Source organism: Synechococcus sp. WH 8109, from assembly GCF_000161795.2.
In the GTDB taxonomy this organism is placed as follows: domain Bacteria; phylum Cyanobacteriota; class Cyanobacteriia; order PCC-6307; family Cyanobiaceae; genus Parasynechococcus.
The window spans coordinates 1,742,725-1,961,723 of record NZ_CP006882.1 but is presented as its reverse complement, the minus strand read 5'-3'; the positions used below and the strand labels follow the sequence as shown (position 1 = coordinate 1,961,723).

Below are 218,999 nucleotides of genomic sequence, written 5' to 3'. Positions count from 1 at the left end.
CGACAGCCAGCGCGCCACCCAGGTGCTTGCCGATCAGATCGGCGTCGATGCGGAGTCGGTGTTGATCTGCTCCACCGGCGTGATCGGTGTGCCGATTCCGATGCCCACCCTTCTGGCTGGGTTGGCTCCCTTGGTGGAGGCCTTGGATGACGCGGGTGGCGATGCTGCAGCCAACGCCATCCTCACTACCGATTTGGTGGACAAGCAGGTGGCGCTTGAACTGGAGCTGGAGGGGCGCCGAGTGAGAATTGGAGGGATGGCCAAAGGCTCGGGAATGATTCATCCCGACATGGCCACGATGCTCGGCTTTTTCAGTTGCGATGCCGGCGTCGATGCCGGCGTTTGGCAGGGGATGGTGCTGCGTGCGGTGCAGCGTTCCTTCAACGCCATCACCGTTGATGGAGACACCAGCACCAACGACACCGTGCTGGCCTTTGCGGCAGGCCCACCGCTGGGCCAACAACACCATGCCGTTCTGGAACAGGGCCTCACCCAGGCCATGCAACAGCTGGCCCAGGCCATTGCCCGGGATGGCGAAGGGGCGACCTGTCTGATCGAGGTGCAAGTGGAGGGTGCGGTTGACGAGGCCGCGGCGTTGAGGGTGGCTCGCACGGTCTGTGGTTCGTCCCTGGTCAAGACCGCAGTCCATGGCCGGGATCCGAACTGGGGGCGGATCGTGGCGGCTGCGGGTCGCTCTGGTGTGTCCTTCGATCCGGATGCGGTTGCTCTTTGGATTGGTCCCCATCAATTGATGGCGGCTGGTCAACCCGTGGCCTTTGATCGCGCTGCAGCCAGCAACGTTCTGCGGCAGGAGCATGTTCCGATTCGCCTCGGCCTAGGGCATGGTTCCGGCTCTGGTCATGCCTGGGGATGTGACCTGTCGGATCAGTACGTGCGCATCAACGCCGATTACACTACGTAAGCCAAGAACCCTGTGGCCGTGGCCTTTCTTAGGGATTGAGTTCTTCGGGTAACACCCCGGTAACACCCTTCAGCAACGTAACTGTTGCCTACTCCAGTCTACCGAAAGCAACAAGAACTGCAGTCAATATCGCGGAACAACGCTTACAGATAGAGAACCAATGATTCCCGTGAGATGTTCATTGGGATACAAAGGTTCTCGAGATAGCGCTTCTGTGCTGGCAATAAGTACGGCAAAGTAATACTTGCCAGGCATTATCTACTTCTAGTTAACATAATTCTTCCCAATTAAGTGCTTGGATGTGTTGGTATGGGGGCAATAGTATGTACAAGGATGTATTTAATGCACTTCAGAAATTTCTGCCGTTTTTCTAGGTGCCCTTTATTTCCTTGTGCATCCACATAACTTTTTAGCAAAATGGAGTTGATGTGGTTGCTGCGCTAAGCGGCTTCAGCACATGAAAAGACTTCTCGACATCTCTATTGCTTCTGCATCTATCGCCATTAAGCATGGAGATAAAAAAATACAAAAATTCTTTCCGAGATCACGACTAGAAATTATTATGAGTGAAATCTGCAAAAGATAGTGACAACGCTAACTAAAGCCATTGCCAACTCCTTGATTGCTGAGCAAGGCTTGAATATACATATACCAGAAAATTATACATCTATCGAAGGCGGAGCATTTCAGAATGTAGGCCTGCAAACAGTATTTATCCCCGACAGCATTGCTTCAATTGGAGCATACGCATTTGCGAGAAATTCTTTGACGAGTGTAGAAATTCCTATTGGCGTCACATCAATTGGCGTAGGCGCTTTTTATGATAATAAAATCACTAGTCTTTCGTTCGGCAGCAACCATACTCTTACGACTATTGGTGAAAACGCATTTGAAAAAAATAATATCAATAGGATACTGATACCAGAAGGTGTTAGCTCAATAGGTGATTATGCATTTCTAGGGAATTCCTCGACATACCTGAAGATACCGGACAGTGTAACTACTATCGGAAATTCATCATTCTATGGAAATAGTTTTGAATTCATTAGTGTCCCCAGTGAGCCAGCCTTTCAACTGTCTAAGCTTCCATCCGGCGTTGATATCAAAAAAAGAAACCAAGGAACAATTCTCACAAAGTCTCTTGCTCAATTACTAATCAATGAGCAAGGATTAGACGTCATTATACCTGATACTTATACAATTATTGATAACAATGCTTTCAAGGGAAAAGGAATCAAAAGTGTTGTTATCCCTGAAGGCATAACAGTCATAGGAGAATACGCTTTTTCGGAAAACTCGCTTACAAGCCTGTCTGTGCCGAAAAGCGTCAAGCATATATGTCAGAATGCTTTTTACAAAAATAGTCTTGCAAGTATAGAGCTGCCGACTGGGCTTATTAGCATTGGGAGAATGGCTTTTGATACTAATTCTCTGAAAGAAATCAGCATACCAAAATCAGTAACATATATCGGTCAATTCGCCTTTTATGGCAATAATTTTGAAAGTGTAAGCATTCCAGATAGTGTATTTGCGTTGGGCACATATGCATTTAGTCGCCCAGAAACTTTTATCGTTCCCCAGAATCCATTATTTAGTCTTGAGGTACTCTTGGAAGGCATAGAGGGTACTCAAGTTACGTATAGAACCTCACAAGACACCTCAGTTTCTTTATCTGATGATCGCACTCTCCCAGTCATACCCTCTTCTCCTGGAATAGATGAAAATGTATTAACTAAGGAGTTGGCACAAGCGTTAATTGATGAACAAGGACTGCATATCGTAATACCTGAAATTTATACTTCAATTGCCGATGAGGCTTTTTACAATAAAGGCTTGTTGAGCGTTGAAATTCCGAATTGCATAACAACAATCGGAAGACTTGCTTTTGGTAGAAATAACTTGCATACCTTAGAAATTCCGTATGGAGTGAAATCTCTGAGTGGTCATGCATTTTCTAATAATAATCTCTTACATGTTAAGATTCCTCATGGAATTAGCACTATTGGAGAACAGACACTTACCTATAATCCACTATTAAGCGTGGAAATACCAAATAGCGTGACTACTATAGATTCTGCTGCTTTTTGGGACTCCAATTTACTTAAAGTAGACATCCCAGATAGTGTGACTGCAGTTTCAGTGACTGCGTTCAACTATAACAACAACTTGCAATCTATTAGTGTTTCGGCTGAGCCATCTTTTGACCTTTCTGTACTTCCATCTGGCGTTGAGGTTGTGAAAAGAGGTACTAGTTCTATTTGCAGGCTTCATAACACCTCTGAAGGCAAGCATTTATTTTCATCCAATCAGAATGAAATAGACATATTGACAGGCAGTGGATGGGAGAACGAAGGTACTGTCTACTATGAACCTGGGGTAGCAACAGCTGATATCTTCCGTTTTTATGTATCTTCGGAAAATCGACACTTTTACACGGCTCTTACGAGCGAAAGAGATCTTATTATTAACAATCAGACACTAGCTGATGCAGGCTGGCAATACGAGGGAAAGGCTTTTACTGCTTTCAATACAATTGAATACATCGACAATGCGGTTGCTGTTGTTCGATATCTCAATAAAGGAACTGGCAGCCATCTTTATTCAACCAGTACTTACGAACAAAGCCTTTTGGATCAGGATGCAAATTGGCTAAATGAAGGTATTGCATGGTATGGCAATCCAATGACGTGAAATTATTTTAATCAACCCTGAGATAATTTCCAAAATCCTGCAAGTTATATAATCATTTGTTTAATTGAAGTCAATAAAGATGCGGGAAGTTATACCTGTGCTGCTCTAACCCATACGCCACAACTGCATCCATCTCCTTTTGAGTTGGATTGTCGCCAAGAGCAGTACGACGAATTAGATATTCACGATTGCGCTCATCATCTTCTGGAGATGGTGAATGTGACTCTTCTACTCCTTCCACAATCGCTCCTAACGGTGTTGAATCCTCGATTGGTACATCGTCATCATCAAGAGGATTCAAAGGCATTACAGACGATTCTGGCGATGCCTGAGGCAATGCATCAACGCCTACTACACCACCTGAAGCTTCTGTTCTGAATCCCTGTCACAATCCGAGTCACCGTCAGACCCATCAGTGGACAATCCCAGCTCCCCTGAAGCTCCCGTCGAGGCCAAGGCAAGTTTCTGGGTGGGGCCCCTGGTGGCTGGTTGTTGTTTCGCCCTGGGTTACGGCATCACCGAGCGGGTGCTGACGCTGCAGCCCAATGCTGAGAACCCTGTCCCTGAGGCCTTCACACCGCTCGCGTTTCCAGGGGATTCCCTGCGGGAGATTCGGGCCCGGTTCAGTGACGACGATTCATCTCTGCAAGTGGATGTCACAGCCCTAGAAGCCGCCGAGGCTGAGAGCCGACCGGCCAAGCCACCGGTCAAGGAGACGCCCAAGCCCTCGGTCTGGACAGCCCCCGCCTGGTCGGACCCTCAAACCATTGCCCCCGAGCTTGAGGAAGACAACGGACCCGCCCCCTCATCGGCCCAGGAGCCTGAACTCGAGCTCGATGACAGCAACGTCCATTCCCAAGCGCTGCTTGAGGAGTCCATCGAGGTGATGCCTGCTGTGGTTGTTCCAAACGGTGATTCACCGGTGTTGGTGGCTGAGCCGGAACCTGTTGTGCTGCCTCATGGCGCGGAAGCCTTTTTCGAAGTCATTGAGCCCGTGACCCCGCCTCAGCCCTGATCTCCGGTTGGATCTGCCACAGTTGAAGCTGTCTGCAATCGGTCCATGGGCTCGTCGGAGGCCTTGATTCGCGCCACGGTGAACCGCATTAGTGCGCGCCTTGGTCACGGCTTTGCGGACGCGGCAGCGGAGTTGGCGGTCCTGGCGCAAGACGCACCGCAACGGCTGCGCCAGGAATGGGATCTGTTTCAGGATGAGGTGCATGCCGAAGCGGAACGACTTGAACGGGGTGATCAGGCCTCGGTGAACCCAGATGGGGCGTCGGCATCGGAACCGTCGGACAACCCGCAAGAGGTCATCGATCGTCTTCGGGCCACGGTGGCTGATCTGAGCCAAGCGATCGAGGCACGCCCCTGATGCTCGGCCTGCTGCGAGCGCTCCGCATCTGGCGCGCTGTCCTGACGCTGCTGCTGCTGCTTTGGTGTGATGGCCAGTCCTGGACCTACCGCGGTGGTGTCACCGCCGAACGTCGTGCGCGCCGTCAGCAACAGCGAGCCCGTTGGCTGACGGCTGAGCTGCTGTCTCTGGGCTCCGCCTTCATCAAGCTGGGGCAACTTCTCTCCGCCCGCCCCGATATCCTCCCTGCGGGCTGGGTGGCCGAACTGGCCGCGCTTCAGGACAGCGTTCCGGCCTTCAGTTTTGATCAGGTGCAGACCGTGCTCGAGCGAGAGCTGGGGCCGCGCTGTGCCGAGGTGATCGACCTGGATCCCGAGCCCCTGGGTGCAGCCTCGCTGGCCCAGGTGCATCGCGCCAGCCTGCGCAGTGGCCGGCAGGTGGTGCTCAAGGTGCAGCGCCCTGGGCTCGATCGTCTGTTTCGCCTTGATCTGGAGGTGATGCAGCAGGTGGCAGCTGTGCTGCAACGCAATCCCAGTTGGGGGCGTGGTCGTGATTGGCCGGCGATGGCACGGGAATGTCGACGTGTGCTTCTACGTGAGCTCGATTTCCGCGTTGAGGCGCAATACGCCGCTCGTTTTCGTCAGCAATTTCTGGATGACGAACGCATCAGGATCCCTGGTGTGATCTGGGAGTTGAGCACGCGCCGTGTGCTGTGCCTCGACTACCTGCCAGGCATCAAGGTCAACGACCGTGAGGCGTTGATCGAAGCCGGCGTTGATCCGGCCGCGGTGGCTGAAGTGGGTGCAGCCAGTTATCTCAAGCAGTTGGTGCGGTTTGGTTTCTTCCACGCCGACCCCCATCCCGGCAACCTCGCCGTGGCGAGTGATGGAGCGCTCATCTACTACGACTTCGGGATGATGGGGTTGTTGTCAGACGGCTTGCGTCGACGTCTGGGAGCCATGGTGCGCGCTGCTGCTGCAAGGGATTCAGCGGCGTTGGTGGAGGAGATGCAGGCGGCCGGGGTGATCTCCGGTGGCATTGATATTGGTCCGGTTCGCCGTCTCGTGCGGTTGATGCTTCAGGAGGCCCTCACCCCACCCTTCACGGCCAACGTGATCGACAAACTCTCCGGCGATCTCTACGACCTGGTGTATGGCCAGCCCTTTCGGCTTCCGGTTGAGCTGATCTTCGTGATGCGGGCCTTGTCCACCTTCGAGGGTGTTGGCCGCAGCCTTGATCCAGCTTTTAGCTTGGTAGCGATTGCCAAGCCTTATCTCCTTCCACTCATGACCTCCAGCGGCTCCGGCAGCAACGATCTGTTCAACGAACTCGGCCGTCAGGTCGGGGCCCTTAGCAGCCGAGCTGCTGCCTTCCCGCGGCGGTTGGATGAAAGTCTGGAACGCCTGGAGCAGGGAGATCTTCAGCTTCAGGTGCGGCTGGGCGAATCTGATCGTCAGTTCCGCCGGATGGCCCTGGCCCAGCAATCGATCGGACAATCGGTGTTGCTCGGATGCCTGGCTTTAGCCATCGCGATTGTGGGTGCCAGTGCCCGCCCGCTCTGGTCACTTCTTCCGGCTGCCGCTGCCTTGCCGGTTGGCTTGGGCTGGTTCCGAATGCAGGTCAAGATCCGTCGTGATCAACGGTTGGAGCAGTTGCCCGGTTCCAACCGTTGAACGTTCGTCGGGGGCCTGTGATCAGGCCTTGCCGCGGGGGCCCTGGCCAACAGCACCGGCGTAGACGGCCTGGCTGCCCAGCTCGTCTTCTATGCGAAGCAGCTGGTTGTACTTGGCGACCCGCTCGCTTCGGCTGAGGGAGCCTGTCTTGATCTGTCCGGCGCGGGTGGCGACGGAGAGGTCGGCGATGGTGGTGTCTTCGGTTTCGCCACTGCGGTGGCTGATCACGCTGGTGTAGCCGGAGCGGCCTGCCAGGTCGATGGCCTGGAGGGTTTCGGTGAGCGAACCGATCTGGTTCACCTTGATCAGGATCGAGTTGGCCGTGGCGCTATCGATGCCCTGTTGAAGACGCTTGGTGTTGGTCACGAACAGGTCGTCACCCACCAGCTGCACCTTGCCGCCGAGGCGTTCGGTCAGCAGCTTCCAGCCATCCCAGTCGTCTTCCGCCAGTCCGTCTTCGATTGAAACGATCGGGAATTTCTCCACCAGTTGCTCGAGTTGGCCCACCATCTCGGCGCTGGTGTAGCTGCCGCCATCGAAGGCATAACGGCCGTTCTCGAAGAATTCGGTGCTGGCCACGTCCAGGGCCAGGGAGATCTGTTCGCCGGGCTTGTAGCCCGCCTTGCTGATCGCTTCCACCAGGATTTCACCGGCTTCAACATTGCCCAGATCCGGCGCGAAACCGCCTTCGTCGCCCACGGCGGTGCTCATGCCCTTGTCGCTGAGCAGTTTCTTGAGCGTGTGGAACACCTCGGTGCCCATCCGCAGTGCTTCGCGGAAGCTCGGAGCCCCGTGGGGCACCAGCATGAATTCCTGGAAGTCCAGGCTGTTGGCGGCATGGGCGCCACCGTTGATCACGTTCATCAACGGCACCGGCAGCAAGTTGGCCATCGGCCCGCCGAGGTAGCGGTAAAGGGGAATCCCCAGCCCGTTGGCAGCAGCGCGGGCGGTGGCCATGCTCACCGCCAGGATCGCGTTGGCTCCCAGGTTGGATTTGTTGTCGCTTCCGTCCAGCTCCAGCATCGCGGCGTCCACAGCCGCCTGATCCAGGGCGGAAAGGCCGCAGAGGGCCGGTGCGATCCGCTCTTCGATGTGGTTCACGGCCTGGCCCACACCCTTGCCCATGTAGCGATCGCCGCCGTCACGGAGTTCGTGGGCTTCGTGTGCACCGGTGCTGGCACCACTGGGAACGATGGCCCGTCCCATGGCACCTCCTTCGAGCAGCACCTCGGCTTCAACCGTGGGGTTGCCGCGGGAATCGAGCACCTCTCGGGACACGATGGTGTCGATGACGAGGTCGAGGGAATCGATCACGTTGTGACGGACGCTTAACCCGGGGATCTTATGGGTCGCCCCTCTCTCTCGTGTTGTGACGGGTCATACCTGGCCAGAATGACGGCAGGTTCACGCTCCACGACGCTCACCCATGCGGATGCTTCACACCATGCTCCGGGTCGCTGATCTGGAGCGGTCTCTGGGCTTCTACACCGAGGTCCTGGGCATGCAGCTTCTGCGTCGAAAGGATTACCCCAGCGGCCGCTTCACCTTGGCGTTTGTTGGCTACGGCTCGGAGAGCGACCACACGGTCCTGGAACTCACCCACAACTGGGACACCGACAGCTACACCCTGGGTGATGGCTACGGCCACATCGCGCTGGGGGTGGAGGACATCCACAGCACCTGCGCCGGCATTGCCGACAAGGGTGGTCGTGTGGTGCGGGAACCTGGTCCGATGAAGCACGGCACTACCGTCATCGCCTTTGTTGAGGATCCGGATGGCTACAAGGTGGAATTGATCGAGATGTCCTCCAAAGCCCACGCCTGAAAAACCGGATGACTTCATCGCCAGCGTTGAACGGCAGCCTCACCCATGAGCCGGATCGCTTCAGCGACGCGGCCTGGGATCTGCTGCTCAGTGGTCAGGACGTTGCCCGTCGCTGGCGCCATGAGCAGTTGGACGTGGAGCACCTAATTCAGGTGCTGTTCACCGATCCCGCCTGCCGCCACCTGGTGGAGCGCTTGCCCCTCCCCATCGATGCGCTCTTGGATCGCTTGGAGGATGTGCTGGCTGATCAGCCCTCTGGGCGAGGTGATGAGCTCTTCATCGGTGATGATCTGGAACAGCTGCTCGATTCGGCTGATGCCATCCGCCGGCGCTGGAATGGCGACGTCATCGATCTGCCGGAAGTGTTGATGGCCATTGGCGCCGATCCGCGGATCGGCGCTGATTTGTTTGCCGGCTTTGGTTTGTCGGCAGATGCCCTAGAGCAGCTGATCCAACGCGGCATGGACCCACGGGTTGCTGGGGCTTCCGTTCCACCCCAGGAGCGGTCGGTGCCGCGGTCTCAGCAGGAGGTGCAGCAGGAAGCGCCCCGTCGTGAACGGGTGGCGCGCGTTCCCTCCTCCTCCCGTGCGCAGCGCGAGTCAGAGCCTGTCGCCCCTGTCGCCCCTGTCACCCCCCAGTCGTTCGCCCCTGAGGCCCCCTCACAGGAGCCTCCCGCGGCCTTGGAGGCCTATGGGCGGGATCTCACCGAAGAGGCGGAAGCAGGCAGCCTCGATCCGGTGATCGGTCGTGATTCTGAAATTCGCAACCTGATCAAGGTGCTCTCGCGCCGGAGCAAGAACAATCCGGTGCTCATCGGTGAACCCGGTGTAGGCAAAACAGCGATTGCGGAGCTGCTGGCGCAGCGGATCGTGGCGGGTGAAGTGCCGGAGTCGCTACAGGGTCTGCGGCTGGTGGCGCTGGATCTCGGTGCTTTGATCGCCGGTGCCAAGTTCCGGGGTCAGTTTGAGGAACGCCTGCGCTCGGTGCTCGAGGAGGTGAGTGGTTCCGATTCCGGGGTGGTGTTGTTCATCGATGAGCTGCACACAGTTGTTGGCAGTGATCGCAGCAGCACAGATGCCGGCAGCCTGCTGAAACCAGCCCTGGCCCGAGGCGATCTGCGCTGCATCGGTGCCACTACGCCGGAGGATTACCGGCTCACGGTGGAAAAGGATCCGGCCCTTAACCGCCGTTTTCAGCAGGTGGTGATCCGGGAGCCGGATCTGGAGTTGAGCCTCGAAATTCTGCGTGGCTTGAAGGAGCGCTACGAGCTGCACCACGGTGTCAGCATCACCGATGAGGCCATTCAGACCGCCAACCGTCTCGCCGACCGCTACATCAGCGATCGCTGCCTGCCGGACAAAGCCATTGATCTGATCGATGAGGCGGCGGCACAACTGAAGATGGAGGTCACCTCCAAGCCGCAGGTGGTGGAGGAGGCCGAAGCGGATCTACGCCGCGTTGAACTGGCCTTGCTCGCTGCCGAGCAGGCGCCTGAAGCGGAGCGGATTCAGCTCCAGCGCAACCGGCTTGAAGTGTCCACGCGACTGGATGATCTGCGGCGGCGCTGGCAGGAGGAGCGCGGTCAGCTCGAGGAGCTCGGCCAGTTGCTCCAGCAGGACGAAGACCTGCGCCATGCCATCGCTGAGGCCGAGCGGGATGGTGACCTTGAAGAAGCGGCTCGCCTCCAGTACGACCAGCTGCATCGGGTGCAGCAGCGCCGCGATGAATTGGAGGCGTCCAAGGCGGAGGCCCAGTCCGCTGGAACGGCCCTGTTGCGCGAGCAGGTTGAGGCCGGTGACATCGCTGATCTGGTGGCCCGTTGGACCGGAATCCCCGTGCAGCGGCTGTTGGCGGGCGAGCGGCGCAAACTCCTGGATCTCGACGCCCATCTCGCTGAACGGGTCATTGGTCAGGGCGAGGCGGTGTCGGCCGTTGCTGCTGCCATCCGCCGGGCCAGGGCCGGCATGAAGGATTCCCGTCGACCGGTGGGTTCCTTCCTGTTCCTGGGGCCGACCGGCGTCGGCAAGACCGAGCTAGCGAAGGCGCTGGCGGGGTCGTTGTTTGATGAAGAGGAGGCGCTGGTTCGCCTCGACATGAGCGAGTTCATGGAGCGAAACGCTGTGGCTCGGCTGATCGGTGCTCCTCCCGGTTATGTCGGCTACGAGGAAGGGGGGCAACTCACGGAGGCCGTGCGCCGCCGGCCCTATGCGGTGCTGCTTCTCGATGAAGTGGAGAAGGCCCATCCCGATGTTTTCAACCTGCTGCTGCAGGTGCTGGATGACGGCCGGCTCACCGATTCCCAGGGCCGCACTGTTGATTTCCGCCACACCGTGGTCGTGATGACCAGCAATCTGGCGAGCCCGGCGATCCTTGAGCATGCCCGCTCGGGATCAATGGATGAGTCAGCCCTGCAACAGCAGGTGGATGCAGCGCTCTCCAGCCAGTTCCGGCCTGAATTCCTCAACCGGATTGATGAGGTGATTCGTTTCCGTCCGTTGGAAGTCTCCGATCTGGTGCGGATTGTTCAGTTGCAGCTGAAGGACCTCGCGGCTCTATTGGCCGAGCAGGGCTTGGCCCTGCTCGTGGATGACGCTGTCGCTGAGGCCATGGCCCGTCAGGGCTATGAACCGGAGTACGGGGCGCGGCCGCTGCGTCGGGTCTTGCGGCGCCAATTGGAAAATCCGCTCTCCACCCTGCTGCTTGAGGAGCGCTTTGCCGGAGCTAGTGGCGTGACGGTGCGGCTGGGGGAGGCCGGCACGGATGCCCTGGTGTTCGATCCGGTGGGGGTTTGAGGGCATCCGGTAGGGTGTCTGTTTGGCGAAGTGCCTTCAGGCACCGTTGTCAACTTCCGGTCCCATCCCCGTGACCAGCCCCATCTCTGAGGACACCACCACTTCCGACGGCTCAAAAGCCGCTGCCGATTCCACCAAATCCGGTGGTTTTTTGGCAGACACGGTTGATGAGCTGAAACTCGTGGTCTGGCCCAGCCGCCAGCAACTGTTCAGCGAATCCATCGCTGTGATCCTGATGGTCAGCCTTTCGGCCGCCACCATCGCGGCTGTCAGTCGCTTCTTTGGGTGGGCTTCGTCCCAGGTGTTCCGCTGACTCGATATCACCTTTCTCGCCGTGCCCGACGACCTGACCACACCGGACGCCCCTGAGGTGCTTGATCTGCCGGCCCCGAATGAGGGGGAAGAAGGCACCTTGCCTGCGGCGGCTGTCGCCAACACGGCCATCGCCCGTTGGTACGCCGTTCAGGTGGCTTCCAGCTGCGAGAAGAAGGTCAAGGCCACGCTCGAGCAACGGGCCGTCACCCTCGGGGTGAGCAACCGAATTCTCGAAATCGAGATTCCCCAGACCCCTGCCGTCAAGCTGAAGAAGGACGGCACCCGTCAGTCCACCGAGGAGAAGGTCTTCCCCGGTTATGTCCTGGTCCGGATGGTGCTGGATGAGGACACGATGATGGCGGTGCGGAGCACCCCGAACGTGATCAATTTCGTCGGTGCTGAAGACCGGCGCGCCACCGGTAAGGCCCGTGGTCACATCAAGCCTCGTCCCCTCAGCCGCTCTGAGGTGGATCGCATCTTCAAGCGCGCTGCCGAGAAGAAGACCGTCGTCAAGGTGGATCTCACCGAAGGGGATCAGATCCTGGTGACCGCTGGTCCGTTCAAGGACTTCCAAGGCGAGGTGATCGAGGTGTCCGGCGAGCGCAACAAGCTCAAGGCCCTGCTCTCCATCTTCGGTCGCGAGACCCCGGTGGAGCTGGAGTTTTCTCAGATCAGCAAACAGAACTGACCTGGCGGCGGCCGTCTCCCTGCGGAGGGCGGCCTTAGGAGTGGGTAACCATTCCGCCGCACCCGACCCGAGGGTCTGGTGATCCGCAGCTGTCCAAACCCCCCAGCCGATGGCCAAGAAAGTCGTAGCTGTGATCAAGCTGGCCCTAGATGCCGGCAAAGCCAACCCCGCGCCGCCGGTGGGCCCTGCCCTCGGTCAGCACGGTGTGAACATCATGATGTTCTGCAAGGAGTACAACGCTCGGACGCAGGACAAAGCCGGTTATGTGATTCCGGTGGAGATTTCGGTCTTCGAAGACCGCAGCTTCACCTTCATCACCAAGACGCCTCCGGCGTCGGTGCTGATCACCAAGGCCGCAAAGATCCAAAAGGGATCCGGTGAGTCCGCCAAGGGCAGTGTTGGATCGATCAGTCGGGCTCAGCTCGAGGAGATCGCCAAGACCAAGCTCCCCGACCTCAACTGCACCAGCGTTGAGTCCGCCATGCGGATCATCGAAGGCACCGCCCGCAACATGGGCGTTTCCATCAGCGACTGACGTCGCTGCATCGCTTCTCCAACCCATACGGGGGAGGCATCCCTGATGTCGCCTGAACCCCAACTCTGAACATGCCCAAAATCTCCAAGCGCCTGGCCAGCCTGGCCGGCAAGATTGAGGACCGTGCCTACGCACCCCTCGAGGCGATTGCCCTGGTCAAGGACAACGCCAATGCGAAATTCGACGAGACGATGGAGGCCCATGTGCGCCTCGGCATCGATCCGAAGTACACCGACCAGCAGCTGCGCACCACCGTGGCTCTGCCCAACGGCACCGGTCAGTCCGTGCGCATCGCCGTGGTGACCCGCGGTGAGAAGGTGGCTGAAGCCAAAGCCGCCGGCGCCGAACTCGCCGGTGAAGAAGACCTGGTTGAAAGCATCAGCAAGGGCGAAATGGATTTCGACCTGTTGATTGCCACCCCCGACATGATGCCCAAGGTGGCCAAGTTGGGTCGGGTTCTCGGCCCACGTGGCTTGATGCCCAACCCCAAAGCTGGCACCGTCACCACGGACCTCGAGTCCGCGATCAAGGAATCCAAGGCCGGCAAACTGGAATTCCGTGCCGACCGCACCGGCATCGTCCACGTCCGCTTCGGCAAGGCCAGCTTCAGTGCCGATGCCCTGCTGCAGAACCTCAAGACCCTGCAGGAAACCATCGACCGTAACAAGCCCAGCGGGTCCAAAGGCCGCTACTGGAAGTCCCTGTATGTGACCTCCACCATGGGTCCTTCCGTTGAAGTCGATTTCTCTGCTCTGCAGGACATCGAGCAGGGGAGCTGATCAAGCTCTCCTTTACAATTGAAGATTGGCGAAAGCCAAATCGGGCACGCGCCCGGCCAGAGACAGCAGGATGTACCTGGGTATGACGTCAGTTATTCCCAGGAACGTAATCCCTGCCGAGGCAGACGCGACACGGTTTTGTCCCATTCCGGATTTGATCGGCACGCGGCCTCGTCTTCCTTTAGAAGACTCGATCGGCCGTGTGCCCAGCTTGTTCCTTTGATCCGATCCAATCCCTATGGGCCGCACGCTGGAGAACAAGCAGCAGATCGTCGGAGAGCTCAAAGAGCTCCTCGCCGACGCCGAACTGGCACTTGTCCTTGATTTCAAGGGCCTGTCCATCAAGGAAATGTCTGACCTGCGGGATCGTCTGCGGGCCAGCGACAGCGTTTGCAAGGTGACCAAAAACACCTTGATGCGCCGTGCCATTGATGGTGACAGCAACTGGGCCAGCCTCGATTCCCTGCTGACCGGAACCAACGCCTTCGTCCTGGTGAAGGGCGATGTTGGTGCCGGTGTGAAGGCCGTTCAGACCTTCCAGAAGGAACTCAAGAAGTCCGAGACCAAGGGCGGCCTTTTCGAAGGCAAGCTCTTGTCTCAGGACGAGATCAAAGCCATTGCAGATCTCCCCTCCAAGGAGCAGCTCATGGCTCAGATCGCCGGTGCCATCAACGCCGTGGCCACGAAGGTCGCTGTGGGCATCAACGAGGTTCCCTCTGGTATGGCCAGGGCACTCAAGCAGCACGCCGAAGGCGGCGAAGGCTGATTCGGCCCTGCCGAAACCACTGTTCATTGATCTGTTGCTTCCCCTTTCAAAACCATGTCTGCAAAAACCGACGAAATTCTCGAATCGCTGAAATCCCTCTCCCTGCTTGAAGCTTCCGAGCTGGTTAAGCAGATCGAAGAGGCCTTCGGTGTTTCCGCCGCAGCATCTGCTGGTGTTGTGATGGCTGCCCCTGGCGCTGCTGGTGGCGGTGGCGATGCCGTTGAAGAGAAGACCGAATTCGACGTGATCCTGGAAGGCTTCGACGCCTCCGCCAAGATCAAGGTCCTCAAGGCCGTCCGTGAGGCCACCGGTCTGGGTCTGGGCGACGCCAAGGCTCTGGTCGAGGCTGCTCCCAAGGCCGTCAAGGAAGGTGTCTCCAAGGAAGACGCCGAGGCTGCGAAGAAAGCCATCGAAGAAGCAGGCGGCAAGGTCACTCTCAAGTGATTTCCTTCGGAGAGGGCTTGCCCCTCTCACCCTGTTTGTGTTCAGTCACCGGTCCTTTCGAGGACCGGTTTTTTTGTGGTTTTCTCTGGCTAATGAAAAACCCCGCCAAAGGCGGGGTTTTTTAGAGAGGAACACGTTCAGGAGTCTGTCCTTGTTTCGACCCTGAAGAGGCGCTAAGCACTCCTCACACATGCACAAAATAAGTGCGGGAAATCCGTTGTCATCCCTTGTCTGGTCGCCCTCTCAACTGGCACTGTGACGGTTGGTCCTCAGCGGCGATAAGGGATCACCTGCAGTCGGATCGGGGCATTGCTGGCCAGGCGTGTGTTACGTCGGTGTGTTGCTCTTGCAGTGGGCAACGGCGGTGGTGCGATCGGCGCTATCGGCGCTCCCAACCGCTGAAAGCCTGAACGTTGGCCGCGGCTGCTGGCCAGCGCGAGCAGCCGGTTCACCGGGTCGTGATGCGCGAAGTACAGGTGGTTCAGCTGGCGACCCTGGTAAATCCGACGTTCCAAGGCCCAGCCCGGTTCCAGCTTCAAGGTCACGAACCCGTTGGGATCGCGGCGAGCTGGTATTGAAGCCTGACCCACCAGCAGTGGTGCCCGTTGCTGGGGGTCGAGGGCCTCGAGCCTCAGCGATGCGCCGGATGGCTTGAGCCGGAAGCGAAAGCGGGTTCCAAGGTCTTGGCCACCGCTGCGCAGCGAGTAGCCATTGCTGTCCAGGTAGCGCTTGCAGATACCGCTGAAGTTAAAGCGATTCAGGCTGGGCTCCACCAGTCCGTCCTGGCGTGCCCTCCAGCAGCGCGGTTGGGCTTTGATCTGTTCCAGCACCAGCAGTTTCCACTGGGCTCTGCCAATGGGTTGTGCCAGCACAGCGAAGTGCTCCTCCGGCACCGCAGCGCTGTCAAACAAGGCCCTTGCGGTGCTCTCCTGCGACAGACCGGCCGCTACGAGCCCCACGGCAGTCAGACCAGCCGCCCGCAGGTAGGTTCGGCTCATCCACGGTGACGCCAGAAACCGTGTTGTACCGAACAGTGTTGGGACCGATCAATGGCGGAAGGACGGGGACGGGTGGTGGCTGCAGCAACGGATGGTGCCTGCAGCGGCAACCCAGGTCCGGGAGGTTGGGGCGCGTTGTTGCGTTTTGAAGACGGCAGTGTCGAGGAATTCGGTGGCCATGCGCCCGATACCACCAACAACCGCATGGAACTGCAGGCGGCGTTGGAGGTGTTGCAACGGCTTGAGCAGCTGCCCCGTCATCCGGATCTCACCCTGCGCACCGACAGCAAATATCTGATTGATGGCCTGGGCTCCTGGATCAAAGGCTGGAAGCGCAAAGGCTGGAAAACGGCTGCGGGTAAGCCCGTGCTCAACCAGGACCTCTGGAAGGCCTTGGATGCGGCTCGTCTGGATGATGTTCCCCTGCGCTACGTCAAGGGCCACAGCGGTGATCCAGACAACGAACGGGTGGATCGCATCGCCGTGGCGTTCTCCCATAACGCCCAGCCCGGCTTGGCTCTGAAGCAGGGATCTTCGGAGCTGTCTGCCGCCGAGGTCGCGCCAGAAGCCCCATCTGAGGTTGCCCCCAAGCCTTTGCTGCAGCTGTTGTCCCGGTTGGAGCTGGCTGATCGTCTGGCGCAGGGTGGCTACAGCTTGTCGCTGCTGGAGCTGGAGCAGCTGGTGGAAAAGCCGCTCAAGCAGCTGGAAACCAAGGCTGAGAGCTGGATCTGGAGGGATTGGATTGTCGAGCCCCAGGCGGAAGGTCGTTGGACCCTGCAACGTCGCGAGGCAGGATCAGAAGAGTCCTGAGCCAGAGCATGTCGCCGTCCTCTTCGGCCGGACCGCTCAGCAGCGGTGCCTTTTATCAGCGTTGGCTTGGCCCGGTGTTGGCACGGGATGACGGCCTAGACGCTGAACAGCTGTCGCGCACTGCCCTCACGGCGCTGGGTCAGGCAAGCCTGCGGCGCCGCTGGCCAGGGGTGTCCACGGTGCTGGATGGCCTTGCGGCGGATCTGCAACGGCGTGATCTGCGCCTGGAACAGGTGCTGTTTGGCTGCCGCTTCCCCAACCCGGTGGGTTTGGCAGCGGGGTTCGACAAGAACGGTGTGGCGGCTGGTATCTGGGATCGCTTCGGCTTTGGCTTCGCCGAGGTGGGCACGGTCACCTGGCATGGCCAGCCGGGCAACCCCAAACCACGCCTGTTCCGTCTGGCGAAGGAGCAGGCCGCGTTGAACCGAATGGGATTCAACAACGATGGCGCCAAGGCGCTGGTGAAAACGCTGGAGCGTCAACGCTTGGACCCGCCCGGCCGGCGGCCGGCGGTGCTGGGGATCAATGTGGGTAAATCCAAGATCACGGCCCTGGAGCAGGCACCGGACGACTACGCGGCGTCCCTGGAGTTGTTGTCCTCCTTGGCGGACTATGCGGTGATCAACGTCAGCTCTCCCAACACCCCCGGATTGCGGGATCTGCAGGACACAGCCCAGTTGCGGCGTCTGGTGGAACGGCTACGCCGGCTGCCGGCCTGCCCGCCTCTGTTGGTGAAGATCGCGCCGGATTTGGACGATGAATCGATTGATGCAGTAGCCCGATTGGCCTTTGAGGAGGGTCTGGCTGGGGTGATCGCGGTCAACACCAGTCTCAATCGGCTGGGCCTGGAGCAACGGCGGCTGACGCAGACCGGGCGCACTCTGGCGGAGGAGGCCGGTGGTCTCAGCGGTGCCCCTCTGCGTCAGCGGGCCCAGGAGGTGATCCGCCGCTTGCGGGCCAGTGCTGGTCCGGCGTTGCCGTTGATCGGTGTGGGTGGGATTGACTCGGCACAAGTGGCTTGGGAGCGCATCACCGCAGGGGCTTCATTGGTGCAGCTCTACACCGGCTGGATATTTCAGGGGCCGGATCTTGTGCCGCGGATTCTTGACGGTCTTCTGCTGCAGTTGGACCGCCACGGTCTGCGCACCATTGCAGAAGCATCCGGCAGCGGTTTGCCCTGGCAAGAGTGAACCTGTTGCTTGAGAGGCACTTCATCTGCTCGATATTTCGCTCTTGCATGGCTCTTCTGCGGAGTGATTCAAGGGGTGATCGTCGGAAGCGTTGGATCAATGGGCAAAGCCGCTTGCCACTGCTTGCTTTTGGTGGGCTGACTCAATTCATAGCGGTCAGCTTGGCTTGAACTCGGCTGTGAGCGACGCTGGTGATGTCTATGCGTTTTGTCGGGAGTCGGGATGGGCGTCGACATGCGCCATGGCGGCAATCGCGAAGCTGTCGCTGCAAGATTGAATTGCCGGCCTTCGCAGCTGCTGGATGCCAGTGCCTCTTTAGCCCCCTGGAGCCTGCGTTCCGTCCGTATTCCCCGGGACGCTATCCGCGACTATCCAGATCGGGGTCAGACGACCTTGTGCCAGGTGATTGCACGTCTGCATGGGCTCGATCCTGACGCTTTGCTCCCCGGAAACGGGGCGGCAGAGTTGTTCACTTGGGCGGCCCGAGATGCGGCGGCGGCGGGGGTCAGTGCTCTGCTGGCGCCTGGGTTCTCCGACTATCGGCGGGCTTTGCAGTGCTGGGGTGCCTCCTGGATTGATACCCCCTCTCTTTTGAGTTGGAGACACACCGGCCCTATGGCGCATCCGCGGTTGGAGGCGCCGGTGGCCTGGATCTGCAACCCTCACAACCCCACAGGACAGCTTTGGAGTCGTGCGTCATTGGAGCAGCTGGTGGCAACCCATGCGCTGGTGATTTGCGATGAGGCTTTTCTGCCGTTGGTGCCCAATGGAGAGCAGCAGTCGTTGATTCCCTTGGTGGCTGAGCATTCGAACCTGGTGGTGATCCGCAGCCTCACCAAGCTCTATGGCATTGCTGGCTTGCGTTTGGGCTATGCCGTTGCGCAGCCCCAGCGTCTGCAGCGTTGGGCCGAGTGGCGGGATCCCTGGCCCGTGAATGGCATCGCTCTGGCTGTTGGCGAACGGTTGTTGTCATCGCCGCGGCGTTACCGCTCTTGGTGCGCGCGCGTGCAGCGTTGGACGGCAACGGAGGGGGCGTGGATGCAGCGGCAATTGGCTGCGTTGCCGGGCATTACCCCGACGCCGTCGGCGGTTAACTACTTGCTGATTCGGGCGAACCGATCCCTCGTGCCATTGCGGGAGGCATTGGAGCAAAGGCATCGCATTCTTGTGCGTGATTGCCGTTCCTTTGAGGGTTTGGGAGAGACCTGGCTGCGGATCGGATTGCAATCGCGGTGCAACAACCGCCGTATCGTGAGGGCAATGCGTAAGGAGTTGAAGCGCAGCCCTCTGGCTTGACTTAGGCCACCAGGCTGTGAAGCAAGCCGGCCAGTTGCCTTTCGGCATCCCGTTCCGCCAAGGCAGCCATTCCTTCACGCATCTGGGCGAGTGGATCATCTGTAGTGCTGGCGTGTCCGAGCTGCGCTGCCAGGAGCCGCTGCACGGTGTTGAACAACACCGGCTGCTCCGGCTCGTGTTGATGCACGATCACGGCCGCACCAAGCGATGCGGCGCAGGCGGCATTGGCCTCCTGGTGTTTGTCCGCCGCCTGCGGGAATGGCACCAGTACGGCTGGGGTACCGCAGACCGCAAGTTCACTGAGGCTGCCGGCCCCCGCGCGGCTGATGGCCAGGTCGGCATGTTGCAGCAACCCGGGAATCTCATCGCTGAAGCGTCGCTCCACCAGTTGTGGGTGCTGCAGCTGCCCAAAGTTGGGATCGTTGTCGCCGGTGAGGTGAACCACGTGGCAGCCCTGCTCCAACAATGCCGGCACCGCGGCGCGCACCATCCGGTTGAGGCCGACGGCGCCTTGACTGCCGCCCATTACCACCAGTAGCGGCCCCTCCCCGGAAGGGACCCAGCCCGGGAGGGGTTGTGGGGCCAGAAAGCTGGAACGCACCGGTGTGCCAGTCAGCACCGGCTGGCTGCGAGGGATGCGGTTCGCAGCCGCGGGGAGGCCAATGGCCACCGCACTGCAGAAGCGACCCAGCAAGCGAGTGACCCGCCCCGGGATGGCATTGGATTCATGCAGCACCACGGGAATGCCGCACCAACGCGCCGCGAGGATCGCGGGGGCGGCGATGTACCCACCAGTGGTGAACACTACATCGATTGCGTTTCGGCGGATCACCCGCCGCACGCTGACGCTCGCCAGCAACAGCCGCAGCAGCTGCAGCAGCTTGGTGAGTCCGCGTCCCTGCAGCCCGCCGGCGTTCACGCACACCAAACCAAAACGCTTCGGCACCAGCTGCGTTTCGAGCCGATCGGGCACCCCAAGCCAGCGTACGGGCCAATGACTTTCAACGGCTTCCGCAACTGCCAGGGCGGGAAAGAGATGGCCGCCGGTGCCGCTGGCGGCGATCAGAAGCCGGGTCATCGCGTCGGTCGTCACCGCACACTAGGCCTAATTTAATTGGGTTGTTGTGGTCTGGCCCGTGCGTCGTTTCCTGGGAGTCACGCTCGTCTCGGCCATGGCATTGGTTCTGTCACCGGTTCAAGCCCTTGGTCAGTCCGGACGCGAGGGCAGTGCCGTGGCACGTTTTGGCGATCGCCTGCAAACGGCGTTGAACAGCGGCAGCTCTTCGGCGTTCGACACGCTGGCCAGCCTTGAGCTGCAGCCTGTTTTAGCCCAGCGCCTGGAGCGTTTCCGGCAGGATTTTCCCGAGGTCACCTGGCAGGTGGCGCCCGCAGCACCCACACCAGATGGCCGTCCAACCCTCAGCCTTCAGGTGCGGGGTGCCGCCGAATCCCAGGGGCTCATCTATTTCCTTGAGGCCAGCGAACAGATCGCGATACGTCTGGACAATGGCCAGCTCGTAGGCCAGGAACTGCTGGCGCAGCAATCGTTGCTGCGCAGTGGTGAGCGCCTCTTGGCGGTCGACGTCGCCATTCCCGACGTGGTGCTCACCGGCAGTCGTTATGACGTCGACTTGATCGTTGAAAAACCGCTAGGCCAGGCCCTGGTGGCGGGCGGTTTGATCGACCTCACCGATGAGCAGCTGTCGGCTCAGAAGCGCCCCAACCTGCCGTTGTCGCCTCAGGCTGGGGGTGGATTGTTTAAAAGCGTCCAGGCACCCCAGCAACCCGGTTCGCAGACCTGGGCCGTGATGCTGGTGCATCCCGATGGCGTTGTGACGGCCACCAAACGGGTGCGCGTGGTCAGCAGCTACTAGCTCCGCTGTCTTGTTTGGTTCCAGCGGTGCAGGGCGGACACGTCCTCATCGCCGTGGCCGTTCTGGATCAGATCCAGTTCCAGCTGTTCCACCAGCGTCGTGACTGGGAGATCCAGCTGGACGGCCTTGGCTGCATCGAGGGCGATGCCGAGATCCTTGCGATGCAGGCTCAGCCGGAAGCCGAGGGGATAGCTGCCCTCCACCATGGCGGTGCTGCGATGTTCGAGGGCCCAGGAGCCGGCTGCACCGTTTTTGAGGGCATCGATCACCTGGGGCATGGGCAGCTCCAAACGCTGGCCTAGGGACACCGCCTCAGCTACGGCGGCATAGCTGCCAGCCACCAGCACCTGGTTCACCGCTTTCACCTGCTGCCCCCGCCCCACGCTTCCGAAGTGATGAATGGTGCCTCCAATTACCTCCAGGATGGGCCGTACCCGCTCTAAAGTTTCGCTGGCTCCTCCCACCAGCACCGTGAGGCAGCCGCGTTGGGCCCCTTCCGTGCCGCCGGTGACCGGGGCATCCAGGTAGTGGACGTTCTGGCGTGCCAGGCGCTCCGCACAGTGTTGGGCTGTGGCGGGAGCAATGGTGGAGCAATCCAGCACCACGCTGCCGGTGCCCAGCTGTGATGCGGCCCCGTTGGCTCCGAACAGCACCTCCTCAACGGCTGCATCGTCGCTGACGCAAAGCAGCAGCACATCCACGCCGGTGCTCGCTTCTGCTGGGCTGGAACATGGGGTTGCACCCTCGAGCTCCGGATTGGTTTCGGGTTTGCGGCTGCGGGTGTGCACCCGCAGTGGAAAACCAGCGCGGTACAGGTTGATCGCCATGGGCAAACCGAGTGCCCCCAGTCCAATGAAGCCGAGGCTCAGGTCACCCTTGGTCATGACGCATGGCGAAGCATTTGGATCCTGATCGACGGATGCGCTGCAGCCCTGCCTTCAGGACATAAAAAATCCCGGAAGTCCCTTCTGAGGGACGACCGGGACGAGATCGATGAAGGCCTGCAGTGCCAGGTCCAGCCGATGATCAGGCGGCGTCGAGGGCAGCCACGCCGGGTAGCACCTTGCCTTCCAGCAGTTCGAGGCTGGCGCCGCCGCCGGTGGAGATGTGCGACATCTTCTCGGCCAGGCCAGCCTTCTCGACAGCAGCCACGGAGTCACCGCCGCCGATGATCGTGCAGCAGCCCTTGCCGCTCAGGTCGGCCAGGGTGGTGGCGATGGCGTTGGTGCCAGCAGCGAACTTGTCGAATTCGAACACGCCCATGGGGCCGTTCCAGATCACGGTCTGACAGTCGGCAAGGGCGTCCTGGAACACCTTGATCGAATCGGGACCGATGTCGAGACCCATCCAGCCGTCGGGGATGGCGTTGATGTCAGCGGTCTGGCTATTGGCATCGGGAGCGAAGTTGTCAGCCAGCACCACGTCGGCGGGCAGCAGTAGCTGCACGCCCTTGGCCTTGGCCTTGGCTTCGAGCTCCTTGGCCAGTTCCAGCTTGTCCTCTTCCACCAGGCTCTTGCCCACCGAGAGGCCGCGGGCCTTGTAGAAGGTGAAGATCATGCCGCCACCGATCAGTACCTTGTCGCACTTGTCGATCAGGGCTTCGAGCACGCCGATCTTGGAGCTCACCTTGGAGCCCCCGACGATGGCGGCCAGGGGACGCTTGGGCTCATCCACAGCACCCTGCAGGTACTGAAGTTCCTTCTCCATCAGGAAGCCGGCGACGGAGGGCTTGAGAAACTTGGTCACGCCCTCGGTGGAGGCGTGGGCGCGGTGGGCGGCGCCGAAGGCGTCGTTCACATACACCTCAGCCAGGCCTGCGAGCTTCTCAGCGAAACCGGCTTCGTTCTTCTCTTCCTCGGCGAAGAAACGCACGTTCTCCAGCAGCACCACATCGCCGTTGGCCATGGCGCCCACCTTGGCTTCGGCGTCGGGGCCGATGCAGCTGTCGGTCTTGGCCACGGGCTTGCCCAGCAGTTCGCTCAGGCGAGCAGCCACGGGGGTGAGACGCATGGCGTCGTTCACCTGGCCCTTGGGACGTCCGAAGTGAGCGGACAGGATCACCTTGGCTCCCTTGACGATCAGGTCGTTGATTGTGGGCAGGGCGGCACGGATGCGGGTGTCGTCGGTGATCGCACCGGCATCGTTCAGGGGCACGTTGAAGTCAACCCGCACGAGAACGCGTTTGCCGCTCAGGTCGCCGGCGTTGAGGCTGGCCAGGGAACGCTTCGCCATAGGGTTGTGTCGTGCGGTAAGAAAACGGGGTGAGATTAACCCGTGTGAATGACGTTGGCGCCAGCGAGTTCAAAGTGAATTCGTTCCGGCTGGCCGTCTGTTCTGTGCGTTTGCCTTTGTGAGCACCCCAACGATCCAGTGGTACCCCGGCCACATCGCCAAGGCGGAGCAGCAGCTCAAACGCCATCTCGACAAGGTGGATCTGGTGATTGAGGTGCGTGATGCCCGCATTCCTCTGGCCACGGGCCACCCCCACCTCAACCGCTGGTTAAAGGGCAAGCAGCATCTGATGGTGATCAACAGGCGCGACATGGTCACCGCGGCGGCGAAGGAGGCCTGGGAGGCCTGGTTCAAGGCCCAGGGGCAGCGGACGGTTTGGTGTGATGCCAAGGCCGGCACCGGCGTGAAGCAGGTGCAGCAGGCCGCGATCCGTGCCGGGGACCACCTCAACGAACGCCGCCGCAACCGGGGCATGCGTCCCAGGCCGGTGCGGGCGCTCACCCTGGGCTTTCCCAACGTGGGCAAGTCGGCATTGATCAATCGCCTGGTGCGCCAGAAGGTAGTGGCCAGTGCCCGGCGGGCCGGAGTGACGCGAACCCTGCGTTGGGTGCGTCTTGGGCAAGACCTCGACCTCTTGGATGCCCCTGGCGTGCTCCCCCCCCGTCTTGATGACCAGCAGGCCGCCCTGCGGCTGGCCCTTTGCGACGACATCGGCCAGGCCGCCTACGACGGTGAGCTGGTGGCTCAGGCCTTCCTGCAGTTGCTGCTGGATGTGGAATCGCAGGCTGCGGCCGGGGTGACGATTCCGCTTCTGCAGGAGCGTTACGGCATTCCCCTGAGCGGTGAAACGGCCGACCCGGCTCTCTGGCTGGATGCCGCAGCGGCCCGCCACACCTCCGGTGAGACGGCGCGCATGGCCCAGCGGCTTCTTGATGATTTCCGCAAGTCAGCCCTTGGCAGCATCGCTCTGGAGCTGCCGGCATGAGCCCGCAGTGGAAACGTCCTCCGCTACCGGAGGAGACCTTCACGGATCGCTTTGGCGAAGGTGAGGGCGAGCTGCTGACGCTGGCCTATCCCAAGCCGTTGCCGATGCGGCTGGACCGTTGGTTGGTGAGCCAGCGAACGGAGCAGAGCCGCGCCCGGATTCAGAAGTTCATCGACGCAGGCTATGTGCGCGTTAACGGCAAGACCGGCAAGGCCAAAACACCCCTGCGCCAGGGCGATGAGGTGCAGCTTTGGATGCCGCCACCGGAACCGCTGTCCTACCTCAAGCCGGAGCCGATGGATCTGGATGTGTTGTTTGAGGACGACCATCTGATCGTGCTCAACAAGCCGGCCGGACTGACTGTGCATCCCGCGCCGGGCAACAAGGACGGCACCCTGGTGAACGGCCTGCTGCATCACTGCCCGGACTTGCCCGGCATTAGCGGCAAGCTGCGGCCGGGGATCGTGCACCGCCTTGATAAGGACACCACCGGCTGCATCGTAATTGCTAAGAGCCAAGAGGCCCTGGTGCGGCTGCAGGTTCAGATCCAGAAACGGATCGCGTCCCGCGAATATTTCGCCGTCGTCCATGGCGTGCCTGCAGGCGACTCGGGCACGATCGTCGGGCCGATTGGCCGTCATCCGGCGGATCGCAAGAAGTACGCCGTGGTTAGCAGCGAAAACGGTCGGTATGCCTGCACCCACTGGACCTTGGTGGAGCGTCTCGGCGATTACTCTTTGCTGCGCTTCAAGCTCGACACCGGGCGGACCCATCAGATCCGCGTCCACTGCGCCCACATGAATCACCCCGTGGTGGGGGATCCCACTTACAGCCGCTGCCGCAAGTTGCCGATCGAGCTGCCCGGTCAGGCCCTGCATGCCGTGCAGCTAGGGCTGGACCATCCGATCACCCGCGAGCGGATGGTGTTCGAAGCTCCCCTTCCTCCGGTGATGGAGAAGTTACTGGGGGTGCTGAGGCGACGCGCCGCGTCGGGCTGAGGACTTAACGGGGCAGCCTTGGGCAGGTCTCCACGAGGGTCCGGCTGATCGGCGCCTGAGGTGCGCTGAAGATCCGATCCCCTGGCCCCTCTTCCACTACTTTCCCCTTGTCCAGCACCATCACCCGGTGGCAAAAACCACTGGCCACCGAGAGGTCGTGGGTGATGAACACGATCGCCAGGCCCAGCTCCTGCTGCAGCTCCCGCAGCAGTGCCAGCACATCCGCCTGCACTTCCGCATCGAGCATGCTGACGCTCTCATCGCAGATCAGCACCTTGGGCTTCAAGGCCAGGGCGCGGGCGATCGCCACCCGCTGCTGCTGGCCGCCGGAGAGCTGCTTCGGCAGGCGATCTTGAAACTGCTCAGCCGGGCTGAGGCCGACCCGTTCCAGCAGGCCGCGGGCTTCCTCACGGGCTGTCGCTTTCGAGCAGAGGCCATGGATCAGCAAGGGATCGGCGATGGCATCGGCCACCTGCAGGGCGGGATTGAGACAGGCCAGAGGGTCCTGAAACACCATCTGGAGGGACCGGCGGGCTGTCCGCAGCGCCTCTCCACGCAGGCTCAGCAGGTCCTGGCCCAGCAGATCCACGCGGCCGCCGCGGATGGGATTGAGCCCCATTAAGGCACGGCAGAGGGTGCTTTTCCCGCAGCCGGAGGCCCCCACCACTCCCAGGCTTTCCCCGGCCCTGAGCTCGAAACTCACTCCATCCACCGCCTTCAGCCAGAGGGGTGCCCAAGGTGCGCCACCCATGGCATGCCAGCAGCGCATCTCCTCCACCCGCAGCACGCTGCCGTTGTCGGGACGTGCCGGTGAGCGTCCCCCTTCCCTGGCCTGGGCGGAGGCCACCAGCCGTTGCCCCACCGGCGACTGCGGCCGGGTGAGCAACTGATGGCTGGGGCCGTCCTCCACCTTGCGTCCGCCGTCGAGCATGGCCATGCGGTCGCACCAGCGGGCGGCCATGGCCAGGTCGTGGCTTATCAGTAGCAGGGCACTGCCCAGTTCCTGGGAGAGGCCGCTGAGTTCCGCCATCACCTGCCCGGCCACCGCCACATCCAGGCTGGTGGTGGGTTCATCGGCGATCAGCAGCGCTGGTTCTAGGGCAATCGCTAAGGCAATGGCCAGGCGCTGTCGCATCCCACCACTGAGCTCATGGGGGTAGGCGCGGAAGCGGTTGGCGCCAATGCCCACCCGCTCCAGCAGTTCTCGGGCCCGTTCCTGGTGGGCCGCGGCACTGGTTTGAGGTCGGTGGGCCCTGAGGGTGTCAAGCAGATGGCCTCCCACGCTCATCAGCGGATTCATCCGCGTCATCGGGTCCTGGAATACCAGGCCCACGGCTTCACCCCGCAGCTGCCGCAGCTGCGGTCGCCTGAGTTGGCGTGGATCCTGGCCGGTCAAGGCCAGCCGTCCTTCACAGATCGTTCCCTGGGGCAGCAGCTGCATCACAGCCCGCGCCACCGTGCTTTTGCCGCAGCCCGAAGATCCCACCAAGGCCAGGGTCTCTCCCGGCTCGAGGCTCAGATTCAGCCCATCCAGCGTCCAGGAGTTGCTGCCGGGATAGCGCAATCGCAGCTGTTCGAGTTCCAGAACAGGCCGGCCCATGAACAGTGCTGCGGGAGCGACAGGGGGTCCTGCACTGAATACCATGGATTGACCCGATGGGTCGGATGCTCAACGCTGCCTCCACACCCAAAGAGCCCCGAACCAGCATGGGTTCGGCCAAGGTGGCCTGCGCGTTGCCTGAAGTAAGGCGCCATCCCGTCCGCCATCCGGACGATTACGGCATCGCTCTGCCGGACTGGTTGAGGGAGTGCATCGCCAATGTGCCGCCTGGCATCGGCCAGAGCTGCCCCACCGATGCCGAGGCTCTGCTGGTATCGGCCTTTGATTTCGGCTTTCAGCTCCACGAAGGCCAGTTCAGGGCCAGTGGAGACCCGTACATCGTCCATCCGGTGGCGGTGGCTGATCTGTTGCGGGATATCGGCGCCAGCGCCCCGGTGATCGCCGCAGGGTTCCTCCACGACGTCGTCGAAGACACCGACGTCACCCCCGATCAGATCGAGCTGCACTTCGGTTCCGAGGTGCGTGAACTGGTGGAGGGGGTCACCAAGCTCGGCGGCATCCACTTCAACGACCGCACGGAAGCTCAGGCGGAGAATCTGCGCAGGATGTTCCTGGCGATGGCCAGCAATATTCGTGTTGTGTTGGTGAAGCTGGCGGATCGCTTGCACAACATGCGCACCCTGGGTGCGTTGAAGGAGGAGAAGCGTCAGCGGATCGCCCGCGAGACCCGTGAGATCTATGCCCCCCTCGCCAACCGTCTTGGCATCGGCCGCTTCAAGTGGGAGCTGGAGGATCTGGCCTTCAAATTGCTGGAACCGGAGGCCTTCCGGGAGATTCAGGAGGAGGTCGCCACCAAACGCAGCGAACGGGAGCAACGGCTAGGCGTCACGGTGGGGCTGCTGAACGAGCGGCTGGAACGGGCCGGCCTAGAGCACTGCGAGGTGAGTGGTCGCCCTAAGCATCTGTTCGGCATCTGGAGCAAGATGCAGCGCCAGCAGAAGGAGTTCCACGAGATCTACGACGTGGCGGCGTTGCGGATCCTCACCCCCAATGTCGAGAGCTGCTACCGCGCCCTAGCGGTGGTTCACGACACCTTCCGCCCGATTCCCGGTCGCTTCAAGGACTACATCGGGTTGCCGAAACCCAACGGCTACCAATCCCTGCACACGGCTGTGATCGGTCGGCATCGCCCGATCGAAGTGCAGATCCGCACGCTTGAGATGCACCATGTGGCCGAATTCGGGATTGCGGCCCACTGGAAATACAAGGAAGGCGGCTCACCGGCCAGCAGCGGCAGTGATGCGGAGCGCTTCAACTGGCTGCGTCAGCTGGTGGATTGGCAGCAAGAAGGCGGCAACGACGACCACAACGACTACCTCTCCTCGATCAAGGAAGACCTCTTCGACGAAGAGGTGTTTGTGTTCACCCCAAAAGGTGATGTGCTCGGTTTGCGTAAAGGGGCAACCGCCGTCGACTTCGCCTATCGCATCCACTCCGAGGTGGGCAACCACTGCCATGGCGTTCGCATCAACGATCGGCTGTGTCCGTTGGCAACACCGCTGCAGAACGGTGATTTCGTTCAGGTGCTCACCAGCAAGACGGCCCATCCCAGCCTTGATTGGCTGAACTTCGTTGCCACGCCGACGGCACGCAACCGCATTCGCCAGTGGTACAAGCGCAGCCACCGTGACGAAACGATTGAACGGGGCAAGGATCTGCTGGAGCGGGAGCTGGGGCGTGATGGCTTCGATGCCCTGCTCAGCAGCGAGGCGATGCAGCGGGTGGCGCAGCGCTGCAATGTGCCTACCACCGAAGATCTGCTGGCGTCACTGGGATTCGGAGACGTCACGCTGCAGCAGGCGCTCAACCGTTTGCGGGAGGAGATGCGTCTGCTGGCGGAACAGCAGCAGGCCCCACCCAGCAACGAAGATGTGGCCGCGGCGCTGCTGCCATCGCGGGATATGGCGCCGGACCGTTCCGTAGGCGAAGGGGCGATCCTTGGGCTGGAGGGCTTGGACTACCGCCTCGGTGGCTGCTGCAGTCCGCTGCCGGGTGAGTTGATCGTGGGCACGGTGGCCCTCGGCAACCACGGCATCACCATTCACCGGCAGGACTGCTCCAATGTGGAGACAATTCCACGGGAACGGCGGCTTCCCGTGCGCTGGAACACCGCCCATGCCGAACAGGAGAAACAGCGCTTCCCGGTGCAGTTGCGGATCGAAGTGATCGATCGCGTCGGCATCCTCAAAGACATTCTGCTGCGTCTTTCCGATGGGGCCATCAACGTCAGTGATGCCCGGGTGACCACTGCCTCTGGCAAGCCGGCCCGCATTGATCTCCGGGTTGAGCTGGAGGGTGCCGAACAGCTCAGCCGCACCATGGATCAGATCCGCTCGATGGCGGACGTTATCGGGATTGCCCGGTTGGGCACGAGCTAGCTGCCTCGGCTCACGACCGCACGGGCTTCACGCCGCAGAAACAGGCGGTAGGCCATCCAGCCGCTCACCAGCGCCAACAGCATTCCCACAACGGTGGAGCCGAGCAGGATGCGCTGGCTGAACTCCCACCCATGGGCCCACAGGCTGCTGCGATTCAGCTCCGAAAGGTTGATCCCGCCTTGGCCTGGGCCGAGCAGCCGACAGCCCACCAGATAGTTAAACCAGTAGAGGGGCAGATAGGTGAGGGGATTGCTCACCAGGGTTCCTGCGGCGGCGAGCAGGTGGTTGCCACGCATCACGCTGGCCACACCCACGCTGAGGAAGATCTGCAGCCCGAAGAAGGGGTAGCAGCCGCAGAACACGCCAGCGGCCAGGCCACGGGCCCGTTGGCCTGGGGTGCCTTCCTGTCTCCACAACCAGAGGACCCCGCGGCGCATCCGGATGCAACTGAGGCGCAGCAACCGGCGCATGAACCCAGCAGAAAACGGCTGGATCCTAGGTATGGATCACCAGCGACGACTGCTGTGCCCAGCACCGACACGATTGCTGCCGTGGCCACCGCCGTGGCCCCAGGTCAGGGCGGCATCGCCGTGATTCGTCTCTCCGGGCCGGCTGCGGAAGCGACGGGGCGCAGCGTGGTGCACTGCCCGGGCCGACAGGAGTGGGGATCGCACCGGGTGGTGTACGGCCATGTGATGGATGGCGAGGGCCGCCGTCTCGATGAGGTGCTGCTGCTGCTGATGCGCGGGCCCCGCAGCTTCACCGGTGAGGACGTGGTGGAGATCCACTGCCATGGCGGGGTGATCGCCGTGCAGCGGGTGCTCGAACAGGTGCTGCGGCAGCCGGGAGTGCGCCGGGCCCTACCGGGCGAGTTCAGCCAGCGGGCCGTACTCAACGGCCGGCTCGATCTCACCCGTGCCGAGGCGGTGAGTGAGCTGGTGGCGGCCCGCAGCCGCCGGGCGGCCGAATTGGCCATTGCGGGCCTCGATGGCGGCATTCAGGCCCAGATCACTGCGCTGCGGGAACGTCTGCTCGATCAGCTCACCGAACTGGAGGCGCGGGTGGATTTCGAGGAGGACCTGCCGCCCCTCGATGGCGAGGCCCTGCAGCAGCAGCTGCAAGCCGTGCGTTTGGAGCTTCAGCAGTTGGTGCGCGATGGCGAGCGGGGCGATGCCCTGCGCAAGGGCCTGCGGGTCGCCTTGGTAGGTCGCCCCAACGTGGGAAAAAGTTCCCTGCTCAATCGGCTCAGCCGCCGCGAGCGGGCGATCGTTACCGATCTGCCGGGCACCACTAGAGATCTGCTGGAGAGCGAGATCGCGCTGGAAGGGGTGCCGATCACCCTGCTCGACACCGCCGGCATCCGCAGCACCGATGACGCGGTGGAGCGCCTGGGGATTGCCCGCAGCGAGGAAGCTTTGGCCACGGCGGATGTGGTGTTGTTGGTGCTCGACGGCCATGCGGGCTGGACCTCTGAAGACGCCGCCTTGCTGGCGCGCATCCCCGAGCAGATTCCCAGGATCCTTGTTGCTAACAAGGCGGATCTCCCTGCGGGGACCTTCCCCCAGCCGGTGGATGTTCAGTTGTCGGCCTTGGAGGGCACGGGAGAGGCAGACCTGGTGCAGGTCCTGCTGGAGCGTTGTGGTGCTGCAGGAACCGAAGGGGTGCTGCTGGCTTTGAATCAACGCCAACGCGATCTGGCCGCTCAAGCCGCCGAAGCCCTGGCCTGCAGCCAGGAGGTGGCGGCCCAGCAGCTCCCGTGGGACTTCTGGACCATCGATCTGCGGGAGGCGATCCGCGCGCTAGGGGAGATCACCGGAGAAGAGATCACCGAAGCGGTGCTGGATCGGGTGTTTTCGCGCTTCTGCATCGGAAAATAGATTCAGCGGACGTCTGAAACGGTTTGGACTGGCAATCCCCGACACTCACCGCTGCCTTGGAGGCCTGGCTGGCGGAAGACATCGGCCGCGGTGATCTGACGGCGGCTGCCTTGCAGGGCCAGCAGGGGCAGGCCCATTGGGTCGCCAAACAGCCTGGCCGCTTCTGTGGTGGGCCGTTGGTGCAGCGCCTGTTCCAGCGTCTGGATCCCGGGGTGAGCTTTCGTCTGCTGCTGCAGGACGGTGACGCCGTTGAGGCCGGGGACTGCCTGCTGGAGCTGCGGGGGGCGGCCACGGCTTTGGTGGCTGGGGAACGCACCGCCTTGAACCTGGCCATGCGCCTCTCGGGCATTGCCACCGCCACCGCTGCATTGGTGGCCCAGCTTGAGGGCACTGGTGTGCGTCTGGCCGACACCCGCAAGACCACCCCTGGACTTCGTCTGCTGGAGAAATACGCGGTGCGTTGCGGTGGCGGCATCAACCACCGCATGGGGCTGGATGACGCGGCCATGCTCAAGGAGAACCACATCGCCTGGGCGGGGGGCATCACAGCCGCCATTACGGCTGTGCGTGAGCAGGCCCCTTGGCCCACGGCCGTGATTGTGGAAGCGGAGAGGGAGGCTCAGGCGCTGGAGGCGGTGCAGGCGGGCGCCAATGGGGTGCTGCTTGATGAATTCAGCCCTGAGCAGCTCACGCAGCTGGTGCCGCGCCTTCGGGACTGCAGCACCGGTGTGGTGGTGCTGGAGGCCTCTGGCATTCAGCCCGAGCAATTGCATGCCTACGCCGCCACCGGCATTGATCTGATCTCCACCAGCGCGCCGGTCACCCGCAGCCGCTGGCTCGACTTGAGCATGCGTTTCACCTGAGGAGGGATGATCAGAGCCGGATTCCCCCGGCCACGCACTGCCCATGCTCAGCCTGTCCCAGTCCCTGGATGCCCAGCTGCGGGCGGCGATGCAACGGGCCTTCCCGGAAGCCGATGCGGGGCTTGACCCCCAACTGGCCCCTGCCAGCAAGCCGGAATTCGGCGACTTCCAGGCCAATGGCGCGTTGCCCCTGGCCAAGCCCTTGAAGCAGGCTCCTCGGCAGATCGCCTCGGCGATTGTGGAGCAGCTGCAGGCCGATCCCGCCTTCACCGACCTCTGCCTGGAGCCGCAGATCGCCGGGCCTGGCTTCATCAACCTCACGATCCGCCCGGAGCGGCTGGCGGCGGAGGTGTCGGCACGGTTGGGGGACGAGCGTCTCGGCGTGCCTGCGGTCAGCAACGCGGCGCCGGTGGTGGTGGATTTTTCCAGCCCCAACATCGCCAAGGAGATGCATGTGGGGCACCTGCGCTCCACGATCATTGGCGATTCGCTGGCGCGGGTGCTCGAGTTTCGCGGCCATCCGGTGCTGCGACTCAATCACGTGGGCGACTGGGGCACCCAGTTCGGCATGCTCATCACTCACCTCAAGCAGGTGGCGCCGGAAGCCCTGGACACCGCCGATGCGGTGGATCTGGGAGACCTGGTGGCTTTCTACCGCGAGGCCAAGAAGCGCTTCGATGACGATGAAGCTTTCCAGTCCACCTCCCGCGATGAGGTGGTGAAGCTGCAGGGGGGCGATCCGGTGTCGCTCAAGGCCTGGGGCCTGCTCTGCGCTCAGTCGCGGCGCGAGTTTCAGAAGATCTACGATCGGCTCGATATCCGCCTCAGCGAACGCGGGGAATCGTTCTACAACCCCTTCCTGCCAGCAGTGATTGATGGCTTGAAGGCCGCTGAGCTGCTGGTCACCGATGACGGTGCCCAGTGTGTGTTCCTTGAGGGTATGCAGGGAAAGGACAGCAAGCCCCTGCCGGTGATTGTGCAGAAGAGCGACGGCGGCTTTAACTACGCCACCACTGACCTGGCGGCGATCCGCTATCGCTTTGGAGTGGCTCCGGAAGGGGATGGTGCCCGCCGCGTTGTGTATGTCACTGATGCCGGCCAGGCGAACCATTTCGCCGGGGTGTTCCAGGTGGCCGAACGGGCCGGCTGGATCCCGGACGGTGCGCGCCTCGAGCACGTGCCCTTTGGCCTGGTGCAGGGAGAGGACGGCAAGAAGCTCAAGACCCGTGCGGGAGACACCGTACGTCTGCGGGATCTGCTCGATGAAGCCGTCGAGCGCGCCGAAACCGATTTGCGTTCACGCCTGAAGGAGGAGGAGCGCAGCGAGTCGGAGGAGTTCATCCAGCATGTGGCGGGCACCGTGGGTTTGGCGGCGGTGAAATACGCCGACCTCAGCCAGAACCGGATCACCAATTACCAGTTTTCCTTCGATCGGATGCTGGCGCTCCAGGGCAACACGGCGCCCTATCTGCTCTATGCCTTGGTGCGCATTGCTGGCATCGCCCGCAAGGGGGGTGACCTTGCGGGCACCAATGCCCAATTGCAGTTCAGCGAGCCCCAGGAGTGGGCCCTGGTGCGGGAGCTGCTCAAGTTTGATGCCGTGATCGCTGAGGTGGAGGAGGAGCTGCTGCCCAACCGGTTGTGCAGCTATACGTTCGAGCTCAGCCAGGTGTTCAACCGCTTCTACGACCAGGTGCCGGTGCTCAAGGCCGATCCTGAAGCGCTGGCATCCCGCCTCGCCCTCTGCCGTTTGACGGCCGACACCCTCAGACTGGGGCTCGGACTGCTGGGCATCGCCACCCTGGACCGCATGTGAGCGACAACACTCAACCGTTCACACCTGGTGGTGCTCCCGCGGCCCGCGCCGCCGTTGAGCAGCTCAAGGCCTACAGCGCGCCGTTAGAGGGCCGCCGCCAGATGCTGCGGCTGGATTTCAACGAAAACACGATTGGCCCCAGCCCCTTGGTGGCCCAGGCGTTGCGCAACTTCAGCACTGAAGAATTTGCTGTTTATCCGGAATACGACGGCCTGCGGGACGCGTTGCTCCAGAACCTGGAGGAAACCGGCTCCCGGCCCGGATTGAAGCCTGACCAGGTGGGCCTGTTCAACGGTGTGGATGCCGCCATCCATGCGGTATTTCAGGCCTATGGCGATGCTGGTGAGACGTTGCTCACCACAGCGCCCACCTTCGGGTACTACAGCCCCTGCGCTGGGATGCAGGGTATGACGATCGAGGCGATCCCCTATGAGGGCGAGACGTTCGACTTCCCGTTGGCAGCCATTCAGGAGGCATTGGCAGCTTGCGCGCCGCGGTTGCTGTTGATCTGCAACCCCAACAACCCCACCGGCACACGCTTGCCAGCAGATCAGGTGATCGCCTTGGCGGCCTCAGCCCCGGGCACCTTGGTGGTGGTGGATGAGCTCTATGAGGCTTTCACCGGAGACAGTGTGCTGCCCAGCGCAGATTTCACGGCCACACCGAACCTGCTGGTGTTCCGCTCCCTGGCAAAAACAGCTGGTTTGGCGGGGTTGCGGATTGGCTTTGCCATTGGTCACGCCGATGTGGTCGATCGGGTGAGTCGCGTCACGGGGCCCTACGACGTCAACAGCGTGGCCGTGGCCGCGGCCTTTGCCGCCTTGGCGGATCAGTCGTATGTGGATGCTTACGTAGCCGAGGTGCTGCGGGCTCGCGACTGGACCCTGCAGGCGTTGCGGGACGCGGGGGTTCGGCATCACTGCGATGGCGGCAACTATCTGCTGATCTGGCCCCAGCGACCAGTGGATGCCGTGGATGGGTTGTTGCGCGAGGCGGGAATCCTGGTGCGTTCGATGGCAGGCAAGCCCCTGATCGATGGCTGCTTCCGGGTGAGCATCGGCACCACCAGCCAGATGCAGCGCTTCATGGAGGCGTTCCTCCCCCTGGAGCGATGAACCGCCTGCTGCTGCTGGCCACAGGCGGCACCATTGCCGGTTATGCGGAGAACAGTGCAACGCTGAACGATTACACCGCGGGCGTGCTCGGGGGTGATGCCCTGCTGGCGGCGGTGCCACAGCTGCAGGAGCTGGCGAGGATCAGCGTTGAGCAGGTGACCAATGTCGACAGTGCCGACCTGTTGTTTGCCCATTGGCGCGCGCTGGTGGTGCGCATTCGTGCTGCCTTTGCGGCAGACCCCGAGCTGGCTGGGGTGGTAATCACCCACGGCACCAACACGCTTGAGGAAACCGCCTGGTTGCTGCAGCTGTTGATCGACGATCCACGGCCGGTAGTGCTGGTGGGGGCGATGCGGCCGGCCACGGCCCTTAGTGCCGATGGCCCCCTCAATTTGTTGCGGGCGGTGCAGGTGGCCTCAAGGCCAGAAGCGCGCGGTCAGGGCGTTTTGGTGGTGATGGATGGTCAGATCCATTCCGCCCAGCGGGTCACCAAGCTGGCCACCCAGGGGGTGGGTGCTTTTGCCAGTCCCGGTCGCGGGCCCTTGGGCTGGGTGGACGACTTTGGCGTTCATCTGCCCATGGCGAGTGGATCTCGGCAGGTGCCCTTTGCTGGGCTCGATTTGCCGGAGCAATGGCCCCAGGTGCCGATCGTCTACGGGTGTGTGGAGCCCGAGCCGCTCCTGCTCACCGCTTGCCTCAACGCCGGCGTTGAGGGCCTGGTGTTCACTGGGACGGGCGCCGGCCAGTTGTCGGCGGCTGAGCGTTCGGTGCTTGAGGCTTGGCCAGGGAAGCAGCCGTTGATGCTGCGGGCCAACCGCTGCGGATCAGGTCCTGTGCACCATCATCCCGAGGACGAACGGCTCGGGCTGCTGCCTGCAGGCAGCCTCAATCCCCAGAAAGCAAGGGTGGTTTTGTTCTTGGCTGTGCTAGCGGGCTGGGACAGAGATCAGCTGAAGGCGCTGGTTACTGCATCACCGTGATCACGGTGGTGTCGTCGAGCTTGCCCGGCAGGGTTTGGGTCCGGCCCACCCTGCGCACAGCGGTGCCGCCCACGGCCTCGAGGAAGGGCTGTACACCGTCCTGGTCGCAGCCTTCAGGTGCCTCGCCGTTGACATACTGCACAGGAATGACGCGCTTGGGATTCAACTGATTCACGACCGTCGCAGCTTCTTCGGCGGTGTAGATCTTGCTGCCGCCGCCCACGCCGATGATCAGCACATCGGGGTTGCCGAGCAGCACGCGGTCGGCAGCCGTGAGCTCACCAGCGGTGGCACCGAGATGGGCAAAGCTGAGGCCACCCTGCTGCCAGCGCCACAGGGTGGCGTTGCCAAAGCGGCGTCCGCCCACGCGATCGTGGGGATTGGCAAAGCCCTCCAGGCTCAGCCCACCGATGCGGTACGACCCCGGTTGGGCTAGGAAACGGCCGCCAGCCACGTCGCGGGCCCCTTCATCGGCGAGTTCGGAGTTGGCCAGAACAACGCCGGCCGTCAGCCGAGGCTCGGGCAGGCCTGCTGCACACCCGACGGCCTTGTAGGGGTTGAGCAGCACCGACTGGCCGCCGCCTTGGATCAGCAGGGCCCGTTGCCCATAGCTGCTGATCGACACTCCACCGCCCGCCAAGGCCGGAGACGTGAGGCTGAGTGCCAGGCCTGCAGCGGCGGTCACGGCGGAACGCAGGACGGACATGGGCGGGGTTGAACGTGTTTCGGACGCTAACAGCGTTATCCCTCAGCTTCCCGCAGAAAATTGGCCAGCAGTTGGTGGCCTTGATCGGTGAGCACGCTTTCGGGGTGGAACTGCACCCCTTGCAGGTGGTGATGCTCCCGGTGCCGCAGGCCCATGATCGTGCCGTCCTCGAGCCACGCAGTCACCTCGAGGCAGTCCGGCAGGGTGTCGCGTTCGGCGATCAGGGAGTGGTAGCGGGTGGCCGTCAGCGGTTGGGGCAGTCCCGCGAACACGCCGTCGCCCTTGTGCAGGACGGGTGAGGTCTTGCCGTGCATCTGCTGCAGGGCGCGCACCACCCGGCCGCCGTATACCTGGGCGATGGCCTGATGGCCCAGGCACACCCCCAGGGTGGGCACCGTTGCGGAAAGCTCTTTGAGGATGTCGAGGCAGACGCCCGATTGATCCGGGTCGCCAGGGCCTGGAGAGAGCAGGATCGCGTCGGGTTTCAGGGCACGGATCTGCTCGAGGCTTATGGCGTCGTTGCGATGCACCTGCAGATCGGCTGCCACCGGATGCTGGGCGGCGAGTTCGCCGAAGTACTGCACCAGATTGAAGGTGAAGCTGTCGTAGTTGTCGATGACCAGCAGCATCTGCGAATCGAGAGTCAGAGCCCCAGGCGGAGCAGGAGCGGCGGAAGCAGGAGAAACAGAGCGATCAGCAAGGAGCTGATGGCGGCTGTCAGCACGGCGGCGGCAGCACAGTCCTTGGCGATGCGGGCCAAGGGGTGATAGCGCCGGCCAATGGCCAGATCCACCACCGCTTCCACCGCTGTGTTCAGCAGCTCCAACACCAGAACGGCAGCCACCGTAAGCACCAGCACGGCCAGGCGGATCAGATCCAGTTGCAGCCAGGTGGCTAGGCCAAACACCACCAGCCCCGTCACCACATGGATGCGGAAGTTGCGCTGGGTGAGGAAGGCGTAGCCGAGGCCCTGGGCCGCGTAGCGAAAACTCGAGGGCAGATCACCGGCGATGCGCCAGCTGCCCCCTCGTCGCATTGCGTTGGGCACCATGGCCACCTCCTCTGAAGCTGCGTCTGCGAAGGGTGTCCGGGGCGATTCAGTGGTCATCGGAACGGAACTCGGACTCCGCAGGGCACACGCCCGCTCCTCGAAGACTACCCGGCTTGTTCAGACCACCCATCCCCAAGAAGCCTCTCCTGCAGGGCCAGCATTGCGGCAAGGCTGTCTTCATCGGGATGGTCCCAGCCCAGCAGGTGCAGCAGGCCATGGCTAACCAGCCAGCGCAATTCCCGATTAAGGCTGTGCCCCTGCTCCTGGGCCTGACGCCTGGCGGTCTCCAGGGAGACGACGATGTCTCCCAGTTCGATGCTGGGGCCTTCCATCCAGTCGCCAGCGTCGTCGAGGGCGGCAAACGACAACACATCCGTGGGGCCTGTTTTCTGGCGCCAGGCGCTGTTCAAATCCGCGATGGCGGCGTCATCGGTGAAGCGCAGCCCCAGGCTGAGCTCCTCCGCCGAACGCACCAAGGGTGGGCAGGCGAGGCTTGCATCCCCACAGATGCCGTTGAGCCAGCGATCAAACTGCTGGAGCCAGACCGTTTCATCGAGCAGATCGATGCTGTCGGAGGGTTGCAGCGTCACCCCCTCACGATCCAGTGCGAGGTCGAGCTCCATGCCTAACCCGGCAGGGTCGGCCGCCCCAGCCAAGCCACAAGGGTGATGAAGCCGAGGAATCCCATGGCGGTAAGGCCGAAGTGGAACAGGCTCTTGCTGCCCTTGCGCACCATGTTCCGCATGGCCTGTTTGACGAAGCTCGGCGGTGGGGTGCTCTCGCTGGCCATGGGATCAGGAATCGGCATCGGCGCCGGGGCTGTCGACACCCTGGCGCAAACAGGCATCGATGAACGGGTCGAGGGCCCCATCCATCACCGCTTGCACATCGTTGGTTTCTTCGTTGGTGCGCAGGTCTTTCACCATTTGGTATGGCTGAAACACGTAGTTGCGGATCTGGTTGCCCCAGGCCGCCTCAACGATGTCGCCGCGGATGTCGGCGATTTCGGCCGCCCGTTGCTCCTGCGCGATCACCAGCAATTTGGCCATCAGCAACGCCATCGCCTTCTCCTTGTTCTGGAGCTGGGAGCGCTCCTGGGTGCAGCGCACAAACAGCCCGGTGGGGATGTGCAGGATGCGCACAGCCGTTTCCACCTTGTTCACGTTCTGGCCGCCGGCGCCGCCGGAGCGGCTGGTGGTGATCTCCAGGTCCTTTTCGGGAATGTCGAGCTTGACGTCCTCTTCGATCTTGGGCATCACCTCCACACCGGCAAAGCTGGTCTGGCGCTTGTCGTTGGCGTTGAACGGCGAGATGCGCACCAGGCGATGGGTGCCCTTTTCGTTGCGCAGATAGCCGTAGGCGTAGCGCCCTTCGATCTCGATAGTGCAGCTCTTGATCCCGGCTTCTTCACCTTCGGAGAGTTCGTCCACGGTCACCTTCATGCCGTGGTCTTCGGCCCAGCGGGTGTACATGCGCAGCAGCATCTGGGCCCAGTCCTGGGCGTCGGTACCACCGGCGCCTGCATTGATGCTGAGAACGGCTCCTTCCTTGTCGTATTCGCCGCTGAGCAGGCGCTCCAGTTCCCAGCGGTCCAGCCCCTGGCGCAGTTGGTTCAGCCCGTTCTGAGCCTCCTGCAGCAGGTCCTCATCGGGGTCCAGTTCGTAAAGCTCAAGGGTGGCCTGGGCGTCGTCGACAGCACCGCGCCATCCGGCCAGCTGAGACAGCTGGGCCTTCACCTCATCCAGACGCCGCATCTGCTTCTGGGCGTTCTGCTGGTCGTCCCAGAAATCGGGCTGGGCCGCGAGTTGTTCGAGATCCTGCTGCCTGGCGTTCAGTGCAGGAACGTCAAAGACAGTCCTGAGCATTGCCCAGGCGGTCGGTGAGCTCAGAGAGATCGCGTTTGAAGTCGGTGAGATCCAGCAAGGACTCGGTCCTGATCGGCCTCTGACGCTATCAGCGCAGTAGCTGCATAGGATCCGACCACTGGCATCACCAACGCAATGGCCAAGGTTGAGATCTACACCTGGCAGACCTGCCCGTTCTGCGTCCGAGCCAAGGGGCTCCTGGATCGCAAAGGGGTGAGCTACACCGAACACAGCGTGGATGGGGATGAGCCTGCTCGGGATGCCATGGCGGCGCGGGGCGATGGTCGCCGCAGCGTTCCGCAGGTGTACATCGACGATCGCCACATCGGTGGCTGTGACGATCTCCATGCCATGGATCGCGCTGGTCAGCTCGATGCGCTGCTGAAGGCCTGATCGATGCGCCAGCTGTTCGTTCTGGATCCGCTGGGGCAGATCAATCCTGCCAAGGATTCCTCGGCTGCGCTGATGCAGGCCGCCCATCGCGCCGGAGACGAGGTGTGGGCTTGCACGCCTTCCGATCTGATTGCGCGGGGCGATGAACCCCTCGCGATTGCCCTGCCGGTGACGCCGGAGCCCTGGATCACGGTTGGGGTGGCGGAACGTCAGACCTTGGCTGGGTTTGATGTGATTTGGATGCGCAAGGACCCGCCGGTGGATGAGGCGTATCTGTACGCCACCCATCTGCTGGAGGTGGCGGAGCGGGCTGGGGTGCGGGTGCTCAATCGCCCCAGTGCGCTGCGCAGCTGGAACGAAAAGCTGGGGGCCTTGCGCTTCAGCCGTTGGATGGCCCCCACTCTGGTGGCGGGGAGAGTCTCTGAACTGCTGTTGTTTGCCCAGGATCAGCAGGAGATTGTGCTTAAACCCCTGGGGGGTCGTGCCGGCCTGGGGGTGATTCGGGTCAACGGTCAGGCGCCAGGCCTCCAAGCCCTGCTGGAGCTGGTGACGGAGCAGGAAAGCCTGCCGGTGATGGCCCAGGCCTTTCTGTCGTCCGTGAGTGAAGGCGACAAACGCATCCTGCTGGTGGACGGCGATCCCCTGGGGGCGATCAATCGTCGCCCGTCAGCGGGGGAGTTCCGCAGCAACTTGGCTGTGGGTGGCCAGGCGGAGGCTACGGAACTCACCAAGCGGGAACGTCAGATCTGCGCTGCCCTGGCCCCGGCGCTGCGGGCGGAGGGTTTGTTTTTCGTCGGCATTGATGTGATCGGCGGCATGCTCAGCGAAATCAACGTCACCAGCCCCACGGGGGTGCGAGAAGTTGAGCGACTTATGAACCAGCCCCTTGCGGATCAGACGATCGAACGGTTGCGCGCGCTGGTCTGAAGTTCCAGCTGGTCCGCCAGCACCGCCAGCTTCAGCCCCACTTCCTGCAGCTCGCGCTCGGCCACAGATCCCCGCACCAGGCCGGCTCCGGCGGTGAGGTCCAGCTCGCAGCCGCGGGCGTGACCGCAGCGGATCGCCACCCGCAGTTCTGCGTCACCAGCGCTGTCGATCCAGCCAATCGGCGCTGCGTAACTGCCCCGTTCGAAGGGTTCGAGGGTGCGCAACCAGGCCATCGCGTCGCGTCGCGGCAACCCGGCAACGGCAGGGGTGGGGTGCAGCTGTTCAGCCAGCGCGAGTACGGGCTGAGCCTGGGTTTCGGCCGTGATCGGGGTATGCAGGTGGGTGAGGTTGCCGTGGCGGGCCAGTTGGGGCTGGCTGCGGCGGCGTGGGCTCAGTCCGTTGCGGCGTAGTTGGTCGGTGATCGTTTCCACCACTAATTCATGTTCGCGGCGATCCTTGTCGGAGCGCAGCAGCTGCGCTCCGGAATCTCCTTGCCCCGCCGTGCCGGCCAGGGCATCACTGCGTAGCCAACCGGCGCGCAGGCTGAGCAGTCGTTCCGGCGATGCACCGAAAAAGGCATCGCCGGTGTGACGCTGCCAGAGAAAACGGCAGCTGCCGGCCTGCTGCCGCCGCAGCCGCTTCAACAGCGGCAAGGGGTCGAAGGTGTCGGCCAGAACAATGCGGTGTCGCACCGCCAGCACGAGTTTGTGCAGGTCGCCGCTGTTGACCAGATCAATTCCGCGGGTGAGGGCTGCGGCGTAGCGCTGCCGCCACGTTTCCGGTTCCGTTGCCGCCACCAGCGCCTGGGGCTTGAGGGGGGTTGGAGTGGATGGCGTCTTGAGCAGCTGTTCGTGCTTGAGCCAAAGCTGTTCCGCCAGCTCGCGGCAGTCCGCTGCACTACTCGTAATCCCATTCAGCCGCAGCCACCCGATGCGTCCCTGACGGCTGAGTTGCCAGCGGGGCAACACGGCCTGCACCGATGGCACCACCGCTTCACTGCGGCGGCGCTCACTCACCTGATCAAAGAAGCGGAAGCGCAGCAGCACCCGAGGCCGCGCATGTGCTGGGCTGTCCACTGCCGTATCGTGAAGCCGGCTCAGGCAGAGGTCGGCGAAGCGCTGGGCCTGCTCAAAGCGACGGCTGCCGGCGAGCTCCAGTTCCTGGCAAGGCCCTGCGGCAGCCAGGCAGAGGCCCGGCGCGCTGTCCCACAGCACCTGCAGGCTTTCCTGTTCCGCCAGCTGCGGCAAGGCCAAAAGCGGGTCGATCCCCTCGATCGGCAGGGCCAGGCTGAGCAGCGCTTCATCGCCGTCACAGGCCAACCATCCCCGCTGTGCAGCGGAGAGGAGGGTGCTGAAACAAAAATCAGCCGACATCCGCGGCGTTTCCGGCCAGGGTTACTGCTCAAATGTATGAGTCTTCGCCCTGCGGGAACGGATCCTGTCCATGTCTGAGCCGCAGGCTGTCGCATCCCGTTACGCCGATCGGCGCCGTTTGTGGAAGGCAGCGATCAAGTGGCCGATGTATTCCGTCGCCGTGATGCCTGTGTTTCTGGCGGCTGGATGGCAGTTCGGGGTGGCGGGCTCCCTGCGCTGGCTGCAGTTGGGGGGCTTTGTGCTGGCGGCCATCCTGCTGTTGCTTTGGGAAAACCTCAGCAACGATGTTTTTGATGCGGCCACGGGTGTGGATGCCACCGGCAAGCCGCATTCCGTGGTGAACCTCACCGGCCGCCGGGACCGTGTCGCCCAGGGGGCGACCGCTGCGCTGGTGCTTGGGTTGCTGGTGATGGCCGGGTTGGCCTGGAACAGCAGCGGGGCGGCGCTGGCCCTGGTGTTGGTGTGCTGTGGCCTGGGTTACGTGTACCAGGGCCCGCCGTTCCGCCTGGGCTACCGCGGGCTGGGTGAGCCCCTGTGCTGGCTGGCCTTTGGGCCCTTTGCCACCGCAGCGGCCCTTGTGGTGCTGCAGCCCCGGGGGGCAGCATCGATTCCTTGGGGCACGGCCTGGATCTTGGGATCAGGCCCCGCCCTGGCGACCACCCTGGTGTTGTTCTGCTCCCACTTCCATCAGGTGGAGGAGGACGCTGCCCATGGCAAACGTTCGCCGGTGGTGCGTCTGGGCACGGCCCGGGCGGCAGCCTTGGTGCCCTGGCTTGTGGCCTTGACGCTGGCGTTGGAGTGGGTGCCCGTGCTGCAAGGGGACTGGCCTCCGACGGTGTTGTTGAGCGCTCTTGGTTGTCCTGCCGGTGTGCAGCTGATGCGTCTGCTCCAGCGCCACCACGACCGGCCGGAGCTGATCAGCGGCAGCAAGTTTTTGGCCTTGCGCTTTCAGGGCTGGAATGGTCTGGGGCTGAGTGCGGGCCTGGCTCTGGCGCGCGTCTGGACAGGCGGATGACGCTCCGACTGCAGCGTCGCCGCTTCCGCTTTGCCCTGCTGCAGCCGCTGCGCACCGCAGCCGGCGAGCTGCGGGAGCGCTGCGGCTGGTTGCTGCGGCTGGATGACGATCAGGGGGCCGTGGGCTGGGGCGAAGTGGCTCCGCTTCAGCAGCAGCAGTTCACGGCCTGCGAGCAGGCTCTCGCTGCGCTGCCGGACGAGCTTCCTCAGGCTCAGCTGGAGGCTGTATTGCGGGTGGCTCCAGGGCCGATCGGTTTTGGCCTTGGGGCGGCCTTGGCGGAGCTGCAGGGTGTGGTGGGTGCTGCTTCGCCCCAGGGCTGGCTCAAGGCTCCTGCCCCTGCGCTGTTGCTGCCGGCTGGTGAGGCCATGCCTGCGGCACTTGAGGCTGCTGCGGCATCGATGGGTGGCCTGGAGAGCTGCGCCTTCAAGTGGAAGGTGGCCACGGCGCCGGATGGCCTGGAGCGGCAGCTGCTCGAGCAGCTGCTCCAGCGGCTGCCGCCCACGGCCCGATTGCGTTTGGATGCCAATGGCGGCTGGGACCGCAGCACGGCTGAGGCCTGGATGCAGCGGTTGCGCGATGACCCGCGCCTGGACTGGTTGGAGCAGCCGCTGGTGGTGGAGGATCAAGCCGGCCTGGAGCAGTTAGCGGCGCTGGGGCCGGTGGCTCTCGATGAATCCCTTGACCAGAACCCGGAGCTGCGCCGCAGCTGGAGCGGCTGGCAGGTGCGTCGGCCCGCGCTGGAGGGCGATCCCCGCCTGCTGTTGCGGGAGCTGCAGGCGGGGCTGCCCCAACGGATGCTGAGCACAGCGTTTGAAACCGGTATTGGTCGGCGCTGGCTGGAGCATCTGGCCGGTCTTCAGGCCCAGGGGCCCACGCCGGCGGCACCGGGTCTGGCCCCCGGCTGGACGCCAGCGGGGCCGATGTTCTCCAACGATCCAGAGCAGGTCTGGGCTGCGGCGGCATGAGCGAGCTCAAGCGGCTGGAGCAGGGGCTTGCGGTGGGGCAGTGGATGCCCCTATCGCCCGAGGCGGAAGCGGCCCCCATCGCTCAGTTGCCTCCGGGCCCGGGGGTGCTGGTGCGCAGTGGTGGCAGCAGTGGCGGCAGCCGTTGCTGCGCCCAGCCGTCGCTGCATCTGGACCGTTCGGCCGCCGCCACCGCCCGTTGGTTGACGGGCATCGGCGTGGACCCCGCGTCCACCCTGCTGCTCAATCCTCTCCCGCTGGCCCATGTGAGTGGTCTGATGCCCTGGTGGCGCAGCCGCTGCTGGGGCGCGGGGCATCAGTCACTGACGCCGGGGTTGATGAAAACCCCCATCGAACTGCTCGCGTTCTGTCAGGGTTTGCCGGCTTGGGGCAAGAACCCTGCCGTGCTGTCGTTGGTGCCCACGCAGCTGGCGCGCCTGCTGGTCCATCCCGATGGGGTGGCCTTTCTGCAGCGGCTGCAGTTGATCTGGATCGGTGGTGCTGCTCTCCCGGCGCCGTTGGCGGATCAGGCGCGTGCCTTGCAGCTGCCGCTGGCGCCCTGTTATGGGTCGACGGAGACGGCGGCGATGGTGGCGGCGCTCCCGCCGGACCGCTTTTTGACCGGCGAGCCCGGGTGTGGGGACCCGCTGGTGGATGTGGAGCTGCGGCTGGCCGCTGATGGGGCGCTTCAGGTGCGCACCGATCGGTTGGCTTTGGGTTGTTGGCGGGCGGATCAGCCGGATCGGTGGGAATCGCTCGGGGATGGCGATGGCTGGTGGCGCTCCGGGGATCAGGCCGCGTTGACCCCAGGCCTCCAGATTGCGGGGCGAATCGATGGCGCCATCCACTCCGGTGGAGAAACCGTGTTCCCCGAGCAGCTGGAGGAGCGCTTGATGGTGGCGCTGCAGGCGGCATCGCTCCCGGTGAATGCCGTGCTGCTTCTTGGTGTGGACGATCCGCTGTGGGGGCAGAGGTTGGTGGCCCTGATTCGCTTGGAGGAAGGGCCCGTTCCCATGGATGAATGGTCTCGGCTGGAAGTTCGTTTTAGGGCGATGACGGCTTCATGGATGCCAGCTGAACGACCAATGGCTTGGCATCACTGCGCAGGGTTGGAGCCAACGGAAGCGGGGAAATGGCAACGCCAGCGTTGGAAGAACTGGTTGCAGTCGCAAGACTCTGCAGAAATGCCTTAAGTACATTGCTGTTCTGTTAAGAACGAGATCAGCAATAAGAAGCTCGCAGCTGGATTGCTAGGGATTTTTTTAGGCTCATTAGGTATTGATAAATTTGTTCTCGGTTGCAACAATGTCGCGATCGTCATGCTGGTTGTAAGTCTCACGGGCGGCCTTCTTGCTTGCGGTGTCGCAACGGGTTTGATGTCAAAGATTGGCTTACTTGAGGGCATAATTTATCTCACTAAGGCCACAGATGAGGTCCGTGAGTCTTATTTAGACTAGCAAAAGCCTTGGTTTTAGTGGTGAGCTATTTCGGTCGTCACTCGGCTTCAATGGCTGGCTTGTTTCTGGCGGCTGTGTTCAGCTTTGTTGCCTGCTCTGACACTGCTTAGTCTGGCTTTCACCCTCTGGTGAGGGCAGCCTGTCTCCTGCCGCTGCGATGAGCTGCGCTGATTTGGGCTTTGCAGCGTGCGCCCGATTAAAGGCTGCTGAGTCGTCCCATGCCGGAGGCCTCGAGCCAGAGATCGATCGCTTCAGGCAGAGGGCAGCGCTGGCGCGTGTTCGTGGAGATGGCGACATGCCGGATTAAGCCCCGGGCTACATCGATCTCATCGATTTGGAACCGGCTTCGTACTTCAAAGGAGCCCGGGTCGAGACGCTGCGGCTCGAGCAGAACCTGCAAGCAATCACCGCCGTGCACCGGCCTGACGAAATCCGCCTCGCAGTGCACCACAGGCAGAGCGATGTCAGGCCATGCGGCTTGCCCTCGGCAGCCTGGGAAGACTGATTCAGCTGCAATTCCGTGGCGCTGGAGACTGTCTTCCCAGGCCTCATGACACCAGCGCAGCAGCTGGTGAAAGTGCATCACGCCTGCAGCATCGGTGTCGCCAAAGCGGACGTGGCGCTTGAGTTGAAGCCAGTGGTCGGGGGAGGGCACGGACTGTTGCGTTGGGATGGAACGGAATGTGTTCGATTCTCAATCTTGATCAAGGCTTCATCCGTGTGCGGGGAATCCGAGACCTCCCACAAATCCAAATCCGTAGCTCAGTCTCAACCGAACGATCCAGTAGGCGACCAGTGCAATGCCTATGCCGATGAAGGCTTTGCTTCGCGGCTGGGGTGGAACAGTCGGCGTTGATGGAGCGCGACTGCACTCCACAAGACCAGACCTCCGGCAACAACTGGGCCGAAGAGATGCCACTGCAATGAGCTGCTCAGGCCAGGCGGGCCTGGATGCAGTCACTTGATCCATAGCGCACCAGTGAAAGTCGCGGGCAGTGGGTATCCGGTGTATTGCAACCGCCGTAGAAACCGGTTCAGAGATCAGCGATCCACCGATCCCATGATCACGTCGATGGAACCGAGTATGGCCATGATGTCCGCCACCTTGTGCCCCTTGAGGATGTGGGGAAGGATCTGCAGGTTGTTGCTGTCGGCAGCACGGATCTTGAAGCGCCAGGGAGTCACGTCGTTGTTGCCCTGGATGAACACGCCGATCTCGCCCTTGCCTGATTCCAGCCGGGTGTAAAGCTCGCCGTTGGGGATCTTGAAGGTGGGCGCCACCTTCTTGGCCACGTACTGGAAGTCAAAGCCTGCGGCGTCGCTGCCCTTGCCTTCGTTGAGACGCTTGGCCTCAAGGTTTTCGGTGGGGCCGCCGGGGATCATGTCGCAGGCCTGGCGCAGGATCTTGAGCGACTGGCGCATTTCTTCGATGCGCACGCGATAGCGGGCGTAGCAGTCGCCTTCCTGCTCCCAGGCCACCTGCCAGTCGAAGTCGTCGTAGCACTCGTAGTGATCTACCTTGCGTAGATCCCAGGGAACACCGGAGGCGCGAAGCATCGGGCCGGAGAGGCTCCAGTTGATGGCGTCTTCCTTCTCGATCGTTCCCAGGCCTTCAATCCGGCGCCGGAAAATCGGGTTGTTGGTGATCAGCTTTTCGTATTCATCAATCTTGGGGCCGAACCAGTCGCAGAAATCACGGCATTTCTCCAGCCATCCCCAGGGCAGGTCAGCGGCGACGCCGCCAATGCGGAAATAGTTGTTGTTGATCAGCCGCTGGCCGGTGGCGGCTTCCCAGAGGTCATAGATCATCTCCCGCTCGCGGAAGATGTAGAAAAACGGGGTCTGGGCTCCCACGTCCGCCAGGAATGGTCCAAGCCAGAGCAGGTGGTTGGCAATGCGGTTGAGTTCCAGCATCAGCACCCGGATGTAGCTCGCCCTCTTAGGTACTGGGATGTTCGCCAGTTTTTCCGGGGCGTTCACTACGATCGCTTCGTAGAACATCCCTGCCGCATAGTCCATGCGGCTGACGTAGGGCACGAACATCACGTTCGTGCGGTTCTCGGCGATTTTCTCCATGCCGCGATGGAGATAACCGATCACCGGTTCGCAGTCGACCACGTCCTCACCATCGAGTGTGACCACGAGCCGCAGCACCCCATGCATTGAGGGGTGGTGAGGCCCGAAGTTCACCACCATGGGCTCCGTGCGCGTTTCCAGCTGCGTCATGGGAGCGGTGGTCCGATCAGTGTGTAGATCTTAAGGAGTCTTCCCCTGTGGCTTGTGCCCCCCTTCAGCCATGAGCCTGTTCTGGCCGATGCGGTGCTGGATGCGGCCCGGCAGATCCCGCGTCCGGATGGTCTGTTGATCGATGCCACTCTCGGCGGCGGCGGCCACAGCGCCCGATTGCTGCAGCAGCATCCGAGCCTGCGCCTGATCGGCTTGGACCAGGACGCTACGGCCCGGGCTGCGGCGGCGGAGCGTCTGGCCCCCTTCGGCGCTCGCGTCTCGATCGTGGCCACCAACTTTGCCGACTACGTGCCGCCCGAGCCCGCCGTGATGGTGTTGGCGGATCTGGGGGTGAGCAGCCCGCAGCTGGATGTGGCGGAGCGGGGCTTCAGTTTTCGCCTGGATGGTCCCTTGGACATGCGGATGAATGCCAGCGGTGAAGGTGAGACCGCGGCTGAGCTGATTGATCGCCTGGAGGAGAACGAGTTGGCAGATCTGATCTATGGCTATGGAGAGGAGCGGCTCTCCCGCCGCATCGCCCGGCGGATCAAAGCCGACCTTAAGGACAAGGGCTCCTATGAGGGCACCGCGGCCTTGGCCTACGCGGTGGCTGGTTGCTATCCCCCAAAGGCGCGGCGGGGGCGGATTCACCCCGCCACCCGCACCTTCCAGGCCCTGCGTATTGCGGTGAATGATGAGCTTGGGGTGCTGGATCGGCTGCTGCAGCAGGCTCCTGACTGGCTTGAGCCCGAGGGCTTGCTGGGAATCATCAGTTTCCATTCCCTGGAAGACCGCCGCGTCAAGACCGCTTTCCTGCGCGATGAACGCCTGAAACGGATCACCCGCAAGCCTGTCGTGGCCACCGAGCAGGAGGAAGAGGCCAATCCCCGCAGTCGCAGTGCCAAATTGCGGGTGGCCCAGCGTTTGAACCCTGTTTAGCGACCGCTGAGGAACCCGGCGGCAGTTGCGGCGTCGGTGATCGCTGTGATGGCCTGATCCACGTCGGCGGCTTTGGTCTCGCGCCCCAGGCTGAGCCGCAGAGAGGCTTCGGCTTCAGCGCGCGAGCGGCCGATCGCTTGCAGCACGTGGGACGGGGCACCGTTGCTGCAGGCGGAGCCACTGCTGCAGGCCAAGTGGGGGCGCAGGGCCCGGTGCAGGCGGCTGCCGTTCACCCCGGGCAGGCTGATGTTGAGGTTGTGGGGCAGTCGTGGGGCCATGGCTCCATTGAGCAGCACGCCAGGGAGGCGTTGCTGCAGGCCTTCCCAGAGCTGATCGCGCAGCTGCTGCAGCCGGCTGTTCCGTTGATCCCGCTCTTCCAGCGCCATGCGGGCGGCGGCGGCAAAGCCCACGATCAAGGCGGTGGGCAGGGTGCCGGCCCGGAGCCCCGCTTCCTGGCCGCCCCCCCATTGCAGCGGTTCGATTGCGATGCCCTCTCGCAGCACCAGGGCTCCGATGCCCTTGGGCCCGTAGAGCTTGTGGGCACTGAGGCTGAGTAGGTCAACCCCCAGGGCATCAGGGTTCAGTGGCAGCGTCCCGAAGGCCTGGGCCCCATCGCTATGCAGAGTGATGCCATAAGACTGGCAGAGGGCACCCAGCTGTTCGAGCGGTTGAAGCACGCCGATTTCATTGTTGGCCGCCATCACGCTCACCAGCCGCGTTTCGGTAGTAATCGCCTCCTCCAGCTGCTCGGGGCTGATCAGTCCATCGGGGCTCGGGGTCAGCAGGGTGACGCTGAAGCCTTCCCGTTGCAGTTGCCGGAGCGGATCGAGCACGGCGTGGTGTTCGGTGGCCACGCTGATCAGATGGCCTCTCCCCAGGGCGCGGGCATGGCCCAGCAGCGCCAGGTTGTTGGCTTCGGTTGCACCACTGGTGAACACCAGCCGTTCCGGCTTCACCCCTAACGCCTCCGCCAGCTGGCGCCGCGCCAGCTTCACCGCTGCAGAGGCGCTGAGACCTAGCCGATGCTGGCGGCTGGAGGGATTGCCCCAGTCCGCACTCCAGAAAGGCGCCATCGCCTTCACCACCTCGGCCGCACAGGGGGTGGTGGCCTGGAAATCAAAGGCGAGAGCCGAGCCGCTCAGGACGATGCAGGCAGATGTTGCGATCATGGTGCTGCATTGCGAATGGCACTGGCATGGGTCTGCGATTGCCAATGGCTCTGCTGGGCCTGGGCGGGCTGGTGTGCCTGCAACCCGCCAATGGCCTCGATCGTGAGCAGGTGCTGGAGCAGATGCGGCGATCGCGGCCAGCCGATCTCAAGGTGCTGATCGAACGCCCGGCCCCCGTCGGCACCCTGTCGATCGGGATTTATGCGGTCAAGCCAGCCCCGTTCAATCCCGACACCCGCAGCTACAGCTTGTGGGAGGAGTCGGCGTCGGATCTGAACGTCTACGTCGAGAGCGTCAATTGCTCCACCAAGAAGCCTTTCCGGGTGAAACGCACGCCGTCGATGGTCTACGTGCGCACCCTCAATCCCGGCGGTCCGATCACCGACGTGAACCGGGAGGATCACCTGGTGTGGTGGGCGGCTTGCGTGCCGGAGGTGGCGGGAACCGACCCTGCCACGTTGCGTCAGAAGGCCCTGGGTCTGGGCTTTTCCACCCTGATTCCCGAACAGCAGGAGCAGTTACCCGCACTGGCCCGTTGAGCGTGCTCTCCATAAATTGCGGCCAGAGCGATTCCAGCCATGAGCGACGCGCCCACCCCCACCGCAGAATCCGCAGAGGCCGCGGCGCTCGCCCCGCGCCTGTTGCTGGTTGACGATGAGCCGGGTCTGCGCACGGCTGTGCAGGCCTACCTGGAAGACGAAGGCTTTGAGGTGACCACCGCGGTGGATGGGGAGGAAGGATTCGCCAAGGCGCAGCAGATGCTGCCGGATGTGGTGATCAGCGACGTGATGATGCCGCGGCTCGATGGCTATGGCCTCCTGCAGAAGTTGCGCGCCGATGAAAGGCTTGGCGGCACCCCGGTGATCTTCCTCACCGCAAAGGGCATGACGGCGGACCGCACACAGGGCTATTTGGCCGGGGTGGATGACTACATCCCAAAGCCGTTCGATCCCGATGAGCTGGTGGCGCGGGTGCGCAATGTGGCCCAGCGCCAGCAACGGCTGCTGCAGGAGGCGGCGCGCTTCGCTGATACCGATATGGGCCAGATGGCCAAGCAGATCACCGAGATCCGTTCGCTGTTGGCCCAGGCCGAAGCGTTGCCCTCCACCGAGCCGGTGGTGCACAGCTTCACGCCGCGGGAGGCGAGTGTGCTGCAGCTGGTGGCGGAAGGATTGATGAACAAGGAGATTGCCCGGCAGCTGGAGACGTCGATCCGCAATGTGGAGAAGTACGTGAGTCGGCTGTTCAACAAGACGGGCACCTCCAGCCGCACGGAACTGGTGCGCTATGCCCTGGAGCATCGGCTGGTGACTTGAAGGTTGGTTGGCGCGAGGCGGCGTTCAACGACGGTTGGACCTACCGCGACCGGGTGCCGCGGGCCGATGCTGGACTGCTGGTAAGCGAATGGCTAGCGGATCGCTATCGCCACTCCGATAGGGCGGTGTGGCAGCAGCGGATCGCCGCCGGTGAGCTGGATTGGAACGGAGCGCTGCTTACCGGTGATCGAGCCTTGCATGGCGGTGAGACCCTCTTTTGGCGGCGTCCGCCCTGGTTGGAGCAGGCGATCCCCGATCAATGGGAGACGATTCACGACGATGGCGACCTGTTGGTGATCAACAAGCCTTCCGGTTTGCCGGTGATGCCCGGTGGTGGCTTCTTGCGCCACACGCTCACGGCCCTGCTTGAACACGCTGGGGCCCTGCCCGTGCACCGCCTGGGGCGCTTCACCTCTGGTCTGCAGGTGTGTGCCCGCACCCCGCAAACCCGCGCCCTCTGGTCAAAGCAGTTCCGGCCCGACGGCGGTTGCCGCAAGGTTTATCAGGCCTGGAGCCAGCAGGTGCCCGGGTTGGAGTTGGGGCAGTGTTTGACGGTGAGCAGTGATGTGGTGGAACGGCCGCATCCGCTATTGGGCTGGATCTGGGGGCCGGAACCGTTCGACGATGTGCCGATCCGCAAACGGCTCTCAGCCCACTCCGAGCTGGAGCTGTTGGAGCGCACGGCCGGTGGTGATCGCCTGCAGGTGACGATCACCACCGGCCGGCCGCATCAGATCCGTATTCATCTGGCGCAGCTGGGCAGTCCGCTGCTGGGGGATCCGCTTTATCTAAATAATCGCGAGATTTCAGAAAGCTCAACCCCCGGGGATGGTGGTTACCGCTTGCATGCCTGGCGGCTTTCGGATCTCCCTAACTTGAGGGAGATCAATCTCCAGGTGGATCCCCCAAATGAGGGAGATCAGGCCTTGCGAAACTCGATCAGGCGAGAGAAATAGAAGGGTGCCTTGTTCAGGCTGCGGTGTACCAGCTTGAAGCCACAGGCCTCCGCTGCTTTCACGATGCCGTCTTCCTTGAGGGTGTAGGCCCGGGTGGTTTTGCTGGGGCCGGGGAACAGCTGGCCGATGCCCTTCAACAGCGCCAGCAGCGGGGTGTAGGGCGCAAAGCTCACGATCAGCCGCTCTTCGGTGAGGCTGCAGAGGTGCTTCACCATCTCCTCGGCCGGTTGCTGTGGGTAGTGAATGAACACATCCAGGCAGCACACCGTGTGGAAGGAGCCGCTCAGGCTTTCCAGGTCGCTGGCGAAGAAGTTCAGCTTGGCCATGTCGAGGCCAGCTTCGCGGGCGCGGCGCTCGGCTTCCTGGGCCATGGCCTCGGAAATGTCGCTGGCGCTGATCGAACCCGCCCCCATCGCCGCCAGCGGCAGGCTCAGGCTGCCCACACCGCAGCCGGCGTCGCAGAAGCTCGCCTGGCTGACTTCTCCGCTCTCCTTGATCCACGCCAGCACTTCATCCACGGTTTTCTGGTGACCGATGCGGATGTTGCGCTGCACCTTGTTCACGTCATCGCTGTTGCTGTAGATGCGGTTCCAGCGGTCGAAACCCGTGGTTTCGAAGTAGCCCTTAACCTCCTCCTTCTCGGCCTGTTTCTGCTCCAGCAGTTGATCGGGGGCCATGGCGGAAGAGTTTGCGTCGGCGGGATCTTAAGCAGCGCAGGTCCAGTGAAGATCACCTTTTTTCTGGTGCCAGCGCAGCAGATGCGTCAGTGGCTGTCCCATCAGGGCGTCCATGCACCCCGTTGCATCGCCAATCAACCGCCGCGGCGCCACCGTGGCGCTCCAGATCGCAGCACTGGGGGCGTCACCCCAGCGGGCCAGCCGTTTCACCCCCTCCAGTTGCGGCAGGGTTACCCCCGCCAAGGTGCCGTCCTCGAGGCGACAGGTGCCGTTCTCCACCAGCAGCACCCGCTCGTCCCAGCGGTGCTCTCCGTCGGCTAGGCCGTAGGGGGCCAGCGCATCGCTCACCAGCACCGTTTGTTCCGGCGCTAGCCGTTGCAACAGCACCGCCATCGTGGGGTGCACGTGCACGCCATCGGAGATCAGCCCTAGGGCAACCCCTCCGCGCCTGCAGGCTTCCCCCAGTGGCCCCGGTGCCCGGTGGTGCAACCCCGGCATGGCATTGAAGGCGTGGGTGAGCATGGCCACCCCCTGATCGAAACCGGTGCTGGCCTGTTCGGCAGTGGCGGTGCTGTGGCCCAGGGCCACGCTGATGCCCATCTCCCGCAGTCGCCCGATCACCGCAGCGGCTCCCTCCAGTTCGGGGGCCAGGGTGACCAGGGCAACCTCCGTTTCGAAGCCACCGATTCGTTCCTCGAGAGCCTCCAAGCTGGGGCTGGCCAGGTGTTCGCGGGGATGGGCACCGCGGCGGGCTTCGGCCAGAAAGGGGCCCTCCAGATGGGCCCCCAGCAGCCGGCAACGGCCGGGTCTGTGCAGGTCCCGCGCCTGCCGCAGCACAGCCAGGGCCTGGCGCAGCGGCGCGATGCCACAGGTCACCAGGGTCGGGGCGATCGCTTCGACCCCATCGCGCCACAGCAGCTCGAGCAGTTGCTCCAGCCGGGGTAGATCCGCCCCGCTCAGTTCCGGGAAGGCCAGCCCCAACCCGCCGTTGATCTGCAGGTCAACACCCCGGGGGCTGAGCCAGTCGCCGTTCCAGTCCGCATCGGTTTGTTGAGCCTCTTGTTGCGCCTCGGTGCTCATCGCGTCGATGTGGCAGATCAGCCCCTGCTCGTCCAGGTCGATGGCATAGCGCTGGTCTCCGTCCCCAGGCAGGGGACCCGGCAGTCGAACGTTGGTGATCTGTTGCATCAACGCAACACTGGCTTCTGCAGCCATGGGGGGAGACGATGGCAGTCTTGCCACTCTGCGTTGTGCCGCCAGTGCTCCCCCGTGTTGCCGTTGTGATGGGCAGTGACTCTGACCTGCCCACCATGGAACCCGCCGCCGCCATCCTGCGCGAATTGGGGGTGGAGGTGGAGGTTCGGGTGCTCTCGGCCCATCGCACCCCCTTGGAGATGGTGAACTTCGCTCAAGCGGCCCGGGGTCAGGGGTTTGGGGTGATCGTCGCCGGCGCCGGCGGGGCGGCCCATCTTCCTGGCATGGTGGCCGCCCTCACCACCCTGCCCGTGATCGGCGTGCCGGTGAAAAGCCGGACGCTGTCCGGGGTCGATTCCCTCCACTCGATCGTGCAGATGCCGGGGGGGATTCCGGTGGCCACCGTCGCCATCGGTGGGGGCCTCAATGCTGGGTTGTTGGCGGCGCAGATCCTTTCGGTGGCCAACTCTGACTTGGCCCGGAAACTTGAGGATTACCGCAGCAGCCTCCACGATGCTGTGGTCGCCAAGGATGCGCGCCTGGTTGATCTGGGCAGCACGGATTACCTCTCTCAGATGAATTCATGAGTGTTCCCGTTCGTTCCACCCTGCGATCCACGCTGCTTTGGGCGGTGGTGCCTGCGGCCATCGCCTAGCGGTTGCCTTGGTCTGGAGTGGTGCTGAGGGCATCAGCGCCAAGCTGGTGTTGAGGGATTTGTCCCAGGCCTGCAACGCCCCTTTGGAGAAAGGTGTCCTCTCCAGTGTGGGCTATCTGCTCTGGATGGCGGCGGCTATCGCCCTGTTTGCGGCATCCACTCGGCAGATCCAGGGCTCCGTTCTTAAACGTCAATTCGCCTTCTGTGGGGGTGGCTTCTCGCTCTGGCTCTGCCTCGACGACATGTTCCTGGTGCATGATCGCTACCTCGGTGAGGACTGACTTGACATCACCTACGCCTTCTTTACCGGGTTGCTGCTGTTTCGCTTCGGTGGCCCCCTGCGGCGCCTCGGTGGCTACACCTTTCTGGTCTCCGTGGTGTTGTTGGGCATGTCGGTTCTGACCGATCACCTCAAGGGCTTTGGCCGAATTCCTACGAGACGGTGCAGATCTTTGAGGAGGGATTCAAGTCCCTCGGGATTGCCGCTTGGCTCAGTTTTTGGTGCCATTACGTCAGTTCCTCCTTTATGCCGGCCTCCCTTGAGCAGCACTGATCGATTCGCTTCATCGTCTCAATGACGCCTTGGCCGGCCTGGTTGCGGCTTGGTCTTCTGCTGCCGGTACTGGGCTTGAACGCCTTTGTGCTGAAGGGTTTGCTGGTGCAGTTCGCCCCATTCCCCGGGCTGTTCCTCACCGCGGCTTTAATCGCCTTTTTGTTGGACCTGCCCTGCCGCTGGCTTGCGCAACGGGGTCTTCCCCGCGCATGGGCCATCGTCAGCGTGGTCCTGGTGACCCTGGGGCTTCTGGTCTGGGCAGCTGTGGCCCTGGTGCCGCTGTTGATTGAACAACTCAGTCAATTGATCAGTACCTCGCCGTCTTTGCTCACGGCGGCGGAGCAGTGGATCGATCGGGGTCAGCTCTGGGCCCTGGATCATGGCTTGCCGGCTGATTTCGCTGACCTCAGCAGCGATCTGGTGGCCCAGTTCAGTCGTCTGGCCACGCAGTTGAGCCAGCGTCTGTTGGGCCTGCTTGGCGCAACGGTGGGCACCACAATCAATGTGGTGATCGTGTTGGTGTTGGCGGTCTTTCTGCTGCTTGGGGCGGATCCGATCGTCGACGGTCTGGCCCGTTGGCTGCCCGACCGTTGGCGGGATCTGGTGAAGATGACCCTTGAGCGCACCTTTCGCGGCTATTTCGCTGGCCAGGTTGTGTTGGCGCTGATCCTCAGTGGCGGTCAGCTTCTGGTGTTCACCGCCTTGAACATTCCCTACGGCGTATTGTTCGCTGTGCTTATCGGCTTCACCACCCTGGTGCCCTATGCCAGTGCCGTGTCGATCGTCTCGGTGAGTGCGGTGCTGGCGGTTCAGGACCCCCGCACAGGCCTTGAGCTGCTTGCCGCGGCGATCGTGGTTGGTCAGATCGTGGATCAGGTGATCCAACCGCGGCTGATGGGCAGCATCGTGGGGTTGCAACCGGCCTGGTTGCTGATCGCTCTGCCCATCGGTGCCCGGGTAGGCGCCCTCTTTGGCGTGGGGGATCTGCTGGGACTGCTGTTGGCGGTGCCGGTGGCCAGTTGCATAAAAACCCTGGCGGATGCAGCCAGGGCTGGCGACGGCGAACTCAGGCGGCCGGAATCACCCCACGCTCCTGGAGCGCTTTGATCACCAGCTCCACGGAGTAGGCCAGATCCTGCTTGCCGGTGTCGATCTTCAGTTCGGGCGTTTCCGGTGCTTCATAGGGGCTGGAGATGCCGGTGAATTCCTTGATCTGCCCCGCCCGTGCTTTGGCGTAGAGGCCTTTGGGGTCGCGGGATTCGCAGACCTCCAGATCAGCGGCGCAGAAAACCTCGAGGAAGTCGCCGTCCTCCACCAGGTCCCGGGCCTTGTCCCGGTCAGCGCGGAAGGGGGAAACAAAGGCGGTCAGCACGATCACGCCCGCATCCAGGAACAGCTTGGCCACTTCACCGATGCGGCGGATGTTCTCCTCACGGTCGGCATCGGAGAAGCCCAGGTCTTTGCAGAGGCCGTGGCGAATGTTGTCGCCATCCAGCACATAGGTGGCGAGTCCCCGTTCAAACAGGGCTGCGTTGACGGCATTGGCAAGAGTGCTCTTGCCGGAGCCGGAGAGTCCGGTGAACCAAAGAATGGCGCTGCGGTGACCGCGCTGCTGCGAGCGATCGTCGCGGCCCACGGAGGCCTCATGCCAGGCAATGTTGGTGGACGCACCTTTATCGGTGAGCTCTCCGTAGGTGGGGCTGGCGGTCATGGCCACGGCATGAAGTGGCGGCCATTCTCCCTTAGCCCCCAGCCCGTTTCGGCCGGTATCCCTCCTTGCTAAGCAGCTCGAGTGCCAGATCCACCTGATCTCCTTGCAGTTCGATCACGCCGTCCTTGGCGGTCCCGCCACTGCCGATGCGTGTTTTGAGCTTCTTCAGCAGCACCTTGAAGCCCGCAGCATCCAGCTCCAGGCCCTGAATCACCGTCACGGTTTTGCCACCTTTGCCACCACGGGTGGGCTGCACCCGCACCATTTGCTGCGCCTTGGCTGTGGGCTCCGCCGCAGGGCCGCTCGGTCGCTGCAGGCTCTCGGCGCTGCTGAATTCCTCCCAGCCTCCCTTCGGCATCCACCCATCGCAACCGGATTGCATTGTCGATGACCGCCGATGCGGCGCCCCACGGCGTGACCGCCTGCTTACGCTGAGCCGACGCTCCGCCGTGGATCCGTGACCAGCACCCTGCCCAACGCCAGCACTCCGGATCCCTCCAGCCTGCAGCCAGCGGTGCGCCCCGGTGCCCATGGTCGTTTTGGACGATTCGGCGGCCAGTACGTGCCCGAGACCCTTATGCCGGCCTTGGCGGAACTGGAGCAAGCAGCGGCCCAGGCCTGGAACGATCCCGCCTTCACCGCCGAGCTCAACCGCCTGCTCAAGAACTACGTCGGGCGGGCGACACCGTTGTATGAGGCCGAGCGTCTCACCGCCCACTACCGCCGCGCCGACGGTGGACCCCGCATCTGGCTCAAGCGGGAAGACCTGAATCACACCGGTGCCCACAAGATCAACAACGCCCTGGGTCAGGCCCTGCTGGCCCTGCGCATGGGCAAGAAGAGGATCATTGCCGAGACCGGTGCGGGGCAGCACGGCGTCGCCACTGCCACGGTCTGTGCTCGCTTCGGCCTGGGGTGCGTGATCTACATGGGCGCTGAAGACATGCGCCGTCAGGCCCTAAATGTTTTCCGCATGCGCCTGCTGGGCGCCACGGTTCAACCGGTGACGGCCGGCACCGCCACCCTCAAGGACGCCACTAGTGAGGCGATCCGCGACTGGGTGACCAACGTCGAAACTACCCACTACATCCTTGGATCCGTCGCTGGTCCGCACCCCTATCCGATGTTGGTGCGGGATTTCCATGCCGTGATCGGTGAGGAGTCCAAGCAGCAGTGTCAGGAAGCCTTCGGCCGGCTGCCCGACGTGCTGATGGCCTGCGTTGGCGGTGGCTCCAATGCCATGGGCCTCTTCCATCCCTTTGTGCAGGACACGTCTGTGCGGCTGATCGGTGTTGAGGCCGCCGGTGATGGTGTGGCCACCGGTCGCCACGCTGCGACGATCACCGAGGGTAGTGCCGGTGTGCTGCACGGCGCCATGAGCCTGCTGCTGCAGGACGGCGACGGTCAGGTGATGGAGGCCCACTCCATCAGTGCAGGTCTCGACTACCCCGGAGTGGGGCCGGAGCACAGCTACCTGCGGGAGATCGGGCGTGCTGAGTACGCCGCAGTCACCGACCAACAGGCCCTTGATGCCCTGCGCCTTGTGAGTGAGCTAGAGGGCATCATTCCAGCCCTGGAAACCGCTCACGCCTTCGCCTGGCTTGAGGAGCTTTGCCCCACCCTGGCCGATGGCACGGAAGTGGTGATCAACTGCTCTGGCCGCGGCGACAAGGACGTCAACACCGTGGCGGAGAAGCTGGGGGATCAGCTCTAAGGAGTGGATCTCAGGCCAGTAGCAATTCCAGGTGGCGGGCCACTCGCTGCACGGCGGCTCGTGCCGTGGCATAGGCCATCCGCATAGGCCCCACCAGGGCCACATGACCGAGCCCCTCGTTGCAGCGGTAGGGCGCCTGAACCACGGCACAGGCCTCTAGGGCTGGCTGAGGATGTTCGTCGCCGATCCATACTCGTGCGGATTCGCCGCGGCTGATCAAGGTGGCGGGTTGGTCATCGATCAGTTCCAGCAGCGGCCGAAGGCTGGAGGTGCTTTCAAATTCCGGTTCGCTCACCAGCCTTGAAAGGCCATGCATCACCACCTGTGTGGAGTTGGCGGGGGTGGGCTGCTCAAGGGCGTTGCGCAGCACCGCGCCGCTGCGTTGCAGCTGCCTGGGCAGTGCTTCCCAGTTCAGGTCGCCCTGCTCGAGCTGGGCCGACGCCCAGCGTTCCATCGCGGTGAGTTCGGTTTCAGCCCCGTGGGGCAGACGCAGGTTGATGTGGCTGGCGCGGCCGTTGGCTTCCACCAGCATCACCAGCAGTCGATCACCGCTGGGCACCAAACGGATCGTCTCAAGTTGCTGGTTCTCCTGCTGCGGTTGGGTGATCAGGCTCATCAGACCGGTGAAATCCGTCAGCCGCCGGGCCAGATGCATCAACAGCTCGTCCAAACCGGCCCAACGAAGACTGAGGCCGGTGAGCTCCCGTTCCAGGTGTTGAACAGCGATGCCGGGTTCGGGCAGCAGCGCATCCACGTAGTGCCGGTAACCCATCGGACTGGGAACGCGTCCGGCGGACGTGTGCGGTTGATTCAGCAGTCCTCGGCGCTCAAGCGCTCCCATGGCGGAGCGAACGGTGGCGGAGCTGGCGGGGATGCCGAATCGTTGCACCAGGGTGCGGCTGCCCACCGGCTCCATCGTGTCGACGTAGTGGTGCACCGTCGCTTGAAGCACCTGTTTTTGCCGAAGCGACAGGGGCTTACTCATCAGTAGCGGGGAACGCTGGGGTTCACCTGAAGGCTCCAGGCATCAATGCCACCCTCAAGGTTCCACACCTCAAGGCCCCAGGGTTGGTCAAGCAGCCACAGGCCGAAGTGGTAGCTGCGCACGCCGGCATGGCAGACCACCACGACGGGTTGATCGGGGTTGAGGTCGGCCTGCAGCTTTCCAAGCCATGCATTGGATTGGCTCAGGGGGCGGTGCAGCACCGCACCTGGGAAGGCAGCGATCGCAAGCTCAGCCTCCTCGCGCACATCCACCAGTTGCGGTGAAGGTCGCTGGCTTTGCAGCCATTGCTGCAGTTCAGAGGCTTGGATTGGTTGTGGTTGTTGGGATTGGCCCATGGCGCCATTCTGCGGTGATGGACAAAGATGAGGCGACCCGAGACCGCCGGCCCATGAAGGCCCGCCCCTTCCTCAGCGCTGCCGGCGCTGTGCTGTTGTCGCTGATTTTGCTGGCCGCTGGCCTGCTCTGGACCATGAACCGCCAGAGCCCCCTGCAGCTGGCAGAGCAGCCGTTGCATCTGCCTCGGGCGGCCCGGTTTGTGCCCCGGGATGCTGACCTGTCCCTCCATTGGCTGGCCGATCCAGGACGGTTGCCGGCCTATGCCCAGGCCGTTGCCCCTGCCTCCCAACGCCGCGATGCCCGTGATGGCGCCCGGCAGTGGCGCGAAGGCGTCTTTGCCTTGGCGGGCCTCCAGTTCGGTCTGGAGCTGGAGCCCTGGCTTGGTGAAGAGGTCAGTCTCAGCCTCACCGACGGGGATTCCTTCACCGGTTGGGTGTTGGCTTTGACCAGTCGGGATGACGACGGCGCCCGGCGCTTTCTGCAACGGTTCTGGCAGACCCGCAGCCTGGCGGGCACCGACTTGCAGATCAGCAGTTACCGCGGTGTCGGTGTGATCAGTGGCCAGGGGGCGTTGGTGGGGCATGACCCCCAACCCCTGGCCACGGCCTTGATTGACGATGATCTGCTGCTCGTGGCCTCAGGCAGGGGTGTGCTGGAGCAGGCCCTCGATGTCTCCCAGCTTCCGGATCAGCATCAGCTGGGGGATCAAAGCCTGCAACGTCAGGTGGCTGAGCTCGGCGAGGGCGTGGCTCTGCTCACGGCATCTCCCCATGCCCTTGAGCATTGGCTGCAGCTGCCTGAGCTAGTAGCCCAACGGGACGATTTGAGCGGACTCGTGGCATCACTGCGACCAGAGGGTTCAACCCTGGCGGTGGATGGGCGCCTAGGGTTCCGGCAAGGCCTTGGCGCCGACCCCTGGCCTGAGCTCACGGATCTGACGGCGTCGGCCGGCGGCCATGCCCGCTGGCTGGCTCAGCTGCAGAGTCCAGCCCGTTTGCTGGATCTCAGCGAAAGTCATCCGCTGGCCCAATGGTTCGGTCCGGTGCTGGAGAAGCACTTGGCGGACCAGCCGGCGGCAGAGGCTGTTGTGGGGGCCGATGAAGGCCCTCTGCTTTGGCAGGACCAACCTGAGGGCTGGTTGCTGGCCAGCCGCCCGCAAAGCCCCGCCAGGGATGCGGTGGATACGCGTCTGCAGGAGCAGGGCCTGACCCGTTCTGAGCTGGAGGGCGATGGCGAGATGTTGAGCGTGTGGACGCGGCTGGTGCGCCAGCGGGGACGCCAGCCAGGGGTGGATGCTCAATTGGCCGTGGCTCAGGTTCGCTCGTCTGCGCTGAACTGGTGGGGCGAGTCTCTGATGGCTCTGGCGCAGCGCCAGAACGGGCGTGCCCTCCAGCCCCGCTTGAACCAGTGGCAGGAGCTCACAGCCTCCGCCCAACCGGCGCAGGCCCTCCTGCTGGCGGATGAGCCGGCCCGGGCACTGTTGGGGCAATGGCGGCCATGGGCCCTGCTGCAGGTGATGGCGGGGCGTCCGCTCCAGGATCAGGTCCGCGGCCTTGCGCTGGCCGTCGATGTTGATCGCCAGGAGCAGGGCGGTACCGAGATTCCGTTGCACGCCCGGCTCGAACTTGGCTGACCTGGTTCTGTTGCGGCATGGCATCGCCGAACCCCGCCAGGGGGGCCAGGACCATCCGGATCGCCCCCTGAACGCCGCTGGCCGTCAGCGAACCCAGCGGGTGATGGCGGCCCTGGTGCAACGGGGGCTGCGCTTGGATCGCCTGCTGTCCAGCCCTTATCGCCGGGCTCTGCAAACGGCGGAACTGGCGTTGGATGCGGGGCTCGCTTCTGAGCTTGCGGTGGATGAACGGCTCCAGCCGGGCGGGGCCCTCAACATGCTGGTGACCGCCTTGGATGAACGGCTTGGCTTGATCGGCCATGAGCCGGATCTTGGCGATCTGGCCTGCGGTCTTCTGGGGTGTGCCCCGGGTGCCCTGGTGCTGAAGAAAGCCGGCGTGATCCAGCTGCGTCATTCCGCGGGCCAGTGGCAGTTGAAGGCCTTGCTTCGACCAGCACTGTTGATTGACGATTTAGGTTGCTTCTAGAGGCAATCAGGCGGTGGCCCAGCAGCAGACAGGCGACCTGCGCCATGCGCGGACCGGGATCGAACTGCGTCCAGGCCTAGATGGCGTGCCGGCCACCCAGTCGGCGATCTGCGACATCGATGGAGAGCAAGGGCTGCTCACCTATCGCGGCTACCCGATGCAGGATCTGGCGGCCAATAGCAGCTTTCTGGAAACGGCCTACCTGCTGATCTGGGGAGAGCTGCCCAGCCGCGACCAGTTGGCGGAGTTTGAGCACGCGGTGCAAATGCACCGGCGGGTCAGCTTCCGGGTGCGAGACATGATGAAGTGCTTCCCGGCCAGCGGGCACCCGATGGACGCGCTGCAGTCCAGTGCCGCTTCCCTGGGGCTGTTCTATTCGCGCCGGGCGATCGACGACCCTCAGTACATCTATGACGCGGTGGTGCGGCTGATCGCCAAGATCCCCACGATGGTGGCCGCTTTTCAGCTGATCCGCAAAGGCCAGGACCCAATCCAGCCCCGGGATGATTTGGCCTACTCCGCCAATTTCCTCTACATGCTCACCGAACGTGAGCCGGATCCCCTGGCGGCGCGCATCTTTGATCGCTGCCTGATGCTCCATGCCGAGCACAGCCTCAACGCCAGCACCTTCAGTGCCCGCGTCACCGCCAGCACCCTCACCGACCCCTACGCAGTGGTGGCTTCAGCCGTCGGCACCCTGGCTGGCCCACTCCATGGCGGCGCCAATGAAGATGTCCTCGCCATGCTCGAGCAGGTGGGCAGTCCCGAGAACGCAGGCGCTTTCCTGGATGAGGCCATAGCTGCCAAGCGCAAAATCATGGGCTTCGGCCACCGGGAATACAAGGTGAAGGATCCCCGTGCCGTGATCCTGCAGGCCCTGGTGGAGGAGATGTTCGCCAGCTTCGGCCATGACGACCTCTACGACGTGGCCCGGGCGATCGAAGCAGAAGCAGCGTCTCGCCTCGGCCCCAAAGGCATCTACCCCAACGTCGATTTCTATTCGGGCCTGGTGTACCGCAAGCTCGGTATTCCCAGGGATCTGTTCACGCCGGTCTTCGCCATTGCCAGGGTTGCCGGCTGGCTGGCCCATTGGCGGGAGCAGCTCGGGGCGAACCGGATTTTCCGGCCTTCGCAGATCTACTCCGGATCCCAGCCACGCTCCTGGATGCCCATTGAGGAGCGCGTCTCGGCTCCGGCCGCCTAAGTTGCACCCACTTCCGTCGACACCATGGTGAGTCCGGGACTGGACCTGGAATTGAGCTTTAGCCAGGCCCTGCAAGGGTTTGGCTTCTCCCCGGAGGTGGCGAGACTGCTGTGGCTGCCGCTGCCGATGCTGCTTGTTCTGGTGGCTGCAGTGGTGGGTGTGTTGGTTTCGGTGTGGCTGGAACGCAAAATTTCCGCCGCTGTCCAGCAGCGAATCGGTCCGGAATATGCCGGTGCCCTGGGTGTGCTTCAGCCCCTGGCCGACGGACTCAAGCTGCTCGTCAAGGAAGACATTATTCCGGCGCGGGCCGACAGCCTGCTGTTCACCCTCGGCCCGGTGCTGGTGGTGGTGCCGGTGATCATCTCCTGGCTCATCATTCCCTTCGGCCAGAACCTGCTGATCAGCAATGTGGGCGTGGGGATCTTTCTCTGGATCTCCTTCAGCAGCATTCAGCCGATCGGCCTGTTGATGAGCGGCTATGCCTCCAACAACAAGTATTCGCTGCTCGGGGGACTGCGGGCCGCAGCTCAATCGATCAGCTACGAAATTCCCCTAGCTCTGGCGGTGCTGGCCATCGTGATGATGACCAACTCGCTGAGCACGGTTGACATCGTTGGTCAGCAGACCGGTGCCGGCATCTTGAGCTGGAACATTTGGCGTCAGCCGGTGGGATTCCTGATTTTCTGGATCTGTGCTCTGGCCGAGTGTGAGCGGCTTCCCTTCGACCTTCCCGAAGCTGAGGAAGAGTTGGTTGCCGGCTACCAGACCGAGTACGCGGGCATGAAATTTGCCCTCTTCTACCTGGCGGGTTACATCAACCTGGTGCTCTCTGCCGTTCTGGTCAGCGTTCTGTATCTCGGTGGCTGGGGCTTCCCGATCCCTGTGGAGTGGCTCGCCGGCTGGCTGAACCAGCCCATCGATGCCCCCGTGGTGCAGGTGATCACGGGCACCGTTGGCATCGTGATGACGGTGCTCAAAGCCTATCTGCTGGTGTTCGTGGCGATCCTGCTTCGCTGGACCACCCCCCGCGTCCGTATTGACCAGCTGCTCGATCTGGGCTGGAAGTTCCTGCTGCCCCTTTCCCTGGTGAACCTTCTGGTGACAGCAGCTCTCAAGCTCGCTTTTCCCGTTGCGTTCGGCGGCTAAGTTTTCCTACCTAGGATTTCCACGCTCCCGGTTCCGCTTCGTTCTCTCCCCCTCAGACCATGTTCGGCTTTCTCAAACAGGTCGGTGATTACACCCGGGATGCAGTCGATGCAGCCCGGAATCTGGCCCAAGGCTTTTCGGTCACTTTCGACCACATGCAGCGCCGCCCGGTCACGGTGCAGTACCCCTACGAGAAGCTCATCCCATCCGAGCGTTATCGGGGCCGGATTCACTACGAGTTCGACAAGTGCATCGCCTGTGAGGTGTGCGTACGGGTCTGCCCGATCAACCTTCCGGTGGTCGATTGGGTGATGAACAAAGCCACGAAGAAGAAGGAGCTGCGCAACTACTCCATCGACTTCGGCGTCTGCATTTTCTGTGGCAACTGCGTCGAGTACTGCCCCACCAACTGCCTTTCGATGACGGAGGAGTACGAGCTGGCCGCTTTTGATCGCCACAGCCTCAATTACGACAACGTCGCCCTCGGACGCCTTCCCACCAGCGTCACCACCGATCCCTCAGTTGTTCCTCTGCGGGAGCTCGCCTATCTGCCGGCAGGTGAGATGGATCCCCATGGTGTTGCTACCGATCGCCCCCGGGCTGGCCAGCTCCCTGCTCAGGTGTTGGAGACCCTCACACCTCCAGCCAAGCCCACAGCCAAGAATGAGGGACAATCCTCCAGTGAGGCCAAGGAGGGCGACGCATGACCATCGCGACAACCACCGAGCTGATCTGTTTCCTGGTGCTGTCCGCAGTTGTGGTGATTGGCGCCCTGGGTGTGGTGCTGCTCAGCAACATCGTCTATTCAGCTTTCCTGCTGGGCGGGGTGTTCACGGCCGTTGCAGGGCTCTACTTGCTGCTGAACGCCAGTTTCGTGGCCATGGCCCAGATCCTGGTTTACGTGGGCGCGATCAACGTGTTGATCCTGTTCGCGATCATGCTCGTGAACAAGCGGGAAGACCTCAAGGCCATCGCCAACCTCACCACGCGCCGTGTGGTGTCCGCCGGCGTCTGTGTCGGTCTGCTGGCGTTGCTGGTTCGTGTTGTGGTCACCACCCCCTGGTCGCTGCCCGGCCCTGCCGCCGTGGGTGAGGAAGCCACGGCCCGCATTGGTGAACACCTATTCACCGATTATCTGCTGCCGTTTGAGGTGGCATCTGTGCTGTTGCTGATGGCCATGATCGGCGCCATCGTCTTGGCCCGTCGCGATGTGCTCGCCACCGATGTGGTCACCGGTGAGGTGGCCGATCAAGGCCTGATTGAGAAGGCCCGTACTCCCCTGCTGATGAATCGAGCGGACTAATGAGCGATTTACTTGCCACACTTCCCTCCCTGCAGGCCTACCTCCTGGTGGCCGCGATGCTCTTCTGTATCGGCGTCTGGGGTTTGATCAACAGCCGCAATGCGGTGCGCGTGCTGATGAGCATTGAGCTGATGCTCAATGCTGTGAACATCAACCTGATGGCTTTCTCCTCCTTCGTGGATGGTGATCTGATTCGCGGCCAGGTCTTCGCTGTGTTCGTGATCACGGTGGCCGCCGCTGAGGCAGCGGTCGGTCTGGCAATCCTGCTGTCGCTTTATCGCAATCGCGTTACCGTCGATATGGAGCAGTTCAACCTGCTGCGCTGGTAACTCCCGCACACCTGGGTCATGCGTCTCGATCGGGTCTGGGTGATCTATCGGGCCGACAGCCAGCCCGCCCAGCGTGAGGCCCGGCAATGTGCCAAGGAGCTGAAAGCCCTCGGCTCCCATGTGGTCACCGCAATGTCGGGGCCGCGGGTGAATCCTTTCCCTGGCCTGCTGGCTGTTGAGGAGTCGTTCCCCGACCTTGCTCTGGTGCTTGGGGGAGATGGCACTGTTCTGGGGGCTGCCCGCCACCTGGCGGTGCATGACATCCCGATCCTCAGCATCAATGTGGGAGGCCATCTGGGTTTTCTCACCCATGATCGCCGTGTGTTGCGCGGCGATCAAATCTGGCAACGCCTTCAGGACGATCAGTTCGCGATTGAACGGCGCATGATGCTTCAGGGGATGGTAGATCGCCGTTCTGCTGAAGATCGAGCGGTTTCGCCGGGCCCGTTGCAGCAGCCGGATCTCGAAGACGATGAAGAGCACCACTGGGCCTTCAACGACTTCTACTTGCGGGCCTATCGCGATGAAATTTCGCCCACCTGCACCCTGGAGCTCGAGATCGATGGGGAAGTGATCGATCAGGTGCGCGGTGATGGCCTGATCCTCTCCACCCCCACGGGCTCCACCGGGTACGCCCTGGCGGCAGGGGGCCCGATTCTTCATCCCGGCATCGATGCCATCATCGTGGCCCCCATCTGCCCGATGAGTCTCTCCAGCCGAACGCTGGTGGTGCCGCCCCGGGCCAGGTTGGCGATCTGGCCTCTTGGGGCTGGGGATCACAGGATAAAGCTATGGAAAGACGGAGTGGGCTGCACGGTGCTCGAGCCTGGGGAGTGCTGTGTTGTTCAGCAGGCGCGCCACCATGCCCTGATGGTGTTGCTCAATCAAAGCCCGTCGTACTACCGAACCCTGTCCCACAAGCTGCACTGGGCGGGAAGCCTGCACGCGGCGCAGCCCTCGCAGAATTGAGCCATGGCCCTCGAGATTGAACGACGCTTTCTGGTGCGGTCGGATGCCTGGCGCAGCAGTGCTGGCTCCGCACAGCCGTTGCGTCAGGGATATCTGGCCGCCAGTGCTGAAGGTGTGACGGTGAGGATGCGTCTGCGCGGATCGGATCAGGCTTGGCTCACCCTGAAGGCTGCTGCTGATGCCGTTGGTCTGGTGCGCCATGAGTTCGAATATCCGATTCCCGTGGCGGACGCCGAAGCCCTCTGGGATCTGGCGCCGCACCGCCTGGACAAAGTCCGCTACGCCTTGGATTGCCCTGGTGGTGACTGGGTGGTGGATTGTTTCCAGGGCGAGAACGCCCCCTTGGTGCTGGCGGAGGTGGAGCTGGCATCGGCCCAGGCGGATCTGCTGATTCCGCCCTGGTGCGGAGAGGAGATCACCGGGGAATCCCGCTGGAGCAATGCGGTGCTGGCCCAGCACCCGGTTCAGTCCTGGCCCGAAGAGCAGCGTCGCCGTTTTGGCTGGCCCTAAGGAAGGACTGGATTTGTCTTCAGATTTCCTTTAGCTTTGAGGAGTTCTGATTGGTGGCTCCTTCCAGTGGTGGGTCTGTACGACACAACTGGAATGCTGCGCTTCGCAGGGTCGAGCGTGGAGGCCTGCTTGGAATACGCCTTGCTGTTTCAGATTCCTGTAGGCCCCACCTCCCTGCAAAGCCTGCCGGAGCCTGTCAGCTCCACGATCAGGCTGAGGGGGGATCGTGTTCTGGAAGGACGCAACAGTTGAAGCCGTCCCGGCAGATCTTGCCGTTGTCCATGGCCCAGTTGAGCAGTGCCACCCGGTTCTTGGAACCGGTCTTGGTGAACACGTTGCTCACGTGGTTGTCGACCGTTCGTTTGCTGATGGTGAGCCGGTCAGCGATTTCCTGATTGGTCAGTCCTTCGGCCACAAGCTCGATGATCTCGATCTCCCTGGCAGAGAGGGAGATCTCCAGAGGATCCGCACCGTCGAGGGAGGACATGCCTGACCGCCGTTGGAGCCATGCTAGTCCGGCCGACCGGTCTGATCCTGCATAGTGGGCCGGTGAAATGGAACGAGACTTGAGGACGGCGCTGCAGCGCGCAATTGAGGCCGGGGATAAGGTGCTCACGGCCGAGGTGATGCCTCCCCGCGGAGCCGATCCCTCGCACATGCTGGCCATGGCAGCATCGTTGCAAGGCCGTGTCCATGCGGTGAACGTGACCGATGGCAGTCGGGCCGTGATGCGGATGAGCAGCCTGGCCTCCTGCAAGTTGCTGCTTGAGGCCGGTCTGGAGCCGGTGTTGCAGATGGCCTGCCGGGATCGCAACCGAATCGCCCTCCAGGCCGACCTGCTCGGGGCCCATGCGCTGGGGATCCGCAACCTGTTGTGTCTCACTGGCGATCCGGTGCGGGCGGGTGATCAGGCGGATGCGCGGCCGGTGAATGAGTTCGAGTCGGTGAAGCTCCTGCAGCAGGTGGACGCTCTTAATCGAGGCGTTGATCCCGTGCAGGGCACCCTGCCGAACGGGGCGACCACGCTGTTTGCCGGGTGTGCCGCCGACCCGCAATCGAGGAGCTGGAGCGGTCTCCAGCGTCGGTTGCAGCGCAAGCAGGCGGCGGGAGCCCGTTTCGTTCAAACCCAGATGGTGATGGACCCTGAAGCGCTCGAGCGCTTCCAGCGCGAGCTGGCCGGCCCCCTGGACCTGCCCGTGCTCGCTGGCGTGTTTCTGCTGAAGTCAGCCAAAAATGCCCGGTTCATCAATCGCGTTGTGCCGGGAGCCTGTATCCCCGATGCGTTGATCCATCGGCTGGAGTGTGCCGAGAACCCTGCCATGGAGGGTGTGGCCATCGCCGCTGAACAGGTGAAGCGCTATCTCGGCATCGTTCGTGGCGTGCACCTGATGGCGATCAAGGCGGAGGAGCGGATCCCGATGATCCTCGATCGCGCCGGGCTCAGCTCGCTGCCTGGGTGAGGTCGGTGCCGAGCAGCTCTGCCATGGCCTTTTGCTGTGGGGAAGGCTCCACCAGGTCCTGACGACGGGCATCGGTGATCAGCCAGTCGAGCGAAGCTTCCTGCAGGTCGAAGTGATCACCGTCCTTGCCAACGCAGTAGCGGCCGAACACCAGCTTCTCGAGCAGCTGCACGCCAGGGCCGATGCGCGAATAGTCGAAGATGATCGAGTTATCGACGGTGGCGCCCTCACAGATGTGGCAGCTGGGGCCGATCATGGTGGGTCCAACGATGGTTGCGCCGTCTTCGATCTTGGTCATGCCGCCCACGTAGACGGGGCCGCTGACGTTGATCTTGTCCCAGTTGGCGGCCACATTCAGGCCGGTGTACACCCCGGGACGCACCTCCTTGCCGGGAATGCCCACCTGACGAACGTCACCCATCAACACGCTGCGGATGGCTTGCCAGTAATCGGGAACCTTGCCGATATCCACCCATTCGAAATCCATCGGGATGGCATAGAAGGGTGCACCGAGCTCGGCCAGTTTCGGGAATAGATCGGATCCGATGTCGAAGGACTGACCCGATGGGATGTGCTCAAAGATCTCCGGCTCGAAGATGTAGATGCCGGTGTTGATCGTGTCGCTGAGGGCTTCGTCGACGCTGGGCTTCTCCTGGAAGCTTGAAATTCTGTTCTGGTCATCGGTGACCACAACGCCGTAACTGCTCACCTGATCCTTGGGGACCCGTTTGGTGACGAGGCTTGCGATCGCACCCTTTTCTTTGTGCAGGCGTACCGCTTCGCTGAGATCAAGGTCGATCAGCGCGTCGCCGCAGAGCACCACGAAGGTGTCGTCAAAGAAGTGCTGGAAATCCTGGATTTTTTTGAGTCCGCCAGCTGACCCCAGGGCACTTCCGATCAGTTCACCGTCTTCAATACGTCCTTCAAAGCTGTAGGCAATTTCAACCCCGAAACGCTGGCCATCCCGGAAGTAATTTTCAATCTCTTCGGCCAGGTGGGAGACGTTCACCATCACTTCGGTGAAGCCGTGCTCCTTGAGCAGTTCCAGCAAAAATTCCATCACCGGCTTCTGCAGGATCGGAATCATTGGCTTGGGGATCACATGGGTGATCGGTTGGACCCGTGTCCCCTTACCAGCCGCCAGAATCATCGCCTTCATTGGCGTTTGGTCGGGTCAATACAAGGTAGTGACCATAGACCCGGCCTTAGGCCGCCACGACCGTCCGGGTCGGCGATGGATCTGGCACCTGAAGGCTGCGGATCGGCAGTTGCGTTGCAGTTCCACTCGCAGGGATGAATTTCAATCGCAGTGGTCCGTGGAGCCAACCCTCCTGCTCCAGCTCAACCCGTCCCTGGGAGGAGAGAAACAGCAGGGCCCAGAACACCCCAACCCGATCCCGGTCCAGGTCCGCCGCGGCGGCCACCTCCCACTGATCCACCAGTTGATCGAAGCCCACCCAGTCCAGGGCGGTCTCCCAACCGTTCAGAAACACGCCCAGTGCTGCAGTTGTTTCCGGCAGCTTTTCGCGGTGGGCCAGCCCGGCCACCTGGGCGATGGCTTCACGGTTGCTGTAGCGCTTTTGGCGTTTGCGGCGGCGTGCCTCGAGTTCGTCTGATTCCAGCTGCTCGGCAATCGATTCCAGCTGTTCGATCAGCTCGCCAAGGGTGACGGGGCGACGCAAGGGCGGCGGTGCCACAGGACGTCGCTGCAGATGGCGCTCCGGCCGTCGGGGCAGATCAAAGGCCGGATCAAGCCATCCTTGCTCATCGAAGTCGGCATCGAAGTGATCTTCGACTTCGGGCGGTGGCGGCAGCATGCTTGTTTCGAGCATCTCCGCTTTGAGTCCTACCAACACCGAGGCGGCCAGGAAGGCTTCGCTGCTGTCGGCCAGGTCCCGCTCGTAGCTGCCGCCCCGTCCGGCCAGGGCGGCTGCCATCTGCCCGGGAACTTCAATGCGTTGCCGGAGTTGATCCAGAAAGCCGTCGATGACGGCGATCACATCCACATCCCAGGGATCCAGATCCCCTCGCTCCGCTGCGTCCTGCAGCAGCCGAATCGCAAGGCGGGCTCCAGCATCAGCGCCGTCTTTAGGGGCTACCTGGAGCAAGTCATTCACCCTTTTCCGGCAAGGTATCGGTCCTCAACCGGTGTCGCCAGTGCTGCCTCAGGCCGCACTGCTGGCGTCGGTTACCTCCGCCTGGTCGCTGTCGTCGCTCCCAGCACTGGTTGCGCTGACGGTTGTGGCAGGCAGGAGTCCCAGCTGGGTTTCAACGGTGGAGCGGTAGCGGCTGAGGTCGGTCTCCAGTTCCTGGATACGCACCTGCTGGGCCTCGTATTCGTTGGCCTTGCTGAACTGTTCAACGTTGTTGAGCATCCCGGTCCAGGCCGCGAAGAACCAGGCCGAAACGGCTCCCAACCCCGCTGCCAGCAGCAGCAGACCCGCCAAAGGCAGGGTGTACTCGACCCCAGGCAACACGTGAACAGTCGTGGGGCTGGTGTTCGCCAGGGTGAAGAACACCGTTATCAGGCCGAAGCTGAAGATCAGGCCGAAGTTGATCTGACGCATGGCAGGGGAGCGTTCCCCTGGAACTTACGGACGGTTGGCCGTGAATGAATCGGAATCGATACTTGATTTATGACGCGCCCACGGCGGGGGCCTGGATGATCGCTGGAACGGGGGCCTGACCTCGAATCAAGGGGGCCGTTGGCGAGATCACCTGTTCCATCGCACCCAGGTTTCGGCTCACCAGTGCTTCGATCGAGCTGCGGTAGCTGTCGGTCATCAGCTTGGGGTACAGCCCGATTCCGATGATCGGCACCAGCAGGCAGCCGATGATGTACACCTCGCGCGGCTCCGCATCCACCAGGTTGGTGTGGGACACCAACTCCTCTTTCTCCTTGCCGAAGAAGATCTCGCGAAGCATCGAGAGCAGATAGATCGGTGTGAGGATCACGCCGACGGCGGCCAGCCCGCAGATCACCACTCGGAAGGGCAGGGTGTAGGCCTCATCCGTGGCGAAACCGGCAAAAACCATCAGTTCGCTCACGAATCCGCTCATGCCGGGTAGGGCCAGGGAGGCGAGGGCACACACCGTCCAGAGCGCGAACATGATTCGCATCTTCTGGCCAATGCCTCCCATCTCATCCAGCTGAAGCGTGTGGGTGCGGTCGTAGGTGGCACCCACGAGGAAGAACAGGCTGGCACCGATCAAGCCGTGGCTGATCATCTGCAGCATGGCGCCACTGGTGCCCAGGGCACTGAAGCTGCCCACGCCGATCAGCACGAAGCCCATGTGGCTGATCGAGCTGTAGGCGATCTTTCGCTTGAGGTTGCGCTGGGCGAAGGAGGTGAGGGCGGCGTAGATGATGTTCACCACCCCCAGCACGATCAGCAGTGGGGCGAACTGGGAGTGTGCCGCTGGCAGCAGTTCACAGTTGAAGCGCAGCAGTGCATACCCGCCCATCTTCAGCAGGATGCCTGCCAACAGCATGTGCACCGGTGCCGTTGCTTCGCCATGGGCATCCGGCAGCCAGGTGTGCAGGGGCACGATGGGCAGCTTCACGCCGAAGGCGATCAGCAGCCCGGCATAGCAGAGCAGTTGAAAGCCCGTTCCGAAGTCTTTGGCCGCAAGAGCGGTGTACTCAAAACTGGGTGTGCCGCCGCCGACGAAGCCCATGGCCAGGGCGGCCAACAGGATGAACAACGAGCTGCCGGCTGTGTAGAGGATGAATTTGGTTGCGGCGTACTGGCGTTTCTTGCCGCCCCAGATGGCCAACAACAGATACACCGGGATCAGTTCCAGCTCCCAGGCCAGGAAGAACAGCAGCATGTCCTGCACGGCGAACACCGCGATCTGGCCGCCGTCCATGGCCAGCAGCAGGAAATAAAACAGCCGAGGTTTGAAACTCACCGGCCATGCCGCCAGGCAGGCCAGGCTTGTAATGAAGCTGGTGAGCAGGATCAACGGCATCGAGAGGCCGTCGGCTCCCACCGCCCAGGTGAGGCCAAGATCTGGCAGCCAGCTCACCCGTTCGGACAACTGCAAGCCACTCAGGCTCGGGTCGTAGCCGGTGAGGTAGGCCGCGACGGTGATCAGGAAGGTGATCAGCGTCACGATCAGGGCGTACCAGCGCACCTGCTTGCCTTCGCCTTTGTCTGGAACTAGCGGAACCAGCAGGGCACCCACAATCGGCACCAGGATCGACAGGCTCAGCCATGGAACGGTGGCCTGCACCGGCTCACTCACCCCGGCGACTGCGAATTCGAACACGCTGTCAATCCGATCCTTACTGGTTGGATCGTAGAAATCATGGCCGCTGTGTCATCACCTCGATAGGCGATGACACACATGGGCGTTAGGCCTTAAGCGATTGGTCCGCCGATCACGCCGAACAGCACCACCAAGCCGATCACGCCGGCAAACACGATCAGGGCATAGAACTGGGCCCGTCCGGTCTCGAGATATTTGAGACCTTCGCCGCTTCCGAGGGTGAGCAGTCCGGTGAGGTTGACCACGCCATCCACCACCTTGGCGTCCACCTCGAGCACCTCGCGCGCCAGTTTGCGGCTGCCGCGAACGAACAGCTTCTCGTTCACCACATCGAGGTACCACTTGTTGGCGAGGAAGGCATTCACCGCCGGGAAGCGACCTGCCACCAGCTGCCCCAGATCAATCCGATGAAGGGCATAGGCCAGAACAGCCAGGGTGATGCCGGCAACGGAGATGGCCACGGAGGCGCCCGCCAGAGGCAGAAACTCGCCCCAGCTGAATTGTTCGGCCATCTCGAGGGCTTCTTCGGGATTGAGAAGGCCTGCGAAGCGGCTGTTCCAGGGTGTTCCAAGCAGACCTATCAGTACGGAAGGCACCGCTAGCACCGCCAAGGGGGCCGCCATCGGCCAGGCCGATTCATGCACACTGCCGCCATGGGCGTGGTGCTCGGAAGGATCCTTGCCCGCTGCAGTGAGCAGCTGGGCCTGCATGGCGGTGTCGTTGCCGCGGAACTCCCCTTCAAAGGTGAGGAAATAAAGGCGGAACATGTAAAAGGCCGTCATCCCTGCTGTCAGGAAGCCCACCACCCAGAGCAGCGGGTAGCTGTTGAAGGCCTGACCAAGAATTTCGTCCTTGCTCCAGAAGCCGGCCAGGGGCGGAATGCCGCTGATGGCGATGCAGCCGATGAAGAAGGTGATCGAGGTGACGGGCATCTTCTTGCGCAGGCCTCCCATCAGGCGCATGTCTTGGGCGAGAACGGGCTCGTGGCCCACCACCTCCTCCATGGCGTGAATGACGGAGCCTGATCCCAGGAACAACATCGCCTTGAAGAAGGCATGCGTCACCAGGTGGAAGATGCCGGCGACCGGGGCGCCGCAACCCATCGCCAGCATCATGTAACCGAGCTGGGAGACGGTGCTGTAGGCCAGACCCTTCTTGAGATCCATCTGGGTGAGGGCAATGGAGGCTCCCAGGAAGCAGGTGATCGTGCCAACGACGGCGATCACTGTTTGAACGACAGGGAACTGGGCGTAGAGGGGATCGAGGCGGGCGACCAGGAACACCCCTGCGGCCACCATCGTGGCGGCGTGAATCAGCGCTGAAATTGGCGTCGGCCCCTCCATGGCATCGGGCAGCCAGACATGGAGAGGGAACTGGGCCGACTTGGCCATCGGACCCATGAACACCAGCAGGCAGAGCAGCAGCGCTGCCCATGGGGCCACCGTTCCGGCGGCCAGGCCGTTCTGCAAGCCATCGGCGATTCCCTGGAAATCGAAGCTGCCGGTGGCCCAGAACAGGCCAAGGATGCCTAGCAGCAGGCCGAAGTCACCCACCCGGTTCACCACAAAGGCTTTCTGGGCGGCGTGGGCGGCGCCATCACGGTCGTACCAGAAGCCCACCAACAGATAGGAGCACATGCCCACCAGCTCCCAGAAGACGTAGATCTCCAGGAGATTGGGGCTGATGATCAGCCCCAGCATGGAGCTGCTGAACAGCGCCAGGTAGGTGAAGAAGCGCACATAGCCCTTGTCGTGGGCCATGTAGCCGTGGGAATACACCAGCACCAGCAGGGCGATGGTGGTGACCAGCGCCAGCATCACCGCTCCAAGCGGATCCACCACGTAGCCCATCGGCAGAACGAAGCTGCCGGCACTGGCCCAGACGAACAGATGCTCGACCGGCGGGGCGCCATTGAGCTGGTTGAACAGGATGCTGTAGCTGAGGGCCGCAGCTGCACCAACACAGGAGATCAATAGCAGCGCAACGGGTTTGCGCAACCGGTTGATCGTGCGGTTGAAGCTGATCAATCCCAGCCCGGTCAGCACGGCGCCGAACAGGGGCAGAACGGGAATGAGCCAGGCGAGTTCCTCGGCCGAGGGCATCCGCAAACAGCAGGTTGAAGCGAGTGTAGGCAGCTCAGCCCAGCAGGTTCTGGAGTGCTGAATTGCGCATTAACTCGGCAGCCGTCGGAATGAAGCGGTGGGCCCACCAGAAGACGCCGACGGCAATGGCGATGCCTAGTTGCGCGGGCCGGACAAATTCCTGCCACTGCAGCTGCTGGCGTCCATCCAGAACGGCAGCGAACGGCACGATCGAGGTGCTGGCCTTGAGCTCATCAAAGGCCTCACCGAAGCGGGCCTTCAGGCGCCGGTCGCCATGCCAGACGGCGAAGAGGTGATGGCCGATCAGGCCCACGCAGGTCACCAACATGAAACTGCTGCCGATCCAGAGGGCGTGGGTGAGGCACCAGAGAATTTGCCCGATGGCCTGGGGATGGCGGCTGATGCGGATGATTCCCGTGGCATAAAGACGCACCTGTGGTTTCAGCACCGCCGGGATCTCCAGCAGGTTGTAGGTGGCTGGATAAAGGAAGAGAAAGCTGATGGCGGTTCCGATCCAGACGATCGGAATCACCCCAGGCACGCCCTGGAGATTCCACAGCCGCACCCCGTCGTAGCGATGGGCCAGGAACCAGCCGATCACCACCACGGCCGAAGGAATGCTGGCTGCCGCGAAGATCAGGCGCCAGGCCCTCGCTCCGATCACGGCCTCAGCCCGGCTGCGCAGGGCAGCACCACCGCTGTGAATCACGGCAAACAGGATCAGCAGCACCAGCATCACGACGCTGCTGTGGTGGGTGGAGGCCATGGCGGCTGCGTTGGAAGGGCGTGATTCTGGCTGTCGGACGTGGCGGTCCTAAATTTCTGGTGTTCCTCCGGGTGTTCCGCGGTGGCCGATCTGCCGTTCACCCTCGACCAGCTGCGGATCCTTCGCGCGATTGTCAGTGAGGGCAGCTTCAAGAAAGCCGCCGACAGTCTCTACGTCACCCAGCCCGCCGTCAGCCTTCAGATCCAGAACCTAGAGAAGCAGCTGGAGGTGTCGTTGTTTGATCGCGGCGGGCGCAAGGCGCAGCTCACTGAGGCTGGCCATCTGTTGCTGAGTTACTGCGACCGGATCCTGAGCCAGTGCCACGAAGCCTGTCGGGCCCTGGATGATCTCCACAACCTCAAAGGTGGATCCCTGATCGTGGGGGCAAGTCAGACCACCGGCACTTATCTGATGCCCCGGATGATCGGCCTGTTCCGCCAGAAATATCCGGACGTGTCCGTGCAGCTTCAGGTCCACAGCACAAGACGCACGGGCTGGAGCGTGGCCAACGGTCAGATCGACCTGGCGATCATCGGTGGTGAATTGCCGGCAGAACTCAATGAACTGCTGCAGGTTGTGCCCTACGCCAGTGATGAGCTGGCCCTGGTGTTGCCGGTGAAGCACCCCTTGGCCCGACTGGCTGAACTCACCAAGGAAGACCTCTATCGCCTGGGCTTTGTCTGCCTCGACGCCCAATCCACCACCCGGAAGATGGTTGACCAGCTCTTGGCGCGCTCCGGCCTGGATGTGCAGCGCCTACGCATCGACATGGAGCTGAATTCGCTGGAAGCCATCAAGAATGCCGTTCAGGCGGGTCTGGGCGCCGCCTTTGTTCCTGTGGTGTCGATCGAGCGGGAGTTATCGGCTGGCACGATTCATCGGCCCCAGGTGGCTGATCTGCAGGTGAGACGCCAGCTCAAGCTGATCACCCATCCCGCCCGCTACTGCTCACGCGCTTCGGTGGCCTTCCGCAATGACGTTCTGCCAGTCTTTGCCAGTGCTGACAGCCCGATTCGCCAGGCAGCGAAGGTCGTGCCTGAAGCGATCGGGGAGCAACTTATTCAGAACTGATCGGCCTCTGGTGTGACGCCCACAGCGTCATCTGCCACGCCTCGGGTGAGGAATTTGTTGTCACTGATGTCGGTTTGGTAGACGCAGCGCACCACGGGCTTGTCCCGCACGGAGCCGATGTAGGCAAAGGTATTCATCCGCTGTTTGCACTCACGCTCCTGCTCGGCGGTGATGGCCCCCTCCTTGCGCAGCACCGACCAGTTCTCCCGACGGATCACGCAACCCGGTTGCAGGGTCGGCTGGGTCACAAAGCTGCTGGAGGGGTTGAGCGTTGTGTACATCTCGATGTCCATGACGAAGGCGCTCGCCCCCCACTGGCGGCAGAACTCCGGGTCGGGAACGGCCATGTCCAGTTGCTGGGAGCTGGCGATGTTTCCCTGGTCGCCCGTGGTGGTGCTGGTGACAGCGCTGCCGATGCCGATCCCCACCACGAGAACTCCTGCCAAGACGGCCAAGGTGAGGGTGCTGAATTGAAAGTCGCCCTGGCTGCCTCCACCACCCGGTGGGGGGCCGGCAGGACGGCCGTATCCGCCCCGAGGTGGAGCGTCATAGCGGTCACGCTCAACGCGGTTGTAGCGGCCATCACGCGGTCGGCGGCCGCCGCGGTCGTAGCGCGAGCCGGTCACAACAGTTCAGGGGTGCGGGGCAGGCCCATGGAGAAGTTCTGCACGCGGCCATCCGGGTTGTAGCTGAGTTCTCCGGCCTGGAGCAGTTGCCGGATGAATCCCTCCAAGTCTGTACCAATGCGGCGCAGGGTGTAGTCACTCAATTCGCCGCCGGCTGCGGCATCTACCAGTTCCTTAAAGCGTCCCTGCACCTTGGCGAGGCTGGCGGCATCCCATAGAAATTCGTTGTCGGGATCCAGATCCAAGGTCAGTTGGTCATCCGAAGGAACCAGATCCTCCTCTTGAAGTGCTGCTGTGAACAGGCGCACGTGGCGGGTGGTGCACTTGAGAAGGGTGTCAGCCAAGACGCGACCACGGGAAAGCTGACACGAGTTTAAGAAGCAAAGGGGGGTCAAGCCCTTTTAAGGTTGGTTTCACTTTCGAGACGGCCGCATGCGCGTCGCTATTGCCGGAGCTGGCCTTGCTGGACTCTCTTGTGCCAAATACCTGGCGGATGCCGGCCACACCCCCATCGTGGTTGAAGCCCGTGATGTGCTGGGCGGCAAGGTGGCGGCCTGGAAAGACGAGGAAGGTGACTGGTATGAGACCGGCCTGCACATTTTCTTCGGGGCCTACCCGAACATGCTGCAGCTGTTCAAGGAGCTGAACATCGAAGACCGGCTGCAGTGGAAGAGCCATTCGATGATCTTCAACCAGCAGGACGAACCAGGCACCTACAGCCGCTTTGATTTCCCCGATCTGCCGGCACCGATGAATGGTGTGGCGGCGATCCTGGGCAACAACGACATGCTGAGCTGGCCTGAGAAAATCAGCTTCGGCCTGGGCCTTGTGCCTGCGATGCTTCGGGGTCAGGGGTACGTCGAGGAGTGCGACAAATACTCCTGGACCGAGTGGTTGCGGGTCCACAACATCCCAGAGCGGGTGAACGATGAGGTGTTCTTGGCGATGAGCAAGGCCCTTAATTTCATCGACCCCGATGAAATTTCTGCCACGGTTGTGCTCACAGCTCTCAATCGTTTCCTTCAGGAGAAGAACGGCTCCAAGATGGCGTTCCTCGATGGGGCGCCGCCGGAGCGGCTTTGCCAGCCGGTGGTTGAGCACATCGAATCACTGGGTGGTGAAGTGCACCTCGACAGCCCCCTGCGTGAGATCAAGCTCAATGCCGATGGTTCGGTGGCGGCGTTTCACATCGGTGGAGTGAAGGGCAAGGAGAGCTTCGACCTCACCGCTGATGCCTATGTCAGTGCCTTGCCGGTGGATCCCTTCAAGCTGCTGCTGCCTGAGCCCTGGAAGCAGATGGAAGTGTTCCAGAAGTTGGATGGTCTCCGGGGTGTCCCCGTGATCAATCTGCACCTCTGGTTCGATCGAAAGCTCACCGACATCGACCATCTGCTGTTCAGCCGCTCCCCCCTGCTCAGCGTGTATGCCGACATGAGCATCACCTGTCGGGAGTACGAAGACCCCGACAAGTCGATGCTTGAGCTGGTCTTTGCTCCTGCCAAAGACTGGATCGGTCGTCCCGATGAGGAGATCATCGAGGCCACCATGGGCGAGCTCAAGAAGCTGTTCCCGATTCATTTCAGTGGCGACAACCCCGCCACCCTGCGCAAATACAAGGTCGTGAAGACGCCCTTGTCCGTCTACAAGACGATCCCCGGTTGCCAGGAGCTGCGTCCAGATCAAACCACTCCGATCAAGAACTTCTTCCTCGCGGGCGACTACACGATGCAGCGCTATCTCGCCTCGATGGAGGGTGCTGTTCTCAGTGGCAAGCTCTGCGCCGGTGCGGTGGACCGCAAGACAGGTCAGCTGGCATCATCGACCTCTTCCAGTGAGCCTGTGACGGCCTGAGCCATGCCCCTCGCCTCCCCGGATCTCGACGCAGCCTTTGAGGCCTGCCGTCGGGAGACCGCCGAGTGGGCCAAGACGTTTTATCTCGGCACCTTGCTTCTCCCTCCGGAGAAGCGGCGTGCCATTTGGGCGATCTATGTGTGGTGCCGGCGCACGGATGAGTTGATGGACAGCTCGGAGGCCCAGGGGCGTCCGGTGGAGGAGCTGGCAGAGCGGCTCGACCGTTGGGAGGAGAAGACCCGCGCTCTGTTTGATGGTCGGGTGGCGGACGACCTGGATGCGGTGATGGTGGACACCCTGGAGCGCTTCCCCCAGGGCATTCAGCCTTACCTCGACATGATTGAGGGCCAGCGGATGGACCTCACCTGGACCCGCTACCCCCGCTTTGAAGACCTCAAGCTCTACTGCTATCGCGTGGCAGGCACCGTTGGCCTGATGACCCAGGGGGTGATGGGCGTCGACCAGGCCTACACCTCAGCTCCCTGGAGCGACTGTCCCGACACCTCCGATGCCGCCGTCGCCCTGGGGATCGCTAACCAACTCACCAACATCCTTCGGGATGTGGGGGAAGACCGGGGCCGTGGTCGTATCTATCTGCCCCAGGAAGATCTCGAGCGTTTCGGCTATTCCGAGGAGGAGCTTATGGCTGGAACCCTCAACAACGCCTGGCGTGCGTTGATGCGCTTTCAACTGGAGCGGGCTCGCGATTGGTTTGCTCGCTCGGAAGCCGGAGTCCGTTGGCTGTCCGCCGATGCGCGCTGGCCTGTGTGGACGTCGTTGCGGCTGTACCGCGGCATCCTGGATGAAATTGAACGGGTCGATTACGACGTGTTCAATCACCGTGCCTATGTGGCCAAGGTCAACAAGCTGCTTGATCTGCCCCGTTCATTCCTGTTGGCTCAGTCACGCTAAAAACCCCTGACGGTCGTACCGGCAGGGGTTGAGTTGATCTGCTGTTTCCATCGATCAGATCGGCGACGGATCAAACCGCCGTTTTCTGGTTGGCTAGCAGATCCTTGAGCTTGGACAGTTCGCCGGCCCAGCGGGGGTCAGGAGCACCTTCGCTCTTCGCATCGCTGTGGACCACTTTGTTCACAGCCTTGCGGGCCACTTGAGGCTGACCGGCTGCATTGGGGGCTCCACGACGGTTGCCGCCAGCATTGTTGTCGCGGCGCTCGGAGCGCTCGACCCGCAGAGCACTGCCACCGAACTCCTTGCCGTTGAGAGCTTCGATCACGGCGTCGGCCAGTTTCGGATCATCCACGTTGGCGAAGCCGAAACCGCGGCATGCACCGGTTTCGCGGTCGAGAACCGACTTGAACCGAATCCCTTCTCCCACTGCCTTGAGCAGAGCCACCAGCTCCTGTTCTTCAAAGGTTTGCGGCAGGTTGCCGATGTACAGGCGGATGCTCATGAAGGAAAGGGAATGCGATCTGTCGGTGTCTGACCGTCATCATTGACACCAGGAAAGTTAATCACAGAGCCTCGCTTTCGAGCGCCAAGAAATGTTGGGCCTCCTTCAGCGCCTCGCTTGGGGTCTGGATGCGTCCAAAGGCATGTTCAAGCTTCAGATGATGCAGCAGGCGTCCGAGATGGGGGCCGGGTTCTATCTCCAGGGCTGTGAGCAGGCCGTTGCCGTCGACCGGAGTTCTGGGGTGGAACAGAGGATCCTTCGCGTTGCGCCATCGACGCAGCCAGATTTCTTTCTCGGGCATGGGCAGTTGCAGGACCAGGGCGGGGAGATCCCCCTCCAGCTCCTCGTGCAATTGCAGTCGATCGCTATCGGGTAGCGCGTCCGGTGCCTGACCGGTGCGTTGCTGCCAGCTCCGCAGCCGTTTGCAGCGCTGGCGCAGGGCGCGACTAGCCCGGAGTTGGCTGAGGCCCTCATCGCTCACCAGGGCCGTCAGCCGCGCCAAGGGCACTGCTGATGCGGCTTCCTCGCTGGTCAGGCCATCGATGTTGCCGGGTGTGGGAGGTTGCCCCCCGGCCGCCCAGGGATGCAGCAACGGCAGGCTCCTTAGGGCTGCCATCGCGGCGTCAGCGTGTTCGCCCCGCACCAGGCGCTGCAGCTCCGCCAGGATCCTCTCTGGTGCCGCTTCCGGAAGCCGTGCGGCGTGGTGCTCAATCCACTCCATGGTCTGGCTGGAGATGGTGAGGGGGATTTCCGCTATCAGCCGCAATCCCCTCAGCAGCCGCAGAGGGTCATCGATGAGGTTGGCTTCCGAGATGGCGGTCAGGCAGCCCTGCTGGAGGTCGCTGAGTCCCCCTGTGGGATCCCACAGCTCTCCCCATGGCTGGAGCGACACGGCGATGGCATTGAGCCGGTAGTCGCGCCGCCAGAGGTCGTCTTCGATGCGGTCTCCGTCCTGTCGGGCGATGTCGACCGTCCAGCCCCCAAGCACCAACCGAGCAATGCTCCGTTCCGCGTCGAGCACCACACAAGTGCCATGGAGCTCCTGGGCCAAGGCCTTGGTTAGGGCGATGGCATCCGATGGGACCACCAGGTCAAGATCCGGCTGCTCTTGGAGACGGTCCAGCAAGCCATCCCGCACGGCTCCACCCACCAGCGCTGTGCCTTCGGGAAGCCATGCCAGGGGTAGAGGCCACTGGGCTGGAGCCAGTCGCTCTCGCAGCTGGTTAAGCAATGCGTCGCAGGAGCCTTGGGCCATCAGAATGGGAAGAGTGAACGGCCTCGGGAGGCATGTGCATCTGCGTGGATTGCAGCTGGGTCGACCGTTGTCAGGCCTATCACGCAGTTGAGCGCCAGCATGGTGTCCCGCATCTGTCTCAGACCCCGGATTTTGAGCCAGATGCGCCCCGCATACACGTGTCGGTGATGGATCTCCCCGATGGTCAGGCCGGGATTGAGTGGGATGTGCGTTCCTGCTCTAGCTTCAAGGCGGATCCAGGGCGGTGGCAGCGTTGCCGTCCTGGGCAGGAGTTGCCCCGATGACGGCTCCGCCACTGCTGCTCGCCCTGCACAGCTGTTCCGACTTCTTTGGCATGGCGCTGCTGGATCCCCAGCAGCCTGGGGCAGAGCCCCTGGTGCAGGTCCATCCGGAAGGCCGGGGCCTGTCCAACAGTTTGATTGCGCGGGTTCAGGCGCTCCTCCCGCCGGAGCGTTGGCCCCAGTTGCAGGGCCTTGCCGTCGCGACGGGACCCGGCGGCTTCACCGGCACCCGCCTCACGGTGGTGATGGCCCGCACCCTGGCGCAACAGCTGGATTGCCCCCTGCTGGGGGTGAGCAGCTACGCCCTGATGGCCCCACGCCTGGAGCGGCAACTGCCCCAAGCCATGCAGGGGGAACCGTTTTGGATCACCCAGGAGTTACCCCGGCGGGGGGTGGTGGGTGGTCAGTACCGGCTCACGGCCGGGCAGGTTCACGAACTCAGCCTGCCGACCTTGCTGCCTCAGGGGGCATCACCCCAGCCCGCTGTTGAGGTGCAGCTGGATGTGAAATCGGATGTGGCGCGGTTGCTGCAGCTGTTGCATCGCAGCCATGCCGCCGGGGCTGCGATGCCCTGGGCTGAGGTCCTGCCGATTTACCCCACCTCACCTGTTGGACAGGTCTGATGGCGGGCGTGCGTACAGGGCTGCTGCTGGGAGCTGGTCTCATGGCCTGGCTGCTGGGGCCCGGCCCGCTGTCGCCCTATCGGCGGGCTCTTTTGGATCGCAGCCCGCCCCAGCTGGTGCTGGTGCTCGGGGGGGATGTCGACCGGGAACGAATGGGTGCCCGGTTGGCGCGTCAGCTCGATCTACCCCTGCTGGTGAGCGGCGGCAGCAACCGTGAGTATGCCGAATGGATGCTCAGTGAGGAGCGCTTCAATCCCGACCGCGTCACCCTGGATTACCGAGCCCGTGACACCCTCAGCAATTTCACGTCTGTGGTGGATGAGCTGCAGGCGGATGGCGTTCGCCATGTCCTGCTGGTGACCAGCGAAGACCACCTGCCCCGCTCCATGGCGGTGGGCCAGGTGGTGGCCGGCAGTCGCGGAATTCAGCTCACCGGCGTTCCTGTGGCCTGCCGCGAGGACTGCGTCCAGGAGGGGCACTTCAAGCAATGGAGTGATTGGCTTCGCGCGGTGGCCTGGGTGATTACCGGTCGCGACCTCAGGGATGCTGCGGACCCTGATCCAGCAGAGCGTTGATGCGTTCCTGAAGCAAAGCAGTGGCGGCATCTAGATCAGGCCTGCGGCGACTGGACGGGGCTGGGATGGGGTCGCCGATGCGCAGCTGAATCGGCACCAGGCGCGGCCAGCAGCGCCCGCTGCCCAAGGCGCGGTGGCTGTTGCAGATGGCCACCGGCAGCAGCGGTGCTCCTGTGCGAGCCGCCAGCAGGGCCGCTCCGGGGAGTGGGTTGTTGACCCGGCCGTCGCTCTGTCGGGTGCCGTCCAGAAACACACCCGTGGCCCAGCCTTCTTCGAGGCGAGCCGTGGCGGTGCGGATCGCTTCACGATCGCTGGCACCCCGTCGCACGGGGTAGGCACCACAGGCTCGGATTACGCGGCCTAGCAGCGGGATGCCGAACAGTTCCGCCTTGGCCATGAAGGCCACGGGGCGCCCCAGGGCATGGCCAAGCAGGGGCGGGTCCATGTGCGAGCCATGGTTGGCCACCACCACGAGGGGGCCTTGCATGGGCACTCGGTTGTTGCCGGCGGTTGATCCCCGGAACAGCAAGCGGAAGACCGGGAACACCAGCAGGCTGCTGACCAGGCGGTAGGTGAGGTTCGGCTTGGGGGTGCGAACGAGGCTGGACTGACTCACTGTCCGAGGTCTCCAGCCCCGGAGATCTGGGCGGTGGTGACCCCGCTCATGCTGCGTTTGGCCAGGCCGCTGAGCACGTTGCCTGGACCGATTTCCACCAGGGTGTCCACGCCGCTGTCGGTCATGACCGACATGGTTTCACGCCAGCGCACGCCGGTGGTCATCTGCTGCTTCAGGCGCTGTTTGAGCTCGTCCGCACTGGTGCTAGCGCTGCCGGCACTGTTGCTGAGCACCGGAACACGGGCATCCAGGAAGGGCACGTTGTCCAGCTCGGCGGCGAAGCGATCAGCAGCCTCCGCCATGAATGGGGAGTGGAAGGCTCCGGAGACAGCCAGAGGGATGGCGCGCTTGCATTTCAGGGCTCCACTCACGCTTTCCACGGCCTCTGGAGAGCCAGAGATCACCACCTGAGCATCGCTGTTGTCGTTGGCGATGCTGACGCCCTCCGTGGCGGCCACCAGGTCGTCCAGCTGAGCGCGATCGAAGCCGATCACGGCCGTCATGGCACCGCCCCCGGCGTTCGCCATCAGTTCTGAGCGGGTTTTCATCAGCTGCAGACCGGTCTCCAGCCCAAACACTCCTGCGCTGTAAAGAGCAACCAGCTCGCCCAGGCTGTGGCCGGCCACCAGCGCAGGCTCGCGGCCCTGCTGCTGAAGGTTGTCGGCCAGCACCGATTCGATCACGAATAGGGCGGGCTGGGTGTTGCGGGTGTCGTTGAGGTCATCCGGTCCATCACCACCGCCGCTATCCCCCTGGCAGATCGCCAGCAGGTCGCGCCCCAGCAGCTCGGAGGCCATGGCGAAACGCTCGCGACTGCCTTCGATGCTGAGCAGCGCTTCTGCCATGCCCACTTTTTGAGAGCCCTGACCGGGAAAGACCCAGGCGATCGCCATTGCTGTGTTGTGCTGATCGTGCCGGAGATTAGGCGGGCCCGCTCCAGCGGAAGAGGGCTGCACCCCAGCTCAATCCCGCGCCGAATCCGCTGCTGGCGATGCGGTGGCCGGGTTGGATGCGTCCATCGCGCACGGCCTCATCCAGCATCAGGGGAATGGTGGCTGCCGAGGTGTTGCCGTAGTAAGCCAGGTTGCTGAGCACTTTTTCGGAGGGCACCGAGAAGCGATCCGCCACGGCATCAAGGATGCGCTGGTTGGCCTGATGCAGGAGCAGCCAATCCAGGGAATCTGCGGGGACACCACCCTGAGCAAGCAGCTTCTCGAGAATCGCCGGCACCTCGCGCACAGCGAATTTGTAGACCTCCTGCCCGTTCATCTGGATGGGGTCGAAGCCGCCGCACTGATGGCTGGCGTCCCCCACCAGGGGCTGGCGCTGGTTCACCTGGGGCAGCTGGAGAACTTCGCCACGGCTGCCATCGGAGCGCAACAGGAATTCAACGAGATCGTCCTGGCCGTTCTCCGAGGCCTCCAGCACCACGGCACCGGCCGCATCACCGAAAAGAACGCAGGAGCGTCGATCGTCCCAGTTCACCCAGCGGCTGAGTTGATCGGCTCCCACCACGAGAATGCGGCGCATCGCTCCACTGCGCAGGTACTGGGCGGCGGTCACAACGGCGAAGAGAAAGCCGCTGCAGGCAGCGGTGAGATCAAAGGCCGCGGCATGGGTGGCGCCGAGGCGCGCCTGCAGCCTTGGAGCCGAACCGAACAGGTCGTCAGGGGTGGAGGTGGCCAACAGGATGAGATCGAGGCTGTCGGCCGACCAACCGGCCATCTCCAAAGCTCGTTCCGCCGCCAGTCCGCTCAGTTCCGCTAGGGATTCGTCGCAGTTGACCACCCGTCGCGCGGCAATACCGGTGCGGCTGCGGATCCATTCGTCACTCGTCTCAACCCGTTGGCCAAGCTCTGCGTTGCTGATCGAGCGGCTGGGCGTCGCGCTGCCAGACCCTCGGAACAACACTCCTCTGGTTGTGCTGAGCGGCTCGACCAATGCGGAGGTTGATTGACGTCGCGTCAGTCAATCACAACCTTGTTGCAGCGTGGCGAGATCCTCCATCACCCCATGGCTGGCTGCGGAGTGGGCAATGCGCAGGGCACTGACCACCGAGAGGGCCTTGCTGCTGCCGTGGCCAATCACGGAAATGCCGTTCACGCCCAGTAGCAGAGCACCACCGTGCTCGGCATGGTCGAGCCGCTTCTTAATGCGCTTCAGGTTGCTGCGCAGAAAAGCTGATCCCACCTTGCCGCGACGCCCTCGGGGCAACTCCGCCCGCAGCACCCCCAGCAGAACACTGCCGACGGACTCCAGGAACTTCAGCAGCACATTGCCGGTGAATCCATCGCAGACCACCACATCGAAGTCGCCCGAAAGCACATCCCGGCCTTCGCAGTTTCCGGCGAAGTGGAGCCTGGATTCGTCCCGCAGCAATTCGTGAGTCTTTAAGGAGAGATCGTTCCCCTTGCACTCCTCCTCGCCAATGTTCAGCAGGCCGATGCGTGGCCGTTTCACCTGCAGCACATCCCGGCTGTAGATGTTCCCCAGCAGGGCGAACTGGTGCAAGTAGGTGGGTTTGCAGTCCATGTTGGCGCCCACATCGAGCACCAATACCGGCTTGCCTGGATCCTTGGTGGGGAACAGCGCACCGATGGCGGGGCGGTCGATGCCCTTCAGCCGTCCCAGTCGAAAAATCGCCGAGGCCATTACCGCCCCGGAATTGCCGGCGGAGTACACCGCCCCGGCCTCGCCTTTTTTCACTAGGTCCATGGCCACATTGATGCTGGCGTCCCGTTTGCGCCGCACCGCGGTGGCTTCGTCATCCATGCCGATGGAGGGCCCACTGGCCACCAGGTCCATATGTCCTGCGGCACGCGCACTCTCCAAGGCTTCGCGTAGGCCGAGGCTGTTGGCGGCAGCCATCACCCGGTCGATCTCCCCCACGAAGCGGATCTTCAGCGGCAGCCGGTCAATGGCGTCCAGGCATCCCTCCAGGATCGGTCCCGGCGCATGGTCACCGCCCATGCCATCCACGGCTACCCAGAGGCGCTCCGCATCGTCGATCTCATCGGTGTCGGTGCCCCCTTGCAGCCAGCGCAGGGGATCAAACACCAGCGGTTGGAGCACGCTGCTGGCCACCGTTCCAGCTCCGGAGACAACGGTTTCCGCCACGTTGCCGGCCATCGAACCCGCTGCCGTTGCTGAGCTGGTAGCGCCATCAACGATGGTTGTGACGGCGGCGTTGCGCCGATACCAAATCACCAGGCGACGGATCGCCCGAGGACGGGTGGTCTTATGCCGCGGCTGAGGGGCCGGGGTGGGATCAGGGTCCTTCGGAGGCAACGGAATCGACGATGCGCTGGAACAGGTAGCCGGTGCCCCGAGCTGTGAGGATCAACTCGGGATTGGCAGGATCATCCTCCAATTTGGAGCGCAGACGGGAGATATGAACATCAACCACCCGGGTGTCCACATGGCGCTCCGGGGTATAACCCCACACCTCTTTGAGGATTTCGCCGCGGTTGAACGGTTCGCCGGAACGGCTCACCAGCAGTTCCAACAGGCTGAATTCCATCCCCGTTAGGCGGATGCGTTCATCGCCGCGGAACACCTGGCGTTTATTGGTGTCGATGCGCAGGTCGCTGACCTGGATCACGCCGGAGTTGGGAATGCCCGCCACCTGCTCCTTCTCGACCCGGCGCAGCACGCAGCGGATGCGGGCTTCCAGCTCCTTCGGGCTGAAGGGCTTCACCACATAGTCATCGGCACCGAGCTCAAGCCCGGTGATCCGGTCAGCCACGTCGCCGAGGGCCGTCAGCATCACGATGGGAACGTCGGATTCCTTGCGCAGCTCCTGGCAGACGCCGTAGCCGTCAAGCTTTGGCATCATCACGTCAAGCACCACCAGGTCGGGCGTGCAGGTGGGGAACAATTCCAGAGCTTCCGTGCCGTCGCAGGCAGTCACGACGTTGTACCCGATCATTGACAAACGGGTTTCCAGGATCCGTCGGATCGATGCCTCGTCGTCGACCACGAGGATCGTTTCCTTGGTGGGAGCCGTGGCCGTCATGGGCACCGAGGCGTTAGTCACTTCTCGCCACAAATAAAAGGGCAGCCCCCCGCTTCGTTCATTCAACGGCAACTTTCTTCACAGTTCGCAGTGCCCAAGTCCACCGCTGTTTTCATCTGTCAGGTCTGCGGAGCCCGTGCCCGACAGTTTTTCGGCCGTTGCCCGGAGTGCGGCAGCTGGAATTCGTTGGTGGAGCAATCCCAGCCCGCCGACGATGGCCGTCGCCGCCGCAGTGCTCCGGATCCGGAGCAGGCCGCTGCCCCGCGACGGTCCACGGCCATGGCCTCGTTGGAGGATCAGCCGCTGCAGCGGCTGGCAACCGGGTCGGCGGAATTTGATCGCGTTCTGGGTGGTGGTCTGGTTCCCGGTTCGCTGGTGCTGGTGGGAGGTGATCCGGGCATCGGTAAGAGCACATTGCTGCTGCAGAGCGCCTCAGCAATGGCGGCCGGTGCATCAGTGCTCTATGTCAGTGCTGAGGAATCAGCGCAGCAGGTGAAGCTGCGCTGGCAGCGGCTTGCCGGGGGGGCATCGGAGCTGCAGTTGCTGGCCGAAACCGATCTGGAACTGGTGCTGGAGGAGCTGGAGGCCCTGCGCCCCGCTGTGGCGATCATCGACAGCATTCAGGCGTTGCATGACGCCAACCTCACAAGTGCGCCGGGGTCCGTCGGTCAGGTGCGTGAATGTGCGGCGGCCCTGCAACGGCTGGCGAAACGCCAGAACATCTCATTGTTGTTGGTGGGCCACGTCACCAAAGAAGGCATGTTGGCCGGCCCGAAGGTGTTGGAACACCTCGTGGATGCGGTGCTCACCTTTGAGGGAGACCGCTTCGCCAGTCATCGCCTGCTGCGGGCCGTCAAGAACCGCTTCGGTGCAACCCATGAGTTGGGTTTGTTTGAGATGCAAAGCGGTGGCCTGGCCGAGGTGGGCAACCCCAGCGAGCTGTTCCTCAGCGATGCCCGCGCCTCCGGTGTCGCTACGATCGTGGCCTGTGAGGGCACCCGCTCGTTGGTGGTGGATCTGCAGGCCTTGGTGAATGTCACCAGCTATGCCAGTCCGCGACGTACGGCGACAGGGATCGGCACCAACCGTTTGCACCAGATCCTCGCGGTGCTGGAGAAGCACATGGGACTGCCGCTCTCCCGCTTCGACTGCTACCTGGCCGTTGCCGGTGGCTTGGAGGTGGAGGAACCTGCGGCGGATCTTGGGGTGGCTGCAGCGGTGGTGGCCAGCTTCAGAGATCTCACCCTGCCTGCGGGCACGGTCTTGATCGGCGAGCTTGGTTTGGGGGGGCAGTTGCGCCCTGTGGGTCAGCTGGAGCTTCGGCTCCAGGAAGCTGCCCGGCTGGGGTTCCAGCGGGCCGTCGTCCCCCGGGGCAGTGGCTTGGGCGATCTGGCCTCTGGTTTGGATCTTGCTCTTCTGGAGGCCGACAGCGTCACCGAGGCCCTGGTGTTGGCGCTCGGTGATGCCGTGCAGCCCGACCAGGACTGATTCAGAAGTAAACGTCGACGTTGCTGCGGCCCGTGGACTTCAGCCAGTTCTCGATATCCAGATAACCGCCGGGATTGAGGCGCACGGCCTGGGTCCAGACGTCAGCGGCCTGGTCAAACCAGCGATCCGCTGCGTCCTGCTCACCGCCTTCCTCGGCGATGCGGCCCCACTTCTCGTAGATCAGTCCCATGTTCTTCAGGCAGGAGGGCTGGTTCGGGTTTTCCTCGAGTGCCTTGCGGTAGGTCTCGATCGCCCGCTCCTCCTCGCCGTTGGACATGTAGATGATGGCCATGTTCTTGAGGGTTTCGCTCCGGTCGGTGGAGTTCTCCTCAAGCTTCAGGGCCTCCTCGTAGTTCTCCAGCGCTTCGGCGTAGTCACCGTCGTTCTGGGCGGAGAGGCCATCCCGGTAATAGACGTAGGCCTCTTTAGAGCGGGCATTGATCGGCAACAGCTTGACGATCAGGTCCGCCATCACCGTGAAGCTCTTGTCAATGAAGTTGTCGTTGCGGTTGCTGCGGGGCACGGCGCTCCGGCGGACGGACCCCCATCCTGACGGGACCGGAGCCCGACCTAGCCTGCTCGTAAAGATCCCTGTTGCGTAAACACCTGTGAGCCCTTCGGTTCAGACCGTCGTCCTGGATGTGGAAGGGATGAAATGCGGCGGTTGCGTCCGCGCTGTGGAAACCACCTTGCTGGATCAGCCTGGTGTTCAGCGTGCCGATGTGAATCTGGTCAGTCGCTCTGCCTGGCTCGATCTCACTGCCGGTGAGATTGATGTGGATGGTGTCTTGAAAGCCCTGGCAGACAGGGGCTTTCCAGCCAAGGAGCGTTCCCTGGATGCCCCGATCGGAGCGGTGGCTGCCAGGCAGGCGCTGCCGGGCTGGTGGCAGCAATGGCGACAGCTGATGGTGGCCCTGGTGCTGCTGTTGCTGTCGGTGCTGGGGCATCTCAGCGAGGCAGGTCACCTGTCGCTTCCCTTGATCGGCAGCCTGCCTTTTCACGCCACGCTGGCAACGGTGGCTCTGCTGGGGCCGGGTCGTCCGATCCTGGTGGGTGGTGTTGCGGCCGCTCGTGCAGGGGCCCCCAGCATGGATTCCCTAGTGGGCCTGGGGGTGAGCAGTGCCTATGTGGCCAGCCTGGTGGCCTTGGTTTGGCCCCAGGTGGGTTGGCCCTGCTTTTTCAATGAACCGGTGATGTTGCTGGGGTTCGTTCTGCTGGGACGTTTCCTGGAGGAACGGGCCCGTTTCCGGACCGGTCAGGCCCTGCAGCAGCTGGCTGAGCTCCAGCCGGACACCGCGCGCCTGTTGTTGAGCGACGGGGCGATTCGTGAGGTGCGCGTTGGCGCTCTCAGGCCCGGTGAAACCGTGCAGCTGCTGGCCGGTGACCGCATTCCAGTGGATGGGGTGGTGCTTGAGGGGGCCTCGGCCGTTGATGTGTCAAGCATCACCGGTGAGCCCCTGCCGCTGCAGGCGGAGCCCGGCACGGAGTTGTCCTCCGGCAGCCTCAATCTGGAGTCAACCCTGGTTTTGAAGGTCACCCGTGTTGGTGCCGAAACCGCCCTGGCCCGGATCATTCGTCTGGTGGAGCAGGCCCAGGCCCGTCGGGCCCCCATCCAGGGCCTGGCCGATCGTGTGGCAGGCCGTTTTTGCTACGGCGTGATCGGCTTGGCCCTCGCCACGTTTTTGTTCTGGTGGTTGTTCGGCGCTGAACACTGGCCTGAGGTTCTGCAGGCGTCAGCACCTGGGATGCCCATGACCCATGAGATGTCCCATGGCCATGGGATGCATCACGGCGGCTTGGGCAGTGGAGCCAGCACTCCGATGGGTCTGGCCCTGCAACTGTCAATCGCCGTGCTGGTGGTCGCCTGCCCCTGTGCCCTCGGTTTGGCGACCCCCACTGTGATCACGGTGGCCACCGGCTTGGCAGCACGGCGCGGCTGGCTGTTCCGCGGTGGTGATGTGATCGAAACCGCCGCCGGTTTGGAGCATGTGGTCTTCGACAAGACCGGCACCCTCACCTTGGGTCGTCCCCTCGTGACCGATGTGTACGGTGATGACCCGGATCATTTGTTGCAGCTCGCGGCCAGCTTGGAGCAAAGCAGCCGCCATCCCTTGGCCTACGCCCTGCTGCAGGAGGCCCAGCGCCGGGAGCTCGCGCTACTGAACTGCGAGGACGTTCGCACTGTCTCCGGCCTGGGCCTGGAGGGCCAGGTGGAGGGTGCATCGGCTCAGGTGCGTGTTGGCAAGCCCGACTGGTTGGAGGAGCAGGGTGTTGCCATCGCCCCCACCGCCCAGGACTGGCTCTCTGCCGCTGAAGGCTCGGTGGTGGCTGTGGCTGTGGGAGCTGTCCTGGTGGGCCTGGTGCAGATCGAGGATCAGCTGCGCCCGGATGTTGCTCCGGCGTTGCAACGCCTTCGCTCTCACGGTCTGGCGCTTTCGGTGTTCAGTGGTGATCGGCAGGCGGCTGTGCAGCGCCTTGGTCAGCAGCTGGGCTTTGCCGCCAAGGATCTGGGCTGGCAGATGCTGCCGGAACAGAAGTTGCAGCGCCTCGAGCAGCTGCGGCAGGGGGAGAGGGTGGCAATGGTGGGCGACGGCATCAACGATGCGCCGGCCCTGGCCGCGGCTGATCTTGGGATTGCCATTGGCACTGGAACCCAGATCGCGCAGGACTCCGCTGGTTTGGTGTTGCTCGGCGATCGGCTCGACAATCTGCCCGAAGCCCTCAGCCTGGCGCGCCGCACCCTGGTGAAGGTGCGGCAGAACCTGTTCTGGGCCTTCGGTTACAACCTCATAGTTCTCCCAGTGGCCGCCGGTGCCCTGCTCCCCAGCCATGGGGTGCTGCTGTCGCCTCCATTAGCAGCGCTTTTGATGGCCCTGAGTTCGATCACTGTAGTGCTCAACGCTCTGGCTCTTCGTTTGCCATGACAGGTCGCTTCATTGTTCTGGAGGGCATCGACGGCTGCGGCAAGACCACGCAGATCCAGCATCTGATCGAGTGGTTGCCCAACAGCGGTCTGATGCCGAAGGGCGCTGCTGTGGTCTGCACCCGTGAGCCCGGAGGCACTCCCCTGGGGCGCTCGATCCGTGAACTCCTGCTGCACACGGCAGACCAGGAGGCACCAGCTCCCACCGCTGAACTGTTGCTGTATGCCGCCGATCGGGCTCAGCATGTTGAAACGCTGATCCGTCCTGCTCTTGAGCGTGGTGATTGGGTGATCAGCGATCGTTTCTCGGGATCGACCCTTGCCTATCAAGGCTATGGCCGTGGGTTGGATCGGGACTTGATTCAGCGGCTCGAACGGATCGCCACCACGGGGCTGCAGCCCGATCTCACCCTCTGGCTGCGCCTTTCCGTTCAAGAGAGCCTGCAGCGCCGTCTCGGGGACAAAGAGGACCGAATCGAAGCCGAGGGAGCCGCATTCCTGGAGCGGGTTGCACAGGGTTTTGCCGAGTTAGCCCGGCAGCGCTCCTGGTGCGCTGTCGCTGCAGATCAGTCAGCCAGTGCTGTTCGTGCTGCTCTGGAACGTCAGTTTCAGGAGCGTCTGGCTTGAGCGCGATGTTCGGGGATCTGATCGGCCAGTCCCTCGCCGTTGATCTGCTTTCGGCGGCCCTAGCCCAGGAACGCGTTGCCCCGGCCTACCTCTTTGCCGGCCCTGAGGGGGTAGGACGTCAGTTGGCGGCAGTGCGTTTTCTGGAGGGACTGCTGGCCGATGGTCAGCCCTCGTCGCGGGAACGTCGACGCCTGCTGGAACGCAATCACCCCGACCTGCTCTGGGTGGAACCCACCTATCAGCATCAGGGCCGTTTGCTGACCCGCGCCGAAGCCGAGGAGGCGGGACTCAGCCGCCGCACTCCGCCCCAGTTGCGCCTGGAGCAGATCCGCGACATCGGACGCTGTTTGGCCCGTCAGCCGGTGGAGGCGAAGCGCGGGATGGTTGTGATTGAGGCTGCTGAGGCGATGGCGGAAGCTGCGGCCAATGCCCTGTTGAAAACGCTGGAGGAACCCGGCCATGGGGTGCTGATTCTGTTGACGTCAGCCCCTGAGCGGTTGCTCAGCACAATTCGCTCCCGCTGTCAGTTGATCCGTTTCCTTCGGCTCAACCCCGAGGCCATGGCTCAGGTGCTCGAGCGCACCGATGCAACCTCTCAAGATTCGCCGGAACTTCTGGCCTTGGCTGCCGGGTCTCCAGGCGCCCTAATCGACCATCGCCGCAGCCTGGCTGGTCTGCCCGAGCAGTTGGTTCAGCGCCTCGATTCGCTTCCCGTCACTCCAATGGATGCACTGGCGTTGGCACGCGATCTCTGCGAAGCCCTCGATGGCGAGCAGCAGCTTTGGTTGATTGGCTGGTGGCAACACCGGCTTTGGAACTCCGGCAGTTCCGCCTCAAGCCTCAAGCGCTTGGACAGGCTGCGGGGCCAGCTGCTTTCATTCGTTCAGCCGCGATTAGCCTGGGAAGTGGCGTTGCTGGACCTCACGGCATCTGTCTAATAAGTGCATTAACGGCGATTAAGCCGAGGCTCGATCGCCTTGCTGTTTGCGCTCTTCGCGTGCCATGGCCACCACGTCCTCCAGGCCATCCATCTGGGTGCTGGCGGGCAGTTCCAGGCAATAGCCCGCTCCGTACACCGTCTTGATGAAGCGTGGTTTGCGGGGATCGGGTTCCAGCTTGGTGCGCAGGTGTCTGACGTGCACGCGAATGGCCTCGATGTCGTCATCGGGCTCGTAGCCCCACACCTCCTTGAGGATCAACGAGGGGGCCACCGTCTGACCGTGTCGCTGCAGCAGGCAATGAAGCAGTTCGAACTCCAGGTGCGTGAGCCGAACGGGTTGATCAAACCAGATGGCTTCAAAGCGCTCGGGCACCAGGGTGAGAGGCCCGTAGCTGAGGATCTCGTTGTGGTTGCTGCTTCCAACAGGAGCTCGGTCACTACGACGCAGCAGGGCTTTGATCCTCACCTGAAGTTCCTCCAGGTCGAAGGGTTTGGTCAGGTAATCGTCGGCTCCGGAATTGAAACCGCTCACCTTGTCTTTGGTTCCACCGAGAGCCGTGAGCATCAGGATCGGAATCCCAGCAGTGCGGTCATCGCGCCGCAGACGCTGACACAGGGTGAGGCCATCCACTTTGGGCAGCATCAGATCCAGCAGGATCAGATCCGGGGTGTATTGCAATGCGAGGGCCTGACCTTTGATGCCATCGTCGGCGCGCTGCACATCGAAGCCGCTGTGCTCTAAGTGGCCGCTCACCAGGTCGCGCATGTCCTGGTCATCTTCGATTAGCAGGATGCAGGGCTTCATCGGTTCGGCGGCAATTCGGCTGGAGAAATAAAGAGCGCTTGTCTGCAGGGATTAACGCTGAACTGATTCTCTCAAGCTTTTCAACTGTCTGCAGATTGTCAACAAGGAGGCCATCAGGGGCATGGTTGTCGCAGATCGCTTGCAGGAAGAGCGATCTGGAGGTTTTTTTGCTTGTCTTTTGCCGGTGGCTGTTTAGGAAGTCTTCCGCTTCGGGCAATCACCCGTCACGAAATTCCTCTTTTAATCAAAAAAAGCCACAGCGTGGGCTGTGGCTTTAAAGCTCCCCGGGCGGGATTCGAACCTGCGACCAATCGATTAACAGTCGACCGCTCTACCGCTGAGCTACCGAGGAATGAGACCCGAAGAACTTAACCCTCGAATGTGCCCCCCTGCAAGCGCCGTTGCAGTTCTGTTCCCCGGGTCCATGGTCCAATCCGACCGTCTTGCATGCGGGCGGCGCCATCGGCGAAGGCCAATTCCCCAAGCCTGTGGGTTATCCACAGCGCCGTGATCGGCTTCACGGGGTCTTTGCAAAGCCGTTGCACGGTGCTCAGAACAGTTGATTGGCTGTTGGGATCGAGCAGGGCGGTCGGTTCATCCAGCAGCAGGAGCCCGGCGTCACTGGCCAGGGCTCCGGCAATGGCCAGGCGTTGTTTCTGGCCGCCGCTGAGGCTGTGAATCGGCCGCTTCTCCAGCTGGGCGAGGCCAAGCTGGAGAAGCAGGTCGCGCACAGTGCTCAGGCGGTCCTGCTGGGGGCCTTCAGGGTCCATGCCCAGCATCAGATCGCTGCCGCAACTGGGGAGCAGTAGCTGATGGTCTGGGTTCTGAAATACCAAGGCCGTTTTGGTGCGGCAGGCGATTCGTCCGCTCTGGGGTTCGAGCAGTCCTGAAATCAGGCGGAACAGGGTGCTTTTGCCGCTGCCGTTGCTGCCCACCAGCATCCAGAGGCCTGGGCCAGGAATGACCAGGCTGCAACGGTTGAGGGCCTGTTGGCCGTTCGGCCAGCGGTGGCTAACGGCCTCAATGCATAGTTCGGCGGTCGAGTTGTCAGGAATCAAAGGAAAAGCCGGGACGCTTGCTGCCACCCGCTGCCGAAGCTTTCTCATAAAGCTGAACGGCAAGAACTTCACTGACCAGCAGCGTTACTTTCTTGCCTTCCACTTTCTCGCAGGTGAGCTCCAGCAGCCGCGGTTGGCCGTTCTCGAGGGCCTGGCGGATCTGCTGATACAGCGCATCGGAATCTGCATGATCCTTGCGCTGAACAGACACCGGGACAGGACTCATGCGCAGGGCCAGTTCGATGACGTACACAGCGTTGGAAAGAAGCGATGCGTCATCTTCGCGGAGGGACCGGCATCCTGTCGGTCTTAAAATGCGCATTTCTACTCATCCCCAAGAAAAGGGTGTGGGGAGCCGCCACATTTCGGCCATCACCCCCTAGGCTCAGCCATGTAACGGATCATGAAGTACCTCTCATGACGATCGCTGTAGGACGCGCGCCACAGCGGGGATGGTTTGACGTCCTCGATGACTGGCTCAAGCGCGACCGCTTCGTTTTTGTCGGCTGGTCCGGCATCCTTCTCCTCCCAACGGCCTACCTGGCCATCGGTGGCTGGCTGACAGGCACCACCTTTGTCACCTCTTGGTACACCCACGGCATTGCCTCTTCGTACCTGGAAGGTTGCAATTTCCTGACCGCTGCTGTGTCCACCCCCGCTGATGCGATGGGTCACAGCTTGCTGCTGCTCTGGGGCCCTGAAGCCCAAGGTGACTTCGTTCGCTGGTGCCAGCTCGGCGGCCTCTGGGCCTTCGTGGCCCTGCACGGCGCCTTCGCACTGATCGGCTTCATGCTCCGTCAGTTCGAGATCGCTCGTCTGGTGGGCATCCGCCCTTACAACGCCATCGCCTTCTCCGGTCCGATCGCGGTGTTCGTCAGTGTCTTCCTGATGTATCCCCTCGGCCAGAGCAGCTGGTTCTTCGCGCCCTCCTTCGGTGTGGCTGCGATCTTCCGCTTCCTTCTCTTCCTCCAGGGCTTCCACAACTGGACCCTGAACCCCTTCCACATGATGGGCGTCGCCGGCATCCTCGGCGGTGCACTGCTCTGCGCCATTCACGGCGCCACCGTGGAAAACACACTGTTTGAGGACGGTGAGCAGGCCAACACCTTCAAGGCGTTCGAGCCCACTCAGGAAGAAGAGACCTATTCGATGGTCACCGCCAACCGCTTCTGGAGTCAGATCTTCGGTATCGCCTTCTCCAACAAGCGCTGGCTGCACTTCTTCATGCTGTTCGTGCCTGTGATGGGCCTGTGGACAAGTTCCATCGGCATCATCGGCCTGGCCCTCAACCTGCGCGCCTATGACTTCGTGTCACAGGAAATCCGCGCTGCAGAAGATCCCGAATTCGAGACCTTCTACACCAAGAACATCCTTCTGAATGAAGGTCTGCGTGCCTGGATGGCACCGGCTGACCAGCCGCACGAAAACTTCGTCTTCCCTGAAGAGGTTCTGCCCCGTGGTAATGCCCTCTGAACGCAAGTTCGATGGTTCCTTCAACCGCCCAACCGGGCGGTTTTTTTTTGGTTCAGTTGCTGTCTGAATTAGGTCCCAGACGCAAGGTGAAATCAATTCTGTTGCGTTGATCGAGCAGCGCTCGCAACAGTGCATCGATGAGCAGAATGATGCCAAGCAGTTCCAACGCTTCCTCCATACCTGTAATTGCGCCATACCAGGGGCTATGCAGGCGGATCAGGCTGGATCGAACGGCGAAGCTGCCGATCATTTCCATGCCGATGGCACCGCCGATGTAAACGGCACCTGATCGCAGCAACCGTGATGCCGTTGCTGGCGAGATTGAGCCGAGGAAGTGGCGAAACCGCCACAGGAGGATGAGGGCGAGGACGGCATAGGGCACCACCCAGGTAGATGCCAGAGCTGGGTGCACCTGGTGCCTGAGCCCTGGAATGATAAGGATCTCGTGGATCTGAAGGGCTTCGTCGAGTGCCAGAAAGATGAAAATCTTCGACAGCAAACGCCAGTCCTGAGCAGCGATGCGATCGCTGCTCTGCCCCAGTCGTTGCATCAACAGTGCCGCCATCAGCAACAGCGCGCTGCTGAACAGTGTGGGCAGGTTGAGTTCGCGGTCCATGTTGAGGCTGTCCAGCCAATGTTTCTCCGCCCCGAAGCCGTAAATGCCCACTTGCACGACGCTGTGGGCCAGCAATAGCCCTGCGGTGATGGCCAATAGCAGCTTTCGGATCGATCGTGGCGTGAGCGGAATGATTCCGATCTGGTTTGGATTTGCTGTAGTGGGTTCCTTAATCACGGTTCGCTTGTGGGGTGGATGAACTCCGGCCTCATACTTCGTTCCTAAACCTTTGCTTAACCTGTGCTTTATGCAAGGTGCTGCTTTTGGCTGTGACCTGCAAGGGGGTTGCACCTCCTTCGGTGTGGCTGCAATCTCCGCTTCCTTCTCTTCCTCCAGGGCTTCCACAACTGGACCCTGAACCCCTTCCACATGATGGGCGTCGCCGGCATCCTCGGCGGTGCACTGCTCTGCGCCATTCACGGCGCCACCGTGGAAAACACACTGTTTGAGGACGGTGAGCAGGCCAACACCTTCAAGGCGTTCGAGCCCACTCAGGAAGAAGAGACCTATTCGATGGTCACCGCCAACCGCTTCTGGAGTCAGATCTTCGGTATCGCCTTCTCCAACAAGCGCTGGCTGCACTTCTTCATGCTGTTCGTGCCTGTGATGGGCCTGTGGACAAGTTCCATCGGCATCATCGGCCTGGCCCTCAACCTGCGCGCCTATGACTTCGTGTCACAGGAAATCCGCGCTGCAGAAGATCCCGAATTCGAGACCTTCTACACCAAGAACATCCTTCTGAATGAAGGTCTGCATTAATTATTTTGCAAAAATCTTTTATAATTTATTTGCCTTTATTTTAAGCGTTAGGCTGCTCTTATTGACGATTCCTGGGCGGCAATGAATGGTAAATCTGCTTGTACTGATCCGCGGTCGCTTGGTAATAATATTCTCTAGATTAGCTCTAAGTATTACCCTCGTCTTGTTCTGAGTTCGTTAATCGCAATCAATACTTCGCCTTGCTACCTAGTCGATACTTTTGAATCTAAAAAAGTAATTAAATTTGGTTACAAAATATCTTTTCGCTCCATCTTTGCTTACGCTTTATATGCCTTGCCTATTTTAAAAAGTTGATGTCTATACGCCACTTAAGCTCAAAAATCTCACTTAAAGTAGTATTTATAATTTATATCGCGATTACGCTAGTTGGCGTCTCTTCACATGTGCTTTGGCGTGATGAGATGCAGGGTTGGTTGGTAGCAGTAGGAAGCTCAAATATTTTTGAGCTGTGGAATAATAATGCTCCATCTGGACATCCTATAGTTTACCCATTATTAACGTTTATATCTTCATTGATATATGAAAACCCATTGTCCCTGCAGCTAATGCAATGGTCACTTGCGGCGACTTGTGTCTTTGTATTTTTAAGTCGAGCTCCTTTCTCAAAGTTTCAGAAGTTATTATTCGCGTTTGGCTATTTCCCGTTTTGGGAGTATTGCCTTATCTCTAGGCACTATGTTGTAATCCAGCTTTTGACTTTTGTTGGCGTAATTTATGTAAGCAAGAGAAAATATAGCCTAGTTGGCATATCATTTCTCATAGCTTTGCTGCTGAATACTCATGCTCTCGCTTGGAGTATTGCAATTGGATTTTTTATTACAGTAGCCGATGACACTTTATATAAAAGATTACGCAAAGGTGAGCGGGAGTTTTCTTCTGTAGATTCTTTGAATTACCTTGCGTCTGCGATTGTTGTATTTATTGCTACATGGCTGTCATTGAATAGCCTTTTTCAGACCTCCCGAAGTATTGATAGTGCGTCCATTGGTATAAGCTTGAAGTCAATTTTAGTTGCTTTTGGTAGATACTTAGGTGGTAATATTTTAATTGTACCTAACTCCTCCCGATGGATTGATTTATCAGTGTCAGCTGCTGTATCTGTTGCATTAATGCTAACTACAATCTTGTATATAAGGTGTTCACGAAAAGCGCTGTTGTTCTATTGTTCGTCTACATTTTGTTTGCTTTGCTTTAATGCTGCTGTATATAGTGGCGCAGGCTCAAGGCATTTCGGAATTTATTTTATAATTATAATGGCTTCGGTTTGGCTGTGTAGATCAGATCTTTCGGTGTCTTGCAGCAGTTCGGGGGTCAACGTTAAGCAGTCATATTTAATTGAATCTAAATCCAGATTCTCGTTATTTTTATCTATTATTCTAGTTATTCATTTCTTTGCAGGGATTCATAGGGTTTTCCTTGATATTGTTTACCCATATTCTGCGAGCAAAGAAGTTGCTACTTTTATAAGAAATTCAGAGTATGCTAATTGGCCTTTGTTTGGTTCCAGGGATGTAGAGCTTGCTTCTGTCTCGGGTTATCTTGGGAAATCAATTTATTATCCTGAAATCAATCGATTAGGTACCTTTGCTGAGTGGGTTAATCGGAATTCATCATTAAGTAGAGAGAACTCATTGGATTATATTCAAGAATACATGGATTCGCATCCAAATAATAATTCGTTGCTTGTAATTCTAAGCAATAGCTCAAAATTAAAGCATGATTTTGGGCGAGGTCATTTAGAACTCTCCGATGATATAACGATTGAATTTGTCAAAAGTTTTCTTCGTTCGTATAATAAGCCAGAAAGATACCATATTTATAAAGTTGGTCGTGTCAAGGCCTTGAGTAGGTGATGTGCAATATCCTATATCGATACTCTGAATTTTGTTGAGAGCTAATCTTTCTTTCCCAATGCAGTTGCTTAACAAGCTTTCAATGCGTTCTCTTCTTAAAAAGAATACTATAAATGTACATATTTTTCTTATATCTTTATTGATATTGATCGTCTTTATTTCGCTAATGTGGCCTGATGCTCAGAGTTTAATCGCTCATGACGAAGGTCTTTATGCAAGACGAGCAAGGTTAATATCTGATTCAGGAGATTGGCTCTCTCCATTTACATCGCCTCACCACAAAACAGTTGGTTCGTATTGGGCAATCGCTATAAGTCTGAAGATCTTTGGAATTAGTGACTGGGCTTCTAGATTGCCGAGCATTGTAGCAGGATATATAGCAACATTGTTTTTTTATTTTACTTCTCTGAGATACTTTAAGCCTCTGAATTCTCTGGTTGCTTCTTTATCATTAATTGCTATGCCTATTTATTTTCAGTCGTTGCGTACAGCAGGACCTGATATGATTTTGATTGCACTAATAATGGCACAAGTATATTTTTTAACATCTGCTAAAGATGCATCGCGTAGAATCTTTCGCTGGAAAATACTTGGCTTTGGTGCGTGTGTCACAATGTCCCTTTTTGTGCGAAGTTTGGCCGCATTGATACCGCTTATATCGTTGCTTCCACTAATTTTTGTACTGAAATATTTGCGAAGTATCCAATTTTGGATTTGGGTAATAAGTGGTGTATTCCTGGGTTCAATTCCACTAATATTTAACCTCTTATCGGTTTTCGGAGATCATGGATACTCTGGTTTATTTTCTCTTGTTTCGTTTGCATCGAGAAAGGCTGATGTGAATGAATGGAATTTATTCTCTAGTCTTCCTTTCTACTTTACAAGGCTTGTATTATTGACCTTTCCTGCCTTTGTCTTTCTTTTGCCACGTATGCAGTCTTTTGGGAAAATAATATTTTCTGCCAAAGCACGTGCATTGCGAATGGAGCTTAATGCGTTGACAATATTATTTCCATTGATCTATATGATCGCATTGTCTTTTATGGGGACTAAGCATTATCATTATTTGCTGCCTCTTGTACCCCTACTTTCGCTGAATATCGCTCGTATGGATTTAATATCTAAAAGAAGCACATTTAAGCTTGAGACTAGCTTTGCTGGCGTCATGTTTGTGCTTTACATGTTGGGTGCATGCGCTCTTTATTTTAGACGTGAAGACCTGCAAGATGCCTCATTTTATGCTGTATTTTTTGCCGTAATTCTTTCTTCTATTTTATGCTTTTATGCTTTTTATGCTAGGGTTTTCTCTCGGCGCAAGATTTCTCCTTTTGCTTTAATTTTTGCGTTTCTAATGGCACAATATTTTACTATTTTTGCATTATCAGCAAGCGGTATTATTTGGAGTACTAACAAGGAGCTCAAGGCATTGGCTAGCTCTGTGAATAGTGATTGTAAGGCCGGCGTATACCTTTATGGGCTTCCTAGTAAAGATGAGACAGTCCTAAGTTTTTACTTGGATAATCCTTATGTTTTGCGGTCTTTGGGCGGCTTGTCTCCTGCGAATGGTAGGTGTTTGGTCTCTGTAGAATCTTCAAAGAGGAAGGTTTTGCAGGATTTAACTGGTCATAAAATATCAAATTTTTATTTTAGATAATTTATTAACTAAACGAGTAAGCGCTAGTTGCCTAAGGTATCAAATTTTTTATTGGGATCAAATATGTCTGCTGGTTTGCGTCTTTAAAAGATGAATTATGTGCCTGAATTAATTCCCTAATTCTATTTGATTCGGTTTCTTGCATTGGCGTATAAGTGTTATGCCAGCTCAGGCTGCCTGTTAAGTAGCTGGCCCCATCGTCTTTGAGTTTTTTGAGCTGATCCAGTGTTAATTCCCTGCTTGGCATGATCCATCCCTGTCTTCGTGCAAGGTTTAATAGCGTTGGGTCTGAATCAGTGACACTCACAACTCGGGCATTGGCTGGGATTTCTCTTCGAATACTTTCTGCAAGTGGCATCCAGATGCTGCGTTGTCGTGCTTCTACTGCCCAGTAGTCAATTGAGAGGATTGAAAGGCTGGCGATTAATGTGATGCTGAGCAACATTTGAATCGGCCAGCGTCGTTGTTTGTATTGCATGGTTTCCCATCCCAGGCCTACAAGTGGTGAGCTGAATAGTAAAAAGGGGAATTGGTAATACTCATGCACGGTGCTTGATCTCATTGTCATAACGGTGCAAATCAGCATCCCGATCGCTCCTCCAAGTGCGATGCGTCCTCCGCCAAATCTCCAGCTCCTCACGGTGCCGATCATTAGCAAGGGGACTCCTGTTACAACAAGCGCGCGTAGACCAGTTCGGATTGCAAGGTTCACCCAGCTTGAGAGATTTAGTGCTAATCCGATGTTGCTGCGATCGCTATCCTCTCCCCAGAATCCAAACGTCAAACCGCTAGCTTCACCTAGTTGGTAGGCATGCAGGTACCAGGCTGACGTAACCGCCAGAGCCGTTGATGCATACACCCAGAACCATGGATTCAGAGTCAATCGTAAGAGCCGTCGCAGCATCTGTTCAGGAGATTCCGCCTTCGCGCGAGGCGAAGGTGTGAGCTGCATGAGCAGTAGAGGCAGGCCTAGCCAGAGCAAGGGAATAACTTTGATTAGTGCTGCTCCGGTAAAGCAAATCCAGCTCAGGCTCAGTGCCCACGCTTTTCGTCGTTCAACAAAGATGCTGTGGGCTTCTAGTGATCCCGCGGCACACAAAACCAATAAGGCTTCTGCTTGAAAGGTCCTTCCGTAGTACACCCCCAAGGGTGCGAGGGCGAAGGTCAGGCCCGCCCACCAACCGACCTGGGGGGTGAACCAACGCCGGCCCAGGCGCATCACCAGCCAGATGGTCAGTGCGCTGCAGAGCACCGACAGTCCGCGGCCCAGCCATTCCTGTACCCCCATAAGGTTGTACAGGCGGCTTACCAGAAAGGGGTAGAGGGGAAATTCCGATTCGACAAAGCCGGCACTTGCACCGCCCCAATCGATCTGAGGCAGCCAGATCGGTGTGCCTGCCTGGCTGAAATGCCTTGCCATGGCTGCAGTGTCGGCTTGCCGCCAGCTGTGAACGCCGACCACGGGCATCCAGATCTGCACCAGCCGCAGCAGGCTTCCCAGAGCGATGGGCAGCCAGGTCGGCTTAGGGGCTGTTCCAGACAAATCGGGATGAGGCCGCATAGTTCCAGACGTAGACGACAACAATGCCCGCCAGTTGGGCCCAGAGCGCATGGGCCTGAATCAGTGTGTAAAAACTGGTCGCAAGGCCAACGTTGGCAAGCGCCGGTAGGGAGGCCACCAGGAGGAATTTGAGCAGCCCCCGGATCAGTTGCCGGCCGCTCTGGCGTCGGTCTCGAAAGGTGAGGGCATTGTTCACCAAGTAGTTCGAGCTTGCTGCCGTGATGACTGCCACGGGAAGCGCCTGCTGAAATTCCAGGTTGAACAGGCCCATCAGCAGTGCTGTTGATAGCAGCTGAACCATCACCCCGGAAGCCCCTACAAGCCCGAAACTGATCGCCCGTCGCGGCAGCATCCGCAGGGTTGCGGTGTGAATTAGGGACACCATGAAGTCCCAGAGGATGGCGAGATCGAGTTTGGAGCTGCCATGCAGCCGTGGCTGAAAGTTCAGTGGAATTTCTCCCACCTGTAGGCGGCCGTGGCTGATGGCCAGGAGCTCATAGAGGAATTTGAAGCCGTTGACGTCCACCTGGCGCACCAGCGGTAAGCAGCGGTTGAGGCGCAGCACGATGAAGCCGCTCATGCAATCGCTCAGGTGCCCATACGACCTGGGAAGACTCCATCGGGCAAGGCGGTTGGCGAGGGTGGAACCGTCGGTGCGTCGATCGCTGAGCCCCCGGATCTTGGAGTGGTCGAGGAAGCGGCTCCCCGCCACGAGGTCCAGTCCCTCTCGATCCAGCAGCTGCACGGCCTCGCCAACGGAGGCAGGTTCGTGCTGGCCATCGCTGTCCATCACCACAGCGGTGGGATGGAGGGCTGCGATTAGGCCTTCCTTGATAGCGCTGGCCAGTCCGGAGCGTCCCACCCGTTGAATGATCCGGATCCTGGGGTCTTGGCGGGCGAGTGAGCGAACTAGATCAGGGGTGCCATCCCGAGAATCGTCATCGACCACCAGGATCTCGATCGGATGCTCCGTCTCAAGACGGAGCAGGGATTCGATCACTTGGCGGATGGAACCGCCCTCGTTGAAGGTGGGAAGAACGATCGACAGGCCGCTTTGGCCTGTCGGTCCTTCACGTTCCGAAGTGGACGACACAGCGGGCTCCAGTCCAGTTCAGGCTACCGACAGTTGGCTAGCGTCCATTGCCTCGCTTGGCCTTCGGTGATGCAGTCCTTCTGGGGCTTATCGCTGAGCCGGCGACCTGGGCCACCCTTGAACCGCTCAATGCGTTGTTCGGCGTACCAGTTGAGGCTCGGACGTTCGTCGTAACCCTTCAGCCTGATCTCGCTTCCAGGGTTGGCACGGGCCAAGGCTGCCACCGGTTGCACGGGCCAGGTTTCGTTGAGCTCCCACAACCAGAGGGGGGATTGAAACAAGAGGGCCAGTGCTGCCACATTGCCGCAGCTGAGATAGATCACGCCTAGCCGTCTTCGTTGCGGTGTTGCAGAGCGCAGCCACCATCCGCCCACACACCAGCCGAGACCGAGCGCACCCGCCAGGCTGCGGTAGGGCACAAGGCTGCTGCCGATGCTGCTCAAGCTGCTCAGCCAAAGCAGCAGGAGCAGCAGACCGAGCCCGCACCAGAACATTGGAAGCTGGAACAGTAGCCAGCGCCAGGGGGGATTTGGGCTCTCCGGTGCACTCTTGGAAGAAAAGGGCCGCTCCACCAGCCAGACCAGTAGCGGGGCGCAGAGGAGAGCGATGGGCAGCCAGAGCGGGTGGCTGTACCAGGGGAGCTGGGTGCGCAGCGGAAGAATGGCTCCGGCCAGGGTCAGCAGGCAAGCCAGAGACCATCGGCCCCAGCGGCTCTGACGCCAACGCCAGGCCCAGATCAGGGCGAAGGGCAGCAGTGGCAGCCAGGGCCAGCCCCCCTCCAGCACTTCGATCACCGGGACTCGCCAGCCCAGATCACTGCCTTCGCCGGCATCCAGAAGAACCCGCCCGGCACCATCGCCGCCCCAGAGCCAGAGCGCCTGGCTCCCTCGGATGTGGGCATGCCAGAGATGCCAGCCGACTCCTGGGGTCAGGCCCAGCAGCATTCCGCTGAGGGCTGCTGCATGGTTGTTCCAGCTTTTCCATTCCCGGCCCCAGGCCAGCGCTAAACCGCCAGCCACCACCGCGGGCACCAGCAGCGGGGCTTTGAGCAGCAACATTGCGCTGGCCATTAGACCGGCGACGGTCCCCCAGAGTGCGCTGGTTCGGCTGCGGGTGAGCTGCAGCAGGGCCAGCCAAAGCACAGCCATGGCCGTTAGCTGGGTGCCATCCAGCATGGCCAGGCGTCCGTGCCGTGCCACTGGCAGCAGCGTGAGCAGAATCACGCTGGTGGCGAGGGCGCTGGAGCGATCCCCAGGGCGCAGCACCCATTGCAGCCAGCCCCCCAGTGGCACCACCAGGCACGACAGCACGGCAGGCACCAGGCGGACCGTCCATTCCGAGGGGAGCTGGTCGGGTTGGGTTGTTGTGCTGATCACGAGGGCGATCAGGCTGTGCAGACCAGGCGCCTTGTTGAGATAAGGCTTGTCCCAGAGGGTGGGCAGCAACGGGGCTTCTCCAAGCCCATGGCGAAGTTCGAGGGCCACCTGGGCCACGGTCGCTTCATCGAAGTCCCGCAGCGGGAGATCTCCGAGGCCGATCAGGGCCAGCACGGCAGCGGCCAGGCCGAGCCCTGCCAATGCGATCCAAGGTGCTTCGTCAGGAGCTGAGCCGGAGCGCATGGGGCCCCTCATCACATCAAAAACTGAGTATGGTCCTGGTGTTCAGGATGCAGCGGCGTGGAGAGGTGAATGCTTCCTTCTGGAGGTGAGCACAACTCCGAAGGCGTTGCCGGCATTCACAATCCTTCAGGAGGAGGTGTCCATGATTTCCAGTTGTTTGATCCAGGGTCTGCTGATCGCGGAGAACGCCGGCTGAACGGCGCCTTCTGACTGATCATCCGGTTCTGCGGCAAAAGCGGACCCGGCGAGAGCCCCCGTTCGGCTTGCCGGACGGGGGCATCGTTCATTCAGGGTGAATTCGCTGAGATCCAAACGGTATCTGCTGATACATGTCGATGTAAGCACCGGCACAAGCTGCATTGGATAACGAGTGACCAGCCCTCAAAATCCGGTTTGGCGTAGTAGCGCCAATTTCCTGTGTGAGGAATCCAATGAAGCTTTTCCAGCAACTGCTGGTGGCTCCCGCCGCCCTTGGCCTTCTGGCCACCGGCGTCAATGCCGCCGAGCTGAACATCAACGGCGTTTCTGATTACGCGGCTTCCGCTGATCAGGTCACCAGCGTCACCCAATTCTCTGACGTCTACCCCACCGACTGGGCCTATCAGGCACTGGCAGGTTTGGTTGAGACCTACGGCTGCGTCGCCGGTTACCCCAACGGCACCTTCCGTGGCAACCGGGCCATGACCCGCTACGAAGCGGCTGCCCTGCTGAACGCTTGCCTCGACCGCGTCACCGAAGTGACCGACGAGCTGCGTCGCCTGATGGCTGAGTTCGAAACCGAGCTGGCCATCCTTAAGGGTCGCGTTGACGGCCTCGAGGCCCGCGTTGGCGAACTGGAAGCAACCCAGTTCTCCACCACCACCAAGCTCAAGGGTTACACCGCCTGGGTTCTTGGTGCTGTTGATGGTATCGATGGCAAAGAAGCCACTACCCTCAATTACGACCTTCGTCTGAAGCTGGCTACCTCCTTCACCGGTAAGGATCAGCTGACCACCGTTCTGCGGTCTGGCAACTTCGACAATTCCATCTTCGGAACTGGTCTGACCTTCGTCGAAACCGCTATGAGCAGCGGTAACAGCGTCAAGGTTGGCCGTTTGTTCTACACCTTCCCTGTTGGCGACTCCCTGAGCGTCACAGCAGGTCCCATCGTCCGTACTGACGATGCCTCCATGTACGCCGGCTATGCCACGTACTACCCCTCTGATCTGCTGCTCGACTTCTTCACCTACGGCGGTGCACCTACCACCAACAACCTGGGCTTCACTGGCTCCGGTGTCGGTGCTGTTTACACCTTCGGTGACAGCGGCTTCAAGGTGAGCGGCAACTACGTCGCCAAAAATGGTGCTGATTCCAGCAAAGGTATTGGTACCAACGAGACTGCTTCCACCTCTTCTTGGCAGCTCTTCTACGAAGGTGAAGCCTTCGATGGCAACCTGCTTGCTCAGGTTGGTTATTCCTTCGACCAAAACGTTGGCCTTGCCATCGGTAACTCCTCCACTGCTGACCGCGACGGCTTCAGTGTGGCTGCAGCATGGAAGCCCGCCGATGCAGGCTTCGTTCCTTCCATCAGCACCGGTTATTCCTCAGCTGATGAAGAGGGCGTGAAGGACGACATCGAGTCCTGGTATGTGGGTCTCGAGTGGAGCGATGTGTTCGTTGAAGGTAACTCCTTCGGTGGCGCAATCGGTTCTGCCCCCGCATATGAAGATGGTGTTGATAACACCATGTGGGAAGTCTTCTACAGCTTCGCTGTTAGCGACAACATCACTGTCACCCCTGCAATCTTCGGCATTGACGAGGACGGCAAGGACGACGTGTTTGGCGGCATCATGAAGACCACCTTCAAGTTCTGATCAAAAGACTGAGTCCTAGGGCTCTTCTTCAGATCTTTAGCCCTCCACCCTTGGTGGGGGGCTTTTTTTTGGCGTCACAAAGCAAATAAATAGTCTTAATCAATACATAAATATCCCTTGATTTGCCCTTAGCGACGGAGTGAAGCCGTGCCAATAGCGTGGAGCCGCTGGCATGTCTTGCCGGCACTTTTTCTCTTGGTGTGAGAACCCAAAATGAAGCTTTTCCAGCAACTGCTGGTGGCTCCCGCCGCCCTTGGCCTTCTGGCCACCGGCGCCAATGCCGCCGAGCTGAACATCAACGGCGTTTCTGATTACGCGGCTTCCGCTGATCAGGTCACCAGCGTGACCCAATTCTCTGACGTCTACCCCACCGACTGGGCCTATCAGGCACTGGCTGGTTTGGTTGAGACCTACGGCTGCGTGGCCGGTTACCCCAACGGCACCTTCCGTGGCAACCGGGCCATGACCCGCTACGAAGCGGCTGCCCTGCTGAACGCTTGCCTCGACCGCGTCACCGAAGTGACCGACGAGCTGCGTCGCCTGATGGCTGAGTTCGAAACCGAGCTGGCCATCCTTAAGGGTCGCGTTGACGGCCTCGAGGCCCGCGTCGGCGAACTGGAAGCAACCCAGTTCTCCACCACCACCAAGCTCAAAGGCAAAGCCACCTTTGTGACTGGCGCTATGGACTCTGAAGATGCTGGTGCTAAGGCTGACGACGACGCATTTAGCTTCTCCTACGACTACCGCCTCGGCCTGAAGACCTCCTTCACTGGAAAGGACCTTCTGTTTGCTCGCCTGCGTGCCGGCAACATGAAGGACGGCAGCGCCTTCTCGGGCGGCTTCCGCAAGTTGGATGTTTCCGGCATGTCCGGTAACACCCTCAAGCTCGACCGCCTGTACTACAAGTTCCCGGTGGGGTCAGGTATTACAGCCATTGCTGGTCCTATGGCCCGCAACACCGAAAGCCTTGGCATGAAGCCAACGGCCTACACGGTCAAGACCCTGAACATGTTCGGTGGTCAGTTTGGTGCTGGCAATGTCTACAACAAAGAGACCGGCGGTCTCGTTGGTGTGATCTGGAAGCAGAAAGTTGCTAAGGGTGAGCCCCGTCTGACAGCTGCTCTGAACTACGTCGCTGATGACGGGGAACAGGCCAGCTCCGAAAAGGGCATGTTCACTGCTAAATCCAAGGGCAACACCACTGCTCAGATTGGTTACGGCACCAAGAAATGGGGCGCTGCTCTCGGTTACCGCTATGGCCAGTGTGGCGCAGGATTCGGTACTGCTTATAAGAGTGTCAAACAGAGCTGTGGCAGCGACAACGTCGACTCTCAGAACTTCGCTCTGAACGGCTTCTGGAAGCCTGAAGAGACTGGCTTCATTCCTTCTGTAAGCCTTGCTTATGGCTGGTCTGATCTCGAGGGCAGCACCGTCGACGAGGCCCGCACTTGGATGGTGGGTTTGCAGTGGGACAAAGTCGCCAATACTCCCCATAGCTTGGCTGTTGGTTTCGGTGCTCCCCTGTATGTCGAGTCCCAAGACGGCACTGATCCCGATGCTCCCGAGCTCGCTTGGGAAGCCTCGCTCAAGTACAAGGTCTCCAAGAACATCACCATGATTCCGGCAATCTTCTATCTGCCCGAGTCCAGCTCCAGCCAGGGTGTATCTGGCAAGGAGCAGTTTGGTGCCGTCCTCCAGACCGTCTTCAAGTTCTGATCATTTGGCCCAATTTCGATTGGGCCACCAGAACACTTTCCCTCACACACACACATATCCCAAGTCCTCCCCTGTGGAGGGCTTTTTTTATGGTCGTTCTCTAGGCAAGCTGCAGCCATGAGCATCGCGCCTGATATCACGGCCTTGATCGGTGGCACGCCCCTGGTGCGGTTGAACCGTCTTCCTCAGGCCTGCGGCTGCCAGGCCGAGATCTTGGCCAAGTTGGAGAGCTTCAATCCCTCCGCTTCGGTGAAAGACCGCATAGCCAGTGCCATGGTGCTGGAGGCGGAGCAAGCCGGCACGATCGTTCCCGGCAGAACGGTGCTTGTGGAACCCACAAGCGGCAACACCGGGATCGCCTTGGCCATGGTGGCGGCGGCCCGTGGGTACCGGCTGATTCTCACCATGCCGGACACCATGAGCACTGAGCGTCGGGCGATGCTGCGGGCCTACGGCGCCGAGTTGCAGCTCACCGATGGTGCCCAGGGCATGAATGGGGCCATCGCCTTAGCCAAGGAGTTGGTTGAGGCGATTCCTGACGCCTACCTGCTGCAGCAGTTCGACAACCCCGCCAATCCAGCCGTGCATGAACGCACCACGGCTGAAGAGATCTGGCGTGATACCGAGGGCCAGATCGATGCCTTTGTGGCAGGGGTGGGGACCGGTGGCACCATTACCGGCTGTGCCCGTCTGTTGAAACAGCGCCAGCCTCAGCTTCAGGTGATTGCCGTTGAGCCCGAGGCCAGTGCCGTCCTGTCCGGAAAGCCGCCTGGGGCCCATCGCATTCAGGGGATCGGGGCTGGTTTTGTGCCTGCGGTGCTGGAACTGGACCGGATTGATTCGATCCTTACGGTGAGCGATGAGGAAGCGATGCAGGTGGGCCGGAGTTTGGCCCGGGAGGAAGGCCTGCTCTGTGGGATCAGCAGTGGCGCGGCCATGGCAGCGGCCCTGCGGGTGGGTCAAGAGCCCGCCATGGCGGGCAAACGGCTGGTGGTGATGCTCGCTAGTTATGGCGAGCGATACCTCTCCACCCCGATGTTCAGTGCTGCGTCGCAACTTCCTGCCCGAAGGGATGGCCAGCTGTGAGCGACCCCTATGCCGTGCTCGGTGTCAGCAGCACCGCCAGCAATGCTGAAATCAAGGCGGCTTATCGCCAGCTGGTGAAGCAGCACCATCCCGATGCCGGTGGAGACGACCAGCAGATGCTGGCCCTCAATGCCGCCTGGGAAGTTCTCGGGGATGCCGAGCGCCGTAAGGCCTTTGATCGCACGCGGTCTCGGCCGGGCCGAGCGGCATCGCCGACGGAGCTGCGCCGGGCCAGCCGTGTCCACGATCGTGCGGTGGCCGCGGATGATGCCCTGGTGGAGTGGCTGCGGCGGGTTTATGCCCCGATCGACCGCATGCTTGGTGAGGTGATCAATCCCTTCCCCAAGCAACTCAAGGCACTGTCGGCTGATCCCTACGACGACGAGCTGATGGAAGCGTTCTGTAGATATCTCGAGGCGAGCGGACGCCGTGTGGACAAGGTCAAGCAACTGTTCCAGTCGTTGCCCACGCCAGTCTCTGCCCGTGGCTTCGGCCTGAGCCTGTATCACTGCCTTTCGGAAGTGGAAGACGCCCTGGCAGAACTGGAGCGTTACACCATGGGTTATGTGGATGGCTATCTCCACGATGGTCGCGAGATGCTGCGAGAAGCCAAACAGCGACGTAAGCGGCTGCAAGATGAACGGCGTCGCTTGGAGATCGTGTGAAACAGCGCTGGCGTTTCTGGGCTTTGGTTGCTCTGATCTGGCTTCTCTCCACCCTCGTGGATCGGCTCTGGTGGACGTTTCAGACTGGTGTCCCAGCATGGGATCAGGCCGACTACCTCAATAGCGCCATGGACCACGGCCGCGCCTTGGGGTTGTTGCCCGGCGGCGGTTGGCAGGGTTGGCAGGCATTACTGGATTACTCACCGAAGATTCCGCCCCTGGCCTCTCTGGTGAACGGCACTGTGATGGCGCTGAGTGGTGATGCCCCGGAACAAGCGGCCTGGAGCTTGAGCCTCTGGCATGGGTTGTTCCTGGTGGTGATGGCGGGCTGGGGACGGCGCCTGCAGGGGGATGGCCTGGCCCTGATCGCCTGCCTTTTGGCGGCGTTGACGCCGGCTTTTCTTGAGCTGCGTACGGATTACGTGCTGGAAATGCCCCTAGTCGCCACTTGCAGCTTGGCGATCTGGCGTCTCGGGGTCTGGTGCGATCCCCAGAGCGGAGGCCGCTGGTGGCAGGCCTGGGGTTGCACCCTGGCAGCCATCGCTGCGGTGCTGGTGAAGCAGAGCGCCCTGCTGGTGCTTGTTCCTGCTGGGCTCTGGGCTGCGGGGATCGCGTTGCAGCGGGGTGGCTCTTGGTTGCGCCAGGCTCTTTTGCTGCCTCTGCTCACGGCGGTACTGATCGCCCCCTGGTTGCGTCACAACTGGATCACCAGCCTCGGCGGCACCAACCGAGCCGTGTTCGAGTCGGCGGCCCGGGAAGGCGATCCTGGTGTCTTCAGCCTGGCCAGTTGGCTGTGGTACCCCCGCCTGTTGCCGGAGCAGCTGGGCATGGTGCTTCTGGTGATGGGCTTGTCGGGGCTGCTGCTTTGGTGCTGGCAGCGCCGGAAGCTCTCAAGCGACTATGCCTGGTCCTGGCGCTGGCTCCTGCTCAATCTTGTGGCGGCCTGGGTGTTAACCACCCTGAGCCCGAACAAGGACGCTCGCTACATCACGCCGCTTTTGCCATCACTGGTGTTGCTCCTGGCTCGAGGGTGGTGGCAATGGGGCCATTGGTTCGAGTCCAGGTGTTCGAGGTTCGTGTGGCCCGTCTTTGGTGCTGGGCTGCTGGCCTCTGTCCCAGCGGGCTGGGCCCATCAGCTGCATCGCTTTGAAGACAGGCCCCGTGGTCCGGTGGAGGCGCTGGTAGAGGCCGCCGGCGGTGCCGATCCAAGCAGGTCTCCCGCCACGTTGATCGTGGTACCCAGCACCTCCGATCTCAACCAGCACAACGTCAGCTTCTACGGTCGTCGCCATGGGGGACAGACCGTTGGCCGGCAGCTGGGGGGCAGCCTCCAGGACCGTGAGCCTGTGCTGGCACGCACGGAATGGGTCGTGTTAGCGGAAGGGGACCAGGGATCGGTGCGCAAAGCGGCCCGATGGCTGGACCAAGCGGTGCGCAGCAGCGGTGTGTTCGAGCTGGTGCAGCAGTTCGCGCGTCCCCGTGGCGGGAGTTATTCCCTCTGGCGCCGCCGCGCGACGCATCCGATTGCAGGCCCATCCTTTGCGGAGAGTTTCCCCGACCTCGCCGCTGGCCTCGCGGCAGGGCCGGTGGGGCTGGATCCAGTGTTCGCTGTGGTGGGGCAGGAACACATGCTCGATGGCCATTTCAGCTATCGGGAGCCGGTGCGTTCTGAGGCCTTGGCGGCCTTGGCACAGGATCCCGATGCTGTGCAACCGCGTTGGACCCTTGCGCTGCTGGCGGTGCTGGAAAACCGCCCTGTCGAGGCAGCTCAGCAATTCGAGGCCCTTCAAGGGCTGTTGCCCGACAACCCCTGGCCAGCGGCCTATCGCAGTGTGGTCACCCTGGCGGTTTGGAATCCCTGGCAGGCCGCCGCCGCTGCAAATGGTGCCAGCGTTTCGAATCCTGTGCTGTCGGCGCTCGGGGATCTCAGCAGTGTGCTCTCCGGTGCTGTTTGGCGCATCCCGTCTGCCATAACGTCAGTTCCAGCGGCCGTCACAGCCGTGGAGGAGGCCCTTGAGCCTGCCCCCCAACAAGATCAGGATCAGGAGCAGGCTTCCAGTTGATCCATTCGCAGCCAAACATCGGGGACCGGACGGTTCCAGCGCACCTGGCCGTAGTCCCCTTTCACGACCAGCAGCTCGCCGGGACCTTCAAAGATGTAGTCGGGTGCTGTGGGATCGCTGGCGCCAGCCTCAAGACTGGAGCTGTAGGCGGCTCTGTTCACCTTGACCAAGGCACCTTTGCGCAGCGCAGCAGGCTTGGCCTTGGCGGGGGCAGCGGCATCGGATTCGGCCATGACAGGGGGACGTGATGGCACCAGGCTAAAACCAATCGCCCACGAACCCCCTTAGCCTCCCAGCCTCACCACCCCCGCTTTCATGCGTCTGTTGCTGTTTGGCTGCACAGGTTTTGTTGGCCGTGAGCTCCTGCCGCTCCTGCTTCAGGCTGGCCATCAGCTCACCGTGGTCAGCCGCCGCTTGGCCCGTGGCTACGACGCTGAACGGGCAGATGGCCGACTGACCTGGATGCAATTCGACCCTGCCAGCAGCAGCACCTGGGCCGATGCCGGCCTATTGGATGCCCTGAACCAGGCCGATGCGGTTGTCAACCTGGCGGGGGAACCGATTGCCGAGAAGCGTTGGAGCCCGACTCACCGGCAGCTACTTGAAACCAGCCGTCTGGAAACGACCTCTCAGTTGGTGAAGGCGATCGAGGCCTGTGAAACGCCACCGAAGGTGCTGGTGAATGCCTCCGCCATCGGCTTCTACGGCTCCAGCCTGGACAAGCGTTTTCTTGAATCGAGCACCCCTGGCAACGACTTCCTTGCGAGCTTGTGTGAGCGCTGGGAAGCGGCGGCTGAGGCGGTGCCTTCCGCTGTACGGCAGGTCACCCTGCGGATCGGCATCGTGCTGGCGGGCGACGGCGGCGCACTCGGAAAAATGCTTCCGGTGTTTCGCACAGGGTTTGGCGGTCCGATCGGCAGTGGCCGGCAATGGATGAGCTGGATCCACCGCACTGACCTCTGCGCCCTGATTCTTCAATCCCTCACGGACGAGAGCTGGAGTGGCGTGATCAATGCCGTGGCTCCTGAGCCCGTCTCGATGACGGCCTTCTGCAAGCAGCTGGGGCGCAGCCTGGGCCGACCTAGTTTGTTGCCGGTGCCAGCTCCAGTGCTTCAGGTGCTTTTGGGGGACGGCGCAAAGGTGGTGTTGGAGGGCCAGCAGGTTGCTTCGGAGCGGCTTGACGCCCTGAACTTCAGCTTCCACTACCCCGATCTGGCTTCAGCACTCGCCGCTGCCACCAGCTGAAGATGCCACTCACCAACGCGGCCATGATCAACAGGCTGATGGCTGGGGCGAACAGGGGTTGCCACAGCAGCTGAACCTGGTCCATCAGCCAGTCATGGCCTTGGCCCTGTCGCACCACGGCAACGGCAAAGACCCCTGCGCCGATGAACACCAGCAGCACGTTCACCATCAGCAGGCGGTCGAGCCAGCGTTTCCAGGCCGGTTCTGGCGGGGCACTCATGAAAGCAGTGCGCAAATGGCTGCAGCCATTCTCGGGCTTCCACCAGCGTCCCCGAGGCGCCATTTGGCCTCTTCTTGGCATTGCTGTTGCAAGTCGGGATCCCGCCGTGCACGAGCAAGCAGAGCCATGGCTAGCTCCGCTGTTCCCTCCAAAGCCTCACGGCTGCCACTCTCCCCATCGGCGCAGAACACCGTCGGCCCGAGCAGGCGCCGTTGGGCTTCAGCGAATGCTGCTGTGAATTGAGGCCCCTGGCCCGGCACCTGCAGCACCGGTTTGGCCAGGCCAACGGCCTGCTCGATGGCGGTACCTGCCATGCCGATCACTAGATCGCTGTGCTGCAGCACGGCACGGAAAGCCCCGCGGCGGACGTTGATCGCCCGGGCTCCCTCACGTTCCAGCACGCCGTTCTCCAAGTGCCAACCGCATCGTTCGCTCAGCCCCCGCAAGCTGTTTTCATCGAGGCTGGGCACCAGGGCCAGATCCACGTTGCAGCGAACTGTGCTGGGAAGCAGCTCGATCAGCCGCAGCAACAGCTGCAGGTTCTGTTCCAGTTCCGGTCGGCGGCTGCCGGGCAGCAGACCGATGCGTGGCGTGCTGCTGGTCGGCGGGGTGGCCGCTGTGAGCACCGAATCCATGAATGGATTGCCCAGGAAGGTCACCGGCCGTTGCAGTTGTCTGCTGAGGTCTTCGGCGGTGCGTTGATCGCGGCTGTACACCGCTTTGAACCGCTGGCTTTTCAACAGTGCGGCGCAGGGCCAGGGCAGGCGCAGCGTCCCTTCGTAGTGGCTGGAGTAGGCCACCAGATAGGTCGCCACAGGGCATTGGCTTAGCCATGCCGCGATCACAGGGATCACATCCCCCACCACCAAGATCAGATCAAAGCGACGCCGGCACCGCATCAGACGCATCAGGCGTCGGAGCAGATACAGCACTTGCCCTTGGGCGATCTCGGTGAGGCGCCCACGAAGGCTGGTGTAGCCAATGCCGCCTGTGCTGAATTCATGGCTGCGTCCCAGCAATGGCACCCCGGCTTTTTGATAGGCGCTGCCAAGGCCCACCAGCGGGAGCGCCTGTACGTTGTGGCCCTGCTGTTGAAGCTCCTGGGCCAGCAAGGCGCCTGAGAGGTCTTCGCCGTGGCCATTGCTTAGCAGCAGGATGCGTGCCATCGCCGGGCTGTCCATCACCACATCCAGGTGCTCGGATCCGGTATGCCGTTGGCGCGTCTGGCCAGTTGCAACCGTCGCGCTTCGCTGGCCAGGCGTTCCTGCAGCAATTCTGCCGAACGATCCGCTGGAGGCCGCACGCGAACCTGGAACGGCAGGCGGGTGATGGTCCAGGTGGCTGTCATGCAGGGTCTGTCATGCAGAGCATCCGTTGTGATCAGAGCTCAAGCCAGGCTTTCACTTTTTCGAGGGCCTTCCAGCCGGGTTTGCGCTCAAGCCCGTCGGCGATCGATTCCTTGAGTTCGCCGGACACCTCTGGGGCCAGAGTCATCACCTGCTGCACTACCTGGATGTGGTCGCGCACGCCTTTGGATTGGGTCTCCAGCAACGCCAGGCTCAGATTGATCCTGGCCTGGGGGTCCTGGCCGTTGAGTCTCACGGCAAAACGTGCCGACCGCAGCGCCTCCTCCGGCTGGTCGCAAAGCAGCTGCAGCCAGGCCAGGCAGGTCCACCCCGCTGATTGGCGGGGAGCGGCTTCAACGATGCGGGCGAAATCAGGCAGCACCTCTTCGGCCGCGGCGCCGGCCTGATATCGGGCCATGGCCTGCTCAAACAGGCTGTCCTGGGAAGTCTCCATCAACAGGGAGAGGGCAGTGATCTCCCCTCAGATTCCCACGTGGCTTCGCTCACACGGCGAAGGAGCTGCCGCAGCCACAGGTCTGGCTGGCGTTGGGGTTGGTGAAGTTGAAGCCACCACCAATCAGAGCAGTGCTGAAGTCAAGCTGCATTCCGTAGATGTAGAGCAGGCTTTTTGGATCACAGATCACCCGGAAGCTCTGACCATCAGCCGCCATGTACTCGTAGGTCTCGTCGTCGTCGAGGGTGTCTGAGGCGGGTACAAAATCCATCGTGTAGCTCATGCCGCTGCAACCCCCGGACCGCACCCCGACGCGCAGCACCTGGTTCACACCCTGTTCGCCACAAAGCTTTGCCAGCTGCTGCATCGCCGGTTCGGTGATCAGGATGCCCTTGCCGTCTTTGGCGGTATGGGCCGGCGCGGTATCGGGGGTGGAAGTCATGGTCAACGCAGGCTCGTGCTCTCACTCTATGAACGCTCATACATAGAGTCGACTTAGTTGACCAGATCTTGTGCGGGTCGCGATCGTTGGTTCCGGCCTCGCCGGTCTTTCCGCTGCAGTGGACCTCGTGGATGCAGGCCATGAGGTGAATCTCTACGAAGCCCGTCCCTTCATGGGCGGCAAGGTGGGCAGCTGGGTGGATGAGGGCGGTAACCACATCGAGATGGGGTTGCACGTCTTCTTCTTCAACTACGCCAACCTCTTTGCTCTGATGCGCAAGGTGGGAGCGTTCGAGAACCTTCTGCCGAAGCAGCACACGCACCTGTTCGTGAACAAGGGGGGCGATTTGCGGGAGCTGGATTTCCGCTTCCCCATAGGCGCACCCTTCAACGGCCTCAAGGCGTTCTTCACCACACCGCAGCTCAGCTGGATCGACAAGCTGCGCAACGCCCTGGCACTGGGTACCAGTCCGATCGTGCGGGGTCTGGTGGATTACGAGGGGGCGATGCGCACCATCCGAGCTCTTGATTCCGTCAGTTTCCAGGATTGGTTTGTGGGCCACGGCGGCAGCCCTGAAAGCATCCGGCGGATGTGGAATCCCATTGCCTACGCCCTGGGCTTCATCGACTGCGAGGCCATCTCCGCCCGCTGCATGCTCACCATCTTCATGATGTTTGCGGCCAAGACGGAAGCCTCCAAGCTCAATCTGCTGAAGGGATCACCCCACCGCTGGCTCACGGGTCCAATCCTCGATTACATCCAGCATCGTGGTGGCAAGTTGCATCTGCGTCACCGGGTGAAGCGGGTGGACTACAGCGAGGGTGAATCCCCTGAGATTACTGGCCTGCAGCTGGGAACGCCCGAAGGAGAAATTCGTGTTGAGGCTGACGCCTATCTGGCCGCCTGTGATGTGCCCGGGATTCAGAAACTGCTGCCCGAGGCCTGGAACCGTTACCCCCAGTTCAAGGCGATTCATCAGTTGGAGGCCGTACCCGTGGCCACCGTTCAGCTCCGCTACGACGGCTGGGTGACCGAGCTGGGAGATGCCCAGGAAGACCAGCGCCGAGATGTGGAGACACCCACAGGGCTTAATAACCTGCTGTACACGGCTGATGCCGATTTCAGCTGTTTTGCCGATCTGGCCCTGGCCAGTCCTGAGGACTACCGCAAGGAGGGAGAGGGCTCCCTGCTCCAATGCGTGCTCACCCCTGGTGATCCCTGGATTCCCAAGTCGGTGGATGAGATCGTGGCCCACACCGACCGACAGGTGCGCGAACTGTTCCCCTCGGCCCGCAACCTCAAGCTCACCTGGAGCAACGTAGTGAAACTGGCTCAGTCGTTGTACCGAGAAGCCCCGGGGATGGAGCCCTACCGCCCGGAGCAGCGCACGCCGATCCGTAATTTCTTCCTGGCCGGCAGTTACACCCGTCAGGATTACATCGATTCGATGGAGGGGGCCACGATGAGCGGTCATCTGGCGGCGGCGGCCATCCTTGATCAGCCGGTGAAGCTGGCCACCAACGCGGCGGTGGCCTGATGGGACGCTGGCTGGAACACACGGTCACCTCCGAGGTGCAGGCTCCGGCCGCCAAGGTCTGGGAGGTCTGGAGTGATCTCGAGGCGATGCCCCGTTGGATGCGCTGGATTGAGTCGGTCACGCCCTTGGAGGATCCCGATCTCACCGATTGGACCCTGGCGGCTCAGGGCTTTCGCTTCAGCTGGAAGGCTCGGATCACCCAGCGGGTTGAAGCCCAACAACTTCACTGGGAATCAGTGGGTGGCCTGCCCACCAAGGGTGCCGTGCGCTTTTATCCCGAAGCCGACGACCGCACTGTGGTCAAGTTGAGCGTGACCTACGAATTGCCGCGGGTCTTGGCACCGCTCATGGAACCCAGCATCCTGGGGGGCATCGTGACCAAGGAGCTCCAGGCGAATCTTGACCGTTTCCGTGACCTGGTGGAAGCAGGCGGCTAAGCATTGGCCTGACCCCTCTGCCTTCGGCTGAGGATGCTTAGGACCCCACGACTGGCCTTGTCCTGACTTGCGTTTTGTTGGTGGGAGATCAGAAACGAGCCATCGTGCCCCCCCCCAACGGCAGTGGTGTGATCTGTGTGGGAGCAGATGGCAGTTTTGGCGCGGATGCTCCGCTGTTGCTGCCGACTGGATGGTCGGTGCTCCAGCATCGATGCGGTGCGCGGTTGTATTCGCTTCGAGCTGAAAGATGAGCCTCAGGATCCCTTCTGTATCGCCTGAGCGCAGGCTTCGGCTAACCCTTCGAGATCGTGGGGGTCGGCCTCCGCATCCACCCGGCCGAAGCATTGGCGGCAGCTGCGGCTGGTCTGGGGGCCGATTGAAACCACCTTCACCCCCTCCAACCGTTCAGCCCAGCCTGGGCCGAAGCGCTGTTCCAGCAGCTGCGCGGTGTGCTCCGCTGTCTTGCCGCTGCTGAAGGCGATGGCATCAACTTCACCTTCCTCCAGGGCGGTCGCTGTTGGCTCCGGCATCGTGGCGGGGCAGCCGGACTCATAGGCCGCCACTTCCACAACCCGCACCCCGGCTTCACCGAAGGCGTCCGCCAGCAGGGTGCGACCACCGCTCTGCACCCGTGGAAGGAGCATCTTGAGACCCCAGCCCGACACCGGGAAGTGATCGATCAAGCTGTCGGCCACGAAGCTAGGAGGCACGAAATCAGCGGCCGCCCCCAGGTCGTCCAGCACCTGCGCCGTTTTGCGGCCCACCGCGGCAATCTTGAGGCTGGCGGGGCGTCTGGCCAGGCAACGACCAAGGCGTTGCAGCCGCTGTTCCACGGCCTGCACTCCATTGGCACTGGAGAACACCAGCCAGTGAAAGCTCTCCAAGTCCTCGAGGGCGTCATCGAGAGGACCCCAGTGGTCGGGTGGTCCGATCACCAGGGCGGGGAGATCCAGCACCGTCGCACCCCGCTGCTCCAGCAGCTGGCGCGCGGCTCCTTGCTGGTCGGCCGCGCGAGTGACGACCACCGTTCGGCTTTGCAAGGCCTGGCTCAAGCGACAGCCTCCCCGTCCAGTTTCACCACCCCCTCCACCCTTTCGCGCAGCTGCTTAGCAGCGTCAGCGTTTCCCTGAGCTTGAAGCAGGTTGATGGCGCGGATGAAGCTGGTACGAGCGGCGTCGATGTTGCCGCCCAATAACTGGGCCACGGCATTGTTCTGATGGCACTCAGCGTTGTTGGGATCCAGGGCGAGGGCGCGCCCGTAGGCCTCCAGGGCCGCGGCGAGGTCGCCTCGCCGGCGTTGCATTAGCCCAAGGTTGTACCAGGCGAGGGCCACTTCCGGTGCCCGGTGGGCGGCGGTTTGGGTGAGGCTGATCGCTTCCTCCAGGTTGCCCTGGTCCATCAATCGAGCTGCCAGGTTGAGGCGGGCTCCAAGACTCACCCGTGTGTTCAGGGGAATCTCGAGGGCTTGCCGATAGCAGTTCACCGCCTTGTCGGGATCACTGGGGGTCAGGGCCAATCCCAGGTGCAGCAGCAGTTCATACCGTTCGGCACCGGCTGAACCGCACTGCTTCAGGCCGTTTTCCAGCAGGGGAATGGCGTCTTCGTTCTTGCCCTCACTGATCAACAGCCCCCCGAGCTTGGCGCTGGCGTAGGGATCACCGGGACGCTCCTGCAGATCAGCTTCCATAGCCTGCCGCAACCGATCGGCCTTGTCGCTGCCCGCCAGCATTTCCGGTCGGTAGCCGTCATGGAGGATTGCCGGCTCACTGCAATCGGCGATGCGCCATTGAGGTTCGGCGTCCAGCACGGTACGAACGCTGTCGTCGATCATCGAGTGGTATGGCCGGCTCCACTCGATCAAGTGGTGGCGGCGGAATAGACGACTGACGCTGGAATAGGGAGCCATGGCAGCCCCTACCTCGTAGCGCAGCAGGTTGATCACCAGCACATCGGGCTGGGCCATCAGGGCTTTGAGTGCGGGGATGGCCTCAGGACGAAGCTGCTCGTCTGCATCCAGCACCAGCACCCAGTCCCCGTTGAGAAACTCCAAGGCCTGGTTTCGGGCTGGGGCGAAGTCACCCGGCCAGGGGATCTGCTCAACCCGGGCTCCAGCAGCTTCGGCGATGGCCACCGTCGCATCGGTGGAGCCCGTGTCCACCACCACCATCTCGTCGGCGAAGCCCTGCACGGAGCGCAGGCACTCCCCGAGACGCGCCTCTTCATCGCGCACGATCATCGAGAGGCTGAGCATGGCCGGCCGGCTTAAGGTTGGCGAGAGGTTAAGTGCGGTTGGCCAGTGCGGTTGGTTGGTGGTGGTCAGTCGGTGAATGCACCGCTGTTGCCCGTCGGCGTCGGGGTGGGGAACAGCGCGGTGAGTACCTGGTGTTGGGCTTCCTGCATCTGGCCGGCGGAATAGGCGGCAGGGCAGCTGCTGGGCAGAATGGGCTTCAGGCTGTCCCAGAGGTAAGGGCTGCCGTAGACCACGACCCCGGCCAGCCGGTTGAGGGCAATCAGTTGCTGGATCGCTGCGGTCCAGGGTTCTTGAGCATCCCGTCCGGCGCGGAAGGGGTTGCCCCGCAGGAACAGCTGAAGGAGCACCGCTCCATCGCCGAGGCGGTCCATCGCCAGGGGCGCGTCCGGTTGGCCGCTCCAGGGCGATAGCCCTTCGCCATGTAGCACTATCGAGCGAAACCCTTGTGCTTCAGGAATGCGCAGGGCCGGGGACCAGCCGCTCAGGGCGGCTGCGCTCGGCACCATGGCATCCACGCGCACCAGGTTGATTCCTGCTTGCGGGAGAAGTTTTGCCTCGCCGACCGTGATGCTGTGACGCACCAGCTCAGCCTCAAGGGCTTGCTCGTCTGCGCTGACGATCGAACCTGAAGCTGCGCTGGTGGGGATCGATGCCAGCGCATGGGACCGGCGCTGCAGGCTCTCGTCCAACCTCGCGAGGCACAGCCTTCCACTGCTGAAACCGTCGCAGAGACCATCGATGGCGGCATCCGCATCCGCCGGCATCAGGATCAGGTCGGCCCCGGCTTCAAAGGCCAGCACAGCTGCTTCGGCGGCGCCGTGCCGTGCGCTGATCGATTCCATCACAAGGGCATCGGTCACCACAAGCCCTTTGAAACCCATCTGGCGCCGCAGCAGATCGGTGAGCACGGCGTTGGAGAGGGTGGCGGGCTGCTGCGGATCCAGTTTCGGCAGCACCAGATGGGCCGTCATCACGCTCTCCACACCGGCGGCAATGGCGGCCCGAAAGGGCGCCAGTTCGATCTGCTCCAGCCGTTCGCGGCTGTGGGGCAGCACCGGCAGGTCCAGATGTGAGTCGTTCGTGGTGTCGCCGTGGCCGGGAAAGTGCTTGGCGCATCCGAGCACCCCCGCTTGCTTCAGCCCCTGCTGGAACGCTACAGCAAGGGCGCTGGCAGTGTTGGGATCTTCGCCCCAGGCCCGCACATTGATCACCGGGTTGGCGGGGTTGTTGTTGACGTCGCACACCGGCCCCAGCACCCAGTTCAGGCCACAGCGGCGGGCCTGTTCGCCGGTGCAGCGGCCATAGCGCTCACTCAAATCCAGGGCCAACTCTGGCTCCCGCTGGTGGAGTCGCCCGAGGGCCAGGGGCGGCACCAGCCAGCTGGCCCCTTCGAAGCGCTGGCCAACGCCCTCTTCAACGTCCGCGCAGACCAGCAACCGCTGCTCACTCCAGCCCTGAAGTTGCTGGATGCGTTGTTGCAGCTCAACAGCGCTGCCCCCCAGCAGGATCACGCCACCAACACCTTCCCGCAGCAGGCGCTGCAGTTCGCTGTTTGGAAGCTCCCACTGCAGGTAGCGACGCTGCTGGTCGCTCAGATGACCACTGGCCCGCACCACCAGCAGTTCCGCTACCTGGCGCCGCAGGTTGTTAGCCGGCCGGCTGTTCATCGCTGCCTAGCTCTTCATCGCTGCCCGGTGGAATCTCGCCCCGCTGCTGCCGTTCGTCTTCGAGGCGATTCAGCAGGCCCAGCACGGAGGTGCCGCGTTCCAGACCCCGATCCAGCTGGAACACCACTTCGGGGGCGCGTCGCATCTGCAGCCGCCGCCCCAGTTCTCCCCGCAGGAATCCGCTGGCGGCCTCAAGTCCCTCGAGCACCTGGTCGCGCTCCTGGGCTTCTCCAAACACACTCACGAAGATCTTGCAGTGCTGCAGATCGCCTGACACCTCCACTTCGGTGATGCTCACCATGCCCTGGTGCACCCGTTCATCACGGATGCCGTTGATCATCAGCTGACTGACTTCTTTGCGGATCAGGGCGGCCACCCGCTCCACTCGACGCCCCTGTGCCATCACGCCATCGGTGCTGAATTCACCATGGCACGCAGCACCAAGGTGAGGCTGATTCCACCGCTGATCAAGGCGCCGATCAAGGCCACGGCCGTGACGGGATTGCTCCGGCGTGCTGCCAGGGGTTCGGCGACGGAGTTCATTACCCCGAGGGTGAAGGCGATCAAGTAACGGGGGTAACGGGAGACGTTGAGAAAAAACTCTCTCATATTCAGTTATTGCAGCGTGTTTGGGGCGGTTTGAAGGGCTTAGACAATTCTTGGGCAGAGACCGAGGCTTCGACACAGATCGCGTCGTACCGGTTTTGAGCAAGAAGTGGCCTGAGGCAGGAGTTTATTCGTCTCAAAAAACCGTGCGGGAGTTTGCTCGAAACTTCAAAGCTTCCAGTGTTGGCGATGCTTTGAGCGGCTTATTGGACATGGTCTGGCAAAAGGCTTGGACATGCCTCCCTCGACGTTTTGATATGACCTGCAATAAGTTGGTACGTATGTACTAAGTGCGAGTCATGGGAGGTGGGCTTCATCCAGGACCCGGCCACCAAAGAAACCAAGCGGTTCCATCGGGACGAGAAGAGCTGGGTCAGAGGCCCGAAGGTCTTTGTCGACACGGGGATACCGATACCGGGAGAACCAACACTCCTCAAGACGCGTGTGCACCTACGTCGGGACGCTGCAGAGCAGCCCTGGAAGGAGTTGCATCGCGTTGGCTGGCAACAGGTGGAGCCTTGTTGGGGAGCGTCTGCTGAACCGTAGACGGACGCACCGCTATGGGGGCTTTGCGTCTCTCCGCTCCGTCAAACGGACTCAGAAATTTTCGGCGGATTCGCAGAGGATCACATCGTCATGGAATAGTAAGCTCTCTAATTATTGATTAGTGAAGGAGCGTACGAGTTACATAAGGTACGACTACTCTCTGTATAGGAAGGGAGTGGAACATGGGCTCGTTTATGAGAATTCAAGTTCATCAGTCCGGGCGATAAATACATGGAGGACAAGTCTTGGCGAGAACCATTTCTACTTTGAGTATGAGGTCTATCATCCCGACTTATTTAGATGGATTGAACATTATGCCAATATGTGGGGCTAGTTTGAATTGAATAATAATGGACTTGATATGGATAAAACCACCATTAGCTCTTTTACTGTTTCTAATGAGTGGGGCACGATGTCCACTACTCTCGATACCCATTTAAGCTGCTCGGATATTTAGCAAGATGTTTCTATCGCATACAATTCAAACACCTCGATTAATGGCTCTAATTATGGCGATATTCTTTATGGCGAAAATGGAGATGATGTCATAAGAGGTGGTGGAGGCAACGATACAATTATTGGAGGAAATGGGCAAGATAGAGTGGTGTATGGTGAACACAAAGGTAGATATTCAATAGGGCTATCTTCAAGCTATCAACTAACCATTAGCGATAATCTGTTCTCAGAGGGTGTTGATCAAATCACAGGCATAGAAATAGTTGAATTTGGGGGGCTTTCATGCGACGTCGAAGCCTTGCGCTACGAAGCACTTTTTAACGCATCTGCGCAGGTGTCTAACCGTGTAAGTCGTTTATTCAATCAACCCTCTGGAAAGCACCTCTTCTCTGCGAATCAAAATGAAATTGATTACTTGACTGGTGGCGGATATGGATGGGTCAATGAGGGAACATCATATTTAACCCCATCGGCACCAACTGCCGAGGTGTATCGGTTCTTGGTCGGCGATCAGAATCGACATTTCTATACAGCTAATCAAAATCAACGTGATTATATAAAATCAACTATGTCCAATTTTATATACGAAGGAGTTGCCTATAGCGTTTACAGCACTGAAGATCATCCTGCCAATGCTGTCGCAGTTGTCCGTTATTACAACTCGTCCCTCAACAGTCATGTCTACTCTGCAAGTGCTTACGAGCAGTATGTACTGAATCAAGATCCCCTTCGGACAAACGAAGGAACTGCTTGGTATGGAGAAGCAGCTTTTTGATTCAAGAATTCACTAATGACTTAGGTTAACTGCATGGAAGATAAACCACTTTCACCAAAATGGTTCATTCAAGTCATGGCTTTGCTTGCTGTTGCTGGGATGACGATTCCATTGGTTGCAGGAGTCGCTGGGTTCATCAAGGATGAGTTGAGGATACCTGCTGCTGTTGAGCAAGGTGGCTACCTCATCTGACATACTTACCGCCATCAGTGATGTTCTTTGCTTACAAGGTGTGGTCTTATTAGGGAATGTGGTCAGAATCATGGAAAACCCATCTAAGAACTGACCAAATGAAGCGCGCAATTGCACTTGGGATAATTTCTTTGTTTGTGTCTGCTTGCAGTCCGAATAAACTCACTGAGCCTGGAGTAACTTCAGGGAAGCCTGTAATTAATGAGATTTTCAAGGCGTCTAAAACGCTTGAGGGAACTTTTCTCAAATATCCTGATGGCAAAGCCGAGATGCGTCTTTATCGAGTTGAAATTCCAGTTGGTGGAAAGATTCCGCTGCACAAGCATCCAGCTCCAATGATGGTTTATGTGCAAGGAGTGAACTCTGGCTCATTGAGGAATACTCGAGTAATGTCCGATGGAAGCGAAATCAAAACTACTTTCAAGCCCGGCCAAGCCTTTTTAAAAGGAGTTGATACGCCTCATTACAGTGAGAACGTTGGCAACAAGCCGACTATCCTTTGGGTTACAGTAGCCTCTGTAGAAGACATTCCAACAACAGTTTTCCTCGACTGAATTAACTGTTATGGCCTGTTTGAATACTGGCTCAACCCAGAATTAATTCCTATCAGATTTCAGTTGCCAGCTATCCTCAAGCGGCGATACGCTGCTCAATAGGTGTGAAGTCCCATCCAATAGGGGACTCAATTGGATTCAGTTTTTTGTGCTCTTCGTACAGATCTTCTATCTCTTTGCATGCCGAGCAGTAAGCAGACCATCCAGCCATTCGGCGTGGATTAGCTCGCCCGCGCCGGTCAATCGCTCGGTCAACAGTAACTCCTTCTGTTTCGGCTTGTTCAAATGCGCTTAGCAATGGAATTTGTGCGTCGAGAACCTTGATGTCGAATCCTTCAAGATATTCTTTGGCATTTATAGCGGCAGATTCTTTGCGTGAGTCAACTTTTACAAGAAGTGCTGCATACGGGATTTTGTATTTGTTTATTGTCTGCGCCATCTCAATTGTTAATTCAATTGACCTGCTTTGTGTAGTGGTAGGTAGCAAAATAAAGTCGGCACCTTCTACCAAATTTTTCATCTCTTCTTCGTTGGTGCTTGCTTGTCCGTCTGTAACAACTACCTCTGCTGATCGAGTGGCTTTTGCTGCTGCTTCAATCGGCACAATTGGGCAGGGCAAGAGCCCTCTGGCCCCGTAGGCAGTGGCTGATCTGTTGCGGTCTGCATCTACCAGGACGACCCGTTTTTGCTGATTGCTCCAGCTTGCTGCTATGTGAACGCTGCTACATGTTTTGGCAACACCACCTTTCTGGCCAAAAACAGTGATGAACATTAGGCATCAGCTTATGAATTATTTCTACTGTCGCGTTTTTTCCCTGTAAGGCAAGCCCTGGGTAGTTAGTTGTCACTTCCACCCGGTCAGTGTCACCCAGCTGCGGGTCACCCATTGTTATTGGGCTAGCTGCTCAAGTAATACCCATAATTTGAGCAAGCCACTCGGCAGGAAATCCTGAAAGGCGGTGATCCGGAGCATTGAGCGAGGGGTGCTAGACCGCGAGATGCGGGAACACATCACCAAGCTGCGTCAGCAGATGGCCCAGCTGGCGCAGGGTCGTCCGATCGAGGTTTAGAAGGATTTGAAGGTGCACCCTTCAACAAGATCTCCGTCAACAGTGACAGCCTCAGTTTCCCGATCGATATTGTAGTGCGGCGTTTCTCAGTCAATCGGATTTGCGTAGGTGAAACATCAATCAGATCAAGCGTCCGAAGTGGTCCATTCATCACCCGAAGCAACGCTTGAGGCAGCTCTGGGTTGATAACGACCGAGTAGGTCCACTTTCCTTTCCAGGGGCAAGTCATCTTGAAAGCCCTGTTGGACATGAGGTCATGTGCGCCGCTACATGATTCGGGCGTCACGGCCGGCAGGAGGAGCAGGAGCTTTCTCATGCACAAAGTGGCAGCGATCACTGGTTGCCCACTTTCGGTATGGCTACGCCTACCGCGGTCATGTTCGTTACGGGCTAGGTAGACCGCTTGCTGAAAGGTTGTCTTCAGAAAACTCCCGCATGGTTCCGGCGTGCATGCAAATCCGCTGGCTACTCTGCCGAGCCCATGGCTGTTTTGGACATGTTGGAGCTGCATCAATTCCGCCATTCCGCGTTTTGCCTCAAAGTGAGGATGGTGCTGCAGGCCAAGGGGCTGAGTTTCCGCACCGTCGAGGTGCCCCCCGGTGTCGGCCAGGTGGCCGTGTTCCGGCTGTCCGGCCAACGGCAGGTCCCAGTATTGGTGGATGGGGATCAAGTCATTGCCGACTCCAGCGCCATTGCGCTGCACCTGGATCAGCGAGAGCCTGACCCTGCCCTGATTCCCGCCGATCCGCGCCAGGCCGCCCAGGTGCATCTGCTGGAGGACTGGGCCGACACCACCCTGGCCATGGCGGGCCGCTCATCTCTGGTGCAGGCCGCGGCACTGGACCCCGAGCTGCGGGTGGCCCTGCTGCCCGACGATCTGCCCGACCCCGTGCGTTCGGTGATGGGTGTGATCCCTGGCGGTTGGGTCAGCAACATCACTGAACTGGTCAACCAGAAGGAGCGCACCGAGCTGCTGGCCAGCCTGGAGCAGCTGGCCACATCTGTGCAGACCAGCCCATGGTTGGTGGGCGACGGCATGACCCTGGCTGACATCGCCATTGCCGCTCAGTTGTCGCTGCTTCGCTTCCCCTCCTCTGCGGGTTCGGCCTTGGCCGGTAAGGGCGTGCCTGGGTTGAGCGATCACCCCAAACTGCAGCCTCTGTTCCAGTGGCGCGACCAAATCGAACTTAAATTGATGGAGCGGACCCTGGAAGAGGTGTGAAGCGCAATTGGTAGTGGTGCTGGGCGATAGCCTGATCCCGCAGGCTCTCGCCCGGTGAGGGGTAGCGCCCTTGCCATTGCTCAGCGCAAATGTCCTCGCCGCAGCGGTTGTAGCGGCTCAGGGTTTCGATCCGGCTCAGCCGCGGCGGCCCGGGCGCATGCAGGATCTGCAGCACCAATTCATCTGCCAGGAAGGTGTCTGTGCTCGGGCTCTCCTGGCGACGGCCCGTCACCGTGGTCTCGAGATAGAGATCTCCCTTGAGTCGGGCAATCTGGCGGTTGGCGGAGTCGGGGTCTTCTTCCACCTTCAGCAGCTGCTCGCCAAGCAGGGCACGACCGATGGCCGTGGCATTGAAGACGCGATCGCCGACCAGTCGACCGCGCCGGTCGGCTTGAAATCGTGCTTGATGCAGCAGCGGTGGATCGTCTGGGGCATCGAGATCAATGCTTTCCACTTGCCACAGCCCGGCAAACCAGTAGGGGTAAATCAGGTCGTCGCGATTTGAGGGCCGCGGCAACGGTGCCGGGAGGCTCCAGTCGGGCCAGCTGTTCAACCGCTGCTCAAGACCTGTCTGAGCCCAGGCGGGGCCGCCACTGAGCAGGATGGTAATGCCGATGAGAAGTATCCATACCCGCCGTTCCATGTCTGATCCCCTGATCCGTGCCCTTGATGACTATGTGGTGCTGGAGCCTGGCAAGCCGGAGCAGTTGCTCAGCGCTGCCGACACGTTGACATGGCTGAGCGGTTGGTTGGGCAGCCTCGATCAGTTGCCGGCCGACCTGGCAGATCAACCAGATGTTGACTCAGCGGCGCAGCGGTTGATCGATACAGCCTGTGATTTGGAGATCAGCCCCGGGGTGACATTGCAGTGGTTTGCGGTGCGGTTGGAGCCGCCCACCGCTTGAGATTCAGTCGGTTCGGCGTTGGGTCGGATCCTTCAGGAGACTTGGCACCAGTTGCAGGATTCCTTCGGCCACGGCCTCTGGGGTTTCGTCGTTGATCACCACCGTCAGATCGGCCTCGGCGTAGAGGGGACGACGCTCGTTCAACAGCGCTTTCAGAGCCGCCTCTGGATCGGCAGTTTGCAGTAACGGGCGCACGGTGCTGTCAGCGTTCAGTCGCTGCAGCAACTGATCGGGCACCACATCGAGCCAGATCACGATGCCGCTGTGCAGCATTCCCCAGTTCTCCGGCTGGGTCACCACACCGCCACCTGTGGCTACCACCAGCGAGTGGCGCTGACTGATCGCACTGAGCACCTGGCTTTCCAGGCTGCGGAAGCCCGCTTCGCCATCCCGATCAAAGATTTCCGGGATGCTGCAGCCCGCCGCCTGTTCGATTACGGCATCGGCATCCACAAAGCCGTAGCCCAGGCGTTCGGCCAGGGGGCGGCCCGTGCTCGTCTTGCCGCTGCCCATCATTCCCACCAGATAGATGCTGCGCCCGGCAAGACGCTCCTTGAGGGTGGGGGTGGAATCCGCCATGACTCGGAAACGTCAATAGCTCATTAGGATGCCTCGCGGCCGGAACGTCACATGACTGAAACGAAGTCACCAGCACGGCACGGCCAAGGTCGTGGTTGTGTTATCACCAGGAGGGCCTGTTTCAGTGCCAGCCATCGCTATTGGCTGCCAGAACTGTCTGTCGATGACAATGCCGCCCGTTTCGGGCCCTGCGCTTTGGCTCCTGGCCACGGGCACAACTACGAGCTGATTGTCTCCATGGCTGGCGGTCTGGACGCCGACGGCATGGTGCTCAACCTTTCGGAGGTGAAGCACGCCATCCGCAATGAGGTGACTGGTCAGCTCGATTTCCGCTTCCTCAATGAGGCCTGGCCGGAATTTGACGTTGCCACCCCTCAAGGTTGCCTCCCCACCACTGAGGCCCTGGTGCGGGTGATCTGGCAACGCCTCAGCCCCCATCTGCCGATCACGGCGCTGCGCCTCTACGAACAACCGGGCCTTTGGGCCGACTATCTCGGACATCCCATGGACGCCTTCCTCACCATCCGCACTCACTTCGCCGCCGCTCACCGACTGGCCCGCCCGGAACTCACTCAGGAAGAGAACGAAGCGATCTACGGCAAGTGCGCACGTCCCCATGGCCATGGCCACAACTACCTGGTGGACGTGACCGTGCGCGGTCAGATCGATCCCCGCACCGGCATGGTCTGTGACCTTTCTGCCTTGCAGCGCCTGGTTGATGATCTGGTGGTCGAGCCCTTCGACCACACTTTCCTCAACAAGGACGTGCCCTTCTTCGAGGAGTGCGTGCCCACGGCTGAGAACATCGCCCTGCACATCGCTGATCGTCTTTCCAGCCCGATCAAGGCCATCGGCGCCAGCTTGCACAAGGTGCGATTGCAGGAGAGCCCAAACAATGCGGCCGAGGTTTATGCCGAAGCACCGCAGCTGGAGATGTCCCCAGCTGCTCTTGATGCCGTGGCTGCCGTCTGATCGACGGCTTGATGCTCCAACGCCCCACCCCATCACGCCCTTTCGTGCGGTTGGTGCTGGCCATCAGCCTTGATGGTCGCTTGGCGCCGCCTGTAGGGGGTGCTGCCCAGCTGGGGGGTGAGGGTGACCGTCGTGCCCTGGAGCATGCGCTCGCTTGGGGGGATGCCTGCTTGATCGGTGCTGGAACCCTGCGGGCCCATCAGTGCACCTGCTTGATCCGTAGCCCTCAGCTGCTTGAGCGACGCCGAAGCGAGGGGCGAGCCGAGCAGCCGGCCGCTGTGGTGGTGAGCCGATCCCCCGACTTCTCAAGCGCTTGGCGGTTTTTTGATCAGCCGCTTCAACGTTGGCTGCTGGCTCCTGAACCTGTGGATCAAGGTTTTGATCGTTGGTTCCCTTTGGCTCCAACCTGGCCGGAGCGGCTCAAGGTGCTTGGAGCGGCTGGGATTCAGCGTCTGGTGCTTCTGGGTGGTGCCCAGCTCAGCGCTGATCTGTTGCAAGCCGATTGCGTCGATGCGCTCCAGCTCACCTTGGTGCCCCAGCTCCTGGGCGGCCGCTTCTGTTGGTTGCCTTGCACCGATGCGCCGTTGCCAGCTGCCTTGGCGCAACCGGGTGCTTGGCAGTCCGATGGCGCTGAGGACCTCGGGGACGGTGAGTGGCTTGTTCGCTACCGACGGATCCGATCTGGTTAAGGTCGACCCACAAGGGCCTAAAGCACCGTCGACATGACGTCACTCACGGCTCGCTGGCATCGCTCCATCAACGAAATACCGGAGCAGCAGTGGAACAGCCTGGTGGGAGACGCCGCGATCCCCTTCTACCGCTGGAGTTGGCTGGAGTCCTTGGAAAGCTCCGGAAGCATCATTCCCGAGCAGGGCTGGCAGCCCCTGCATCTGGCCCTCTGGCGTGATGACATCCTGATTGCGGTGGCTCCGCTTTTCCTCAAGGGCCACAGCTATGGCGAGTTTGTGTTCGACCAGACCTTTGCCCGTCTGGCGGCGGATCTGGGGCTGCGCTACTACCCCAAGCTTCTAGGCATGAGTCCGGTCAGCCCAGTGCTGGGCTACCGCTTCCATGTGCGATCTGGAGAAGATGAAGCTCTGCTCACCCGGGAGTTGCTGCGGGCGATCGATCGCTTCTGCGAACAGAACGGCATCCTCAGCTGCAATTTCCTCTACGTGGATCCGCAGTGGCGGCCCCTGGCGGAGGCCGCCGGCTGTGCCGCCTGGCTGAACCAGCAGAGCCTGTGGAGCCGCGGCGACGACCAGACGTTTGAGGATTACCTCAAGGGTTTCAATGCCAACCAGCGCCGCAACATCAAGCGGGAACGCAAGGCTGTGGCCAAGGCCGGGATCACCGTGACACCCCTCAGCGGCGCTCAGCTGGATCTGCCGCTGTTGCAATCCATGCATCGTTTCTACGAGCAGCACTGTGCTCGCTGGGGACCGTGGGGTAGCAAGTATCTGGAAGAGGGCTTTTTTGAAGCGTTGGCACGTCTGCACCGCGACCAGCTGGTGCTTTTTTCTGCCCACCGAGGTGACCCGCGCGATCCGGTGGCGATGTCGATGTGCGTGCAGGACGGCCGACAGCTCTGGGGCCGCTACTGGGGCAGCCACGAGGAGATCGATTGTCTTCACTTCGAAGTCTGTTACTACGCTCCGATCGAATGGGCCCTGGCCAACGGCATCGTCAGCTTTGACCCTGGAGCCGGTGGCAGCCACAAGCGCCGGCGAGGCTTTGTGGCCTGTCCCCACGCCAGCCTGCACCGCTGGTATCAGCCCCAGATGGATCAGTTGATCCGCGCCTGGTTGCCCAAGGTGAATGGCTTGATGCTGGAGGAGATCGAGGCCATCAATGCGGAGCTGCCCTTCAAAGCAGAACCTCCGGCCTTGGTTTTGTAGGTTGAAGCCATGACCACAACCCCGGAAGCACCGGCATCCACTGCTTCTGCGATGGATGCTCTTGATCAGCGCCTGTCCCAGCGGTTCATCGCTCTGGATCCCAGTGGCTATTTCTTGATCAAACTGGATCGTGATGCGGCCGAATTGGTGCTTGAGCACTACGGCAACACCATTGATGACAAGGGTTTGGCCCGAAATTCCGAGACAGGTGAGTTGTTGCGCTGCGACGGGGGCAATGCTCCTCGGCGCCCTTCAACGGTTTACCGCGGCAGTACGGCCAAACAGCTGGGCATCCAGCTCACGGAAGGGGAAGCCCCACACCCGGTCAGTCGGCTGGACCATGCCCTTTATTTGGGGCGGGAGTTGCAGAAGGCTGAGCAGTGCCTGCGTGACGGCACGGTCTATGTGCAGGACTGAGGATCAGGCCGCTGCAGTTCTTCGGCTGCTGTGGGTTCTTCGGGGGGCAGTGATTCCAGCTGTTCGCGGATTTCCGGCTGAACGATCGAGCGGTATTCGAGGAAGTGCTCGTTGTGGGCCAGCACCGATAGGAACTGTTCAAACAGGGCAGGATTGTTGCGTGCCATGCCTAGCAGGTAACGCCAGAAACGGGTGTGGGTGTTGCGCTTGATGCCCTGCCGCCATACCACGATGCTCAGCGCCTTGAGATCCACCAGAAAGATCGAGCGACGCCAGCCCAGGCCGTGCAGATAGCAGTTCTGCCACCAACTGCTCGGGGGTCTTGGTGTGGGGCTTGCGGCCGTAGAGGACGGTGATGTCGCAGAACTCGCAGTTAAGAGGGCAGCCCCGCGAGAACAGCATGCTCATCGAGTCGTAGGCCTCGAGTTGCAGCAGGTCGAAGCGTGGAATTGGGGTGGCGGTGACGTCTGGCTTGTCTCCCTCGGCGGTGAAGCGAACAGGGGTCTCCCCCCGTGCCATGGCATCCAGGAACATCGCCAGGGTGATTTCCCGTCATCAAGGATCTTGAAATTCGCCAGATCCAGTTCCGGTGCATCCTGTGTGGAGCTCGCGAAGGGGGCCACCCACGGCCACAGGAAGGCCTCTCTGCTTGGCCTTGCTTATCTGCAAAGCCATGTCGTCCTTACTCCAAAAGGTCTTCGGGAACTCGGGATAAACGAAAAGCGTGCCAATGGCGTCGGGCGTTGGTGGATGAACGTCCGGTCAGCCCGATTGGAGATACCTATCAATCGGTATCAGCTATTCACAAACCCTAAGCGCAATGGCCTGAACTCAGGCCGGTGTCTGATCTAATAGTGGTCACCTCCGTACTTGCACATGGGCGTCGGCATCTATCTCGGCCTGGTTGGTTCCGGTCTGGTGACGGCTTTTGTGCTCACCAAGCTGCTGAAGGGAATCAAGCTCATCTGAGCGGCTCTAACGTCTTCCCTCCTCGCTTTCGTATCCAAAGCACAGCCACAGCAGCGCTGAGGCTACCCGTGATTGCGAAAGCCGTGGAGAGATTGGTGAACATCACCATCAGGGCAACGATCAATCCACTGAGCCCGCCACCGCCGAGGAAGGCGATCTGGCTGAGCCCAGCCATCCGGCCTCGCATTACCTGTGGTGAGCCGATCTGACTGATCAGGTTGCAGCTGCTCAACAGTCCGGCTGTGCCGGCGCCTATCAGAAAGGCCATGGCCAGACTGAACACAGGCCCTGGAGTGCGGGCCATTCCCAGCTGGGCCACTGCGGTAATCAAGCCAAAACCCCCGAGAGTGAGGAAAGGGCGCCGGCAGAAACGCTGGCTGTTGCGTTGCAGCACCAGCCCGCCCACGATGCTCCCGCCCGCCAGCACGCTTGTGAACAGCCCCAGATCCGTGGGATTCGGTCCCAGTTGATCGAAGGCGATCAACGGGGCCAGTCCCGGGTGATAGAACCCGATCAGACACAGCACAGCGGTGAAGCTGAGCACCCCTTGAAGGGTGCTACCGCAGTGGCGCCAGGCGTTTAGCAGGCTGGCGTCTTGACCGATGCTGCTGCGCACTTCCCGATCCCGATTCGGGTTGAGCAAGAACATCACACTGGTGATTGGCAGCAGATAGCTGGCCGCATCAATGCCCAGGGCCCAGGCCGGGCTAGTGGCCGCCAGCAACAACCCGCCGATCGGCGGGCCTACCAGTTTGCCCACGTTGAAGACCACCGAAAAGCTGGTGAGGTAGCCCGCCAGCTGTTCCGGCCGCTCCACCAGGATCGAGCAGTATTTGTTGCGTGCCGTTAATTCATAGGCACCGGCGATGCCCACCAAAAGTGTGCTGCAGAGCAGCAGCAGCACCTGGGCTGTGCCCTCCAACAGGGGAATCGCTAGGGCCCCCAGGCCAGAGGCAGTCAGCAGTGCCCATTGCGCGTGCACCAGCACCCGCTCACAGCCCACCCGGTCGGTACGCACCCCTGCTGGACCACTCACCAGCAAGCTTGGAAGTGAAAGAGCGGCGAAGTTCAACGCCAGCACGAAGGGGTCCACGCCTCCCTTCATCAGAATCCAGCCCTTGGCGGTGATGCCGGCAAAAGAACCCGCAGTGCTCACGCCGGAGGCGATCAGAAAAAGCTGGCGTTGCTGCTCGGCCCGCAGTTTATGAAGGATCAACCCTGGCGTTTCGCTGCGGCCACCATGGCGCGGGCACCAACAATCCTCCCGCTGAGGTCGTAGATGTCAGCCCCGGTGATCTCCACCGGCACCAGGCTGCCCGGCGCGGCCTGTTGATCATCGGCGCCGGGTTGCACCCGCACTTCACCATCCACTTCGGGCGCAAAGCGGGCGCATCGCCCGATCATCTCGCCGGTTTGCGGGTTGTGTTGTTCGATCAGCACGTCAACAGTGCGCCCCACCCAGCGGCTGTTGCGTTCCTCCGAAATGGGTTGTTGCAGGGCCATTAGGGCATCCTTGCGGGCTTGGGCCACCTCGGGATCGACGCGATCGGGCAGTTCCGCCGCTGCTGTGCCGTCCTCCGGAGAGAAGGTGAATACCCCAACATGATCGAAGCGTTGGCGCTCGAGGAAGCCCATCAGGTGCTGGAAGTGCTCCTCTGTTTCGCCAGGGAACCCCACGATCAACGTGGTGCGCAGCACTGCATCGGGGAGTTGGTCGCGGATCTGATCCAGCAGGCGGTCGTTCACATCCGCCTGCCAGGGGCGGTTCATCGCCCGCAGCACCTCCGGATGGCTGTGCTGCAACGGCAGATCCAGATAAGGCACCACATTGGGCACCTCCCGGTAGGCCGCCAGCACGTCTGGGGTCAGCCCGGTGGGATAGGCGTAGTGCACCCGGATCCAGGGGATCTCTACGTCGCCGAGGGCTCGCAGCAGTTCTGCCAGCTTGGGTTTGCCGTAGAGGTCAAGGCCGTAGTTGGTGGTGATTTGGCTGATCAGGATCAGCTCCTGCACCCCCTGTTCCGCCAGTTGGTGGGCCTCGGCCACGATTGATTCGATCGGTCGACTGCGCTGATCCCCTCGCAGTTTCGGAATGATGCAGAAGGCGCAGCGGTAGTCGCAGCCTTCGGCCACCTTGAGGAAGGCCACCGCCTGGTCGGTGGTGCGTTGGCGTGGCAGGTGTTCGTCACCCACAAAGGTGGGAACGGCGCTGACCTGGTTGACCCGCTCCCCCGCTTCCACCCGCTGCAACACATCCACTATGTGCTGGTAGTCGCCGGTCCCCACGATGGCTTTGGCCTCGGGGATCGACTCCAGCAACTCCTCCTGGAAATGTTGGGCCAGGCATCCCGCGATGATCAATTCCTTGCCCTGTTCCGCCAGTCCCACCAGGGTGCGCACCGATTCTTCGCGGGCGTCCTGGATGAAGCTGCAGGTGTTCACCACCACCACGGCGGCATCCCGTTCATCGGTGCTGACGCCATAACCCGCTTCTGCCAGCAGCCCCACCATGTGTTCGGTGTCCACCCGATTCTTCTCGCAGCCCAGGTGGGCAAAGGCGACCGTCGGTTTCGTCGGGGTGCTGGTCATCACGTCGCCGGCAGGCCAAAGATCAGCCTACGAAGCGGCCTGATCATGCCGGAACTGACAGAATCCGATCACTTGAAGTTCAAGGATGGGCACCACCCGTCTCGTCAGCCGTCGCCGTCAGGATTCCGGCGCTAAATGGGCCCGCATCGCCATGGCGGTGCTGGCCACCGCTGGGCTGATCGACACCGGTTCGATCACGTTGAAGCGATGGGGTCTGCTCGGTAACCTCACCTGTCCGATGGGAGCCGACGGTTGCGACAAGGTGCTTAACAGCGCCTGGGGCACAGTGTTCGCCGGGATTCCGCTCTCCTTGGTAGGGGTGCTGGCCTATGGCGCTGTGCTGCTGATGGCGCTGCTGCCACTGTTGCCAGGGCTGCAAGAGAACAAGGGTGACCTGTCCCGCCGCACCTGGTGGGGGCTGTTCACTGTGTCCCTCGGTATGGCCGTCTTCAGCGGTGTGCTGTTGGGGGTGATGCTGCTCAAGATCCAGGCTTTCTGTTTTTTCTGCGTTCTTTCGGCTGCGCTGTCCCTCGTCCTGTTTGTGCTGTCCATCGTTGGTGGTGGTTGGGACGACTTGGGTCAGCTGCTGTTCCGCGGCGTGCTTCTGGCCCTGGCGGTGCTGCTGGGGGGGTTGATCTGGGCGTCGGTGGTGGATCCAAACCGGCCCGACGCTGTGGCCAGCGGATCCGGCGTTGCACCCGTTGTCACCACCGAGAGCACGTCCGCTTCGATCGCTTTGGCTGAGCACCTCGCCAGCAGCGGCGCCCTGATGTATTCCGCCTACTGGTGCCCCCACTGTCACGAACAGAAGGAGCTGTTCGGCAAGCAGGCCTCGGATCAGCTGAACGTCGTGGAGTGTGCGCCGGACGGTGAGAACAACCAGGCCGATCTCTGCCGAAGTAAGGGATTGGAGGGTTTCCCCAGCTGGGAGATCAACGGCAGCATCGATTCCGGGGTGAAGGGGCTCGACACCCTTGCGGAACTCAGTGGCTACAAGGGCGACACCGACTTCTGAATCAGGACTGCCCTCAGTCCCGGACGGCACGGGTGACGATGCCCCGTTGCCGTTGTTGCCGGGAATGCTGCCTCCATTGCGGTAGCGGCGCAGGAGCATCGCTGCGGTAATGGCCTCCCCGGCTTTCTCCGCGAAACAGGCAGGCCTCCAGCATCAGACGGCTGGTTAGCAACCTGTGGTGGAGATCCAGCAACAGGTTCAGATCGCGTCGGCTGCTTTCGGCCAACCGTCTGGGGGCACAGGGGTCTTGCCGTAGCAGTGCCTGGAGCAGTGCCTGCTGCTCCAGATGTTGTTCGTCGGCTTTCACCTTGCCGATGGCCTGGCGCAGTCCGGCGGCGGATCGTTCCACCCCCGCCCGTCGCCAGCAGAGCTGCCGCAGTTGCTCGATGGCGTTGATCAAGTGCGAACTGCTGCAGCCGTCGAGGTCCAAGGCAAGCGGTTGCGTTGTGTCGCTGGCGAGGGCCGCTGGGGCAGGGCCGAGCTCGATCTCTTTGAGGCGATGGGCGAACACCAGGCACTCCATCAGGGAGTTGCTGGCCAGTCGGTTGGCGCCGTGCAGGCCTGTGCAGGCCACTTCTCCCACGGCATAGAGCCCCGGCAGTGTGGTGGCGGCCTGTAGGTCTGTGGCCACCCCTCCCATCCAGTAGTGGGCGGCTGGGGCCACGGGGATTGGTCGTTCCAATGGATTCAGTCCGAGTTCGTCGCAGCGGTCCAGGATCGTTGGGAAGCGTCGCTCCGCTTGCTCTCGCGGGATGGCGGCAAAGTCGAGCCACATCTGTTTCACCTGCTGCCGCTGCATGGCCTGCATCAAGGCTCGGCTCACCTGGTCCCGCGGTGAGAGGTCGCGTTGGGGCAGGTGGGCCACAGGGCTGCCCCCGAGGGCATCCACCAGCACGCCGCCCTCTCCGCGAACGGCTTCGGAGATCAGAAAGCAGGGGGCGTCATCCAGGCGGATGGCCGTTGGATGAAACTGAACGAATTCCAGATCTTCCACGGCTGCGCCCGCCTGCCAGGCGAGGGCGATGCCTTCGCCACAGGCCTGGGCTGGGTTGGTGGTGTTGGCGTACAGATGACCACCACCGCCGCTGGCCAACACCACGGCGCGGGCTTCGATCCCGTGAAGATGCGGCCCATCCAGCACCTGTACGCCGCAACAGCGCCCATCGCGCACCAGCAGCTGCGTCACGCGAACGCCGCGGCGGTGCAGTAACCCCGGTCGTTGCTCAACACGATCCCGCAGCACATCCACCAGGGCTCTCCCTGTGCGGTCTTGCACATGCAGCACTCGTCTGTGGCTGTGGGCTGCTTCCAGGGTGGTGGCCAGACCGTCCTGATCCCGGTCGAAGGCCATGCCCAGCTGCTCTAAGCGCTCCACGCAATGGGGTGCCTCTTGCACCAACAGCCGCACCGCATCGCCATCGCAAAGGCCGGCTCCAGCTAGAACGGTGTCCTTCGCATGGCTGTCGGCGCTGTCCTCCTTGCGGGTCACCGCGGCAATGCCCCCCTGGGCCCAGCGGCTGGAAGAACGCTGGCCCGTGTTGCGGTTGAGCAGCAACACCTTGAACTCCGGCGGCAGATCAAGGCAGGTCATCAAGCCAGCAGCCCCGGCACCGATCACCACCACGTCCCAGGGACCTGAGGGAATGGGATCAGAGCTGCGGGGCTGGGCCATCACGGGGACAAAAAAACCGCCGGTGGTCCGGCGGTTCAAGCAGTCACAACCAGTGTGACGGGGTCAGGAATCAGCGGTATTGGCCGTCGTTGATTCGGTCGTCTCCCTCGTTTAGAGCAATGGAGGGAGGAGTGACGGTGAAGTTGTCGCGGTACTTCGCGAACAGCTCCTGCTGACGCTCGGTCAGATCAAGAGACAGCACATCGTCAACGCTGTCGTAAGGGCCACCCAGCACGATCTTGCCGGCCATGGTCGGGTACATCCCGGGGAACTGCTGGAAACGTCGCACGGAGGAATTGTTCAAATCCACCTTGCCGTCGCGTGCGGCAATTTTGTCGTCCGCAATGTTGCGGATCTCATTGCCGGAATACTTGTTGCGAAGGTCGTCGTCGGCGTAGACGCTGCTCGGAAGCACGAGGCCTGCCATCAGGCTCGCCATCACTAGTACGCCGGTCAGCCAGCTCAGAAGCCGCTTCATCTCAACTCTCGATCAGGGGTCGGAACGGGTCGACCGGCAGTGCCGGCTCCGGAAGACTACAAGTCGTTGCGCCGTTCAAGCCCTTGAACCGGTGCAGCTTTTGCAGTTCGTTTCACTCGATCAGGCCACTGAGCCCGGGCTGCAGCAAGGACGAAAGCAGGAACAAGCCGTCCACCCAAAGGGTGGTGATCAAGACGGCAGCGGCCATGGATCCCGCATCACCGGTGAAACCGCTGTCGTTCCTGCTCAGGCGACGTCCAGCCAACAGAACGAGGAATGCTGAGATCACCAGAGTGACCAGAGGCAAGGGCTGGAGTAGATGCGTCCCCGCTTGATGCAGCAGTAGCGGCGCTTGATCGAGGGAGGCCGTCACCACTGCGGGCCAGAACTGCATCACGCCGGTGGCCGCCATGGCCAGGTCAGTGCAAGCTGTGCCCACCAGGGACGACAAATAAAACGTCGCCGCCAGGCGCCAGCGCCCCTGCAGGCCACCCAAGGCCACAGGTACGGCGAAGGCTTCCACCGGTAAATGCAGAACGGGATGGGCCCGCAGCCAACCCCAGAAAATGCACCCTGCCAGCCAGCTGCCGCTGAAACCCACAAGCAGGGAACCCAGGTCGGATGTTGTTTGGGAGCGGCTCTGATGCATCACCAGTCCCGCTGCAACCAGAACTCCGGTGAACAAGGTGGCTGAGAACGGATCCAGCCTCACCCAGGGGGCTTGCAGGAAGACCGGCAGCACCACCATGGCTGCGGCGATGCGGGCCACGGGAAAGGACCACGACCGAGCGGGGGCTGATGTTTGCCAGGTGCCGCCGATCAAATGTCCTTTGTGAAGAAAGTCACGGAACCTTAGAAGACATCCTCAGGTGACGCGGCTGACATGCCCGGTTTGCCTGCCGGAGATACCGTCAGAGCGATACCCACACGTTGATGGCGGACACCTCTGCATCCCTCACCCTGCTTGAGGCCTGCTGGCGTGATCTGGTGTTGGGGGTGGTTCAAGGACTCACTGAATTTCTGCCAATCAGCAGCACCGCCCATCTGAAGGTGGTTCCTGAGCTCCTGGGTTGGGGCGATCCGGGTGTCTCCGTGACCGCCGCTATTCAGCTGGGCAGCATCGTTGCCGTTATCGCCTATTTCCGCACCGACTTAAGCCAGGTGCTGCGGGGCATCAGCCGCGCCTTTCGCAATGGCCAGTGGCGCGAACCCGAGACGCGCCTCGGGTTCGCCATGGTTGTGGGGACCTTGCCGATCTTGCTGATCGGATTAGGGATCAAATTCGCCTGGGCCCAGGGCTACGAACAGTCAACCCTGCGCAGTGTTCCCTCGATTGCCATTGTCTCGATTGTGATGGCTTTGTTGCTGGCCTTGGCTGAACGAGTCGGCGCAAGGCGCAAGCAGCTTCAAGGGGTTTCAGGCCGCGATGGCCTGCTGGTGGGGCTGGCCCAGGCCCTCGCATTGATCCCGGGGGTCTCGCGTTCCGGCAGCACCCTTACGGCGGCCCTGTTCGGCTGTTGGCAGCGTGCTGATGCAGCCCGCTTTTCCTTTCTTTTAGGCATTCCCGCCATCTCCATCGCGGGTCTGGTGGAGCTCAAGGATGCTTTAGCCGCAAGCCCTGGCAACGGTCCCCTGCCGTTGCTGGTCGGAATTGGTTCGGCTGCAGTGGTGTCGTGGCTCGCGATCGATTGGTTGCTGAAGTTCCTGCAGCGCAACAGCACCTGGGTCTTCGTCGCTTACCGGCTGCTGTTCGGGCTCCTGTTGCTGGTCTGGTGGGGCGTTCACGGCGCAAACTGAGTTCAGATGAAGTTCGGCTTGTGTGGAATGAGCCATCCGCCGGGGTTGCTGTTGCAGCTCTGGATCCAAGTGGCAGTGGTCGTCAACCGCAGCCCGCGGTGGTGGCGTCCGTGGAGCCCGGCTCGATCGGGGAGGAGCTGGGTTTTGAGCCGGGTGATCAGTTGCTCAGCATCAATGGCATTCGCCCTCGCGATCTGATCGATTACCGCTACCTCTGCGTGGAGGAGGAGCTTTGCCTTGAGGTGCGTGATGCAAATGGTGCGATGCATCTGGTGGAGTTGGAGAAGGATGCCGATGACGGCCTTGGGCTGGCTTTCACTGAGGCTCTGTTCGATGGCTTGCGCCAGTGCAACAACAACTGTCCGTTCTGTTTCATCGATCAGCAGCCTCCGGGGCGGCGCGACAGTCTCTATCTCAAAGACGACGATTACCGGCTGAGTTTTCTCTATGGCTCCTATCTGACGCTCACCAACCTGGGCGAGGCCGACTGGCAGCGAATTGAAGAGCAGCGTTTATCGCCGTTATTTGTGTCGGTGCATGCCACGGATCCCGAGCTGCGTTCACGACTGCTGGTGAATCCGCGTGCTGCCCAGGTGATGGACCAGCTCGCCTGGTTTGATCAGCGCGATCTGCAAATCAATGCCCAGGTTGTGGTTTGTCCGGGACTGAATGACGGTCCTGTCTTGGAGAGAACGCTGAACGACCTCGCCTCCTTCGCGGCTGGCCCCTGGCCGGCGGTGCTGTCTGCGGCGGTGGTGCCGGTTGGGCTCACCCGCTTCAGGCCGGCTGACGATGGCTTGGTTCCTGTGGATCCTGACTGCGCGCGCAGGGTGATTGCTCAGGTGGCACCGATGCAGCAGCACTTTCGGGAGGTTTTGGGCACCCGTTTCGCCTGGCTCTCCGATGAGTGGTACCTGGTGGCGGGATTGCCCTTGCCGCCCCGGGACAACTACGAGGATCTTCCGCAGCAGGAAAACGGCGTAGGCAGCATCCGTGCCTTCCTAGAGGAGTTGGATGCCGCAACTGAGGATTTGCCCAGCGCGGTCCCTCATCCCCGTCGTTGCAGCTGGGTGGTCGGTCAGATCGTGGCTCAGGCGTTGCAGCCTGTGGCTGAACGGCTGAATGCTGTTGATGGCGTCGAGTTTCACCTGATCGGGTTGCCGAGTCCTTATTGGGGGCAGGATCAAGTGGTGACCGGATTGCTGACTGGACAGGATCTGCTGACTGGCTTACAGGGCCAAGAGTTGGGCGATGAGCTGCTGCTGCCATCGGTGATGTTGCGGCAAGGGGAGCCCGTCTTTCTCGATGACATGACCCTGGAAGCCCTGGCCGCGCAATTACCGGTTCCCATTCAGATCGTGCATGGGGCGGCTGACGTCGTGGACTCAGTTTTGGGTGCCGTAGAGGAAAATCCCTAAGCTCTTAAAAGATTTTTATTTGCTGTGCGCCGGTTTTCCGCGGGTTTTTGTCTCGTAGCGGGCGTTGTCTCTTCCGGTGTCCCATCTGCGCTCAGTCAAGACGCTTCACGAGCTGAGTCGGCATTGATTGACCAGGCAAATCTCCGGGATGCGATCGATGTCAAGGGTGCTCGTCCCAAGTCTGATCCTTCTGTGATGGCTCCAGCAGTGAATGCTTTGCCGCCGTCCCTTGAAAATCTGGTTGCTTCTCCACCCTTGGCTCTCCCCGATGCGCCATCCCAGGTGCGCACCCATCAGCTGCGCCCCATAACTCTGGAGGAAGCAATTCAGCTGGCCGAATTCAACAGCCCCAAGCTCAAAGCTGCTGCCAGTCAGGTTGATCAGGCCAAGTCTTCGTTACGTGCAGCCATTGCGGCCTGGTACCCCACCGTCGACCTTTCGGCCAGTGGTCTCCCCGAGTATTTCCAGTCCTACACCAACCGAAATCCAGATTTTGGATCTGACACATATGCCCGTATTTGGACAGTCAATGGTGCCTTAAGTGTGAGGTGGGATTTGATTAATCCCGCAAGAGTTCCGCAAATTGCTGCGGCTCGGGATCGTTATGAGCGAGCCGGTGACTCCTACTTGATTGCTCTTAGGGACCTCCGTTTGCAGGCGCAGACGGCCTACTTCGCTCTCCAGAAAGCCGATGAGGGGGTGCGCATTGGCCAAGACTCTGTCAAAGCATCGTTGGTCAGCTACCGCGATGCGCGGGCGCGCTTCAACGCAGGCGTGAACACCAAGTTGGACGTCCTGGAAGCGGAGACCCAACTCGCTCGTGACCGCAACCTTTTGACATCCAATCTTCGTCTTCGGGACGAGCAGCGACACCTCCTAGCCAGGGTGCTTGACCTTCCTCAAGACGTCACTCCGACCGCCGCGACGCCCTCGCGACCCATGGGCCTCTGGGATTCCTCCCTGCAGGAAAGCATCGTTGCTGCCTATAAGTACCGAGAAGAACTTGATCAACTGATTCTCGATATCTCCATTAACAACAGCCAAGCGAATGCATCTTTGGCTGCTGTTCAGCCTGTTCTTAGCTTTGTGAACTCCACCACGGCGTACCGATCGGAAGGTCAATCCGCCAAGGCATCGTTGAGCGAGATCGACATGGGCGATTTCACCAATGGGTTTCAGAACAGCACGGCTCTGACGGCAAGTTGGCGCTTGTTTGACGGTGGTCGAGCTCGTGCTGAATACCAGCGTTCCAAGCAGGTTGCTCAGCAGATCCGCTTCGATTTCGCCAATCTGCGTAACCAGATCCGTTTTGAGGTGGAGCAAAGCTTTTTCGGCTTGCGAGCAGCTATTCAGGGCATCGACACCACAGCTGCTGAGGTCCTTGCATCACGCGAATCCCTGCGTTTATCTCAGCTGCGGGTTCAGGCCGGCGTTGGCGTGCAGAGGGAAGTGGTTAACACCCAGCGTGATCTCACCCAGGCTGAGCTGAAATATGCCAGCGCCGTCAGTGACTACAACACCAATTTGGCGCAGCTACAACGCCGCACAGGTCTTGATGCCTTGCTGGCCTGCAATGCGGTTTCGTTATCGGCCACAAAGCCGGAACTTGATCAACCATCGATACCGATTGAGCCCACGCCGCTTAAGACTGCGTGCCCACCGGTGGCCACTGCAGGTTCGTCGGTGAATCAAATTGATCCCAGCCCTCTTCAGCCTCTGTGGTGACGTCGGTGCTGAGTGACGATCAACTGGGCGCAGTCCATCTGTTGCTGGATCGCATCCGTGCTCGTCAGTTGCAGGACTTTGGTCAGATCGGCTCTGACGTAAAGCCCGATGGCTCCCTAATTACGGACTGCGATCGCTGGAGTGATGCCTCTCTGGTGGAGGGTCTGGCCAGCATCGCCCCTGGTGAAGGTGTCCTTAGTGAGGAAGGTTCGAAAACAGTTCCGAAAACGCGGGCCTACTGGGTTGTGGATCCTTTGGACGGGACCACCAATTTTGCTGCGGGCATTCCCTATTGGGCGATTTCCGTGGCTCGCTTTGTCGACGGCCGTCCCAGTGAGGTTTTCCTGGATGTGCCAGCTCTGAACCAACGCTTTGTCGCTTTGCGTGGTCGGGGTGCCACTCGAAACAATCAGCCTTTGACCTCGGAGACTCGAGTCCTGGCCACAAGTGCATGCGTCTCTCTTTGCAGTCGCTCCATTCGCGTGCTGCAGCGCAAACCGGATCAGCGTTTTCCAGGGAAGATCCGTTTGCTTGGTGTCGCCAGCCTCAATTTGGTGAGTGTTGCGATGGGACAGACCATCGCCTCACTTGAAGCCACGCCCAAGTTATGGGATCTGGCGGCAGCTTGGTTGGTGCTGGACGAACTGGGTTGTCCGATTCGCTGGTTGGATGCGGATCCTGCCCGACTCACTCCAGGAGAAGACGTTTCCGAGCTCGGCTTCCCCATGTTGGCGGCCGGTTCATGGGCTCACCTAGCGCGTTTTCTCCCCTGGGGAGAAGCTCTGGTTCAGCCCTGAAGAGTCTCTGTTGCGACAGCGGGGGATGTGGTGTTATGGTTTTGTCTTGCGCGGGAGCCGAGAGGCTGTTGCGCAAGCCGAAGCGCTTGAGGCGAAAGTCTTGATGTGTCTGAGGCGACTTACGAGACCAAGAGGGAGCGATCCCACGGTGTTGTAAGTTCTTCAAGCGGTCGCGAGAGGCCGCGCTGACCAACCAACCGATCTCCTGAGAGGGAGTGAGGAAAAGTTTGGTCGCACCTGGACAATTGAAAAGTTTAGGAACTGACGCTTTCATCGCGTTTAGTTCTGAGCCGAACCGAGAGGTGAGGTGAGGAGCTGAATGAAAGAGCGATGAAGGTGTGAGGTCCCGTCAAAAAATTTCGTTGCGCTGAAGCAATTCGCTGCAACGGGAGAGTTTTCACGAACTCTCTTGTTGTCGGTGTGCGAATTGTGGAGCAACAACCGGATCTGAGATCCCGGAAAGTCATTGACAGAGAAATCTAGAGATGCACTCTTAAGAACCCTTTTGTGTCAGCGAAAGGAGGCCTCAACTGTTGCCAGTTTTCACTGAGCGATGGGTGACGCAAATCATTTTGAGGAAGCGAAAGTTTCTAAGAGGAAATGATCTACAACGGAGAGTTTGATCCTGGCTCAGGATGAACGCTGGCGGCGTGCTTAACACATGCAAGTCGAACGAACCTTCGGGTTAGTGGCGGACGGGTGAGTAACGCGTGAGAATCTGCCCTCAGGAGGGGGACAACAGCTGGAAACGGCTGCTAATACCCCATATGCCGCGAGGTGAAATGAATTTCGCCTGAGGATGAGCTCGCGTCTGATTAGCTAGTTGGTGTAGGTAATGGCTCACCAAGGCATCGATCAGTAGCTGGTCTGAGAGGATGATCAGCCACACTGGGACTGAGACACGGCCCAGACTCCTACGGGAGGCAGCAGTGGGGAATTTTCCGCAATGGGCGAAAGCCTGACGGAGCAACGCCGCGTGAGGGATGAAGGCCTCTGGGCTGTAAACCTCTTTTATCAAGGAAGAAGATCTGACGGTACTTGATGAATAAGCCACGGCTAATTCCGTGCCAGCAGCCGCGGTAATACGGGAGTGGCAAGCGTTATCCGGAATTATTGGGCGTAAAGCGTCCGCAGGCGGCCCTTCAAGTCTGCTGTTAAAAAGTGGAGCTTAACTCCATCATGGCAGTGGAAACTGTTGGGCTTGAGTGTGGTAGGGGCAGAGGGAATTCCCGGTGTAGCGGTGAAATGCGTAGATATCGGGAAGAACACCAGTGGCGAAGGCGCTCTGCTGGGCCATCACTGACGCTCATGGACGAAAGCCAGGGGAGCGAAAGGGATTAGATACCCCTGTAGTCCTGGCCGTAAACGATGAACACTAGGTGTCGGGGGAATCGACCCCCTCGGTGTCGTAGCCAACGCGTTAAGTGTTCCGCCTGGGGAGTACGCACGCAAGTGTGAAACTCAAAGGAATTGACGGGGGCCCGCACAAGCGGTGGAGTATGTGGTTTAATTCGATGCAACGCGAAGAACCTTACCAGGGTTTGACATCCTGCGAATCTCTTGGAAACAGGAGAGTGCCTTCGGGAACGCAGTGACAGGTGGTGCATGGCTGTCGTCAGCTCGTGTCGTGAGATGTTGGGTTAAGTCCCGCAACGAGCGCAACCCACGTCTTTAGTTGCCAGCATTTAGTTGGGCACTCTAGAGAGACTGCCGGTGATAAACCGGAGGAAGGTGTGGATGACGTCAAGTCATCATGCCCCTTACATCCTGGGCTACACACGTACTACAATGCTACGGACAAAGGGCTGCAAGTTCGCGAGGACAAGCAAATCCCATAAACCGTGGCTCAGTTCAGATCGTAGGCTGCAACTCGCCTACGTGAAGGCGGAATCGCTAGTAATCGCAGGTCAGCATACTGCGGTGAATACGTTCCCGGGCCTTGTACACACCGCCCGTCACACCATGGAAGTTGGCCACGCCCGAAGCCGTTACTCCAACCCTTGTGGAGGAGGACGTCGAAGGTGGGGCTGATGACTGGGGTGAAGTCGTAACAAGGTATCCGTACCGGAAGGTGCGGATGGATCACCTCCTAACAGGGAGACAACACAATGATTTTGATGCCTGAGTGTTTTTATTCTTAGGCCGAAATCCTGTCACCTTAGGTCGATCGGTACCTCAGCTTTGAAGTTAAGAATCAGCAGAAATGTTGATTGCTTAATGGAGATTTTCAGTTCCTAAACTTTGTCTAGGTCACACCCCAAAAGGGATGAGACTCCTGGGCCATTAGCTCAGGTGGTTAGAGCGCACCCCTGATAAGGGTGAGGTCCCTGGTTCAAGTCCAGGATGGCCCATTCGGTGTTGGGGGTTTAGCTCAGTTGGTAGAGCGCCTGCTTTGCAAGCAGGATGTCAGGAGTTCGAGTCTCCTAACCTCCACTGACCGAACTTGATTCCCATCTCCAATTCTTTTGGAGTTGAGCTCGATTGGAGTGTGATTTAGATGTGTCCGCTGGATGACCCCAGCTTCCTGTCATTCCAAGTTTTAGGTTAAAGCCTTGAATTTGGTTGATAAGATGCTGGGCTCGGATCAAATAATCAAGAAATTGATGATTTGATTTGAAGTTCTAGCAGAACCTTGACAACTGCATAGGTGAGTCTGGAAAAAACAAAGCATCTTACAGATGCATTGTTTTGAATCTGATCTTCTGAAAGGGAGATTGGATCTAGAACAATGAAAATTCTTTTGAGCAAGAGCCGAGACTCTTGAATGTTCTTTGATTCGTGTCGAGCGAATCAGAGTTTGATCTTGTTTTTAGCAATAAAAACTTGAGAATCTGCTTTCAACGGCGGTAAGCGTTCAGGAGGTTAATTGGTCAAGCTACAAAGGGCTCACGGCGGATACCTTGGCACACAGAGGCGATGAAGGACGTGGTTACCTGCGATAAGTCTCGGGGAGCTGGAAGCACGCTTTGATCCGAGAATTTCCGAATGGGGCAACCCTTAATACGGCCAGCTGAATCCATAGGCTGGCACGAGCCAACCCAGCGAACTGAAACATCTTAGTAGCTGGAGGAAAGGAAAGTAAAAACGACTCCCTAAGTAGCGGCGAGCGAACGGGGAAGAGCCTAAACCGATACTTTCGAGTATCGGGGTTGTGGGACAGCAACGTGTATCAGGAATGTTAGGAGAAGTGCTTGAATGGCACGCCACAGAGGGTGAAAGCCCCGTAACCGAAAACTGAACTGAGCTAGCTGTATCCCGAGTAGCACGGAGCACGTGAAATTCCGTGTGAATCCGCGAGGACCACCTCGTAAGGCTAAGTACTACTGTGTGACCGATAGCGAAACAGTACCGCGAGGGAAAGGTGAAAAGAACCCCGGGAGGGGAGTGAAATAGAACATGAAACCGTGAGCCTACAAGCAATGGGAGCCCTACTTATAGGGTGACCGTGTGCCTGTTGAAGAATGAGCCGGCGACTTATAGGCACTGGCGGGTTAAACCGGAAATGGTGGAGCCATAGCGAAAGCGAGTCTGAATAGGGCGTTTGTCAGTGTTTATAGACCCGAACCCGGGTGATCTAACCATGGCCAGGATGAAGCTTGGGTGATACCAAGTGGAGGTCCGAACCGACTGACGTTGAAAAGTCAGCGGATGAGCTGTGGTTAGGGGTGAAATGCCAATCGAACCCGGAGCTAGCTGGTTCTCCCCGAAATACGTTGAGGCGTAGCGTCTCGTGCTCCAGCAGGGGGGTAAAGCCACCATTTCGGTGCGGGCTGCGAGAGCGGTACCAAATCGAGATGAACTCTGAATACCCTGTGTGTAGCGAGGCAGTCAGACTGTGGGGGATAAGCTCCATGGTCGAGAGGGAAACAGCCCAGACCGCCAGCTAAGGTCCCCAAATCAACACTAAGTGATAAAGGAGGTGGGATTGCATAGACAACCAGGAGGTTTGCCTAGAAGCAGCCATCCTCAAAGGAGTGCGTAATAGCTCACTGGTCGAGCGATCCTGCGCCGAAAATGAACGGGGCTAAGTGTTGTACCGAAGCTGCGGATTTTTATGGTAGGGGAGCGTTCTATGTGGGGCGAAGCGTTAGCGTGAGCGGGCGTGGACTGCATAGAAGTGAGAATGTCGGCTTGAGTAGCGAAAACATGGGTGAGAATCCCATGCACCGAAACCCTAAGGGTTCCTCCGGCAGGCTCGTCCGCGGAGGGTTAGTCTGGACCTAAGGCGAGGCCGAAAGGCGTAGTCGATGGATAACAGGTCAACATTCCTGTACCGGTCATGTTTTGGGAAGAGGGACGGAGAAGGCTAGCCAAGCCAGATGTTGGTTACTGGTTCAAGCGTTCGAGGCGTTGAGGAGCGGTGAAAACGTTCCGAGCTGAGGCGTGAGTACGAGCTGCTACGGCAGCGAAGTTGGTGACGTCAAGCTTCCAAGAAAGCTCTATACCCGTTAAGCATGACTGCCAGTACCCGAAACCGACACAGGTGGGGTGGTAGAGAATACCGAGGTGCGCGAGGTAACTCTCTCTAAGGAACTCGGCAAAATGGCCCCGTAACTTCGGGAGAAGGGGTGCCACCGCAAGGTGGTCGCAGTGAAGAGGCCCTGGCGACTGTTTACCAAAAACACAGGTCTCCGCTAAGTCGCAAGACGATGTATGGGGGCTGACGCCTGCCCAGTGCCGGAAGGTTAAGGAAGCCGGTCAGCGTAAGCGAAGCTGGCGACTGAAGCCCCGGTGAACGGCGGCCGTAACTATAACGGTCCTAAGGTAGCGAAATTCCTTGTCGGGTAAGTTCCGACCCGCACGAAAGGCGTAACGATCAGGGCGCTGTCTCGGAGAGAGGCTCGGCGAAATAGAATTGTCTGTGAAGATGCGGACTACGTACACCTGGACAGAAAGACCCTATGAAGCTTTACTGTAGCTTGGTATTGTGCCCGGGCTCTGAATGCGCAGGATAGGTGGGAGACGTTGATCTCATGCTTGCGGGTATGAGTTAGTCACTGGTGAGATACCACTCTTTCAGAGCTAGGGTTCTAACGTTCACCCGTTATCCGGGGAGCGGACAGTATCAGGTGGGCAGTTTGACTGGGGCGGTCGCCTCCTAAAAGGTAACGGAGGCGCACAAAGGTTTCCTCAGGCTGGTTGGAAATCAGCTGACGAGTGCAAAAGCAGAAGGAAGCTTGACTGTGAGACCTACAAGTCGAACAGGGACGAAAGTCGGTTTTAGTGATCCGACGGTTCTGAGTGGAAGGGCCGTCGCTCAACGGATAAAAGTTACTCTAGGGATAACAGGCTGATCTCCCCCAAGAGTTCACATCGACGGGGAGGTTTGGCACCTCGATGTCGGCTCATCGCAACCTGGGGCTGAAGTCGGTCCCAAGGGTTGGGCTGTTCGCCCATTAAAGCGGTACGCGAGCTGGGTTCAGAACGTCGTGAGACAGTTCGGTCCATATCCGGTGTACGCGCAGGAACATTGAGAGGATTTCTCCCTAGTACGAGAGGACCGGGAGGAACGCACCTCTGGTGTACCAGTTATCGTGCCAACGGTAAACGCTGGGTAGCCATGTGCGGAGTGGATAACCGCTGAAAGCATCTAAGTGGGAAGCCCACCTCAAGATGAGTGTTCCCATGGGGTAACCCAGTAAGGTCACGGGAAGAACACCCGTTGATAGGCTCTACGTGGAAGTCCAGTAATGGATGCAGCGGAGGAGTACTAATAGACCGAGGGCTTGACCAACATTTTGGTTCTTGCCTGAAGACTAATTTCTTTGTTTGATTCAGACGTGCAGCGTTAGCTGCAGATCCTATGCAGTTCTCAGGGTTCACCCCTTGAGAATGTTTATCTATCCTGGTGTCCATGGCGGTGTGGTCCCACTCCGATCCATCCCGAACTCGGTTGTGAAACGCATCAGCGGCGACGATATTTGGGGGGTAGCCCCCTGAGAAAATAGCTCGATGCCAGGTAAAACATTCTCTGAATAGGTTGATGATGTGCTGATTGCTGAAGCAATCACCATCGCCACCCGCGAAGAAGCCACCTCATCATGAGGTGGCTTTTTTGTTGTAAGGTTTTAGTGGTCTTTTGCGCTCATCTGTGCCGAGACGTTCAATTGCTCGACGTTTAAGTGGGCAAATCTGGCAGGCATGTCAGCGTTGGAATAACGCTGAATGTGTGGATTTAAGTGCCGCTTTTGCGTATTTCGTTCTTCAGTCGTTCTTCCCGCTTCTTCTGATTGCGTTGTCTGTCGCTGCACGGGTGTTTGGTAGAACGGATAGTCTCGATAATGTGTTGGCATCCGTGACGCAGGTCTTACCGCCATCAGCAACCAGCCTGGTTGATTCAACTTTGCGTGGCTTGGTCGATCAAGGCTTCGGGGCTGGAATCCTCGGTGTTGTTGTTTTACTTCTCACGGCTAGTAACGCTTACTTGACGCTCCAGCGTGGAGCTGATCGGCTGTGGTCCGAGATTCTGCCGGAGTCATCAATTGGTTTGTCTTGGTGGCAACAAGTTGTGCAGTTTTGTCGAACGCGTGTTGAGGCTTTTCTGACGGTTTTTGCAATATCTGTTTTGATTATTTTTCAACAGTTAGTGCTTAGTGTCGGGCAGCTTCCAGAAGAGATTCTTGGTGTCTTGGATGGAGTTATTCCAGGCTTAATGGGATTTGTGCGCTCAAGTCCCATTCTTCCCCTCGGGCGGATAATTGTCCCCGCCTTGATCTTGTCCTTGATGGCCTGGCTGCTTCAGGTGGTGTTGCCCAGTCGTCGTGTTCCTTCGATTCCTCTCATTCCAGGCTCGTTGTTGATTGGATTTGGTCTGGCTTTTCTCAACAAAATTCTGAGTTTGAGTATTGTTTCTCTGGGTAATCGCTATCAGGCCTATGGCGTAATTGGTAGTGTTTTGGTCTTGACGCTTTGGGTTTGGTTGGTGGGTGTAATTCTTTATTTTGGACAGTGTTTAAGTGTGGAATTGGTTGCAGTTCGTCTTGCCAAGCCTCGGCTCGGAGAACCGAACAGTGTGACGTCTTGAACTTTGATTCAATTCTGCGAAGCTAATTCAACGGACCTTCTCCGTTGAAGCCAATGAATCGACCACCAGCAGTGTTGTGGATTGCAGTTGTTTTGCTGCTGCTTGTGCCAACCGCTGCCGGTCGTCTCTTGCTTGATCTCGCCGGTGGTGTGCTGCTGGCTCTTTTGGCGCTTCCTTTGATCCTCTCGGGGCTTGGCTGGATTGGTTGGAAACTTTTGCAGTCCAGGATGATCAGCTGTACCGCTTGCGGTGCCACCGGACTGAAGGGGGCTGGAGTCTGTGCGGTCTGTGGAACGCCCTATCCCAGTGCAGGTGAAAATCCTGCCAGTGCAGCAGCCCCATCTACTCCCGCCAGCGATCTCACCATTGACGTGGTCGCTCAGGACGTGGATTCCGATTCTTGAGCCTGCAGCTGTCGTTCCCGCAGGAACAAGAAAAACGGAGCAGCACAGGCAAAGGCCACGCCAAAACTTAAGGGGATGGCCAGCCACCAGCCTTTGATCTTCTGACGTGGGCCTTCCACGCAGATCCATAGTGTGACGGCACTGGCTCCCACCAGCAGGTCAGCGCTCAAGGAGCGTGAGGCGGCTGTGGTGCTGGCGTCGGCGATAAATCGCGCCAAATCAAAGGCCTGTCCACCTCCTTCAGCGATGAACTCCAGGTTGGCTTTCCAGGGCAGGATCGCTCCCAACACAGCCAGAAGCAGATAGATCCAAGGCAGGGCTTTACGCATTGTTCGTGGCTTTAAGGGTTGTGGGATCGAGTTCGATAATTGATTGTTCGACGCTGTCGAGCAGGTTCTGGCAACGGCTCAGATAAACCTCGCCGTGGAGAACTTTTTGCTGCAAGTCCGCCAAGGGAACATTGTCGTTCTGCAGCTCAGCAAGCAGCAGATCCAGAGCCTGCATGGCTTCTTCGTAGCTCAGGCTTTCGGCATCCTTTCGCCACACTTCGATGCGATCACGGTGCACTTTGTTGACTTGGCGCTTGCTCATCAGGAGGTGGTGTTGGGGTCACTGCGCTGGATCTGATCGACCCGGGCCTCAAGGTTTCCGTCGCTCACTCGAATGTTGAGCTGATCACCGATCTTGACGGATTCCAGGCTTGAGATGGACTCGCCGGCTTCGTTGCTAATCAGGGCCAAGCCGCGTTTCAGCCAGCGTTCCGGCGAAAGTGCCTTGAGCAATTGGTGCTTTTGGGCCAGCTCCTGGCGAAAGCGCCTGATCTTCTCCAGTGGAGACTGTTGCTGCAGCGCAATGGCCCGATCCTGGAGCCGCTGACGCTCGCGATGAATCCTCCCTAGCAGTGCCTCTTTCAATCGGCTTTGCCGTTGCACAAGTCCCTGGTGTTCCGCCTCGCGGTCGGGCAGCAGTGCCACAATCGCCGCCGTTGGCGTGGCTGCGCGATGGTCTGCCACCAGATCGGCGACGGTGAGATCGTCCTCATGCCCCAGGCCTGTCACGACCGGTATGGGGTAGTGCGCCAGGAGGCGGCAAAGGACCTCGTTGTCGAACACTGCTAAGTCTTCTCGGCTGCCACCGCCGCGGGCGAGCACCAAAGCTTGAAGTCCCAGCTCGGTGGAGCGTTCAGCCAAGCTTTCCAGGGTGCTGATAATCGTCGGAGCCACGGACCCCTGCACAGGAATCGGCACCACGATCAGTTGGGTCAGGGGCCAGCGTTCCGCCGCGGTACGGAGCATGTCGGCCAGGGCGGAGCTGGGCACGCTAGTGAGCACTGCGATGGAGGAGGGTTGGCTCGGAAGCGGCCTCCGACGCCTGGGGTCGATCACCTCTTCCTGTTCCAGCAGCTGACGCACCCGTTCAAAGTCACGGAGCACCGTGCTGAGGCTGGGGCGGATGTCCAGCGCCTGAACCGTAAGGCTGGCTCGCGCTGCCCAGAAATTGAGCTTGCCCACAACGGTGACGCCGTCCCCGTCCTTGGGCTGGTAGCTCAACTGCGCCAGTTTTGAAGCCCACACCACACTGGAAATACTGGCGGAGCCATCGGTGAGCGTGAGCCAGAGGTGACCCTTCTTGAGTTGAGGGCGTGAGACCGTTGCTTCCAGCAAAAAACGCGGCGCAAAGCCGCGTTCCAGCAGGCTTCCGATGGCTGTGTTCAGCTCAGCAACGGAGTAGGTCGGAAGACGATCAACGCTCAAGGCGGCTGTAGGCGTAACCCCAGTAAACGCAGACAACGGCCGAGATGGTGGTCAGCAGAACGCCCCAGTGCTGGTGGATTTGGGTGGCACCAATTGTGCAGATCACCAAGGCGCTGCTGAGCAGCCTTGATCCATCACGTCTGTTCTGAACGTAAAGCGGTGCCAACGACAGCCTCGGCGGAATTCTTCCCACTGTGCTGCATCAGCGGAGGCTGGTGGAGAGACAACAAAAAACCCCCCGACAGGTCGGGGGGGTCTATGAATCCGCGAATCGGAATCAGCCGAGGCCGATCTGAGTCAGGATGCCTTGGCCGGTCAGGAGCTCGGTGCCGAGGCCGATCACAAAGCCCATCATGGCCAGACGACCGTTCCAGGTCTCAGCGAAGTTGACGAAGCCGAAGCGTGCATTGTCGGACATGGGTTGAATCGTTTGGATGTGGACCAATGTAACAAAGGTTGGAGTTTTGTTGCATGTGCTAAGGGCTACTCAATTGGGCTTTTGCCTGTTTTTCAAGGTTGTCATCCGTCCGACCGGCGCTTGGTCCGGGACGTCGGCAGCGCCTGTCGAGGGTCTTCGGGCCAGGGGTGCTTGGGGTAGCGCCCTCGCATTTCCCGGCGCACCTCCTGGTAGCTGCCTTCCCAGAAGCCTTTGAGGGCGCGGGTGCGTTGCAGGGGGCGTCCGGCTGGTGAGAGCAGCTCCAGCGTGACGGGGATACGGCCGTTCAGCACGCGGGGGCCGTCGTCAGATCCGAACATCTCCTGCAATTTCACGGCGAGGATCGCCTCGTCGGCGGTGTAAAGCAGCGCGGCTTGCCGGCCGGAGGGGATTGGGATGCGGCGCGGCAGCAGGTCATCCAGCTGTTGCCTGAAGCTCCAGTCCAGATCGCCCCAGAGTGCTTCTTCTAAGGCTGTCGCGCTGATGTCGCTCCAGCCCAGACAGCCTTCCAGGCTTGGACCAAGCCAGGTGTCAGCCTGCTCCAGCAGGGTTGTCAGATCGCGATCAGGCCAGGGGACGCCCACCTGTTGGTGCATCCATGCCAGCCGTTGGCGCAGCTGATCGCTGCTGTCCGTCCAGGGCAGGACATCAAGACTGCCATTCTTCTTCAGCTGCTCGATCAGCAGGGTGCGGCACAGCGCTGCGGCTGGCGAAGGTTGTGGCGTTCGGTGCACCACCAATGCCCCCAGTTTGAGCTGGCGTTCGGCACGGACCCGCTGGCGTTCGGGATCCCAGCGGGCCTCGTCCTGCCAGTAGCCGTCCCGCTCAGCGATGCTTTCCAGGGTGCCCTGGCTGAGGGCCACCGCCATCTGGATCCGCGTGTCACGGCCGCCCATGTCGACCCTGGCGACGGCCAGGGCTGGACTGCCCTGGAGCGGATCCCAGGGCAGCAGGGTGGCTCCGCGGCCCTGACGCAGCCGATAGCGACCGACCTGGCCTGGACGCTGTTGAGCCAGCCATTCCGGAAAGGCCGCCAGGATCAGATCGCCAGCATTGACGGAAGCGTCTCGCTTCTGGGGTGAGGTACCCAGTCGCTTCAGCTGGCGGTGAAGTTGCTGACTGAGCGTTCGTAGGGATGAATGGCGCTGGATGCTGTTGAGACGAGCTTCGAGATCGCTGCCGACCTGGCGGCGATCGAAGGGATCCCGTTCGCTGAGGATGGCCGCCAGATCACAGCCCAGCTGGGGGACGCCCTGTTCGTGGGCCTCCACCAGCAGCATGCCGAGACGAGGGTGAACGCCGAGGCCGCCGATCAGCCGTCCCCGATCGCTGATCCGGCCGTCGTGTTCCAGCAGACCGAGCTGTTGAAGGCCGTGCTGCCCCTCCTGCATGGCTGCTGAGGGGGGAGGGTCCAGCCACGGCAGCTCTTCACCCAGCCCAGCCCCCCACTGGGCCAGTTCCATCAGCACGGGCTGGGGATCTGCTAACAGCAGTTCAGGGGGGTGAAAGGGGGGGCGCCGCTGTTGCTCTGCCGGAGACCAGAGGCGGATGCAGTGGCCCGGGCATTGCCGGCCTGCCCGGCCCCGGCGCTGCTCTGCACTGGCCAGGCTGGAGACGGTGGTCTCAAGGCCCTCCATGCGGGTGTTGGGGTCGTAACGCAGTTGACGGCTGAGGCCGCTGTCAATAACCAGGCGCACCCCATCAATCGTGAGGGAGCTCTCGGCAATGGCGCTGGCCAGGATGATGCTGCCGTCCTGGTTAGGGTCGCAGCGCTGCAGGGCTAAACTCTGCTTCTGCAGGGGCATTTGGCCATGCAGCGCCTGAATCTTCCAGTTCTGCAGGGAATGGGCTGCTGTCAGGGTTTGCATGCAGCGTTCAATCTCCGTCAGCCCCGGCAGGAAGACCAGAACACCGCTGCCTTGCGGTTGGTCGAGGGCGTGTTGCTCGATGGCGCGTAACACCTGCTTCGGCAGGGGTTCGTCCGGCCGTGGTGGTTGGTGGTGGGTGTCCACCGGGTGACTGCGGCCCGGGCTTTCCAGCACCGTTGCTTCGGGCAGTCGTTCCTTCAGATCGGATAGATCCAGCGTGGCCGACATCAAGATCACGGCGAGATCTGGATTCAGCAGAGGCCTCGCCTCGCGCAGCAAGGCGAGGGATAGGTCCGTATCACGCCCACGCTCATGAAATTCATCGAAGATCACGCACCCCACTCCATCCAGCGAGGGGTCGCTCTGCAAGCGCCGCAGGAAGAGGCCGTCGGTGATCACCTCCACCTGGGTGCGCTTGGATCGCTTCTGTTCCCCGCGCACGGCATAACCGATGCGCGCGCCGATGTCTTCTCCAAGGCTCTCGGCAAGACGGGCGGCGGCCGATTTGGTGGCCAGCCGCCGCGGCTCAATCATCCAGATTTTCCGATGCTCTGCAAAAAAAACGCCCTCGCCTTCTGTTAGGGCTCCGATCAGCGCCAGGGGAACCCGTGTGGTCTTGCCCGCCCCGGGCGGTGCCTGGAGCAGAACCGTTCTCCCCGGGCGGACCGCAGAACAGATCTGCTTCAACAGGGCGTCGATCGGGAACTGGCTCAACGCGGTGTTGCCGCTCGATTCACGGGATGAGATTCATCAGGCCTAAAAGCACCAGGCTGCTGATGGCGCCGACGGCCGCCAACAGCCGCACAAGCGGGCCGATGGAAACGACAAGGGAGGCCATGAAGACTTTCTTAAAGGCCGGATTGATTCCGGTCTAGCCCCCTTGTCAGTTGCATTGCTGCATTCATTCGCACGCCTTTACACAACCCCCGTGCTGGATCAGCGCACGTGGCGGGTCCCATCCACGGGGTGGTACTCCTCTCCTGTGAGTTCTTCAAACACGATGGCCGGGAGACCGGTCTCGAACATGGTCTGCAGGGCTTCCTTGAGATAAGGGTTCCAGCCTCCGGTGCTCACCTGGCCGTGGCGGACGGTCCAGTCCCAGGTGCCCTGAAGGTCGCGGGGGATCCGGCCTTCCCGGTCACGACGGGCCACCAGATCCAGAGATTCCACAAGTCCCACGGTGATGGGGTCCTTGCCGTAGGCCGGCGTCAGGCTCAATTCCAGGCGAACGGGGTCCTCTTTCATCAGCCGAAGCCGAAACCGTGGGGGCAGCTTGAGGCCTTTGATGACTGCTGCAACGATGCGTGTTCTCTGATCCACTCAGGCGACCCCTGTCGACTTCAAGCGCCCAATTTATTCAGTGCCGGGTCCCGCGGCCGTCGAGGCTTCGTCATCGTCACCGCCGAAGCGCACCGTCAGCAGGGCCTCTTCCGTGATGCGTCCCTCGCTGTCCAGCAGTTCTGGGTGGACGGTTACCTGGCCTGTGCGGTCGTTCGGAGCGTTGTTGGGCGAGCTGTTGATCGGACCGCTGGCAGCGCGGAAACCCTTGCTCATCACGCGGAAGGCCTGCCACAACAGGGCCACGAATAGCGCTCCGTAGATGAGGGGAAACAGCGAACCGAGCATGACCCTCCGACCCAGCTGAATGTCTGCATTCTCACGCTATCGGCACCCCGGTCGCATGTGGTCACAGCTTTGAAATTGAACGTGGCTGTTTTTGGATCTGCTCTGCGTAGCGTCGAGGCAGCCGATCGCCCTGAAGCTGTGGTCAACTCCTCGTCCCGCTCGTTTGTCGCCTCTGCTCTGGCGGGGGGAGTTCTGGTGGCCGGCGTGTTGTCGCTTCCCTTGATCGTTGGTCCTCAGCAAGCAGAGGCGCGCCCGGAGATCTGTCGCGACTCGTTTGTGGCTGCCGCTGTGAAGCGCAGTGGTCCGGCAGTGATCAGCTTGGAGACGGCGCGGACCGTCAAGCAGTCCAGTGTTGCGGGTGTGCCGCCGGCCCTGATGCAGGACCCTTTGTTTCGCCACTTCTTCGGCATCCCACGCGCCAAAGGTCCGCGCTCCAGGGTGCAGCGCGGCCAAGGCAGTGGAGTGATCTTCGATGCCAAGGGCCTGCTGCTCACCAATGCCCATGTGGTGGAAGGGGCGGATCAACTCAGCGTGGAGCTCTCCGATGGCAGGAGGGTGCTCGCCCGAATAGTTGGCAAAGATAGCCTCACTGATCTCGCGGTGGTGCGCCTGGAGGGCGCCGGGCCCTGGCCGGTCGCGGATCTGGGGGATTCCGACCGGCTCAGCGTGGGCGACTGGGCGATTGCCGTGGGAAATCCCTTTGGCCTGGAGAGCACGGTGACTCTGGGAATCATCAGCAACCTCAACCGCAACGTTGCTCAGTTAGGAATTTCCGGCAAACGTCTTGACCTGATTCAGACCGACGCGGCGATCAATCCTGGTAATTCGGGCGGGCCACTGCTCAATGCCGACGGTGAGGTGATCGGCATCAACACCTTGGTGCGATCAGGGCCTGGGGCAGGTCTGGGTTTTGCCATTCCGATCAATCGGGCTCGAACCATTGCCCAGCAGCTGGTGGACAGCGGCAAGGCCCGTCATCCGGTGATCGGCATCCGTCTGTCGCCGGTGCCCCGGCCCACCCCCACATCCCCGGTGCCGCCAGGTGCGGTCATTCGCGCTGTTCAACCTGGAGGGCCGGCGGACCGCGCCGGGCTCAAGGTGGATGATGTGATCCTTCGCTTGGATGGCCAGGCGGTTGAGGGCCCAGCTGCGGTGGTCAGTGCCATTGAACGCCGCGGTGTGGGTGCCTGGGTTGCGCTCGAGGTGCAGCGAGCTCAGGAGCGGGTCTCGATCAACGTCAAGCCCGTCGATTTGTCGGCATTGGCCCCTGGCTGAAGCTTTTGGCTCAGGCGTCGTCGGCGTCCCTCAGTTGTTCGACGCATTGGGTGATGCAGTCGCCATCGTCCAGCGAACAGGTGGTGATGCACTGGAAATAGGTTTCCACTGCATCCCAGGTCTGCTCATGGGGGGCCGGACCGGGGGCTGTTGAACCACCAACGGGTTCGCTGTTGCCGGGGCCGGGAACCATGCTCATCGGGGCTGGAAGGTCAGTTTTGTCAGCCTATGCAGATGAAAACAGCAGGTAAAGAGAAATAAGTCTTCCTGCCTAAACCTGTGTGAAGTTTTCGTTGCCGTCGTCTGATGTCAGTCAGGCCGCCTTTTTACGGCGGGCGTCGCGTGCCTTCTGCTTCTCCTTGTTGGCCTTCCGCTTGGCCTCCCGTTCCGAAGCCAAGTCTTTCTCTTTCGCAGCTGCCCTTTCTTCCTCTTTTTTCTCGAGGTAGTAGTTGTAATCGCCGCGATACATCACCAGTTCTCCGTCCCGCAGTTCCACGATGCGGTTGGCGACGCGGGAGATGAAATAGCGGTCGTGGGAGACCAGCAGCGCGGCTCCCTCGTAGGCCATCAAGGCGTCCTCGAGCATCTGCTTGGCGGGAATGTCGAGGTGATTGGTGGGCTCATCCAGGACCAGCAGATTGCAGGGGGTGAGCAGCATCAGGGCCAGGGCCAGACGGGCTTTCTCTCCGCCGCTGAGCTTCCCGACGTCCTTGAACACCGTTTCGTTGCTGAAGCAGAAACTGCCCAGCAGCGAACGAACCTGGGTCTGGGTCCAGTCGGGAACCGCTTCGTACATCGTGTCGATCACGGTCTTGGACAGATCCAGGGCTTCGGCCTGGTTTTGTTCGAAGTACCCCGCAATCACGTTGTGCTCCCCAAGCCGGGCACTACCTTCATCGGGGGTTTCAACCCCCATCACCAGACGCAGCAGGGTGGACTTACCCGCACCATTGGGGCCTACGAAGGCGATTCGGTCACCCCGCTCCACTTCCAGTTCAGCCCCCAGGAAAAGGATTTTGTCTCCATAGCTGTGGGTGACGTTGTCGATCAGGGCAACCTGGGCGCCAGAGCGCGGGGCAGGCGGGAACTGAAAACTTGGCCCGGCCACTGATTCGATTGGTGCCTCCACCCGTTCCACCTTGTCCAGCTGCTTCTCACGGCTTTTGGCCTGGGTGCTGCGGGTGGCACTGGCGCGGAAGCGATCGATGTAGGCCTGTTGCGTGGCGATCTCCTTCTGCTGCCGTTCGAAGGCCGCCTGTGTGGCCTCCCGCTCCAGTTGTTTCTGCTCCAGGTGGGCGGTGTAGTTGCCGAGGTAGCTGCGGGACACCCCCCGTTCGGTGGAAACGATCTGATTGCAGACCCGGTCGAGGAAGGTGCGGTCGTGGCTGATCACCACAAGGGCTGCGCTCTGCTCCAGCAGGTAGTTCTCCAGCCACTGGATGGTTCCGACATCCAGATGGTTGGTGGGTTCGTCGAGCAGCAGAAGATCCGGTTCCTGCAGCAGGATTTTCCCCAGGGCGATCCGCATCTGCCATCCGCCGGAATAGTCCTTCACCTGCAGCTCAGCGCCCTCCGGGGTGAAGCCGATCGTGGGCAGGAGCTTGTCGATGCGGGCATCGAGTTCGTAGCCATGCAGTGCTTCGAAACGGCTTTGCAGCTTTCCCAGTTCTTGGATCAGCTGGTCCAGATGGTCGGGATCCTCCGCGGCCCGTTCGGAGCCCATCGCCTCTTCCACCTGCTTCTGCTGGTTCATTACTTCGGCCGCTTCGCCGAAGGCTTGAAATAGTTCCTGGCGCACGGTGCGCTCCAGGTCTACGTCGAATTCCTGCTGGAGATAAGCGATGCGGGGTTCCCCCTGCCGAACCACCTGGCCGCTGGTGGGCTCTTCGTGTCCGGCGATCAGACGCATCTGGGTGGACTTGCCGGCGCCGTTCACGCCCACCAGGCCGATCCTGTCTCCAGGTTTCACCTCCCAGGTCACGGCCCGGAGCACTTCCCCCGTGGGGTAGATCTTGCTGACGTTTTCGAGTCGCAGCACCGGCGGAAGGCGTGATGCCCCCCATCATCCCTGTCGGCAAACTGTTGAAGGTTCCCGGAGGCTGGTCGCCATGCTGAAAGTGGAGCAGCTGGCCGCTCTCGTGGTGGCCGCAGGATTGGCGATTGTGAGTTACATGCTCTTCTTCAGTTGGGCCGGAGGTGGCGGCTACGAACGCCGTCAGCGCGCTGAGCCCCAGGCCCTTCTGACGCCAGAAGCCTCCGCGCTCAAAGACCGCCTCTCGCCTTGATCAGCCAGCGCTTGCTTTCGTCGTCGTCAAGGCTGGCCAGATGGTCGCGCACTTCCTGGGTCGTGACGGGTAGCCCCAGCTGGTCGCCCAGGCTGCAGATGCTGGCCATGGCGCCGTTGGGATCCTGCAGTGCCTGACGGAAAAGGGCCTGGGTCTGCTCCGGATTGCAGCTGATTCGGGCGTACAGCGATGCGGCGTTGGAAGCCATCGCGATCTGAGCAACTGCTAAAACGCTATTCAGCACCGAGAGCCTTGTCAGGCAGCTTGTTCGATGACGTCATCGTGCTGCCCCAGGGCTGAGGCGTCCTTCATGCTGCGGGCGTCCATGCAGAGCACCTTGCGCAGTTGGGCATAGTTGGCGGCCTGGGTGCTGCGCCCTTCCTGGGAGGCGCCGTATTCGGCCCGTTGCAACACGTGGTGCAGGTGGGTCAGCAGGTAGGTGCTGATCACTGCTGACACCAGCACGTCGCTGTTTTCAGCGCTGCGACGGGGGCGTCGGGACCGAGCGCGGGTGCCGGCTGGACTACGACGGGAGCGAGGTGTGGCTTGGGTCATGGGGTACTCCGAGGAGGACCAATGCCCCCACCATAGTCATGGATACTACCCTTGACCATCTCTGTACACTTTTTAGTAGCAGAGCCCCTTCCTGGGGATCCGGTCGTGCCCACCCGTCAGACCTCATCCAGCGGGAAGCCCAAGTCCCCGAGAATTCAGGTTGTTCTGCCTGAGGATCTCTGCGCGCGTCTCACGGCGATGGCGAAGCTGGAATCCCGCACGGTGAGCAACATGGCGCGTGTGCTGATCCAGCAAGGCGTGCAACGCCATGAGCAGGAGCTGGAGGCGTCCGCGCCGGCGCCGACCCATGAGGAGCGCCTGCGGTCCGCCCTGGAATCACAGCAGCCCCGCCGTCTGCGGGGCGCCCCCCGGCGCCTGCGCCTGCACCGGCCTGGTTAGGCCGGATTCACCCGCGTGCCGAGCACGGCCTCCCTACAGGCTCCGGTGACAGCTGGCACATTGCCGGGATGCCCACTGTGGTGCCACCAGGCCAGCAACGCGAAGACCAGCGCTTCTCGGGCTTCCGTCGGCACCCCCAGGCTGCTGCTTGCATCGATCTGTGCGCCTCGGCAGCGCCGCCGCAGCTCATCGATCAACACCGTGTTTTGGCTGCCACCTCCGGCTGTGATCAGTTCGATCGGTGCGATTCCAACGCTCTGGCGCAGACGTGCCAGATCCTGGGCAACGACAGCGGCGGAAAAAGCCGTCAGAGTGGCGACGGCATCTGCCGCTGAGGCTCCACCGAGCTGATGAAGCCGCCGGTTGAGGTCCTCCTGCCCGAAACACTCCCGTCCTGTGGATTTCGGTGGTACCAGCTGGAAGTACTCCTCCTGGAGCCAGCGCTGGATCCAGCCCTCATCCGTATGGCCCTGCGCTGCCATCGCTCCACCCTTGTCGAAGCTTTGGGCGCCATTGGTGAAATGGCGCATGCCCAGGTCAATCAGGCTGTTGGCGGGTCCGCAGTCCCAGCCCAAGATCGCGGCATGGCGATCCACTCCACTGCAGGGGGGGATCAGGGTGAGGTTGGCAATGCCGCCCAGGTTCAGCAGTGCCCGCCAGCCCTGCGTGCTCCCCAGCAGGGCCGCATCGGCCCGAGGCACGAGCGGTGCTCCCTGCCCCCCTAACGCCATATCAGCAGCGCGGAAGTCATGGACCACGGACTTTTGCAGTCGATGGGCCAGCAGTGGGGCCTGCAGTATCTGCCAGCTGGCCCCTCGTGCCCCTTCGGCCGGGGGTCGGTGCCAGACGGTCTGGCCATGGCAGCCGATCAGCTCAGCTTTGGCATCGGGGTCGCAGGCTAGGGCCGCCTCGGCTTGCACCTCCGTGATGGCTTCCGCCAGCTCCAGCCAGAGGGCTGCCGGCATCGGTGCGCTCTGGCTGGCAGCCACCACCTGCTGCTGCAGTTCGAGCGGATAGGGCTGATGGTGGTGGCGAAGCAGTGACCACTGAGGACGCTGGGGTGGACCGTCGAAGCTCGCCAGCACGGCATCAACACCGTCAGCGCTGGTTCCGCTCATCAGCCCGAGGCAGTGCATCGGCTCAGTTTTTTGGGAGCCGTTGCAGGTCGTCCACCAGTCCCATCACCACCAGCAGGTGCCCCTCCTCCAGCACGTGGGATGCCGGTGGGTTCACCATCAGGCTGCTTTGCGGTCCTGCCGCCAGCACGTTCACCCTGAAGTTCTTGCGCAGATTCAGATCCCGCAGCGAGCGCCCCACAAACGGTTCCGGAACCTTGATCTCCTCGATGCAGTGCTGTTCATCCAGGGCCAGCCGTTCCATCAGGTTCGGGCGCACCAGCTCAAGGCCTAGGCGCTCCCCCTGCATGCGCGAGGGAAAGATCACCCGGTCGGCCCCTACCCGCTTCAGCATTTTTTCGTGGAGGTCGCTCGTTGCCCTCGCGATCACCTGGCGCACGCGGCTGCCCTCGCTGTCTTTGGCGATCAAGGTGGCGGTGATGCTGGCTTCGATCGGTTCACTGATCGCCACCACCACGGTGCCCATGTCGAGCACGCCGGCTTCCCGCAGGGCCTCTTCGTCGGTGCAGTCAACGACGCGGGCCTCCACGCTGGGCTCCAACTGACGCAGTTCATCCACCGCCCGCTCTGAGCGGTCCACGGCCAGCACATCAGCTCCGTTCTGAAGCAGTTCTCGGCAAACGGCGATGCCGAAACGGCCCACTCCGATGATCGCGAAGCCGAGTCTTTCGCTGCCCTGGGCCGGGCTCCATTGCCACCACTCCTTCATCGCTGCCTCCCCCGCTGATCACGCTCAGACATACAGATCCTCGCTGGGGTAACCGACTCGATTCTGGCGATTCATCTGGAGTTGTTCTTGCGTCATCGCTTCCCAGATCGCACTCACCAGCAACAGGATTCCCAACCGTCCCACAAACATTCCCACCATCAGCACGGCCTGGCCGAAACGGGGGAGTTCAACGGTGACTCCCAGATCTAGGCCCACAGTGGCAAAAGCGGAGATGCAGGTGAACAGCATTTCCATAAAGGTGAATGAATCCTTGCCGTTCACATTGCTGGCGATGCTGATCAGCATCGCCATGGCCATCACGAACAGCAGGGAACCCACCGTGATGCCGACGGCCCTAAGCACCACCTTGTCGCTGATGCTTCTGTTTCGAATCACCACCACCTCCCGGCCTCGCAGGGTGGAACGGGTGGCCGCCATCAAGGCGGCCACGGTGGTGGTCTTGATCCCACCACCGGTACCGCCGGGGCTGGCTCCGATGAACATCAGCACCATCAGCAACAGCAGGCTCGATTCGGTGACGGTGTCGAGCGAGAGCGGAACGGTGCTGAAGCCGGCTGTGCGTGCCGTGACGGATTTGAACAGGGCTGTGAGCCACCGCTCAGACCAGGGCATGCCCGCGAAGATCTCACCCTGGTTTAACCATTCCGTCAGGGCCAGCCCCCCTGCCCCGAAGACGATCAACAGCAGGGTGGTGCGCAGCACCAGGCGGGAGTGCAGACTCAGACGCCGCCGGCTTCGCCGTCTGCGCAATAGCTGCGTGGTCAGATCGCTGGTGACCCGCCACCCCAGGCCGCCGGCCACGATCAGCAGCATCACCACTGCATTCACAACCCCATTGCTGCGGTAGCGCTCGAGGCTGTCGTTCCAGAGTCCGAATCCCGCGTTGTTGTAAGCCGAGATGCTGTGGAACACCGCAGCCCAGAGGCGTTCGCCACGGTTGGGGATGTCATCGAAGCCGAAGTGATACAGGATCACACCCCCCAACAGGATCACCAGCGTCGCCGTCAGGGCAATGCCACGAAACGTGCGCCCAACGCCCCCAACGCCGAATTCATCCAGGGCCTGCCCCCGATCCAGGCGGCGGCGCAGGGCTGTTCCCTGCACCACAAAGCCCTGAAGAAACGTGGTGATGGCCATCAGGCCAAGGCCCCCCGCCAGGATCATTAGGGCTAGCACCGCCTGGCCGAAGGTCGTGAGATCGGTGCCGATGTCGATGATCGACAGGCCCGTCACGGTGATGGCTGATGTAGCCGTGAACAGAGCTTCCCATAGCCCCACGCGGCTTGAGGAGCACAGCGGAGTGGCCAGCAACAACGTGCCGGTCAGCACCACTAGCAATCCAGTCACCACGGTGAACTGTGGAACCGTGAGCCGACGATGCCAGCCCTGGCTGCGTTCGATGGCCCTTCCGATCGGCACAGGAGCATGCGAGATCTGACCAGTGTTGTTCAGGATCCGCCGTAATGCCAGAGGATCAGGGCCGGCACGATGATGGTCATGATCAGCGTCAGGCCAATTCCGTAGCGGGTGACGTCGAGAAAGCGATAACGGCCTGGACCGAACACCATCAAATTGGTCTGGTACCCGACGGGGGTGAGAAAGGATTGACTCGCACCGAACAACACTGTGATCAGCAATGCGGTGGGAGACAACTGCAGGGATGGGGCCAGTTGCACCGCGACAGGCGCCAGCAGGGCCACCGAGGCGGCATTGCTCATCACCTGGGTCAACAGCGTGGTGCCGATGAAGACCACCATCAAAGCGGCATAGCTCGGCCAGCCCGCCAGCCCCTGCTGGAGTACCAGGGCGAGGGCATCTGCGAGGCCCGTGCTCTGCATGGCAACGCTGAAACTGGTGAGGGATCCCAGTAACAGGATCACGTCCAGCCTAATTGAGCGCTGCAATTCGCCGAGGCGCAGACAGCCGGTGGCTACCACGCTCACCATGGCCAACAGCACCGCCGCTACCAGGGGAATGGGGGTGAGCGTCGGCAGGAGAAGCATCGCCAGGGCGATGCTGACGGCCACGGGCTTGCGCCGCACTGTGGGCAGGTCATCCTCCAGTCGATCCAGCACCAACAGGTCGTTGCTGGCCTGCAGGCCGCGGATGGAGTCGATCGGTGCCTGCAACAGCAGCACATCGCCCTCCCGCAGGATTACTTGGCCGAGACGTTCCTGAACGGTCTCCTGGCCGCGGCGAAGGGCGAGTACCGTAGCGTTGTGGCGTTGCCGGAACCGCAATTCCCGCAGGCTGGCGCCGGCCAGGGTGGAACCAGCCGGCAGCAAAACTTCCACGGTCTTCTGACCGCTTGACTCTTCGGTGTTGACGCTGAACCCGGTGTTCTGCCTCTGAGTTGTGAGCTGAACCGTGTGATCCTGCTGGAGACGCAGCAGATCGGGGCGGGTGACCCGCAGAAGCAGACGATCGCCGGCTTCAAGACGACGGTCCGCCAGGGGGGGCAGCAGCCGCTCTCCACCGCGCTGCAGCTCCAGAACGTCCACGTCGAAACGGCGTTGCAGCCGACTGTTCAGCAGTGAGCGACCCACCAGCTCCGAGTCGGGGGGGATGCGCACTTCTGTGCAGTAGCTGCTCGTTTTGCTGGTGTTGCCCAGATCATCCGTTGTGGCACCACGGTCCGGCAGCAGCACCCTCGGAGCCATCACCAGGTAGATGGCCCCGGCCAGCCAGACCGGCAAGCTGATCAGCGTGAAGCTGAACAGATCGAGGGAGCCGTAACCCAGTTGCTCGCTGATGTCGCTCACCAACAGGTTCACCGAGCTGCCCAGCAGGGTGAGGGTGCCCCCCAGCACGGTGGAAAACGACAAGGGCAAGAGCACCCGGGATGGCGAAATGCCGCGCCGTTGGCACCAGCCCTCCACCACGGGCAGAAGCGAGGCCACCACGGGGGTGTTGGGAACAATCCCTGACACCGGGGCGATCACGAAAGCCATTAGTGCGATCAGACGCCGCGAAGACCGGATCCGTTCTGTGGCGATCAGATCTCTGAGTCGATCCAGGGCACCGCTCTTGAACAGTGCCGCGGAGACCGGGAAAAGGCCCAACAGGGTGATCAGTGCAGGACTTCCGAAGCCCGCCAGAGCCTCCTGGGGATTGAGCACCCCGGTGGCGATCAACAGGCTCAAACTCAGCAACCCGGTGAGCTCCGGTGCAATCAACCCGGTGATGAACAGCACCACTGCCAGAGCCAACACGCCCAGGGTGATCAACGCCTGAGGGTTCTGAAGAGCGTTGCTCAGCTCGGCCATGGCGGCGAGTCGCCGGTCGTGAATTGTGGCGATTCTGCCCCGGGATCAAAAAATTGCTCCCGCAGCCACTGTTTTAGGCCCTGGAGCCCATCCCCCCGCACCGCCGAGAGAAACAGGGCGTCGGGTTCCCGCTGATGAATCATCTCGATCTCAGTTGCTTCACAGCGGTCGATCTGATTGGCGATCACCCGTCGCAGGGCAGTGCTGCCAAGCTCATCGAGCAGCCGATGCACAGTGTCCAGGTGGCCCTGCCAGTCGGGGTCAGCAAGGTCGATCACCAGCAGGAGCACATCGGCATCCAGCGCCTCCTCCAGCGTGGCGCGGAAGGCTTCCACCAGTGGGGCGGGGAGATCGCGGATGAAGCCCACCGTGTCGGTGATCAGTAACCGTTCGGGGCGTGCCCCAGGGCAGGGAAGGTCGAGTTTGCGGGTGGTGGGGTCAAGGGTCGCGAACAACTTGTTCTCCGCTAGAACGCGATCACTGGCCCGTTTGCCGCACAAGGCATTGAGAAGGCTGGATTTGCCCGCATTGGTGTAGCCCACAAGCGCTACCCGCGGCAGATCACGCCGCTGATCCCGTAAGCGGCTGCGGTGGGATTGAAGTTGGCGTTGATCCCGAAGCAGTCGTTCGATGCGTCGGCTGATGGCCCTTCGGTCTTTTTCCAACTGTGTTTCCCCTGGGCCGCGCGTGCCGATGCCGCCGCCCTGCCGCGACAGGCTGCTGCCCCGTCCCAACAGGCGCGGCAACCGGTAGCGCAGCTGAGCCAGTTCCACTTGAAGCCGCCCTGCAGCGCTGCCAGCCCGCTGGGCAAAGATGTCGAGGATCAATTCGCTGCGGTCGGAGACCGGGCAGCTGAGCAGCCGTTCGAGATTGCGGGCCTGCACGGGGGTGAGCTCCCGGTCGGTGATCACCAGGGAGGCCTGCCAGCGGCGGATCTCTAGGGCGGCTTCCTGAAGTTTTCCGGAGCCCCATAGCGTTTGGGGATTGGTTTGGCCCCGGCGCTGGCTGGTCCTGGCCACCGGTTCGGCGCCGGCACTTCGCACCAGGCCTTCCAGCTCAGCCAGATCCCGCTGGTCGCGCTGTTCATCGCCACTGGTGAGCGTGAGCAGAAGAACCCGCTCGTCTCCTGTTGCGGCACTGATGCTTTGGGGATGGGGTTCGTCGGGTGTGAGGACGCAAAGATCCCTCAGGTTGCCCTTTTCAAACGGTCTCCAGCCATCGGCTTGAGACGGGTCAGGGATCAAGAGTTCGGCCGGGCGAGCTCCATCGGCCCCCGGGCAGGGTGCAAAGCGCAGCCAGTGCCGAGGAGCGATATCAAGGGCGACCACGGCGTCGCGGGGATCTGAGTGCAGCCCTTTGCGAGCGAAAGGGCAGCTGATCAGTCGCCATCCCCCGCTGCTCCGCCGCGGCGTCGCCGGCAGATGCTGCAGCAGAGAATCCCTACCGGTGAGAGGCCCGAGCCAGAGCAGGCGGCAGAGGCCGCGGCCGTCCAGCACCAGATGCAATGCCATCTCCAGATCCAGCACCAGGTCGGCCAAGCGTTCGAGGCTCAGTAGATCGGCACCGCAGTCTTCGGGATGACGGCGATGGCTCAACCGCTCCAGCTGGCGTTGCTGGCTGGGGCGCAGACCACGGCAACGCCCGCCAAGGTGGGATTGCTTCAACGGTTCAGCAACCAGGCGCCTGCCGAGCGCAGACCCAGAGAGAGCCCTGGCAGGCGCGTGAGATAGGTGGCCCGTCGCAACTGGAAGGCCAATGGGCCAGCCAGGGTGAGCCCCATGCCGGTGAGGGTGGCCTCACCGACACCGAGGCTGAGCATTTCGCCTCGGTCCTCGAACTGAAAGGGTTGCGGCTCTTCCTCCACCCGTAGCTTTGCGATGGCTGCGGCAGTGGCATCGCCTTGCTGCATCGCCACCTGGGCGCTGGCGGGCCATGGGCTGCCTGGTCGGGCTGAGAGATCCCCGAGGGCGAACGTGTTGGCACAGCCCACCAGGCGCAGGTCATCGTCAACGGCCAGACGCCCCCGTTCCAGCACAGGTGTGGGTGAGATGGCGGGGATGGAGGGGCGGCTTCCTGCGGTCCAGATCAGGCCTACGTGACGCAAAACAGCACCATCGGCAAGGACAGCAGTGCTGGACTTCACTTCGCTCACGCTGGTGTTGAGCTGGACCACCACCCCTTTGCGTTCCAGCGCGGCCTGGGCCCGCTCGCGATTGAATGCTGAGCTGCCGGGGAGGATTTCATCTCCCATCTCCACGAGTCGAATGCTGGCAGCACCGTCGATCAGATCCGCCAGCTTGCAGGCCAGCTCCACGCCGGTGGGTCCCGCGCCAACAATGATCAGCCCGGCCTCTCCATCCCGTTGGTGGTGCAGGCTGTTGAGCCATTGCTTGAGGCGGCTCACATCGTTGAGGTCGCGGAAGCCGGAGCTGTGTTCCTTGACGCCTGGAATGCCGAAATCATTGGCTTTCGAGCCCGTCGCCAGCACCAGTTGTGACCAGCCCAAGTGGTCTCCGGAGGCCAGTTCGATGCTTTGGCTGGTTTGATCGATGCCAACAACGCTGTCCTTGATCCAGCAGATGCCGTTGTTCAGCAGTTGGTCGTAGCGGGGGGCCACCTCCCAGCTTTGAAGTTCATCGCTGAGCAGTTCGTACAGCAACGGTTGAAACAGAAAGCGATCCCGCGGTTCGATCAGAACGATGGGGCAGTTGGGCTGCCGTCGCTGAAGAGCAAGTGCTGTGAATAGTCCTCCGAATCCACCGCCGACGATCACCACGGCATCCGATGGGGACGAGGGTGAACGCATGAAGAGTGCAGCCAGTTCTGAAACGATAGGAACCACACCCGGTCCCACGACAGGGGAAGATGGCGAGATGACGGAGGCTCCTGAGGTCATGGTGCCCATGGCGGTGCAAAACGAGTTACTCGAAGGGCGCAAGCTCCTGGAGGCGATGGAACCGCAGCAGCGTCTGGCCTGGGGATTGGAGCAGTTCGGTGAGAATTTCGCTCTCACCACGAGTTTCGGGATCCAATCAGCTGTGCTTCTGCACATGCTGAGCACCCTCCCCGGGGGTGATGCTGTGCGGGTGATCTGGATCGATACCGGTTATCTGCCACCGGAGACTTACAGCTATGCCGCTCAACTCACCCAACAGCTCAGGATTCGTCTGGTGGTGAGTCAGAGCGAGATGTCCCCGGCTCGGATGGAAGCCCTGCACGGGCGGCTTTGGGAGTCCGGTCGCGTGGAAGACCTAGAGACTTATCACCGGATCCGCAAGGTTGAACCTCTGGAGCGAGCGCTCAACGACCTGAACACGCGCTGCTGGGCCAGTGGCGTGCGGCGTGGCCAGACCGATCACCGCCGTTCGATGACCGCGTTGGATCCGATTCGGGAGCGTTGGTCATTGCGCCCCCTGCTCGAGTGGACGAAGCGCGATGTGTACTACTACATGCAGGAGAACAATCTTCCCCAGCATCCGTTGTTTGAACAGGGTTATTCCACGGTCGGCGACTGGCATTCCAGTGGCCCGGATGTGGGCGATCTGAGTGGCCGTGACACCCGCTTTGGTGGCTTGAAGCAGGAGTGTGGAATTCATCTGCCCCAGGAGGTGAATGAAGGGCTGATGGGTGAAGGCATCTGAGTGACAGGGGCTACACGGGGCGGTGACCGCGTTCTGCTGATTGGTAACAGCCGTTGGCATTGGGCCCAGCGGGAACACCACGTTGTTTGTGTGGATCATGGGCCTCCAGATCCTGGTCGTATCGGGACCAACCCTCCGGTCTGGGCGGCGGTGGGGCCGGTGCCTGAGTCGCTCATGGCCCACCAGGATCTGCGCATTCGCCTTGAGGATGTGCCCTTACCCAAGGCTCCTCCTTGGTTGGGGGTGGACCGGGCACTCGGGTCTTGGATGGCCTGGCGCTGTAGCCAAGAGCAACAGCTCGACTGTTCCAGGGGGTTGCTTCTGGTGGATGCCGGCACCGTGTTGAGCCTCACCCGGGTGACGGCGGACGGGTGTTTTGGAGGCGGACAGCTGATCCCGGGCTATCGGCTCCAGCTCCAGGCCATGGCCAGGGGAACCCTCGGCTTGCCATCAACCCCTGAGGATCTCGACAACGACGCTCTGCAAGAGGTCTTCCCACAACAAACCGTGGCTGCCATGCAGCGCGGTGTGCTGGAGGCGATGTTGGCTTCCATTGCAGTGGCTCAGCAGCATGCCCAAGGTTTGCTGTGGATCTGCGGTGGGGATGCTGCCTTGTTGAAGAGCCGTTGGTCCGGTTCAACGGAGTTGTTGCAGCTGGAGGGCGATCTTCAGTTGCAAGCACTGCTGAGCCTGGGGGATGGGCTCAGCTCAGCCCGAGATCGCTGATCAGCGTGTCGGCCATGGTGGCTGCTTTCACCTTGAGATAAATACGCTCGAGTTTTCCCTCTTCATCGATCAGGAAGGTGTGGCGCATCATGCCCATGTATTCGCGCCCCATGAACTTCTTCAGCCCATAGCTCTCATAGAGGCTGGCCACGGCACAGGGCTCCTCATCGGTGAGCAGGGTGAAGGGAAGTTCGTGCTTGTTGATGAATTTGTTGTGGGAGGTGGCTCCGTCCTTGCTGATACCCAGAACAGTGATGTTGTTGGCTTTCAGTTGCTCCCAGCGATCGCGGAAGTTGCAGGCTTCTTTGGTGCAGCCTGGAGTGTCGTCTTTGGGATAGAAGTACAGAACAACCTTCTTCCCGCGAAGTGACGCGAGCCTGATGGAATCACCGTTTTGATCGGGAAGTGTGAAGTCGGGGGCGGCGTCGCCGATTTGCATACTCACGGAATGGGCTTGGTCAGTGGCGGCAGCGTACGGCCCTCAGGACAAGACTGTCCGTGCTGCCTACGTTGCAATCAACCTGCAGCTGTTGGGGAATGGCGTCGCGGATCCGGGCCGAGCAAATCGCACGCTCCCTTGCGGCTCTAAGCCTTTTGGCCATGGGCTTGAGCGCACTTGTTGCGCCGCGACATGGTTTCTCGTTGGATCACGCTGTTTCTTGGTCATCGCAGGCGAATCTCAGCCGGCTGCTGATGCAGCGCGAGGTCACCCTGTATCAACGCAGCGAAGCCGAAACTCTGTTGAAAGAGTTCACCCTTGCTCAGATGACGCGCCATTACTGGGGTGAATTCGCAGGTTCGCTTCAGGATTTAGGTCTGTCGTCGGGGCCGCAGTTCCAGGCAACGGTGGATCGCGATCCTCTTCGGACCCGACTGTGGCTTAAGCCCCATCTCGGCACGGAGGCCTATCTGGCGGAGGTGGAGCGCTCGGGCGGTCGACTGCGGATGCACCACTGCCGCGGTGATCGGAAAGGAGCAGGCCAGGCCGCGGCGGGGCACTGTCCGGATGGTTGGCAAGGGATTCAATTGGATTGATTGGCTGTTTCTTTTTTGGGGGTTGGCAAAGACCTATTCAGCCAAAATATTCTTCAGACAGAATTCACTTGATTTAAGAGAGAACCTGTGACTGCGAATCGCACAAGACCCTTGTGAGCTGCTTTTCTTCTGGGGCTATTTTACTGAACTACTGCCCCGAAGCTTTTGATGAACCGTGTAGTGGCCTTACTTCTCCTTGGTATATCCCTTGCGGTCATTCCTGGCCCTTTTTCAAAAGCCAACACCCAGCAACCGGTGCGCTGGCAAAATGGTGGTTCAGTTAGTACCACTACATACAGCGAGCTCGAATCTTTTCTTGTTGACGGCGCGGTCACAGACCGTGCTCTTCAGGACGCCATTCAGATGTCCGGCTGGACCACCGAAGAGCTTCGTTTTGGTTTGAATAAGTCCTATGCAGTTGACCTCGCCGGTGTGTCCCGGTTTCTTGATTCCGGCGCCGGTGAAGCCTTTTTGAAGGATCAAACAAGTTCTTATGTCCCTTATTGGAGCCAAAAGACGACGGCGGCCATGGCTCTGCGGGCCGCCATCATCGCGGATGCCAAAGATGGGCTCATTAGCTCTATCGGCATCATGAAACAGCTGCCCGTCTCCTTCCGTTTATCCGGTAACGGACCGACTGACGGCAGGCAGAACGTTTGTGCTCCTGACAAAGTGAGTGGAGCCCAAGCCACCTCGTTGTTGTCTTGGTACGTCTTTCTGCCGGCTTGCATCAAAGCCAACTCTGAGCGCTGATCCCATGATTTCAGCCCCGGCTACGGCCGGGGCTTTTTTATGGCGTGTTTTGCTCGCCAGTGATCAATTGATGGCGCATTGGTAGTCGTAAACCACCCTCTCCCAGGCTGTTCAGTGACCGGCGTAATTCCTTCATCACTTCCGTGCTGATCTCCCCCATGGCCTGCCGGTAGGGCGATCCTTCGGCTAGCCATCGCTCAGCCAGTTCCGTGCCCCCTGGAAGCATGAGATGTTCAAGCCACTCCTCACTACGGAGCTGCCAGCCAGCCTTCGTTAACAACTTTTCCGGACGCTGCTGCAGCTCAAGCCACTGCTGTTCTTGAGCCACCAGATCGCTGAACAGCTTTGTTGGCTCGCCGTCTTGCAGCAATGCACCGGCGGGCCCCAGTTCGGCGCGGCTGATCAGCAGCCGTAAGCCTGTTGTCGGCTCGGCATGTTGGTTGATTGTTTTCAGCAGCGCCGTCCAGTGCTGCCCTTGCAGGTCGGCAGCGGCGAGCCTTCCCCCGATCCAATCGAAGGCTTGGCGTGCGGGCAGAGCGTCGAGGTTGCCGGTCAGCAGCTCTGGCCGATGCTCCGGCTCGAGCAGATCCATCTGCGCTTCCAGCCGGCTGCGGTCGGCTTCGTTCTCGCAGAGCATGGTCACGCCACCTTCCGGGACGGCCCTCAATGGATCGAGGGCCCAGATCAGCGAGCGCATCCCCAGCAGCAGCACCCGATCTCGACGGGTCCAGGGGATGTCCCGCCAGAGCCGCTCGCGCAGGCGCTGCAGCCGTTCTCCCTCCTGCCCCAGTTGGCGCTGCACCCAGCGGTCCACGCCGGGACGATTGGGCCCGCTGCTTAGCAGCAAGGGCTGGTCGGCCGCCAACTCCGCGGCTGCGGCGAGTTGGGCCGCCCGGCGTTCAGCCATCCGCTCGCGCCGTTCCCCCTCCCAACCGAGCTGGCCAGGCTGCCAGAACACCTCCCCTTGCAGGGGTGTGGGGAGGTATTGCTGCTCCACCCAGTGTTCGGCGTAGGCATGGGGGTAGCGGTAGCCCACACCATCGCCGAAGGCGGCTCCATCCCGGTTGGCATCGCGCAAATGCCCGGGCACGTCCTGCTTTTGCGTATTGCGCACGGTTTTGAGGGCATCAAAGAAGCCCAGAACGCTGTTGCTCTTTTCGGTGCCCGCCAGGTACAACGCGGCCTGGGCTAAGGGATACAAGCCCTCTGGTAGCCCTACCCGTTCGAAGGCTGCGGCACAGGCTTCCACCACAACCATGGCCTGAGGGTCGGCCAGGCCGATGTCTTCCCCCGCTGCAATCAGCATCCGCCGGAAGATGAACCGGGGGTTTTCACCGGCTTCCACCATGCGTGCCAGCCAGAACAGCGCCGCATCGGCATCGGAGCCCCGCAGCGATTTAATGAAGGCACTGATCGTGTCGTAGTGGGCATCGCCGTGCTTGTCGTAGAGCACAGCCCGCTGCTGAATCGATTCCTCTGCGATGGCCAGGTTGATCTGAATTACGCCGTCGCCATCGGGCTCGGAGCTCTCCACCGCCAGTTCAAGGGCATTGAGCAAGCTGCGGGCGTCTCCGCCTGCCACATCAACGAGGTGGTTAGCGGCATCGCTGCTGATGTCGATGGAGCGGTAGCCGTAGCCCCGTTCGTCGTCCGCCAGGGCGCGTTGCAGAAGCCTCTGCAAATCTTCTGGTTCCAGAGGCAGTAAACGAAACAGCCGCGAGCGGCTGACCAGCGCCTTGTTGACTTCGAAATAGGGGTTTTCTGTGGTGGCCCCGATCAGGATGACGGTGCCGTTCTCCACCCATGGCAACAGCGCATCCTGCTGGGCACTGTTAAACCGGTGCACTTCGTCGATGAAAAGGATCGTGCGCAGGCCATGCCGTTCAAGGCGTTGGCGTGCAGCATCCACCTCGATTCGTAAGTCTTTGATGCCGGCCAGCACGGCGTTGAGGCTGCTGAAGTGGGCGCGGGTGTGGTTGGCAATGATCCGCGCCAGGGTGGTTTTGCCGACCCCGGGCGGGCCATGCAGGATCAGGTTGCCGACCCGGTCGGCCTTGATGGCACGGCGGAGGAGCCGTCCGTCAGCCAGGATTCCGCTCTGACCTTCAAATTCCTCCAGCGTGCGCGGACGCATGCGATCGGCCAGGGGGGCCAGCCGCCGTCGTTGTTGCTCACCGTGAAAAGCGAAGAGGTCCTGAGCCAACAAACAACAGGCGATGCCCCAGTGTCCCTGACCTTCGCACTCAGCTCTTGAGCTGGGCCGAATCAAACATTTTTTGGGATGCCTGTTTCGACACGTCGAAACCTTGGCGGACAAGCTCTCACGAGCTCCCCATAATCCTCAAAAGCCCTTTAACCGTGCGTCATCCGCAGCGACTCCTGCTCACCCTCGCGGCTCTGATCACAGTCAGTTCCTGCAAGAGCGAAGCACCGAAGCCGCCGCCGCCGAAGGTGCAGGCTGTCTCCACCCAGTTGGCTGAGTTCACCGAGGGGATCGACACCGTCAGCACGCTCGAGTCCAGCAACATTGTGGAGTTGGCCGCCCAATCGGGTGGACGAATTGAGCAGCTGAAGATTCGCCAAGGTGATGAGGTTGAGGCTGGTCAGCTTCTGCTTGTGCTTGATCAAGACGAGGAAAAGGCCAACGCAGACACTGCCAAAGCCAATTACGAGCGTTACGCCTACCTGGCTGAGGTGGGAGCAACGTCGCAGGAGGAGTTGGATCGCTACCGGACTCAGTACATCGAAGCGAAGGCCAAGCTCGATTACACCAATCTGCGTTCTCCCTCCGCCGGCACGGTTGCTGACGTGAAAGTGAAGGTGGGCGATGTGATTCGGCAGGGCGAGGTGTTCACCAGCCTGGTTCAGAACAATGAGCTGGAAGCAAAGGTGGAAGTGCCTGCAATCTTCTCGGCCCGGCTGCAGGAGGGCCAGCCCGTTGTGCTGATGGCTCCTGGTAGTGAAGAAATAATTGCCACAGGTGTAGTGGAATCAATTGATCCACGCATCAACCCCAACACCCAAGGACTGCTGTTGATAGCGGCGTTCCTTAATACCGACGGAATCCTGCGAGATGGTTTGCGACTGCATACGCGTGTGCAGATCAAAGCTGAGGAACAGTTGGCTGTTCCTTTTGCCGCTGTCATCCAGACCTCTGGTCAGAGCTTTGTCTTCCGGCTCGGAAGTTTCGATGAGCTAAGGGAGAACCCTGGTAAGGCGGATTTAAGGAAGCTGGAGCTGGGAATTAAGGCCGGCAAGCTTCCCTCAAACATGCAATTTGCCTTGCAGACTCCAGTCACTGTGGGCGAACTGGAGAACAACCTGTACCCCATCACCAAGGGCCTGAAACTGAATCAGAAGGTGGCCACCACCAACCTTTTGAACCTCAGACACGGGATGCCTGTGCAGGTGCAACCCGCCAAGGGGAACTGAGGTTGATCGATGTCTGCGTCTAATAACTTCATCACCAAACCGGTTCTCAGCACGGTTTGCAGTCTTTTGATCGTGATTGTCGGCTTGATCGCGATCCCGATCCTTCCGATCGAGAACCTCCCCGACATTGCTCCTCCAACGGTGAAGGTGCAGGCCACCTATGTGGGCGCCGATGCGGTTGCCATTGAGCAGGGGGTTACCTCCGTGCTTGAGCAGCAGATCAATGGGGTGGAGAACATGGACTTCATCACCTCCAACAGCTCATCGGATGGTGTGAGTTCCATCTCGGTTTCCTTCGACAGTGGCACAGACGGCAATATCAACCAGGTGAACGTTCAGAACCGCGTTTCCCTAGCTGAACCACAGCTTCCAGAGGAAGTGCGCAAGTCCGGTGTCACGGTTAACAAGGCCTCCAACTCAATTCTGCTTGTTTATAACTTCGTCAATGAAGACCCCTCCACAAATGAATATTCTGTGGAGACGATTAGTGGGTATCTCGACAAGAACCTCACTAACAACATCAAACGGGTGAAGGGTGTCGGAGACATTACTTATTTCGGTAACCGCAAGATCGCTTTTCGCCTTTGGCTTGATCCCGAGAAGTTAAGCGCCAACAACCTTTTGGCCACCGATGTCGTCAACCAATTACGCAGCCAGAACCGCCTTGTTCCTGCCGGAAAGATTGGCGGGTCTCCCGCCCCGGAAGGTCAGGAATACACCTTCACGGTGCAGCTTCAAGGGCGTCTCACTAGCACCCAGGAATTCGAAAACATCATCCTGCGCAGTACTGAGGCAGGTGGTTTGGTTCGGCTCAAGGATGTGGGTCGCGTTGAGCTGGGTGGTGAGGCCTATGGAATCGATGCCATCGATCTGAAAGGTGCTTCTTCTGTCGGCCTCGCCATATATCAGCTTTCTGGCAGTAATGCCATTGACGTATCCAATGGCGTCAAGGATGTACTGGCTGAGTTTGAACAGACCCTTCCGGTTGGTCTCGGGGTGCAGAAGATCTACGACACCACAGACTTCATCAACCAGTCGATCAAAGGTGTGACCAACTCCCTCCGGGACGCAGTGATTCTGGTGGTGCTGATCCTGTTCCTCTTCTTGCAGAACTGGAAGGCCACCCTCGTGCCGGCTATCGCGATTCCAGTGGCGCTAATCGGCACTTTTGCTTTTGTGCTTGCATTCGGGTTTTCGCTCAACCAGCTCACCCTGTTTGGTCTTGTGCTGGCAACCGGGCTTGTTGTGGATGACGCCATCACCGTGGTGGAAGACACCTCCGCCAAAAAGGCGGAAGGGATGACCTCGGTGCAGGCCGCCATGGAAACCATGGATGAGCTGTTCGGGGCCGTCATCGCTACCTCCCTGGTGAAGATGGCGGTGTTCCTGCCGGTGCTGTTTTTTCCGGGTGCCACCGGCACGATCTACAAACAGTTCGCCGCCACGATTCTTTTCTCGATCGGCATCTCCACCTTCAACGCACTGACGTTTTCGCCGATGCTTTCGGCGCTGTTGCTGTCTAAGAAGACAAAAGAACTCAGCCGTCAGCAGTACGCCACGGCCGGTGTGGCGCTGGGTTTCGTATACGGCCTGCTGAGTGCTGGCAATGGCTCCGCAGCCGTCATCGTTTCCACGGTGTCTGGTGGCCTGATTGGCTTCATCGCTTCCAAGATCAACGGCATGCTCTTACGGCTTCCCTTTGCAGTCGGTGGAGCGGTGGTGGGTTTGGTGATTACTGGTGTGCTCTTCTCCAATCCACTTCCGGTTCTTCTTTTCACCTCGATCGGTCTGGGAGTCGGCTATTTCATCCCAGTAATCTTTGCCAACTTCAACCGTTTCTACAGCAGTTTCGAGCAGCGTTATGAATTGATCCTGGATGCAGTGCTGAAAGCCCGTCCGATTGTGATGGCGGTTTTGGCAGCGGGAATTCTGCTGACGGGCTTTGCCTTCACCCGAATTCCCGGAGGCTTTGTTCCAATTGAAGATCAGGGCTATGCGATCGGTTTCATCCAAGCACCTGATGGTGCTTCCAATGCGAAAACGCAGGGGATTAGCCGTCAGGTAGCAGCTGTATTGCGCTCCGAGGAGGACATCTCCTCAGCAGCCCTTTTCAGTGGCGCCAGCCTTGATGGAAACGCACCCAATAAAGGCTTTTTCTTTTTTGGTACGAAGCACTGGGATGAGCGGCCCGGCCCAGAACACACCGTTGGTGCCGTGGTGAAGCGACTCAACGCCAAGATGTATGGCCTCATCGATGGTGCTCGGGTGTTCGTGGTGGAGCCCCCGTCGATCCCCGGCTATGGCAACGGTGGTGGTTTTGAGTTCCAGTTGCTGGATAAAAGCAGTGGTGTATACGCGTTGAACGAGTTCTTTGGTTCCGCGCGGCAAATCATGCAGGCTGCAAATGCCAACCCGATCTTGAACCGCGTTTATTCGTTTTTCTCTCCCCAGGCTCCGCAGTACAAGATCAATGTGGACCGTGAGCAGATGGCCTCACTTGGGGTCGACTTCGGGTCGGCAATGTCGGTTTTTAGCATCAACTTCGGTGGGGCCTACGTGAACGACACCTTCCAGGAAGGCAAGGTGCGTCGGGTTTATGTGCAGGCTGACGACGTCAGTCGTGCCACACCGCAGAAACTTTCGGCTTACTACGTCGCCAATGCCAAGGGCGAGCAGATTCCCCTCTCGGAGTTCTTCACGCTCAAACAAACCGTTGGCCCCAGCGTCATACCCCACTTCAACCTCTACCGCTCGATCAAGATTGAGGGCACTCCTAAAGAGGGCAACAGTTCCGGCCAGGCCATTTCAGCGATGAAGCAAGTGTTCAGCCAGGGGAGCTTCCCCGGACTCGGTTACGACTGGACAGGTATCTCTCGCGAGGAGGTCAAAGCAGGTTCACTTGCGGTGGTGATTTTCGCCCTGGGCATCCTTGCGGTATTCCTGGTGCTTTCGGCTCAGTACGAGAGCTATACAGATCCGATCATTATTTTGTTAACCGTACCAACGGCGTTGCTGGGGGCCTTGGTCTTTCTTGGATCGGCGGGTCAGGTGCTCAACATCTATGCCCAGGTGGGTTTGGTGATGTTGATCGGTCTGGCTGGTGGTAACGCCATCCTGATTGTCGACCTGGCCAACCAGAAGATGAGCGAGGGCGAATCGGCATTGGAAGCCGCCAAATTTTCGGCCCAGTCACGTTTGCGTCCCATCCTGATGACAGCGATGTCTTCCCTCACGGGATTCCTGCCGTTGATGCTCGCTAGCGGTGCTGGTGCCCAGAGCCAGTCGTCCCTTGGTCTTGTGGTTTTCGGTGGTCTGTTGGTGGCCACCTTCCTCTCCACCCTTGTGGTGCCTGTCTTCTACGTGGTGATGAAGACGTTGCTGGGAGCTGCCGATGCCAAGCCACCTGAGGACGGTCCTACCCCCACCCCACAACCGAGCTGATGGTTGAGTTGAATTCCGAGGTGAATCAGCGCAAGCCCTTCAGTGGCATGCGTGTGTTGATTGCAGTGGCCATTGGTGCCGGCCTTGGTCTGGCGGTGGCCTATTTCCTTAAGGTGCTGATCGATAACAGCCCTGCCGAGATTGCGCTGGGCCGTTTACGCCTCTTTTATCTGATGGTGATCAGCTCAAGTGGTCTTGGAGGCTTTGCGATTGAGACGATGCGTCAGCTGCAGGAGGAGGCCACTGATCCTGCCTATCGGCACAGCAAGTCCCACCGTGGTCTTCGTCGCTGAGGGAATAACAAGAGCCGTCAAAAAAGCCACCCCTTGGGGTGGCTTTGGCATGTCAGGAGTGATGGACCCTGATCAGGTGATCACGGTTGGTTGATCCATGCCCGTGCGTTGCTTGATCTCCGCCAGGTCGTTGATGGCGCTGATCATCTCGGCCAGGGCGACCTGGGGATCCTGGTTGAGGTCGCCGCTGCTGGGCACATAGCTCTCCAGGTAGACGCGAATCGTCGCTCCCTTTGTGCCTGTACCGGAGAGGCGCACCACGACCCGGCTGCCGTCATCCAAAAGGATGCGCAGACCCTGGCCCGTTGTCACAGAACCATCAACCGGATCGGTGTAGCTGAAGTTGTCGGCTGTGCTGATCTTGCATCCAGCAAAGGCCTGGCCCACCAGGCTCGGCAGCATGGATTCGAGGCGGTCGTAGAGGCCATGGGCGGCGTCGCTGGCGACGGCCTCGTAGTCGTGACGCGAGTAGTAGTGGCGTCCGAAGCGCTTCCAGTGTTCGGCCATGATCTCGGCGACGCTGCAGCGGCGCACGGCCAGGATCTGCAGCCAGAACAGCACTGCCCAGAGACCATCTTTCTCGCGCACGTGGTTGCTGCCGGTGCCGAAGCTCTCCTCACCGCAAAGGGTGATCTTGCCGGCATCCAGCAGGTTGCCGAAGAATTTCCAGCCTGTGGGGGTTTCGAAGCAGTCAATCCCCAGCTCCTTTGCCACCACATCCACCGCAGCGCTGGTGGGCATCGAACGCGCCACCCCGGCCAGGCCGTTGGCGTAGGCCGGAGCCAGCGTGGCGTTAGCAGTCAGCACGGCGAGGCTGTCGCTGGGATTCACAAAGCAGCGCTGGCCCAGGATCATGTTGCGATCGCCATCGCCGTCGCAGGCGGCGCCGAAGCGGTACTCATCTCCCTCGAGCAGCAGTTCAGCCAGGTCGTGGGCGTAAGTGAGGTTGGGGTCGGGGTGACCGTTGCCGAAGTCTTCCAGGGGTGTGCCGTTGCGCACGCTTCCCGCCAATGCACCCAAAATCCCTTCGAACAAGCGGGTGGCGTATGGCCCCGTGACGGCATGCATGGCGTCAAAGGCCAGGGGGAAGTCGCTGCAAATCAGATCTCGGATCTGATCGAAGTTGAACAGCTTCTGCATCAGGGCAACAAAATCTTCGACGCCGTCGATTACCTCCACCTGCATCGCGCCGATGCTGTGCAGACCAGGGGCATCCAGTGGGATTTCTGGAGCCTCAACAATCGAGTATTGCTCCAGGGTCTTGGTGCATTCGAACACTGCATCGGTGAAGGAGGCGGGAGTGGGTCCACCGTTGGCGCCGTTGACCTTGACGCCGAAGTCACCGTTCTCACCACCCGGGTTGTGGCTGGCGGAAAGGATGATGCCGCCGATGGCCTGACGCTGTCGGATCAGATTGGAGGCGGCAGGCGTGGAGAGGATCCCGCCGGTGGTGACGATCACCTTGCTGAGGCCGTGGGCGGCTCCCATCCGCAGGATTACATCAATGGCACGGCGGTTTCCGTAACGGCCGTCGCCCCCGAGCACCAAGGTGCCGCCCTGCACGCCCGGCAGCGTGAGAAGCGAAGCTTCGATGAAGCTCTCCAGGTAATGGGGCTCCTCGAATTGGCGACTGCTCTTGCGTAGGCCGGAGGTCCCTGGCTTCTGGTCGGTGAAAGGGGTGGCCAGGGTCACCTGGCGTTGGGTCGATTCCGCAGGGGCCGAGGTGGTCATCACGACGGAGGGGGGCTGTATGTGGAACCTAAACATGGAAATCCATTTGCATGGCGTCGGTCACGACCAGTTGACGCCGCTACCCTTCGGCCCGCATCAATTCCGACGAGCATGCATCGCTATCTGCTGCTGTTGTGCGTCGGAATGGCCTGCACGACATCTTCTGTGGTTGCATCACAGAGCTGGAAAGGGGCCCTTCCACTGCCGGAGGCCTCACAGGAGGCCGTGACTGCTGCCAATGCTGTAATCAATAAGTCAGTTTCGAAAAATGCCCGCGCGGCAAGTTTTCCAATGCCATCTTGAAATTGTCCAACAGTTGTGATGTCTCAGGCCACTCCTCCACGGCGTGTGAGTTGGCCTCCGAAATCGCTAGTCATGAGAGCCAACTCAGCATTGGTGGCATGATCGTGATATCGAGACTCTGATCGATCTGCTTGGCGATTTGGAGAAAACCCACTGATCGCCGCTGTTTCTTCGATGGACGTCACCCATCCCGGCTCCAAGCCACTCGATGCTGATCAACTCAGTTTCTTGGAGACGTTTCGCGGCAAGGTGGATTCCAGAATCACTAACCACGGACTGACGGCCGCCGACGTGCAGATGTTTTTGGACGAAATCAAGAGGCATCCCGACGTCAGCATGGCTCTCCTGGATGCCGTTCGCGGAGAGGTGGCCACCCTGATGCAGGGCCAGCGCTTCAGTTTCGACTTTGATTGACGTCCAGTCAGGCTCAGGCCTGACGCGATTTGGGCTTTTCCTTTTTCATCACCGGCTCGGCGCAGACCCTTGGGATCCGCCGGGCCGTAGTCGTAATGGCGTCCTTACGGCGAAAGTCATTGGTGCTGGCAACCTTCGCTTCATCCATCAGGGACCACAGCACGTCTTTGCAGAGCCCCGGCAACCGGTAGTGATCCATCAAAGGATCGGCGAGCTGACGAAGCTGCTCGCAGGCTTCCGTTGAGTTGTTGCGGGAGCAGGCGTACGCGGCCTGTTCGATGCCGCGCAGTTGATCCCTGCTGGGCCAGGGCTCGTATGGCTCGGCGGCCATGCATGGAGCAGCCATAGCCAACACCAAGCCGACGGGAATCAGACGAGAACATTTCATGGTCACCATTGTCTCCTGTATGGCGAGGATTTCAGCCTCTTGTTACTCCATCTCCGCATCGAATTTTTTGACGGTTGAGTTTCCCCTGGAGCTGCGGTGTGATCCCGAGTTCTGCTCCATCTCGGAGTCGATCCATTTCTTGGGTGAAGTGTTGGGCGAGTTGGGGTGAGTGGATCATCAGCAGGGTTTTGTCGTTGGTGTGGACAGTAGAGGGCGACCAATTGAAGGATCTCGTGATCACTTTGCGATTGTCGATTACGGCGAATTTGTGATGGTGCTTGTCACCCCGCGCAAGGCGAGAGCTGCCAACGTCTTTGAGAGCTTGATCCAACGGCTGATTACCCGCTTCTACCTTGCAGGTGTGATCAGGAAGGCTGACCCCCAGCAGATCGAGCACTTCCGAGAAGGGTCGGCTCGCAAAACCAGGATCGGCGACCAGCCTGATTTCAATGCCTCGCTTGATCTGTTCACGCAGCACGTTGGTGAGTTGCTGTGCGGAGAACACAAACAGGGCCATATCAACGCTTTCTTTGGCTGCTCTTAATTGCTTCTCCAATAGATGTAGCCCGTGATTCCGATCCTTCCTGGGATGGGGTGAAAACAGCAACTCCACGCGGATGTCGCCCACCTGCACGGCTTGCACGCTCCCTTTTGCTTTCTGTTGGCCAAAGCGACGGTCCTGCTTGCCTCCAGGAATTCGCCCAGATGTGTGGCGAATTCCTGGAGGCAAGCCAAGGCCAGCTCAGAGCTGTTGACCCGCATCACCGTGAAGGCCAGAACTGATGAGATTGGCGCTGCCTGTAATCACTATTGTCTGGTCGATCACCAGAAACTTGTGGTGCATCAGGCCACTGCCGCTGCTGCCGTCTTCGGTGTCGTCAATCAGTGGAACGTTCGCCGTTTGCAGTTGTGCCACGGCATCACCGTGGAATGCTTCGTCCGCAGTGGTGGTGCCGTCGCGATTGCTGTCGGCCAGGCGGTTCAACTGATGCCAGCGCTGTCGTTCTCGTGGGTTCAACCGGCTGGGCCGTTGCTCACTCCATGCCTGGTGGTAGTTGTGTTCCAGCACCACGGCAACGCGAATGCCTCGCTGTTGTGCAGCGATCAGCGCTTGGGCAATCCTCGGAAGACTGAGCTCTTGAACGGCCACCAGCACCTCCTCGTTGGCGCCATCAATGGCTTCAATCAGCCATGTCTTCAACTCGTCATCATGGCGCCACTCTCCTGTGAGGGGTGAGAGGTAACGCGATCTGGTGTTGTGGTTGAAGACCACATCGATCTGCTTGGGCATTGCCAGCTCTGCCGACGCTGTGCCAAAGACCGATCCCGCCTGGCTGCAGCCACCGAAGACAAGAGTCGCTGCCATCCACCCCGGAGGGTTCTTCAGTATCGAGACCAAGACCTTGTCTTGATCAGAGTTCCCCAATCTTCAGTGGGGCATCTCCGATGTCTTCAGCATCGCTACAAACCAGAGTCCGCTCAAAACGAGGGCGACGCCCACACCGGCGCCGATGCCGACCCGGGCCATCACCAAAGGCACCACCAATGGAAAGACCATCGCCCCCGCCAGGGGAGTGATGGCCACGAACCAGCGCAGGGATGCTGGTGCTTTGGAATCGGAAGGGTTCAGAACCACTCGGCCCGGGCTTCGCTTGCAGGGTTGCTGTTGTCTTCAGGGGTCTCACGATTGAAGTTGAGCGTGATGTTGCGCTTCTGTTCTCCATCGGAGGCAGTGGCTTCGATCGCATACATCTGCTCTCCGTCGCGGAAGGGCACCTGAATCCGAAAGGTACCGTCGGTGGAGAGAGGCACTTCTTCGCCACCGATGGTGAGGCGAGCAGAAGGATCGGTGGCGCCGTAGACGATCAGTTCGGCGTCAGCCACCAGCCAGAAGGAGCGTTGGCGAGGAGCCACGCCACCAAGGCCAGACTCGTTGCGGCCGCTGGCCCAGAGGCCAGCCCCAGAGTCGTTCAAACCACTGCTGTCGCCGGAAACGTCAAAGCCCTCCTGGAATTCTTCAGAGCCAACCCGACGGCGGCGGAACTGAACCGTGGCGCTTTGGTAAAGCCGCTCGTGCAGGCCACTGTTGCTCGACTCGATCGGGGTGACGGGGACTGGAGCGGATTCGGCGGGTGCAGCATCGAGGCTGAAGGGCACAAACTGATCCAGGATCTGCTCGCTCGGGTGAAGAGCGGGCACGCGGGCCACGGAGGAGAAGGCCAGGGACATCCAGCTGGCGCCAATGCGATAGCCCAACTCCACCCGGTAATCGCGGTCGCAGAGGGGCACAGGCAAGTACCACTCAGTGCTGTGACTGTCGACTGGCACTTCTTGAAGGGTGTGCGGATGAGCATTGCCGTCTTGCATGCCCGTCACGTCAGCCAGGCGCAGGCAAAGTCGACTTGCTCCATCTTTTTGGGCAACCTTGCGATCGGCCTCGGAGATTTCCCAGAACACGTAGGCCCACTGGGGGTCCCGTGGCAGGAACACTACGCGGGTGTCGCTACCGCCGATGACAGGTGCGTTGAGTTCCGCCTCGATGGCCTTCAGGTCTCCACCACGCTTTTGCTGACGCTGGGCAACCTCGTCGACCAGGGTCTCTTTGCTTTTGCGGCTGTAGAGCGGCACCCCTAGGTCGCTGGCGATCTGACGCAGTTGACGAAGGGTGAGACGTGCCAGGGATGACAGGGTTTGGGACACGTCCAAAAACTCCAGGTTTCGTTTGGGATCATTGTGATCTGAAAAATTCCTTTTCGAAGCATGAAGGGGCCAAGGGTCAGTGGATGCTGACCACTGGATGAACGTCGATCCCGGGGATCACAGTCAGAGACACAAAAAAAGCGGAGCCGAAGCCCCGCTTTTGTGAACAAGTTTGGTACCGGATCAGCCGCCGATGGTCCGGTAAGGCACCTTGGTCAAATAGTCCATATCGGCGCTGGTGCTTGGGCCGACTCGGCGAGGATTGCCGATTTCGCTCACCCATGCCATGTAGTCCTGCGGAGACCCACCCTTCTTGATCTTCGCGCGCTCCGGAAGTCGCTTGGCAGGCCCGCCAGTGAAAACAAGTTGGGGGAAGCCAAGAATGTTCCGGTAGTACTCGTCGTAGCGGGGGGTGGTGATGTTGAAGGGAGTGTCGCCGAGCTCACGGCCGGGAAGAACGCGGTTCCGCTGGTAAGGAACCGTGTCGTAACCGAAGGCGTCGAGGTACTCGGTGCTGTCGAGCAAAACATCCACTAGGCCTTCCAGGCCTTTGGTCGCAATCACGATGGACCAGGAGAGCTCTTCGCCCTTGCCGTTCACTTTGCGGCCGAGAATCCTCTCGCAAAGGTGACGGACCACTTTGTAATTGCTGTTGAATCCGTAGAAGGTGCGCTTAAAGGTGTCCGAAAGGAGGAGGCCGCGAATGAAATCGCGAACGGTGATCTGTCCATCCTTCAGCTGGGACTCAAGGTTGACGTCCCGATCGGTTTTGAAGGCGTGGAAGAAGATTTGCCGATAGCCGGCTTCCACGACGGTGTCGAAGTTGTCGCGATCGTCTGCGATTTCCAGGGAGTAAGCCCGGGATCCCTCATCGGAGCCGACTCGAAGGTTCGGAACACCTGATCTCAGAGAGTTCTGAGTGATTGGTGCGTACTCCAGAAGAGGAATGGCCACGCGAGCTACAGCATCCACTGCTGGCGATCGTAGAAGTGCTGGGTCTTGCCCCCTTCAGCTGCTGTTGCAGCGATTACATGCCGTAATACTTCTTCTAGGTACTTCTGCTTACCAGCCGAATGGGGCGAGGGCGGCCCCGTTCGAAGCCATTGCAGGGCTGCGCTGATCAATATCGTCCAGCTGCCGGGTCTCGATGCAGAAGGAGGCGTTGTTGGAGAGTCCTTGCACCGTGCTGGTGCGCAGCCGCACGTTCTCGCTGGCGAACCAGAAGCGCTCCAGGGAGCTCATCATTTCGTAGTCAGTGGTGAGGATCAGGCCGTTTTCGTCGTCCATGCGGAACTGGCCTGCCACCGGCGCTTTCTCGGCATAACCGCGATCCCGCAGCAGCAGTCCCCGTCTCCCCGTTTCGTCTTCGGGGATCAGTCCGAACATGGTCTGGTCTTCATGGGATTCACCGGCCCGATCCCAGGCCATCGATCCGCTCCAGCGCACCCAGCAGCCCCCCACGATCTGCTCAACACTGGCGTTGTTGCGTTCGGCGATCTCCGCAAGGCGTTCGTCGCCCTTGAGCAGTTCCTCTACAACGATGAAGGAGGCGCCGGCTTCGGCGCGGCGATGCAGCAGGTGGTGCTGGCTGCGCTGTGAGGTCCAGCGGCCACAGCTCAGACGAAAGAAGCTGAGGGCGTCTGAGATCTCAAGCATCACCGGCTTTGAGGAAGTGAGTTGATGATGGCAGCCCGACCAAGTCAGCCACGACAGCCCAGCCACCCACGAAAGCCATGTCAGCCACGGCAGCGGGCTTCGGCGGCGCTGATCAGATCGTCGAGGGTCAGTGCCAATGGAGGCTTGCCCAGCTCAAGCGCCAGTTGATCCAGCTGATCGGCGGCAGCGTTGAGCTGCAGCAGCAAGGTGTCGAGGAATGCTGGATCGTCAGCGACCACGGGTTGCTGTTGGCACCAGCGGCGCCGTTGATTTTTGTCGGGGATCGCGCCAGTGCTCCCTGGAGCGGCCATGGATTGAAAGCTGTCCAGGCAGTGGCTCAGCACCCGCAGGTGATGGCGATCGAGCTGGGGCAGCAGGGTGGAGTCGATGCGTTCAATCGCGGCTCGGTCGATGCCCATCAGCCCTGCGGTAACGGAGTGATGCGGAAGCCGCAGGCGTGGCCGCCCTCGAGCCGCCAATGCACCCGTTCCACCCGGCAGTCCGGCACGGTGCGCCTAATCAGCAGCAATTCCTGGTCGCAGACCGCGGGAAATTCTTCAGCAATGCGCTGCACGGAACAGTGGGCCTCCTCGAGCCGCCAGCTCACGCCGTCGTCGTCCCGGCTGCAGACGGTCACATAGCCCTCATCGCGCCGAAGCCGTGCCAGGTGTTCGAGGCGAGCCTCCAGGGAGGCTTCGCCAAGGCTTTGTCGGTATTGGCTGGCCTTCGACTCCGCCTGCTGATTGAGCAGCTGGCGCACGGTCGCTTCGGGGAGATGGCTGCGCATCGAATCCAGCAGGCCAAGGGCGAAGCGGCCGCTGCCATCGGGGAACTGGGCCCGTCCTTCGTCGGTGAGGCACCAGCGGTTGCTGGGACGCCCCGGGCCGCTGGCATTGCTGCTGGCGCAGACCAAGCCGCTGTCGGCGAGGGCGCGCAGGTGCCGCCGCATGGCCTGAACGGAAATGCCCACGGCATCGGCAAGGGTGCCAGCGTCCACCTCCCCGCGCTCAAGCAGCAGGGAGAGCACGGCGTCGCGGGTGCTGGCGGGGGCCGAGGCGCTCATGAGGAGGCGAAACCTCCCCACACGATGCCACCGAATTGCCTCGGCATGTCGGCCGTGTTGAGGGTCACAATGGGGAGCCCGCTGACCGGAGCCCTGTTGGCCTAGGCTTCCAGTAAGGAAACCGCGGGGTTTCGTAATTCGCCGCTCCCTCCACTTCCATGTCCGACGCCCCCCAAGAGCCGACAGCAGAAAGCCTGGAGGTCATCCGTAAGTTCGCTGAAACTTATGCGCAGCGCACCGGCACGTATTTCTGTGCCGACCCCAGTGTCACCGCTGTTGTTCTGAAGGGTCTGGCACGTCACAAGGACGATCTGGGGGGAGCGCTGTGCCCTTGCCGCCATTACGAAGACAAAGACGCCGAGGTCTCACAGGCCTTCTGGAACTGTCCCTGTGTTCCAATGCGCGAGCGCAAGGAATGCCATTGCATGCTCTTCCTCACTGAGGACAACCCCTTCGCTTGCCCTGAGAAGACGCAGACCATCACCACCGAAACGATCAACGCCACCGCCGGCTGAGCTGAATGACCAGTACCTCCACACGGGATCTCGTCAGCCAGCCGTACAAGTACGGCTTCGTCACCGAGATCGAGACTGACAAGATCGCCAAGGGTCTCAGTGAAGAGGTCGTTCGCCTGATCTCGGCCAAGAAGGAGGAGCCTGATTTCCTGCTGCAGTTCCGGCTCAAGGCGTTTCGCCACTGGCTCACCCTTGAGGAGCCCGACTGGGCTGCCTTGGGTTATACAGAGATTGATTATCAAGACATCGTCTACTACGCGGCTCCCAAGCAGCTGGAGAAGAAGGCCAGCCTCGATGAGGTGGATCCGAAGCTGTTGGAAACCTTCGACAAACTCGGCATCCCGCTGAGCGAGCAGAAGCGCCTCAGCAACGTGGCCGTGGACGCTGTTTTTGACAGCGTTTCGATTGCCACCACTTACAAGGAGAAGCTGGCGGAACACGGGGTGGTGTTCTGCTCCTTCAGTGAGGCGGTCAAAGAGCATCCCGAGCTGATCGAGCGCTACCTCGGCACGGTTGTCTCCAGCAACGACAACTATTTCGCCGCCCTGAACTCAGCCGTGTTCAGCGACGGATCCTTCGTTTTCATTCCGAAGGGTGTTGAGTGCCCGATGGAGCTCTCCACGTACTTCCGGATCAATTCCGGCGACACCGGACAGTTCGAGCGCACCTTGATCGTGGCGGAAGAGGGTGCTTCGGTCAGTTATCTCGAGGGCTGCACGGCACCAATGTTCGACACCAGCCAGCTGCATGCGGCGGTGGTGGAACTGGTGGCCCTCGACGACGCTTCGATCAAATATTCCACGGTTCAGAACTGGTACGCCGGTGATGAAAATGGCGTCGGCGGGATCTACAACTTCGTGACCAAACGAGGCCAGTGCCGCGGTCATCGCAGCCGCATCAGCTGGACCCAGGTAGAGACCGGTTCAGCCATCACCTGGAAATACCCCAGTTGCGTGCTCCAGGGTGCTGATTCGGTGGGTGAGTTCTATTCCGTGGCCCTCACCAACAACTGCCAGCAGGCCGACACCGGTACCAAGATGGTTCATGTCGGACCGCGCACCCGCTCCACGATTGTGAGCAAGGGCATCAGTGCAGGCCGCTCCAGCAACAGCTATCGCGGTCTTGTTCAGATGGGACCCAATGCCAAGGGCGCCCGCAATTACAGCCAGTGCGATTCGATGCTGATCGGCGATCAAGCCGCTGCGAATACCTATCCCTACATCCGTTCACAGCAGCCCCAGGCGGCCATCGAGCACGAGGCCAGCACATGTCGCATCTCCGAAGACCAGCTCTTCTACCTGCAGAGCCGTGGCATCGGGTTTGAAGAGGCCGTCTCGATGATGGTCAGCGGCTTCTGCCGCGACGTCTTCAATCAGCTGCCGATGGAGTTTGCCGCTGAGGCCGACAAATTGCTGGCCCTCAAACTTGAGGGGTCCGTGGGCTGATTCCCTCTCCCACCTTGTCTCTGTTTTTTAACGAAGCCTTCCGTGATTCGCCCTGACGCTGAGCTGCTGCTCGACATCCAAGACCTGCATGCCTCCGTCGAGGACAAGCCCATCCTCAAGGGAGTGAATCTGCAGGTGAGAGCTGGTGAAGTCCATGCAGTGATGGGTCGCAACGGCAGTGGCAAGAGCACGCTTTCCAAGGTGTTGGCCGGGCATCCGGCCTACCGGGTCACGGGCGGCACAGTTCGTTATCGCGGCCAGGATCTGTTTGAGCTGGAGCCTGAAGAGCGGGCCCGTCTGGGGGTGTTCCTCGGATTTCAGTACCCCGTTGAAATCCCTGGCGTCAGCAACCTGGAATTCTTGCGGGTGTCCACCAATGCCCGACGCGAAAAACAGGGGGAAGAGGAGCTCGACACCTTTGCCTTCGAGGATCATGTGCACGACAAGCTCAAGGTGGTGCAAATGGACCCTGCCTTCCTTGAGCGCAGTGTTAACGAAGGCTTCTCGGGGGGCGAGAAAAAGCGCAACGAGATTCTGCAGATGGCGTTGCTGGAGCCCGTGGTGGCGATCCTGGATGAAACCGATTCCGGCCTGGATATCGATGCCCTGCGCATCGTGGCCGGTGGTGTGAACCAGCTGGCGACGGAAGATAACGCCACGCTGCTCATCACCCACTACCAGCGTCTTCTCGATGAGATCACCCCGGACTATGTGCATGTGATGGCGGCAGGCCGGATTCTGCGTACCGGAGGCCGGGAGCTGGCCCTTGAGCTGGAGCAGACCGGATACGACTGGGTGGATCAGGAACTGGCCGCTCAAGGAGCCGCTTGACCATGGCAAGCAGTGTGCTGGTGCCAGTGCAGGAGCGCGGTCGAGCCGCGCTTGAACAGCTTGGTCTGCCCAGCCGCCGCCAGGAGCCCTGGCGCCTCACCGACCTAAAACGGCTTGCGACTGTCTCGGAATTGCCGGCCAGTGCCTCGCCACTGTCCACGTCTCTGCCGGCCAGCCTGGACGGGGTGACCCGTCTGGTGCTCAATGGTTTTGATGATCCCCTGGCCGGTCAGGTTCTTCCGGAGGGAATCACTGCGCTGAATGCTGAAGAGCTGGAGCAGGCCCTCGGCCACACCCTCGATCGCTGCGGTTGTGCCCAGGTCTGGCCCGTGGAGTTCAACCATGCCAAAGCCCAGCAGATCCTGGCCCTCAGGGTGCGGGGACGGGTTGGCCCGTTGGAGCTGGTGCTGGCGGCGGGTGCGGGGTTGAACGCCACGCGGGTGTTGCTGCTATTGGAAGAAAAAGCTGAGCTTGAGTTGATGCAGGTGCTGCTGGCTGAGGGGGCGTCGGCCCACAGCCATGTGCTGGAAGTGCATCTGGGGCAGGAGGCCCAACTGCGCCATGGCTTGCTGGCGACGGCGGATGGCGCGTCATCGCTGATGGCCCATTTCGCTGTCGAGCAGGAGCCCCGCAGCTCCTACGCCTTCACTTCTGTGGTTCAAGGCTGGAACCTGGGACGGGTCGAGCCCCGGGTGGTGCAGGTGGATGGCCAGGCAGAGACCGTGCTCAAAGGTCTGGCTGTCACCGGTGCCGAGCAGCAGCTGGCTACCCACACTGCGGTGCGCTTCGACGGGCCGGAGGGGGAGCTAGATCAGTTGCAGAAATGCCTGGCCGGCGGCCAGTCCCACGCGATTTTTAACGGCGCCATCAGTGTTCCCCGCGATGCTCAGCGCACCAACGCTGCGCAGTTGAGCCGCAACCTGTTGCTGTCTGATCGGGCCCGGGTGGACACCAAGCCCGAGCTTGAGATCGTGGCCGACGATGTGCGCTGCGCCCATGGGGCCACCGTGTCGCAGCTTCAGGCCGATGAGCTGTTCTATCTCCAGAGCCGGGGCATCGCTGCGGAGGATGCAACGGCGCTGCTGCTGCGCGGGGCCTGCCAGGAAGTGATTGCCCAGCTTCCTGCTGCTGCGCAGGCTTGGTTCCCCCTGGAGCGCGTGATGGAGAGCCTCGCCCCATGACGATCGCTGCCAAAGTACGACCTAGTGCTGATTTTGTGGATTTATCGTCTCGATATCGTGCCGATTTTCCGATTTTCGAGCAGCTGGCTCCAGATGGCCGGCCGCTGATCTATCTCGATCATGCTGCCACCAGCCAGAAGCCCCGTCAGGTGCTTGAGGCGCTGCAGCGGTATTACAGCTGCGACAACGCCAACGTGCATCGCGGTGCTCACCAGCTCAGTGCCCGCGCCACCGATGCCTTTGAGGCGGCCCGCAGCACGACGGCGGCCTTCGTGGGTGCGGCAAGCTCCCGCGAAATTGTCTTCACTCGCAATGCCAGCGAAGCCATCAATCTGGTGGCGCGCACCTGGGGGGATGTCAACCTCAAGAAGGGGGACGAAATCCTCCTCACGGTGATGGAGCACCACAGCAACCTGGTGCCATGGCAGCTGTTGGCTCAGCGCACCGGCTGTGTGTTGCGCCATGTGGGCATCACCGAATCCGGTGAGCTGGATCTCGAGGATTTCCGGGCCCAGCTCAACGAGCGCACCCGGTTGGTGAGCCTGGTGCACATCAGCAATTCCCTCGGTTGCTGCAATCCCCTGGATCAGGTCATCCCCGCAGCCCATGCCGTTGGCGCCTGCGTTCTCGTGGATGCCTGCCAGAGCCTGGCTCACAAGCCGATTGATGTGGCGGCCATTGATGCCGACTTTCTTGTCGGCTCCTCCCACAAACTCTGCGGCCCCACCGGCATGGGTTTCCTCTGGGCTAGGGAGTCGCTGCTGGAGGCGATGCCTCCCTTTTTGGGCGGCGGGGAGATGATTCAGGACGTTTACCTGGACCACAGCACCTGGGCGGTGTTGCCCCATAAGTTCGAAGCGGGCACACCTGCCATTGGCGAGGCGGTGGGCATGGGCGCCGCGATTCGCTACCTGCAGGCGGTGGGTCTGGAATCGATTCAGGCCTGGGAAGCTCAGCTCACCCGGCATCTGTTCACTCGGTTGCAGGCCATTGATGGTGTGAGGGTCCTGGGTCCGACGCCGGATCAACAGCCCGAGCGAGGTGCCCTCGCCACATTCCTTGTCGATGGCGTGCATGCCAACGATATTGCCGCTCTGATCGATGCGTCCGGGATCTGCATCCGCAGTGGTCACCACTGCTGTCAGCCCCTGCACCGCATGTATGACGTGACGGCTTCAGCTCGGGCCAGCCTGAGTTTCACCAGCACCTTTGAAGAGATCGACCGCTTCAGCGAAGAGCTCGCTTCCACGGTCGCCTTCCTGCGCGAGCACAGCTGAGCTGGCTCAGGCCGCCAGCTGATCGTTGCTTGCTGCGGCCTCGCGTTGACGCAGGGGAACGACCTTGTTGGTCTCGATGGCGTACTTCACCCAGCGGTAGGAGCGTGCGCCGGGACGGGGAGCCGCGTTGATCGGTTCAGGGCTGGCGTAGCTGTTGCCGCGATAACGCAGGATCCGCATCGGTGCTGTCGAAACAGTCGTCAGTTTTTCAGGCTTACCGCTTCTTCATGGGTTCCGTGGAGCACAGGTTGATGGTTCCTGCTGGTTGCTCGCTCAACCGATCACATCTGCTGAACGGGGTTGTGCGCTTTGTAATCCTCTGTTATGCCCAATTCCTGCCTGAAAAAGGCCTCGGTTTGCTCGAGCACCGCGATCTGGGTGGCTTGGCTGCGGAAGCCGTGGCCTTCCTCCTCGAATAGCCGCACCTCCACCGGAATGCCGTTGCTGCGCAGCGCCTCCGCCATGCGTTCGGTTTGTTTGGGAGGTACCACTTTGTCTTGTAAACCCTGGAAGAACAGCACCGGACAGCGGATTTGATCGGCATGCAGCAGCGGCGACCGCTGCTCGTACAAAGCACGTGCTGCGGGCCATTCCCCCACCAGTCCATCCAGATAGCGCGCTTCAAATCTGTGCGTGTCTTCAGCCATGGCTGTGAGGTCACAAACCGCATAGCGGCAGGCGCCGGCCCTGAACACCTCGGTGAAGCACAGCGCCGCCAGGGTGGTGAAGCCGCCAGCGCTGCCCCCTTCGATGGCGATCTGGCCGGGATCGGCGCGACCGGCCTCGATCAGGGCCTGCGCTGCGGCTGCGCAGTCGGTCACATCCACCAGGCCCCAGCCCCCGATGAGGCGCTCCCGGTAGTCCCGGCCGAACCCCGTTGAGCCGCCGTAATTCACATCCACCACGCCCCAGCCCCGTGAGGTCCAGTACTGAATCGCCAGGCTGAGGCCGCGGCGAGCCATGGCCGTTGGTCCGCTGTGGCTTTTCACCAGCAGTGGCGCAGGCCCTGGTGACTTGCCGTGGGGGGGGTAGTACCAGGCATGGGTGCGTTCGCCTTGGTGACCGTTGAACCACAGCGGTTCGGCCACGCTGATCGCCTCAACCGATAACGGTGACGTGATGGCGGGGCTATGGCTCCAGATCGGGGTGGTCGGCCGCAAATCGATTTCCAGCAGCCCGGCCACGCTGGTGCTGTTGCTGGCCACGGCCACGGCGCGGCCGTTGCAGGCGCTTAATCCTGCAAGGTCATCAAACGGTTGCGTCAACGGCTGCACCGTTCCTTCCAGGCTGAGCCGTTGTAACGACCAGGCCCCGCGGCTGCAGACGGCGGCGACCAGCTGCTCGCCATCCCAGGCCGTGGTGCTCATCCCATAGATCCACTGGGGCATGGCTGTCTCGGCAGCCATCGGCCAAGGTCTCTCCCAGGCGGCGTCGGCATTGGGCTGGAGCATCAGGTTCCACCAACCTGAGCTGTCCTCCGCCACAAGCAACTGCCCGTCGGGCAGCCATTGGGGTTGAAACACCGAGATGCCATCGCCTCCGGCCAGCTGACGGGGCTCGACCAGCCCGCCCGTGTCGCTGAACTCCGCGCACCAGAGACGGCTGCTGTCCCAGGGCATGGCGGGTTGCTGCCACTCCACCCAGGCGAAGCGCTGGCCATCGGGGCTCAAGCAGCCATAGCCGGCAAAGTCCGTCGGCTGGTGAAGCAGCAGCGGCGTCTGATCCGTTGCGTTCAGCGCCAGGCTCACTAGCTCGTCACGGCCCTCGATTTCACGGATTCCGATCCAGCGTTGCCTGGGCAGATCGAGAACGCCATCCGCCAGCTCCCAGTCCCCTTCCTGGCTGAGCCGTTGGGGTGCAGCCAGGGGGGTGGGTTGCTGGGGGCTGGTCTGCGGCAGGCGCCAGTCCTGACGCCAGAGGCAGCCGCGCTCGATCCAGGCCAGGATCAGCCTGTCCTGCTCCATCGCGGTTGCGAGTACGCCGCCGCCGTAGTCATGCACCCGACTGCGCAGGTTGCTCGGGGCCGGCGTCAGCTCCTTTGGTTCAGCCTCGGAATCATTGAAACGCCGGATCAAGGCAGTGGTGCGGCCGCGCTCCTGGGGGCGCTGTTCCAGCCAGATCAGCCATAGCGTTGCATCGGGGCCACTGACCAGGGCTGGTTCCTTGAGACCAGGCAAACGGCCGACGGCATGCTGCGCGGATAACGGAGCGGCTCTCATAACGGCTGATTCAGGCCGCTTACCATGCTGAATCAACGCGGCGTTGGTCTTGGCAGGGAGCTTTGCAGAGTTGGCCCGTCAGGCCGATAAGTCGCGGGACACGATGCTGGTGCCCAAGACGGCCCTGGAAACACCGCCGCTGGAGATTCACACCCTGGGCGATGAGGTGTTGCGGCAGTCCGCGCGTCGCATTGGCAAGGTGAATGAGCAGGTGCGGGAGTTGGCCCGCGACATGCTGCGCAGCATGTACACCGCCAAGGGCATTGGCCTGGCGGCTCCTCAGGTGGGGATTCATCAGCAGCTCCTGGTGATTGATCTCGACCTTGAAAATGCAGCCACGCCCCCCCTGGTGTTGATCAATCCGGAAATCACGGCCGCCAGCGCCGGGCTCGACACCTACGAAGAGGGCTGTCTCAGCATCCCTGGGGTTTATCTCGACGTGGTGCGCCCCACCGCGATTGAACTGAGCTTCCGCGACGAGATGGGTCGGCCCCGGAAGATGAAGGCCGATGGCCTAATGGCCCGTTGCATTCAGCACGAGATGGATCATCTCAATGGCGTGTTGTTTGTCGATCGCGTCACGGATGAAGACGGTCTGCAGAAGGAGCTCAAGGAGAAGGGCTTCGAGCGCCAAGATGTGCGGAGCGTCGCCTGAGTTATGCCGATGAAACCCTTGGCCGGCGTTTTTCTGGCCCTCGCTTGTGTTCTGGGTATCGCCAGTACCGGATGTGTGTTTGAACTGGCCTACGGCGATCCCGACCTCGGGGTCAAAACCACCAGCTGGATCCTCGCCCTGGCGGCCCCTGGAACGGTTGGGACCCTTCTGTTCGCCATTCGCCTGAACAAACCGGCCTGATCGGGGGCGACCGATCCAGGCATCACTTTTACGATCCGCTCAGTTCCTCCATGGACGTGATGGCACGCTTTCGAACCGTGGCCGCTGCCGGTCTCGCTCTTGCAGCGACCTCTGCATCGGTGGTCCTGGCCCAGGGTTCGCTCTTCACGGCGGTGCCCGTGGAGTTGAGCAACTTCGTGTTGGTGTCGGCCCCGATCGGGCAGGGTGAGCGTTCTCAGTTGAACATCTACGAGCAGCGCACCACAAAACGCCCCTGTTTCGCTGTGGATGCGGGATCACCGGCCATGGTCGATCCCTTGTTGTCCACGTTTGATTTCAGCGGGGTCTGCAACCGCTACATCGATGGCAACGGCTATTCCCTTCGGATCGGTGGTGACGACCTCGGCACCCGCTACCGGCTCAGCGTGGTGAACACTGGTCGGGATATTGAATTGCTGGCCACGCCCACCAAGAATCCCTCCCAACCGACCATGCTCGTCGCTCGGGCCGGTGGTGCCGCCAGCGGCTTTGTTCAGCTCAAGCTTGCGCCGGGCTGGACCTTGAAGCGACGGGCCTACGGCAAGAAGAGCCTCGGCCATCTCTATGTCTACAGGGACAGTGCGCCAGTGGCCGGTTCCAGCCCAACCAGCGAGCCTGCTGAGACTGAACAGAGTGGGAGTTCCGTAGCTCCGTCGTACTGAGCTGGCGCAGAACAGGTGAAAACACCTGTTGTCGTCCTTTGTCAGTGATTTCACACTGAAGACAGACCCAGGAGGACGTGATGAAAACAACGGTTGTTCAGTGGTTCCAGTGGTTCGGTGAAGCGATGACCCATGCGCTGGGTTCCTTCAACGACCGCCATCTCCAGCCCCCGCCGATCGGCACCCAGCCCTACCGGGACACCCCTGACAAGCGCGCCCGAGACTACTGAGCCCCAGGTTGCTTGAGTAGATCGGTGCAGCGGAAGCAACTTGCTTCCGCCACGGCGTTTCGATCGACGCTGCTCCGGTCGTTGAGATCGGCAATGGTGCGCGCCACGCGCAACAGTTGAAGGCTGCTGCGCGTGCTCAGGCCGCGCTGGTTGATCACCACGCGCACAAGGGGGCCGCTGAAGCCGCTGTTGCGCAGGGTGGATCGGACCCGCTCCCGGGATTCCTGAATGGCCTTGTCCGGCAGACCCACCAGCTGGACGCCCGGCAGGCCCGGGGCGAGATCCACCACCACCGGTCTGGCCTCCAGACTTTGTAGGGATGCACTGAGACAACGTGCCAGCATTCTGTGGAGGGTGACGCAGGAGATTCATGCCCCCTGCTGACACACCGGTCCGGCTGTTCCTTCGTTTTCAAGGCCCATGGCAGACGACACGATCTTCGGGAAGATCCTTCGTGGCGAGATCCCGTGCGATGAGGTCTACAGCGATGAGCAGTGCCTGGCCTTTCGCGATGTCGCGCCCCAGGCACCCGTTCATCTGCTGGTGATTCCGCGCAAGCCGATCGAGAGTCTGCGCTCCGGTGCTGCTGAGGATGGGGCCCTGCTGGGCCATCTGTTGCTGGTGGCTGCCCGCGTGGCCAAACAGGATGGTCTGGATGATTTCCGCACGGTGATCAACAGCGGCGCTGGTGCTGGCCAGACGGTGTTTCACCTCCATGTGCACGTGATCGGTGGCCGTCCTCTGGCATGGCCTCCCGGTTGAGGTCAGCGGCGAAGCGGCGCGGCGACAGCCAGACTGAGCACAGTTCAGCAGTGGCATGACCCACCAGCTTCAGAACTTGCGCAATCAGGCCGCCAAGCTGCGTCGGCTTTCGCAGCCCTACTTCTTCCCCTACACCGAAGACAACGGCTGGCAGTTCCTTGGACTGCTGGTGAGCCTGCTCTTCTGTGTGGCCGGGATCGTGCTGTTCCTGGTCACGGGCTTGATGAACGGCCTGTCGTGGCTGTTGCCGGAGCTGACCGGCCAGTACCTCGGGGGCGTCCAGTCCTCCCTGGCCATGCTCTGGTCCCGTGGATGGGGAGCGGGGATTAGTGCCATGTTCGTTCTGGGGGCTGTTGTGTTCGCCTCCGTCCGGGGCCAACTCAGGCATCGCCGCTGGCTGCCTTGGCTGTTTCTCGGCCTGATCATCCTGATGCTGTTGAGCGTGAACGGCATCAATGCCGGCATCACATTTATTGCCAGGGATCTGACCAATGCGTTGATCTCCAAAGACGGCGATGCGTCGTATCGCAACCTCTGGATCTACGGCGCCTGTTTTGCGGTGGCACTGCCGATTCGCAGCCTGCAGTTTTATTTCACCCAGAAACTGGGGCTGTTCTGGCGGGAATGGTTGTCGCTGAGTCTGGTGGACGATTACCTGCGGGATCGGGCCTATTACGTGCTCAATCCCAATGATGAAGCGGCCACCAATGTTGATAACCCCGATCAACGTATTTCCGAGGATGTGCGTGATTTCACGGCACAGGCCCTTGGTTTTGCGCTGAATATTTTTGATTCGATCCTCACCTTTTCTCTCAACATCCTCATCCTGTATTCGGTGAGTGATGGGCTCACCTTTGCTCTTCTGGCCTATGCATCCGGGGTGTCTGTCCTGATGATTGTGGCCGGCCGTAAGTTGGTGCGGCTGAACAACTTCCAGCTGCGTTTTGAAGCGGATTATCGCTATGGCCTCGTGCGGGTGCGGGACAACGCCGAGTCGATTGCGTTCTATGCCGGTGAGCAGCAGGAAGCCAAGGAGGTGACGCGTCGTCTGGCCACCGTCGTTGAAAACTTCAATCTGCTGATTGTCTGGGAGGTGCTGCTGCGGGTACTGCAGCGCTCCAGCATCTACGCCAGCAATTTCATCCCCTATTTGATCCTTGCGGCTCCGATTCTTGCCGGGGAGATGGATTACGGCGGCTTCGCCCAGGCGAACGTCGCCTACAACCTGGTTGAGGGATCACTATTTTTCATCGTCTACAACATCGAAGCCCTGGCCCGGTTCTCGGCATCGATCAACCGGCTTGAAGGATTTCAATCCAATATCTCCAACCTCGATTCCGAGGAGTGCAGTGATTACGTGCCGCGGATCGTGCCCTCTGAGCGCCTGGCGCTCCAGGGGGTGACGGTCAAAACACCCCGCACTGACAACGTGCTAGTGCGCGACCTCAGTTTTTCCCTGGGCAACGCTGAGGGGCTGTTGGTGGTGGGACCCTCAGGCTGTGGCAAGACCTCACTGCTGCGGGTGGTGAGTGGACTGTGGGGCTCGCCGACGGGCACCGTCTATTCCCCGGGGCAGGGCGATCTCCTTTTCATCCCCCAGAAGCCCTACATGGCACTGGGATCTCTGCGCGAACAGCTCTGTTATCCCCTTGATCAGGCCCGTTTCAGCGATGAACAGCTACGGGCTGTTTTGGATCAGGTGATGTTGGGCAAACTTCTGCAGCGTTATCCGGACCTCGACATCAAGCAGGACTGGCCGCGGCTGCTCTCTCTGGGTGAACAGCAGCGACTGGCCTTTGCGCGGCTGTTGCTCAATTCGCCCAAGGTCGTGGTGCTTGATGAAGCCACCAGTGCCCTGGATGTTGAGACCGAATCCCGCCTTTATTCCCTGTTGCGGGATCGGGAGGTGGCGTTCATCAGCGTGGGCCACCGGCCAACTCTGAAGGATTTCCATGACACCGTTTTGGAGCTCAGCGGTGATCACGACTGGCGGCTGATCCCTGCGACCAGCTATGACTTCGGGCGTTCTTGAACCGGCCGGATGACCTCCACCAGCGAGACCCCTGACACCACGTCCGTTCCGGAGACGTCTGCTACCACCAACGATGTGCCTGCCTTCGGCTGGAGTGGCTATGCCGAGCGGGTGAATGGCCGCTTCGCCATGGTGGGTTTTGTGGCGATGCTGCTGATCGAGGTGCTCAGCGGCGACACCTTTCTCCACTGGGCAGGGCTGCTGCCCTGATCAGGGCAGGCGGATCAGATCCACATCCCAGCGTCCATTCCGGCTCACCTGCACCGCCAGTCGCCTGCCGGAGCCATCCAGGCTGACGCTGCGGGGCACGCCCGGCGGGTCCAGGGGCAGCCGTTGCGTCGCCCCTATTTTGCGCCGGTAGAGCACCAATTCCGTGCGGTCTTCCCGTTGCTGGACCACGGCCAAGCGTTGCCCATCGCCACTGACGCTGACGCTGATCGGTTGGGCATCAGCACGGTTGAGGCCCGGCAACGGGACGGGGCTGCGGTTGCGCAGGTCGATCAGTTCAACCCGCTCCCTCCCATTGCGTTGGCCCAGGCTGGCCAGCCAGCGTCCCCCCAGGGATGGATCCCGCCGGCTGTTCACGGATTGACGCAGCAGGCCGTTGAGGTCGGGCCGGGGAGTGGGTCTGGGGCTGCTGCACCCGGTCACCAACACCAGGCTGAAAAGCAGAGCGACGCGGATCATGGCTCTGACGACAGCGCCGGTGTGGAGAGGCTCTGTCCCGGAGGACGGTCAGGCTCGAGCAGATCACTCAGATCCAGCAGTTCCACGCGCCACCTCCCCTGATCCGTCACCTGCAGGGCGATCCGCTGGGCATCCGGCGCCAGGCTGAGCTGCACCGGGTCTCGCCCCCCCGGCAGCGGCAGGGGGTACATGCGTCCGTTCAGACGGTCGGTCACCACCGCGAGTCGGCGGCGCCCCCGCTGTGTGATCGCTGCCAGGTAACGGCCGTTCCAGCTCAGGGAGGGCGAGCTGTGGGGCTGATGTCGGCTCAGCTGGGGAACGGAGACAACCAATCCGTCGCTCAGGCGGCGCAGCTGCACCGTGGGTCGGCCGCCGCGATCGCTGACGACGGCCAGCCACTCACCACTGCCGCTCAGGGCTGGGGCCTGCTGACTGGTGGCAAGCAAGCCGGCACCTGCCCGTTCACTGCGACCGTTGCAGCCAACCAGTATCAAGCTGGCGAGCAGGATCAGCAGCGGACGAGGCAACTGGTTCAGTCGTCGAAGCGGGAGCTGTTGTCCCGCGGTCTGTCGGACGAGGGCCGTGAGCTGCGGGGGGGTTGGCGGTTGCTGCTGGGTCGGTTCGACGCAACGGGCGGTTCGGCAGATTGCCTGGAGTCGCTCACGGCGTTCGGGTTGGCGCTGGGGCGTCCTCGGTTAGGGGCCGCACTGTTCGGTGCTGAACTGCGGCTGGGGGCGAAGGCGGCATCTTCTGCTCCTGAAGGAGCGCGTTCGCCTGCAGGACGTTCAGGTCGCCCCACGGGTCGGCTGCCGCGGCGTTGGTCGTCTCGATCCGTCCGTCTGGAGCCAAAGTCGGGACGTCGTTCATCTCGGGCTTCGCCAGCGCGGAAGCGAGCCATGCGGCGGGAGCGCTCGTCGTTTTGTTCCCAACCGGAATCGCCATGATCACGGTCTGCTGAGCGACGGCTGGCTGCTTCCTCAGGAATGGCTGCACGGCTGGCCCGGCGCGGCCGGTAGAACTCCTCTTCAGGCCGTTCTTCGGTGTCATCGTCGCGGCCTGAAAAGCGCCGCCGCACCGGCTGGGGTTCATCAAAACGTTCGTACACGCCGTCATCCCAACCGCCCCGCAGGCCTCCTGGACCTCCGCCCCGGGCCGGTGCTGGTTCGTCATCGAAGTAGGCGGAGCGCCGTGCCTGCTCAGTGGCCACGCCGCGCAGTCGCACACTTTCGTAGGCAAAGAACACGGTAGTTCCCGCCAACAGGAACTGGCCGAACTGAAGAATTGGGTCGAGGCGCCAACCCTGGAAGAACAGGATGCCGCCGCATAGCAGCCCGATGGCAGCAAAGAACACGTCGTAATCCCGCGCCAGGGCCGGTTTGAACGACCGCATGAAATAGAGCAGAGCGCCGCCGACGGCCAAAACGATGCCGACGATGCTGGCCCAATTGAGACTGGCGTTAACCAAAGCTCTGCTTCCGCTTGGGAGTCAGTCTAAGAGGGGCGCCAGTGGCGGGTCAGAGCTTGCGGTCGACCTGGTCGGTCTGGCTCAGCAGGAATAGGGCGATGGAGGCAGGAATTACGACGATCACACCTCCCCAAAGGAGGCTGCTCAGGAAGTTGGAGAGGGAGGGGGTCATGGGGTTGCTGCCGTCTGCTTCAAAGCCGCGCCGATCTTAAGAAGCGATGTCGTCTTTCTACGATGAGGGGACGATTTGCTTTGAGCTTTGTGACGCCGCTGCTGCTGCAGGCCCTGCCAGTCCTCCATTTACTACTGGGCTTGCTGCTGGCGGCCTGGACCCTGGCGTTCCTGCTGCGCATCGTGCTCACCTGGTACCCCCAGGTCGATCTGAACCAGGGAGCCTGGCCCCTGGTGGCATGGCCAACGGAACCTGTGCTTTCGCTGAGCCGCCGCGTGATCGCCCCGATTGGTGGAGTCGACGTCACTCCAGTAATTTGGGTGGGGTTGATCAGCCTCGTGCGTGAGTTGCTGGTCGGTCAGCAGGGGCTGCTCTCTCAGATCCTGATGCACGCCCAGGCAGCTGCCTGAGCTCAGGGGAGCATCTCTTGCTCCACGAACTTGGTGTGCACGTCGCCGTTGATGAATTCCGGCCGATCCAGCATCTCCAGGTGGAATTCCACCGTGGTTGGGATCCCTGTGACGGCACATTCATTCAGGGCCCGCTTCATCCGCGTCATGGCGTGGTCGCGGTCCTTTCCCCAAGCGATCAGCTTGCCGATCAGGGAGTCGTAGAAGGGCGGGATGTCGTAGCCCGTGTAAACGTGGCTGTCGACGCGCACACCTGGCCCCCCGGGGGGCAGCCATCCCGTGATGCGTCCGGGGGCGGGACGGAAGTTGTGCCGAGCATCCTCGGCGTTAATGCGGCATTCGATCGCATGGCCGGTGAGCTGGATCTCCTCCTGCTGCACGCTGATGGGTTCGCCACCGGCGATGCGTAACTGTTCAGCGATCAGATCCACACCCGTGACCATCTCAGTCACCGGATGCTCCACCTGGATCCGGGTGTTCATTTCCATGAAGTAGAAGCCACCGCTGCGATCCAGCAGGAATTCCACCGTTCCGGCGCCCTCGTAATTGATGCTTCGGGCGGCAGCAACGGCGGCATCGCCCATGCGGCGGCGTAGGTCGGGATCTAGGGCTGGGCTTGGGGCTTCCTCCAGCAGTTTCTGGTGACGGCGCTGGATCGAGCAGTCCCTTTCACCAAGGTGAACCACGTTGCCGTGACGGTCGGCCAGCACCTGCACTTCCACGTGGCGGGGCCGATCGATGAATTTCTCCATGTAGAGGCCGGGATTGCCGAAGGCAGCTTCCGCCTCTCCCTGGGCTGCTTTGTACAGGCTCTCAAGCTGGCTGGCGTCCGGCACCAGGCGCATGCCGCGACCACCGCCGCCGGCGGTGGCCTTGATCATCACGGGATAGCCCATCTCCTCGGCCAGGGCGGCCGCCTGGCTGGTGCTGCTGAGCAGGCCCTCGCTGCCGGGCACCGTGGGAACACCCACCGATTGCATGGTCGATTTGGCGGTCGACTTGTCCCCCATCGAGCGAATCGCGTGGGGGGAGGGCCCAACGAAGGTGAGGCCGTGATCACGGCACATCTCGGCGAACTTGTCGTTCTCCGCCAGGAAGCCGTAGCCGGGATGGATGGCGTCAGCACCGCGGGAGGTGGCTGCCGCCAGGATGTTGGGAATGTTGAGGTAGCTCTTGCTGCTCAGGGCTTCGCCTACGCAGACCGCTTCATCGGCGAGCTGCACGTGCAGAGCGTCTTTATCAACGGAGCTGTACACCGCCACAGTGGCGATGCCGAGCTCGCGGCAGCTTCGAATGATCCGGAGGGCAATCTCGCCGCGGTTGGCGATCAGCACTTTGCCGATGGGCATCCCGCAGCATGTTCAGGCCTGACGCCGGATCGTATCAGCGCCGACCGAAGTTGCCGAGAGCGAAGACCCCGCCCGGTATGATCTGGCTTCGGCAGCACCCGAGCGGTGAAGTCGACCACGCGGATGTGGTGGAATTGGTAGACACGCACGTTTGAGGGGCGTGTGGCTTCGGCCTTGCGAGTTCAAGTCTCGCCATCCGCATTTTTTTCTTTGGCCCGTCCCAGCGCTGCAGAACCAGGACCAGCCGTTGTTCTTGTTTCGAACGGTCCCGGTGAGCTGACCACCTGGGTTCGCCCCTTGGCGGAACGGCTGCACGCCAGCCTTCGTCTGCGTCCCCGGTCTCGGAGCGCGCCAGCGTCGTTGCATCTGGTGTTGGTGCCCTGCCCCAATGCCACGGGCCAGGAGCGTGCGGCCGCGGAGCCCTGGGGCTTGTTCGAGCGCATCGTGCCGGCAGGACGCTTCTGGTCGCTGCTGTTGCGTCCCCAGCGCTACGGCCCATGGCCGCAGAAGGGTGTGGTGGTGTTCCTGGGCGGTGACCAGTTCTGGACCGTTCTGCTTTCGGCTCGTCTCGGCTACCGCCACATCACCTATGCCGAGTGGGTGGCGCGTTGGCCGGGCTGGAACGATCGGATTGCGGCGATGTCTGACGCGGTGCGGCGCCAGCTGCCGATCCGTTACCAGCCCCGGTGCCGCGTTGTTGGCGATCTGATGGCGGATCTGTCGTCCTTCGCTCGTTCCGAGGAGCCTCTCCCTGAGGGCCAGTGGGTTGCCCTGTTGCCGGGATCGAAGCCGGCCAAGTTGAGCGTCGGCATGCCGTTTCTGCTCGACACCGCCGATCGTTTGGCCCGATTGCAAACAGGATGCCGTTTTTTGCTGCCGCTGGCTCCCACCACCAGCGTTGATGAACTGCTGCGTTTTGCCGGCGCCTCCAACCCAATTGCTGCCCGCTACAGCGCCTCCGTTGCTTCGGTGGAGCAGGGGGAGTCGGTGACGGAGTTGCTGACGGGTGCGGGGACAAGGATTCTTCTGCTGGAGCAGCATCCGGCCCATGGCCCCCTGAGCCAGTGCGCCCTGGCCCTGACCACGGTCGGCGCCAACACAGCCGAACTCGGCGCCCTTGCGGTGCCGATGATCGTGATTGTTCCCACCCAGCACCTGGAGGTGATGCAGGCCTGGGACGGCGGGCTGGGCCTGCTGGCGCGTCTGCCGGGTCTGCGGCGTCTGATCGGGGTTCTGTTGACCCTCTGGCGTTTGCGCAACAACGGATTGATGGCCTGGCCCAACATCAGTGCAGGCCGTGCTGTGGTGCCGGAGCGGGTGGGGGCGATCACTCCGGAGGAGATTGCGAAGGAGGCCTGCGATTGGCTGAACGCCCCCGAGCGGCTTGAGGGCCAGCGCCAGGACCTCCAGGCGTTGCGGGGAGAACCAGGGGCGGTGGCCGCATTGGCCGCCGAGGTGAGGGGGTTGCTTCCCCGAGAGCTCAACGCTTCCTAGGCTGCGATCCACTCTGGTTTCGACGACCATGACTCCGCCCAATCCGGTCGAACGCAGCGCCGAGGAGTGGAAGCAATCCCTGACGCCGGAGCAGTTCCAGGTGGCTCGCTGCGGCGGCACGGAGCGGGCTTTCACCGGGGCGTACTGGAACAACAAAGCCACGGGGAAGTACCACTGCGTCTGCTGCGGTGCGCCGCTGTTTAGCTCTGAGACCAAGTTCGATTCGGGCACGGGTTGGCCCAGCTTCTGGGATGGTGTAAGTGCCGAGGCGATCACCACCAAAGAGGATTTGACCCACGGGATGGTGCGCACCGAAATCAACTGCGCTCAATGTGATGCCCACCTCGGGCACGTCTTCCCCGATGGTCCCGCTCCCACGGGCCAGCGCTACTGCGTCAACAGCGCATCATTGAACTTCAAGGCGTCCTGAACACCTGTCGGAGCCTCAGGCCCGTTCACCAGGGATCGTCGAGATCCTGGCTCCGGCGCTGGGGCGCTGCATCCTCTATCGGTTCCACATCCATGGGTTCGCCCGGCTGCTGAACCGCGCGACGGGAGGCTGGCATGGCCCGCCGAGGGGGCTGTTGCTCGTATGCAGGCTGCTGCTCTACGGGTGCAGGCTCGTTGTAGGTCTGGGCTCGCTCAGCCGGCCGCTCGTCGTAGCGGGCAGGTTCGTCGTAGCGCGGCTCGTCGTACCGCTGGGGTTCATCGAGGTAGCGGCGTTGCTGCATGGACTCCTGCCGCCGGTCCTCCAGCTCCACATATTCCAGTTCTGCATCAGCCTCAAACCGCTCGGTTTCTGCAGCCTGGAGACGTCGTTGCCCCTGCTCCAGGGGTTGTCCGGAGGTGAGCTGATTTTCCACGGGCACCAGGTTGACGCGGTACCGCTCCCGCTCCTGCTCTTCCCAGCTGGGGCCACCGACTCCCAGTTTTTCCAGAACACCGCTGTTCAGCTGTTTGAGCTTGTCTTCGGCTCCCTCGTAAACAATGATCCGGTCTGGGCCGCTGCTGACAATCTCCTCTACTGGCATTTCCCAGGTGCTCAGCACCCCTTCCCCCAGCAGGGGTACGCCAAGGGCGCCCATCACTAGGGTGGTGAGCTCGCCGGTTTCGATGTCGAAGGCGAAGCCGAGCACCCGCCCCAGCTGTTCACCGGACTCGGTGATCACCTGGCAGTTGATCACCCGGCTGTAGCGCTCAGGGTTGAAGTTTTCGCTTAGTGAGTCGGCCGAATCCACCAGGATCACGTCGCCCACCTGACGGATCCGGTCCAGCGGCATCCAGCGCGGCAGGCCGGGTAGGAAACGGGTCAGGGGGTTGTCCCGCAGCCCCACAGCCACCACTTCACGGCGGTCGATATCGACGATCACTTCACCCACCACCCCAAGACGGCGGCCAGTGTCACGGGTGATCACCTGGGTGCCCATCAGTTCGGAGCGCAACCAGAGGCGATCGCTGGGTACGCCATTGGTAATGGCGTCATTTGGGGTAGGGGTCGGGGTCAAGCGTGGGCCCTCGGCCATGGACACTCAGACCATTGTGGCGCAGGGGTTCCGCCTGTCACGTTCAGATTGCACAGCGAAAACTCCGATCGTTCAGGCGGCATCTGGTAAACCCACCACCTGGGTATGGGCGCCGCGGGCCTGGGTCACTCCGATCGTGCGCTGGGCTGCGCCGATCATCGGGCGGCGGTGGCTGACCACCATGAACTGGGCTGCCTCGGCTTGACGGGCGATCAGAGCCGCCAGGCGCTCCACATTGACACCGTCGAGGAAGCTGTCCACCTCGTCGAGGGCATAGAACGGCGACGGCCGGAAGCGCTGGAGGGCGAACAGAAAGCTCAAGGCGGTGAGTGATTTCTCTCCCCCCGACATCGAGGCCAGGCGCCGCACGGTTTTGCCCTTGGGATGGGCCACCAGGGTGAGGCCACCTTCCAAAGGCTCCTCTGGGTTCTCCAGTTGCAGGTGGCCATCACCATCGGAGAGCGAGGCAAAGATCTCGCGGAAATGGCCATCCACGGCGGTGAAGGCTTCCATGAAGGCGTCCTGGCGCAGGGTGGCCACGGTTTCGATCCGCAGCAGCAATTCTTCCCGCTCGTTGTTGAGCACGTCGAGGCGTTCGTTGAGTTCGTTGAGCCGCTCTTCGAGGGCCTCGAGTTCCTCCAGCGCCAGCATGTTCACGGGCTCCAGCGCTTCCATGCGTTGCTGGATGGCCTGCAGATCGGTCTGCAAGGCTTCCAATCCCGCCAGCTGAAGGGCTTCCGGGATCTCCGGCCTCGGGTCCGGCAGGGCCTGTTCCATCTCCTGCAGGCGTACCGCACCGCTGCGCTGTTCTTCGATCAATCCTTCGCGGTCTTCCTTGAGCCGCTCCAGATTCCATTCGGCCTGCTGCAGGGCCTGACGCTGGCGGCCCACCTCGGCTTCCGCGGCGTCCCGGGCCCGGCGCTGGCTGCCGAAGCGCTCCTGCAGGTCGGTCTGCTGTTGCTCGAGCTCTTTGCGCTTCTCCTGGAGGTCGCTCTGCTGCTGGCGCCAGGCCCCATGGGCACTGGCGAGGGCCTTCACCGCCTCCTGCAAGCGGGTTTCTTCGGCGGCCAGAGCATTCTCCTGGTCCCCCAGGCGTTCAATCGCCAGCTGCCGCTCGCGCCGGGCATTCAGCAGCTGGTCGCGCTCGCGGCGGGCCGCCTCCAGCCTTTGGTCGGCGGCTTCCTGTTCTGTCTGAAGTTGGGCCCAGGCGGAGGCATCGTCGTTGTTGCCGCTGTTGCGTTCCGCCTCATCCAAGGCCTGCAGTTCCGCGGTGAGTGGCGTGAGTGCAGTGCTGATGGCTTCGAGCCGCTGTTGTTGCTCGGTCTGGTCCTGCTGCAATTTGCTGAGCCGTTCGGCCCGCTGGCGGCTGCGCTCGAGCAGCGGGCCGTGGTTTCGCCGGGCGGCATTGCGCTCGGCGATCAAGGCCGCCTGTTGCTTTTCCAGTTCGCGCAGCTGGGGTTTCTGCTGCTCGATCACTTGGGCCAGCTTCGACTCCTCCCGCCGGCAGGCCACCAGGGATTCCCCCAGTTCCAGCAGGCGCCGCCGCAGGGGTTCGGCTTCGTCCTGATCGCTGCTGCGACCGAAGCTGAGGCTGCTGCTGCGCTGGGAGAAGCTGCCGCCGGTCATGGCGCCGCTCTTTTCCAGCAGCTCCCCATCCAGGGTCACCGCCCTGGAACGGCCCAGTTGTTGACGGGCGCTGGCCAGGTCGGAGAACACCAGGGTGTCGCCGAAGACGTAAGCAAACACCTGGTCATAGATCGGTTCGAACCGCACCAGTTCCACGGCCCGGCCGATCAGTCCGGCACCGCTGTCCCCACCGGGGCGTGCACCCCGGGCAAAGGCGGCTGAAGAGCCCCCGCCCCCTGGCGCGCGGATCTTGTTCAGGGGCAGGAAGGTGAGCCGGCCAGCACGGCGGCTCTTGAGTAGTTCGATGGCGCGGGCGGCGATGCGGTCGTCATCGACCACCACCTGGCCGAGACGGGCCCCCGCGGCCACTTCCACGGCGAGGCGATGGTGATCCTCCACCTCTCCCAGCTGGGCGACAGGGCCGTGGATGCCATCGAGGCCGGCCTCCAACAGCAGGCGCAGTGCTCCAGTGCCACGGCTTTCCTGAAGGGCATCCCGCCGGCTCTCCAGGCGAGCGATCTCCCGTTCCAAGCGGGTCTGCTCCTGCTCCAGCCGGCTGCGGGTGCGCTGTTGGATGGCCAGCGATTCGGCGGTCTGCTGGAGCTCCTGTTTGCCGTCGGCAATGGCTTGCAGCAGGTTTTGCCAGGTTGCCTCCAGGGTTGCGAGCTGTTGCTCCACGGCGTCGCCGTCTGTGCCGTCCTGGTGCTGCTCCTGGGTGAGCTCTTCCAGCCGTTCCCGTTCCTGGCGAAGCCGTTCCTGCAGCAGTTGGTGCTCCTCCAATAAGGGAGTGACGCTGCTTTGCAACTCCTGACGGCGACCACTGCGGCGCTTTTGTTCCTCTACCCAGGCGCCGGAGCGGCCCACAACATCCGCCAGCCGGCGGCGGGATATTTCCACGGCCGCTTCAGCGGCCTTGCAGTTGTCGTTTGCCGCGCTGAGGGCGTCCTGATGGGGATCGCGTTCCAGCTCCCGTGATTGCAGCTGCCACTGCTGGCGACGGGTGGCGAGGTTCTGGCGCTGCGCCTGCAGTTTCTGGCCCTCCTCCTGGTGGAGGCTGGCCTGGCGCTCCAGTTCGCGGCTGCTGGTGTCGAGGCCAGCCAGTTCCGCCTGAACCGCCAGCAGCTGGTCTTCCCCCAGGGCCTTCACCTGCTCCTGGAGCAGGTTCAGTTCGGCAACAGCTTTGTTCAGCTGCTCCCGGCCGCTGGCGATGGCCGCGGCGTCTTTCTGTTCCTGGGCTTCCAGCGCCTGTTGGCGTGTGGCTAGATCCTTGAGGGCCTGCTGGGCGGCCTCGTAGGCCAGCACCATTTCCTGGCGGCGTCCCAGTTGCAGCCGTTCCCGCAAGTCCTGGTATTGCCGGGCCTTGGCGCAGTCCTTCTCCAGCCTTTGGCGACTGGCCAGCAATTCCTGCTCGATGATCCGGCAGCGCTCCTGACGCTCCTGCACGTCATCGAGCTTGCGGCGGGTCTGTTCAATCCGGGTGTCGAAAAGGGCAACACCGGCCAGTTCATCGATCAGGCCGCGGCGGTCGCGATTGCTCATCGAGACGATACGGGTGACGTCTCCCTGCATCACCACGTTGCTGCCCTCGGGATCAATTCGAAGGCGGCGCAGCTGGGTCTGCAGCTGCTGCAGGTTGCAGGGAACCCCGTCGGCGCTGTAGCTGGAGCTGTAGGAGCCCCCCGGCATCACCCGCAGCTTGCGGGTCACCGTCCATTCCGTTTGTCCAGGCTGAATCCAGGGCCCCTCCGCCGGTGCTTCCAAGCCTTCCTCGGCGGCATCGGGTGTCCAGTCGCTTAGATCAAAGCGGACGCTGACGGTTGTTTCAGCGGCCTTGCCGGCCTTGAGCATGCCGCTGTTGACCAGGTCCGGCAGGCGTTCAGCCCGCATGCCACGACTGGTGGCCAGGCCCAGGCAAAACAGAACTCCATCAAGGATGTTGCTCTTGCCGGAGCCATTGGGTCCGGTCACGACAGTGAATCCCTCTTCAAGAGGGATCGTCATCGCTCCACCGAACGACTTGAAGTGCGTTAGCCCAACCTGATTGATATGAACCAACAGGATCTGGAGCTGTCAGCAGGCCGAAACTAGCGGAACCCACGAAAAGCTCAAGGGTTCGATAATGAGCAGTACCCAGACGCGACGCGCAGGCAGCCCTGAAGGTCGCCCTCGAGCTGCAAGGTGATATCTGCATTCGCGTCTTTCGGGAGCACCCCGCAGTAGCTGCCGGCAAGGATGAGTTCGGCCCAGCCCCGATTGCCCGAAACGGCAGCACTGCGGGGTTCCAGCCAGACCTTTCGATGCGCTGGCAGGGGAACCGCCGGTTGGACCTCTTCGTTGAGTCGCGGCACTGTGGATAGCCGCCATGTTCGGCAACTGTCCCCGTCCTCCAGCAGCAGATCGAAATGACATCCGCTGGGGTCGTCCGGAGCCCCGGTGTGACGGAGGAGGGCGTATCGCGGCAAAAACTTTCCCTCAGCCTTCAGTCTCCCTACCCTTCTAAAGCGTCCTGCCAACGGTCTTTATGGCCTCGCCATCGCCGCAGTCCAACGGCAGATTCGAGCACCACTTCCGTGAGCGCTTTGAAAGCCTGCTGCCGACGATCCAGGAGCGCTGGCCGGATCTTGCTGAGCACACCCTTGAAGCCACCCGGGGCAGTGTGGATGAGTTGGTTCGTTTGATCGAACAGAACACAGGCCTGACGCCCCAAGGGGTTCGGGAGCAACTGGAGGAACTTCTCCACAGCGCCGGTGATCGCAGCCGCGACTGGGCCGACAGCCTGGATCCCCTGGAAGAGCAACTGGAACAGTTGCTGGATGAGTTGAACAGCACGCTGCGGCCGAAGATCGAGGCGCCTGTGCGCCAGCGACCACTGCTGGCTGTGGGTGTTGCCCTTGGTGTTGGGTTGCTGTTGGGCAGCATGCTTCGCGGGGGGCGGCGTTCCTGATGGCCGATCAGAACTCTCCCCGCGGATTTGGAGCGGCAGCTCGGGTGACCGCTCTGGCAGCTTCAGTGATGGATCTGCACGTGCGGATTGCCCTGCAGGAAGTGGATCGGGAAAAACGCCGACTGATCAGCGGTGGCTTGTTCCTCGCCATTGGAGGCACGGCCATGTTCCTGGCATTGCTGGCGGGCGAAGCGTCGTTGCTGCTTTGGATTCAGGCCCAGTGGGATCTGGATTGGATGCGCGCACTGTTGAGCCTCGCCGTGGCGAATCTGGTGCTGGCGGGCATTAGCTTGCGAATTGGCGGCCAGGTGCTGAAGGGCCCGTTCCTGCCTCAGACGTTGGAGGGACTGATGAAAACCGTACGGGCAGTGATCGGACGGGTCTGATCAGCGAATGTCGTAGTGCAGCCAGCGGCAGTCAATGCCGCCGTTGCTCACGGGAATCCGTTCTTCTGCCTTCAGACGCAGGGCTCCCGTCAGGTTGCGATTTCCGCTGAGCAACCAGAGCGTCCAACCCTTGGCCTGGCCTTTGGCGTAGTTGCCAAGCTCTCGATACAGCGCCTCCAATTCCGCTTCATCGCCGATCCTTTGGCCGTAAGGGGGATTGCAGACCAACACCCCCGGCCCCTCCGGCAGGGGTTGATCGCTAAAAACGCCCGTGCAGATGCGGATGACTCCACTCAGCCCAGCGGCTTCCACATTGGCTCGGGCCTGATCGGCAATGGCGGGATCCGCCTCAATCCCCAGTAGCGGCGGAAGGGTGAGGTCTCCCCTGCGCCGTTGCCGGGCACGATCAGCTTCTCTGTCCCAAAGCTCCGGCTGGAAATCGGCCCAACCCTCGAGGGCAAAGCGGCGCTCCAACCCCGGGGCCTGCTGCAAGGCGGCCAGGGCCGCTTCGATCAGGAGCACTCCTGAACCGCAGCAGGGGTCCACGAGGGGTTGGTTTCCATCCCAGCCCGTCAGGCGGATCAGCCCGGCCGCCAGATTTTCCTTCAACGGTGCCGCTCCCATGGCGGCCCTGTAGCCACGACGGTGCAGGCTGCCGCCACTGCCATCCAGGCTCAGCTGTGCTTCCCCGCGGCCGAGGTGCAGGTGCAGGGAGAGATCGGGGTCGTCGAGATCGATGGAGGAACGCTCCCCCCAGAGATCCCGTTGTGCGTCCACAAGGGCGTTTTTGACCTGTAACGCCGTGAAGTGGCTGTGGTTCAGCCCCGGTGCCATTCCGGTCACATCCACCCGGAAGCTCATCGAGGGATGGAGCCAGCGCTCCCAGTCGAGCGCCTGGCGGATGCCGTTGTAGAGGTCGTCTCGGCCCTGGCAGGGGAAGCGCGCTACCTGGCGCAACAGCCGGAAGGGCAGTCGAGACTGGAGGTGCAACCGGTAGAGGCAGGCCATGTCCGCTTGGAAGCTGACGGCCCGCTTGCCGGGCCTCACGGCATGGGCACCAAGGGCGCTGAGTTCATCGCCAGCGGCTGCTTCCAGGCCTTGTGGCACAACTGCCACGGCGGATAGCCGGTTTGTTCGACCCAAGGGCGTTGTGCTCCAGGTCACCACTCCTGTCAGAATGACAGGGTTCGGCTTCGTCGGACTAGGTGATCCACACCAGTGTTTCGGACAGCGGTTCGATTCCGCTCAGCTCCATTCTCCCTTTTGGGGCTGCAATGGTTTCGACGGGGCATGAGGAGGGTGACTGAAGCCTGCTCGGTGAGAGCAAACCCGTAACTGCGAACAACATCGTTCGTTTCTCCCGTCAAGCAGCCCCTGTTGCTGCCTGACCCTTTAAGGGAGATGGGGTGAAGTCAGCCTTATCACCCAAATGACTCATGGGCCCTGGAAGGGGCCTTCAACAATCACCAAACCGACTCTGCTGGAAGTGATCCCAGCGGAGCAGGTTTAGTTACGACGGAAGCACCAAAACACGGTGCGAACATTTCTGCGAACAAGTCTCTGCCGCCTGTTCTTGTCGGCATGGACAAGGCAGAGGCGCTGGCCTTTGTCAGCCGCATGTTCGACACAGCAGCAGCCGGAGCCGTTCTTTGGGGCGACGCGCTGCTGATCAAACGCTTCCTCACGCAGTGCAGTCGCTCTGGCAGCAGTGAGACCGTTCGTGGCTACAAGCGCGAGATCCGCGAGTTCACGCGTTGGCGGGATCGCAATCACCCGCATCTGCATCTACGCGAGATCAACGCTGCCTTCTGCCAGGACTGGGTGTCCCAACTGCGGGAACAAGTCGATGCCGGACTCATGAAGCCTCGAACCTTCAATCGGCGGATTGCTGCGATCTCAAGCCTTTATCGATGGGCATCGGAAGCAAGCCGTTCTCCTGTAACTGGAGTGCCACGAAACCCGGTCCCCACACGATCCCTGCTGCAAGCACCCAAGACCACAAGGGGGATCTCAGAAGAGGCTGTAGCGACACTGCTGGCCGTAATCAGGCAGGCGTTTTCTACTGATCGAAATTCAAGGCGTGATTACGCCTTGATTAAGGGGAGTTACCTACTGGGTTGCAGGGTCTCTGAGATCGCGGTTATCCGTTGGAAAGACATCGAGGCACTCGATGACGGAGGCCAGATTCACCTCTTCGGCAAAGGGTCTAAGAGACGCACTGTCCGCGTATCGGCAGCAACGCTCGACCTTTTTCAAGAGCTGGGCCGCGGCGATGCGGAGGCTTTCGTCTTCCCTAGTCCCCGCGGTGAAGGACACCTCACACGCCAAGCAATTGGAGATGTTTGCCGCAAATGGGGACGTGCTGCTGGATTCCACGTCCACCCACACCAGCTAAGGCACAGCCATGCCACGCACGCGGTACAGAGGGGAGTCGACGTATTCACGCTTCAGGCGACCCTCGGACATTCGTCGAGCGCGACAACTGGTCATTACGTCGCTAGCAACCCTCGGGACAGTTCTTCTCTTCGGCTTGGCTAGCCATGGCCCGGCTGTGATTGATGCCATCCCGCCTGTTGGTTGAGCTGATGGCTTAAGTCGAACTCGTAAATGGCGTTGGCCTGGCACGGGAGACACAGGCGCGGCCAGGTAAGCCTGTGTCGAGCTTGCCCTTTCAAGGCAAGGGGCTAGAGCCGTTTCTCGTAGGTAATGCCTCTGTAGGTGAGGCTCACAACCTTGTTGATCGCCATTTGAGCTTGCAGTCGGTTCAGGATGTACTCCCCCCTCCTGTATTGCATGAGGTGGTTTCGCTCAGAACTTTCAGCAACCAATGCTCACCACCAAGAAAACGGGATGAAAGCACTGATTCGCCCGATGAAATCTGTAGCTGAGTGGAAGGACTGACGGAGGCGGAGGACGAGGCCTCAGCCTTTGACTTGTAACTACCGCCACGGTTTGTGTTGTTGAGTTCAGCACATTGTTCTGCTGGTACAGATGATTTTTTGAAATTCGTGCACTGTTCATTTGTACAACGAGCCTGTATTTGTTTTGAATGATTCTCGATCGGCCGAGAACGAGATAATTCAGCTGATGCTTTACCGAGAAGCATTTCTTCCCCCAGGCCCCAGTGCTCGAGAGCTCTATGGACCTCTTTTGCACAAAATAGAGGCATTGGATCGGAGGCTTGCTGATGCTCATTCGCGGACATTTGAAGATTCTGAGGATGCGGATTCCCAAGGCGCTAGTCATGATCTCTGCACTTAATTCTTGTTTGGCATGAGCTGGCACCTGAGAGAAGAGATCATGATTCTTCGATTGATGCTTTACCGCGTAGAGTGCCTGCATTCAGATTCTATTTGCTCACATAATGACAATGTCATGAGCAAGATAGTGGAGTTAGAAAAAGAGCTAGCTGCTTATGAAGATCAAATGTCTGCTTAGTTTTAGAGAAAGGGTTGCTTTCCAAGATATTGAGGGAGAAAAAATAATCCGCGCTGGTTGGTGTGTGGTCAGCCTCTACTGTGTAAAGCGAAATCGATGGTGAACTACAAGCTGACCTCTCGATGTGGGAAGGTTCTGAACATGAGTCAAAACACAAAAAAGATTCCGGTCTGGCTCGGCGGAGAGTCAGGGCAGCGGAAGCGGTACCTGAGATCGTTAGAGAAGGAGCTGGCAGCTGAGCTGGGGCCTGATTGGCGCGACAAGATCGCGGATTGCTCTGAGAGTTAATCCGATGGCGTTCCGTAGAGGCCTCCGCGTCCTTCCTCAAATAGGAGGAACAACTCGCCGTCTCAATCGCAGTTATGTAATTCAAGAGAGTTCACTTATCTCAGGCTTTCGCAGGCTTCACCGTCTCTGTCACGATCAAGATAAGTGTGGCCTTCTTTCAAAAGCTGCTGAGCCTTACTCCAGGAAACAATTTCCTTGCATCGATACTTACTTCTAGAATTACTATTTG

The 218,999-nt window shown here is 61.0% G+C and carries 228 protein-coding genes, 4 tRNA genes, 3 rRNA genes and 5 pseudogenes (2 of these 240 only partly in view); 125 read left to right on the top strand and 115 right to left on the bottom strand.

Annotated features, from left to right (window positions below; all coding sequences use genetic code 11):
• Both argJ and Syncc8109_RS11960 read left to right on the top strand, forming a co-directional pair.
• A protein-coding gene (gene argJ / locus Syncc8109_RS10565) for a bifunctional glutamate N-acetyltransferase/amino-acid acetyltransferase ArgJ (RefSeq protein ID WP_006849649.1) crosses the window boundary here: on the top strand, positions 1 to 922 show its 3' portion. The gene continues 281 nt to the left of window position 1, outside the view; the window shows 922 of its 1,203 coding nt (coding positions 282-1,203); its start codon lies off the left edge, out of view; the stop codon is at positions 920 to 922.
• A 585-nt stretch (positions 923 to 1,507) separates the two neighbouring features.
• A complete protein-coding gene (locus Syncc8109_RS11960; RefSeq protein WP_006850413.1) occupies positions 1,508 to 3,613 on the top strand; it encodes a leucine-rich repeat domain-containing protein in 2,106 nt (701 codons plus the stop codon).
• Between the two features lie 70 nt (positions 3,614 to 3,683).
• Here Syncc8109_RS11960 and Syncc8109_RS12440 read toward each other — a convergent pair whose 3' ends face one another.
• Complete coding sequence (locus tag Syncc8109_RS12440) at positions 3,684 to 3,950, bottom strand: hypothetical protein (RefSeq protein WP_156915531.1); 267 nt, start codon at positions 3,948 to 3,950, stop codon at positions 3,684 to 3,686.
• A 78-nt stretch (positions 3,951 to 4,028) separates the two neighbouring features.
• On the opposite strand from Syncc8109_RS12440, the gene Syncc8109_RS10560 reads away from it, so the two are divergent.
• Genes Syncc8109_RS10560 through Syncc8109_RS10550 form a run of 3 tightly spaced genes read left to right on the top strand, consistent with a single transcriptional unit; the run spans position 4,029 to position 6,637 of the window.
• On the top strand, positions 4,029 to 4,628 hold the full coding sequence (locus tag Syncc8109_RS10560) for a hypothetical protein (RefSeq protein WP_006850977.1): 600 nt from the start codon (positions 4,029 to 4,031) through the stop codon (positions 4,626 to 4,628).
• Positions 4,629 to 4,673: 45 nt separating this feature from the next.
• Positions 4,674 to 4,985, top strand: coding sequence for a hypothetical protein (locus Syncc8109_RS10555; RefSeq protein WP_006851917.1), 312 nt, complete (start codon positions 4,674 to 4,676; stop codon positions 4,983 to 4,985).
• Positions 4,985 to 6,637, top strand: coding sequence for an AarF/ABC1/UbiB kinase family protein (locus tag Syncc8109_RS10550; protein ID WP_006850624.1), 1,653 nt, complete (start codon positions 4,985 to 4,987; stop codon positions 6,635 to 6,637). Before Syncc8109_RS10555 ends, Syncc8109_RS10550 begins: the two co-directional genes overlap by 1 nt.
• Before the next feature lie 21 nt (positions 6,638 to 6,658).
• Here Syncc8109_RS10550 and eno read toward each other — a convergent pair whose 3' ends face one another.
• On the bottom strand, positions 6,659 to 7,951 hold the full coding sequence (gene eno / locus Syncc8109_RS10545; RefSeq protein WP_006850732.1) for a phosphopyruvate hydratase: 1,293 nt from the start codon (positions 7,949 to 7,951) through the stop codon (positions 6,659 to 6,661).
• 112 nt (positions 7,952 to 8,063) lie between these two features.
• Here eno and gloA point away from each other — a divergent pair, with 112 nt between their 5' ends.
• The 8 genes from gloA (at position 8,064) to rplL (ending at position 14,781) form a co-directional block, all read left to right on the top strand.
• Complete coding sequence (gloA, locus tag Syncc8109_RS10540; protein ID WP_006851276.1) at positions 8,064 to 8,462, top strand: lactoylglutathione lyase; 399 nt, start codon at positions 8,064 to 8,066, stop codon at positions 8,460 to 8,462.
• A gap of 8 nt (positions 8,463 to 8,470) precedes the next feature.
• Positions 8,471 to 11,254, top strand: a complete 2,784-nt coding sequence (locus tag Syncc8109_RS10535; protein ID WP_025362561.1) for an ATP-dependent Clp protease ATP-binding subunit — start codon at positions 8,471 to 8,473, stop codon at positions 11,252 to 11,254.
• A 70-nt stretch (positions 11,255 to 11,324) separates the two neighbouring features.
• The gene (gene secE / locus Syncc8109_RS10530) at positions 11,325 to 11,567 is read left to right on the top strand and encodes a preprotein translocase subunit SecE (protein WP_006850159.1); all 243 of its coding nucleotides are present in this window, start codon (positions 11,325 to 11,327) and stop codon (positions 11,565 to 11,567) included.
• A gap of 21 nt (positions 11,568 to 11,588) precedes the next feature.
• On the top strand, positions 11,589 to 12,257 hold the full coding sequence (gene nusG / locus Syncc8109_RS10525; protein ID WP_006850448.1) for a transcription termination/antitermination protein NusG: 669 nt from the start codon (positions 11,589 to 11,591) through the stop codon (positions 12,255 to 12,257).
• A 109-nt stretch (positions 12,258 to 12,366) separates the two neighbouring features.
• Positions 12,367 to 12,792, top strand: a complete 426-nt coding sequence (gene rplK, locus Syncc8109_RS10520; protein ID WP_006851160.1) for a 50S ribosomal protein L11 — start codon at positions 12,367 to 12,369, stop codon at positions 12,790 to 12,792.
• A 71-nt stretch (positions 12,793 to 12,863) separates the two neighbouring features.
• Positions 12,864 to 13,571 (top strand): 50S ribosomal protein L1, encoded by a 708-nt coding sequence (rplA, locus tag Syncc8109_RS10515; protein WP_006849585.1) that lies wholly within the window; start codon positions 12,864 to 12,866, stop codon positions 13,569 to 13,571.
• Between the two features lie 238 nt (positions 13,572 to 13,809).
• Positions 13,810 to 14,337 (top strand): 50S ribosomal protein L10, encoded by a 528-nt coding sequence (rplJ, locus tag Syncc8109_RS10510; protein ID WP_006851480.1) that lies wholly within the window; start codon positions 13,810 to 13,812, stop codon positions 14,335 to 14,337.
• Between the two features lie 54 nt (positions 14,338 to 14,391).
• Positions 14,392 to 14,781: a 50S ribosomal protein L7/L12 gene (rplL, locus tag Syncc8109_RS10505; RefSeq protein ID WP_006851616.1), complete on the top strand. Its 390-nt coding sequence runs from the start codon at positions 14,392 to 14,394 to the stop codon at positions 14,779 to 14,781.
• Positions 14,782 to 15,050: 269 nt separating this feature from the next.
• Here the strand turns inward: rplL and Syncc8109_RS10500 are convergent, their stop codons facing one another.
• Positions 15,051 to 15,779 (bottom strand): DUF3747 domain-containing protein, encoded by a 729-nt coding sequence (locus Syncc8109_RS10500; RefSeq protein WP_006851503.1) that lies wholly within the window; start codon positions 15,777 to 15,779, stop codon positions 15,051 to 15,053.
• A 51-nt stretch (positions 15,780 to 15,830) separates the two neighbouring features.
• Here Syncc8109_RS10500 and rnhA point away from each other — a divergent pair, with 51 nt between their 5' ends.
• From rnhA to Syncc8109_RS10485, 3 genes are all read left to right on the top strand, one after another.
• A complete protein-coding gene (rnhA, locus tag Syncc8109_RS10495) occupies positions 15,831 to 16,589 on the top strand; it encodes a ribonuclease HI (RefSeq protein ID WP_006851159.1) in 759 nt (252 codons plus the stop codon).
• Between the two features lie 8 nt (positions 16,590 to 16,597).
• Entirely contained in the window at positions 16,598 to 17,779 is a 1,182-nt protein-coding gene (locus Syncc8109_RS10490) for a quinone-dependent dihydroorotate dehydrogenase (protein ID WP_006851746.1), read from the top strand.
• A gap of 222 nt (positions 17,780 to 18,001) precedes the next feature.
• Entirely contained in the window at positions 18,002 to 19,075 is a 1,074-nt protein-coding gene (locus Syncc8109_RS10485) for a threonine-phosphate decarboxylase (RefSeq protein WP_006850805.1), read from the top strand.
• A gap of 1 nt (position 19,076) precedes the next feature.
• Here Syncc8109_RS10485 and murG read toward each other — a convergent pair whose 3' ends face one another.
• On the bottom strand, positions 19,077 to 20,153 hold the full coding sequence (murG, locus tag Syncc8109_RS10480) for an undecaprenyldiphospho-muramoylpentapeptide beta-N-acetylglucosaminyltransferase (RefSeq protein ID WP_006850062.1): 1,077 nt from the start codon (positions 20,151 to 20,153) through the stop codon (positions 19,077 to 19,079).
• 58 nt (positions 20,154 to 20,211) lie between these two features.
• Between murG and Syncc8109_RS10475 the strand changes: the two genes are divergently transcribed.
• Positions 20,212 to 20,949, top strand: coding sequence for a hypothetical protein (locus Syncc8109_RS10475; RefSeq protein WP_045173000.1), 738 nt, complete (start codon positions 20,212 to 20,214; stop codon positions 20,947 to 20,949).
• Here the strand turns inward: Syncc8109_RS10475 and Syncc8109_RS10470 are convergent.
• Positions 20,946 to 21,833: an NAD(P)-dependent oxidoreductase gene (locus Syncc8109_RS10470; RefSeq protein ID WP_006851923.1), complete on the bottom strand. Its 888-nt coding sequence runs from the start codon at positions 21,831 to 21,833 to the stop codon at positions 20,946 to 20,948. The two genes, Syncc8109_RS10475 and Syncc8109_RS10470, sit on opposite strands and share 4 nt — an antisense overlap.
• 142 nt (positions 21,834 to 21,975) lie before the next feature.
• On the bottom strand, positions 21,976 to 23,181 hold the full coding sequence (gene pgk, locus Syncc8109_RS10465) for a phosphoglycerate kinase (protein WP_006850489.1): 1,206 nt from the start codon (positions 23,179 to 23,181) through the stop codon (positions 21,976 to 21,978).
• Between the two features lie 118 nt (positions 23,182 to 23,299).
• Here pgk and ylqF point away from each other — a divergent pair, with 118 nt between their 5' ends.
• Both ylqF and Syncc8109_RS10455 read left to right on the top strand, forming a co-directional pair.
• Positions 23,300 to 24,166, top strand: coding sequence for a ribosome biogenesis GTPase YlqF (ylqF, locus tag Syncc8109_RS10460; RefSeq protein ID WP_006849589.1), 867 nt, complete (start codon positions 23,300 to 23,302; stop codon positions 24,164 to 24,166).
• The gene (locus Syncc8109_RS10455; RefSeq protein ID WP_006851014.1) at positions 24,163 to 25,164 is read left to right on the top strand and encodes an RluA family pseudouridine synthase; all 1,002 of its coding nucleotides are present in this window, start codon (positions 24,163 to 24,165) and stop codon (positions 25,162 to 25,164) included. The genes ylqF and Syncc8109_RS10455 overlap by 4 nt, the downstream gene beginning before the upstream one ends.
• Positions 25,165 to 25,168: 4 nt before the next feature.
• On the opposite strand, the gene Syncc8109_RS10450 is transcribed toward Syncc8109_RS10455, so the two are convergent.
• Positions 25,169 to 26,809: an ABC transporter ATP-binding protein gene (locus Syncc8109_RS10450; RefSeq protein WP_006851496.1), complete on the bottom strand. Its 1,641-nt coding sequence runs from the start codon at positions 26,807 to 26,809 to the stop codon at positions 25,169 to 25,171.
• Positions 26,810 to 26,829: 20 nt separating this feature from the next.
• Between Syncc8109_RS10450 and Syncc8109_RS10445 the strand changes: the two genes are divergently transcribed.
• On the top strand, positions 26,830 to 29,163 hold the full coding sequence (locus Syncc8109_RS10445) for a bifunctional (p)ppGpp synthetase/guanosine-3',5'-bis(diphosphate) 3'-pyrophosphohydrolase (RefSeq protein ID WP_006850010.1): 2,334 nt from the start codon (positions 26,830 to 26,832) through the stop codon (positions 29,161 to 29,163).
• Here the strand turns inward: Syncc8109_RS10445 and Syncc8109_RS10440 are convergent.
• Positions 29,160 to 29,633 (bottom strand): DUF2062 domain-containing protein, encoded by a 474-nt coding sequence (locus Syncc8109_RS10440; RefSeq protein ID WP_025362559.1) that lies wholly within the window; start codon positions 29,631 to 29,633, stop codon positions 29,160 to 29,162. The two genes, Syncc8109_RS10445 and Syncc8109_RS10440, sit on opposite strands and share 4 nt — an antisense overlap.
• A gap of 54 nt (positions 29,634 to 29,687) precedes the next feature.
• Here Syncc8109_RS10440 and mnmE point away from each other — a divergent pair, with 54 nt between their 5' ends.
• The 5 genes from mnmE to Syncc8109_RS10415 are packed head-to-tail and all read left to right on the top strand — an operon-like array spanning position 29,688 to position 35,814.
• Positions 29,688 to 31,040: a tRNA uridine-5-carboxymethylaminomethyl(34) synthesis GTPase MnmE gene (gene mnmE / locus Syncc8109_RS10435; RefSeq protein WP_006850108.1), complete on the top strand. Its 1,353-nt coding sequence runs from the start codon at positions 29,688 to 29,690 to the stop codon at positions 31,038 to 31,040.
• 23 nt (positions 31,041 to 31,063) lie between these two features.
• A complete protein-coding gene (gene nadC / locus Syncc8109_RS10430; protein ID WP_006851992.1) occupies positions 31,064 to 31,903 on the top strand; it encodes a carboxylating nicotinate-nucleotide diphosphorylase in 840 nt (279 codons plus the stop codon).
• A gap of 43 nt (positions 31,904 to 31,946) precedes the next feature.
• The gene (gene argS, locus Syncc8109_RS10425) at positions 31,947 to 33,719 is read left to right on the top strand and encodes an arginine--tRNA ligase (protein WP_006851913.1); all 1,773 of its coding nucleotides are present in this window, start codon (positions 31,947 to 31,949) and stop codon (positions 33,717 to 33,719) included.
• The gene (locus tag Syncc8109_RS10420) at positions 33,716 to 34,834 is read left to right on the top strand and encodes a histidinol-phosphate transaminase (RefSeq protein WP_006851356.1); all 1,119 of its coding nucleotides are present in this window, start codon (positions 33,716 to 33,718) and stop codon (positions 34,832 to 34,834) included. Before argS ends, Syncc8109_RS10420 begins: the two co-directional genes overlap by 4 nt.
• The gene (locus tag Syncc8109_RS10415) at positions 34,831 to 35,814 is read left to right on the top strand and encodes an asparaginase (protein ID WP_006851790.1); all 984 of its coding nucleotides are present in this window, start codon (positions 34,831 to 34,833) and stop codon (positions 35,812 to 35,814) included. Before Syncc8109_RS10420 ends, Syncc8109_RS10415 begins: the two co-directional genes overlap by 4 nt.
• On the opposite strand, the gene Syncc8109_RS10410 is transcribed toward Syncc8109_RS10415, so the two are convergent.
• From Syncc8109_RS10410 to prfB, 6 genes are all read right to left on the bottom strand, one after another.
• Positions 35,798 to 36,520, bottom strand: coding sequence for an MBL fold metallo-hydrolase (locus Syncc8109_RS10410; RefSeq protein WP_006849760.1), 723 nt, complete (start codon positions 36,518 to 36,520; stop codon positions 35,798 to 35,800). The two genes, Syncc8109_RS10415 and Syncc8109_RS10410, sit on opposite strands and share 17 nt — an antisense overlap.
• Positions 36,521 to 36,555: 35 nt before the next feature.
• A complete protein-coding gene (locus Syncc8109_RS10405) occupies positions 36,556 to 37,149 on the bottom strand; it encodes an aminodeoxychorismate/anthranilate synthase component II (protein ID WP_006850251.1) in 594 nt (197 codons plus the stop codon).
• Positions 37,150 to 37,163: 14 nt separating this feature from the next.
• A complete protein-coding gene (locus Syncc8109_RS10400; protein ID WP_232202501.1) occupies positions 37,164 to 37,571 on the bottom strand; it encodes a diacylglycerol kinase family protein in 408 nt (135 codons plus the stop codon).
• A gap of 104 nt (positions 37,572 to 37,675) precedes the next feature.
• The gene (gene ybeY / locus Syncc8109_RS10395) at positions 37,676 to 38,194 is read right to left on the bottom strand and encodes an rRNA maturation RNase YbeY (RefSeq protein ID WP_006851932.1); all 519 of its coding nucleotides are present in this window, start codon (positions 38,192 to 38,194) and stop codon (positions 37,676 to 37,678) included.
• Positions 38,195 to 38,196: 2 nt separating this feature from the next.
• On the bottom strand, positions 38,197 to 38,379 hold the full coding sequence (locus tag Syncc8109_RS10390) for a DUF3285 domain-containing protein (RefSeq protein ID WP_006851191.1): 183 nt from the start codon (positions 38,377 to 38,379) through the stop codon (positions 38,197 to 38,199).
• Positions 38,366 to 39,494, bottom strand: a protein-coding gene (gene prfB, locus Syncc8109_RS10385; RefSeq protein WP_156915530.1) for a peptide chain release factor 2 whose coding sequence is annotated in 2 segments (ribosomal slippage) — positions 38,366 to 39,418 and positions 39,420 to 39,494 — 1,128 coding nt in all. Because the reading frame shifts where the segments join, the coding sequence is not laid out codon by codon here. The genes Syncc8109_RS10390 and prfB overlap by 14 nt, the downstream gene beginning before the upstream one ends.
• Before the next feature lie 77 nt (positions 39,495 to 39,571).
• Between prfB and grxC the strand changes: the two genes are divergently transcribed.
• Together grxC and gshB are read left to right on the top strand one after the other, a co-directional pair.
• Positions 39,572 to 39,829: a glutaredoxin 3 gene (gene grxC / locus Syncc8109_RS10380; RefSeq protein WP_006850202.1), complete on the top strand. Its 258-nt coding sequence runs from the start codon at positions 39,572 to 39,574 to the stop codon at positions 39,827 to 39,829.
• Positions 39,830 to 39,832: 3 nt separating this feature from the next.
• Positions 39,833 to 40,756 carry a glutathione synthase gene (gene gshB, locus Syncc8109_RS10375; RefSeq protein ID WP_006850936.1) on the top strand — a complete coding sequence of 308 codons (924 nt, stop codon included), beginning with the start codon at positions 39,833 to 39,835 and terminating at the stop codon, positions 40,754 to 40,756.
• Here gshB and Syncc8109_RS10370 read toward each other — a convergent pair.
• Positions 40,723 to 42,129, bottom strand: coding sequence for an isochorismate synthase MenF (locus tag Syncc8109_RS10370; RefSeq protein ID WP_006850736.1), 1,407 nt, complete (start codon positions 42,127 to 42,129; stop codon positions 40,723 to 40,725). The genes gshB and Syncc8109_RS10370 overlap by 34 nt on opposite strands.
• 70 nt (positions 42,130 to 42,199) lie before the next feature.
• On the opposite strand from Syncc8109_RS10370, the gene menA reads away from it, so the two are divergent.
• The 4 genes from menA to Syncc8109_RS10350 are packed head-to-tail and all read left to right on the top strand — an operon-like array spanning position 42,200 to position 45,563.
• The gene (gene menA / locus Syncc8109_RS10365) at positions 42,200 to 43,144 is read left to right on the top strand and encodes a 2-carboxy-1,4-naphthoquinone phytyltransferase (RefSeq protein WP_006851806.1); all 945 of its coding nucleotides are present in this window, start codon (positions 42,200 to 42,202) and stop codon (positions 43,142 to 43,144) included.
• Positions 43,141 to 44,109 carry an o-succinylbenzoate synthase gene (menC, locus tag Syncc8109_RS10360; protein WP_006849840.1) on the top strand — a complete coding sequence of 323 codons (969 nt, stop codon included), beginning with the start codon at positions 43,141 to 43,143 and terminating at the stop codon, positions 44,107 to 44,109. Before menA ends, menC begins: the two co-directional genes overlap by 4 nt.
• Positions 44,106 to 45,299, top strand: coding sequence for an AMP-binding protein (locus Syncc8109_RS10355; RefSeq protein WP_006850008.1), 1,194 nt, complete (start codon positions 44,106 to 44,108; stop codon positions 45,297 to 45,299). The genes menC and Syncc8109_RS10355 overlap by 4 nt, the downstream gene beginning before the upstream one ends.
• A gap of 27 nt (positions 45,300 to 45,326) precedes the next feature.
• Positions 45,327 to 45,563, top strand: a complete 237-nt coding sequence (locus Syncc8109_RS10350; RefSeq protein WP_045172821.1) for a TM2 domain-containing protein — start codon at positions 45,327 to 45,329, stop codon at positions 45,561 to 45,563.
• Positions 45,564 to 45,759: 196 nt separating this feature from the next.
• Here the strand turns inward: Syncc8109_RS10350 and Syncc8109_RS10345 are convergent, their stop codons facing one another.
• Positions 45,760 to 46,218, bottom strand: a complete 459-nt coding sequence (locus tag Syncc8109_RS10345; protein WP_006851920.1) for a thioesterase family protein — start codon at positions 46,216 to 46,218, stop codon at positions 45,760 to 45,762.
• Between the two features lie 386 nt (positions 46,219 to 46,604).
• On the bottom strand, positions 46,605 to 47,789 hold the full coding sequence (locus Syncc8109_RS10340) for an NAD(P)H-quinone oxidoreductase subunit H (protein ID WP_006851474.1): 1,185 nt from the start codon (positions 47,787 to 47,789) through the stop codon (positions 46,605 to 46,607).
• A 54-nt stretch (positions 47,790 to 47,843) separates the two neighbouring features.
• Between Syncc8109_RS10340 and rsmH the strand changes: the two genes are divergently transcribed.
• Positions 47,844 to 48,728, top strand: a complete 885-nt coding sequence (gene rsmH / locus Syncc8109_RS10335) for a 16S rRNA (cytosine(1402)-N(4))-methyltransferase RsmH (RefSeq protein ID WP_006850921.1) — start codon at positions 47,844 to 47,846, stop codon at positions 48,726 to 48,728.
• On the opposite strand, the gene Syncc8109_RS10330 is transcribed toward rsmH, so the two are convergent.
• The gene (locus tag Syncc8109_RS10330) at positions 48,725 to 49,897 is read right to left on the bottom strand and encodes a cysteine desulfurase family protein (protein ID WP_006852038.1); all 1,173 of its coding nucleotides are present in this window, start codon (positions 49,895 to 49,897) and stop codon (positions 48,725 to 48,727) included. The genes rsmH and Syncc8109_RS10330 overlap by 4 nt on opposite strands.
• A gap of 26 nt (positions 49,898 to 49,923) precedes the next feature.
• Between Syncc8109_RS10330 and Syncc8109_RS10325 the strand changes: the two genes are divergently transcribed.
• The 3 genes from Syncc8109_RS10325 to Syncc8109_RS10315 are packed head-to-tail and all read left to right on the top strand — an operon-like array spanning position 49,924 to position 52,169.
• The gene (locus Syncc8109_RS10325) at positions 49,924 to 50,436 is read left to right on the top strand and encodes a hypothetical protein (protein ID WP_006850504.1); all 513 of its coding nucleotides are present in this window, start codon (positions 49,924 to 49,926) and stop codon (positions 50,434 to 50,436) included.
• A gap of 39 nt (positions 50,437 to 50,475) precedes the next feature.
• The gene (locus Syncc8109_RS10320) at positions 50,476 to 51,213 is read left to right on the top strand and encodes a response regulator transcription factor (protein ID WP_006851185.1); all 738 of its coding nucleotides are present in this window, start codon (positions 50,476 to 50,478) and stop codon (positions 51,211 to 51,213) included.
• Positions 51,210 to 52,169: an RNA pseudouridine synthase gene (locus tag Syncc8109_RS10315; protein ID WP_025362558.1), complete on the top strand. Its 960-nt coding sequence runs from the start codon at positions 51,210 to 51,212 to the stop codon at positions 52,167 to 52,169. The genes Syncc8109_RS10320 and Syncc8109_RS10315 overlap by 4 nt, the downstream gene beginning before the upstream one ends.
• Here Syncc8109_RS10315 and bchM read toward each other — a convergent pair.
• Together bchM and Syncc8109_RS10305 are read right to left on the bottom strand one after the other, a co-directional pair.
• Positions 52,133 to 52,846, bottom strand: a complete 714-nt coding sequence (bchM, locus tag Syncc8109_RS10310) for a magnesium protoporphyrin IX methyltransferase (RefSeq protein WP_006851433.1) — start codon at positions 52,844 to 52,846, stop codon at positions 52,133 to 52,135. The genes Syncc8109_RS10315 and bchM overlap by 37 nt on opposite strands.
• 27 nt (positions 52,847 to 52,873) lie before the next feature.
• Positions 52,874 to 54,061: a hypothetical protein gene (locus tag Syncc8109_RS10305; RefSeq protein ID WP_006850552.1), complete on the bottom strand. Its 1,188-nt coding sequence runs from the start codon at positions 54,059 to 54,061 to the stop codon at positions 52,874 to 52,876.
• Between the two features lie 11 nt (positions 54,062 to 54,072).
• Between Syncc8109_RS10305 and purE the strand changes: the two genes are divergently transcribed.
• From purE to Syncc8109_RS10290, 3 genes are all read left to right on the top strand, one after another.
• Positions 54,073 to 54,627 (top strand): 5-(carboxyamino)imidazole ribonucleotide mutase, encoded by a 555-nt coding sequence (purE, locus tag Syncc8109_RS10300; RefSeq protein ID WP_025362556.1) that lies wholly within the window; start codon positions 54,073 to 54,075, stop codon positions 54,625 to 54,627.
• Positions 54,628 to 54,664: 37 nt separating this feature from the next.
• A complete protein-coding gene (locus Syncc8109_RS12990; protein ID WP_006851766.1) occupies positions 54,665 to 54,976 on the top strand; it encodes a hypothetical protein in 312 nt (103 codons plus the stop codon).
• A gap of 293 nt (positions 54,977 to 55,269) precedes the next feature.
• Entirely contained in the window at positions 55,270 to 56,355 is a 1,086-nt protein-coding gene (locus Syncc8109_RS10290) for an AI-2E family transporter (protein ID WP_006850490.1), read from the top strand.
• Here the strand turns inward: Syncc8109_RS10290 and cysC are convergent.
• Positions 56,315 to 56,959 carry an adenylyl-sulfate kinase gene (gene cysC / locus Syncc8109_RS10285; RefSeq protein ID WP_006849672.1) on the bottom strand — a complete coding sequence of 215 codons (645 nt, stop codon included), beginning with the start codon at positions 56,957 to 56,959 and terminating at the stop codon, positions 56,315 to 56,317. The two genes, Syncc8109_RS10290 and cysC, sit on opposite strands and share 41 nt — an antisense overlap.
• Positions 56,960 to 56,990: 31 nt before the next feature.
• On the bottom strand, positions 56,991 to 57,317 hold the full coding sequence (locus tag Syncc8109_RS10280) for a translation initiation factor (RefSeq protein ID WP_025362555.1): 327 nt from the start codon (positions 57,315 to 57,317) through the stop codon (positions 56,991 to 56,993).
• Between the two features lie 99 nt (positions 57,318 to 57,416).
• Here Syncc8109_RS10280 and trpB point away from each other — a divergent pair, with 99 nt between their 5' ends.
• Positions 57,417 to 58,673 carry a tryptophan synthase subunit beta gene (trpB, locus tag Syncc8109_RS10275; protein WP_006851594.1) on the top strand — a complete coding sequence of 419 codons (1,257 nt, stop codon included), beginning with the start codon at positions 57,417 to 57,419 and terminating at the stop codon, positions 58,671 to 58,673.
• Positions 58,674 to 58,683: 10 nt separating this feature from the next.
• On the opposite strand, the gene hrcA is transcribed toward trpB, so the two are convergent.
• Entirely contained in the window at positions 58,684 to 59,658 is a 975-nt protein-coding gene (hrcA, locus tag Syncc8109_RS10270) for a heat-inducible transcriptional repressor HrcA (protein ID WP_006851780.1), read from the bottom strand.
• Entirely contained in the window at positions 59,658 to 60,014 is a 357-nt protein-coding gene (locus tag Syncc8109_RS10265) for a rhodanese-like domain-containing protein (RefSeq protein WP_006851040.1), read from the bottom strand. The genes hrcA and Syncc8109_RS10265 overlap by 1 nt, the downstream gene beginning before the upstream one ends.
• A 53-nt stretch (positions 60,015 to 60,067) precedes the next feature.
• Between Syncc8109_RS10265 and Syncc8109_RS10260 the strand changes: the two genes are divergently transcribed.
• The 9 genes from Syncc8109_RS10260 to Syncc8109_RS10220 are packed head-to-tail and all read left to right on the top strand — an operon-like array spanning position 60,068 to position 67,575.
• Entirely contained in the window at positions 60,068 to 61,648 is a 1,581-nt protein-coding gene (locus Syncc8109_RS10260; protein WP_006850666.1) for a DUF3352 domain-containing protein, read from the top strand.
• A complete protein-coding gene (gene sixA / locus Syncc8109_RS10255; protein ID WP_006849943.1) occupies positions 61,641 to 62,114 on the top strand; it encodes a phosphohistidine phosphatase SixA in 474 nt (157 codons plus the stop codon). The genes Syncc8109_RS10260 and sixA overlap by 8 nt, the downstream gene beginning before the upstream one ends.
• 13 nt (positions 62,115 to 62,127) lie before the next feature.
• A complete protein-coding gene (locus Syncc8109_RS10250; protein WP_006850123.1) occupies positions 62,128 to 63,318 on the top strand; it encodes a citrate synthase in 1,191 nt (396 codons plus the stop codon).
• Positions 63,319 to 63,345: 27 nt separating this feature from the next.
• A complete protein-coding gene (gene nuoH / locus Syncc8109_RS10245) occupies positions 63,346 to 64,464 on the top strand; it encodes an NADH-quinone oxidoreductase subunit NuoH (RefSeq protein WP_198015291.1) in 1,119 nt (372 codons plus the stop codon).
• A gap of 59 nt (positions 64,465 to 64,523) precedes the next feature.
• Complete coding sequence (gene ndhI / locus Syncc8109_RS10240) at positions 64,524 to 65,171, top strand: NAD(P)H-quinone oxidoreductase subunit I (RefSeq protein ID WP_006849764.1); 648 nt, start codon at positions 64,524 to 64,526, stop codon at positions 65,169 to 65,171.
• Complete coding sequence (locus Syncc8109_RS10235; protein WP_006851605.1) at positions 65,168 to 65,767, top strand: NADH-quinone oxidoreductase subunit J; 600 nt, start codon at positions 65,168 to 65,170, stop codon at positions 65,765 to 65,767. Before ndhI ends, Syncc8109_RS10235 begins: the two co-directional genes overlap by 4 nt.
• Positions 65,767 to 66,096 (top strand): NADH-quinone oxidoreductase subunit NuoK, encoded by a 330-nt coding sequence (gene nuoK, locus Syncc8109_RS10230; protein WP_006851948.1) that lies wholly within the window; start codon positions 65,767 to 65,769, stop codon positions 66,094 to 66,096. Before Syncc8109_RS10235 ends, nuoK begins: the two co-directional genes overlap by 1 nt.
• 18 nt (positions 66,097 to 66,114) lie before the next feature.
• Positions 66,115 to 67,065, top strand: a complete 951-nt coding sequence (locus Syncc8109_RS10225; RefSeq protein WP_006851209.1) for an NAD(+) kinase — start codon at positions 66,115 to 66,117, stop codon at positions 67,063 to 67,065.
• 3 nt (positions 67,066 to 67,068) lie between these two features.
• Positions 67,069 to 67,575: a CYTH domain-containing protein gene (locus Syncc8109_RS10220; protein ID WP_006849801.1), complete on the top strand. Its 507-nt coding sequence runs from the start codon at positions 67,069 to 67,071 to the stop codon at positions 67,573 to 67,575.
• A gap of 208 nt (positions 67,576 to 67,783) precedes the next feature.
• Here Syncc8109_RS10220 and Syncc8109_RS10215 read toward each other — a convergent pair whose 3' ends face one another.
• Positions 67,784 to 68,062 carry a helix-turn-helix transcriptional regulator gene (locus tag Syncc8109_RS10215; protein WP_006852007.1) on the bottom strand — a complete coding sequence of 93 codons (279 nt, stop codon included), beginning with the start codon at positions 68,060 to 68,062 and terminating at the stop codon, positions 67,784 to 67,786.
• A 67-nt stretch (positions 68,063 to 68,129) separates the two neighbouring features.
• Here Syncc8109_RS10215 and Syncc8109_RS10210 point away from each other — a divergent pair, with 67 nt between their 5' ends.
• Complete coding sequence (locus Syncc8109_RS10210) at positions 68,130 to 69,035, top strand: methylenetetrahydrofolate reductase (RefSeq protein ID WP_006851733.1); 906 nt, start codon at positions 68,130 to 68,132, stop codon at positions 69,033 to 69,035.
• Here the strand turns inward: Syncc8109_RS10210 and Syncc8109_RS10205 are convergent.
• From Syncc8109_RS10205 to Syncc8109_RS10180, 6 genes are all read right to left on the bottom strand, one after another.
• Positions 69,016 to 70,194: an NDP-sugar synthase gene (locus tag Syncc8109_RS10205; protein WP_006849716.1), complete on the bottom strand. Its 1,179-nt coding sequence runs from the start codon at positions 70,192 to 70,194 to the stop codon at positions 69,016 to 69,018. The two genes, Syncc8109_RS10210 and Syncc8109_RS10205, sit on opposite strands and share 20 nt — an antisense overlap.
• Positions 70,195 to 70,240: 46 nt before the next feature.
• A complete protein-coding gene (locus tag Syncc8109_RS10200) occupies positions 70,241 to 71,143 on the bottom strand; it encodes a segregation/condensation protein A (RefSeq protein ID WP_025362553.1) in 903 nt (300 codons plus the stop codon).
• Positions 71,144 to 71,200: 57 nt separating this feature from the next.
• Positions 71,201 to 71,602 (bottom strand): lipopolysaccharide assembly protein LapA domain-containing protein, encoded by a 402-nt coding sequence (locus Syncc8109_RS10195; RefSeq protein ID WP_006849942.1) that lies wholly within the window; start codon positions 71,600 to 71,602, stop codon positions 71,201 to 71,203.
• Positions 71,603 to 71,669: 67 nt separating this feature from the next.
• Positions 71,670 to 73,307: an NAD(P)H-quinone oxidoreductase subunit 4 gene (locus Syncc8109_RS10190; protein WP_006852024.1), complete on the bottom strand. Its 1,638-nt coding sequence runs from the start codon at positions 73,305 to 73,307 to the stop codon at positions 71,670 to 71,672.
• A 92-nt stretch (positions 73,308 to 73,399) separates the two neighbouring features.
• Positions 73,400 to 75,409 (bottom strand): NAD(P)H-quinone oxidoreductase subunit 5, encoded by a 2,010-nt coding sequence (locus Syncc8109_RS10185; RefSeq protein WP_006850310.1) that lies wholly within the window; start codon positions 75,407 to 75,409, stop codon positions 73,400 to 73,402.
• A 34-nt stretch (positions 75,410 to 75,443) separates the two neighbouring features.
• Positions 75,444 to 76,175: an NnrU family protein gene (locus Syncc8109_RS10180; RefSeq protein WP_006850240.1), complete on the bottom strand. Its 732-nt coding sequence runs from the start codon at positions 76,173 to 76,175 to the stop codon at positions 75,444 to 75,446.
• Positions 76,176 to 76,256: 81 nt separating this feature from the next.
• On the opposite strand from Syncc8109_RS10180, the gene Syncc8109_RS10175 reads away from it, so the two are divergent.
• Positions 76,257 to 77,246, top strand: coding sequence for a LysR family transcriptional regulator (locus Syncc8109_RS10175; RefSeq protein WP_006850961.1), 990 nt, complete (start codon positions 76,257 to 76,259; stop codon positions 77,244 to 77,246).
• Here the strand turns inward: Syncc8109_RS10175 and Syncc8109_RS10170 are convergent.
• Together Syncc8109_RS10170 and Syncc8109_RS10165 are read right to left on the bottom strand one after the other, a co-directional pair.
• Positions 77,237 to 77,872, bottom strand: a complete 636-nt coding sequence (locus Syncc8109_RS10170) for a DUF3172 domain-containing protein (protein ID WP_006851556.1) — start codon at positions 77,870 to 77,872, stop codon at positions 77,237 to 77,239. The two genes, Syncc8109_RS10175 and Syncc8109_RS10170, sit on opposite strands and share 10 nt — an antisense overlap.
• Positions 77,869 to 78,216 (bottom strand): NAD(P)H-quinone oxidoreductase subunit M, encoded by a 348-nt coding sequence (locus Syncc8109_RS10165; protein ID WP_025362552.1) that lies wholly within the window; start codon positions 78,214 to 78,216, stop codon positions 77,869 to 77,871. Before Syncc8109_RS10165 ends, Syncc8109_RS10170 begins: the two co-directional genes overlap by 4 nt.
• An 88-nt stretch (positions 78,217 to 78,304) precedes the next feature.
• Here Syncc8109_RS10165 and pds point away from each other — a divergent pair, with 88 nt between their 5' ends.
• Entirely contained in the window at positions 78,305 to 79,723 is a 1,419-nt protein-coding gene (gene pds, locus Syncc8109_RS10160) for a 15-cis-phytoene desaturase (RefSeq protein WP_006850834.1), read from the top strand.
• A gap of 3 nt (positions 79,724 to 79,726) precedes the next feature.
• Positions 79,727 to 80,635, top strand: a complete 909-nt coding sequence (locus Syncc8109_RS10155) for a phytoene synthase (protein ID WP_006850685.1) — start codon at positions 79,727 to 79,729, stop codon at positions 80,633 to 80,635.
• Between the two features lie 70 nt (positions 80,636 to 80,705).
• Here Syncc8109_RS10155 and Syncc8109_RS10150 read toward each other — a convergent pair whose 3' ends face one another.
• Together Syncc8109_RS10150 and Syncc8109_RS10145 are read right to left on the bottom strand one after the other, a co-directional pair.
• Positions 80,706 to 81,137, bottom strand: coding sequence for an RNA-binding protein (locus Syncc8109_RS10150; RefSeq protein ID WP_006849769.1), 432 nt, complete (start codon positions 81,135 to 81,137; stop codon positions 80,706 to 80,708).
• Positions 81,138 to 81,198: 61 nt separating this feature from the next.
• Positions 81,199 to 82,392, bottom strand: a complete 1,194-nt coding sequence (locus Syncc8109_RS10145; RefSeq protein ID WP_025362551.1) for a tRNA nucleotidyltransferase — start codon at positions 82,390 to 82,392, stop codon at positions 81,199 to 81,201.
• A gap of 32 nt (positions 82,393 to 82,424) precedes the next feature.
• On the opposite strand from Syncc8109_RS10145, the gene Syncc8109_RS10140 reads away from it, so the two are divergent.
• From Syncc8109_RS10140 to Syncc8109_RS10130, 3 genes are read left to right on the top strand one after another with little or no spacing between them, the layout of a single operon-like run.
• The gene (locus Syncc8109_RS10140; protein WP_025362550.1) at positions 82,425 to 82,676 is read left to right on the top strand and encodes a Ycf34 family protein; all 252 of its coding nucleotides are present in this window, start codon (positions 82,425 to 82,427) and stop codon (positions 82,674 to 82,676) included.
• Positions 82,673 to 83,296, top strand: a complete 624-nt coding sequence (tsaB, locus tag Syncc8109_RS10135) for a tRNA (adenosine(37)-N6)-threonylcarbamoyltransferase complex dimerization subunit type 1 TsaB (protein WP_025362549.1) — start codon at positions 82,673 to 82,675, stop codon at positions 83,294 to 83,296. Before Syncc8109_RS10140 ends, tsaB begins: the two co-directional genes overlap by 4 nt.
• Positions 83,296 to 83,871 (top strand): YdcF family protein, encoded by a 576-nt coding sequence (locus Syncc8109_RS10130; protein WP_025362548.1) that lies wholly within the window; start codon positions 83,296 to 83,298, stop codon positions 83,869 to 83,871. The genes tsaB and Syncc8109_RS10130 overlap by 1 nt, the downstream gene beginning before the upstream one ends.
• Here the strand turns inward: Syncc8109_RS10130 and Syncc8109_RS10125 are convergent.
• The 5 genes from Syncc8109_RS10125 to rpaB are packed head-to-tail and all read right to left on the bottom strand — an operon-like array spanning position 83,834 to position 88,502.
• The gene (locus Syncc8109_RS10125; RefSeq protein ID WP_006850262.1) at positions 83,834 to 84,487 is read right to left on the bottom strand and encodes a 1-acyl-sn-glycerol-3-phosphate acyltransferase; all 654 of its coding nucleotides are present in this window, start codon (positions 84,485 to 84,487) and stop codon (positions 83,834 to 83,836) included. The two genes, Syncc8109_RS10130 and Syncc8109_RS10125, sit on opposite strands and share 38 nt — an antisense overlap.
• Positions 84,484 to 85,380, bottom strand: coding sequence for an ACP S-malonyltransferase (fabD, locus tag Syncc8109_RS10120; protein ID WP_006851642.1), 897 nt, complete (start codon positions 85,378 to 85,380; stop codon positions 84,484 to 84,486). Before fabD ends, Syncc8109_RS10125 begins: the two co-directional genes overlap by 4 nt.
• A gap of 28 nt (positions 85,381 to 85,408) precedes the next feature.
• Complete coding sequence (locus tag Syncc8109_RS10115) at positions 85,409 to 86,398, bottom strand: beta-ketoacyl-ACP synthase 3 (RefSeq protein WP_006850808.1); 990 nt, start codon at positions 86,396 to 86,398, stop codon at positions 85,409 to 85,411.
• A gap of 57 nt (positions 86,399 to 86,455) precedes the next feature.
• Positions 86,456 to 87,775, bottom strand: a complete 1,320-nt coding sequence (gene plsX / locus Syncc8109_RS10110; RefSeq protein WP_025362546.1) for a phosphate acyltransferase PlsX — start codon at positions 87,773 to 87,775, stop codon at positions 86,456 to 86,458.
• Positions 87,756 to 88,502, bottom strand: coding sequence for a response regulator transcription factor RpaB (gene rpaB, locus Syncc8109_RS10105; protein WP_025362545.1), 747 nt, complete (start codon positions 88,500 to 88,502; stop codon positions 87,756 to 87,758). Before rpaB ends, plsX begins: the two co-directional genes overlap by 20 nt.
• 90 nt (positions 88,503 to 88,592) lie before the next feature.
• Here rpaB and radA point away from each other — a divergent pair, with 90 nt between their 5' ends.
• On the top strand, positions 88,593 to 89,990 hold the full coding sequence (radA, locus tag Syncc8109_RS10100; protein ID WP_006851231.1) for a DNA repair protein RadA: 1,398 nt from the start codon (positions 88,593 to 88,595) through the stop codon (positions 89,988 to 89,990).
• 1 nt (position 89,991) lies between these two features.
• On the opposite strand, the gene Syncc8109_RS10095 is transcribed toward radA, so the two are convergent.
• Positions 89,992 to 90,462, bottom strand: a complete 471-nt coding sequence (locus Syncc8109_RS10095) for a photosystem I assembly protein Ycf3 (protein WP_369792023.1) — start codon at positions 90,460 to 90,462, stop codon at positions 89,992 to 89,994.
• A gap of 178 nt (positions 90,463 to 90,640) precedes the next feature.
• Between Syncc8109_RS10095 and Syncc8109_RS10090 the strand changes: the two genes are divergently transcribed.
• Genes Syncc8109_RS10090 through Syncc8109_RS10080 form a run of 3 tightly spaced genes read left to right on the top strand, consistent with a single transcriptional unit; the run spans position 90,641 to position 94,478 of the window.
• The gene (locus tag Syncc8109_RS10090) at positions 90,641 to 92,914 is read left to right on the top strand and encodes a cation-translocating P-type ATPase (protein WP_045172811.1); all 2,274 of its coding nucleotides are present in this window, start codon (positions 90,641 to 90,643) and stop codon (positions 92,912 to 92,914) included.
• Complete coding sequence (gene tmk / locus Syncc8109_RS10085) at positions 92,911 to 93,540, top strand: dTMP kinase (RefSeq protein ID WP_006850854.1); 630 nt, start codon at positions 92,911 to 92,913, stop codon at positions 93,538 to 93,540. Before Syncc8109_RS10090 ends, tmk begins: the two co-directional genes overlap by 4 nt.
• 5 nt (positions 93,541 to 93,545) lie before the next feature.
• Positions 93,546 to 94,478 carry a DNA polymerase III subunit delta' gene (locus Syncc8109_RS10080; protein ID WP_006851604.1) on the top strand — a complete coding sequence of 311 codons (933 nt, stop codon included), beginning with the start codon at positions 93,546 to 93,548 and terminating at the stop codon, positions 94,476 to 94,478.
• A gap of 18 nt (positions 94,479 to 94,496) precedes the next feature.
• On the opposite strand, the gene Syncc8109_RS10075 is transcribed toward Syncc8109_RS10080, so the two are convergent.
• The 4 genes from Syncc8109_RS10075 to Syncc8109_RS10060 all read right to left on the bottom strand — a co-directional run bounded on the left by Syncc8109_RS10075 (position 94,497) and on the right by Syncc8109_RS10060 (position 96,596).
• The gene (locus Syncc8109_RS10075) at positions 94,497 to 95,285 is read right to left on the bottom strand and encodes a response regulator transcription factor (RefSeq protein WP_006851206.1); all 789 of its coding nucleotides are present in this window, start codon (positions 95,283 to 95,285) and stop codon (positions 94,497 to 94,499) included.
• Positions 95,286 to 95,565: 280 nt separating this feature from the next.
• Positions 95,566 to 95,637 (bottom strand) — tRNA-Asn (locus tag Syncc8109_RS10070).
• Positions 95,638 to 95,653: 16 nt separating this feature from the next.
• Complete coding sequence (locus tag Syncc8109_RS10065; protein WP_369792013.1) at positions 95,654 to 96,391, bottom strand: ABC transporter ATP-binding protein; 738 nt, start codon at positions 96,389 to 96,391, stop codon at positions 95,654 to 95,656.
• The gene (locus Syncc8109_RS10060) at positions 96,333 to 96,596 is read right to left on the bottom strand and encodes a hypothetical protein (protein ID WP_006850379.1); all 264 of its coding nucleotides are present in this window, start codon (positions 96,594 to 96,596) and stop codon (positions 96,333 to 96,335) included. Before Syncc8109_RS10060 ends, Syncc8109_RS10065 begins: the two co-directional genes overlap by 59 nt.
• 164 nt (positions 96,597 to 96,760) lie before the next feature.
• Here Syncc8109_RS10060 and psbD point away from each other — a divergent pair, with 164 nt between their 5' ends.
• Entirely contained in the window at positions 96,761 to 97,816 is a 1,056-nt protein-coding gene (gene psbD / locus Syncc8109_RS10055; protein ID WP_006851499.1) for a photosystem II D2 protein (photosystem q(a) protein), read from the top strand.
• Positions 97,817 to 97,868: 52 nt separating this feature from the next.
• On the opposite strand, the gene Syncc8109_RS10050 is transcribed toward psbD, so the two are convergent.
• Complete coding sequence (locus Syncc8109_RS10050; protein WP_006849775.1) at positions 97,869 to 98,609, bottom strand: hypothetical protein; 741 nt, start codon at positions 98,607 to 98,609, stop codon at positions 97,869 to 97,871.
• A gap of 115 nt (positions 98,610 to 98,724) precedes the next feature.
• Between Syncc8109_RS10050 and Syncc8109_RS10045 the strand changes: the two are divergent.
• The 3 genes and pseudogenes from Syncc8109_RS10045 to Syncc8109_RS11950 all read left to right on the top strand — a co-directional run.
• Positions 98,725 to 99,185: pseudogene (locus Syncc8109_RS10045) on the top strand (photosystem II D2 protein (photosystem q(a) protein)); the annotation flags it as partial.
• A gap of 320 nt (positions 99,186 to 99,505) precedes the next feature.
• Positions 99,506 to 101,065, top strand: coding sequence for a hypothetical protein (locus Syncc8109_RS12435; RefSeq protein ID WP_006849839.1), 1,560 nt, complete (start codon positions 99,506 to 99,508; stop codon positions 101,063 to 101,065).
• A 34-nt stretch (positions 101,066 to 101,099) separates the two neighbouring features.
• On the top strand, positions 101,100 to 102,719 hold the full coding sequence (locus tag Syncc8109_RS11950; RefSeq protein ID WP_232202423.1) for a glycosyltransferase family 39 protein: 1,620 nt from the start codon (positions 101,100 to 101,102) through the stop codon (positions 102,717 to 102,719).
• Positions 102,720 to 102,750: 31 nt separating this feature from the next.
• On the opposite strand, the gene Syncc8109_RS10040 is transcribed toward Syncc8109_RS11950, so the two are convergent.
• The 3 genes from Syncc8109_RS10040 to Syncc8109_RS10030 are packed head-to-tail and all read right to left on the bottom strand — an operon-like array spanning position 102,751 to position 106,992.
• Positions 102,751 to 104,280: a glycosyltransferase family 39 protein gene (locus tag Syncc8109_RS10040; protein WP_045172807.1), complete on the bottom strand. Its 1,530-nt coding sequence runs from the start codon at positions 104,278 to 104,280 to the stop codon at positions 102,751 to 102,753.
• Positions 104,243 to 105,373 (bottom strand): glycosyltransferase family 2 protein, encoded by a 1,131-nt coding sequence (locus Syncc8109_RS10035; RefSeq protein WP_006850960.1) that lies wholly within the window; start codon positions 105,371 to 105,373, stop codon positions 104,243 to 104,245. The genes Syncc8109_RS10040 and Syncc8109_RS10035 overlap by 38 nt, the downstream gene beginning before the upstream one ends.
• 23 nt (positions 105,374 to 105,396) lie before the next feature.
• On the bottom strand, positions 105,397 to 106,992 hold the full coding sequence (locus Syncc8109_RS10030) for a glycosyltransferase family 39 protein (RefSeq protein ID WP_006851533.1): 1,596 nt from the start codon (positions 106,990 to 106,992) through the stop codon (positions 105,397 to 105,399).
• Positions 106,993 to 107,423: 431 nt separating this feature from the next.
• Here Syncc8109_RS10030 and Syncc8109_RS10020 point away from each other — a divergent pair, with 431 nt between their 5' ends.
• From Syncc8109_RS10020 to Syncc8109_RS10000, 5 genes are all read left to right on the top strand, one after another.
• Entirely contained in the window at positions 107,424 to 108,845 is a 1,422-nt protein-coding gene (locus tag Syncc8109_RS10020; protein WP_006851572.1) for an iron uptake porin, read from the top strand.
• 213 nt (positions 108,846 to 109,058) lie between these two features.
• On the top strand, positions 109,059 to 110,561 hold the full coding sequence (locus Syncc8109_RS10015) for an iron uptake porin (protein WP_006850415.1): 1,503 nt from the start codon (positions 109,059 to 109,061) through the stop codon (positions 110,559 to 110,561).
• A gap of 117 nt (positions 110,562 to 110,678) precedes the next feature.
• A complete protein-coding gene (gene cysK, locus Syncc8109_RS10010; protein WP_006849785.1) occupies positions 110,679 to 111,647 on the top strand; it encodes a cysteine synthase A in 969 nt (322 codons plus the stop codon).
• Positions 111,644 to 112,312 carry a J domain-containing protein gene (locus Syncc8109_RS10005; protein ID WP_006851630.1) on the top strand — a complete coding sequence of 223 codons (669 nt, stop codon included), beginning with the start codon at positions 111,644 to 111,646 and terminating at the stop codon, positions 112,310 to 112,312. Before cysK ends, Syncc8109_RS10005 begins: the two co-directional genes overlap by 4 nt.
• Complete coding sequence (locus tag Syncc8109_RS10000; protein ID WP_006850844.1) at positions 112,309 to 114,375, top strand: glycosyltransferase family 39 protein; 2,067 nt, start codon at positions 112,309 to 112,311, stop codon at positions 114,373 to 114,375. Before Syncc8109_RS10005 ends, Syncc8109_RS10000 begins: the two co-directional genes overlap by 4 nt.
• Here Syncc8109_RS10000 and Syncc8109_RS09995 read toward each other — a convergent pair.
• On the bottom strand, positions 114,354 to 114,608 hold the full coding sequence (locus tag Syncc8109_RS09995; RefSeq protein ID WP_006850906.1) for an NAD(P)H-quinone oxidoreductase subunit O: 255 nt from the start codon (positions 114,606 to 114,608) through the stop codon (positions 114,354 to 114,356). The two genes, Syncc8109_RS10000 and Syncc8109_RS09995, sit on opposite strands and share 22 nt — an antisense overlap.
• A gap of 82 nt (positions 114,609 to 114,690) precedes the next feature.
• On the opposite strand from Syncc8109_RS09995, the gene Syncc8109_RS09990 reads away from it, so the two are divergent.
• Entirely contained in the window at positions 114,691 to 115,620 is a 930-nt protein-coding gene (locus Syncc8109_RS09990) for a TIGR01777 family oxidoreductase (protein ID WP_006850088.1), read from the top strand.
• Here the strand turns inward: Syncc8109_RS09990 and Syncc8109_RS09985 are convergent.
• Genes Syncc8109_RS09985 through Syncc8109_RS09970 form a run of 5 tightly spaced genes read right to left on the bottom strand, consistent with a single transcriptional unit; the run spans position 115,568 to position 118,082 of the window.
• A complete protein-coding gene (locus tag Syncc8109_RS09985; protein WP_025362540.1) occupies positions 115,568 to 115,840 on the bottom strand; it encodes a hypothetical protein in 273 nt (90 codons plus the stop codon). The two genes, Syncc8109_RS09990 and Syncc8109_RS09985, sit on opposite strands and share 53 nt — an antisense overlap.
• Positions 115,837 to 117,006, bottom strand: coding sequence for a lipid-A-disaccharide synthase-related protein (locus tag Syncc8109_RS09980; protein ID WP_025362539.1), 1,170 nt, complete (start codon positions 117,004 to 117,006; stop codon positions 115,837 to 115,839). Before Syncc8109_RS09980 ends, Syncc8109_RS09985 begins: the two co-directional genes overlap by 4 nt.
• Before the next feature lie 14 nt (positions 117,007 to 117,020).
• On the bottom strand, positions 117,021 to 117,188 hold the full coding sequence (locus Syncc8109_RS12715; RefSeq protein WP_006850483.1) for a hypothetical protein: 168 nt from the start codon (positions 117,186 to 117,188) through the stop codon (positions 117,021 to 117,023).
• Positions 117,189 to 117,220: 32 nt separating this feature from the next.
• Positions 117,221 to 117,640, bottom strand: a complete 420-nt coding sequence (locus Syncc8109_RS09975) for a hypothetical protein (RefSeq protein WP_025362538.1) — start codon at positions 117,638 to 117,640, stop codon at positions 117,221 to 117,223.
• Between the two features lie 49 nt (positions 117,641 to 117,689).
• Positions 117,690 to 118,082: an iron-sulfur cluster assembly accessory protein gene (locus Syncc8109_RS09970; RefSeq protein WP_025362537.1), complete on the bottom strand. Its 393-nt coding sequence runs from the start codon at positions 118,080 to 118,082 to the stop codon at positions 117,690 to 117,692.
• 70 nt (positions 118,083 to 118,152) lie between these two features.
• Between Syncc8109_RS09970 and zds the strand changes: the two genes are divergently transcribed.
• Both zds and Syncc8109_RS09960 read left to right on the top strand, forming a co-directional pair.
• Positions 118,153 to 119,619, top strand: coding sequence for a 9,9'-di-cis-zeta-carotene desaturase (gene zds / locus Syncc8109_RS09965; protein WP_006851412.1), 1,467 nt, complete (start codon positions 118,153 to 118,155; stop codon positions 119,617 to 119,619).
• Complete coding sequence (locus Syncc8109_RS09960; RefSeq protein WP_006851029.1) at positions 119,619 to 120,056, top strand: SRPBCC family protein; 438 nt, start codon at positions 119,619 to 119,621, stop codon at positions 120,054 to 120,056. Before zds ends, Syncc8109_RS09960 begins: the two co-directional genes overlap by 1 nt.
• 254 nt (positions 120,057 to 120,310) lie before the next feature.
• On the opposite strand, the gene Syncc8109_RS09955 is transcribed toward Syncc8109_RS09960, so the two are convergent.
• The 5 genes from Syncc8109_RS09955 to Syncc8109_RS09935 form a co-directional block, all read right to left on the bottom strand.
• A complete protein-coding gene (locus Syncc8109_RS09955; RefSeq protein ID WP_006850608.1) occupies positions 120,311 to 121,108 on the bottom strand; it encodes a uroporphyrinogen-III synthase in 798 nt (265 codons plus the stop codon).
• Positions 121,105 to 122,307: a glycosyltransferase family 2 protein gene (locus tag Syncc8109_RS09950; protein ID WP_006852011.1), complete on the bottom strand. Its 1,203-nt coding sequence runs from the start codon at positions 122,305 to 122,307 to the stop codon at positions 121,105 to 121,107. Before Syncc8109_RS09950 ends, Syncc8109_RS09955 begins: the two co-directional genes overlap by 4 nt.
• A 65-nt stretch (positions 122,308 to 122,372) precedes the next feature.
• Positions 122,373 to 123,974: a glycoside hydrolase family 3 N-terminal domain-containing protein gene (locus tag Syncc8109_RS09945; protein ID WP_006851664.1), complete on the bottom strand. Its 1,602-nt coding sequence runs from the start codon at positions 123,972 to 123,974 to the stop codon at positions 122,373 to 122,375.
• A complete protein-coding gene (gene rbfA / locus Syncc8109_RS09940; protein ID WP_006850924.1) occupies positions 123,955 to 124,377 on the bottom strand; it encodes a 30S ribosome-binding factor RbfA in 423 nt (140 codons plus the stop codon). The genes Syncc8109_RS09945 and rbfA overlap by 20 nt, the downstream gene beginning before the upstream one ends.
• Positions 124,377 to 124,583 (bottom strand): DUF751 family protein, encoded by a 207-nt coding sequence (locus tag Syncc8109_RS09935; protein ID WP_006850467.1) that lies wholly within the window; start codon positions 124,581 to 124,583, stop codon positions 124,377 to 124,379. The genes rbfA and Syncc8109_RS09935 overlap by 1 nt, the downstream gene beginning before the upstream one ends.
• A gap of 303 nt (positions 124,584 to 124,886) precedes the next feature.
• On the opposite strand from Syncc8109_RS09935, the gene Syncc8109_RS09930 reads away from it, so the two are divergent.
• From Syncc8109_RS09930 to Syncc8109_RS11945, 5 genes and pseudogenes are all read left to right on the top strand, one after another.
• On the top strand, positions 124,887 to 125,126 hold the full coding sequence (locus tag Syncc8109_RS09930) for a DUF1651 domain-containing protein (protein WP_006849731.1): 240 nt from the start codon (positions 124,887 to 124,889) through the stop codon (positions 125,124 to 125,126).
• Between the two features lie 469 nt (positions 125,127 to 125,595).
• A pseudogene (locus Syncc8109_RS13205) lies at positions 125,596 to 125,682 on the top strand (hypothetical protein); the annotation flags it as partial.
• 48 nt (positions 125,683 to 125,730) lie between these two features.
• Complete coding sequence (locus Syncc8109_RS12980; RefSeq protein WP_006852018.1) at positions 125,731 to 126,357, top strand: hypothetical protein; 627 nt, start codon at positions 125,731 to 125,733, stop codon at positions 126,355 to 126,357.
• A gap of 33 nt (positions 126,358 to 126,390) precedes the next feature.
• Positions 126,391 to 126,549, top strand: coding sequence for a hypothetical protein (locus Syncc8109_RS12425; RefSeq protein WP_156915529.1), 159 nt, complete (start codon positions 126,391 to 126,393; stop codon positions 126,547 to 126,549).
• Positions 126,550 to 126,647: 98 nt separating this feature from the next.
• On the top strand, positions 126,648 to 127,103 hold the full coding sequence (locus tag Syncc8109_RS11945) for a cupin domain-containing protein (protein ID WP_071823089.1): 456 nt from the start codon (positions 126,648 to 126,650) through the stop codon (positions 127,101 to 127,103).
• Positions 127,104 to 127,179: 76 nt separating this feature from the next.
• Here Syncc8109_RS11945 and Syncc8109_RS09925 read toward each other — a convergent pair whose 3' ends face one another.
• A complete protein-coding gene (locus tag Syncc8109_RS09925) occupies positions 127,180 to 127,875 on the bottom strand; it encodes a ParA family protein (protein WP_006851242.1) in 696 nt (231 codons plus the stop codon).
• Positions 127,876 to 128,669: 794 nt separating this feature from the next.
• Between Syncc8109_RS09925 and Syncc8109_RS09920 the strand changes: the two genes are divergently transcribed.
• On the top strand, positions 128,670 to 129,395 hold the full coding sequence (locus tag Syncc8109_RS09920; protein WP_006850084.1) for a glutathione S-transferase family protein: 726 nt from the start codon (positions 128,670 to 128,672) through the stop codon (positions 129,393 to 129,395).
• On the opposite strand, the gene Syncc8109_RS09915 is transcribed toward Syncc8109_RS09920, so the two are convergent.
• The gene (locus Syncc8109_RS09915; protein WP_006850877.1) at positions 129,361 to 130,038 is read right to left on the bottom strand and encodes a DUF6816 family protein; all 678 of its coding nucleotides are present in this window, start codon (positions 130,036 to 130,038) and stop codon (positions 129,361 to 129,363) included. The genes Syncc8109_RS09920 and Syncc8109_RS09915 overlap by 35 nt on opposite strands.
• On the opposite strand from Syncc8109_RS09915, the gene Syncc8109_RS09910 reads away from it, so the two are divergent.
• Complete coding sequence (locus Syncc8109_RS09910; RefSeq protein ID WP_025362536.1) at positions 130,037 to 130,300, top strand: chlororespiratory reduction protein 7; 264 nt, start codon at positions 130,037 to 130,039, stop codon at positions 130,298 to 130,300. The genes Syncc8109_RS09915 and Syncc8109_RS09910 overlap by 2 nt on opposite strands.
• Before the next feature lie 3 nt (positions 130,301 to 130,303).
• On the opposite strand, the gene Syncc8109_RS09905 is transcribed toward Syncc8109_RS09910, so the two are convergent.
• Positions 130,304 to 130,879 (bottom strand): shikimate kinase, encoded by a 576-nt coding sequence (locus tag Syncc8109_RS09905; protein WP_006850409.1) that lies wholly within the window; start codon positions 130,877 to 130,879, stop codon positions 130,304 to 130,306.
• Positions 130,880 to 130,930: 51 nt separating this feature from the next.
• Between Syncc8109_RS09905 and Syncc8109_RS09900 the strand changes: the two genes are divergently transcribed.
• From Syncc8109_RS09900 to Syncc8109_RS09885, 4 genes are read left to right on the top strand one after another with little or no spacing between them, the layout of a single operon-like run.
• Entirely contained in the window at positions 130,931 to 131,851 is a 921-nt protein-coding gene (locus Syncc8109_RS09900; RefSeq protein WP_025362535.1) for a 6-carboxytetrahydropterin synthase, read from the top strand.
• A gap of 11 nt (positions 131,852 to 131,862) precedes the next feature.
• Positions 131,863 to 132,540, top strand: coding sequence for a RibD family protein (locus Syncc8109_RS09895; protein ID WP_006851894.1), 678 nt, complete (start codon positions 131,863 to 131,865; stop codon positions 132,538 to 132,540).
• Positions 132,541 to 132,573: 33 nt separating this feature from the next.
• Entirely contained in the window at positions 132,574 to 133,749 is a 1,176-nt protein-coding gene (locus Syncc8109_RS09890) for a GNAT family N-acetyltransferase (RefSeq protein WP_006851334.1), read from the top strand.
• A 9-nt stretch (positions 133,750 to 133,758) separates the two neighbouring features.
• On the top strand, positions 133,759 to 134,166 hold the full coding sequence (locus Syncc8109_RS09885) for a DUF4346 domain-containing protein (protein ID WP_025362534.1): 408 nt from the start codon (positions 133,759 to 133,761) through the stop codon (positions 134,164 to 134,166).
• On the opposite strand, the pseudogene Syncc8109_RS12080 reads toward Syncc8109_RS09885, so the two are convergent.
• Positions 134,151 to 134,841: pseudogene (locus tag Syncc8109_RS12080) on the bottom strand (B12-binding domain-containing radical SAM protein). The gene Syncc8109_RS09885 and the pseudogene Syncc8109_RS12080 sit on opposite strands and share 16 nt — an antisense overlap.
• A 201-nt stretch (positions 134,842 to 135,042) precedes the next feature.
• Between Syncc8109_RS12080 and Syncc8109_RS09875 the strand changes: the two are divergent.
• Positions 135,043 to 135,135, top strand: a complete 93-nt coding sequence (locus tag Syncc8109_RS09875) for a hypothetical protein (RefSeq protein ID WP_011365270.1) — start codon at positions 135,043 to 135,045, stop codon at positions 135,133 to 135,135.
• Here Syncc8109_RS09875 and Syncc8109_RS09870 read toward each other — a convergent pair.
• Both Syncc8109_RS09870 and rimO read right to left on the bottom strand, forming a co-directional pair.
• Positions 135,128 to 136,351, bottom strand: a complete 1,224-nt coding sequence (locus tag Syncc8109_RS09870; protein WP_006850259.1) for an MFS transporter — start codon at positions 136,349 to 136,351, stop codon at positions 135,128 to 135,130. The genes Syncc8109_RS09875 and Syncc8109_RS09870 overlap by 8 nt on opposite strands.
• Positions 136,348 to 137,724 carry a 30S ribosomal protein S12 methylthiotransferase RimO gene (gene rimO / locus Syncc8109_RS09865; RefSeq protein WP_006851391.1) on the bottom strand — a complete coding sequence of 459 codons (1,377 nt, stop codon included), beginning with the start codon at positions 137,722 to 137,724 and terminating at the stop codon, positions 136,348 to 136,350. Before rimO ends, Syncc8109_RS09870 begins: the two co-directional genes overlap by 4 nt.
• 85 nt (positions 137,725 to 137,809) lie before the next feature.
• Here rimO and Syncc8109_RS09860 point away from each other — a divergent pair, with 85 nt between their 5' ends.
• Positions 137,810 to 138,739, top strand: coding sequence for a vitamin K epoxide reductase family protein (locus tag Syncc8109_RS09860; RefSeq protein WP_006852106.1), 930 nt, complete (start codon positions 137,810 to 137,812; stop codon positions 138,737 to 138,739).
• 13 nt (positions 138,740 to 138,752) lie between these two features.
• On the opposite strand, the gene nadB is transcribed toward Syncc8109_RS09860, so the two are convergent.
• The 3 genes from nadB to Syncc8109_RS09845 all read right to left on the bottom strand — a co-directional run bounded on the left by nadB (position 138,753) and on the right by Syncc8109_RS09845 (position 141,712).
• Positions 138,753 to 140,411, bottom strand: a complete 1,659-nt coding sequence (gene nadB / locus Syncc8109_RS09855; RefSeq protein WP_025362531.1) for an L-aspartate oxidase — start codon at positions 140,409 to 140,411, stop codon at positions 138,753 to 138,755.
• Between the two features lie 70 nt (positions 140,412 to 140,481).
• Entirely contained in the window at positions 140,482 to 140,889 is a 408-nt protein-coding gene (gene psbU / locus Syncc8109_RS09850; RefSeq protein ID WP_006850581.1) for a photosystem II complex extrinsic protein PsbU, read from the bottom strand.
• Between the two features lie 112 nt (positions 140,890 to 141,001).
• The gene (locus tag Syncc8109_RS09845) at positions 141,002 to 141,712 is read right to left on the bottom strand and encodes a DUF3120 domain-containing protein (RefSeq protein ID WP_025362530.1); all 711 of its coding nucleotides are present in this window, start codon (positions 141,710 to 141,712) and stop codon (positions 141,002 to 141,004) included.
• A 110-nt stretch (positions 141,713 to 141,822) separates the two neighbouring features.
• On the opposite strand from Syncc8109_RS09845, the gene Syncc8109_RS09840 reads away from it, so the two are divergent.
• From Syncc8109_RS09840 to Syncc8109_RS09790, 11 genes are all read left to right on the top strand, one after another.
• Positions 141,823 to 142,686, top strand: coding sequence for an undecaprenyl-diphosphate phosphatase (locus Syncc8109_RS09840; protein WP_025362529.1), 864 nt, complete (start codon positions 141,823 to 141,825; stop codon positions 142,684 to 142,686).
• 20 nt (positions 142,687 to 142,706) lie between these two features.
• Complete coding sequence (locus Syncc8109_RS09835) at positions 142,707 to 144,104, top strand: TIGR03279 family radical SAM protein (protein WP_006852110.1); 1,398 nt, start codon at positions 142,707 to 142,709, stop codon at positions 144,102 to 144,104.
• A 24-nt stretch (positions 144,105 to 144,128) separates the two neighbouring features.
• Positions 144,129 to 145,829, top strand: a complete 1,701-nt coding sequence (locus tag Syncc8109_RS09830) for a TolC family protein (RefSeq protein WP_025362528.1) — start codon at positions 144,129 to 144,131, stop codon at positions 145,827 to 145,829.
• On the top strand, positions 145,823 to 146,626 hold the full coding sequence (locus Syncc8109_RS09825) for an inositol monophosphatase family protein (protein ID WP_006850629.1): 804 nt from the start codon (positions 145,823 to 145,825) through the stop codon (positions 146,624 to 146,626). Before Syncc8109_RS09830 ends, Syncc8109_RS09825 begins: the two co-directional genes overlap by 7 nt.
• Before the next feature lie 607 nt (positions 146,627 to 147,233).
• Positions 147,234 to 148,719, top strand: a 16S ribosomal RNA gene (locus tag Syncc8109_RS09820).
• A gap of 184 nt (positions 148,720 to 148,903) precedes the next feature.
• A tRNA-Ile gene (locus tag Syncc8109_RS09815) sits at positions 148,904 to 148,977 on the top strand.
• A 9-nt stretch (positions 148,978 to 148,986) separates the two neighbouring features.
• A tRNA-Ala gene (locus tag Syncc8109_RS09810) sits at positions 148,987 to 149,059 on the top strand.
• Between the two features lie 435 nt (positions 149,060 to 149,494).
• Positions 149,495 to 152,360 (top strand): 23S ribosomal RNA (locus Syncc8109_RS09805).
• Between the two features lie 110 nt (positions 152,361 to 152,470).
• Positions 152,471 to 152,587, top strand: a 5S ribosomal RNA gene (rrf, locus tag Syncc8109_RS09800).
• The 16S, 23S and 5S rRNA genes sit together here with 2 tRNA genes alongside, the layout of an rRNA operon.
• Before the next feature lie 130 nt (positions 152,588 to 152,717).
• Positions 152,718 to 153,650 (top strand): YihY/virulence factor BrkB family protein, encoded by a 933-nt coding sequence (locus Syncc8109_RS09795; protein ID WP_025362527.1) that lies wholly within the window; start codon positions 152,718 to 152,720, stop codon positions 153,648 to 153,650.
• Positions 153,651 to 153,703: 53 nt separating this feature from the next.
• Entirely contained in the window at positions 153,704 to 154,054 is a 351-nt protein-coding gene (locus tag Syncc8109_RS09790; protein ID WP_025362526.1) for a hypothetical protein, read from the top strand.
• Here the strand turns inward: Syncc8109_RS09790 and Syncc8109_RS09785 are convergent.
• The 8 genes from Syncc8109_RS09785 to Syncc8109_RS09755 form a co-directional block, all read right to left on the bottom strand.
• A complete protein-coding gene (locus Syncc8109_RS09785; RefSeq protein ID WP_006849661.1) occupies positions 154,030 to 154,383 on the bottom strand; it encodes a DUF2834 domain-containing protein in 354 nt (117 codons plus the stop codon). The two genes, Syncc8109_RS09790 and Syncc8109_RS09785, sit on opposite strands and share 25 nt — an antisense overlap.
• Positions 154,376 to 154,645 (bottom strand): exodeoxyribonuclease VII small subunit, encoded by a 270-nt coding sequence (xseB, locus tag Syncc8109_RS09780; RefSeq protein WP_006851241.1) that lies wholly within the window; start codon positions 154,643 to 154,645, stop codon positions 154,376 to 154,378. Before xseB ends, Syncc8109_RS09785 begins: the two co-directional genes overlap by 8 nt.
• Positions 154,645 to 155,808 carry an exodeoxyribonuclease VII large subunit gene (xseA, locus tag Syncc8109_RS09775; protein WP_006851142.1) on the bottom strand — a complete coding sequence of 388 codons (1,164 nt, stop codon included), beginning with the start codon at positions 155,806 to 155,808 and terminating at the stop codon, positions 154,645 to 154,647. Before xseA ends, xseB begins: the two co-directional genes overlap by 1 nt.
• A complete protein-coding gene (locus tag Syncc8109_RS12710; RefSeq protein WP_006850541.1) occupies positions 155,798 to 155,974 on the bottom strand; it encodes a hypothetical protein in 177 nt (58 codons plus the stop codon). Before Syncc8109_RS12710 ends, xseA begins: the two co-directional genes overlap by 11 nt.
• A gap of 111 nt (positions 155,975 to 156,085) precedes the next feature.
• Positions 156,086 to 156,226, bottom strand: coding sequence for a chlorophyll a/b-binding protein (locus Syncc8109_RS09770; RefSeq protein ID WP_025362525.1), 141 nt, complete (start codon positions 156,224 to 156,226; stop codon positions 156,086 to 156,088).
• Between the two features lie 101 nt (positions 156,227 to 156,327).
• Positions 156,328 to 158,826 (bottom strand): ATP-dependent helicase HrpB, encoded by a 2,499-nt coding sequence (gene hrpB / locus Syncc8109_RS09765; protein WP_006850051.1) that lies wholly within the window; start codon positions 158,824 to 158,826, stop codon positions 156,328 to 156,330.
• A 222-nt stretch (positions 158,827 to 159,048) separates the two neighbouring features.
• Positions 159,049 to 159,432, bottom strand: coding sequence for a hypothetical protein (locus Syncc8109_RS09760; protein ID WP_006851931.1), 384 nt, complete (start codon positions 159,430 to 159,432; stop codon positions 159,049 to 159,051).
• Between the two features lie 33 nt (positions 159,433 to 159,465).
• Entirely contained in the window at positions 159,466 to 159,738 is a 273-nt protein-coding gene (locus tag Syncc8109_RS09755) for a DUF2973 domain-containing protein (RefSeq protein WP_025362524.1), read from the bottom strand.
• Positions 159,739 to 159,876: 138 nt separating this feature from the next.
• Here Syncc8109_RS09755 and Syncc8109_RS09750 point away from each other — a divergent pair, with 138 nt between their 5' ends.
• The gene (locus tag Syncc8109_RS09750; protein WP_045172997.1) at positions 159,877 to 161,013 is read left to right on the top strand and encodes a trypsin-like peptidase domain-containing protein; all 1,137 of its coding nucleotides are present in this window, start codon (positions 159,877 to 159,879) and stop codon (positions 161,011 to 161,013) included.
• A gap of 10 nt (positions 161,014 to 161,023) precedes the next feature.
• On the opposite strand, the gene Syncc8109_RS09745 is transcribed toward Syncc8109_RS09750, so the two are convergent.
• Together Syncc8109_RS09745 and abc-f are read right to left on the bottom strand one after the other, a co-directional pair.
• Entirely contained in the window at positions 161,024 to 161,212 is a 189-nt protein-coding gene (locus tag Syncc8109_RS09745; RefSeq protein ID WP_006849805.1) for a hypothetical protein, read from the bottom strand.
• A 114-nt stretch (positions 161,213 to 161,326) separates the two neighbouring features.
• Positions 161,327 to 163,051: a ribosomal protection-like ABC-F family protein gene (abc-f, locus tag Syncc8109_RS09740; RefSeq protein ID WP_006850380.1), complete on the bottom strand. Its 1,725-nt coding sequence runs from the start codon at positions 163,049 to 163,051 to the stop codon at positions 161,327 to 161,329.
• Positions 163,052 to 163,121: 70 nt separating this feature from the next.
• On the opposite strand from abc-f, the gene Syncc8109_RS12705 reads away from it, so the two are divergent.
• Positions 163,122 to 163,298, top strand: coding sequence for a hypothetical protein (locus Syncc8109_RS12705; RefSeq protein ID WP_006850165.1), 177 nt, complete (start codon positions 163,122 to 163,124; stop codon positions 163,296 to 163,298).
• On the opposite strand, the gene Syncc8109_RS09735 is transcribed toward Syncc8109_RS12705, so the two are convergent.
• Entirely contained in the window at positions 163,276 to 163,506 is a 231-nt protein-coding gene (locus tag Syncc8109_RS09735) for a hypothetical protein (protein ID WP_025362522.1), read from the bottom strand. The genes Syncc8109_RS12705 and Syncc8109_RS09735 overlap by 23 nt on opposite strands.
• Positions 163,507 to 163,553: 47 nt before the next feature.
• Complete coding sequence (locus tag Syncc8109_RS09730) at positions 163,554 to 163,853, bottom strand: hypothetical protein (RefSeq protein ID WP_025362521.1); 300 nt, start codon at positions 163,851 to 163,853, stop codon at positions 163,554 to 163,556.
• A gap of 105 nt (positions 163,854 to 163,958) precedes the next feature.
• Here Syncc8109_RS09730 and Syncc8109_RS09725 point away from each other — a divergent pair, with 105 nt between their 5' ends.
• The gene (locus Syncc8109_RS09725; protein ID WP_006850322.1) at positions 163,959 to 164,252 is read left to right on the top strand and encodes a hypothetical protein; all 294 of its coding nucleotides are present in this window, start codon (positions 163,959 to 163,961) and stop codon (positions 164,250 to 164,252) included.
• On the opposite strand, the gene Syncc8109_RS09720 is transcribed toward Syncc8109_RS09725, so the two are convergent.
• From Syncc8109_RS09720 to Syncc8109_RS09695, 6 genes are read right to left on the bottom strand one after another with little or no spacing between them, the layout of a single operon-like run.
• Positions 164,249 to 165,388 carry an anhydro-N-acetylmuramic acid kinase gene (locus Syncc8109_RS09720; RefSeq protein WP_006851430.1) on the bottom strand — a complete coding sequence of 380 codons (1,140 nt, stop codon included), beginning with the start codon at positions 165,386 to 165,388 and terminating at the stop codon, positions 164,249 to 164,251. The genes Syncc8109_RS09725 and Syncc8109_RS09720 overlap by 4 nt on opposite strands.
• Before the next feature lie 4 nt (positions 165,389 to 165,392).
• Positions 165,393 to 166,097 carry a TrkA family potassium uptake protein gene (locus Syncc8109_RS09715; protein ID WP_006850402.1) on the bottom strand — a complete coding sequence of 235 codons (705 nt, stop codon included), beginning with the start codon at positions 166,095 to 166,097 and terminating at the stop codon, positions 165,393 to 165,395.
• 24 nt (positions 166,098 to 166,121) lie between these two features.
• Positions 166,122 to 167,537, bottom strand: a complete 1,416-nt coding sequence (locus tag Syncc8109_RS09710; protein WP_006849842.1) for a TrkH family potassium uptake protein — start codon at positions 167,535 to 167,537, stop codon at positions 166,122 to 166,124.
• A 29-nt stretch (positions 167,538 to 167,566) separates the two neighbouring features.
• The gene (locus tag Syncc8109_RS09705) at positions 167,567 to 169,384 is read right to left on the bottom strand and encodes an SLC13 family permease (RefSeq protein ID WP_006851547.1); all 1,818 of its coding nucleotides are present in this window, start codon (positions 169,382 to 169,384) and stop codon (positions 167,567 to 167,569) included.
• A complete protein-coding gene (gene hflX / locus Syncc8109_RS09700; RefSeq protein WP_006850999.1) occupies positions 169,372 to 171,048 on the bottom strand; it encodes a GTPase HflX in 1,677 nt (558 codons plus the stop codon). The genes Syncc8109_RS09705 and hflX overlap by 13 nt, the downstream gene beginning before the upstream one ends.
• Entirely contained in the window at positions 171,045 to 172,190 is a 1,146-nt protein-coding gene (locus tag Syncc8109_RS09695) for an NAD(P)/FAD-dependent oxidoreductase (protein WP_025362520.1), read from the bottom strand. The genes hflX and Syncc8109_RS09695 overlap by 4 nt, the downstream gene beginning before the upstream one ends.
• Positions 172,191 to 172,257: 67 nt before the next feature.
• Here Syncc8109_RS09695 and Syncc8109_RS09690 point away from each other — a divergent pair, with 67 nt between their 5' ends.
• Positions 172,258 to 173,025: a phosphoadenylyl-sulfate reductase gene (locus Syncc8109_RS09690; protein ID WP_006851349.1), complete on the top strand. Its 768-nt coding sequence runs from the start codon at positions 172,258 to 172,260 to the stop codon at positions 173,023 to 173,025.
• On the top strand, positions 173,026 to 173,751 hold the full coding sequence (locus tag Syncc8109_RS09685; protein WP_006850203.1) for a type III pantothenate kinase: 726 nt from the start codon (positions 173,026 to 173,028) through the stop codon (positions 173,749 to 173,751).
• On the opposite strand, the gene bcp is transcribed toward Syncc8109_RS09685, so the two are convergent.
• A complete protein-coding gene (bcp, locus tag Syncc8109_RS09680; RefSeq protein ID WP_006851607.1) occupies positions 173,729 to 174,196 on the bottom strand; it encodes a thioredoxin-dependent thiol peroxidase in 468 nt (155 codons plus the stop codon). The genes Syncc8109_RS09685 and bcp overlap by 23 nt on opposite strands.
• Before the next feature lie 248 nt (positions 174,197 to 174,444).
• On the opposite strand from bcp, the gene Syncc8109_RS09675 reads away from it, so the two are divergent.
• Together Syncc8109_RS09675 and Syncc8109_RS09670 are read left to right on the top strand one after the other, a co-directional pair.
• Positions 174,445 to 174,786: a thymidylate synthase gene (locus Syncc8109_RS09675; protein ID WP_232202421.1), complete on the top strand. Its 342-nt coding sequence runs from the start codon at positions 174,445 to 174,447 to the stop codon at positions 174,784 to 174,786.
• Between the two features lie 168 nt (positions 174,787 to 174,954).
• Complete coding sequence (locus tag Syncc8109_RS09670) at positions 174,955 to 175,539, top strand: alpha/beta hydrolase (protein ID WP_045172804.1); 585 nt, start codon at positions 174,955 to 174,957, stop codon at positions 175,537 to 175,539.
• Between the two features lie 37 nt (positions 175,540 to 175,576).
• Here the strand turns inward: Syncc8109_RS09670 and Syncc8109_RS09665 are convergent, their stop codons facing one another.
• Positions 175,577 to 177,745, bottom strand: a complete 2,169-nt coding sequence (locus tag Syncc8109_RS09665) for an AAA family ATPase (protein WP_006851048.1) — start codon at positions 177,743 to 177,745, stop codon at positions 175,577 to 175,579.
• 152 nt (positions 177,746 to 177,897) lie between these two features.
• Between Syncc8109_RS09665 and Syncc8109_RS09660 the strand changes: the two genes are divergently transcribed.
• The 3 genes from Syncc8109_RS09660 to Syncc8109_RS09650 are packed head-to-tail and all read left to right on the top strand — an operon-like array spanning position 177,898 to position 182,705.
• Positions 177,898 to 178,971 (top strand): efflux RND transporter periplasmic adaptor subunit, encoded by a 1,074-nt coding sequence (locus tag Syncc8109_RS09660; protein WP_006852043.1) that lies wholly within the window; start codon positions 177,898 to 177,900, stop codon positions 178,969 to 178,971.
• 9 nt (positions 178,972 to 178,980) lie between these two features.
• Positions 178,981 to 182,412: an efflux RND transporter permease subunit gene (locus Syncc8109_RS09655; RefSeq protein ID WP_006850035.1), complete on the top strand. Its 3,432-nt coding sequence runs from the start codon at positions 178,981 to 178,983 to the stop codon at positions 182,410 to 182,412.
• Entirely contained in the window at positions 182,412 to 182,705 is a 294-nt protein-coding gene (locus tag Syncc8109_RS09650) for a hypothetical protein (protein WP_006850181.1), read from the top strand. The genes Syncc8109_RS09655 and Syncc8109_RS09650 overlap by 1 nt, the downstream gene beginning before the upstream one ends.
• A 72-nt stretch (positions 182,706 to 182,777) precedes the next feature.
• Here Syncc8109_RS09650 and Syncc8109_RS09645 read toward each other — a convergent pair whose 3' ends face one another.
• The gene (locus Syncc8109_RS09645; protein ID WP_025362517.1) at positions 182,778 to 184,436 is read right to left on the bottom strand and encodes an alpha-D-glucose phosphate-specific phosphoglucomutase; all 1,659 of its coding nucleotides are present in this window, start codon (positions 184,434 to 184,436) and stop codon (positions 182,778 to 182,780) included.
• A 477-nt stretch (positions 184,437 to 184,913) separates the two neighbouring features.
• On the opposite strand from Syncc8109_RS09645, the gene Syncc8109_RS09640 reads away from it, so the two are divergent.
• Positions 184,914 to 185,153, top strand: coding sequence for a hypothetical protein (locus tag Syncc8109_RS09640; protein WP_006850586.1), 240 nt, complete (start codon positions 184,914 to 184,916; stop codon positions 185,151 to 185,153).
• Between the two features lie 13 nt (positions 185,154 to 185,166).
• Here the strand turns inward: Syncc8109_RS09640 and Syncc8109_RS09635 are convergent, their stop codons facing one another.
• From Syncc8109_RS09635 to Syncc8109_RS09600, 9 genes are all read right to left on the bottom strand, one after another.
• Positions 185,167 to 185,484 (bottom strand): hypothetical protein, encoded by a 318-nt coding sequence (locus Syncc8109_RS09635; protein ID WP_232202420.1) that lies wholly within the window; start codon positions 185,482 to 185,484, stop codon positions 185,167 to 185,169.
• An 88-nt stretch (positions 185,485 to 185,572) separates the two neighbouring features.
• Positions 185,573 to 186,058 (bottom strand): phospholipase D-like domain-containing protein, encoded by a 486-nt coding sequence (locus tag Syncc8109_RS13200; RefSeq protein ID WP_369792022.1) that lies wholly within the window; start codon positions 186,056 to 186,058, stop codon positions 185,573 to 185,575.
• A gap of 225 nt (positions 186,059 to 186,283) precedes the next feature.
• Positions 186,284 to 186,907, bottom strand: a complete 624-nt coding sequence (locus Syncc8109_RS13195) for a phospholipase D-like domain-containing protein (protein ID WP_006850984.1) — start codon at positions 186,905 to 186,907, stop codon at positions 186,284 to 186,286.
• A 63-nt stretch (positions 186,908 to 186,970) separates the two neighbouring features.
• Positions 186,971 to 187,177: a hypothetical protein gene (locus Syncc8109_RS09625; protein WP_006850065.1), complete on the bottom strand. Its 207-nt coding sequence runs from the start codon at positions 187,175 to 187,177 to the stop codon at positions 186,971 to 186,973.
• Positions 187,168 to 188,241, bottom strand: a complete 1,074-nt coding sequence (locus tag Syncc8109_RS09620; protein WP_006850815.1) for a DUF4912 domain-containing protein — start codon at positions 188,239 to 188,241, stop codon at positions 187,168 to 187,170. Before Syncc8109_RS09620 ends, Syncc8109_RS09625 begins: the two co-directional genes overlap by 10 nt.
• Positions 188,242 to 188,424: 183 nt before the next feature.
• The gene (locus Syncc8109_RS09615; protein ID WP_006849790.1) at positions 188,425 to 189,213 is read right to left on the bottom strand and encodes a phycobilisome rod-core linker polypeptide; all 789 of its coding nucleotides are present in this window, start codon (positions 189,211 to 189,213) and stop codon (positions 188,425 to 188,427) included.
• A 90-nt stretch (positions 189,214 to 189,303) separates the two neighbouring features.
• On the bottom strand, positions 189,304 to 189,897 hold the full coding sequence (locus Syncc8109_RS09610; protein WP_006851628.1) for a phycobiliprotein lyase: 594 nt from the start codon (positions 189,895 to 189,897) through the stop codon (positions 189,304 to 189,306).
• Between the two features lie 80 nt (positions 189,898 to 189,977).
• Positions 189,978 to 190,316 (bottom strand): hypothetical protein, encoded by a 339-nt coding sequence (locus Syncc8109_RS09605; protein WP_006851692.1) that lies wholly within the window; start codon positions 190,314 to 190,316, stop codon positions 189,978 to 189,980.
• Positions 190,316 to 190,960, bottom strand: coding sequence for a metalloregulator ArsR/SmtB family transcription factor (locus Syncc8109_RS09600; RefSeq protein WP_006851130.1), 645 nt, complete (start codon positions 190,958 to 190,960; stop codon positions 190,316 to 190,318). The genes Syncc8109_RS09605 and Syncc8109_RS09600 overlap by 1 nt, the downstream gene beginning before the upstream one ends.
• A gap of 158 nt (positions 190,961 to 191,118) precedes the next feature.
• On the opposite strand from Syncc8109_RS09600, the gene Syncc8109_RS09595 reads away from it, so the two are divergent.
• The 5 genes from Syncc8109_RS09595 to Syncc8109_RS09575 are packed head-to-tail and all read left to right on the top strand — an operon-like array spanning position 191,119 to position 196,209.
• Positions 191,119 to 191,475 (top strand): ferredoxin-thioredoxin reductase catalytic domain-containing protein, encoded by a 357-nt coding sequence (locus Syncc8109_RS09595; RefSeq protein WP_006851313.1) that lies wholly within the window; start codon positions 191,119 to 191,121, stop codon positions 191,473 to 191,475.
• A gap of 5 nt (positions 191,476 to 191,480) precedes the next feature.
• On the top strand, positions 191,481 to 192,920 hold the full coding sequence (gene sufB, locus Syncc8109_RS09590; RefSeq protein WP_006850742.1) for a Fe-S cluster assembly protein SufB: 1,440 nt from the start codon (positions 191,481 to 191,483) through the stop codon (positions 192,918 to 192,920).
• A gap of 42 nt (positions 192,921 to 192,962) precedes the next feature.
• Positions 192,963 to 193,751 (top strand): Fe-S cluster assembly ATPase SufC, encoded by a 789-nt coding sequence (gene sufC / locus Syncc8109_RS09585; RefSeq protein ID WP_006852075.1) that lies wholly within the window; start codon positions 192,963 to 192,965, stop codon positions 193,749 to 193,751.
• A gap of 2 nt (positions 193,752 to 193,753) precedes the next feature.
• A complete protein-coding gene (locus tag Syncc8109_RS09580) occupies positions 193,754 to 194,932 on the top strand; it encodes a SufD family Fe-S cluster assembly protein (RefSeq protein ID WP_006851510.1) in 1,179 nt (392 codons plus the stop codon).
• The gene (locus Syncc8109_RS09575) at positions 194,929 to 196,209 is read left to right on the top strand and encodes a SufS family cysteine desulfurase (protein WP_006850233.1); all 1,281 of its coding nucleotides are present in this window, start codon (positions 194,929 to 194,931) and stop codon (positions 196,207 to 196,209) included. Before Syncc8109_RS09580 ends, Syncc8109_RS09575 begins: the two co-directional genes overlap by 4 nt.
• Positions 196,210 to 196,215: 6 nt before the next feature.
• On the opposite strand, the gene Syncc8109_RS12700 is transcribed toward Syncc8109_RS09575, so the two are convergent.
• Complete coding sequence (locus Syncc8109_RS12700) at positions 196,216 to 196,389, bottom strand: hypothetical protein (RefSeq protein ID WP_006849765.1); 174 nt, start codon at positions 196,387 to 196,389, stop codon at positions 196,216 to 196,218.
• 101 nt (positions 196,390 to 196,490) lie between these two features.
• Complete coding sequence (locus Syncc8109_RS09570) at positions 196,491 to 198,428, bottom strand: prolyl oligopeptidase family serine peptidase (protein WP_025362515.1); 1,938 nt, start codon at positions 198,426 to 198,428, stop codon at positions 196,491 to 196,493.
• 49 nt (positions 198,429 to 198,477) lie between these two features.
• On the opposite strand from Syncc8109_RS09570, the gene def reads away from it, so the two are divergent.
• The 4 genes from def (at position 198,478) to Syncc8109_RS12695 (ending at position 200,194) form a co-directional block, all read left to right on the top strand.
• Positions 198,478 to 199,083 carry a peptide deformylase gene (gene def / locus Syncc8109_RS09565; protein WP_006849977.1) on the top strand — a complete coding sequence of 202 codons (606 nt, stop codon included), beginning with the start codon at positions 198,478 to 198,480 and terminating at the stop codon, positions 199,081 to 199,083.
• Positions 199,084 to 199,086: 3 nt separating this feature from the next.
• Positions 199,087 to 199,284, top strand: a complete 198-nt coding sequence (locus Syncc8109_RS09560) for a hypothetical protein (RefSeq protein ID WP_006850702.1) — start codon at positions 199,087 to 199,089, stop codon at positions 199,282 to 199,284.
• Between the two features lie 50 nt (positions 199,285 to 199,334).
• Complete coding sequence (locus tag Syncc8109_RS09555; protein WP_006850136.1) at positions 199,335 to 199,964, top strand: DUF3747 domain-containing protein; 630 nt, start codon at positions 199,335 to 199,337, stop codon at positions 199,962 to 199,964.
• Positions 199,965 to 200,044: 80 nt separating this feature from the next.
• Complete coding sequence (locus tag Syncc8109_RS12695) at positions 200,045 to 200,194, top strand: hypothetical protein (RefSeq protein WP_006851286.1); 150 nt, start codon at positions 200,045 to 200,047, stop codon at positions 200,192 to 200,194.
• Here Syncc8109_RS12695 and Syncc8109_RS12975 read toward each other — a convergent pair.
• Together Syncc8109_RS12975 and Syncc8109_RS12970 are read right to left on the bottom strand one after the other, a co-directional pair.
• Positions 200,188 to 200,340, bottom strand: a pseudogene (locus tag Syncc8109_RS12975) (ATP-binding protein); the annotation flags it as partial. The gene Syncc8109_RS12695 and the pseudogene Syncc8109_RS12975 overlap by 7 nt on opposite strands.
• A 3-nt stretch (positions 200,341 to 200,343) precedes the next feature.
• Positions 200,344 to 200,538: pseudogene (locus tag Syncc8109_RS12970) on the bottom strand (magnesium chelatase domain-containing protein); the annotation flags it as partial.
• Positions 200,539 to 200,614: 76 nt separating this feature from the next.
• Here Syncc8109_RS12970 and Syncc8109_RS09545 point away from each other — a divergent pair.
• Genes Syncc8109_RS09545 through Syncc8109_RS09535 form a run of 3 tightly spaced genes read left to right on the top strand, consistent with a single transcriptional unit; the run spans position 200,615 to position 203,198 of the window.
• Positions 200,615 to 200,956 carry a histidine triad nucleotide-binding protein gene (locus tag Syncc8109_RS09545; protein WP_006850312.1) on the top strand — a complete coding sequence of 114 codons (342 nt, stop codon included), beginning with the start codon at positions 200,615 to 200,617 and terminating at the stop codon, positions 200,954 to 200,956.
• A gap of 55 nt (positions 200,957 to 201,011) precedes the next feature.
• Positions 201,012 to 202,988, top strand: a complete 1,977-nt coding sequence (locus Syncc8109_RS09540) for an ABC transporter ATP-binding protein/permease (protein ID WP_006849762.1) — start codon at positions 201,012 to 201,014, stop codon at positions 202,986 to 202,988.
• Between the two features lie 9 nt (positions 202,989 to 202,997).
• Positions 202,998 to 203,198, top strand: coding sequence for a chlorophyll a/b-binding protein (locus Syncc8109_RS09535; RefSeq protein WP_006851497.1), 201 nt, complete (start codon positions 202,998 to 203,000; stop codon positions 203,196 to 203,198).
• On the opposite strand, the gene Syncc8109_RS09530 is transcribed toward Syncc8109_RS09535, so the two are convergent.
• From Syncc8109_RS09530 to psbX, 4 genes are read right to left on the bottom strand one after another with little or no spacing between them, the layout of a single operon-like run.
• Entirely contained in the window at positions 203,199 to 203,675 is a 477-nt protein-coding gene (locus Syncc8109_RS09530; RefSeq protein WP_006850929.1) for a hypothetical protein, read from the bottom strand.
• On the bottom strand, positions 203,672 to 204,202 hold the full coding sequence (locus Syncc8109_RS09525) for a hypothetical protein (RefSeq protein ID WP_006850029.1): 531 nt from the start codon (positions 204,200 to 204,202) through the stop codon (positions 203,672 to 203,674). Before Syncc8109_RS09525 ends, Syncc8109_RS09530 begins: the two co-directional genes overlap by 4 nt.
• A gap of 5 nt (positions 204,203 to 204,207) precedes the next feature.
• On the bottom strand, positions 204,208 to 205,140 hold the full coding sequence (locus Syncc8109_RS09520) for a Ycf66 family protein (protein ID WP_006852053.1): 933 nt from the start codon (positions 205,138 to 205,140) through the stop codon (positions 204,208 to 204,210).
• Positions 205,141 to 205,189: 49 nt separating this feature from the next.
• Positions 205,190 to 205,312 carry a photosystem II reaction center X protein gene (psbX, locus tag Syncc8109_RS09515; RefSeq protein WP_006851281.1) on the bottom strand — a complete coding sequence of 41 codons (123 nt, stop codon included), beginning with the start codon at positions 205,310 to 205,312 and terminating at the stop codon, positions 205,190 to 205,192.
• A gap of 89 nt (positions 205,313 to 205,401) precedes the next feature.
• Between psbX and Syncc8109_RS09510 the strand changes: the two genes are divergently transcribed.
• Positions 205,402 to 205,722 carry a YggT family protein gene (locus Syncc8109_RS09510; protein ID WP_025362513.1) on the top strand — a complete coding sequence of 107 codons (321 nt, stop codon included), beginning with the start codon at positions 205,402 to 205,404 and terminating at the stop codon, positions 205,720 to 205,722.
• A gap of 2 nt (positions 205,723 to 205,724) precedes the next feature.
• Here Syncc8109_RS09510 and accC read toward each other — a convergent pair whose 3' ends face one another.
• Positions 205,725 to 207,071: an acetyl-CoA carboxylase biotin carboxylase subunit gene (gene accC, locus Syncc8109_RS09505; RefSeq protein WP_006850090.1), complete on the bottom strand. Its 1,347-nt coding sequence runs from the start codon at positions 207,069 to 207,071 to the stop codon at positions 205,725 to 205,727.
• 119 nt (positions 207,072 to 207,190) lie between these two features.
• Here accC and Syncc8109_RS09500 point away from each other — a divergent pair.
• The 3 genes from Syncc8109_RS09500 to msrB all read left to right on the top strand — a co-directional run bounded on the left by Syncc8109_RS09500 (position 207,191) and on the right by msrB (position 208,995).
• A tRNA-Leu gene (locus tag Syncc8109_RS09500) sits at positions 207,191 to 207,272 on the top strand.
• A 9-nt stretch (positions 207,273 to 207,281) separates the two neighbouring features.
• Positions 207,282 to 208,565 (top strand): hypothetical protein, encoded by a 1,284-nt coding sequence (locus tag Syncc8109_RS09495; protein WP_025362512.1) that lies wholly within the window; start codon positions 207,282 to 207,284, stop codon positions 208,563 to 208,565.
• Between the two features lie 28 nt (positions 208,566 to 208,593).
• The gene (gene msrB, locus Syncc8109_RS09490; RefSeq protein ID WP_006851440.1) at positions 208,594 to 208,995 is read left to right on the top strand and encodes a peptide-methionine (R)-S-oxide reductase MsrB; all 402 of its coding nucleotides are present in this window, start codon (positions 208,594 to 208,596) and stop codon (positions 208,993 to 208,995) included.
• A 25-nt stretch (positions 208,996 to 209,020) separates the two neighbouring features.
• Here msrB and Syncc8109_RS09485 read toward each other — a convergent pair whose 3' ends face one another.
• From Syncc8109_RS09485 to Syncc8109_RS09475, 3 genes are all read right to left on the bottom strand, one after another.
• Positions 209,021 to 210,070, bottom strand: a complete 1,050-nt coding sequence (locus tag Syncc8109_RS09485; protein ID WP_025362511.1) for a PRC-barrel domain-containing protein — start codon at positions 210,068 to 210,070, stop codon at positions 209,021 to 209,023.
• 90 nt (positions 210,071 to 210,160) lie between these two features.
• Positions 210,161 to 213,769, bottom strand: a complete 3,609-nt coding sequence (gene smc / locus Syncc8109_RS09480) for a chromosome segregation protein SMC (protein ID WP_006850304.1) — start codon at positions 213,767 to 213,769, stop codon at positions 210,161 to 210,163.
• 50 nt (positions 213,770 to 213,819) lie between these two features.
• Positions 213,820 to 214,176 carry a hypothetical protein gene (locus Syncc8109_RS09475; protein ID WP_025362510.1) on the bottom strand — a complete coding sequence of 119 codons (357 nt, stop codon included), beginning with the start codon at positions 214,174 to 214,176 and terminating at the stop codon, positions 213,820 to 213,822.
• A gap of 59 nt (positions 214,177 to 214,235) precedes the next feature.
• Here Syncc8109_RS09475 and Syncc8109_RS09470 point away from each other — a divergent pair, with 59 nt between their 5' ends.
• A complete protein-coding gene (locus tag Syncc8109_RS09470) occupies positions 214,236 to 214,658 on the top strand; it encodes a YqjD family protein (RefSeq protein ID WP_006850868.1) in 423 nt (140 codons plus the stop codon).
• The gene (locus Syncc8109_RS09465) at positions 214,658 to 215,044 is read left to right on the top strand and encodes a phage holin family protein (RefSeq protein WP_025362509.1); all 387 of its coding nucleotides are present in this window, start codon (positions 214,658 to 214,660) and stop codon (positions 215,042 to 215,044) included. Before Syncc8109_RS09470 ends, Syncc8109_RS09465 begins: the two co-directional genes overlap by 1 nt.
• Here the strand turns inward: Syncc8109_RS09465 and Syncc8109_RS09460 are convergent, their stop codons facing one another.
• On the bottom strand, positions 215,045 to 216,187 hold the full coding sequence (locus tag Syncc8109_RS09460) for a class I SAM-dependent RNA methyltransferase (RefSeq protein WP_025362508.1): 1,143 nt from the start codon (positions 216,185 to 216,187) through the stop codon (positions 215,045 to 215,047). It lies immediately after the preceding gene.
• A 438-nt stretch (positions 216,188 to 216,625) separates the two neighbouring features.
• Between Syncc8109_RS09460 and Syncc8109_RS09455 the strand changes: the two genes are divergently transcribed.
• Positions 216,626 to 217,582, top strand: a complete 957-nt coding sequence (locus tag Syncc8109_RS09455; protein WP_006851135.1) for a tyrosine-type recombinase/integrase — start codon at positions 216,626 to 216,628, stop codon at positions 217,580 to 217,582.
• A gap of 146 nt (positions 217,583 to 217,728) precedes the next feature.
• Here the strand turns inward: Syncc8109_RS09455 and Syncc8109_RS13190 are convergent, their stop codons facing one another.
• The 3 genes from Syncc8109_RS13190 to Syncc8109_RS11920 form a co-directional block, all read right to left on the bottom strand.
• Positions 217,729 to 217,839 carry a hypothetical protein gene (locus tag Syncc8109_RS13190; RefSeq protein WP_156915527.1) on the bottom strand — a complete coding sequence of 37 codons (111 nt, stop codon included), beginning with the start codon at positions 217,837 to 217,839 and terminating at the stop codon, positions 217,729 to 217,731.
• Positions 217,809 to 218,249 (bottom strand): hypothetical protein, encoded by a 441-nt coding sequence (locus Syncc8109_RS12685; protein WP_198015299.1) that lies wholly within the window; start codon positions 218,247 to 218,249, stop codon positions 217,809 to 217,811. The genes Syncc8109_RS13190 and Syncc8109_RS12685 overlap by 31 nt, the downstream gene beginning before the upstream one ends.
• Before the next feature lie 616 nt (positions 218,250 to 218,865).
• Positions 218,866 to 218,999, bottom strand: the end of a protein-coding gene (locus Syncc8109_RS11920) for a thermonuclease family protein (protein ID WP_232202418.1). Its footprint extends 550 nt past the window's final position; only the last 134 of its 684 coding nucleotides appear in the window; its start codon lies beyond the right edge, outside the window; its stop codon occupies positions 218,866 to 218,868.

Excerpts from the sequence above, each read along its gene's own strand:
- Syncc8109_RS09860 (WP_006852106.1), top strand. The coding sequence starts at position 137,810 with ATGGGCACCACCCGTCTCGTCAGCCGTCGCCGTCAGGATTCCGGCGCT.
- Syncc8109_RS09470 (WP_006850868.1), top strand. The coding sequence starts at position 214,236 with ATGGCCTCGCCATCGCCGCAGTCCAACGGCAGATTCGAGCACCACTTC.
- Syncc8109_RS10065 (WP_369792013.1), bottom strand. The coding sequence starts at position 96,391 with ATGAGAAAGCTTCGGCAGCGGGTGGCAGCAAGCGTCCCGGCTTTTCCT.
- Syncc8109_RS09655 (WP_006850035.1), top strand. The coding sequence starts at position 178,981 with ATGTCTGCGTCTAATAACTTCATCACCAAACCGGTTCTCAGCACGGTT.
- Syncc8109_RS10325 (WP_006850504.1), top strand. The coding sequence starts at position 49,924 with ATGGGTCTGCGATTGCCAATGGCTCTGCTGGGCCTGGGCGGGCTGGTG.
- tsaB (WP_025362549.1), top strand. The coding sequence starts at position 82,673 with ATGACGGCTCCGCCACTGCTGCTCGCCCTGCACAGCTGTTCCGACTTC.
- rnhA (WP_006851159.1), top strand. The coding sequence starts at position 15,831 with ATGGCGGAAGGACGGGGACGGGTGGTGGCTGCAGCAACGGATGGTGCC.
- Syncc8109_RS10550 (WP_006850624.1), top strand. The coding sequence starts at position 4,985 with ATGCTCGGCCTGCTGCGAGCGCTCCGCATCTGGCGCGCTGTCCTGACG.
- Syncc8109_RS09975 (WP_025362538.1), bottom strand. The coding sequence starts at position 117,640 with ATGGAGACTTCCCAGGACAGCCTGTTTGAGCAGGCCATGGCCCGATAT.
- Syncc8109_RS10445 (WP_006850010.1), top strand. The coding sequence starts at position 26,830 with ATGCTCAACGCTGCCTCCACACCCAAAGAGCCCCGAACCAGCATGGGT.
- Syncc8109_RS09455 (WP_006851135.1), top strand. The coding sequence starts at position 216,626 with ATGGACAAGGCAGAGGCGCTGGCCTTTGTCAGCCGCATGTTCGACACA.
- Syncc8109_RS09995 (WP_006850906.1), bottom strand. The coding sequence starts at position 114,608 with ATGGCCGAATCCGATGCCGCTGCCCCCGCCAAGGCCAAGCCTGCTGCG.
- Syncc8109_RS09875 (WP_011365270.1), top strand. The coding sequence starts at position 135,043 with ATGGGCGTCGGCATCTATCTCGGCCTGGTTGGTTCCGGTCTGGTGACG.
- Syncc8109_RS09945 (WP_006851664.1), bottom strand. The coding sequence starts at position 123,974 with ATGAACAGCCGGCCGGCTAACAACCTGCGGCGCCAGGTAGCGGAACTG.
- argS (WP_006851913.1), top strand. The coding sequence starts at position 31,947 with ATGCTCAGCCTGTCCCAGTCCCTGGATGCCCAGCTGCGGGCGGCGATG.
- Syncc8109_RS12435 (WP_006849839.1), top strand. The coding sequence starts at position 99,506 with ATGTCTATACGCCACTTAAGCTCAAAAATCTCACTTAAAGTAGTATTT.
- Syncc8109_RS10145 (WP_025362551.1), bottom strand. The coding sequence starts at position 82,392 with ATGGCCCAAGGCTCCTGCGACGCATTGCTTAACCAGCTGCGAGAGCGA.
- Syncc8109_RS09650 (WP_006850181.1), top strand. The coding sequence starts at position 182,412 with ATGGTTGAGTTGAATTCCGAGGTGAATCAGCGCAAGCCCTTCAGTGGC.
- Syncc8109_RS13200 (WP_369792022.1), bottom strand. The coding sequence starts at position 186,058 with ATGGCCCTGTTTGTGTTCTCCGCACAGCAACTCACCAACGTGCTGCGT.
- Syncc8109_RS09555 (WP_006850136.1), top strand. The coding sequence starts at position 199,335 with ATGGACGTGATGGCACGCTTTCGAACCGTGGCCGCTGCCGGTCTCGCT.
- Syncc8109_RS10485 (WP_006850805.1), top strand. The coding sequence starts at position 18,002 with ATGGGCGTCGACATGCGCCATGGCGGCAATCGCGAAGCTGTCGCTGCA.
- Syncc8109_RS09985 (WP_025362540.1), bottom strand. The coding sequence starts at position 115,840 with ATGAGTGCCCCGCCAGAACCGGCCTGGAAACGCTGGCTCGACCGCCTG.
- Syncc8109_RS10205 (WP_006849716.1), bottom strand. The coding sequence starts at position 70,194 with ATGAAGGCGATGATTCTGGCGGCTGGTAAGGGGACACGGGTCCAACCG.
- Syncc8109_RS10260 (WP_006850666.1), top strand. The coding sequence starts at position 60,068 with ATGAAGGCCCGCCCCTTCCTCAGCGCTGCCGGCGCTGTGCTGTTGTCG.
- fabD (WP_006851642.1), bottom strand. The coding sequence starts at position 85,380 with ATGGCGATCGCCTGGGTCTTTCCCGGTCAGGGCTCTCAAAAAGTGGGC.
- Syncc8109_RS10440 (WP_025362559.1), bottom strand. The coding sequence starts at position 29,633 with ATGCGCCGGTTGCTGCGCCTCAGTTGCATCCGGATGCGCCGCGGGGTC.
- Syncc8109_RS09610 (WP_006851628.1), bottom strand. The coding sequence starts at position 189,897 with ATGCTTGAGATCTCAGACGCCCTCAGCTTCTTTCGTCTGAGCTGTGGC.
- xseB (WP_006851241.1), bottom strand. The coding sequence starts at position 154,645 with ATGAGCAAGCGCCAAGTCAACAAAGTGCACCGTGATCGCATCGAAGTG.
- Syncc8109_RS09915 (WP_006850877.1), bottom strand. The coding sequence starts at position 130,038 with ATGGAACGGCGGGTATGGATACTTCTCATCGGCATTACCATCCTGCTC.
- rimO (WP_006851391.1), bottom strand. The coding sequence starts at position 137,724 with ATGACCAGCACCCCGACGAAACCGACGGTCGCCTTTGCCCACCTGGGC.
- Syncc8109_RS09640 (WP_006850586.1), top strand. The coding sequence starts at position 184,914 with ATGGACGTCACCCATCCCGGCTCCAAGCCACTCGATGCTGATCAACTC.
- rbfA (WP_006850924.1), bottom strand. The coding sequence starts at position 124,377 with ATGGCACAGGGGCGTCGAGTGGAGCGGGTGGCCGCCCTGATCCGCAAA.
- Syncc8109_RS09920 (WP_006850084.1), top strand. The coding sequence starts at position 128,670 with ATGTTGGAGCTGCATCAATTCCGCCATTCCGCGTTTTGCCTCAAAGTG.
- Syncc8109_RS12685 (WP_198015299.1), bottom strand. The coding sequence starts at position 218,249 with ATGTCCGCGAATGAGCATCAGCAAGCCTCCGATCCAATGCCTCTATTT.
- Syncc8109_RS09735 (WP_025362522.1), bottom strand. The coding sequence starts at position 163,506 with ATGGCTTCCAACGCCGCATCGCTGTACGCCCGAATCAGCTGCAATCCG.
- Syncc8109_RS10235 (WP_006851605.1), top strand. The coding sequence starts at position 65,168 with ATGACCATCGCGACAACCACCGAGCTGATCTGTTTCCTGGTGCTGTCC.
- Syncc8109_RS09465 (WP_025362509.1), top strand. The coding sequence starts at position 214,658 with ATGGCCGATCAGAACTCTCCCCGCGGATTTGGAGCGGCAGCTCGGGTG.
- Syncc8109_RS09545 (WP_006850312.1), top strand. The coding sequence starts at position 200,615 with ATGGCAGACGACACGATCTTCGGGAAGATCCTTCGTGGCGAGATCCCG.
- Syncc8109_RS13190 (WP_156915527.1), bottom strand. The coding sequence starts at position 217,839 with ATGCAATACAGGAGGGGGGAGTACATCCTGAACCGACTGCAAGCTCAA.
- Syncc8109_RS09560 (WP_006850702.1), top strand. The coding sequence starts at position 199,087 with ATGCCGATGAAACCCTTGGCCGGCGTTTTTCTGGCCCTCGCTTGTGTT.
- Syncc8109_RS09790 (WP_025362526.1), top strand. The coding sequence starts at position 153,704 with ATGAATCGACCACCAGCAGTGTTGTGGATTGCAGTTGTTTTGCTGCTG.
- Syncc8109_RS10265 (WP_006851040.1), bottom strand. The coding sequence starts at position 60,014 with ATGGGCCAATCCCAACAACCACAACCAATCCAAGCCTCTGAACTGCAG.
- accC (WP_006850090.1), bottom strand. The coding sequence starts at position 207,071 with ATGCCCATCGGCAAAGTGCTGATCGCCAACCGCGGCGAGATTGCCCTC.
- Syncc8109_RS10490 (WP_006851746.1), top strand. The coding sequence starts at position 16,598 with ATGTCGCCGTCCTCTTCGGCCGGACCGCTCAGCAGCGGTGCCTTTTAT.
- Syncc8109_RS09670 (WP_045172804.1), top strand. The coding sequence starts at position 174,955 with ATGAACCGTGTAGTGGCCTTACTTCTCCTTGGTATATCCCTTGCGGTC.
- Syncc8109_RS09910 (WP_025362536.1), top strand. The coding sequence starts at position 130,037 with ATGTCTGATCCCCTGATCCGTGCCCTTGATGACTATGTGGTGCTGGAG.
- Syncc8109_RS12705 (WP_006850165.1), top strand. The coding sequence starts at position 163,122 with ATGCTGAAAGTGGAGCAGCTGGCCGCTCTCGTGGTGGCCGCAGGATTG.
- Syncc8109_RS10280 (WP_025362555.1), bottom strand. The coding sequence starts at position 57,317 with ATGCCGAAGGGAGGCTGGGAGGAATTCAGCAGCGCCGAGAGCCTGCAG.
- nuoK (WP_006851948.1), top strand. The coding sequence starts at position 65,767 with ATGAGCGATTTACTTGCCACACTTCCCTCCCTGCAGGCCTACCTCCTG.
- Syncc8109_RS12695 (WP_006851286.1), top strand. The coding sequence starts at position 200,045 with ATGAAAACAACGGTTGTTCAGTGGTTCCAGTGGTTCGGTGAAGCGATG.
- Syncc8109_RS10390 (WP_006851191.1), bottom strand. The coding sequence starts at position 38,379 with ATGCCGATTCCTGATCCCATGGCCAGCGAGAGCACCCCACCGCCGAGC.
- Syncc8109_RS09730 (WP_025362521.1), bottom strand. The coding sequence starts at position 163,853 with ATGACCCAAGCCACACCTCGCTCCCGTCGTAGTCCAGCCGGCACCCGC.
- Syncc8109_RS12425 (WP_156915529.1), top strand. The coding sequence starts at position 126,391 with ATGGAAGATAAACCACTTTCACCAAAATGGTTCATTCAAGTCATGGCT.
- Syncc8109_RS09595 (WP_006851313.1), top strand. The coding sequence starts at position 191,119 with ATGTCCGACGCCCCCCAAGAGCCGACAGCAGAAAGCCTGGAGGTCATC.
- Syncc8109_RS10150 (WP_006849769.1), bottom strand. The coding sequence starts at position 81,137 with ATGAGCATCCGCCTGTACATCGGCAACCTGCCGCAAACCTTTGAAGAA.
- purE (WP_025362556.1), top strand. The coding sequence starts at position 54,073 with ATGGCAGTCTTGCCACTCTGCGTTGTGCCGCCAGTGCTCCCCCGTGTT.
- Syncc8109_RS09840 (WP_025362529.1), top strand. The coding sequence starts at position 141,823 with ATGGCGGACACCTCTGCATCCCTCACCCTGCTTGAGGCCTGCTGGCGT.
- Syncc8109_RS09600 (WP_006851130.1), bottom strand. The coding sequence starts at position 190,960 with ATGAGCGCCTCGGCCCCCGCCAGCACCCGCGACGCCGTGCTCTCCCTG.
- Syncc8109_RS09925 (WP_006851242.1), bottom strand. The coding sequence starts at position 127,875 with ATGTTCATCACTGTTTTTGGCCAGAAAGGTGGTGTTGCCAAAACATGT.
- Syncc8109_RS10195 (WP_006849942.1), bottom strand. The coding sequence starts at position 71,602 with ATGCGTCAGATCAACTTCGGCCTGATCTTCAGCTTCGGCCTGATAACG.
- psbU (WP_006850581.1), bottom strand. The coding sequence starts at position 140,889 with ATGAAGCGGCTTCTGAGCTGGCTGACCGGCGTACTAGTGATGGCGAGC.
- Syncc8109_RS09690 (WP_006851349.1), top strand. The coding sequence starts at position 172,258 with ATGACGGAGGCTCCTGAGGTCATGGTGCCCATGGCGGTGCAAAACGAG.
- Syncc8109_RS09885 (WP_025362534.1), top strand. The coding sequence starts at position 133,759 with ATGACCACAACCCCGGAAGCACCGGCATCCACTGCTTCTGCGATGGAT.
- tmk (WP_006850854.1), top strand. The coding sequence starts at position 92,911 with ATGACAGGTCGCTTCATTGTTCTGGAGGGCATCGACGGCTGCGGCAAG.
- Syncc8109_RS10215 (WP_006852007.1), bottom strand. The coding sequence starts at position 68,062 with ATGTCCTCCCTCGACGGTGCGGATCCTCTGGAGATCTCCCTCTCTGCC.
- Syncc8109_RS09950 (WP_006852011.1), bottom strand. The coding sequence starts at position 122,307 with ATGCTCAGCCTCTCGATGATCGTGCGCGATGAAGAGGCGCGTCTCGGG.
- menC (WP_006849840.1), top strand. The coding sequence starts at position 43,141 with ATGACGCTCCGACTGCAGCGTCGCCGCTTCCGCTTTGCCCTGCTGCAG.
- murG (WP_006850062.1), bottom strand. The coding sequence starts at position 20,153 with ATGACCCGGCTTCTGATCGCCGCCAGCGGCACCGGCGGCCATCTCTTT.
- Syncc8109_RS09745 (WP_006849805.1), bottom strand. The coding sequence starts at position 161,212 with ATGAGCATGGTTCCCGGCCCCGGCAACAGCGAACCCGTTGGTGGTTCA.
- Syncc8109_RS10400 (WP_232202501.1), bottom strand. The coding sequence starts at position 37,571 with ATGGTGCCCAACGCAATGCGACGAGGGGGCAGCTGGCGCATCGCCGGT.
- Syncc8109_RS09935 (WP_006850467.1), bottom strand. The coding sequence starts at position 124,583 with ATGAGAGAGTTTTTTCTCAACGTCTCCCGTTACCCCCGTTACTTGATC.
- hrcA (WP_006851780.1), bottom strand. The coding sequence starts at position 59,658 with ATGAGTAAGCCCCTGTCGCTTCGGCAAAAACAGGTGCTTCAAGCGACG.
- Syncc8109_RS10320 (WP_006851185.1), top strand. The coding sequence starts at position 50,476 with ATGAGCGACGCGCCCACCCCCACCGCAGAATCCGCAGAGGCCGCGGCG.
- psbX (WP_006851281.1), bottom strand. The coding sequence starts at position 205,312 with ATGACCCCCTCCCTCTCCAACTTCCTGAGCAGCCTCCTTTGGGGAGGT.
- Syncc8109_RS10020 (WP_006851572.1), top strand. The coding sequence starts at position 107,424 with ATGAAGCTTTTCCAGCAACTGCTGGTGGCTCCCGCCGCCCTTGGCCTT.
- Syncc8109_RS10155 (WP_006850685.1), top strand. The coding sequence starts at position 79,727 with ATGCCCCTCGCCTCCCCGGATCTCGACGCAGCCTTTGAGGCCTGCCGT.
- grxC (WP_006850202.1), top strand. The coding sequence starts at position 39,572 with ATGGCCAAGGTTGAGATCTACACCTGGCAGACCTGCCCGTTCTGCGTC.
- Syncc8109_RS10500 (WP_006851503.1), bottom strand. The coding sequence starts at position 15,779 with ATGAGCCGAACCTACCTGCGGGCGGCTGGTCTGACTGCCGTGGGGCTC.
- Syncc8109_RS09605 (WP_006851692.1), bottom strand. The coding sequence starts at position 190,316 with ATGGGCATCGACCGAGCCGCGATTGAACGCATCGACTCCACCCTGCTG.
- Syncc8109_RS10185 (WP_006850310.1), bottom strand. The coding sequence starts at position 75,409 with ATGCCCTCGGCCGAGGAACTCGCCTGGCTCATTCCCGTTCTGCCCCTG.
- Syncc8109_RS10075 (WP_006851206.1), bottom strand. The coding sequence starts at position 95,285 with ATGAAGCCCTGCATCCTGCTAATCGAAGATGACCAGGACATGCGCGAC.
- Syncc8109_RS09580 (WP_006851510.1), top strand. The coding sequence starts at position 193,754 with ATGGCAAGCAGTGTGCTGGTGCCAGTGCAGGAGCGCGGTCGAGCCGCG.
- Syncc8109_RS09530 (WP_006850929.1), bottom strand. The coding sequence starts at position 203,675 with ATGATCCGCGTCGCTCTGCTTTTCAGCCTGGTGTTGGTGACCGGGTGC.
- pgk (WP_006850489.1), bottom strand. The coding sequence starts at position 23,181 with ATGGCGAAGCGTTCCCTGGCCAGCCTCAACGCCGGCGACCTGAGCGGC.
- Syncc8109_RS09570 (WP_025362515.1), bottom strand. The coding sequence starts at position 198,428 with ATGAGAGCCGCTCCGTTATCCGCGCAGCATGCCGTCGGCCGTTTGCCT.
- Syncc8109_RS10340 (WP_006851474.1), bottom strand. The coding sequence starts at position 47,789 with ATGACGCAGCTGGAAACGCGCACGGAGCCCATGGTGGTGAACTTCGGG.
- Syncc8109_RS10080 (WP_006851604.1), top strand. The coding sequence starts at position 93,546 with ATGTTCGGGGATCTGATCGGCCAGTCCCTCGCCGTTGATCTGCTTTCG.
- Syncc8109_RS10355 (WP_006850008.1), top strand. The coding sequence starts at position 44,106 with ATGAGCGAGCTCAAGCGGCTGGAGCAGGGGCTTGCGGTGGGGCAGTGG.
- Syncc8109_RS09675 (WP_232202421.1), top strand. The coding sequence starts at position 174,445 with ATGCAGCGCGAGGTCACCCTGTATCAACGCAGCGAAGCCGAAACTCTG.
- Syncc8109_RS09770 (WP_025362525.1), bottom strand. The coding sequence starts at position 156,226 with ATGTCCGACAATGCACGCTTCGGCTTCGTCAACTTCGCTGAGACCTGG.
- Syncc8109_RS09970 (WP_025362537.1), bottom strand. The coding sequence starts at position 118,082 with ATGACTTCCACCCCCGATACCGCGCCGGCCCATACCGCCAAAGACGGC.
- Syncc8109_RS09535 (WP_006851497.1), top strand. The coding sequence starts at position 202,998 with ATGACCTCCACCAGCGAGACCCCTGACACCACGTCCGTTCCGGAGACG.
- Syncc8109_RS09980 (WP_025362539.1), bottom strand. The coding sequence starts at position 117,006 with ATGGCACGCATCCTGCTGCTAAGCAATGGCCACGGCGAAGACCTCTCA.
- Syncc8109_RS10535 (WP_025362561.1), top strand. The coding sequence starts at position 8,471 with ATGACTTCATCGCCAGCGTTGAACGGCAGCCTCACCCATGAGCCGGAT.
- Syncc8109_RS09895 (WP_006851894.1), top strand. The coding sequence starts at position 131,863 with ATGCTCCAACGCCCCACCCCATCACGCCCTTTCGTGCGGTTGGTGCTG.
- Syncc8109_RS09900 (WP_025362535.1), top strand. The coding sequence starts at position 130,931 with ATGACTGAAACGAAGTCACCAGCACGGCACGGCCAAGGTCGTGGTTGT.
- Syncc8109_RS09960 (WP_006851029.1), top strand. The coding sequence starts at position 119,619 with ATGGGACGCTGGCTGGAACACACGGTCACCTCCGAGGTGCAGGCTCCG.
- Syncc8109_RS10470 (WP_006851923.1), bottom strand. The coding sequence starts at position 21,833 with ATGACCAAGGGTGACCTGAGCCTCGGCTTCATTGGACTGGGGGCACTC.
- nadB (WP_025362531.1), bottom strand. The coding sequence starts at position 140,411 with ATGGCCCAGCCCCGCAGCTCTGATCCCATTCCCTCAGGTCCCTGGGAC.
- Syncc8109_RS10220 (WP_006849801.1), top strand. The coding sequence starts at position 67,069 with ATGGCCCTCGAGATTGAACGACGCTTTCTGGTGCGGTCGGATGCCTGG.
- Syncc8109_RS10180 (WP_006850240.1), bottom strand. The coding sequence starts at position 76,175 with ATGGCCTCCACCCACCACAGCAGCGTCGTGATGCTGGTGCTGCTGATC.
- rpaB (WP_025362545.1), bottom strand. The coding sequence starts at position 88,502 with ATGACGGCCACGGCTCCCACCAAGGAAACGATCCTCGTGGTCGACGAC.
- rplA (WP_006849585.1), top strand. The coding sequence starts at position 12,864 with ATGCCCAAAATCTCCAAGCGCCTGGCCAGCCTGGCCGGCAAGATTGAG.
- Syncc8109_RS09755 (WP_025362524.1), bottom strand. The coding sequence starts at position 159,738 with ATGCTCGGTTCGCTGTTTCCCCTCATCTACGGAGCGCTATTCGTGGCC.
- Syncc8109_RS10305 (WP_006850552.1), bottom strand. The coding sequence starts at position 54,061 with ATGGCTGCAGAAGCCAGTGTTGCGTTGATGCAACAGATCACCAACGTT.
- Syncc8109_RS09645 (WP_025362517.1), bottom strand. The coding sequence starts at position 184,436 with ATGACCACCTCGGCCCCTGCGGAATCGACCCAACGCCAGGTGACCCTG.
- rplK (WP_006851160.1), top strand. The coding sequence starts at position 12,367 with ATGGCCAAGAAAGTCGTAGCTGTGATCAAGCTGGCCCTAGATGCCGGC.
- Syncc8109_RS10225 (WP_006851209.1), top strand. The coding sequence starts at position 66,115 with ATGCGTCTCGATCGGGTCTGGGTGATCTATCGGGCCGACAGCCAGCCC.
- Syncc8109_RS12700 (WP_006849765.1), bottom strand. The coding sequence starts at position 196,389 with ATGCGGATCCTGCGTTATCGCGGCAACAGCTACGCCAGCCCTGAACCG.
- Syncc8109_RS10095 (WP_369792023.1), bottom strand. The coding sequence starts at position 90,462 with ATGGCGGACCTGATCGTCAAGCTGTTGCCGATCAATGCCCGCTCTAAA.
- Syncc8109_RS09785 (WP_006849661.1), bottom strand. The coding sequence starts at position 154,383 with ATGCGTAAAGCCCTGCCTTGGATCTATCTGCTTCTGGCTGTGTTGGGA.
- Syncc8109_RS10455 (WP_006851014.1), top strand. The coding sequence starts at position 24,163 with ATGAGCCCGCAGTGGAAACGTCCTCCGCTACCGGAGGAGACCTTCACG.
- Syncc8109_RS10030 (WP_006851533.1), bottom strand. The coding sequence starts at position 106,992 with ATGCGCTCCGGCTCAGCTCCTGACGAAGCACCTTGGATCGCATTGGCA.
- rplL (WP_006851616.1), top strand. The coding sequence starts at position 14,392 with ATGTCTGCAAAAACCGACGAAATTCTCGAATCGCTGAAATCCCTCTCC.
- ybeY (WP_006851932.1), bottom strand. The coding sequence starts at position 38,194 with ATGGAGCTCGACCTCGCACTGGATCGTGAGGGGGTGACGCTGCAACCC.
- ndhI (WP_006849764.1), top strand. The coding sequence starts at position 64,524 with ATGTTCGGCTTTCTCAAACAGGTCGGTGATTACACCCGGGATGCAGTC.
- psbD (WP_006851499.1), top strand. The coding sequence starts at position 96,761 with ATGACGATCGCTGTAGGACGCGCGCCACAGCGGGGATGGTTTGACGTC.
- Syncc8109_RS10290 (WP_006850490.1), top strand. The coding sequence starts at position 55,270 with ATGACGCCTTGGCCGGCCTGGTTGCGGCTTGGTCTTCTGCTGCCGGTA.
- Syncc8109_RS09635 (WP_232202420.1), bottom strand. The coding sequence starts at position 185,484 with ATGGCCGCCGAGCCATACGAGCCCTGGCCCAGCAGGGATCAACTGCGC.
- cysC (WP_006849672.1), bottom strand. The coding sequence starts at position 56,959 with ATGACCGCCAGCCCCACCTACGGAGAGCTCACCGATAAAGGTGCGTCC.
- Syncc8109_RS10330 (WP_006852038.1), bottom strand. The coding sequence starts at position 49,897 with ATGATCGCAACATCTGCCTGCATCGTCCTGAGCGGCTCGGCTCTCGCC.
- sufB (WP_006850742.1), top strand. The coding sequence starts at position 191,481 with ATGACCAGTACCTCCACACGGGATCTCGTCAGCCAGCCGTACAAGTAC.
- Syncc8109_RS09890 (WP_006851334.1), top strand. The coding sequence starts at position 132,574 with ATGACGTCACTCACGGCTCGCTGGCATCGCTCCATCAACGAAATACCG.
- menA (WP_006851806.1), top strand. The coding sequence starts at position 42,200 with ATGTCTGAGCCGCAGGCTGTCGCATCCCGTTACGCCGATCGGCGCCGT.
- Syncc8109_RS09720 (WP_006851430.1), bottom strand. The coding sequence starts at position 165,388 with ATGCACTGCCTCGGGCTGATGAGCGGAACCAGCGCTGACGGTGTTGAT.
- Syncc8109_RS10405 (WP_006850251.1), bottom strand. The coding sequence starts at position 37,149 with ATGCTGCTGGTCATCGACAACTACGACAGCTTCACCTTCAATCTGGTG.
- Syncc8109_RS09575 (WP_006850233.1), top strand. The coding sequence starts at position 194,929 with ATGACGATCGCTGCCAAAGTACGACCTAGTGCTGATTTTGTGGATTTA.
- pds (WP_006850834.1), top strand. The coding sequence starts at position 78,305 with ATGCGCGTCGCTATTGCCGGAGCTGGCCTTGCTGGACTCTCTTGTGCC.
- Syncc8109_RS11945 (WP_071823089.1), top strand. The coding sequence starts at position 126,648 with ATGAAGCGCGCAATTGCACTTGGGATAATTTCTTTGTTTGTGTCTGCT.
- gloA (WP_006851276.1), top strand. The coding sequence starts at position 8,064 with ATGCGGATGCTTCACACCATGCTCCGGGTCGCTGATCTGGAGCGGTCT.
- bchM (WP_006851433.1), bottom strand. The coding sequence starts at position 52,846 with ATGGCCCCCGATCAACTGCTGGAGCAGAAACAGGCCGAGAAGGAGGAG.
- Syncc8109_RS09695 (WP_025362520.1), bottom strand. The coding sequence starts at position 172,190 with ATGCGTTCACCCTCGTCCCCATCGGATGCCGTGGTGATCGTCGGCGGT.
- Syncc8109_RS10090 (WP_045172811.1), top strand. The coding sequence starts at position 90,641 with ATGAAATGCGGCGGTTGCGTCCGCGCTGTGGAAACCACCTTGCTGGAT.
- msrB (WP_006851440.1), top strand. The coding sequence starts at position 208,594 with ATGACTCCGCCCAATCCGGTCGAACGCAGCGCCGAGGAGTGGAAGCAA.
- cysK (WP_006849785.1), top strand. The coding sequence starts at position 110,679 with ATGAGCATCGCGCCTGATATCACGGCCTTGATCGGTGGCACGCCCCTG.
- Syncc8109_RS10140 (WP_025362550.1), top strand. The coding sequence starts at position 82,425 with ATGTGCATCTGCGTGGATTGCAGCTGGGTCGACCGTTGTCAGGCCTAT.
- Syncc8109_RS09990 (WP_006850088.1), top strand. The coding sequence starts at position 114,691 with ATGCGTCTGTTGCTGTTTGGCTGCACAGGTTTTGTTGGCCGTGAGCTC.
- Syncc8109_RS12715 (WP_006850483.1), bottom strand. The coding sequence starts at position 117,188 with ATGACAGCCACCTGGACCATCACCCGCCTGCCGTTCCAGGTTCGCGTG.
- Syncc8109_RS10415 (WP_006851790.1), top strand. The coding sequence starts at position 34,831 with ATGAACCGCCTGCTGCTGCTGGCCACAGGCGGCACCATTGCCGGTTAT.
- Syncc8109_RS09715 (WP_006850402.1), bottom strand. The coding sequence starts at position 166,097 with ATGAAGGAGTGGTGGCAATGGAGCCCGGCCCAGGGCAGCGAAAGACTC.
- Syncc8109_RS09540 (WP_006849762.1), top strand. The coding sequence starts at position 201,012 with ATGACCCACCAGCTTCAGAACTTGCGCAATCAGGCCGCCAAGCTGCGT.
- Syncc8109_RS10450 (WP_006851496.1), bottom strand. The coding sequence starts at position 26,809 with ATGGTATTCAGTGCAGGACCCCCTGTCGCTCCCGCAGCACTGTTCATG.
- Syncc8109_RS10015 (WP_006850415.1), top strand. The coding sequence starts at position 109,059 with ATGAAGCTTTTCCAGCAACTGCTGGTGGCTCCCGCCGCCCTTGGCCTT.
- Syncc8109_RS13195 (WP_006850984.1), bottom strand. The coding sequence starts at position 186,907 with ATGGCAGCGACTCTTGTCTTCGGTGGCTGCAGCCAGGCGGGATCGGTC.
- Syncc8109_RS10410 (WP_006849760.1), bottom strand. The coding sequence starts at position 36,520 with ATGTCCGTCCTGCGTTCCGCCGTGACCGCCGCTGCAGGCCTGGCACTC.
- Syncc8109_RS09905 (WP_006850409.1), bottom strand. The coding sequence starts at position 130,879 with ATGGCGGATTCCACCCCCACCCTCAAGGAGCGTCTTGCCGGGCGCAGC.
- Syncc8109_RS09705 (WP_006851547.1), bottom strand. The coding sequence starts at position 169,384 with ATGGCCGAGCTGAGCAACGCTCTTCAGAACCCTCAGGCGTTGATCACC.
- Syncc8109_RS10130 (WP_025362548.1), top strand. The coding sequence starts at position 83,296 with ATGGCGGGCGTGCGTACAGGGCTGCTGCTGGGAGCTGGTCTCATGGCC.
- rplJ (WP_006851480.1), top strand. The coding sequence starts at position 13,810 with ATGGGCCGCACGCTGGAGAACAAGCAGCAGATCGTCGGAGAGCTCAAA.
- Syncc8109_RS10040 (WP_045172807.1), bottom strand. The coding sequence starts at position 104,280 with ATGCGGCCTCATCCCGATTTGTCTGGAACAGCCCCTAAGCCGACCTGG.
- Syncc8109_RS10210 (WP_006851733.1), top strand. The coding sequence starts at position 68,130 with ATGGAACGAGACTTGAGGACGGCGCTGCAGCGCGCAATTGAGGCCGGG.
- gshB (WP_006850936.1), top strand. The coding sequence starts at position 39,833 with ATGCGCCAGCTGTTCGTTCTGGATCCGCTGGGGCAGATCAATCCTGCC.
- Syncc8109_RS10370 (WP_006850736.1), bottom strand. The coding sequence starts at position 42,129 with ATGTCGGCTGATTTTTGTTTCAGCACCCTCCTCTCCGCTGCACAGCGG.
- Syncc8109_RS10555 (WP_006851917.1), top strand. The coding sequence starts at position 4,674 with ATGGGCTCGTCGGAGGCCTTGATTCGCGCCACGGTGAACCGCATTAGT.